Here is a 230686-nt window from a genome sequence, read left to right as displayed (position 1 = left end):
CCAGCTGCTCGGTATCCACCACCTCCACAATGCGGGCTTCAATGCCTACACGTTCGCCATTTTGCACAAAACGCTGGGCAATCTGGCCGTTCATGGGGCTGGTGATGACGGCATCGGTCACCGCCTTGCGGGCTGCATCTGCAGCGGCCTGAGCCGCAGCCAGATTGGCGCGGGCCGAATCCAGATTGGCCTGAGACGTCACCAGCGCCGTAGTGGAAATAAAGCCTTTTTGCACCAGTGCCACGTTGTTGTCATGGTTGCGCTGGGCAATGGACAGTTGTGCTCTGGAGGCATCGGCCTGCTGCTGCGCCTGGCGCAGGCGGGCCTCGGCCTCGGTGGCATCAATACGGGCCAGTTGCTGTCCTTTTTTGACGCTATCGCCCTCACGCACGGTCAACCCGCGCAGCTCGCCAGCCACATAGGCCTTCACCACCGCAGAATTCACCGCCTGCACAGCGCCGTTGATGGGCACGGTCAGTGCAAGCTGGCGGGGCTGCACCCTCAGCACTTCTTGAGCGGCGATCTGAATCGGCAGCTCCTGCGGAGCCGCGCTGGTCTGAAGCGCCTGTTTTTTGTGCTGTTGATTGACGGCAACGCGCCAGCCAGAGACGGCCAGCAGGCCAATAACGACCAGGCCCACGGCCCAGCGCCCTGAACGCTTCATGGTGTGACTTCCCTCAGAGGCAAAATTTTGTTGTGATTTGAGGCGGGGAGAACTGTCAGTTGCATCTTGCGTCCGGGACGCAGCCCTTTTACTGCAGAGTAGCAAGCAGTGTAGTAGGCGATAAGAAGCATAGCGCTGCTGCAATCGCTGTCATTGGTAAAAATGGGTAGTCGATTTGAGCTACGCTTACCGGGTCTTAGCAAAAAGGAAAGTGTGATGGCTGCGGAAACCATTTACCTGGGCGGTGGTTGCTTCTGGTGCACTGAAGCCGTCTTCGATCGCGTGCGCGGCGTGCTTGATGTGGAAAGCGGTTACGCCAACGGCCACCTCGATCATCCTAGCTACGAGGATATTTGCACTGGCCAGACCGGCCATGCAGAGGTAGTGAAGCTGGAATTCGACCCGGCCGTCATCAGCCTGCGCGATGTGCTGTTGGTCTTTTTTGGCACGCACGACCCGACCACACTCAACCGCCAGGGCAACGATGTGGGCACGCAATACCGCAGCGCCATCTACACCACGACCGACGCACAGGCGGCCACAGCGCGTGCACTGCTCGATGAAATGCAGGCCGAAAAAGCGTTTGACACCCCAGTCGTCACTGAGTTGGAACCTATTCAAAAGTACTGGCCAGCCGAGGACTACCACCAGGACTATTTTTTGCAGAACCCCAATCAGGGCTACTGCTCATTTGTCGTTGGCCCCAAGGTGCAGAAATTTCAAAAGGCTTTCACGCGTTGGCTCAAGGATTGAGCGAGGACATTGCTACACTCTGCAACCTTTCGTTGGGTTGCGTTCCAACTCGCAGACTCTGGCTTTTTCCCTTTTTCCAGTCCTTTAGACCTTGTCCTCCCCCATTCGCCAGCGTACTTACCGCCGCTCAGCCCGTGCTGACGTTCGCGGGAGCCTGCGTGAAATCTGGATGATGCGCTGGAGCATGGGTTGGCTCACGACCCTGCTAGCTCTGGTCATGGTGCTGAGCCCCGCTCTGGGGCAGATGCACCGTGCAGTGCATGCGGGGGCGACGCAAAATACGGCTCACGGCCCGCATTGGGGCCATGCAGCGGCGACTACAGCGCTGCTGGCGCAAGCCACGGTAGTCAGTTCTGGGGCTGATTGCATCAGCGCGAGTAATGATCGCAGTGGCTGCGCCTCCGATCTGTCATGGGTTCATGCGCTATTCGCGGGCCACGGCCCGGCTGAATGTCAGCTGCTTGATCAAGCCAATCATGGTTATGCCGGGCCGCCTGCCGTGGTGGCCTTTGTGGCGCCTGTTCCGGCGACTGCGCTGCCGCAACCATTTACGCCTGAGCCGCGAACCATCTTTTTCGCCGCGCCGTTCGATGCGCGCGGGCCTCCCTCACTTCTCAGCTCCATGGCTTAGATCGCTTCATGCTTTGGCATGAAGAAGTATCGACGCCCACAACTCCCAAACTGATAGCTGATAGCGCTTTATTCATAAGCGCTACAGCCAGTTTTGATTGAAATTTCCGTGCGCATTTCACGTGGCTGATGATGGCCTGCGTGCGCACGGTTGTTGGTGGAACTGAGATGTCTCAACGTTTTTCTAAATTCTCTCCTCGTCGTTTTCATAAGGCGACCCAAACCGCTGTGCTCATGGGCTCCGGCCTAGGCCTGCTGGTCTGCTCGCCCTTGGTTCTGGCGCAGCAAGAGACCAGCCTGGGCGAGGTCACAGTCTCCGCCACCGGCATGGCGGCAGGCGATATGGCCACGCCTGTGCAGGTACTGGGTGAAGAAGAGCTGCGCCTGCGCCGCGCAGCCACTTTGGGCGAAACCTTGGCGGCCGAGCCCGGCATCAATGCCAGCCACTTTGGTGCAGGTGCCAGCCGCCCCGTGATTCGCGGCATGGATGGTGCGCGGGTCTCCATCCTCAGCGATGGGTCCGAGCTTCTCGATGCATCAACGATCAGCCCCGACCATGCGGTCACCACAGAGCCTTTGCTGGCCAGCCAGATCGAGGTGCTGCGCGGGCCGTCCGCCTTGCTTTACAGCCCGGGTGCCATGGGTGGCGTGGTCAACGTGCTGGATGGGAAAATTCCCACCCGCGTGCCCGAGAAGGGCGTGGAAGGTTCGGCCGAAGTGCAGGCCGGTACGGCGGCAGGCATTTCGGCCGGTGCGTTCTCCTTGACAACGGCGACTCCGCTCAAAAACGATAACGGCCAGTTGGTGCTGCATGCCGAAGGGGTGGCCCGCAATGCGGGCGACTACCGTGTGGGCGGCGGTTGGGGGCAGAACAAGGTGCCGGGCAGCTTCAGCCGTGGCAACACCGGTAGCGTGGGGCTGTCCTGGGTGGGCAGTCAGGGCTATCTGGGTCTGGCCTATACGCGCCAGCAGGCCAAGTATGGCTTGCCCGGTCATCAGCACAGCTTTGAAGGCTGCCACGCCCATGGTGATCATCTGCATTGCGGTGACCATGGGCATGACGGTGAGGGCCATGACCACGATCACGCCGAAAGCAGCAGCGTGCCCGTGGTTGATCTGACCAGCGAGCGCTGGGACCTGCGCGGCGAATGGCGCAAGCCCACGGCGGGCATTGCGGCGCTGCGCGTTCGTGGTGGCTTGACCAACTATCGCCACGATGAGATTGAAGACGGCAGCGTGGCCACCCAGTTCAGAAACAAGGCCCATGACCTGCGCTTGGAAATGGAGCACGAACCGATTGCTGGCTGGCGCGGCACGCTGGGACTGCAGACTCTCAAGCGCCGCTTCAGTGCTACCGGTGAAGAAGCCTATGTGCAGCCCACCGATACCCAGCGCAACAGCCTGTACCTGCTCGAAGAATATCGCTGGCAGGACTGGAGCTTTCAAGGCGCTCTGCGCCATGACCGCCAGCGCGTGGAGGCCGAGCTGAGCAACGAACGCCGCAGCCACAGCGCCACATCGGCATCGCTGGGCACGGTCTGGAAGTTCCAGCCTGGCTATAGCGCCACGGCCTCGTTCACCAGCGGCAGCCGCATGCCTACGGCCGAAGAAATGTTTGCCAACGGCTTGCACATGGCTACGGCGACTTATGAAATTGGCAACCCCAACCTGTCCCGCGAGCGTTCGCAGGCACTGGACCTGGGCCTTGCCAAGACGGTTGGCGATACGAGCTGGAAGCTCAACGCCTATCACTACCGCATCAAAGGCTATATCTACGGTGCCACTCTGGATGCGCATGAAGGCCTGCAACTGCTGCAATACACGCAGGGCGATGCGCGCTTTACCGGCTTGGAAGCGCAACTCACCCAGCGCCTCAACCGTGATCTGAGCGTGACGGTTTTTGGCGATGGCGTGCGGGCTCGACTGGAAGATGGCTCGGCCTTGCCGCGCATTCCTGCGCTGCGAGCCGGTTTGCGTGTCAATGCGCGAGTCGCCAAGTGGGATACATCTGCTGAATGGACGCAAGTGCTGCGCCAGAACCGTACGGCTCAATACGAAACCCAGACCGCTGGCTACGGCATGCTGAACCTGGGCGCAAGCTACCAGTGGCAAAGCGGGGGCAATCAGTGGCAGTTCTATGTCAAGGGCCAGAACCTGACCAACCGCCTGGCCTACGCCGCCACCTCATTCATCAAGACCGCAGCGCCGTTGACAGGCCGCAATCTGGTGGTGGGGCTGAGAATGGATTTCTAAGCATTCTCTGGGCCTGATTAGCAGGTAGCCCCTGGCTAGCTTGGGCTACCTGCTATAGATAGTGTTGCAAATGGCGCAGGGCTCTTGTGCTGTTCACGCCAATTCTGGCGATGACTTCCAGCTCTGGCACCCCTGCGCGCAGCCACTGAACAATCGCGGTATTGCGCAGCACCTGCGGCCCCACGCGCTGCAGGCGAGACTTCTGGCTGTCCTCAGCCTGCGCTTCGTGCGCGCGCTGAATGATTTGTGAAGCCACATGAAACAGCATGCGTACCGACAATTCACCGCCCCGGCGTGAATAAAACACGATGTGATCGCCATCCACCACCGTCGGCCCGCGCTGTGCTGCGCTGAATCGCCGCCAGTCCAGCAGTGCTTTGGCGACGGATTCAGGCAGCTCAAGCAATCGTTGCTGCGCGGCCCGGCCGCCGTCAATCCGCAAGAAGCGGGGCAGTACTAAGGGGGACTTTGCTATCTCTTTAGACGTACTGTCCCAAGCCAGCTCTGCGCTAGAGCGCAAATCCTTCCAGAGCAGAGCACGTACTTCTTCAGGGGCCAGCGCCAAGTCATACAGCAGCACCACAATCGCCCGGTCACGCGTATTCTGATAACCATCGGCCTGCGGAAAGTGGCGCGGTAAAGATTGCCAGAGCAGGGGATGCAGGCAGTGGCCCTTGCCATCTTCTGAAGGCGGGCGATCAATGGGCTCAAGCCCCGTGGCGGGGTTTGTAAGAATCCAGCCATGCTCCATGGCGTGATCGTAGATGCGTTCCAGCAGCCGCCAGTAACGCCTGCGGGTCACCGGGCTGATCTTGCGCTCGGGGTGGTGATGCGCCCGCTGCCCATCTCGAATCTGCAGAAAATGCTGCACATCCACGGCAGTGGCCTGATGCCAGTCCTTGGGTTCATGGGGGAAAGAGGGCTGGCTTGCCTTGTCTTCGGCATAAGCCTCGCCACTTAAATGCCATAGCCAGGCCTGCCAGACCTTTTCGTAGTTGCCGTCGGGCGAGGTATCCAGCGCATCCCAGCTTTTGCTGCCTTCATGCTCCAGCCAGTCTCTAAAAACTGCCTGCCCATTGAGTAGAAGCTTTGCCTGTGCATCCGTCATTGCTTAATTTCTATTCTTTATCAATTCATCTAATGTAACTTACATGAAATTCATTTGAGTCCTTAGAAACAGATAAAGAACAGACCACCCATTAGTTAATCAGGGGAGGGGGCCGATTTCGTCATGAAACCAGCCTTCTCAGCATCAATCTAGAGAGACATGCCCGAGCGCATACCAACGATCTCAGGGCGCCAGACGTTCACGAATCCAGTTCTGGCCATCCTCACGGTAGCTCAGGCGATCATGCAAACGGCTCTTGCGGCCTTGCCAGAACTCCCAGCGGTCGGGCACCAGTCGAAAACCGCCCCAGTGCGGCGGGCGGGGAGGATTCAGCAAGAACTGGGCGCTGTATTTGGCCGCATTCGCCACCAGCACGCCGCGGCCGCTGATGATCTGGCTCTGGGGGCTGGCCCAAGCACCAATGCGTGAATCCAAAGGGCGGCTGGCAAAGTAGGCGTCGCTTTCCTGATCGCTGACTTTTTCCACGCGGCCTTCAATCCGCACCACACGCTCCAGCTCCACCCAGTGAAATTGCAGCGCCGCAAAAGGGTTACCCGCCAGTTGCTGGCCCTTGCGGCTGTCGTAATTGGTGTACCAGACGATGCCGCGTTCGTCATAGCCTTTGATCAGCACAATCCGCGTGCTGGGGCGCATGTCGCCGCCCACAGTGGCCACGGTCATGGCATTGGGTTCGGGCACCTCGGCGCTCACGGCTTCCTGCAGCCATTGGTCAAACTGCTTCAGTGGGTTGGCGTTGGAGGCGGATTCGCTCAGCTCTGCGCGCTCGTAGCTTTTGCGCAGATCGGCAATGGAAGAAGATAGTCGGCTCATGCCCCATATTCTGCCGCGCAGTCAAAGCCAGCGTTATGCTCAACCGCAATATGCAGCAAGAAGTTTTGGTCAGCCCTCCCATCAACCTGGAGCAGCCCTGCGTGCTGATTCTCGCCGCAGGCAGGGGAGAGCGCTTTCTCGCCTCGGGCGGCACCACGCACAAACTGCAGGCCATGCTGGGCCAGCAAACCGTTTTGCAGACGACTCTGGCCGCTGTTCAGGCCTCAGGCCTGCCCTGGCATGTGGAATACGGCCCACACCCCGGCATGGGCGACAGCATTGCCGCAGCCGTCAAAGCCACAGCCAGCGCCAATGGCTGGCTGATCTTGCCGGCTGATCTGCCGCTGGTGCAGCCCCAGACGCTCAAAACACTGGCTTTACAGCTTTTGAGCGCTGATGCGGGTGATGGTGTTTTGCAAGTCATCCAGCCTTTCTATCAAACTGCGGATCAAGCTATCAACCAAGCCAAAGTGGGCCTGAAGGGCCACCCCGTGGCCTTCAGCCGTGCCGCTGCGCAGGCGCTGATGCAGTTAAGTGGCGATCAAGGCGCATCCGTCATCGTCCGTAAAGCGGCAGAAAATCAGCAATTGAAGCGCTGGGTGTGTGATGACATCGGCTGCGTACTCGATGTGGACACGGTGCAGACCTTGACTCAGGCACGAAAAATCTGGCAAGAACGCCAGTAAAGAGTCCAAGTCGTAGCCATGAAAAAGCCCCTGAAGCAGGGGCTTGGATCAAGGCATTGAAGCTGAAACCCGCTTACGCGCCGCGTTCAATCACCGCACAAGCCAAGCGAGCGCCAGAGTTGCCTGTGGGCTGAGTGGTGTAGTCGTCAGGGTCGTTATGCACGATCAAAGAACGACCCAGAATACCGTTGCTGCCTCGGTCCAGCGTGAGGTTCTTACTCACAAAATCGATAGTGGCAACGCCTTGTGTATCCGCATCCAGGCTGGGCAGGTCACCCAGATGATGGGCCTTGCTGTCACCAAACTTGCCATGCGCCTGCTGGGCAGGATTGAAGTGGCCGCCAGCGCTCAGGCCGTCGCCGCTGGAGCAATCGCCTTTTTCGTGGATATGAAAACCGTGCTCGCTGTTCGGCGCCAGCCCTTCCACACGCCCTTGCACGCGAATACCGCCTTCGGCCAGCGGGAAAAACTGCAGCGTGCCCGTGACCTGGCTGCCCTTGGTCGATTCCAGCCGTGCGATGGACTGAACGCCCTTGCTCTGGCTTTTGTCAGCGACAGGGGCTGAAGAAGCGGGCGACGCCATGTTGCCGCTCGTGGAGCAAGCCGTCAGGGCCAAGGCGGCTGCGAGCATCAGACCCGTGCACACAGGGTGAGAAAAGAGGGCGGCAACCGGGTTCGGGGACATGGCAATCTCTCATCAATCAAAGTGACCATTGTGCCGAAGTCACCCGAAGTTTCAAGCCATTTCGCCTTGAAGCCCAATAAGAGAAAGCGCAAGCAGCTATGCTTCAAATAGCAAGCACTGACGGATGCTGCGCATTGCGGCATTCCGCATAAGCCAGCAGACGCTTCAAAGCCTTGTCGTCGATGCCCAGGCGCTGCAGCTCATCAAAAGTGGCCTGGGCATAGTCCAGCGTCGTGCCATAAATGCCCTGCGCCTGCGAAAAAATGCGGCGGTAGTCTTCCGGCGCCAGTTCACCCGTGTGGTGCGGGCTCTGGCGCGACAAGGTAAAGGCCAGTGCCTTGACCGGTCCGTGCGTGGTTCTGCAAGGCAGCCAGCGCGGGTCATAAACGGCATTGGGCATCTCGCGTTGCCAGAGCTTGCGCATCACCGCATTGCCCTCGTCGCGAGGGATACGGAACACCATGCCCTGGCAACTGCCGCCCGAGAGCATGCCAAACACCAGTCCCGGCGTCTGGGGTGTGCCGCGATTGATCGTGCTCCACATTTTGAGAGCACGGTGCCAGCCATGGACATGGGCTGCGTGGCGCTCACTGAACTCAAAGTCGGGTCGCCAGATCAAGGAGCCATAGCCAAAAACCCACAGATCCCCGTCTCCACCCCACTGCGCCAAAGCTTGCTCCAGCATCTGATCGGCATCACGCATCGAGGTGTTTAACAAGGGCAGGGTGGACATATCAACTCCCAAAACCGACATCAAGGCTGTAAGAACTTCCTGTATAACGCGCCACGCTGCAAACGGTGCACTTGTCTTGGGTCAAAGCACGGTCAAGAGCGCAAAAGCAACGAATCAGCAACGAATTCACCCAGCTCTCAGCTTCATCACTTTATGAAAAATGGCAAGGCTCTTGGTTTTTGCATGGCTCAGCGCCAACGCCGGTAGGGAAATTCATGGCAAACCTCTAGAATGCGTGGTTTTGCCACTGACGCCAGCACTGGCTGCTCTATCGGCATCAAGACACAGATTTCGTACTTTCACACTCAACAGCAACTACGGAGATTTCATACATGTCTTTCAACAGCTCTGACAACGACAGCCAAGAGCGTTTTGCCCTGGGTTTTCTATTTGCCCTGATCGCACTGGTCGTCTCCACCGTTGTCGGCACCGTGGTCTACAAGCGCGGCATTTCCCATGCACCCAAGGCCGAGCTTGCAGCTCCTGCTCCCAGCGCCACCAGCGTGCCTGTGGTGATCATCGAAGAGACGGCCCGCGTGATCGTTGAAAACGGCGTGGTCAAGTTCTACTTCGCTTCTGGCCAGGCTGTGGTAGCTGCGGGTGCCAACGAAGCTCTGGCCGATGTGGTCAAAGGTGTGGCCGCAGGCAAGCGCGCTGTGATTTCCGGCTTTCACGATGCCACCGGCAGCGCGGAAGTGAATGCCGAAGTAGCCAAGCAACGTGCTCAAGCCGTGCAAGCCGCTCTGACCGCTCTGGGCGTGGCTGAAGGCCAAATTGAGCTGAAGAAGCCCGAGCAAATGCAAGCCGACGGCAGCAACGCCGAAGCACGCCGGGTGGAAGTGATTCTGGCCGACTGATACCGCCAAAGATCCCCACCCAAAAGCCCAATACAGCTGATGCCGTATTGGGCTTTTGCTATTGATATGTGAATTACCGAGCAACAGCCAACGTATTAGCTGTTCTCAATAAAGCCCGAAGCAGGCGGCTCTCCCAGTGCCAGCACTTTCTCCGCGCCATCCGCATCAACCTGACGCATCACAAAAGAGCCTCTTTGAAAGCGCATGCTGCGAATCTGCCAGCGTCCATTCACGCGCTCGTACTCATCGGTGTACTGGCCCGAGAGATTGACAATGGTGCGCTCCTTCACATTGACCTGGCAAAAATCCAGATCCCACAGGCCTATGGCCTGATCTGGCCCCGTAAAGCGGATCTGCGGGTTGTGCCCGTGATGCATGTCCTGAACGGCCGGATTCATCACTGCCAGTTTGGTGAAAGTCTCCACCCAGCCATCGCGGCTGGTGAAAGCCGGAAAACCATCCGCCTCAATCACTGCGCCATGCTCCACAAAGCATTCACGCATCACATCAGGCTGCTTGCGGTCGCAGCTGCGTAAATACTGTGACTTAAGTGCCTGTATGGCCTGCAGGTCTTCAAGGCGCTGCAAGCGCTGCTGTATTTGCACCAGAACCAAATCGCTCATTGTTTGTCTCCTCATCGGTTTTATGAACGGTGATTCTTCAAACAATGCGCAATTTCACGAAACCTGCGTTTGGACGATAGAACTTATCGACAGATACAACAGGCGCAAAAAAGCGGCCTCAAAGTGCCGCTCGTTCATAAGGTCAGCAAGGTCAGGAAAGCGCTTAACGCAGACCAGTGCCTGAAACCTGATCGTCTTTGCGCTCGATCAATTCTATTTTGTACCCATCGGGGTCCGTCACAAAAGCAATCACAGTGCTGCCGCCCTTGACGGGGCCCGCTTCACGCGTCACATTGCCGCCGGCTGCTTTGATCTTGTCGCAAGCCGCATAGGCATCAGGCACACCAAGAGCAATATGACCATAGGCCGTGCCCATGTCATAGCTCTCTGTGCCCCAGTTAAAGGTCAACTCAATCTCTGCCTGGTCGGGATTGCCGCCAGCGAAGCCCAGAAAGGCCAGCGAGTACTTGTACTCCGTATTTTCAGAGGTACGCAACAACTGCATACCGATGACATTGGTATAAAAATCAATAGAGCGCTGGAGATTGCCAACGCGCAGCATGGTGTGGAGAAATCTCATCCCTTTATTGTGCCAGCCAGCTCGCGGCATTGCTGACGCAGCAGTTATGCTTGGAAAACGGCGGCTTTTAGGGCTTGCGCAATTTCACGCTGAACAAGATTGCTGCCGAGCTCTTGACAGCAACTGGTCGCACAACGCTCTTGGACCGCTCCTGACTCGATAAACAAACCATATTGGTTTTGTCGTTTAGGAAGCGGTCCACCTGCTTTGACAATACCTCTTGGAAACCAAGCAGATCATGCTGTATTGATTCAGCGTGTCAGCGCCAGCATTTCCTTTATCAGATCAGACTTTCCTTCGAACCCGATGCCGGGGAGCGGGGGAAGCGTCACATAGCCGTTATCGACCTTGACACCATCCGGGAAGCCGCCGTAAGGCTGGAAAAGATCCGGGTAGCTTTCATTGCCGCCCAGACCAAGGCCGGCAGCAATGGCTAGGGACATCTGGTGTCCTCCATGTGGAATACAGCGACTTGGGGACCAGCCGTTTTCCTTGAGCATGTCCAGCGTTCGCAGGTACTCCACCAAGCCATAGCTCAAAGCACAGTCGAACTGCAGGTAGTCGCGCTCAGGATTCATGCCGCCATGGCGAATCAGGTTGCGAGCATCCTGCATCGAGAACAGGTTCTCACCGGTGGCCATAGGGCCCTTGTAGACCTCGCCCAGCTTTGCCTGCAACTCGTAGTCCAGAGGGTCACCTGCTTCCTCGTACCAAAACAGAGGGTACTGTGAGAGCGCTTTGCCATAGTCAATAGCTGTCTTCAGGTCGAAGCGGCCATTGGCATCAACGGCCAGTTGCTGTCCAGGACCCAGTATTTTCAGCACCGATTCGATGCGTTCGCAGTCCTCGGCAATGCTGGCACCGCCAATTTTCATTTTCACTACCGAGTAGCCGCGCGCAAGATAGCTTTCCATTTCCTGCTTGAGTTTGTCCAAGCCCTTGCCAGGGTAGTAGTAGCCCCCGGCGGCATACACAAAAACGCGAGGATTGGGCGTGCCGTTGCCGTAACCCTCAGCCAGCAGCTGAAACAGTGGCTTGCCTTCTATCTTTGCGACTGCATCCCAAATCGCCATGTCGATGGTGCCAACCGCAACCGATCGCTCGCCATGACCGCCAGGCTTTTCGTTGGTCATCATGCTGGCCCAGATCTTGTGGGGATCCAGGTTCTCGCCGCTCTCGGCAATCAACGTGGCCGGATCTGCTTCCAGAACGCGGGGGATGAAGCGATCGCGCATCAGGGCACCTTGTCCATAACGACCATTGGAGTTGAATCCGTAGCCAATGACCGGCTTGCCATCGCGAATCACATCCGTCACCACAGCCACAAGGCTGAGGGTCATCTTGGAGAAGTCAATGTAGGCGTTACGAATGTCGGACTTGATTGGGCGCGTCGACTCGATGATATTGACGATTTTCATATTGATTTCTCTCGGTACACGTTGATTTTCATTGCGACAGGGACGATCCGCCGCAGATGTTGAGGTTCTGGCCGGTGATTGCTGCTGCAGCGGGTGACAGCAGGTAGCTGACCAGCGAGGCAATCTCTCCGGGCTCTACCAAGCGACCCATGGGCGGCATACGTGGAGCACTGCCTGAGCGGGCGGGGTCTTTGAGCATGGGCGTGGCCGTGGCACCGGGAGAAACGACGTTCACCGTGACTCCCTTTGGCGCCACTTCCACGGCCCAGCTGCGGGCCATGGCAATCACCGCCGCCTTGGTGGCGGCGTACTGGCCGCGCCCTGGCAGGCCCTGGGCAACTCTGCTGCCGATAAAAACCACGCGGCCGAAGCCGCGCTCAGCCATTGCCGGTACCAAGGCGTCGGCCAGTTGAGATGCCGCGTCTACATGCAACTTCCACATCAGCTCACCGGCTTTGGCATCCAGCTTTCCAAGCTCACCGACTCGAAGTACTCCCGCTGCGTGCACCAGAGCATCGACGTTGGCAAGATCAGCCACCACCGAGTGAGTTTGCTCGTGGTTGCTGAGATCCAGTGGACGGTGAGCGAAAGCGCTGTGTTCTATCGTTGCTGGCGACAGGTCAACACCGGTAATGCGCCAGCCCGCAGTTAACAGCTCTTCACAGATGGCTTTGCCGATACCGCCACTGCTACCGGTGACGACGGCGTGCAATTGTTTGGCATCATTCGACACGGATTTTCCCTTCGGTCACGATCTTCTGGGAACGCTCCATGTCCATCTTCTGAAATTTGGCGAAGTCTTCGGACGTACCAGTCGTGGCCAGAATTCCTTGCTCCTTGAGCTTGTCCTTCATGTCACCAGACAGCGCTTTGTTGACCTCGGTATTGAGCTTTTTGCCGATATCGGCAGGTAACTTTGCCGGACCCCACAGCCCATACCAGCTGTAGAACTCAAAGCCAGGAATGGTCTCGCCCACGGTGGGTACATCTGGCAGGCTTGCAGCACGCTCTGCAGACGTCACGGCCACAACGCGCAGCATTCCACTCTTGTGATATTGCAATGAACCAAGAATGGGGTCGATGAATCCGTCGATCTGTCCGCCAATCAAGTCCTGAAAAGCTGGTGCGGTTCCCTTGTAGGGGACGATCAGATAGTCAAGCTTGCCTGCGCGCTTCAGGAGCTCGGTGGACAGGTGCCCGGCCGAGCCGATAGATCCCACGGCGAATGACATCTTTCCTGGATTGGCCTTCGCATAAGAGATCAGCGACTTGATATCCGTGATGGGCAATCTTTTGTTGACTGCAACCGATAGCGGTGCCTTCGCGACCAGTACCACAGGGGTAAAGTCTTTTTCCACCGTATAAGGCACAGACTTCATCGTCATGGGCGCGGTGGTGAAAGTCGAAGCGTTGAAGAGCAGGGTATAGCCGTCCGACGCAGCCTTTGCCACGACATCGCCGCCTATCACACCATTACCGCCAGGACGGTTTTCAATGATGAATGGCTGGCCCATCTGTTCGCTGAGCTTTTGTGCCAGCTGTCGCCCTACGGTGTCCAATGTGCCGCCCGGCGGAAATGGGATCACGACCTTCACGGGTTTGCTAGGGTAGGCCTGTGCTGAGGCCATGCTGGCGACGGCCATGGTGATGGCACCCACGGCAAGCTTGATGTAACTTTTGCGTTGCATGTTCTTTGTCTCCTTTCGTTTTTTAGGAAAGTCCATGGCCGTGGCGTCTTTGTGCGCCACGGCAAGCGAATCCGCTATCAGCGCTTGAGCAGGCCCGCCTGTGCTACGGCAGCGCGCAGAGCCTCCATCTCCTTCTCATTGGGAGCTTCGGTCGGTGGGCGCACGGTGGCGTCATCAATCACACCAGCCAGGTACATGCCGCCCTTCATGCGGGCATGCGCTTCGCCAGTCGGCTCGCCGCCGCCGTAGACGGCATCCTTGAGTGGGGTGATCACAGCCTGAATTTCCATGGCCTTTTTCAGATCACCAGCTTTTACGGCATTCCATAAATCGATGATCAGTTGAGGAATGAAGGTGGCGAAACCGACCAGAGCGCCATCCACCCCCTGCACCATGGAAGCCAGCAGGTATTCGTCGTGGCAGGTCAAGATGGCCTTGCTTGCATCTGCTTCGCGGATGGCCTGAATGTCGCGGGCATATTTGTTCATGTCGCGCTGGCCGACCTTGAAGGCTTGCAAATAGGGCAACTTGGCCAGCTGCGCGAGCAGCTGCGAAGAGTAAGAGGCGCGCGTCCAGGCCGGGTATACGTGGCACACCAGATCCAGGCCGGGTGCTGCTTTGTGAATGGCTTCGAAGTACTGCAGGGCATGCTCGGAAGTGAAGCCAAACCGCAGCCAGTGGTGAGGAGGCATGACATCCAGTGCTACAGCGCCAGCCTCTTTGGCGGCCCGGGCATGCTCGGCTGCTTCAGCCAGGCCTTCACAGACGATGGATGAGATGACCGGCAGGCGCCCTTTAAGTTCGTCAGCAACGATGCGGGTGACTTCGGCGCGCTCGGAGGGCGTCAGTGAAAAAACCTCGCCGGTGTGCCCATTGGTCATGATGGCGACGACGCCGTCATGACCCGCAAGCCAGGATGCAAGCTTGCGCAGTGCCGGTTCATCGATCTTGTGATCAGGCGTGAATGGACAAGAAATAGCGGGGATGATCCCCTTGTAGTTGGAAATCGATGGCATGTATAGTCTCCGAGCGTTGGCTTTGTTGATCTGAGACTGCATCATTTCTCAGAGTGCAAATCAGCACCAATACTAGAAATGCATACAACTATCTAGTTCATAGAACACAACGAGCGCAGAGCATGGGACCTGGAAATCGCAACCTCGATTTGGAGTGGCTTGAAGACTTTATTGCCCTTGCTGAAAGCGGAAATTTTTCCCGTGCTGCCGAGGTTAGAGCCATCGCTCAACCGGCTTTCAGTCGCCACATTCGTGGACTTGAGGAGTGGGTCGGAGTCGATTTATTTGACCGAAGTGCTCATCCAGCAGCGCTGACGGCTGCCGGTCAGCGTTTTTTGCCACTTCTGGAAGGCGTGCTCGGAGACCTTGAGGCGGCCAGAATCAAGGCCCTGGCGGCACACAATCAGGAAGAGTCCACCTTGCGGTTTGCGGCAACGCATGTTCTGTCGTTGACGTTCTTTCCCCGCTGGCTTGCTGAAATCGAATCAAGGCTGCACATAGGCTCGTTACAGACCATGTCGGACAGCTCTCGCAGCTGCGAATTTCTGATGTTCCAAAGACGGGTGCAGTTCGTGCTTTGCCATGGGCATGTCAATGTTCCGGGAAGACTGGACGAACAAGAGTACCCCATGCTCTTGCTGGGCAAAGACATGCTGCTACCAGTTTGTGTACCGCATCCAGACGGAACCATGGGAAAAGCCTTGCACGCAATTGGCAATGCACCGCCGGTACCAGTGCTGGCTTATAGCCAGGACTCAGGCCTGGGACGAATCATGAGGACGCTGCTGCGGCCCAATATGCCCAAGACAGGCAGGAACACATCCGAGTCCGACCTTCAAGAGGTCTTTACTGCGCACCACGCCGTGCTGCTGAAGACCATGGCTTTGGAGGGGCGAGGTATCGCCTGGCTTCCCCAGTCACTGATAGAGCAAGAGCTGCTCAACGGGACCTTGGTCGGCGCGGGTCCAAAGGCCTGGAACATACCTGTGGAGATACGGATGTACAGGCAGCGCGCAGAGATGTCGGATAAAGCCGAAGCGCTGTAGGAGCTAGCCAAGAAGCAAGCGCTTGTGTGATCTGATCGGAGAAACTAGGAGCTTATGTTCGCTGTGTTACCTGCTTGCAATATTCAAAACGCGCTTCACTGATCGTTCAACTTTTGACCTTGAGAGGTCCACACCAAGCGGAGCTACTGGGCCCAATGACAGCAGATTTGCCTTCTACCTCAACTGATATGAATACCGCCGTGGACCGACTTGTTCAGCTGTATGAAAAGCTAACACCGGATCTCATCAGGCAACTTGATGCGTTTTATGCACCAGACGCTCACTTCAAGGATCCATTCAACGATGTTCGTGGCGTGTCGGCTATTGCCGAGATCTTCGATCACATGTTTGACACCTTGCAGAACCCGCATTTCATAGTCACGCAGAGGCTGGTACAGGGCCAACAAGCCTTTTTGGCATGGGAGTTTCACTTTCGATTGCGGCGCTGGCGGCCCGGAATTGATCAATGCATCAGCGGGGCCACATTGCTGTGTTTTGATGCACAAGGCCGTGTTAGCCAGCACCGTGATTACTGGGATACGGCTGAAGAGTTGTATGAAAAATTACCCCTGCTTGGAGCTCTGATGCGCTGGCTGCGCAAAGCGGGCTCCGCCACTAGGAAAACTACCTATGCTGACCGTTCATCACCTTGAAACCTCGCGCTCTCAGCGCATCCTGTGGTTGCTTGAGGAGCTTGGCGTTCCCTATGAATTGCGTCATTACAAGCGCGATCCCCAGACCCGCTTGGCGCCACCCGAGCTCAAGCGAGTCCATCCACTGGGAAAATCGCCGGTTATCAGCAGCGGCGACATCGTGGTCGCAGAGTCTGGTGCCATCATCGAATACCTCATTGAATGCTATGCCCATCAGGCACCCATGGAGCTTTCGCACCTGGAGCCGTTGCGAGGAACGGCTGAGCACCGCCAGTGCCGTTTCTGGATGCACTACGCCGAGGGCTCACTCATGAACTGGCTGGTGATGAAGCTAGTTTTTGACACCATCCCGAACCAGCCCATGCCATTTTTCGTGCGTCCGGTAGCTCGTGCGCTGTGTGGCAAGGTGCAGCAAAAACTCATTAAGCCCAACGTGCAGACCGCCTTGGCCTTTATGGAAGATCACCTAGCAAGCCATCGCTGGTTCGCTGGTGAGCATTTGAGCATGGCCGACTTCCAGATGAGCTTTGCCGTTGAAGCTGCTTTGGCACGCGCAGGTAACGAAGCAGACTGGCCTCATCTGATCGCCTATCGCGAACGCATGCACGCACGCCCTGCATACCAGCGGGCCTTGAGCAAGGGCGGTCCAGTAGTGATGCAATCCTGACAACCAGGAGTGCATGACTGGTCTGAATAAAGATCAGCAAAAAATGGCCTCATGAAACGAATCCATTTTCCCGCAGCCGAACCTTAACGAAACAAAGTAATTAGCTTGCTTGCCCAGGCACAGCCAATCCACCAAAGGTCGTGCTCGACACCCAGTCGATGATTTGCGCGTGCGTGTACTGGCCCGATTCCTTGAGCAGGGCAACCACGGGATCACAGGCGCGCGCAAACAGCGTGTAGAGCACCAATTCGGCCGGCAGCGTGGGCTGCAACTGGCCGCTGGTCTGGGCCTCTGTGATCCAGATGCTGAGGCGGTTGCTCAGCGAAATCAATCGGTCCATATAAGCGTCGTTGGATTGCAGCGATGCGCTGAGGTTGGAGTTTTGCGCGGGCAGGGAGGGCATTTGGCCTTCCAGCTGTGTCTGCATGGCCCAACGTGTCACGGCCTTTAACTGGTCCAACGGGCGTACAGGCGTAGCGGTCTCAGCCGCCTGGACGGCCTCGTCGCGCAAGCTATCCACAAACGCCAGTGCGCGATCCAGCACACCGACCATGGCGGCTCCCGCCAGCTCTTCCTTGGACGTGAATAGCTTGTACAGGCTGGCCTTGGCCATGCCGGCTTCGGCAGCAACCTCGTCCACCGTCATGGCGTCGTAACCCTTTGTAGCCAGCAGCCGATTAACGGCCGTCACGATGGCCTGCTCGCGCACGCGCTGTATCTGTTCTTTGATGGAGGTGCGACTTGTCATGGCTCTATTTTAGACCGCACGGGTCATATCTGATACCAAATAGTGCAAAGTGGATATGTTTGGTTTATAGTTTGAACTCATCAGTTCACAGTTTGATCTTTGTGGTCCGATTGATTGACTCAACTAAGAAAGACGCTCCCATGCATCGCATCGCAGTCATAGGGTCGGGGATTTCGGGTCTGGCCGCAGCGAGGCGGCTGGCCGCCGCACCGGGCGGGCCAACCGTGACCATGCTGGAGGCGGGCAGCCATTTCGGCGGCCATGCCAACACCGTAGACATGACGCTGGGCGGTGTCAGCCAGGGCGTTGACACGGGCTTTCTGGTGTTCAACTACCGGACCTATCCGCTTCTGACCCGCTTGTTTGAAGAGCTGCAGGTGCCGACGGCTAAGGCCGAGATGTCGTTTTCGGTGCAGGTGCCGAATGCTTATGGTCAAGCCGGCTTGGAGTGGAGCGGCAGCTCGCTGGGCGGTGTGTTCGCCCAGCGCGGCAATCTGCTGAGACCGCGTTTTCTGAAGATGCTGGCCGAGATCCTGCGCTTCAACCGCTTGGCCACGCGCATTGCCAAAGAAGGCGATGAAGTGCAGTTGCGTAGTTCCATCGAAGCCTTTCTGGACGAGTACGGCTTTGGAGCCTCCTTCCGACAAGACTATCTGCTGCCCATGATGGGTTGCATCTGGTCCTGCCCCACGGATCAGATGCTTCGTTTTCCCGTGGCCACGCTGATCCGCTTTTGCCACAACCACGGTCTGATTCAGGTCACGGACCGGCCGCAGTGGCACACGGTGCGCGGCGGCTCGCGTCAGTACGTGCGGCGCATGGTGGCCGCACTGCAGCAGGACGGCCACCATGAGGCTCGACTGAATGCGCCCGTTCTGGGCCTGCGCCGCATGGAGCAATGCGTACTGCTGCAGATGGCTCACGGCACAGAGCAATTCGACGCCGTGGTGCTGGCTTGCCACAGCGACCAGGCTCTGAACCTGCTGGGCAGCGATGCCACACCACAGGAGCGCAGCGTGTTGGGCGCAATCCGCTATCAGCCCAACCAAGCCGTACTGCATACCGATGCCAGCGTGTTGCCGCGTCGTGAAGCGGCCTGGGCCGCCTGGAACTACGAGCGCGCTGCCAACCCCGGGCGTGACCAGGCCGGTGTTTGCTTGCACTATCTACTTAATCGGCTTCAGCCTCTGCCATGGCAGCAACCCGTGATGGTTTCACTGAATCCGGTGCGCCCCATTGATGACAGCCAAGTTCACACGCGCATGGCGTACAGCCACCCTGTGTTCGACCTAGCGGCCATTGAGGCACAAGGCAAGGTGGGCACTCTGCAAGGCCAGCGCCGGACATGGTTCTGCGGCGCATGGTGTGGCTACGGCTTCCATGAAGACGGTCTGCGCTCCGGCCTGGACGCAGCCGACGGCCTGTTGAACGCCTTGCCGGGCCTGCCAGCCAGCCCAGCCATTCTGGGGGCGGCATGACTGCTGCACGTCCCCTCATCGGCTTTGGCCATGTCTGGCACCGCCGCCTGCGGCCGGTCGCGCATGCCTTTCACTATCCCAGCTATTTTCTGCTGCTGCCACTGCGCAGCCTGCGCACGCAGCCGGACGCCGTACTGCGGCGCAACCGGCTCGGCTGGCTGAGCTTTCATGACTGCGACCACGGTGACGGCAGGTCCGATGCGCTGGCCTGGTTCGAGCAGTTGCTGCACAGCGAAGGCATTGAAGATGCCGATGGCGAAATCTGGCTGCACACCTTCCCGCGCGTGCTGGGCTATGTGTTCAAGCCCGTGAGCTTCTGGTACGCCCACCGCGCCGATGGCTCGCTGGCCGCCGTGCTGGCCGAGGTCAACAACACTTTTGGCGAGCGCCATGCCTATTTGCTGGCAGGGCCGGAACTGGACTGGGGCCGCGAGCAGGTAGCGCGCAAGCAATTCCATGTCTCGCCGTTCTGCGAGGTGCGCGGCGAGTACCGCTTCCGATTCGAGCGCGGTGAAGACCGCACCCTGGCACGCGTGGACCTGCATGACGAGGACGGCCCGCTGCTGCAGACCAGCGTGGGCGGCGTGCTGTACCCGCTGAACGCCGCCACCGTGCGCCGCGCCTTCTTCGGCACTCCCCTGATGACGCTGGGCGTGGTCGCCCGCATCCACTGGCATGCGCTTCGCCTTTGGGCAAAACGCGTGCCGTTCCATGGCAAACCCTCCGAGCCCAAGCGCTTCGTCACACGATGAACACTACCGCCGCCTCTCTGCTAAGCCCCTCTGCCGCAGCGCCGCATCGCATTCCCGCGAGGGCACGCAGTGTGCTGAGCTTGCTCGAACGCCTGCCGCACGGGCAGCTGAACCTGGAGCAACCCGACGGCCACTTGCGGCACTTGCCACCGATGGCGTCGGGCGCTGCAGACGCACATTGCGTGCTGCACAACTGGCAGGCGCTGGAGCGCACGCTGAAATCGGGGGATATTGGCCTTGCCGAGGGCTATATCGCCGGCGAGTGGGACAGCCCGGATCTGGCCGCTTTGCTGCGGCTTTGCATGACTAACCGCGACCATGTGCAAAGCCTGGTCTACGGCAGCTGGTGGGGCAGGCTGGGCTACCGGCTGCGCCATCTGCTGCAACGCAATACGCGGGCCGGAAGCGCCAGAAACATCCATGCCCATTACGACCTGGGCAACGATTTCTACCGCCTTTGGCTGGACCCCGGTATGAGCTATAGCGCGGCCTGGTTCGAGGGCCGAACCGGCGAATCTCTGCATCAGGCAGATCTGCAAGAGGCCCAGCAGGCCAAGCTCAGGCGCACGCTGAACGAGGTGCAGCTTCAGCCCGGCCAGCGCTTGCTTGAAATCGGCTGCGGCTGGGGCGGCCTGGCCGAAACAGCTGCGCAAGAGTTTGATGCCCAGGTCACGGGCGTGACGCTGTCGCGCGAGCAACTGGTCTGGGGCCAGCGGCGTATGCTGCAAGCGGGCCTGGTAGACAACGTGGAGCTGCGCTACCAGGACTATCGCGACCTGCCTGCACGGCATGCAGACCAGCCTTTCGATGCCATCGTCTCCATAGAAATGTTCGAAGCCGTAGGCCGCGAATACTGGCGCGGCTACTTCGAGATGCTGCGTGACTGCCTCAAGCCCGGTGGCCTGGCCTGCATACAGACCATCACGCTGCGCGAAGACCTGTTCGCCCGTTATCTGCGCTCCACGGATTTCATTCAGCAATATATTTTCCCGGGTGGCCTGCTACCCAGCATCCCCGCTTTCGAGCAGGAAGCGCAGCGCGCGGGCCTGGTGGTGGAAAGCCACATGACATTTGGCCGTGACTACGCAGAGACGCTGCGGCGCTGGCGCCAGTCCTTCGAGCACCAGCTTGACACCGTGCGCGCCCAAGGCTTTGACGAACGCTTTGTGCGCATCTGGCGTTTCTATCTCGCCTACTGCGAGGCGGCCTTTGACACCGGCAACACCGACGTAGTCCAGTTCACGCTGCGCAGGCCCATGCCATGACATCCCTCCAATACCGACATTTCATCAAACGCCGCCATGCCCTGTCCTGGGGTGCGGCCAGTGTTCTTGCTCCTTTATTGATCACCATGTCCAACGAACTTCATGCCGTAACCCCGACTGTCGATCTTCCGGGAGAGATGCGCAGCACCCTGCCGGCCGCGCGCCAAGTGGGCTCTGCCGTGCTGCGCTTCTTTGGACTACGCGTCTACGAAGCCCGGCTATGGGCCACGAATGGATTCACGCCGGAAGACTACAACCGTCACCCGTTTGGGCTGGAGTTGGTCTATGACCGCAAGCTCGAAGGCGCGGCGATTGCCGAGCGCTCCATCGCCGAAATGCGCAGGGTCGGCAGCTTCACCGATGAGCAGGCCCGCCAGTGGCTGAGCTTAATGAAGCAGGCCTTTCCCGATGTGGTAGCCCAGGACAGGCTGCTGGGCCTGAATGACGGTCAAGGCGAAGTGCGCTTTTTCCACAACGGCCGGCAGACTGGCCAGATACGCGACGCCGAGTTCGCACGCCTGTTCTTTGGCATCTGGTTGTCGCCACAGACCTCGGCGCCCGCCATGCGCAGCTCTCTGCTCGGCTTGGGCTGAGCAGCGCTCACCGGACCACGCCATGGCCTCACATCCCGCCACCGCCCACATGCTGCCTTGGCGAACCGGGCTGGCCTATGGCGGACTGGCCGCGCCGCTGGCCTTTGTGTCCCTGCCTTTGTATGTAAACCTGCCGCATCACTACGCCAGCGTGGAGAGCGCACCGCTGGCGGGACTGGGCGCGGTGTTGCTGGCCACGCGCGCATTCGATGCCTTAGTGGACCCCGCCATTGGCCGCCAAGCCGACTGGCTGCTGCGCCGTGGTGAATGGCCGGCTTGGTGTGCAGCTGCGCTGGGTAGCCTGTTGATGGTGCTGGGATTTTTGGCACTCTGGCACTCGCCGCGTGGTACCGAGGCAGCCATGCTGGGCTGGCTGGCCTTCAGCCTGCTCGCATGTACGCTGGCCTACAGCTTCGTTGCTATTCTTCATCAGGCTTGGGGAACCCGCTGGGGAGGCGACCCCGGCTGGCGTGCCCGTGTTACCGCCTGGCGCGAAGGAGCCACACTGGGGGGCGTGCTGCTAGCCAGCGTCCTACCAGCCTGGCTGGGCTATGACGCGATCAGCGCCGTGCTCGCGATAGGCCTGGCGCTGGGCCTGATCGGTTTGTATCGCCTCAAGGCTCCCGTACTACTGCCACCGCAGCCCGCAGTGACTCATCAGGCTTCGCCGTGGGCGGATGCTGGCTTTCGGCGTTTGCTTGCCATCTTTATGCTCAATGGCGTGGCAGCCGCCATTCCCGCGACCCTATTGCCTTTTTTCGTGGCAGACCGGCTACAGGCACCCCAGTTACAGCCCTTGCTGCTGTTGTTCTATTTCGGCGCAGCGGCCCTGGGCTTGCCACTGTGGGTAAAAGCCGTCTCACGCTGGGGCCTGGCACCCTGCTGGCGGATGGGCATGCTGGTCAGCGTGCTGGCTTTTGGATTTACGCCCTGGCTGGGTGCAGGCGACGGCATGGCTTTCGCCATGATTTGCCTGGTCAGTGGGCTGGCACTGGGCGCTGATCTGGCTTTGCCGGGTGCCTTGTTGACTGGCGTGATCCACGAGGCAGGAGAGGGCGGCCGGGGAGAGGGCCGCTACCTGGGCTGGTGGACCTGCGCAACCAAACTCAACCTCGCCTTGGCAGCGGGCCTGGCATTGCCATTGCTCTCCGCCGCAGGTTATCGCAGCGGCGGTACCGACCCGGCCGGCTTGCAGGCGCTTGCCTGGGCCTATGGCGGGCTGCCCTGTCTGCTCAAGCTGGCAGCGGCAGCGCTTCTCTGGCGCGCTGAACACCTGCATTCTTCCTGGAGGCATATATGAGCCATTTGTCCTTACTCCTTTTATCTTTGCCCTTGCGGCGGGCCATTCTGGGCGTGGCAGTCGCACTGTCCCTCACGGGTTGCGCCGGGCCTACGGTTCAGGACTACGCCAAGGAGCAGCCCCAGCTGAACCTGCGTCAATACTTCAATGGCCCATTGACGGCACATGGAATCTTCACTGACCGCTCAGGCAAGGTGATCAAGCGCTTCACCGTGCGCATGACCGGGCGCTGGAATGGCGAGCGAGGCACTCTGGAAGAGCACTTTGTCTACAGCGACGGCAGCAAGCAGCAGCGTGTCTGGCATATCCAGCACCTGGGCGATGGCCGCTACAGCGGCAGAGCAGACGACGTAGTGGGAGAGGCTCAGGGCCAAAGCGCGGGTAACGCCATTCGCTGGAGCTATGTGCTGGCCTTGCCCGTGGACGGAAAAGTCTGGAACGTCAACATGGATGACTGGATGTACCTGATGGATGAGCGCACCTTGCTCAACCGTACGGCCATGAGCAAGTTTGGCGTGCATCTGGGCGATGTGACGCTGGCCTTTGTCAAGGAGCGATAGCCATGTCACTTTTCTCCAGCCAGCTGAATCCACGGCTAAGCGATTGGCACGGACGATCGGCATGGATTCTAGGTGCCTCTTCGGGCATAGGGCGGGCCACGGCCGAAGCATTGCACAAGCAAGGGGCCAGCGTAATCGTTTCGGCGCGGCAGAGCGCTGCGCTGCAGGATTTTGTGCAGGGCCGCCCCAACTGCTTGGCACTGCCTCTGGACGTGACTGATGCCGAGGCCGTGGCTGCTGCAGCACAGGCCGTGCATGCCCATGTGGGCAGGGCGCCAGACCTCATCCTCTACTGCGCCGGCCACTACAAGCCACAGCTCGCCACAGAGTTTGACCTTGAAGAAATGCAGCGCCACTTGGCTGTGAACTATGGTGGTGCGCTGCATCTGCTCGATGCCGTGCTCCCCATGCTACTGGCCGCTGGCAAGGGCCATCTGGCCTTGGTCGGCAGCGTGGCCGGCTACAGGGGGCTTCCCAAGTCGCTTGCCTATGGGCCAACCAAGGCCGCTCTTAACAACTTGGCGGAAAACCTTTATCTGGACCTGCATGGCAAGGGCCTTGGCGTGTCCATCATCAACCCTGGCTTTGTCGAGACGCCGCTGACGGCACAAAACGACTTCAGTATGCCCTCGCTGATCAGCGCCGAAGAAGCAGCACAGCACATGCTGCACGGCTGGGCACAGGGACGTTTCGAGATGAACTTCCCGCGACGCTTCACGCGCTGGATGCGTTTGCTGCGTTGCCTTCCCGACGCTTGGTACTTCGCAGCTGTGCGCCGCTCCACGGGAGTTTGATGATGCGCGGTGAGCGCACCTTGATCGTCTTGGCGACAGATCGGTCAAAGTTAGCTGCCAGAGTTCATGTTCGAAAAATCCAGCATCGCATTTAGCATATTGCGCAACGTAGGTTCCACAAGATTTGCCAGATCAGGCAAGTATTCAAACGGCATCTGCTCCTGCATATAGCTGGACTGGGTCATCTCCATCTGTACCGCGTGGTAGCCCTTGTCGGGCTGGCCATAGTTGCGCGTGATGTAGCCGCCGGTAAAGCGGCCATTGAGCACGCTGGAATGATTGGGCGACTGTTTGGCGATCAATAGCAGGCTTTCAGCCAGCTCGGGCGCGCAAGAGCTGCCATTGCCCGTACCCAGATTCAGGTCGGGCAGCTTGCCTTCAAAAAAGCGCGGCAGCACCGAGCGGATGCTGTGTGCATCCCAGAGCATGGCCACACCATGCTCGCCGTGCATGCGATCCAGCTCGGCGCGCAGCTGGCCGTGATAGGGCTGCCAGTAGAGTTCGCGGCGGCGGGCAATCTCGGCGTCGTCAGGCTCCAGGTCCTTGCTGGCGTACAGCGGGGTGTCGTCAAAGCTGTCCACGGGGCACAGGCCGGTCACGCTTTGGCCGGGGTAAAGGCTGGCGCCGTCGGGTGGACGGTTGAGGTCGATCACATAGCGTGAATGCGTGGCCACCAGGATGGAGGCTCCCAACTGCTTGGCAAATTCGTACAGTGTGGGCATATGCCAGTCCGTGTCATGCACCTCGCGGCTTTCTGCCGTGAGCTTGGCGGCGATGTCGTCAGGCACATGGGTGCCGGTGTGCGGCATGGAGATCAGCAGGGGTGCTGTGCCCTGATGAAAAACAAAAGGGGGAATGGATGGGCTCATGGAGCAATTTTCCTTGCTGTCAAATACGGGAATCAGGCGCTGCGCAGCAACTGGCTGCGGGCCCGAACAAAAGCCTGTTGTGCGGTTTCGTGTTGCGGGTGACGGCCCGATTGCACGCGCTGTTTGCCACCCACCCAGACCTCGGCCACGGCCGAAGTACGGTGGCTGGCAAACACATGACCGGCATGGCCGCTGTCGGCGGGCAGTCCGGCCAGCGCCACGTGTTCAGCATCCAGCACCACAAAATCGGCTTGCTGGCCCACGGCCAGACCGGCAATGGCGCGGCCAGCTGCCTGGGCGCCACCGGCCACGGCCTGCAAGGTCATGGCGGTTGCCACTTGGGGTTGCGCGCCGCCGCCCAGTACATTGCGCTGGCGCAGCGCCAGGCGCTGGCTGTATTCCAGCATCAGCAGCTCCTCGGCCGCATTCACCGTGGCGTGGCTGTCGGAGCCAACGCCCCAGTGCCCCCCATTTTTCAGCCACAGAGGCATGTCAAAAATGCCGTCGCCCAGATTGGCCTCGGTGGTCGGGCAGATGCCGGCCACGGCACCGCTTCTGGCGGCGCTGGCGTATTCCTCGGCCGTCATATGCGTGGCATGAATCAGGCACCAGCGCTGATCGACGGCGGCATGGTTCATCAGCCATTGCACAGGGCGCTGGCCGCTCCAGGCCAAGCAGTCGTCCACCTCCTGGGTTTGCTCGGCAATGTGAATATGCACCGGTGCCTGGGGCAGCATGGCGTGCAGACCGGTGACCGCGGCTTGCAGGCTGTCAGGCGGCACGGCCCGCAGCGAATGCGGAGCAAGGCCCAGATTGGCCGCTTGCGCTTTACAGACGGGTGCCAGCTGCTGCAATAGCGATAGCATTTTGTCAGTGCTGCGAATAAAGCGTGCCTGGTCTTCGCGCGGCGGCGTGCCGCCAAAACCACTGCTCTGGTAGAGCACGGGCAGCAGCGTCATGCCAATGCCGGTTTTCTGCGCCGCGCGCAGCAGGGCCCGCGACAGCGTGGCGTCATCTGCATAGGGCTGGCCGCCTACGTCGTGGTGCACGTAATGGAACTCGCAGACCGAGGTATAGCCGGCTTCCAGCATCTCCAGATAGAGCCAAGTGGCAATCGCCTCCAGCGCCTCGGGCGACATGCGGTTGGCAAACCCGTACATGAGATTGCGCCAACTCCAGAAACTGTCTTGCGCCTGGCCGCGAAATTCCGTCAAGCCACCAAATGCCCGCTGAAATGCATGCGAATGCAGGTTGGGCATGCCGGGAATCACCGGGCCGGCGGCCCTAGCGGCGTCCTCCGCCTCTCCGGCTTCGCCGCTTTGCGGATCCACGCCAGCCAGCACTTCGATCAGCTGGCCGTTCTCGTTCCAGCTCAACAGGACATTGCGCGCCCACCCCGTAGGCAGCAAGGCATCGGCAGCGAACAAGGTGCGCGAAATGGAGGAAGAAGCAGTCATGTTGATGGGTCTCGATGAGAGGCTGGTAATAGTCAGGCCACGCAGCTCATGCCGTCGCAGACTCAGTGTGTGCCATGGTAGTGAGCAAGGCCTGAACAAAGCGCGCATTGTCGTTATCGTTACCGATGGACACGCGCAGAAGATGCTCGAAGCCCGGCTCTTTCCAGGGTTTGATGATTACGCCCTGCCGTAGCAGCGCTTCGGTCACTGGGCCATTGGCCAGAAGCGTGATCTGCGAGACACCGTAGCGGGCACGAACTGCCTCGGACGATAGCCCTGCGTTGTAAACAGGCGGCGGGCGCACTTCAGGGCGGGCCAGGGAAACTAGAGACGATTCACTCATGGTTCAGAACACCTTTGCGGAATTTGATGGCTCACATCACAGACTGCCTGCCAGCGCTGCGTCACATCGGCGTCGAAAGGAGGAATCGGTTGTGCAAGAAATCGTTTGCTTGACATCAAAGCCTTTCAGTGCTGATTCCCTGCTCAAGCGTTTGCGGGTGCAAATACCTTGCCCTGACGCACGATGGTGCAGCGGGGCTTGCTGCCAAACCAGTAGGCCAGCTCGGCCACATGCAGCACCGGCCACAACACAAAGTTGGCCGGGCGGTTGGCTGCAATCAGGCCTTGCTCATGCTGCAGACCCAGGGCGCGCGCCGCATGGGTGGTGATGCCGGCCAGCGCCTCGGGCACGGTCAGGCGAAACAGGGTGCAGGCCATATTGGCCATCAAGAGCAGACTCAAACACGGAGAAGTGCCGGGGTTGTGATCCGTAGAAACGGCCATGGGCACCTTGGCAGCTCTCAAAGCGTCAATCGGTGGCACTTTGGTGTCGCGCAGCGTGTAAAAAGCGCCGGGCAGCAGCACGGCCACGGTGCCGGCTTTTTTCATTTCGGCAATGCCGTGTTCGGACAAATGCTCGATATGGTCGCAAGACAAAGCGCCGTACTGCGCCGCCAGCGCCGCGCCTTCCATGTTCGACAACTGCTCGGCATGCAGTTTGACAGGCAGGCCCAGGGCCTGGGCGGCTTGAAAGACCTGCTCGGTCTCGGTCAGCGAAAAAGCAATGCGCTCGCAGAACACATCCACCGCGTCGATCAGCCCTTCGGCGGCCAGCGCGGGCAGCATCACCTGGCTGACCAGATCGGTGTACTCCTGGCTGCGGCCCGCGTACTCAGGCGGCAAGGCATGGGCGCCCAGAAACGTGGTGCGCACCGTCACGCCGCACAGCAGGCCCAGGCGGCGGGCCACGCGCAGCTGCTTGCGTTCGTGCTCCAGCGCCAGACCGTAGCCCGACTTGATCTCGATGGCCGTTACGCCTTCGTCCAGCAGCTGCTGCAGGCGCGGCAGGGCCAGGACTACCAGCTCGTCCTCGCTGGCCTCGCGCGTGGCCTTGACGCTCGAGACGATGCCGCCGCCGGCCTTGGCCACCTCTTCGTAAGTGGCACCGGCCAGGCGCATGGCAAATTCGTTAGCGCGCTCGCCGCCATAGACCAGATGGGTGTGGCAGTCGATCAGGCCCGGCGTGGCCAGTTGGCCCCGGCCGTCATGTGCGTTCAGGTCCTGGTATTGCGCGGGCAGGGCCTCTTGCGTACCCACCCAGACCACGCATCCCTGCTGCACCACGATGCTGGCCAGCGCGCCATCGGCGACTGCGGCATCGGCCGAATCTGCCTCAAACAGGCCAGGAGCCAGACGCAGGTTGTGCCAGCGGCCATCGGCAGAGGCTGCAGTTTCAGGGACGGTCTGGGTGTCGGCGGTGGCTGGCGTCATGGAGTCGCTCCGGGGCGGTGTGTCAATCGGTAGGGGCCATGAATCTTCATAGCTGCTTGCGCATGAGCTTGTTCAGTTCCAACAAGGTTTGAGTTGTATTTTGAACACTGACAAGCGCAATGCGCTTTTGTTTTTATAGCGTCGGTGTCAGGCGGACCCACACCAGATGAGCGTTCTTGTCCTGAGCCGCCAGCGTTGGAGTCTCGGCCAGTGGCTGGGAGGGCGACCACCACAGGCCCTGGCCGGGTGCCAGCTGCGCGTCATCTGTGATTTTCCAGCTGCCGTCCAGCACCATGCACAGGCCTGCCGGGCCGTCAGGGCTCAGCTGCTCGGCCGAGATGACTTGTACCGTGGCCGTCCATTGTCCGCGCCTTGTCATCACATTGAAGTCGGTGGAGGTGCCGCCCAGCAGCGTGCAGTCCAGCACCACATCGCCCGCAAAGGCAAACGGCTGCCAGCGTGGCTGCAGCGCGTGGTGAATGCCGGCCTGCTGGGCGACCAGCTCTACGCCGTCGCCGTCCAGCAGCATGATCTGCCGGTCAATGCCGGCAAAGGCCGAAAACGGCCCGGCCTGGGCAATCGTCGCCACGCTGATGCGCCAGGCAAAACTGTCCATGCCCGCCCCCGTCGGAAAACATACGATCTCGCGCGTGCTGCCGCCCCCGTTTTTCCAGGGGCTGTGGGGAATCTGGTTCAGATCAAAACGTTGCATGGATCAAAAGCACAAAAACTAAAACAAAACGCAGCTTAAAAGCTTGCGTGGTCCAAGTGAGAGACAGCGAGGAAGGGCCGTCCCGCACCGAGGCTGTCGTCCCCCTCCCGATGCAATGCATCGAGAGAGGGGGAAGGCGCCTAGCGCCTCAGGGGGTGATTACTTGATCATCGGCAGGTTCAGGCCATGGCGCTTGGAAGCTTCCACAGCAATCTCGTAGCCTGCGTCGGCATGTCGCATCACGCCGGTGGCGGGGTCGTTCCACAACACGCGGTTCAGGCGGGCGGCTGCTTCATCCGTGCCGTCGGCCACGATGACCACGCCAGCGTGTTGCGAGTAGCCCATGCCCACGCCACCACCGTGGTGCAGGCTGACCCAGGTGGCACCGCCGGCGGTGTTCAGCAGGGCGTTTAGCAGCGGCCAGTCGGACACGGCATCGGTGCCGTCCTTCATGGCTTCGGTTTCGCGGTTGGGGCTGGCAACCGAGCCGCAGTCCAGGTGATCGCGGCCGATGACGATAGGTGCCTTCAGCTCGCCGTTCTTGACCATTTCATTGAAGGCCAAAGCCGCCTTGTGGCGCTCGCCCAGACCCAGCCAGCAGATGCGCGCTGGCAGGCCCTGGAAAGCGATGCGCTCGCGGGCCATGTCCAGCCAGCGGTGGGTGTGCGTATTGTTAGGGAACAGTTCCTTGATCTTGGCGTCGGTCTTGTAGATGTCCTCGGGGTCGCCGGACAGGGCCACCCAGCGGAACGGACCCTTGCCTTCGCAGAACAGCGGACGGATGTAGGCGGGCACAAAGCCGGGGAAATCGAATGCGTTCTTCACGCCTTCATCAAGCGCCACCTGGCGGATGTTGTTGCCGTAGTCCACCGTGGGAATGCCCATGGCCTGGAAGTCCAGCATGGCTTGGACATGGACGGCGCAGCCCTTGGCCGCAGCCTTGGTGAGGGGGGGGTGCTGGCCGGGGTCGGCGGCAGCGGCATTCCATTGCTCCACGGTCCAGCCCACAGGCAGGTAGCCGTTGATCAGATCATGGGCCGAGGTCTGGTCGGTGACGATGTCGGGACGGATGCCACCGGACTTGGCGCGCTTGACCAGCTCGGGCAGAATTTCGGCCGCATTCCCGAGCAGGGCGATGGAGACGGCCTCGCCTTTTTCGGTGTGGTGCTTGATCAGGGCCAGTGCGTCGTCAATGTCCTTGGCCTGCTTGTCTACATAGCGGGTACGCAGGCGGAAGTCGATGCTGGACTGCTTGCACTCAATGGCCAGCACGCAGGCACCGGCCAGCACGCCTGCCAGAGGCTGGGCGCCGCCCATGCCGCCGAGGCCGGCCGTGAGAATCCACTTGCCGGTCAGGTCGTTGTTGTAGTGCTGGCGACCGGCTTCGACAAAGGTCTCGAACGTGCCTTGCACAATGCCTTGCGCGCCGATGTAAATCCAGCTGCCGGCCGTCATCTGGCCATACATGAACAAGCCCTTTTGGTCCAGTTCATTGAACTTTTCCCAGTGGGCCCACCTGGGCACGAGGTTGGAATTGGCCAGCAGCACGCGCGGTGCATCGGGATGGGTCTTGAACACGCCCACCGGCTTGCCCGACTGGATCAGCAGGGATTCATCGGCTTCCAGCTTCTTGAGCTGGGCCAGGATCTCGTCATAGCACTCCCAGTTGCGGGCCGCGCGACCGATACCGCCGTACACCACCAGTGCTTTGGGGTTCTCGGCCACATCGGGGTCGAGGTTGTTTTGCAGCATGCGGTAGGCAGCTTCGGCCAACCAGTTCTTGCAGTGCAGCGTGGTGCCGCGGGGTGCGCGGATCTCGCGGCTGGCGTCGTAGCGAGGGTCTTGCTTGGAGGCGCTGAGGATGGCGTCGTTGGCGTTCATGGTCATGTCCTTCATGAAAAACGGTGAAATCCCTGCCCGACGGATCAGGCGATAGAAGCGGTGGTTGGATAAGCAGCAGTGCTGTCCTGGCTGGAAGAGACAGTGGCCTGTGTGGCCGGATAAATCATCTGGCTGGGGACATTCATGGTCTTCTTGGCCAGCGGGTAATACACAAGCGAGGTCAGGAACAGGCTCACGATCCAGGAGATATCGGCACCATCCAGTGCCTTGGCAATGGGACCGACATACAGAGCCTGGCTCATGAAGGGGATCTGAATAAGCACGCCCATGATGTAGCAGCCCAGTGCCACCCAGTTGTAGTCACCGTAGCGGCCTTTGCCGTCATACAGCGCAGGGATGTCCACTTTCTCTTTGGACACCAGGTAATAGTCCACCAGGTTTACGGCGCTCCAAGGCACGAACACGGTCAGCAACACCAGCACGAAGTTCTTGAACGTTGCCAGGAAGTGGGAACTGGCCAGCAAAGCGATCAGCACAGACAGAAGCACAAAAGCAAAGATATAGACAACTCGGGCGACAGGGGAGTACTCGCGCTTGTGGCTGAAAGCACTCGATGTAGTGATCATGGCCATAAAGCCACCGTAGGCGTTCAGACAATTCACGGTCAGCTTGCCCGTAACGATCACCAGATAGATCACCACAGCCAACGAACCCGCCAGGCTGCCCAGAAAGCCCACTTGATTCTTCACAAAGTTGGCTCCCAGAGCAGCCACCAGCACGCCAAAGGTCATTGCCAGTTGCGAGCTGATGACGCTGCCACCAAAGGTGGTCCAGAACGTGGCACCTGTAGAAGTCTTGCTAGGCAGATAACGCGAATAGTCGGCGACATAAGGCGCATAAGTCATCTGCCAGCCGGCCGACAAGGCCATGGCAATCAGGAAGGTAGCCCAGGTGAAAGGCTTTTGACCGAAAGCCGTGGCTACGTCGTACTGATGGAACAGCTGCCAGGCCAGGTAACTAAAGCCCAGAATGCCAACCACAGTGGCCACACGGCCCAGTGCGTGGATCAACCGGTAACCTACGGTGGCAACCACGGCGGTCAGTAGCCCGAAGATGACGATTCCAGCAGCAGGATGGTTGAAGCCGAACATCAGATTGATGGCCTGACCTGAGAGCACGGCGCCTGTGGCGGAAAAGCCCAAATACATCAGGATGCACATGGTCAGCGGCAGGGCTGCGCCCTTAACACCAAACTGCACGCGGCTGGAGATCATCTGCGGCAAGCCCAGACGTGGCCCCTGTGCCGAGTGCAGCGCCATCACGGCGCCGCCCAGAATATTGCCGATCAGCAGGCCAATGATCGCCGTCATGGCCTCTGCGCCGAACACCACGGCCAGCGCGCCGTCGACCACGGCCGTGATCTGCATGTTGGCACCGAACCAGAGAGTGAACTGGCTGAAGGGAGAGCCGTGACGCTCGCTTTCGGGAACCATGTCAATGGTTCTGGTTTCCACTTGGCCAGAGATGCCTGGCGCCGCTGCCTCGTTGTTCATTGTCTATCTCTCTAATTGGGAGTTGATCCACTAAGTGATACATACAACTAATCAACTTGTTGGCAAAGTTGTATATAACAATTTTGTGTTGTACTGTTCAGAGCGTCAATTGCCTACAAAGACTTTTTTACTCTCGCAAACCCTATGAGCCTTCCTTCAGGTACTCAAACAGCAAACGCCATCGCACCGGCCTTTCAGCGCATCAAGGACTACGTGCTGCAGCAGATTCACAGCGGCCAATGGCAGGAAGGTGATTCGATACCGAGCGAGGCGTCGCTGGCCAAGCAATTCAATGTGGCGCGCATGACCGTCAACCGCGCCTTGAAGGAGCTCAGTGAAGCGCAGACCCTGCTGCGTGTTCAGGGTTCAGGCACTTTTGTGGCGCAACAAAAATACCAATCTACGCTCGTGCAGTTACGCAATATCGCCGACGAGATCGAGGCGCGCGGTCATCAGCACAAAGGCGTTTTGCAGCGGCTCGAGCGCTTCAAGCCTGATACGGCATTGCTCAGACATTTCGAGCTGGAGGGGCCCCATGGGCTGTTTCATTCGGTCGTCGTCCACTACGAAAACGATGTTCCCATTCAAGTAGAAGATCGCTACGTCAATCCCCTGGTCGCTCCCGAATACATGTCGCAGGACTTTGGCAGACAGACCCCCAACGCGTACTTGACCCGTGTCGCCCCCGTGCAAGGGGTTCAGTTCTCGATCGAGGCCAGTCAACCCAGCGCGGAAATTGCCGAGCTGTTGCAGATTGAGGCGCAAGAGCCTTGCCTCGTACTGCGTCGGCGTACCCGCTCCTATGGTCAGGTCGCCTCGGTTTCTGCACTCTGGCACCCCGCCTCCCGCTACCAGTTCACCGGCAGCTTTTGATTCAAGCCTGTACCGACTGGCTGATCTGTTGCAGCCACTCGTACAGCTCCATGGCAAACGGGCGATAGAGCGAAGCCGGATTCCAGGCCAGGAAATAAGGTTCGGGCAGTGGTAAACGGTGTTCAAACGGCACCACCAGCCGCCCACTGTCTATGTCAGCCTTCAACATTGCAGACTGGGCCAGCACCACCCCATGGCCTGCGAGTGCCGCATCAATCGCGGCGCCTGCCTGTGAATAATCCAGCGTGGGGCGCGGCGGCTTGACCGGAACATTCAGACTTTGCGCCCAGGCGTCCCAGCCGGGAATCGCGCCATAGTCCCTCTCCCATTCAATGCCAATCAATGGCAGGGACAGCAACTCCAAAGGCGTCAATGACGGTTTTCCATTGAGCCAGCTAGGTGCGCAGGCGGCAAGCACGCTGTCGGTATGCAGCTGCAGATGGTGCTCATGCTTGAGGGCCTGCGAGCCATAGCTAATGCGAAAGTCCGCCTCGGCCCGGCTCAGGTCCGGTTCGGCATCCGTGCTCATAAGCCGTACTCTGGCTTGAGCATGCGTGGCACGCCACTCGAACAGCTGCAGGCCCAGCCATTTACTGGCCACGGAAGAGAGGCAGCTGATGACCAGCCCCTGCTCTTCACGCGCACTCTCCAGCACTGCGCTGGCACGGTGCAGCTGTGAAAAAACGGCTTTGATTTCCCTCAGATAGAGCTGCCCCCAGCGAGACATTGCCACGCCCTTGCCGCGGCGCTCAAACAGCGGCAAATCCAGAATTCCTTCCAGCTTTCGAATCTGCTGACTGACGGCCCCGGCGGAAATATGAAGCTCTTGCGCCGCAGCGGTGACGCTGCCGGTTCTAGCAACCGCTTCAAACACTTGTATGGCCCTCAAAGGAGGTAGTTTTGCACGCAACGACGCCTCCTGTTCAAGAGCTTCATCAAGACGTCATAGTTTAGCTTTTCTAAAATGAAATGCAGAACAAATGCATTGTGTATGCCCTCTTTCCCCGCCTAAGCTTTGGCGTCACAGAAGAGCTTTCGATGTTCTACAAAAAAGAAGGGTTGAACCATGTTTCTACGCAATGCTTGGTATGTGGCCGCTTGGTCGCATGAGATTTCAGAAGGCCTGCACGCCAAGAAAATTCTTGCAGAGAACATCGTTTTCTACCGAAAGAAAGACGGTCGTGTTGTCGCGTTGGAAGATGCTTGCCCACACCGCAAAGTGCCTCTTTCGATGGGGCGTATCAAAGATGACCAGCTTGAGTGTGGCTACCACGGGCTGACGTTCGACTGCTCAGGTAGCTGCGTACGCGCACCAGGAATGGAGAGGGCTCCAAGCAACGCCAAAGTACGCTCTTATCCGGTGGAGGAGCGCTATGGCCTGCTTTGGATCTGGATGGGCGAGACGCACAGTGCCGAAACTTCCAAAATCTTTGAAGTTGAGCACTGGGGTGACCAGCAGTGGGGGCTCAATCAGGGCGACGGAATGGAGCTGGCATGCAGCTATCTCTATATGACCGACAACCTGCTGGATCCTACCCATGTTGCCTGGGTACACCTCACCTCGTTCGCGGGTGCAGCCTGCGAGGACACACCACTGGAACTGGCTGCTACAGATGCCGGCGTGACGGTTTCGCGCTGGATTATGGATCAGCCACCTGCACCGTTTTATGCGCCATTTCTGAGTTTTGAGGGCAACTGCGATCGCAAGCAGCACTACGAGGTGCGCTACCCGGCAAACGCCTTGGTCAAGTCCATTTTCTGCCCAGCCAACACCGGTGGCGAAGGTCGTGAACTGCCGTCCAACACCTTTGTGATGGACAGCTATAACTTCATCACACCCATAGACGAAAAATCCTGTCGCTACTACTGGTTTCAGCTACGCAACTTTGCTCCTAATGACGCAGAGGTTTCGCGCCAGTTCGCCAGTTCAGTTCGCTTTGCTTTTGAAGAAGATCGCGTGATCCTGCAGGCGCTGCAAATTGGTATGGACAACAAGACCACTCCCCATATCGATATCAAAAGCGATCGTGGACCCAAGCAGTTTCGCAAGCACCTGGCCGACCTGATTGCGCAGGAGCAAGGCCAAGCACCAAAGGTCCTTGAGATCCCTGTCAAAGCCGTTTCTGCGTGAGACCGCTGCGCAAAGGAATGATCGATGTCCAATTTGTTAGCTACTCAGATCGTCAACATCCGGTGGGAAGCGCCAGATATTTGCAGCCTGACCCTGCGTCCGCTTGACCATGTACTGAAGGCCACCAGCATTCAGGCCGGTGCACATATTGACCTGCACCTAGGGAAGGGCATCGTTCGCAGCTATTCGCTCATAAACCCTGGCGATACGCAAAGCTATCGCATTGCAGTGAAACTCGAACCGGCCAGCCGGGGTGGTTCCCGCCATGTACATCAGCAATTGCATATCGGCCAGAGCCTTGAGATCAGCCAGCCGCGCAATCACTTTTCGCTGGACGAGTCGGCCGCACATTCGGTGCTAGTGGCGGGCGGCATCGGGATCACCCCCATCTTTGCCATGCTGCAGCGCCTGCAGCAGCTGGGAAAAACCGTACATCTGATCTATTGCGCCAGACGCAGAGCCGATGCCGCGTTTCTGAATGAAATAGAAACGCTGATGGCCAGCCATGCTGACGGCATGTCTGTGCAGTATTGCTTTGCCGATGAGGGGATGGCCATTCCCGACCTCCAGGCCTTGCTGGCAGGTCACACTGCCAACACTCATTTTTATTGCTGCGGCCCTGCACCCATGCTGGATGCGTTTGAGCAGGCCTGTGCCGCTCTAGGCCATGCGCACTTGCATCTGGAGCGTTTCAGCCCGCCTGAGCAAGCGGCACCTGCAGCAAGCGGCAGCTATACCGCCATGCTGAAAAAATCTGGCCTGACTTTGAAAGTCGAAACCGGTCAAAGCCTGCTGGATGCCATCCTGGATGCAGGCGTGACCGCCGATTTCAGTTGTCGTGAAGGTATTTGCGGATCCTGCGAAACCAAGGTGTTGTGTGGCGAAGTAGAACATCGCGACTTTGTCCTCAGCAAAGAGGAGAAAGCCGCGAATCGCACCATGATGCTCTGTGTTTCTGCTTGCAAATCAGAGTATCTGGAACTGGATATCTAAGCCACGGACACCGCTTAAAGTGCGCTGCTGGGCAGAATGTTCTGCAGCGCTGCGGGCCATGCGGTATTCAAAGCCCACAGGCGCATGCTTTCGATATCGGGAGCCAGAAAACGGTCTTTTTCCAGATAGGCCACCTGGCTGCGGATCAGTGCATATTGCGCCTCGATCAGCGCCGAGCTTTTGAGGCGGCGATCAAAGTCCATACCCTGTGCTGCGGCCATGGCTTCAACGCCCACGATGACGGCCGTGTTCCTGGCCATTTCGCCCAGGCGACGCGCCCCATAGGTGGCCATGGAGACATGGTCTTCCTGGTTGGCGGAAGTGGGCAGGCTGGTCACGCTGCTGGGGTGGGCGAGGCACTGGTTCTCAGCCGCCAGGGCAGCTGCCGTCACCTGGGCGATCATGAAGCCCGAGTTGACGCCGCTGTCCTCGATGAGGAAGGCGGGCAGGCGCGACAGCCCGGTATCGAGCAGCAAGGCCATGCGGCGTTCGGAAATCGCACCGATCTCTGCCAGTGCCAGGGCAATGATGTCGGCCGCAAATGCCACGGGTTCGGCGTGGAAGTTGCCGCCCGAGATCACATCGCCGTTGTCGAAGACCAGCGGGTTGTCCGAAGCGGCATTGGCCTCTATGACCAGCACGCGCGCGGCATGGCTGAGGTTGTCCAGGCAGGCGCCCATGACCTGGGGTACGCAGCGTATGGAGTAGGGGTCTTGCACGCGGCCGCAGTTGGGGTGGGAAGGATCGATGGCGCTGCCGTCGAGCAGCTCGCGCACGGCGGCAGCAACTGCGATTTGCCCCAGTTGCCCGCGGGCGGCGTGGATGCGCGCATCGAAGGGTTTGACCGAACCCTGAATCGCTTCCAGGGTCAGGCAACCGGCGACCAGGCCGGCGGCCAGCACGCTCTCGGTCTGGAACAGGCCGGACAAAGCCAGTGCGGTGGAAACCTGGGTGCCGTTGAGCAGTGCCAGACCCTCTTTAGGGCCCAGTACAAAGGGCTTGAAACCCACATACAGCATGGCTTCATGGCCCGATACCGTCACGCCGTTGACTTTGGCCTGGCCTTCGCCTATCAGCACGCAGGCCAGGTGCGACAGCGGTGCCAGATCGCCGGAAGCTCCCACCGAACCCTTGGAGGGAATCACCGGCAGCGCATCGGCGTTGGCCAGTGCCAGCAGGGCATCTACCAGCTCGGGGCGCACGCCAGAATGCCCGCGTGCCAGGCTTACAGCCTTGGTGGCCAGAACTAGGCGCACCACAGGGTCGGGCAGAGGCTCGCCCGTGCCCACGCTGTGCGACAGCACGAGATTGCGCTGTAGCTCGGCCAGGCGATCGTGCGCGATCTTGGTCGACGCCAGCTTGCCGAAGCCGGTGTTGATGCCGTACACCACCTGGTCTTCATCCACAATGTGCTGCACATGGGCCTGTGCTGCCCGCATGTCTGCATAGGCCGATGAGGCCATGCTCAGCTTCAGGCCACCGTCTTGAATGGCGCGCAGCTGGGTCAGCGTGACCTGGCCGGGTTGCAGTTCCAGAGAGGCCGAGAAGCGTGGGTTGGTGGTGTTCATGGCTATACCTGTATATACAGTTGAAGACAAGCAAAAAACATCCGCAAGGATCTAAGGCCGCGCGGCCTTAGCCGCCGTGAACGGAATCCGTGCGGAACCGGCTACCGAGTCGGTAGCGCATGCCCGGATGCACGCAATGCACCCAGGTAATCGGAGTGCCACGCAGCCATGTGCGGCGTGTCAGCATCAGGCAGGGTTGATCGGCCGACATCTGCAGCCACTGCGCTTGCTCGGCCGTGGGCAGCATGGCATCGACCACATGTTCAATCTGGTCGTACTGCACATTGCGCACCAGATAGACCGAGGGCTGAACTGCCGAAAAATCCTGGTTCATGAAATCCGGCACCAGGCGTGGATTGACGTAGCGATCCTCGAGTTGAACCGGGACCTCGTTCTCGAAGTGCACGCCTTGCAGATGAAACACCGAGGCGCCCACGCTCAAGTCCAGGGCGGCAGCGACCTCCAGGGAGGCCGATTCGCGGTTCATGCTAATGAGCTCAAAGCGGTGGTCGTGGCCGCGTTGCGCGATTTCTTCGCCGATATTGGCAATTCGCAGCAATGTGGATTGCGGCTTTTCTTCGGCCACAAACGAGCCCACGCCAGCCACGCGCACGATGACGCCTTGTTCGGCCAGCTCGCGCAGGGCGCGGTTGGCCGTCATGCGCGCCACGCCAAATTGCTGCACCAGTTCCTGCTCCGAGGGAATGCGTTCGCCCGCCGCCAACGAGCCGTCGCTGATCTTGCGCAGCACATGCTCCTTGACCTGCTGGTACAGAGCGAGGGGCACGTCACGGGCTGGCCTGACTGTGCTGCGGGAGAGGGCGGCTTGGGAGTTCATGGCGATGGAAAATTCTGCAACAGCCCTCAGTGTGCAGCAGCGGCCAGAGCCTCGGCCCGAATTTCTTCCGTCAGCCTAGCCTTGAGTTCCATGAACTCCGGTGAAGTCTTGACGGTGTAGTGCCGGGGATGCGGCAGGTTGACCGGAATATCGGCCTTGATGCGACCGGGGCGAGCGCTGAAAACCGCCACCCGATTGGCCATGAAAATGGCTTCGTCGATATCGTGGGTCACGAACATCACGGTTTTGCGCTCGGCTTCCCAGATACCCAACAGCAGCTCTTGCATCAGCACGCGCGTCTGGTTGTCCAATGCGCCAAAAGGCTCGTCCATCAGCAAAATCTTGGGGTCGTTGGCCAGCGCCCGCGCAATGGCGGTGCGCTGCTGCATGCCGCCCGACAACTGCTTGGGATAGTGGTTTTCGAAACCTCTCAGCCCCACCTTGGCGATGAAGTAATCGCTGCGTTCTTTTTGCAGCGCCTCGCTGACTCCTTTTTCACGCAGACCAAAGCGAATGTTCTGAGCCACGGTAAGCCAGGGGAAAAGCGTGTAGCTCTGGAACACCATGCCGCGGTCGGCGCCGGGGCCGTCCACCACCTTGCCGTCCAGCAGCACCTGGCCAGTGGTCGGAAAATCCAGGCCTGCAGCAATGCGCAGCATGGTGGATTTTCCGCAGCCCGATGGGCCGAGGATGGTGACGAAGTCGTTTTCCTTGACCTCGAAATCCACAGGCAGCAAGGCCTGGGTGCTCGTGCCTTTGTGGCTGGTGAAGGTGCGAGAAACACCTTGAATGGACAGCAGATTCATTACAGTGTGCTCCATTCGAACATGCGACGGTTGACGGTCTTGAAGATGAAATCGGAGACCAGGCCGATCAGACCGATCACGATGATGCCGAAGATGATCTGGCCGGTATTGAGCAGTGCCTGGCTGTCGGTAATCATGTGGCCGATGCCGGATGAGGAGCCGATCAGCTCGGCCACGATGACATAGGTCCAGGCCCAGCCCAGCACTAGTCTCAGCGTTTCGGCGATGCCCGGTGCGGCGCCGGGAATGAGCACGCGGCGAACAATGCCGGTATTGCTGGCGCCCAGGGTATAGGCGGCCTCCACCAGGTCCTTGCGGGCACCGCCCACGGTGACGGCAACCATCAGCGTGATCTGGAAGACCGAGCCTATGAAGATCACCAGCAGCTTCTGGGTTTCGCCCACACCGGCCCAGAGGATCAAGAGGGGAATGAAGGCCGAGGCCGGCAGGTAGCGGCAAAAAGAGACAAAGGGCTCAAAGAACGCTTCCACCGGCTTCCACGCGCCCATGGCAATGCCTAAGGGCACGGCGACGGCAGACGCCAGAATAAAGCCGGCCATGACGCGCCATACCGTCATGCCTATGTCGTGCAGAAAGTTGAACTCGGTGAACAGCAGAATGCCTTCGCGCATCATGGTCAGCGGGCTGGCCAGGAAGGTCGGCGACACCATGCCGCCAAAGGTCACGGCAGACCAGACCATGACGAAGAAAACGAAAAAACCTATGCCCAGCAGCCATTTGGCTCTGTGGCTGACCGGCTCCAGCGGAGCCATATAGCGTCTGCGCACCGGCTTGAAGGAAGGTTGCACCGGAGACTGCAGCGAAGTTGACACGCCCTGAGGCGTGGCCGGTGCAGAGGGGGCAGAAGAAGATACCGCGTTCATGTGCAACCTCTTGCTCGCTTACTTGATGAAGCTGTTTTCGTACATGACGTTGTAGTTCTCGGGCATGCTGCGAATCACGCCGGCTTCCTTGAGAATGACGGCCGCTTCCTTCATGAAGGGCAGCAGATCATTGGCAAAGAATTTCTGGTTGGCTTCCTTGTCCGACCATTTGAGGAAGGCGGCCGACTTGCCGAACTGTTCGCCGCTTTGCTTGACGGCAGTACCCATGATTTCGTAGCTTTTTTCCTTTTCGGCCTGGATCATGGCCACGGCGTCAAAGTAGGACTGGGTCAGCGCCTTGGCGGCAGCGGTATTGGCCTTGAGCCATTTGGGGTCGCAGCCCACGGTATCCATCACCATGGGGTAGTCGATGGTGGTAGCCAGAATCTTGCCGGCTGCCGGGTTGGCACGCACCGTGGACAGATAGGGCTCGTACGTCATGGCCGCATCGTTCTGGCCGGAGACAAACGACTGGGCGGCTGGCTGAGGCTCCAGCGACACGGTTTTCACGTCCTTCATGGTCATGCCGTTCTTGTTCAGCATCCAGGCCAGACCGAAATAGGGGGCGGTGCCAGGGGCGCTGACGGCAATCGTCTTGCCCTTGAGGTCGGCGAAGCTCTTGACGTCGTTGCGCACGGCGATGCCGTCGGCACCGTAGGACTTGTCCATCTGGAAGATCTGCACAATGGGCACGCCATTGGTATTCCACGCCACATGGGTCTCGATGGTGGTGGCTGCGCATTGCACGGCACCCGATGCCAGCGCCAGATGGCGGTCCTTTTGCGGGATCATCTTCAGCTCGACATTGAGCCCGTTCTTCTTGAAGATGCCGGCCTTGTCGGCCAGGGTCAAAGGTGCAAAGCCTGTCCAGCCGGACATGCCCAGGACGATCTTGGTTTCCTGCGCTGTGGCTTGCTGAGCGCCGGTTGCCAGACAGGCGGCGGCCAGAGCCCACTGCCAGATGGGGAAGCGACGGGTGGTGTGTGTCGGTGTCATATGACCCTCCTCGGTCAATGCGAGTTCAGCAAGGTTGGTAGCTCCGGCTTTGCTGCCAGAGCGGCAGCGCGGACGGCAAAGTGTGTTTTTGTTGATCAGGCTTGTATATACAGGCTTACCCGAAATCAGACTGACCCCCGAGCTTGTTGCAAACCGCATGCCAGCTTGCATGCGTGAGGAGGGAGGGAAATGGGCAAACCAGGCGCTACGGTGGTGCAATAACGCTTTTGGCAACGCTCAGAAATGGTGCAATCAAGGAAGAGGCATTGCTGCTGGGCACGGACAGCACAATCGCCTGCTTGGCGACTTTGCCCTTGATGCGCTTGCACACCAGACGCTTGCCATCGTGCGTTCTGTCCACCGTGGGGCGCGTAGTCAAGATGCTGACGCCATGGCCGTTGGCCACCATGGAGCGCAGCAGCTCGATGGAAGAGAACTCATAGACGACGGTAGGTGTGACGCCGGCCTCGCGAAACAAGGATAGAAAATACTCCCGGCTTTGCGGCAGCTTGATCAGCAGCACAGGCGATTGGGCCAGCTGCGCCAGACTCACGCTGGTAGCCGATGCCAGCGCGTGCCGGGTCGGCAGGAGTACATAGGGCGCCAGGGCCGCCACCGGATGCGTGGTGATTCTGGGCCTTGACAAGCCCAGCTCGTACTGAAGCGCGGCATGGATCTCCCCGCGCTCCACCTGCCGGGTCAGCGACTCGATATCGCCTTCTATGAGTTCCAGCGTGATCTCCGGGTAGCGCTTTTGCATTTGCGACAGGATCTGCGGAATCCATAGCGCGCCTAGGGTGCTGAGAAAGCCCAGGCGCAAAACACCGGACAGGTTCTGGCTGCGGCGCTCCTGCAGTTTCTCCGCAGCCTCCAGCAAGGCCAGCGCCTCGCGGCTTCTGGCCAGTCCTGCGGCCGTCAGATCCAGGCCTTTGCCATGCCGCCGGACGAAAAGTGCCTCACCCCAATGAGTCTCAAGATCGGCTACCGCCTTGGATACCGAAGGTTGCGAGACGTTGATGGCCTGGGCCGCCTTGGCCGTGCTGCCATGGCGCGCTGCGGCGACGAAATACTCGAGTTGGCGCAGGTTGATGTGAATCAATTTTTTGAATTCAGAAAATATGAAATGAATATTTTCCTTTAATTCACGATTCACTCAGCATCGATGCATCTTCTCAGGCGAGCAACGTAAATCCCATGTCCATCTCTGCTGAAAATTCCGTCTCCCGTCCTCTGGATGGCATACGCATTCTGGATTTCACCCGGGTGCTGGCCGGCCCCATGTCCACGGCACTGCTGGCAGATCTGGGTGCCGAGGTGGTGAAGGTGGAGCCGCCCCAGGGCGATGACTACCGCGCCATAGGGCCCATGAAGAACGGCCAGAGTGCGCTGTTCACCGTCATGAACCGCAACAAGCAAAGCCTGGTGCTGGACCTCAAGAATCCGCAGGCCGCCGAAATCGTGCAGCAACTGGCGCAGAAAGTGGATGTGGTGGTGGAGAACTTCCGGCCCGGGGTGGCGGAGCGTCTGGGCATAGGCCCCGAGAAGCTGCGCAGCCTCAATCCCAAGCTGGTGTATGTCAGCGTTTCCGGCTTCGGACAAACCGGCCCGCTGGCCCATAGACCCGCCTACGACATCATTGTTCAGGCCATGAGCGGGCTGATGGAGGCGACCGGCGAACCCGACGGTGCTCCCACCTTGGTGGGGGAGGCCGTCAGCGATGTCGTCGCGGGGCTGTTTGCCTCTTGGGCCACGCTGGCCGCCTTGCTGCAGGCACAACGCACAGGCCAGGGCCAGCATGTGGACGTGGCCATGTTCGATACCACGCTGACTTTTCTGGCGACCTCGGTATCCCGCTATCTGTTCACGGGCCAGCCAGCCAGGCGCGTGGGGAATCGTCACCCGCTGTCGGCGCCATTCGGGGTTTACAAGGCGCGCGACGGGCACTTTGCCTTGGCGGTACTCAATAAAAAATTGTTCGACGCCACGGTGCTGGCCATGGAATTGCCGCAGTTGGTCGATGACCCGCGCTTTGCCACCGATGAGACGCGCTCGGCCCATGAGCCCGAGCTACGCAGCACACTGGAGGGCTGGAGCTGCCGGCACGGCGTGGCCGATGTAGTGGCAGCGCTGGATGCTGCAGGCGTGCCCGTGGCGCCGATCTGGAATATCGAGCAGGCGCTGGAGTCTCCGCAAATACATGCGCGCGGTTTGTTACGTGAAGTGGAAGACGAGCGCCTGCCCGGCATGCGCTTGCCCACCCAGCCCGTTCATTTCAAAGGTAGTGCACCCAACCGCACAGAAAGAGCTCCGGCCCTGGGTGAGCACACGGAGTTGTTGCTCAGCAGTTGGCTGGGCCGCAGCCAGGAGGCCATCGCCGCCTTGCGCAATGCCGGCGCACTGGGGGCGACGGATGTTGTCCAAGCCGAATCTCACTGAACGATAGCCAACCCCATCTACTCACCTTGGATAGCGAGAAAAATATGAGTTTTTTACGACTGGGTAGCACCGAAGAAGACCAGGCCATTGCCGATGCCGTGGACCGTTTTGCACAGGAAACCCTGGCGCCCGTGGCCCAGGCCATGGACGAGGAGGCCTTTTCTGCCACCCGCCATGTGCCCGGCCTGGCCCAACTGGGTGTGATGGGCATGAACCTGCCCGAATCCCTGGGCGGCCCGGGCGTCACGCCCACGGCCATGTTGATGTCGCTGGTGGCCATTTCCCGCGCCTGTGCGGCCACCTCCTCGATGATCGGCGCCCACTACCTGGGCACCGACGCCTTGCTGATTGGCGGCAATGCCGAGCAGCACCAGCAATGGTTGCCGCGCTGCGCCAGCGGCGAATGGCTGGCTGCGTTTGCCTTGACCGAGCCGCGCGGCGGCTCCCATCCTGCCGACATGCGCACCAAAGCAGTGCTCGATGGCGATGAATACGTGCTCACAGGCGTTAAGCATTTCATCTCCAATGCGGCCGAAGCCACCTTCATGATCGTGTTTGCTAAGACCGATATGGATGCCGGCGCGCGCGGCGTCAGTGCCTTCATCGTGCCCCGCAATCTGCCGGGCATACAGATTTCCTCGCCCGAGAAGCTGATGGGCATACGCGGCGGTCATGCTTTTGAAGTCTCTCTGGAAGGGGTGCGCGTACCGGCCGCCAACCGGCTGGGAGCCGAAGGCAGCGGGTTCAAGATCGCCATGAAGGTGCTGGACAACAGCCGCCTAGATGTGGCGGCCACCTCGCTGGGGATTGCCGAGGCAGCCTTGAAGGAGGCTGCCGAATGGGCAAATCAGCGCCTTGTTGGCGGTGAACCTCTGGCCACCAAGCAGGCCATCCAGTTCAAGCTGGCCGATATGAAGCTGCGGCTGGAAGCCGCCTGGGGCCTGACCATGCAGGCCCTGGCCTTGCGCCAAGCAAGGCAGCCCTTCAGCCAGCAATCGGCCATGGCCAAGCTCTACGCCTCCGAGATGGTGGGTTTTGTGACCGATGAAGCGCTGCAAATCCACGGCGGCTACGGCTACACCCGCGAGATGCCGTTGGAGCGCTATGTGCGCGACGCCCGAATTTTGCGCATCTACGAGGGCTCTTCCGAAATCCAGCGCACCATCATTGCCCGCTCAGTTTTGGGACATTGATACTGACTGAATAGAGCAGCCCTGTTTCTGCTCACGGAGGGCGTTGTTGCATAACGTGCAACTTGCCAGCGTGTAGGCTGAACAACGCCGAATTTGTTCAGTCTGGCGCTGCGTCAGGCGATGAGTTTTGTTGAATTCCTTTGGAATCTGTCAAGGCTGGATTGGCCAGTACCTAACGCGAGATCCGAAGCTCCAGCTAATTTCTCTATTTGAAATGCTGTCAAGTTCACAGGACGCTAAACGGGAGTTCCGCTTGCAGGCGAAGCTGATTCATATTGGCTTCCCCTTGCGCTTTATTTGTACGATGCACGCCATAGCGTAGTTGCAACGACAGGTTCTTCGCCGCTCCCTGCTGAACGGTGTATCGAACCAGAAGGTCCCGTTCCCAGTGCTTGCCATTGGCTCCTGAATAGCCGAGATAGCTGGCATACACGGCGTTGAGATGGCTGTTATCGATACCGGAACCTCGGGTGTAGGCCACGCTCGCACTCAGCCCCGGGGCTGCAATAGTAGTCAGGTCTACGTCGTATTTGAGCTGCCAGGAAGCCGCACGCGGACCATTGAAGTCGGATAGCTGCATCGCGTTTTCCAGCCAGATGGAGCCTCGATTCACATAGTCAAAGGGGTTGTTCCCGTTGACCTTCTGGTAGCCCAGGCCGAATTTGTGAGCGCCTACGGCATAGCTACTCATCAAGCTCCAGGTCGTGGTGTCGATTTCGCCAGACTTTGCTTTGCCTGTATCAGTGCTGCGATAGAGGTTCAGATTGAACGACAGCGAACGTTTATTTGACAGAGGAAGCTTGTAAAAACTTCCCAGATAAGCAGTGTTCCAGTTATCCGCGTATTGACCGTAATAGCTGCTCAGTGTCAGATTGGTGATGGGCGTCACCCAAGCGCCACCGATAAAGCTGAAGGAGCTACTCCTATCCGCTACTCCCTTGGATTGGCGTGATCGCTCTGGGTTACAGCATCGGGCCGTGGTTTGGTAAAGCCTGTGAAGCAACAAAGCGCAGGCGCTATTTGCTGGTTGCAGGCATTAGCTGTCTTCTGGGCTTTGCAGTGCTACGCACTCTTAACGTGTATGGCGATGCGTCTTGGATGACCGGGGCGAACACTTTGCAGACCGCCATGTCATGGTTCAACGTTACCAAGTATCCGCCCTCATTGTTATTCCTGCTGTTGACGCTTGGTATCGGATTGCTGCTGATGTGCGCATTCGAGCACGCGGCAAGTCGCAACTGGCTGAAACCGCTGGCCACGTTGGGAGCCGCACCGATGTTCTTTTATGTGCTTCATCTGTACGTGCTCAAGTTCATGTACTTGGTTGCAGTTGCGATCTGGGGTGTCAATCAGGGGCAGTTGTTCGGCCTAAGCAGTTTGCTATGGTTGTGGGTGATATCAGCGTTGTTGGCCGTAGGTTTATATCCAGCAGTACGCTGGTTTGCAGCGCTCAAGCAACGTCGGCGTGACATCACATGGCTGAAGTACCTGTAGATGCTGCTCAAAGAGCGAGCCACGGCACAATATTGCCTCTGGCCACTTCCATGACATAGCCTCGACACGATGAATTCCTCCATGCAACGATCCACGAAGCAGCGCGCGGCGATTGAGCAGGCTATGACAAAGGCCGATAGACCACTGGCACCTCAGGAAGTACTGGAGTTGGCACAGGCGACGTTACCTGGGCTGGGAATTGCCACCGTGTACCGGGCGCTCAAAGCCATGGCTGAGGAGGGTGTTCTACATGAGGTCCATTTACCTGAGCGTAGCCCTATGTATGAGGTGGCTCACCACGGCCATCACCACCACTTCCAATGCACCGTGTGCCAGCGGGTGTTCGATGTGCATGGCTGTCCCGGTGATTTGGCGGGCTTGGCTCCTTCTGGTTTTCTGGTCGACAGCCATGAAATTACGCTTTATGGCCGCTGCCGTGAGTGCGCAGCCTGAATTCACTTTCTACTGAGCATTGTTGTATAAAAAGCCGCTTGCAGGCAGCTGGGCTTGCGGGATGAGTGAGCAGCCCCGTTCCAAGTCTCGCTAGGGGTGAAAGACAATACAGCTCTATCGCTCACCCCGCAGGCAAGTGAGCTGCACTCAGCGTTGGGCGACCGCCTGCGTCTGCGCTGAAGTGGTTGCTGCAGCTTGGGGCTGTGCCTCCCAGCCACCGCCCAGGGCCCGGATCAGGCCCACCGTGGCCGTGTACTGGGCCGTGCGAACCTGCAAGGCCTGGCGGCGGCTACGCAGCTCACTGCGGCGGGCATCCAGCAGTTCAAGCTGGCTCACCAGACCGTTGCGGTAGCGAGAGTCCGAAAGCTGGGTGGCACGCCGAGCCGATTGAACGGCACGGCCCTGGGCCTCGGCCTGACCGTCTAACAGACTCAGGGCGCTGAGCTGGTCCTCAACCTCGCGGAAAGCCGTGAGCACTTGCCCGCGGTGTGCGGCCATGGCTCCTATCAGCCGCGCTCGCGCCCCTTCCTCCTGAGCTGCACGCTGGCCACCGTCAAACAGGGGCAATGACAGCAGTGCGCCAATGCCCCACGAGCGAGCCGACCACTTGAACAGGTCGCTCAGCTCGGGCGAGGCATGGCCTCCGTTGCCCGTCAGCGTGATGGCCGGGAACCATGCAGCTTCGGCGACACCAACGCGCGCCTGAGCCGCCATAACGGAAGCCTGGGCTGCAGCCACGTCGGGCCGGCGTGCGAGTACCGTGGCCGGCACACCCGGCGGTACCACGGGCAAAGCAGATTCGGTCGTCGCTGTGGGAACGGTAAATCCACTGGCAACCTCGCCCACCAGCACAGCCAATGCATGCTGGAGCTGAGTCTGCTGCAAGGCCAAGGCCAGGGCCTCGGCCTCGGTGGCAGCTACCTCGGTCTGAACCCGTGCCACGTCCAGCTCGGCTACGTCGCCAGCCTGAAAACGCCGCTGTGTCAGGTACAAAGTATTGCGGTAGGCGGTCACACTCTCGGTGACCAGGCTGTGTTCGGTTTGCACCGCGCGCAGCAGCAAATAGGTCTGGGCTACTTCGGCCTGCACCAGTAGGCGCGTGCTCTGCAGCAGGGCGGTACGCGCCTGGGCGTCCAGGCGTGCGGCGTCGCTGGCCTGGGACAAGCGGCCAAATAGATCCAGTTCGTAAGACAGGTTGAGTCCCGCCGAGACCACGGTGGCCGGCACGGCGCCGCCTGTGGTCGTGAGCCCGGCCTGGCGCGCCACACCCGTGGATACGCCCAGTTGAGGTGCACGCTGGGCATCGGCCGCACGCAGCAGGGAGCGCGCTTCGGCCAAGCGGGCCGCAGCTTCCTGAATGCCGGTATTGCCGTCAGCCGCACGTTCCACCAGGCTGGTGAGCACGGGATCGGAAAACCCCAGCCACCAGGCACCACGCGGCTGGACTTCGGCCGGCGGTGCCGTGGTCCAGGCCTTGGCCTCGGGGCTGTTCGTGAAATGCACAGGCACGGGCAGGGCCGCGTCGGCAGCGACGGGTGCCAGCGGGTGGCTCATGCAGCCAGCTAGCAGCAGGGCTGCGACCAGCGGCAGCCAGCGCGTGGCTGGGGCAAAAAAGGCTGTAGTCATCACCGGATTCCTCAAATTCATTCGTTGTCACCGCGCGGTGCGGCCAGCACGGGGTGGGCTGTAGCGCCGGAGGGAGCGTGGAGTTTGTGATTGCCTAGGGGCTCTGCGTGCTGGCCGTGCTGCTGCAGCGGCCGGTTGCCTGCCATGCGGCGCAGGGTCACGTAGAACACGGGGGTGAGGAACAGGCCAAAGGCCGTCACACCAATCATGCCGGCGAACACCGCCACGCCCATGGCGCTGCGCATCTCGGCGCCTGCGCCCTTGGAGAGCACCAGCGGCAGCACGCCCATGACAAACGCCAGCGAGGTCATCAAAATAGGGCGCAGGCGCAAACGGCTGGCTTCGATGGCGGCCTGCAGAGGGCTGCGGCCAGCAAACTCCAATTCGCGGGCAAACTCCACGATCAGAATGGCGTTTTTGGCCGACAGCCCCACCAGCACGATGAGTCCGATCTGCGTGAACACGTTGTTGTCGCCGCCGCTGAGCCATACGCCCGTCATGGCGGCCAGCAGACCCATGGGGACGATGAGGATGATGGCGATGGGCAGCGTCAGGCTTTCATACTGCGCGGCCAGCACTAGGAACACCAGCAAGAGGGCGATGGGGAACACCAGTACGGCGGAATTGCCGGCCAGTATTTCCTGGTAGGTCAGCTCAGTCCACTCGAAGCCGATGCCTTGCGGCAAGGTCTCGGCGGCGATGCGCTCAATGGCGGCCTGGGCCTGGCCCGAGGAGAAGCCGGGCGCGGGTCCGCCGTTCACATCGGCGGCCAGAAAGCCGTTGTAGCGCATGGCCCGCTCGGGGCCGAAGCTGGGCTCAATCTTCATCAGCGCCGACAGCGGCACCATCTCACCGGAGGTGGAACGCACCTTGAGCAGGCCCACGTCTTCGGCACGCGCACGGTAGGCGGCGTCGGCCTGCACACGTACGCTGTAAGTGCGACCGAACTGGTTGAAGTCGTTGGCGTACAGGCTGCCTAGGTAGATCTGCAGGGTCTCGAAGATGTCGGTCACGGGCACACCGAGCTGGCGCGCCTTGGTGCGGTCGATGGCGGCATAGAGCTGGGGCACGTTGACCTGCCAGCTGGTGAACAGGCCGGCCAGCTCTGGCGTCTGGTAGGCCTTGGCCATGAAGGCCTTCACGGCCGCGTCCATGGCGTCATAGCCCAGCGAGGCACGGTCCTCGATTTGCAGCTTGAACCCGCCTGTGGTGCCCAGACCGGCCACGGGGGGCGGCGGGAACATTGCAATGAAAGCTTCCTGAATGCTGCCAAAGGCCTGGTTCAACTGGCCCGCGACCGCGCCACCACTCTGATCGGCGCGCGTGCGCTCAGCAAAGGGCTTGAGCGTGACGAACACGATGCCCGAGTTGGAGCTGTTGGTGAAGCCGTTGATGGACAGGCCGGGGAAGGCGATGGCGTCTTCCACATTGGGGTTCTGCTTGACGATCTCGCCCATGCGGCGGACAACGTCTTCGGTACGATCCAGCGTGGCACCGTCAGGCAATTGGGCAAAACCGACCAGATACTGCTTGTCCTGCGCGGGCACGAAGCCACCGGGCACGATCTTGAACAGGCCCCAGGTCGCAGCCACCAGCGCGCCGTAGATCACCAGCATCAGCGCCTTGCGGCCGATGACGCGCTTGACGCCACCGCTGTAAGCCTCGGAGCCGCGATGGAACAGGCTGTTGAAGCGGCGAAAGAAGCCGCCCAGCACCTTGTCCATGCCGCGCGTGAGTGCATCCTTGGGCTCATGGTGACCCTTGAGCAGCAGCGCACTCAGGGCAGGAGACAGGGTCAGCGAGTTGATGGCCGAGATCACCGTCGAGATGGCGATGGTCACCGCGAATTGTCGGTAAAACTGGCCTGTGAGCCCGCTGATGAAGGCCAGAGGCACGAATACAGCCACCAGCACCAGGGCGATGGCGATGATGGGTCCACTCACTTCCTGCATGGCGCGGTAGGTGGCTTCACGCGGGGTCAGGCCCGCCTCGATGTTGCGCTCCACGTTTTCCACCACGACGATGGCGTCGTCCACAACAATACCGATGGCCAGCACCAGACCGAACAGGCTTAGTGCGTTGATCGAGAAGCCCAGTAGATGCAGCACGGCAAACGTGCCCACCACCGACACTGGCACGGCCAGCAGCGGGATGATGGAGGCGCGCCAGGTCTGCAGGAACAGAATCACCACGACCACCACCAGGGCCACGGCCTCCAGCAGGGTCTGGATCACCGACTTGATCGACGCCCGAACAAACTGCGTGGGGTCGTAGGCGATGCGGAACTCCACACCCTCGGGCATGTTCTTCTGCAGCTCGGCCATGGTGGAGCGCACATTGGCCGAGATATCGAGCGCGTTGGAGCCCGGGGCCTGGAACACGCCCATGCCCACGGCCGGGTCGTTGTTGAGCAGGGAACGCAGCGAATAGTCGGCTGCGCCCAGCTCCAGGCGAGCCACGTCGCGCAGGCGCGTCACCGCGCCATCGGCACCGGTCTTGACGATGATGTCGCCGAACTCTTCTTCAGTCTGCAAGCGGCCCTGGGCGTTGATGGACAACTGCATGTCCACGCCCTTGAGGCCGGGCGACTGACCCACCACGCCGGCGGCGGCTTGCACGTTCTGACCGCGGATGGCTGCCACTACATCGGCCGCCGAGAGGCCGCGCTGCGCGACCTTCTGAGGGTCGAGCCAGGCTCGCATCGAATAGTCGCCACCGCCGAAGATCTGCACTTGGCCCACGCCAGGGATACGTGCGAGGCGGTCCTTGACGTTGAGCACAGCGTAGTTACGCAGGTAGTCAATGTCGTAGCGGCCATTGGGCGAGACCATGTGGACGACCATGGTCAGGTCGGGTGCACTTTTAACGGTCGTGATACCCAGGCGGCGCACTTCCTCGGGCAGGCGCGGCTCGGCCTGCGAGACGCGGTTTTGCACTAGTTGTTGCGCCTTGTCGGGGTCTGTGCCCAGCGCGAAGGTGACGGTCAGCGTCATCACACCGTCAGTCGTGGCCTGGCTGCCCATATAGAGCATGCCTTCCACGCCGTTGATGGATTCCTCAAGCGGTGTGGCCACGGTTTCGGCGATCACCTTGGGGTTGGCACCGGGATAGGTGGCGCGCACGACCACGGAGGGCGGTGCGACTTCGGGATATTCCGAGATGGGTAGCGCGCGCAAGGCGATCAGACCGCTCAGGAAGATAAGCACCGACAGCACCCCTGCAAAGATGGGACGGTCGATGAAAAAGCGGGAGAGATTCATGTTTTTGTCTTTCGGTCGGTCGGTCGGTGCTCAGGCCGCGGGCTGCGCGACCGCGCCGCGCGCTTGCTTGCCTTCACCGGCCAGCTCGGCCTTGGCGGCCATGGGCACGTCCTGCGGAGCGATCACGGCACCAGGGCGCACGCGCTGCAGGCCGTTGACGACGATGCGCTCGCCGCTCTTCAGACCCGAAGTCACGACCCGCAGGCCATCCACCGGCGCACCGAGTTGCACTTCTCGGTACTCGGCTTTGTTACCTTCGCCGACGACCATGACAAATTTCTTGTTCTGGTCCGTGCCCACGGCGCGTTCATTGATCAGCACGGCTGAGGTGCTTTGGGCCTGACCCATGCGGATGCGTGCAAACTGGCCGGGCATGAGCGCGCCGTCGGCGTTGTCGAACACGGCTCGCACTCGTACCGTTCCGCTGCGGGCATCCACCTGGTTGTCGATGAGCTGCAGCTGCCCGCTGTGGGGAGTGCTGCCAGCAGTACCTGTCCCCATTTGCACGGGAATGCGGTCGATGTGTGCACGGCCACCCTTGCCACCGTCCAGACTGTCGAGGGCGCGCGCCACAATTTGCTCATCGGTATCGAAGCTCGCGTAGATGGGGCTCACGGACACCAGAGTAGTCAGCACGGGGGCGCTGGCACCCGAGGCAACCAGGTTGCCCATGGTCACTTCGATTCGGCCCACACGGCCAGCTACGGGAGCGCGCACCTGGGTGTAGGAGAGATTCAGTTTGGCCGTCTGCAGTGCGGCCTGGGCGGCGCGCAGGTTGGCGTCGGCCTCGCGCTGGGCGTTCACGCGTTCGTCATGCTCGCGCTGGGCGATGGCACTTTCCTGCAGCAAGCGTGTGGCGCGCTCCATTTCGCTGCGGGTATAGGAAAGACGAGCCTGGGCCGCCACGACCTGGGCTTCGGCACGGTCCACCTCGGCGGCATAGGGCGCTGGGTCTAAGCTGAACAGCAGATCACCCTGCTTGATCAGGGCGCCTTCGCGGAAGTGCACGGACTGCACGGCACCGGCCACGCGGGGGCGCACGTCCACACGCTGTACGGCTTCAAGTCGGCCTGAAAATTCGTCCCAAAGGGCGACGTTTTGCTGTACCACGGCGGCCACGGACACGGGGATGGCCGACGGTGCGGCATGGGCAGGTGCCTCGGCGTGCGAGGTCTGCAGTCCCAGGGCTGCGCCCCCGGCAACGACCACGACGGTGACAGCGCCGACGGTGGTCCACCAGCGGCGCGAGGAAGAAGAGACGGGGAAAAGCGGTGCGTTCATGGCGGTTCCTAAAAAGGTGATGAGTCCTGCCCTTGGGCAGGACGCAGAAAAATCCAGGCAAAGCGGTGCCCTCCGGTAGATCACACCGGAAAAAACCGAACATAAAGGGGGCCTATGCCGGCAGAGGCCGGTTGGGGTAGGGGATGCAGTGTTCAACCTCAAGAAAACTTGAGGTCAAGCACTTGTAGCAAGTAGGTGATTTAGGGGCTGAGGCCTATCACTGTGTCGTCCGACATCGTGTGGCCTCGAAAAAACGGCGGAACTGCTCCTGCACCTCGTCTGCGCAGGGGCAAGCGCGGGTTCCGGGCTGCAATAGGGCTTCTGGCCATTGTTCCGCCTGACTAAACACATGACGTGTCACGGACAGGCCTGCGGCTTCGAGCCTCGCTGCATAGGCCAGCGCCTCGTCGTGCATGGGGTCTTCTTTGCCCACCATGATCAAGCTGGGTGGCAGGCCCGCCAGGCGCTGAGCCGCACCGGGCACCGCATAAGGGTGTTCGGCGTCGCGGGTGCAGCCCAGGAATTTGAGCCAGCCATCGGCCCACTTGCAGGCCGTGGCCGTTCCCGTAGCTGCGCGCAGCGAGGCCGTTCCCACACAAGGGTCCAGCATGGGCGAAAGCAGAATCTGCCCGGCCAGCGGCGGATGCGATTGGTCACGGGCCATCAGGGCCACGCCGGCCGCCAGGTTGCCTCCGGCTTCTTCGCCCGCCAGGTAGACCTGTGTGCCGTGGCCTGCCAGCCGCGTGCGCTGCTTATAGGCCCACTGCAACACGGCATAGCCGGTTTCCAGCGGCTGTGGAAAGGGCGAAAGTGGATAGCCCACGGAGACCACACGTGCACCAGCAGCTTCAAGCAAGCTGGCCACGGTGCAGCCGTTGTCCAGGTCGCCGGATACAAAGGCTCCGCCATGAAAGTGCACGACCAAGGGCTGCAACTGAGCAGCCGGCTTTTTTCCGTAGAGGCGCACGACTACTTCCTCGCCTGCCACTGTGAGAGTGGAGTCGGTGTAAACGGGCGACAGCGTTGGTGCAGCAGAGGTGGTGGGCATGGTTGTAAGACCGAACAAGACCGGACAGAACCGGGTGATGGCAAATGTAGCGTGACAGGTGACAACGATAAACCAGGCAATCGCCACCGCTGTGTTTCCAATTTCTGAACAATCGCGTTGCTGACTACGTGTGAGAATTCTGCTGCCCTAACCAAGGGCAGAGAAGGAAAAGGGAGAGTCCATGGACCAGATCCAGGCCATGCGCCTGTTCGCGAGGGTGGTCGAGGCCGGCACGTTCACGCGCGCGGCCGATTCGCTGCAATTGCCCAAGGGCACGGTGACCAAACACGTGCAAGCCTTGGAGGCACGGCTGCGCGTGAAGTTGCTAAACCGTACTACTCGCCGCGTCACGGTTACGGCAGACGGTGCAGCCTACTACGACCGAGTCATTCGTCTGCTAGCCGATTTCGACGACATGGAGGCCAGCTTAAGCCAGGCGCGTGCCACGCCGCGCGGCCGCCTGCGCGTTGACGTTGGCACTTCCATGGCTCGCCTGCTCATCATTCCGCACCTGGCCGAATTCCAGGCCCGCTACCCCGACATTCAAATAGACCTAGGCGTGAGCGACCGGACCGTAGACCTAATCGGCGACAACGTGGACTGCGTGATACGCGGCGGTGAGCTGGCGGACCAGTCTCTGGTGGCGCGGCGCATTGGCAACCTTGAGTTCATCACCGTGGCCTCACCAAGCTATCTGGCACATTACGGCACGCCACTGCACCCACTTGATCTGGAGCAGGGCCATCGCAACATCATTTATTTTTCACCTGTGTCCATGCGTCGCTATCCGCTGGAATTTCACCGCGGCGATGAGGCGCTGGAGATCAGCAGCCCGGCTCAGCTGGCCGTCAACGAGGCCAACTCCTATGTAGCGGCCACGGTCGCGGGTCACGGTGTGGCTCAGATCACCACCTTCCAGGCCCATGAGTACTTGACGCGTGGTGAGCTGGTGCAACTGCTACCTGAATGGGGCCAGCCTCTGCTTCCCGTCTACGTTGTCTATCCGCCCAACCGTCATCTCAGTGCCAAGGTACGGGCCTTTGTGGATTGGGCGGCTGAGCTTTTTGTGCAACATCCTCACCTGCAGCGAGTGGCTTGCTGATACGTAAGCCGCCCTAAAGTGCGCCTCACAACTCCAGAAATGCCGCTACTAAGTAGGGGAATTCAACTACCGTCCACACATGCCTTGTGGGAATGCTCATGCTTCAGCGCATAAGCGGTCTACAGAAGCGTACAGAAAATTGCCGCCGCGCTTCTAGCCAATTCTGAAAACCGGCAGATTGGCCAGCGTTGCGCGCGATATGTCCAGCAGCTTGGTCTTTTGGTCAATGCTGCCGGGCACGTTGTCGAGGATGGATGAGAAGTGAGGGAGATGAGCGGGGTATGGTGCACGAAACATCACATGGCGTTCGTGCGGTTTTCAGGCTATCTGAACCTGTGGGAGTAGTTTGAGCAGGATTCGACGTAATAGCGATTTAACATAATATACATCGTATCTATCAAATATCGTCCAGCTGGATTCGTAAGAAAATGCCAGGCTTCCGACTCGCACTGCTACCAATTTAGGATTTCTCATCCTCTATTCATGCGGCTTCCAGCTTCGGCCGGGGCCGCATTTTTATGGCCATTTTTTAACCACGTGCAGGAGTGCTGCGCACCAATACCGGTTTTTCAGGGCGAGTGATCCAACCCCAGCTGTGCGGGAAGTTGCCGCCTTCCGTCCAACATACTGCCTTGCCAGTCCTGCGGGAAAGCTCATGCTGCTGGATATGCCAAGCTAACTATGGGCAATCCGGCGCGCTGGGTGCGATATCTCCCCAAGCAAGCGGACTTGTGCGCGATCAGACGCGGACTGCGAACAGATTTACCCAAACAAGGCATGCGCAGGCCAGAAACTGCGAAGCAAACACGACCAGGTGGAATGAGTGACGATGACAACGACGCTCCAAGCTCAAAATCCGCCCGAGTGCTTTGCACTCAAACGGATTTCAAGCTTTACGCTAGCTGCCAGATCACAGGGGTGACGATGGCAAGGGTTGGACAGGCTTAGAACTGGTCAAAGAACTGCGTTCTTCAACCACTTCCAACCCCATCCATGCTGTGATTTTCAGTGGTGACGATGGAAAGGATGGACAGGCTTAGAACTGGTCAGAGAACTGCGTTCTCCAACCAATTCCAACCCCATCCATGCTGTGATTTTCAGTGGTGACGATGGACAAAGCGGTTGCGCTCAGAACTGGTCAGAGAACTACGTTCTCCAACCAATTCCGATCCCACCCTAGCGATGGATCAACCATGGGACAGGTTGACCTCGATAAGGCTCAGGTTCCGGTTCAGGTGCGCGAATGGGCTTTGGCACGGTCAACAGTGGCGAAATATCACCCCCGGCAAAGGTCATGACAGTGATAGGCAGAAATTTAGCCTCGCAGAAATCAGGAGCGACCACGACAGGTCTGCCAGATGGGCTGTAGCAGGTACATGCCTTGGCAGTCTTGGTGCAGCCGACCACCCTATCCGGTTCAGCTGCATTGGCGAGCATGGCCACGCTCACAGCGGACGCAGCCAGCAGGAGTTTCAGCGCTTTTCCCATGGCTTGTCCATTTCCCCACCAGCATCGCCCAAAAGCTCACTGACGGCCCAGAGGCAGACACCTACGCCGATCAACCAAGAGAAGATAAGCCACCACATCACACGCCCCCTTGGACATAGCGCCGTGCGAGTTTCCACGCTTCATCCGGCGGCAGTTTTGAACACAAGGCCACAGCGGCCAGACGTGGCTTAGGAGCAGGCTTTACCTGAGGTTGGCTGAATAGGCGCTGCAACAGGCTTTGGCGAGCCTTTGGCGCTTCAAAACGGCCCTTGAGGTGCCATGCAGTCAACATGCTGTATGGGCCGCCGTAGAGCTCTGTTTTAAACCGAGGGTCTACGGGATTGCGCACCCAATCACGGAAGATCTGCAAAGTGTCATAGCCCTTATACAGATAGCCTGCCTTGAAGAATTCACGGTCAATGGTGAGGCCGGGCACATCCGTCAAACTGATATTGGCGATATGAAACTTTGGCAGACGGCCACGCTTGCCCAAGAACGTGCCGACGACCGGTATCTTGATTTTGTCGCCCCGGATCATGCGCACCTGATATTCAGCCAGGCCGACACGCACCTGCTTATCAATCATGTCGATACTCTGGACGACCAGATAAACGTCCCAGCCCTTTTTACGGGCATGAATAAGCCAGTCAAGCAAGGCTGCGCGCTCTGGTGAGTTGAAGCCGCGCGAGTTGAGCCAGCTACCGAGCTCATCAAGCACCAAGATGCCGTTTCTCTCTTCATCAAAGCGTGAATCTGGGTTTCCCGGGCCGATATCGTCCAAATCCTGAGCAGTTGGCTTGTCAGGCACCCGAATTGCAGACACCTTGCTATTGGCTGGCATCAAGTGCTCAAGAAACAGGTCAAAGTTTGTCGCTACCCTGCGACCATCGCGCAAAGCGTCATCCATCTTGAGCATGCAGTACAGGCCTTTGCCCGTACCCAACTTGCCCTGCACCACATAAACCGGCATGGCTTACCCCGCTTTGGCAAAGAGGTGAATCAGATCACGCTGCCACGTGTAGGCAGTCGCGGCAGTCCATACCGTGACGTAGGTACTCAGGCAGGCCGGAGCCACCGGAGGAATGACCATCTGCATGGCCTCCATGAACATGCCAGCAGTTCCGTCAAGCTGGCTAATTAGCGGCCCAACGATGCCGCGCATAAAGACAAAGAGCGCCGCAGTCAGAGCCGTCATCGCGGCAACCGTAGCCGCACCGAATGCAACCTTGCGCCCGAAATACTGAGCGAACCAGTTAACCAGTCCGACCAAAAGATTAGAGAGCAGTCCACCTATTAACGGCATTAGTCCACCTTTGCACCCATGACGCTAGCAACTCTTGAAAACGTCATAAATATGGTTGCGAGAATCCACAGAAAATTCATCACCGGAATAACAAAAGGCTCTATTACGCAAATATTCAATTCCAGCTTAAAAGTCTCAGTCAATATTTTTAAATCACCGAGATTCCATGGTGAACAAGATTTATGCGTTAACCACTGAAAGCCACCATTAACGCCCATGGAGGTATCTTTATCCGCAGTACTTTTAATTCCGCCCAATGTATCCATGCGGCTCTGATGATCTTGCGCTTGCTTATCTAGCAAAGCATCAAATTTCCCCTCACCAGTTGGCGTACCTGTTTCATCGATTTTGCAAGGCGGCTGACCTTTGGCACCACAGCGCCCGCCTTTGTCCTCACCATCGCCATCGCCATTTCCGGTTCCATTACTTGAAGAACCTGTACCCTGACCAGAATATGGCGGCTTACCGTTTGCCGCACATTTATCTTTGTTCTCGGCTTTGTTGCACCAATCCCTATCAACTTCTGTTGTCACGTTCTCAGTTGTCGTGATCTGACCTGTAGCTTTATCAGTGACCTTGACGGTCTCAGTCGTGGTGCATTTTCCAGATGCGCATTCTGTTTTTGTCGTTGTATTCGTCTTGCTTGTGGCGGTCTCTGAGGACTTGGTTTTGGGTGCGAAATCAACACCGTTATAGCCAAAGCTTGGGATGCACTTGGTCTGCCCGCCTACATCTCCCGGATAGCCATTGGGACAGGCGGAGTCTTGCTTTTTTGGAATTTCAGGCGGCTTTGCTGGGTCAGGTGGATTGTTTGAAGGATCAATACCCGGCACACATGGCTGAAAGTTTCCACCAATCATGCGAGGCTGGAGAACTCCCCGAGAATGCCACTTTCCATCATCAGTTTTCCAGCCAATATCTTTTTCAAAAGTCATTGCGCAAGCAAGACCGGGCTTTACATCATCACCCTGAGGCTGACAATAAACACCGTCATCAACATTTCCATCCAATGTGACCGAAACTCTCGTAACAGAACCACTGTTATATAAAGCAATACCACATGCTTTTTCAGAGGACATTTGCGCGACACACTGGCCGTTTTCCTCATTAAAACCTGATTTGCAGGTGCATGTTGAACCGGATGCAGTTGAATTATCAGGGCAAGCGCTTAATGAGGAAATAGAAAATCTGTAGTACTCAGAACCATCAGACGAACGCCGGAGCACACAAACATTCCCCTCAACAACACGCTTAATATCAGAGACAGAAGGAGACCAAGAATCGCAAGCAGCCTGCTTTGTTGGATAGTTTGGAGTAGTACTGGCACCAGATAAATAATATCTTGGCCCCATTGGCACGGATGCATAGCAAATCTGCCAAGCGCCAAGCAATATGAAAAACGCTATGCGAAGAAAATACACTATGAGCGCCTCAAAAGATTAGCGGCACCCTGCCACCCCCGCTACGCAGGGGCAGCAGAGCGCCGCAGCTATTAACCTGCGCGACCCAGTTTCTTGACGAAACGGGCACCCACCACCCAGCCCACACCGAGCAGGGCCAGCGACACCAGCGCGCCGCCACCGGCAACGATGATCAGACCGATATCAGTCTTTGCCTGACCGATAGCAGCAGCCGGATCAGTGGGGTCAGCAGCCATAGCCAGCGCAGGGCCAGCAGACAGAGCCAGCACCATTGCGCGAGCGCGCAGATTCTTCAGTTTTTCTTTCATTGAACACCTCAAAAACACCGGTAATGCGACCGGCAAACGCTTAGGCAGAATTGCCCAATTGGTTGATGAACTTGACGACATAGCCCACCTTGTAGCCACCGAAATAGGCCAGGACGAGCAAGCCGAGATAAGCGGAAATCAGCATCAGCCGACCCTCCCCTGCCGATAGCCAAGCACGAATGCAAAGAAGGTCGTGCCAGCAACAAATAGCTCTATCAAGTTTTGGGAATCCATCACCAGAAACTCCCTCTCACTGCCTGAACCCACTCAGGCTCAGGCGCCAAAGATGCACAGCCGGTAACGGCTGCAGAAAGCAAAAGCCACAGGAGCAAATCACGCATGAGCTACCCCCGGCTTGTCCGATAGCCAGCTAAAGGGGCCACCGGTGTTTTCAATGCTTCTGGGGGTGGTGCGCACGCGCACAAATCGCGTAAAACCGCCGCCTGTTGGCACGAACTCAGACCGTAGGAGTTCCCCGGTCTTAGCATTGAGATAGCCGCCTCCCGGCGCAGGTCTGAATCTGTCCTTGATGGAAGCATTGCCCTGCACATACGCAGGCCACAGAACCCAGCGACGGCAACCACGGCCAATTTCATCAAGCCCACCAACACCACTGATTCGAGCGCCATGCGGAAATTTCCCTTCTGATGTGCCTTTGCTGGCGTACTTCATGAGGTAGGCAACGGGATGCGTTGCGCGTACCCGGTTTGACATGCCATGCGTCCACATGGGGGCCTGAAATGCGCCCTTCTTTTTCCATGCGCTATCGGGCTTTGGCGGGGTCAGGCCATGGTTGAGCCACACGCACACGTGGTAGTGGATGACGCCGCGTTTTTGCAGCTCAGCAACCCACACGTAGCGGACTTTTTTGATGCCTGTGCGGCTGTAGTGCCACTTGCGCAGGCCATCCAAATAACGGCTGATGTGCTCAGGACGCCAGTTGCGGTTTGTGCCAGCATAGGTCAGCGTGAGCATCCAAACGCGTTGGTTTTTTTCGCCCAGGTGGTGCAAGGCTTTGGCAGAGATACCAACGCTTTTTTGCATGCGGGTAATGCGGGCCTTTTGGTGGTCAATTTCGATGGTGTTTTCAGCCATGAAATCAACTACCGAAAGACCAGAACCATCAGCCTTGCAAGTTGTTGATAGTGAGACAAGCCCGCGCGCTTCGCGCGCTGCCTGAGCCTCGCCCACAAGCGACACCATGCGAGCATGAGACACGCGCGCATTGGCCTCAGAACGGGCCACGTAGCGGGCACGAGCGGCCTTCATACGCGGGGTTACATGCTGGTTTGCGATCGTTGCCCAAGGCTTGTGCTTTTCTGGGTCAAAACGGAACTCAGGCTGTGGCGCAGCCGCAATCTTTGCCAGCCGATCCAAGAAGCCTTGACCGAAAACGGGTTTCATGCGCGAACCCCCACTTCGATCAAATACTCAGCGTGCTGACGCAAAGAACACTGCGCCACATAGCATTGACGGTCGTAGTCGGGGGGGAGCTTTTTCCAAGCTGGAGGAGCGTCAAGCTCTTCAGCGCGGGCAAGCAGGAAATCAAGGTACAGCGCCCCATTGCTGGGGGCGTACTTGAGCCTGTCAGGCACGGGGGCAATGCGGCCGACTTCAGACATAGCTCAGCCACAAAAGAACGAGCGACAAGCCAAGCAACAAGCCCAGCGTAGTGCTCTGAATCAAGCAGCAAAGCGCATCACCCACACGAGTGAGCCAGTTAGCGCGGAAGTCTTCAGCATCAGCCTGCATTGCTGCTTTGAAGCTGGCGGTTCTTTCCTGAGGAGTCATTTAGAAGCCCTCCCCACCAATCGCGTGATCACCGGCCCAGTACGTCACTTCGCTGTATGTCACGCCGTCGTCAATGTGGAGAGTGACCGTCACGCGGTCAGCTTTGATGCCCGGGGGCTGGTGTTCATTCCATGCAAAAAGGAGCGCCAAAAGCGCCCCTTGAGCCATGGCCTCGCGTGCTGCGGTTTCCATGACGTTGCCCTTTACTGTGCGGAGACAGCTTTAGGCTTGATGGCAACCAGCTTAGGGCTGATAGCCAGATCGCCATTGCGGGAAACGTAGATGGAGTTAGGAGCAAACGTGTATTCCCCAACCGGATAGAACAGAGGCTGACCCTGTTCATTTTTCTCAAGGATTACCTCGACTTTTTCCGGGTAGGGGTTCGGATTACCATTGCGGTCATGCGTGTGAACGTAGGCCGTCTGGAAATTGAGGCTGTAAGGCTTGCCCGATGCCTTGGCATTGCCGCTTTGGTTGCGGACTTCGGTCGACTTCACCGACACTTGAATCATTTAGCGCTCCTGATACTGTTGTAAACATCTACAACAAGAGCGACTATCGCTGTAAAGGTTTACAACATGCTATCAGTACAACTGCTCATTGACAAAGCAATTGAAATATGCGGCTCTGCTTCTGAGCTTGCTAGACGCATGGGTGTAGATCGCGCAGAGATAACAAGGTTGCGCAAAGGTACTCGACCTGCCTCCCCTGAGATAGCAGCTGAAATTGCCGATATAGCGGGCATGGACGCTCGACAGGCCGCTATAGACGCAATCATTGAGAGAAATGCCGCCAACCGCAAAGGTGCATTGCTGGCGGACATTTTGGGAAAGGGCCAAGCCGTTGGCGCGGCGGCGATGTTGGATATTTCCTACAAAGGAGATTCAACAATCGATACGGCAACGATCAAAAACGATAGCGCAGTCGTTAAAGATCGTATACATCGTGTCTAGTAGATTAGCTCTAAAAATAGGAGCGCTAGAGCTCCAGTTTTTAAGGCTTTCAGTAGACCCATGGGACTACGTTTTTACCTCTTCCTCTTAACCAATTTCGCGAGAGTTACAAATAGCTCCCGTTGACGCACGGTTGGGACTCTAAGGACTTCGCTGCCAACTGTCAAACATTTTTGTTTGACCCGTCATGTTTTTCCGGCATCGGCGCTGCGTCCGCTGCTACAAAGTCGCAAGCACTGGAGCCTTGGTGAGCATCCGCAGGCTCGCCGCATGAGGCACATGGCGTCCAGTCAAAGTCCAGCATTGAATCGCTTCCATTGTCTACGTCTCCACATCCAACGGGACACCAATGCGGGTCCAGGCCGTGGCTGCAGCATCCGTCATCCTGCAGCATCCGTTGTGTCTGTGCGCGTTGTTCCGTCGTGGTGTATCCGTGCTGTATGGCGATCTCGATGGCGCGATCGAGCTGTTGCTCGGGCACCTGTTGTAGTGCTAGGTCAATGCTGGCTCCGACGCGGAGCTCGTAGGTCTCGTAGACCTGACCACAGCCTCGATTGGCAGCATCCGACAAGGCTGCGCACTTCGCTGCCCAGTCGTTTTCCGAGAAGACTTGCGCCTCGCTCGCTGGTGCCACTTCGAGCGCTACGACACTTGGAGACGTAGTAGTAGTTCTTTGTATAGAAGACCCTTGTATATAGAGTGCAGGAAACGGCAAATCCAGTTTGCAGGTTTCGGCAGACGTTTTTGGCTCAAGTTTGCAGGTTTCGGCAGCCAGTTTAGGCTCCAGTTTGCAGGTTTCGGCAAGTGGTTTCGGGGCTTGCTTGATGACTTGGCCAAGCCATTGGCCATCGACGTAATCGAGTAGCCCCTCCAGGACGGCCTGCCGCTCGTCATCGGTCATGGGGTGACCTGGGCATTGCGTGGGCAAGGCCCCGCTAGATCCGCCGCAGTTCCTGCACTGGGTGCGATCGTGGCCGATGCTGTGGAGTGAGAAAATAGCGGCCCGTGGCGCGGGCTGGTCGGAGTCCATCATGGTGCGATCGATGTGCTCAAGCTCGGCAATGACGGCTGGGCAGACCGGCATCAATCCATTGCCAGGTGGCCAGCGCTGCAGCCACATGACCTGATCCGGGTATTTGAGGCCGAGCTTGGCGTGGTGCCAGGTCAAGCTGCCCTCGGCAAAAGCACTGAGCACGTTCCATCGGTGCCGCAGCCGAAACCAGAAGCTACGCGATTTCCATAGCTCTAGGCGCTTGTCTGGCGCGGTGTTGTCGCCAATCTCGTAATCAGTTTTGCAGGTGGATTTCATATCAAACCATCTTCAATGCGGGATTGCTGGGGGGGATGGGCTGGACCCACCGGCCTGGGCTGGTGAGGACAACACAGGACAGATGGGCCACTACGGTGCCGCGGCTGTGGATCTCATAGCGGACGATGTTTGTGCGGTTTGCGGCTGGCAGGTGCCAGCCACACTTGATGACCTCCCGCTGGGTCTTGGTGCTCAGCTCGTCGACCGTGAGATCCTCGTGGCCGTCCTCACGGTCGCCATGGCGTGCGTACTCCTTGAAAATCTTGGGCGATACCAGGGCCATGCCCTCCTCCACGAAGTGAATCGCCGCGCCGGTCTCATTGAACTTGAGCTCGCGATTGACCAGACCCATTTGCACCCACTGCATGAAAGCCAATGCCAAGGGGCTTGGCTCGGGTGGCGGCTTGTCGGGGTTTGCGTCGATGTCGGGCAGCGGCTGCAGCAGAAGAACCGGCCCCGGTGTTGCTGCTGCAGCCGGCGGCGGACTTGCAGTGACGGTGCGTCCCTTGAGTACGGGCAGGTCGTCGAGCTCGTCCAGATCAGCGGCCATGCGCTTGAACTCGGCACTCACGCTTTGAGAGCGAGGCACTTGGTCATGACGTAGCTCTTGGGCGGGATTCTTAGGTGCGCTTGGCGCTGGCGGCGGCGCAGCTGCTGCAGGTTTGACAGAAGGCGGCCTTGCGGCCGTAGTTGCGGCAGCTTGGGGCGGCTGGTGCAAGGTGGCGGGCTGAGGAGGCGCAGCTGGTGGTGGTGGTGGCACCGCTGCGGCATCTTGGAATCGTTGCTCCAAGGGCGGTGCGCCCTTCTCTGCCGGCTGTGGGTTCTTGGCCGGCTTGTTCTTTTTGCCAGGCTTGTCCGATGCTGTTGCAGATTCGGATGGATCGAGGAAGTAGCTGCCCTCGCTGTCGCCCAGCAAATACGCGGCTTCGCCGTTGTCGAGGCTGTCGTAGTCCATCTTCAATGGTGTGGGCACGCGGGATCTCGATGCTGCCCCAGCTTCAAACTCGTCGTAGGCTGTATCAGCTTGGGTCTGCTGCACTGGCGCCGTAGGCGCCCTAACTGCCAAGACTGCCGCAGTTTGGGATGGAGTTTCTGGTGCAGGTGTCTTTGCTGCTGCCGCAGTGGTTGCCGCAGGCCTGGGCTTTGCCGCAGCATTCGGCGGCTTGGTGAAAGTAGGCTCCCGCATGATGGCGGCATGCTTTTTAGCTTCTGCCGCATCCTGGGGCCGTTGCTTCGCAGGCTTTGCCGCAACCTGGGATGGTTGGGCTGAGGATGCCGCAGCTTGTGGTGCATTGGCATCGATTGCTGCCGCAGATTCCGATGCAGTGAGAGTTGCAGCAGCTTGATGTTCGTCCTGCCCTGCTCCATCCTTGCGACGGTCGCGGATCTCCAGCCGCCCACGCATGGCGGCCGGGTACTTGCTCTCGTGGTTGAACAGCTTGGCCAGAGGGAACTTGAGCATGGCAAAGTCATGCATGTAGGCCCCCTGCTCTGACCCATCCTCGGCGTAACCGTGCACTGTGACATGCCAGACGGCCTGGCCGCTGGCAGGGTTGAGCTCGATCGCGCCGTAGTCCTGCCAGGTGTCGAACAGCCGGTCGTTCTTTGCGTTGCCAGGCACGCTTTCATCGGGCTCGTTTGCTTGGATGTGCTCTCGCACGGTATCGGCGAGGCGCTTGGCCACGAACCAGATCGCCCCCTCGAACACCCAACCTGCCGCACCGTTGCGATTCAGGGGGAGCTGTGTGCCAGCTTGGAGCATGGTCCTCATAGACTGCATCAGCAGCTCGATGAGAGGCACGGCCTTGGCCGTGGCGAAGCGGGCCTTGGAGCCTTTTTGCAAGGCACGCTGCGTTGAAAGCTGGTCGGCGCGCTTGACGATCTTGGCGACGAGACTGTCCTTGTCCTGGCCGGTGAGGTATTGCTCCAGGGCATCCAAGGCGGTGGGCGTGTGCGCCAGGAATCGAAGCGCACTTTCTGGCGCAATGCGGGGTAGCAGCAGCTGGGCCAGCTTGGCATGGGCGCTGTAATCGCGCTGCCCTTTGGGCGCAAAGTCCACCAGGTACTCGGCAGTGCGTTGGCCAGCGATCTGAGACAGGCTTCCGCCTGCGGGTGCCCAGCGGATAGGATCGGTCTCGCCCACCTGACGCCACGCGATGCGTAGGTCGGTCATGGGCTTGGCGATGTCATGCAGCAAAGCGCAGAAGAACACCACATAGGTCCACTGGTCGCGCTGGGCGTCCACGATCTCGATCTGGCTTCCGCCTGGCAGCAGATGGGCATTGCGCCAGGTCATGGCCGCAAGCAGCATTTCGATGGTGTGCGATAGCAGGCCGCCTGCGTGGGCGTGGTGGTGCGCTTCGGAGGCTGGCATGAGTTGCACGAACTCGGCGTACCGCCGAATCGCCGGCAGCAGGTCCCGCTCCCAAATGGCCTGCGACTGATGCGACTGGCTCCAGATCTGGGTGATAGCCCGTTCTGCGCGGACGGTGGCCAGCAGCTGCTGGGCATTGAGCACGCGCAACCATCCGGGCTCACTGCCCGCGATGTGGATCTCGTCTGGCTTGAGTGGCTGGTCTTGAGGCCGCGTTGATACTGGCGCGTCGGGCAGAGGCAGCGGACCCGCAGGAGCAGTCTGCACCGGCTTGGCCTTGCTCCAGGGCACCATCGCAAGCAACTTTGAAGCAATACTCTTCACGCGCACTCCTCTTGGAGCAGGATTCGAGCGAAGTGCTGGGCACGGGCTGACTTGCCATCGGTGGGTGTCCAGATAGACAGCTCCTCCCCAGGCTGGCCCAGCGCGAGGAAGTCCATGAAACTCTGCTGCAGCGGGTTCCATTTGATGCGTGAGGCGATGCCGTCGCGGCCCCAGTCACCGCATGTTTGCACGAACGGCTGCGCCACGACTCGCATGACAAAGCTGTGCCAATTCTTCTCTTGCTGAGGTTTGGGCACATGCGGCATTTTGGGATGGTCAGCAACCAGCTGCAGCAGGATTGAGCGCACGCTGAGGATTGGATCAAGCTCCTCTTCCAGATGCTGCTCCAGCCCCTCGAAGCGACCCAACCAACGCATGAGCGGGTTGGTTTTGCTGGCAAGGCCCAGCAGTTGCAAGCTGTCTGCGATAGCGAATATCGAGCAGCCACGATCGAGCGGATCTCGGCCTAGAAATGGTGGATCACTGTTGTGGATGTGCTGACTATGTAGGTGCGGTGCGCGGGCGAAGTCGTCCATGGGGCGCAACCGTACCTAGTGCGCCCTCACCTGTCAGCGCGAAACCCTGCGGTGATGACCAGAGGCTTTTCGCTTGAAATGCTCGGAAAACTGTGCTAATAAATTACAATTGGCAACAGTTTTTAGATGCGTTTCTACCCATAGTCGCACTTGCCAAGCTGAGCCCGGCGCCAATTTCTCTAAGACACTCTCAGCATCCGACTAAACGACTGACTTCATCAGTGTGGTAGTCCAGGACCGCTAAAAGGCAAATCTTCTCTATGGAACTACGACTCTCCGAATCAGGACCTGCTTTTCCCTTTGCACTCGTCGATGCCATGCTAGACGGGAAAGTCGTATTTCTATGCGGCGCTGGTATCAGTGCACCGATGCTTCCAGGGTTCTGGGCGTTGGTCACTAAGTGCTTTGAGCAACTGAGTGTTGAGTACACCTTGGCGGAAAAGGCGTCACTGGGCGCTGGTCGATATGAAGAGGTGCTCGGCTCTTTGGAGCGACGCTTAGCGGAGCCTGCACTCTTCACTCGGACAATTGCTGAGCAATTGACTGCGCCCGCCAAACCCAACCTCTCCAATCACGCCACAATTCTGAGACTTTCGAGGGACTTGAACAACAGACCTTGCGTTGTCACAACCAACTTTGACATTCTTTTAGAGAAGGCATATTTTAAAAAAACCAAGAGCAAGGCTGAAACCCAAGCCCAAAGCTTGGCCGGACAGGAAATTCCGCGACCAGGAACCGCTGAGTTCGGCGGAATCATCCATTTGCATGGACGACTTTCAGATGCTCAGCTTGGTCTGTCGCAGACGCCATTGATTGTCACGAGCTCCGAGTATGGCGATGCCTACATGCGTTCTGGTTGGGCTTCACGGTTTCTGTTTGACCTTAGCCGCTGCAAGACGATTGTTCTAGTTGGCTATAGCGCGAGTGACGCCCCAGTTCGGTACTTCCTGAACGTTCTGGAGGCTGACCGTGAGCGCTTCTCCGACCTGCATAAGGTTTATGCACTCGACTCTGAGCCAGAGCCAGATAAACAATCTCCAGGATGGGAGGCGCTAGGCGTCGTCCCTATCTTCTATCAAAAGGAGGTGGACCCTTCTACGGGAACGAAAGGCCATTCGGCACTTTGGCGTGACCTAGCCAGTCTGGCCGATATTGTTGAGCGCCCAAAGAAATGCAGAAGGGAGCTGGCAAGGGCTGTCCTAGCCAAGCCATTAGAGAGCATTGACAAATTTGAACGGCAGAATATTCGCTGGCTTTTCAAAGGGCAACGTGACCTAAACGTAGTCGCCATCGAGGCCATTACTGATAAGGCTTGGTTCAAGTTTTTCCATGATGAAGGCATATGGTCCGATGAGGACGCTACAGGCGTCATCGAGGGATGGATTGCAGTTGACCTTCAGTCTATCGACAGGTATCACGTCGCAATAGATTGGCTAGAGAAACTAGGTAAACCATTTGTTGATCGTATTTTTAGCCGGGTAGTTCGTAAGGAAGAGCTTCCTAGCATTTGGAAGCGAGCGTGGCGCCTGATGTCCCATTTGAAGCTGTCTTCCAGATCAGACTGGGTAAACCAACCTTACGCCGTAACTCGACGACTAAATACTGAAGTTGTGCTCAATAGCGACTTGCAGCTAGCTGTCGAAATGCTGTCCCCTAAGCTGAAGCTCAAAGCCAGCTTCTTGTCTACATATGCTCAATCGTCGTTGGGGGACCCAAAGAGCCTTGATGAAATTGTGTGGGCTAGCCTTGCAATTTCCCATGAGGGAGAGCTTTCGGAACTCTCAGATGTGCTCTCAAACCACGGGAATGCAGACTCCATCCTGAACATTGCAACAGAGAAGTTCCATGAGAGCGTCCGTCTTGCTATTGACATAGGGGCCATCGAAGACGAGTACGACCGTACCAACTACGATGTTCCATCAGTCGAGCCCCACGCTCAGAACGATTTTCACGAAGGCTTTGTCTTCCTCGCCCAATTGCTGACAAGCGTCCTTCCAAGAGCCGCGCAGCGAAACCGAAATGCCGCGTTGAGTGCAGCAAGCACATGGAAGACTGCGCCAGGTCTCTTAGGGACTCGACTCTGGCTGAATGCTCAGAGAAATGCCGAGCTTTTCACCGCCGATGAGGCTTTGGCTTGTTTACTCGACACCTCAGACATAGTCTTTTGGAATACAGACCGCGAGGTGCCGCTGTTGATTAAAGAAAGGGCTCCCCAGGCAAAAGAATCCGCTGTTTTAGCGCTTGAGCGGCGAATTCTCGATGACGCTGAGAACTACTTCCAACGATTCGACATTGAAACAGGGCAAGTCGACTGGAGAGCCCACGCACGAGATGCGGCGGTTTGGCTAAGGCTTAACATGCTTGATGCTGCACATAGAATTTCTGAGCATGGAGCTCAGGAGCTTGAGCTCATAAAGCAGAGAAGGCCTTACCTCAATAGGCCAGTCGACGAGAGTGACTTTTTCAGCTCCTATTCCTCGGGAGTGCAAATGGTCCTTGGAGATGCACAGCCCCTCATCGATGCACCGAAATCAAGTCGTCTTGAGGTCGCAAAGGCTTCACAGCTAAGTCACGACATAGAGCAGCGCCAAGGCTGGAGGGCATACTGCAATCTTGACCCCGAGGGCGCGTTCCAGACGCTTCGGGGCGCCCCGCTTGATGTTGCCAACGCAGGACTTTGGGACAGCTTTGTATCTGCCCTAAGCGTCCCAGATGTAGGCAGCAAGAAGATCCGCACGGATTTGGTGGTAGAGGTCTTCAAAGTTCTTAAGCCAGCAGCGGATGAGTTCCTGACTACATTTGTCCGCGCTCTATGCAGTCTTTATGAACTCTCGCCTCGTTACCAAACGCCCTCGCTTCGGAAATGGTGGAAGAGGCTCTTTTTGTTAGCCATTTCGAGCGAACGCGAGCATGTTGAAATTCCAGACGATTTCTACTTCTCTGCTATCAACAGTTCAGCTGGACGGCTTGCAACCGCTGTACTTCAGGACATAGAAAAAGCGCGCGCAGAAGGTGTAGCACTAGTACCTGGATTAGTCACAGCGCTTTACGACTGTGCCAATGGATTGGGCATTCAGGGTAGTTTTTCTCGCTCCGTGCTTATAAGAGATTCGCAATTTGTAGTGTCTCTAAACTTGCCTAGAGTAACAAAACGACTGTCCTTGGCACTGTCATCCGAAAGCCAAGAAGGAAGGGCTCTACGCAAAATATTGGTGTGTAAGACAGCGGCTTCAGAACTTGTTTCCAACGCATTTTCTAAACAAATTCTCCGGGGGGTCATTGAGTGTGAGGGCACAGGAAGCGAAGCACAAAATGCTGCAGCAAAGATTTTGGCACCGGCACTATCCATTCTGCGCGAGAAGTCGACAGCAGAAGCATGGGGTATTTCCATTGCTGATGCTGCTTTGGCATTGCGGAATTCAAAGCCCGAAATTCATGTTGCTGCGGCCGGTGTACTTGTGAAGTGGAGTTCAGCATTTGAAGGGCCTCCCGAGGTCACGTGGCGTACGCTACTTCGACCACTGCTGGAGCAAGTTTGGCCACGAGAGAAGGTGTTCAGAACGCAGCAAACTTCTCTTCATCTTGCACGCTTGGCAATCTTCTCAGGCGACGCTTTCCCAGAGGCACTTGATTATGTTAGACCCTATCTCGTGCCGCTGGATAGGCTGGATTCACATTTCTTATTTATGAATAGCAAGCATCCTGAAGACTTTCCTCAATGCGTGCTGAATCTGCTTTGGCTTCTCCTTAAAGGGAGTTCTGCCGAGGGCTTCGACATTGCCGATATCCTTGATCGCCTCCTTCGGGCAGCACCAGAGTTGGAGGTGGACCGAAGGTTTCAATGGCTCGACAGGAGGACGTTACGGCTATGAGAACTACTTGGTTGTTTACGGAGCAGCGGCCTCAAGGGGAATGACAGCTTTGAGACGTTTACCTGAATGGCCGCTCATGTTCGGCTGCTATATCGGCACCAGCACTCAGACACTCAACTTCATCGCATCCTGACCATAGCCTTGCTTACTGCGAATGCCTTAAGCGCTGCCTTTCCATTTCGAAAGCTCCTGGTCTCTCCGAGGCCAGGAGCTTTCGCCTGTAGGCCCGTATAACCCTTTCCCAGTACCTGTAAATCCTTTGCGCATGCTCCGATTTTTGAGGAGCATGCGCGCCCTTTGGATAGGCCCTGTATCCAGTAATGCCGTTTGCCCTGTATGCGAGCGGCCCCTGACGCTCGCCATCCTTTAACCCCTTAAACTACCAACCATTTATTTCCATTTGTGTCAAGCGTTAACCGTTAGGTATGTAACGCACGGTTTCCGCTGGTGACAAAGCGGCAGCTCTAAGAACATTCGGCTCGGCGACTGACGCATTGCGTCGACACCCCCGGGCCACTGATCTTCTTCGCACACCTCCTCTTGGTTGTGGTCCGGGTTCTTTTTACGGAGTTCCTACGGTCCATGACCCGCATGCCCAGATTCTTTGCCAGCATGGCTTTGCTGGCCATGGCCTCAGCCCAGGCCACCCCTCAGCTTGTTGATGGCAACAAGCGCCTGCAGTTGGGCCGCTACACCACTGCCGAAGCCCAGCCACAGCCTCATCTGAATGAGCCGCTGGCCCTGGTGGCCCAGCTCACATTCCCGCGCGAACAGGTGACGACCGTTGGCGAAGCCATCGAGTACACGTTGCTTCGCACTGGCTATGCCCTGGTGGATTCCCAATCACTGACTTCCGACGCGCGGCGCTTTCTAGGTCTGCCGCTGCCCGAGGCTCAGCGCACGCTGGGCCCGTTTTCTGTTCAAGACGTTCTGAACGTGCTCGTGGGTACGGCATGGCGCTGGCACACCGATCACATCACTCGCCGCGTTTGGTTCACCCTGGCCAACGCACCCAAGCCTCGCCGCCTGGAGCCCATCGTCAGCCCTAGCACTACGCCTCAGCCGAAGGCATCCGCCAAGGAGTGAGCATGTCGGAACAAAGCACTGTCGATGCAGACGTACAAGTGACTGAGCCAAGCGTGCCACCGCCGCCGCCTCCCGATGTGGCAGATTTTCCGCCTGCGGCTTCTGTGGCCCCCGAGGTCACTGGTGTCGACGATTCAGCCGTCGACCATTCTTGGTTGAGCGAGCTTGAGACTGCCGCTCCTCTCAGTGCTGCCACTGCAACTGCGGCGGCAGCTGCTGCGCCTGTAGATGCTGAAAAACGGCCAGGATTCCTCGCCCGCGCGTTCGGTCGCGCACCGGCCGCAGCAAAGCCACGCAAGGCCGAGGTGCCTGTGAGTGTTGAGTCCAGCGATATCCCCTCTCGACGCAAGCCAACGAACCCATGGGTGCTGCGCACAATCGGCATTGCGGGTGTCGTGGGACTATTGGCAGTGGGGTACCTTCAGTACGGGCCGAAACGTCTACCAGCACTGGATCTGCTTGGCTCATCGCTTCCCGAGGCCGGCCTGGTGACGCCGCAGCCTGCTTTCGATGCTTCCGAGTTTGATCCGCGCTTGGCTGACACCTCCCCTCTGCCCCTTGCGCCCTTGGCTGATGCGGCTGCGGCACCTATCGCCGGAGCACCATCTGGCGATGCGGACCCAATCCCCGTGGGCATGCAGCCAGAATTCGATCCAGAGGCGGTTATGCGGCAGTCTGCAGCTGATGCAGGCGTTGCCAGCCTGGGGGACGCGGGCGCTGTGCCGCAAGCCGTGGCCAACGTGGCCCTCCAGCGAAATGAGGTCGCTGCAGCAGCACCGGCTGGTAGTGCACCTATTACTGCCGCACCAGCGCCGACTATGGCGGTGGCCCCCACGGCAGTGGCGACTGCAACACCAGTCGGCGTCGACCCCCAGGTGCTTGATCGCATGAAGCGCATGGAAGACATGATGTTGCTGATGTCCCAGCAACTGGCCGCCATGCAGCAGGCCAACGCGCTTGCTGGCAAGACCTCGGCGGCACCGGCTCCCGCTCCTGCGGTAGCGCCTGCAGTGGCTCCGGCAGCCGCACAGGCCGCCCCCGTCGAGCAGCCGTCGCCGCGCCCAGCGCCCAAGCGCGTAATGGTGAAGGCGAAGCCGGCGACTCCCCGCCAAGCAGCAAAGGTCGTTGCCGCGAAGCCAGCTGCAGCTCCTGCAGGTGCCCAGCTTGTGTCCGTCGATATGTGGAACGGCGAGCCTTCGGTCGTGGTCGCGTCGGGCGTGCCCGGTGATCGCCGCGTGCGTGTCTTGCGCCCAGGTGATGTGGTCAATGGTCTGTCGCTCAAGTCGGCAGATCCTGTGTCTCGCACAGCCACATTCGTGGCTCCAGGCAGCCAAGGCCTGACCCTTTCAGTGAGCAATGGAGGCTGATTCATGAAAAAAACTGCCTTTATTGCCACCGTGGTCGCATTGCAGCTGAGCACGGGCGCCCTTGCGCAGCTGCGCACTGGCCGCACTGCAGAAGCTAGCTCGTTGCCCAGCACGACTCAACAGGGCCGCTCGCAACTGGACGAGACAGCGCGTGCTGTGCAACAGATGTGGGGTCTGACTGCCGATGAAATGCAGCGCGCCAAGGTGCTGTCCCTGGGACCTCGTGCCAATTTCTCAGTCAAGGAGCTCTCGCCCCTTGAGGTCCTGGGCATTCATGCTCGCAACGATGCAGAGCGCCGCCAGTATGCCGAGCGCATGGCGCGGATCTTCCACCAGGATGTGGAGCGAAGCATCTTGTGGGACCGTGAAATGCAGGCGGCTATGGCCCGCCTGTATCCCAATGAGCCGATGGTGAACTATGACGGCCTGCCGCGCGTGCAGTCGTCTGTTGGTGCAGCCGACATGCTGAACGTGCCGCGCACGCAGATCATCGAGCGCGCATCGCCAGATCCTGCCAACCGCGGAAAACGCTGATATGCGCTGCCGGTTCGCCATCCTCGCCCTTGGATTCGCTTGCAGCGCGCCGGCCCTGGCCGGCGTGGAGCTGGAGATGATCCACGACAGCGGCAAGTCTGTGCCGTTGGCGCCCTATGTGGCCCAGATCGTGGGCGGCACAGATGAGGCGAATGTGCTCGACGGGCTGCGTTTCCCGTTTCGCAGCCAATTGCGAGGCGGTGTGCTCAAGCAAGACGGTGTGCAGGTCTTCAATGGCCAATGGCTGACTCAGCCGATGTTCGTGATCGGCGCGGACGACGCGTCTTTGCGCTGGGTAGCCTTCAACCACAAGAAGCTGATACAGCTCAATGCTGTCGGCATTGTGGTGCAGGCAGCAACGCCTGCCGCATTCAAGCTGCTGCAGCAAGTGGCCAACCCCTTGCAATTGGCTCCTGATACAGGGGCATTCCTTGCAGAGACATTGATCGCAAAGGGGGCGCCAGTTTTTCCCGTCCTGGTGCACAGCAATGGCCGCGCCTACCAGATCCTGCCTCAGCGCACGTTTGGAGTGGCTCCATGAGCGAACTCGGCCTGGTGCATATCGGATTGGAAGGCGCGGCGAAAGCATGTGCCAATGCTCGGCTGTTGCGCGTTTGGCAGGTTCAGCTTGGAACGCCTTTTGCGGCTGCGCAGTCCCAAAATGTTCCAAGCCTTCACGGCATGTTCCAACTGGAGGGCATGCAGTGACTGACGGGACCATGGAAGGCGTGCTGAGGCCGCCAGTCGAAGCATTGAGCGCTGCCACAGCTTTTGGGATTGCTGGCGTGGCTGCAGCCGCACCATGGGCGCTGATGATGCCCCACTCGCTGGGCGCAGTCTCGGGCGCAATCGCTGCCGGCTTCGGATGCGTGCGAGCGCGCCAGGCCTTCCAGGTCTATAGCTATCAACGCGGGCTGAAGTTCACCAAGATGACGCGCTTGGCTCCCCACAAGCTTCCCGTCAACCTCAAGGAGCATCTTTACCTGGGCGAAGGCTTCGAGTGGACGCAGTTGCACACGCAGCGCTTGCTGGACGCTCGTGAGACAGATGTTCAGCGTTTCGTGAAGGCCTCGCCAACCGAGCTCAAGCTCGCAGCGACCGGCGAAAAGATGCGCAAGTGGGCCGAGGCCAAGACCGACAGCCTGCTGGCCAGGGTGCTGGAGCGTGCGCTCGATGTGGGCGGTACCGCCAATCCCTTTGCCTCGGGCGTGGACCTGGGCGGCAACCCCGTGCTTCATGGCGTCGGCGTGCAGGGCGAAAAGCCGGTGGTGTTGCGCCAAGGCTCGCGCTCTGGCCACTTGCTGGTGATGGGCACGACTCGCGTGGGCAAGACGCGCCTCTTGGAGCTTCTGTGCTCTCAGGACATTCATGCTGGTCATGTGGTGATCGTCATCGACCCCAAGGGCGACGCGGAGCTGATGCTTCGCATGCATGCTGAGGCACGACGCGCTGGTCGCCTGGATCAGTTCTATATGTTCCATCTGGGCTACCCGGAGATTTCTGCGCGCTACAACGGCATTGGCAATTTCGCGCGTATCACCGAAGTCGCTGGCCGTGCCACGAATGCCCTGCCCTCCTCGGGCAACTCGGCTGCCTTCAAGGAGTTCAGCTGGCGGTTCACCAACATCGTGGCTCAGGCCCAGGTGGCACTCGGTCGCATTCCGACCTACGAGACGCTGCTCAAGGACGTGACTGGCATTGACCCGCTGTTCATGGACTACGCGGGCATGACGTTTCGCAAGCTCGCGATTGACCATCCCCAGCGCTTCGGCAGCTATCAGGACCGCCTGGTGGAGCTGGAGCGCGCTATCGTGGCAAAGAAGGCTCCGGTTCCAAGAAGCCTGCAGGATCGTTCGCCCGATCAGGTGGCGATGTATCTGCTCATCAAGGAAGCACGACTGGACGACAAGGTACTGGTCGGCCTGGCGGCCGCATTCAGCTACGAGCGTTCGTTCTACGAAAAGATCATTGCCAGCCTGGGGCCATTCCTCGAAAAGCTCACCTCTGGCGCAGTTGGCAAGCTCATCAGCCCGGACTACTTCGACCCGAACGACAAGCGGCCGATCTTCGACTGGATGACTGTGTTCCGCCAGGGCGGCATCGTGTATGCCGGCCTGGATGCCTTGTCTGACTCCGTGGTTTCGTCTGCCGTGGGCAACTCCATGCTGTCCGATCTGGTCTCGACCGGCGGCAAGCTCTACAAGACAGGCCTCGACCCACACGGCGACGGCAAGCTGCAGCTGCCGACTGTGTGTTGCCATTTCGATGAGGTCAATGAGATTGCAGGTCCCGAGTTCGTGCCCATGGTCAACAAACTGGGCGGATCTGGCTTTCGCATCACTGCATACACCCAGTCGATGTTCGACATCGAGGCGAAGGTTGGTGACAAGGCCAAGGCTGGCCAGATCCTCGACAACTTCAACCACCTCTGCATGCTGCGGGTGCGCAGCAAGGCGACCGCGAGCCTGCTGACGGACCAGGTGCCACAGGTCAATGTAACGGTGCTCACGCCAGTATCGGGCGTGTCGGACACGGCTGCTCAGGGCAATGGCGTCGATTTCACCAGCCAGAACAACGACATAGCGAACAAGTCGAAGGCGCCGCTGATCGAGCCTTCTGACGTTCTTTCATTGCCACAGGGTCAAGCGTTTGCGCTGCTGGAAGGCAATCGCTGCCACAAGATTCGTATTCCTCTGGCTGATACCAAGGACGACCCGTTCATTCCTGCTTCGCTCAAGGCGGTTGCAGAGGACATGAAGCGCCGCTATCGCACGAGTGAGACCTGGGCCGCAGAAACCGACTGGCTCAGTACACAGCCCTTGGGCGCTGGTGCAGGTGGGCTGATCGACACGGATCTCGCCTCTGCCTTTGATGACGATATGCCTGGCTACGCCATGGCAGGTGCAACTTCGTCCGCCGTGGCCGGCAACGTGATGGGACCACACTCATGACGGCTCCGAACTCGCCCGCCAGAAAGCCAAGCACACACGGCCCTGTGGGGGTGGCCGTGTTGGTTGGCTTTGGACTATTCAGCGTGACAGTGTCTTCGTGGCTCATCGGTCTGGTGATTGAAGTCGGCGGTGGCTATTTCTTCTGGCGTGGCCAGGGCATCCGCCATGCACAGGAGATGGTGCAGCAGGATCTGCGCTATATCGCAGCCGCGCCACGCAGTCTGCTAGTGCCAGACACCGTGGACTTTTCGCTGCGCATCGTGAAGTGGGTACGTATGCCCTACGAGCGCCTTGGTGCGCTGCGCTGGTATCAGCGCAACTTGGCCGCCCAGCAGGCAGGTTCAGATGCGGCACTGCCTAGCTTTCTGGGTCAAAGCGTGCAGCCTCAACTCAAGGGGTTGGCCAAGGCTGGTGCGTCGTTCATCTACATGCTCAGCGAATGGGTGGTCATCAGCATGTTTGTCCTGCAGGACGTTCTGCTGCGCCTCTGCACTGCAGTTTTCGCGCTCCCAGCATTTGCCCTTGCCTGCCTGATGGGGGTGATCGACGGGTTGATGCGCAGGGACCGGCGCCGTTGGCAAGGCGGTCGCGAATCCTCGTTCGTCTACCACCACGCCAAGCGCTATGTGGGATGGGCGCTTACAGGCGGCTTTGGCTTGTACCTGTCCTGGCCGTTCGGCGGCTTCAACCCGGCCTACATGGTTCTGGTGTTCACCGTGCTTGTGGCATTCACCCTATCGACAACGGTAGGTGCGTTCAAGAAATACGCATGACATTGATTTTGAAGGAGATATTGATGAAACGCTCACGACATTCGTTCTTTGCCCTCTTGGTGATTGGAGTGCTATCCACCACTGCGATGGCCTGGGCAGATGTTGCCGACGACGAGCTGGAGCGCGAGCGCTTGGCGCGCATCGCTGGCGAGATCGAGCAGGTGCAGTTGATGGTTGCTGACGCGGAAAAAGCCGCGCCGACCGGCCAGCGCGTGAAGTTTCGCTACGACTGGCTGCAGCGCGACCTGGAGCTGCTGCGCCTCGGCGTAACGAACCACGTGGATGCACCTCGCCAGCCTCGCCCAGTCGCCCCATTGCGTGGTGACTATCGGCAATAACCAAAAGAAAAACAATCCATGCGTTCAGAAATGGCGACGGCATTTATGCAAGGGGCCGGCTTCAATCCTCAAAGCTTGAAGTACCTGCTTTTTGTCATGGTTTTTGTGATGGTGTTTTCTATTGGCGCATGGCTCGGCACGCTGGTATTGAAGGCTTTTGGAGACGGAGAGCTGGATGCATCTGAAGCCATGAAAGCATGTATTGGGGTCGCCATTACTGTTTTGTTAGTGGTTGGCGTGTTGGGATCAATCATTCTGAAATAAATCAACTAATCGACTGGAGAAATCATGAAGAAACACTTGAGAAAAATTAACTCTGGCATCGCATCTATTGCATTGGCTCCGGTTGCTCTGATTGCAGCCAGCCCTGCATTTAGCGCTCTGCCAACGATTCAACCTCCCGCAGGTGGAAGTATCGGCGGCGGCACCACCCAAGAAGGCGATATTCTTGGGCTAATTGGCGCATATCTGAAACTCGGGTTTACTATCCTGGGGCTAATTCTGGCAGTTGCCGCATTTTTATACGTAGTGATTGCCTCTATGCAACGCTACCGCGATTACACCAAAGGCACTATCCAGCTAGGCGATCTAAAAGAGCACGTAATTGTTAGCGTCATTATTCTCACCCTCGTAATTGCGATGGTTAATTACTCTGTTCAGACCCTAGCCTGAGATGCTAACGAGAGACACTCGTCCCCAAGCAATGGCAGCGGCTTCGGCTCCGTTGACCGATCGCGTGAACTCTGAACCACCTATTATCAATGGCATGGCAGCAAGTGAAGCCGGATACATTGGGGCGGTGTCTTTCGCTGCAAGCCTGTTTATTGGATGCGTGGTTGCATATATCTCTGGATTTTGGGTGGCTGCTCCATTGATTTGCATTATCGTGCCTTTCACAGTGCTGTGGTATTCATCACTGTACCTGCAAGAAGTAAAGAGAAACCGCCCTGAAGGCTACTACCTTCATTGGATGCATTTTTTTCTCGTGTCGCACAACTTGTCCAAGCCAAAATTTCTGGTCCATGATGGCCGGATGCAATTGGGTTGCAGCTATCGCTTGAATTCGATCAGGGCTGAAGGCAAATCATCGGAAACCAAATAATGAGCAGTGGTGATTATCTGGACGCACTTGCGTCCGAGCGCAGCCATAGCGCAAAGCTTACAAAAATCATATTTGGCATAGTAGGGCTGGCAGTGGCTGGCATGTGGTTCGCTTCGCGCGTTCCAAAGAATATCGACTTGCACGTCGCGCCAGATATTAAGGCGGGTGACACGATACGGGTTATTGATGGGCAGTCTCCAGTGCCGTCTACAAATGCCTACGGTTTTGCGTACTACATCTGGCAGCAGATTAATCGCTGGCAAAGCGATGGCTCTCAAGACTATGGCAAGCAGATTTATGCGATGCAGTTCTATTTGACGCCTCGTTGCCAGGCGCAACTGCAAACCGATATGCAGCAGCGTCACGCTAAAGGCGAGTTGCGCCGCCGTACTCGCCAGATCAGCGAGATCCCCGGATTCCCGTACAGCGAAAACCGCGTGATCCGTGAAGGCTCGGATGCCTGGACGGTGCTGCTGGACATGCAGGTTCAGGAGACCTTCGCAGGGCAGCCGGTCAAGGACGTATTCATTCGGTACCCGCTGCGCGTGGTGCGCTTCGATGTGGACCGTGAGCGCAACCCATGGCGTCTGGGCTTGGATTGCTTCGGCAGTAGCCAGCCCGCGCGCCTCAATCCTGCGGAGCTCAAGCCTGGCGCGCCGGTTCAAGCGGACCTGAAAGCACCGCGCCTGCCCGGAACTATTGCCCCTTCGAGCCTGCCTCGTGACACCTCTGTCGATTGATCCACATGATCCAACGTCGTTCTCTTTCGATCTGCCTCCTGGTCGCCCTGCAGCTTCTGCATGGCAGCGTCGCTGCTCAGCAGGTCGAATCGCTTGCGGGCAGTACCGAGACTCCCGAGTTCAATGAGCCTATTGACCTGGGCCAAACGGGTGCAGCAGCTGTAACTCTAGTTGCTGGAGCCAATGCAGGACGCGCACCGGCTGGCGGGCGCATGGTGGCTGGCGTTAGCGTGCCCGCACCGCTGGCGAATACAGCCGTAGGTTCCGCCAGGCGCGCAGCTGCCGAAGCTTCTCTACGCCGTGTTGGCCCAGCGCCTTTGACCTCTGGCCCCGCTGAGCGCGCGGTGTTTGCGCGTGAGCCCGTCCGGGTGAACCTGACGGTTGGCCAGGAGCGCCTTGTCACCCTACCTGCCGATGCGTTGCTGCGCATGCCCAGTGACATGGATAGCGTGGCGCGTATCGAGACGATCGCCGGCACGATCTATGTCACTGCGCTTGTGCCATTTACGGCGATCCGAATCATTGCCGAGCTGGTGGATAGCGGCCAGCAGATTCCGATGGATCTGATTGCGGTAGCCGCTCCAGACGCTAAAGACTCCAAGGGCAAGGTCGTGTCCACGCAGTCCGCTAAAGGCGAGCTGCAGGTTTCTGTGATCGAGCCTGCGACCGTGCCGAACCCCATTGGTGGAGCTGCATTGTCTGGCGGCCAGTCTCAACAGCAAGAGAGCGTTGCTGCGGACATGGTGCAGCTCACTCGACATGCTGCCCGCCAGCTCTACGCACCTCGACGCTTGGCTGGTGGTACGCCAGGTGTGAGCCAGGTTGGCGTAGGAACCGAGCCCGTGCCGACACTGTTCCGTGGCGCTGCCGTGGACGCTGCGCCCGTAGGCCAGTGGAAGTCGGGAAACCTGTATGTGACTGCGGTGCGCGTCACCAACCGCTCGCGCTTTGCGCTGGAGCTGCCCTTGGAGAGCTTGCGCGGGCGCTGGCTCTCGGCCACGGCCCAGCATGGCCGGATCGGTGCTGCTGGCACTGACACCGACACCACGGCGGTCTACCTGGTGTGCGATCGCACTTTCGAGTCTTGTCTGTGAGGCACCCATGGCAATGAAGAGCAACAAACTCACCCCTGTTCTTGTCATCGTGGCCTTCGTCATCGTCGGCTCGGTCTTCGTCATGCGCCAGAACAATGCACCGACCGCTGCGCCCATGGCAGCCGCCCCCCTGCCAAAAACAGCAGGCGCAGATGAGGACACACCCAGCGAGACGCTGGCCACGGTGGTCGCGGCCAACAAGGACCTGCGAGCAGATATTCAGGAAGTGCTCCGTGCTAACCAGGACTTCAGCAAGCGCCTGGAACGCTTGGAGAAAGGTGCACCTGCAGGCACCTCTTCTGCTAGTACTGTCGGTGGTACCAGCAATGACACAGATCCAGCCCCAATCGATGTCTTTAAGCCCATTGGCGACGCCATCGACTCTGTTACGGGGCTTGGCTCGAATGGCGCCGGCGGAGGTCATCGTCCCGTTGGTGGCTCCCAGGATCTAGGCTTGTCCGGTGGCAGCACTGCCTACAAGGTGGTTCCGCCCATGGGCTACACCACCGAGACAACTCAGCATCAAGGGAAGACGGTTACGCGCTACGTGCGGGTAGCCCCGGACGGCACGCAATCGATGCCCAGTGCGGTCAGTGCGGCCCAGGCCGCACAAGCTGCTCAGGCCTCTCAGGCGGCTACGAAGCCGCAACCCGTGGCTTATTTCACGCTGCCGGAGAACTCCACGCTGGCGGGCGTCACCGCGATGACCAGTTTGATCGGCCGTGTGCCTGTCAATGGCCGAGTGACGGACCCCATGCAATTCAAAGCCATGGTAGGGCGAGACAACTTGGCAGCCAACGGCTGGGAGTTGCCCGAAGACCTCGCCGGGATGATCGTTACCGGCGTGGCCGTAGGCGATATGGCGCTTTCGTGCACCGAGGGAAAGATCCGCAGCATGACTTTCGTGTTCAACGATGGTGCGATCCATACGGTTTCGGCGCGTCGTGCGCCGCAGACCCAGGCAGGTGCCGGCGTCACAGCCATGGCTACCAATGGTTCCACAGACCTTGGATTCATCAGTGATCTGTACGGCAACCCCTGTATTCAAGGCAAGTTCGTGACCAATGCGCCGGCTTACCTGACTGACATCATTGGTGCCAAGGGCTTGGGCGTGGCCGCCGAGGCCTTGGCGCAGGCCCAGACCACCACCATGGCGAGCAGCAATGGCACCACCTCCTCGATCACCGGAAATGCCGGCAGTTTTGCACTGGGCCGCATGGGTTCTGGAGCCACCGATGAGCTGGTGCGCTGGCTGACTGAGCGCCTCAAGAGCTCGTTTGACGCGGTGGTCACGCCCGCTGGCCAGCAGCTGGTCGTGCATCTGGACCGCCAGATCGAAATCGACAAGCCCGCCAACCCAAGAAAGATCGTGCACCGCACGCAGTCCCCCAATGTCCTGTCTGGAGCCCGCTATGGCCTCGAATAATTCCCTTCTTCTTGCCATCGTGCTTCCCGCGCTACTGGCTGGTTGCACGGCTATTGGGTCGCGCGAGTCTCCGCTGAAGGAAGCTACGGCTGGCAGTCCGACCCTGGTGGATGTGTATCGGGGCAAGTTTCAGCCCCCGCAGTCAGCGGCTTCCTCTCGTGAGACCGCGCGGGACCGCCTGGAGCGTGCGTCGAGTGCGCGCCCGATCGCGCGCGGCGACGAAATGACGCAGCGCTACTGGTCAGCCCTGGAGCCTATGCAACAGCGCTTTGCACGCGTACCCAACCCGGATCTAGTCATGGTGGTCTATCCCCACCTGGCCAAGGGCCGTTACCCCGTGCCTGGCTATGTCACGGTTTTCCCAATGTATGAGTCAACGGAGTACGCCATGCCCGGTGAGGTGGCCGAAGAGCTGCAACAAGGCCGCGCCGCATTCTCACGCGGCCGCACTGCGCGGGAGGCTGGCCAATGAGCGGATTGCTGGAAATGCTGGGCCTGTCTGGGGGCACCAAAGGCAGGCACAAGCGCCGGCTCATGACAGCCGCCGACCGCAAGCAGATGGCCGCCCGTCCGCCCTCCTTCACTGAGCTGCTGCCTTGGGTCAAGTTTTCACCCAAAGACCGCAACTTTGTGATGCGCGACGGCAAGACCTTGGGCGCGCTGTTCGAGCTGGGGGCTGTCGCTACGGAGGCGCAGCCGCTGGAGTACCTGCAAGAGCACTGCCGCAAGATTCAAGAGGCTATCCAGGCGATTCCCGAGGTCGACTCTTCTCCTTGGGTGGTCCAGTTCTTCCTGAGCGATGACCGAAACATCGACGGGCTGAACCAATACCTTCACGACTACATCCTGTCCCAGCACAAGGACGCCAATCGCGCGCAGGCCATCATCGACTCGGAATACACGCAGTCCGTGCTGAAAGAGTTCCGCAGTCACCTGTCGCAGGTTTCCCGAGAGCAAGGGCTGTTCACCGACACCTTGGTGACGGGCCAGACCTGGCGCGGCCAGCAGCGCCGTGTTCGCTGCTGCATCTATCGCCAGTTTGATGACTTGGTCAATGAGCGCCGCCTGGCCGAGCAGCAGATGGAGGCGGTGGCCACAACCTTGCTTGCCACGCTGAACGAAGCCGGCGTGACGGCGCGGCGTGCCAACGGCAAGGACTTCTACGAGTGGATGCTTCCATTCTTCAACCGTAGCGTGCCCTGGGCCAGCACGGGCGCCGAGCTGTTCCGCGGCGCGCCCTATCCGGGTGATGAGGCTCCAGAGGGTATTTATGACTGGGATTTTTCCGAGTCGCTGAACCTTTCGGAGCCCTCGTGCAACCAGGAACAAGGCTGCTTCGAGTTCGATGGCCAGCCGGTGAAGTTCCTCACGCTGCAAAACCTTCGTGCTCACCCTAGCATCGGGCACTTCTCCGCAGAAAGCCGGATCGGGAACGAAGCCTATGCGCGGTTTGACCGACTGCCGCCTGGATCGATGCTGTCTGTGACGGTGACGATTGCAGCGCAGTACCAGGTCGAGCGCCACGTCGAGGACATCAAAAGGGCTTCCCGTGCTCAAAACGCCGTGGCGCAGGAGACCCATAGAGAGTCGGAGCAAGTGCTCCAGCACATGGCCACCGGGGACAAGCTGTATCCGATGTTCATGGGGCTGTACCTGAGCGGTAAGACCCATGCGGATCTGGATGCGGCTGTTTCCGAGGTCAATGCCCAGCTGACGCCGACCGGGATGCGCTTCATCGAATCCCGAGAGGACTTGGTGCCGCATGACGCCTTCCTGCGTGCACTGCCATTTGCATTCGATCCCTCGTTCGACCTTCGCAGCATGCGACGGTCGCGCCTGACTTTTGCGAGCCTGATCGCCGCCATTTTGCCGGTCTATGGGCGCTCACGCGGCACGGCCAACCCAGGCTTTTGGTTCTGGAATCGCGGCGGCGAGCCGTTGTGGATCGACCCACTCAACAAGATTGACCGTAAGAAGAACGCCCATATGGTGGTGTTCGGCCCCACAGGTGCGGGCAAGTCGGCGACGTTGAATTACCTGTCCATGCTGGTGATGGCCATCCACCGTCCACGCCTGGTGATTGCTGATGCAGGCAAGTCCTTCGATCTGATGGTCAAGGACATGGCCACTAAAGGCTTGAGCGTGCATCGCGTCAACTTGAGCGGCGATACAGACGTATCACTGCCTCCATTCGTGTACGGCAGCCAGCTGCTGCAGGACAAGGAGATCATGGAGTCCTTCAAGGCAGCGGAGGAATACTTCGGCGCTGGAGCGGGTATCCCCTCCGAAGAGGATGCTGAGCTCGTCGGTGCCGAGCGACTGATGGAGTCGGTCAATGAAGTGATGGAGCCTGCTGACGCCGACGACGACTCGGACGAAGAAAAGCGCGACTACCTGGGCGAGATGCTCATCTCGGCCATCATGATGATTACGGGCGGTGAAGACGCCGAGCTCAAACGCATGACGCGGGCCGACCGCTATCTGGTCACCAGAGCCATTATTCGAGCCGCAGTGCGCGTGTCCAAGGAAGGCAAGCCCCATCCTCTGACACAAGACGTTGCCCTGGAGCTGACGGCCATGGTCAAGGACGCATCTCTGTCGGAGCACCGCCGCTCGCGTGCCGAAGAGATGGGCCATTCGATGATGAGCTTCACCACAGGCCTGCGCGGCAAGCTCTTCAACCGCTTGGGCCAGGACTGGCCCGATGCCGATGTGACCCTCGTGGAAATGGGCACACTGACCAAAGACGGCTATGAGGATGCGCTTGCTGTGGCCTACACCAGCCTGCTGGACTCGGTGCAGTCGCGCGCAGAGGCCGCTCAGCATGAGGATCGCCCCCTCATCATGCTGACTGATGAAGGGCACTTGATTACCACCAACGAGCTGCTTGGCCCGAAGGTGGCCAAGGGCACCAAGATGTGGCGAAAGCTCAATGCCTGGTTCTGGTTGGCCACGCAAAACTTGAAGGACTTCCCAGGCAGTATGTCCCGCGTGCTGTCCATGTGCGAGTTCTGGATGCTGCTGACCATGGACAAGAACGAGATCGAGGAGATCGCGCGCTTTCGTTCGCTCACACCAGAGCAACGCCACATGATGGAGTCTGCCGTGAAGGAGCCGGCTAAGTACACCGAAGGTGTGCTCATCAGCGCGAACAATCAGTGGCTGTTCCGAAACGTGCCACCGGCATTGCCCATTGCCCTCGCAATGACCGAAGGCCACGAGAAAGCCGAGCGCCACCGCCTCATGAAAGAGCAAGGATGCACCGAGGTTGAAGCGGCCTACCGCGTGGCGGCACGCCTGCAGGAGGCACGCGCATGATGCGGTCATCCCTCACTGCCCTGGTGCTGGGCCTTTGCTCTCATGGCGTCCTGGCCCAAGGCTCCATCGGCCCTTCGGTGACGACGGTGGAAGTTTTCGCCAATTCGGCCACGGTGGTGCGGCCGCCATTTCGCCAGCCTGGCTACGTGCTCAAGGTCTATCGCGTGGACGCCATGGCTCAGCTTGAGCAGCAGCTCAATGCAGGGCTGCCCAAGAACGAGGCCGACGCCATGGCCTACATGCGTCAGCACGAGGGCGAGATCCGCCGCCGCTACAAGGACCAGATCACCAATGCGGCCTCCGGCATGACGCTGGCCGTCCAGTACCGATTGGACCGGCTCCCGGCCATCGTCATCAATCGCGCCAAGGTCATTTATGGAGTTGCGGATGTGGACCGCGCCATCGAACTATTCGCCGCGGCTCAGCAGAGGCCTTCCCGATGAAAAAACGAGCTTCCCTAAATCTCAGGCTGCGCCGTCTCGTCGCGGCCGTCAGTACGGCCTCGATGTGCGCCGTGCTCACACCGGCCACCACCATGGCAGGAACCACCACCCCGGCCATCATCGCGAATACGGCCAAGGCAGCCTTGTCTTGTGTGTCGTACTCCGTCGAGGGCGTGTGCTTTTTCTTGAGCTGCGGCTGGACCGGATGCTGGATTCGGACCTCGATCAAGATCTCCCACTATGTGCCAGACGTGGTGGTCAGCACCTACAACGAACCGCTGCGCCACCCTTGGACCGACATCGGCACGGTCGTGGCCACCACGTTGACAACGGCTGGATCTGCACTGACAGGACGGCTGCTGGACTCGTCCGCCGGCGGCCTGGACAGCAACTCGGCCATGGCGAACTTCAAAGGGGCGGATGCCATAGGCAATCCTGCCGGCATGTTTGCCAGCATGCTCGCGTCTGGCGGCATGTTCACAATGCCGAAGTCCATCGCATTTCCCACGGTTAGCGAGTTGGCCAAGTTCCCCTCGAAGGAGCTACCCAATATTGGGCGCCAGTGGACCCAAGTGCCTGCCAGCATTGCAGAAACTGTGGCATCTGATGCCAAGGGTCTGTTGAGCTCGGAATCATTGCTGGCCAGCCTTGGAACGATCCTCAAGACCATTGAGGGCGTGAAGCAGGTGATGGAGATTGCCGAGACAGTGCAGCAGATTCAGGCAGGCATCGCCGGTCTGCAGCAGCTCTCAGAAATACTCTCGGGCAGCACCGGAGGTGCCCTCTTCTGTCCTGGCGGAGCCAGCTATTTCAACCTGCACTTCCAAAGCGAGCTCGATGCGCCTTTCTGGCGCGGCATCGTGCCCGTGGAAATGATCTACCCGCAGGCCTGGGTGCCCGGATTAGGCGAGATCGGGTCTGGCTACACGCAGACCTGGGGCAACGTTTACCCACGCACCGGAGAAATCATCCAGTCGCACCCCGTGAAGGCCTCAGCCGTGCTGGCTGAGAGGGTCGCCTCGATCATCTACAAGGAGGCTCAGCCGCACATCTATTCGCGTGTCCAGCCCTCCGGTGGCTATCGCTACTTCAACTATGGGGAGAAACGCAAATGGCAGATGTTGTATCCGCAGGCTTGGTCCGGGTGCCAGCAGTTCGGCCAAAACGACTCGCTCTCACTGACCTCCTTTGGGGACGGTGCAACCAGTTCCGATGACGGCTACGCCTGGAATCTTTGGCAAAAGTACACCTGTTGCCGGCGCCGTGGTGTCTATCTCTATTCCGTGCCTTGACCTCCCACTCCAGTATCACTATGACAATCACACATTCCCCTTCTCTGCGCCTCAAGCGGATCTGCGTGGCCGTGAGCCTGGCCTGCGTGCTGGCTCCCTCGGTCGTGGCACCGGCTGCCGCACAGACGATTACGTCTTCAGGTCTTTATTACCGGATGGGAGGCGGCTCTCCAATCAGCGCTGCGCCCCATCGCAGTGCCTTGTCGATGCAGCTGGGCGCTGGCGTCCGCGCAAACTATTCCTGCGGAAAATTTGACATTGGCCTCTCCTGGTCGGATCTCATGAACAGCATTCAGAACCTGGGTGCAACCATCACTGGAGCCGTCCAGGCGGGCATCTCGGCCTTGCCGCTGTACTTCCTCCAGCGCGCACAGCCTGGCCTTTACCAACTCTTTCAGAACTTCAGCCAAAAGGCGGATCTATTGGTGTCCGCGTCGCTCAAGACCTGCGAAGAGATGGAGTCGATGATTAAGAATGGTCAAGACCCGTATGAGGAGTACATTGCTTTGGCAAAGGGCGATGCCTGGAAGGTAAAGGCCAACGCGGGCGGCAGCGTGGTGAATGCCAAGCTCGATATCAACAAGAACGAGTCTGGCCAGCGTGCGGGGCTGCCATGGGTGTTCGGTACCCGCGCTGGGGGTGCTGGCACGCCACCGATTCAGCCGATCCGTGACCTGGCGGTGGCTGGCTACAACGTCACGATCAACAAGGCTGCCAATTCGCTGGCAACGGCGAACTACGGTAGCTCCTCTCTGGCATCGACACGACTGGTCCAGGCTTTCAAGACACCTGAAGACTTAGCCCGTTGGAGTTCTGAGGTCCTTGGTGATCAGAAAATCTATATGTGCACCCAAGGCTCCGATTGCCCGAGCCCCACCATCACCTCGACGGCGACTGGCCTTGCACCGAAGTTTGAGCGCGAGCTGGACGAGGTACTGCCCACGATGCGCAATATGGGCTTCAGCACTTCAAGCAGCCATGCCGACCTGGCCAAGGTCAGCGCTCCCGGCATGGCCGTGAGCCCACAGCTGATGGACGCCGTGCGCAAGCTGCCGACCGATGTGCGGTCCGTGGCCATTAACCGCCTGGCCCAGGAGGTTGCGGTCTACAAGACCATCGACAAGGCACTGATCGCGCGTAACGCGCTGATCTCCGGTATGAGCCTGCCCGAGGCCACGGGCGCTGCTCCCGTTAGATCCGAGGTGCAGACGAAGATTGACCGCCTGACTCAGTACATCAACGACATGATGTTTGAGTTCCGCATTCGGAAAGAAATGACCGGCGAGACAGCTTTGTCGATTATGGGCAACCAGCAGCAAGCCGGGGCCGCGTCGATGGATGTGCAAGGCGGCACGCGTGCAGATCCTGCGCCGTTGGTCGACGGACGTGTGAGCACAAGATGACCGACACCGAAAAAGTCGTGGAAGCGTCTGAGTCGGTTCCAAAGCGTAAGGGGCGGCTTCGTCGTTGGCTGCCCTGGCTCATCTACGGTGCCTTGATCGTTTTGATTGGCGGCACCTTATTGACCTGGCTGCTCAAGCTGGAGCCCTCACAGGTCGTCTCTGTCTCAGCGTGGTTTCGCAAGGGCGCGCAACTCGGGACGCTTACTCAGACCGCCCTGTGCTGCTGGGTGATTGTCAGTTGGCGTCCGATCGTGGCCTGGGGATTCAGACGCGGCTACGTGGCCAAGCATGAGCTGCGGGCGGTGCTGGCGATGCGCTGGCGCGTTGCCGGCATGCTGACGATGTACCTGGCACTCGTGCCAATAGGCGCGGGCAATATTGCCCGATTCATCATGGGCCTTATCTCCTGATCGATATGCAGCTCGATAGCTATCTTGAACTTTTTACGACGCTCTACGGCTGGGCATTCGCCAACCTTCTCGGCGAAATTTTGACCGGAACCGGCCTGGCCGCCCTGCCCTTCGCGCTCATCGCGTTTAGCGCGTGGCATAGCGCTAAAGAAGAAGGCGCAGGGTTTAACGGCGTGCTGGCTCTCATCGAGTCCATACAGACCAAGCTGATTACAGCATTGCTGGTTATGGCCCTGTGCTTCGCCACCACGCCTCTCACCTCGCTGCACAACATCAATCTCAGCTACAAGCCAGAGCGAGCTGCAGATGGTTCTGAGCCTCAGGTCGTGTCGACACAGGGTGGGACGAACTCGGGCTACGACCGAGCGATGGCCGACGCGGTGAATGGGTCTTTTGCCCGATCTGGAAACCTGTCCTATGTCCCCTTGTGGTGGTACAGCGTCATGGGGCTGTCCTCTGGCATCAATGGCGCTTTTCGGGCGGGCATGACCAGCTCTGAACGCGATCTGCGCGTCGTAGCAGATCTGGCCAGGATGGCCACGATTGAAGATCCGGCTCTGTTGCACGATGTGCAGCGCTTCTACAGCGAGTGCTTTGTGCCTGCGCGCAGCCAGTATTTCTCGATGGACAAGAATCAGATCTCAGCAAACGGCCGAGGCATTCTCGCAGAGGGGAGCATCTATGGCCCCACGGATGTGGACTGGGTGGGCAGCCAGTTTTTCCGAACAGAGCCCGGTTTCTATGACGTGATGCGCTCATATAACCCGGTGCCTGGCTGGAGCATCGACTTCAATCGCGACAGCGAATACATGCAAGGTGGCGGTTCGGATCAGGGCTTTATGAACCCGGACTGGGGGCGCCCAACTTGCAAGCAATGGTGGGAAGCTGACGCTGCTACAGGAGGAGTGCGAGAGCGCCTCACCAGCAACACCTCGACATGGCGGAGTCTCTTGCAAGTCGCCCAAAACACTATCACGTTTAGTTCGACAGATGAGGCCAAGGATGCCATGGCAAAGCTAGCCTTTGAGAAGGCCAACCCGACATTTGTTAGTCCTGACAAGATGCTGGGCGACGACTATGGCAAGGGCACGAACGCGTGGCGTACTGTCACAGGGGGATTAGTACCATCGGAGTAGGTAAACAGGCATTTGAATCCTCACTCGGCATGGTCCCATTGTTGAATATGCTTCCCATGCTCCAAGCACTTGTACTGATGGCGTTGTATATGTTCCTGCCATTGATCGTAGTGATTAGTTGCTACGATTTGAAAGTGATGGTGGTTGGTGGATTAGCAATATTCACAGTTAAGTTTTGGGCCGTCATGTGGTATGTGGCCCGATGGGTTGACGCCCATTTAATCGATGCGATGTACCCAGGTTTGACCGGATCTGCATTGATGCAAGAGATTACGCAAAGCGTGAGCTCCGGTCAGCCGCAACTATACAAGCGCATGATTCTTAACACTTTATTGGCAATGATGTTCATTGCACTTCCACTCATCTGGAGTTCCATGATGGCGTGGGCGGGCTATCGACTTGGGCTTGAAAACTCCAGCATTAACAAAGCAGACAACCTCTCTAACAAAGCTGGTAAGGGGTCTAGCGTTCGATTAAAACGTTGACAGCTAGTTAAAGGTCTTCTTCTTGTTCGCACCAATACTGAAGTTCACCCATACCAATTTCTCCATTTTGGAATGCAGTATGGGCATCGTAAGCGCAGGAGATCGAGGTGCTTTCCTCATCATCCGTCATGGGCGAAGTGAAGAAGGCCCAAGCAGCATTCCAGAGCGAGCCAAGCACTAGGCCTCCAACGATGAGGAGGACTCGCCAAAACAGGCCGATGAGTGCGATAAAGAACTTGAGCATAAGAAGCCCCAACGATGTGAAATGGATCTTCATGTTTCCCTGGGCGATCGTGCATTCCACACGATCCAAATTGAGTGACTTCCACATCCCTCGAAGGCTGGGCGTGAAGCTTCTATGTATCGAACCGACTGAGGTTCAGATTGTCAACGTTGCGCGATCAAATCAGAAGTACCAGTGCAAGTATGCGCAATACACTGAAAGTCCATCATCGATGCAGACGCCGCGTGTAAATCAAATCTCTTTCGAGTCAAACTCTTGGGTTCGCTGAGTAGACGGCCGATATTTTTCATAACATCGTTGGCACCGGACTTTGCAACGCCGACGACAGGCCATCAAGTATTCCACACAGCTCGACGACCTGCCCGGAACAGCATTGCGCTCTAAGAGCGATCAACTGTCCCTCGAGAGCCTTCAGCTCCTCAATGCGTTTGACTAACTGCAGGATATGTTTGTCCAGAAGCTCATTGACCTCGCCGCAAGGTTCACGCTGCCTATCTTTCAATTGAAGTAAAGACCGGATATCGTCCAGCCCAATATCCAACGAGCGGCAATTTCGCACAAACGCTAGTCGCTGGACGTGCGATTCGTCATATCGCCTGTAGTTGCCTGCCGTGCGCGCTGCAGGTGGCAGCAATCCCTCCTGCTCGTAGAAACGAATTGTTGGGATCTGCACCCCTGTCGCGCTGGCCAATTCACCGATCTTCACTCTGTATTCCCTGGCACTAGTTGCGGGTTTCCCTTGACTCTCAATCTGCTTTAGGGTTTTTAATGATGCGCTAGATAGGCTCCGAAGTCAAGTGACGGCGTGATGATCAATCAGAGTGCGCTGTCGCATCTGATGCCGTTACTACGTGCAGCGAACCAGCGATCAGGAATTCAAGGACAACTGACTATGAACAATGCAATGACGCAAGCAACTTGCGGCTCAACATGTGGGTGCGCTACAGGAATCACGAAAGCGACAGTTGCGCCGCTCGTGACGGGTTTTTTCATAGGCAATATGGACTGCCCTAGTGAGGAAGCCCAGATCCGCAAGCGGCTAGCGCAAATTGATGGCATCCAAGATGTAGTTTTTGACTTGCCCGCTCATTACGTGGAAGTAGTGCATGAGCCTGCCGGCCAAAATGCAATCCTGCGTGCACTTCACGACATTGGCATGCAGGCGGTCGTGCAGCCCAGGTCTTCGCAGCTTGTCTATCTCATCCAGCAAATGGATTGCCCCAGCGAAGAACGCCAGTTGCGCGCAACGCTGGAGCCTTTGGAAGGGGTACAGAAGTTGGACTTCGACCTGAAGGCCCACACGTTGACGGTATCCCATACGCTCACCGATACCACTCCGATTGCCCAGGCCATCGTGAATCTGGGTATGCAGCCGGTAGAAAAGACGGCGGGTAGCATGCCAATCGCTGTCGAAGCCCTCCCCCCTCGCATGGTGGCGTCTTCAATCCGGACACCAGTGCCAGGCAACGGTACACGCTTCCTTATTCCGAATATGGATTGCCCCACCGAAGAGGCAACAATCCGTAAGCGCCTGGGTGCAATCAACGGTATTGAGCGACTGGATTTCAACCTGATGGGGCGACGGCTGGATGTGCTGCATCATTTGCCGGACCCTGCGCCGATCCTCAAGGCGCTGAACGATGTCGGCATGAAGGCCAGCATCGAGCGCAGCGGCGACACCGCGCCGCAGGGCCAAGCCATCTACCTCATCGAAAAAATGGACTGTCCAACCGAGGAGGGGCTGTTGCGCAAGGCGCTCGAAGGTATGCCAGGGGTGAAAGCACTGAATTTCAATCTTATGGGTCGTACGCTTACCGTGAGCCACGATCTTGCCGATCTGGCTCCGGTGACGACCGCGATTGAGCGACTCGGCATGGCTCCAGTGCTCCAAAGCACCTCTGACCCAGAGCCATCTGCGCCCCGTGATTTCGGCACCAGCATCTCGCGCGGGCAATGGATTCGGATGGCGGTCTCCGGCGTACTAGCGCTCGGCGCAGAGGCCATGGTCTTTGCGGGGGCATCCGAGGCCTCCTGGCCCATCATTCTTGCGTGCCTCGTGGCCATCAGCTTGGGTGGGGTCGAGACCCTCAAAAAGGGCTGGATTGCGCTGAAGACGCGCTCGCTGAACATGAACCTGTTGATGACGGTCGCCGTCATCGGTGCGGCCCTGATTGGGCAGTGGCCTGAGGCAGCGGTGGTGATCTGGCTCTTCGGTATCGCTGAGATGATTGAGGCCTTGAGCCTGGATCGGGCCCGCAATGCCATCCGCAAGCTGATGGATCTGGCGCCGGAGAACGCATTGGTACGCCAGCCGGACGGGCAATGGCATGAAGTCAAGGCGGATTCCGTGCCACTCGGCAGCATTGTACGGGTGCGTCCGGGCGAACGCATCGCATTGGATGGTGAAGTCGTCGCGGGCCAATCATCGGTAAACCAGGCGCCGATCACCGGTGAGAGCATGCCCGTGGAGAAAACCGCCGGTGCCACGGTCTTCGCCGGTACCATCAACGAGCGCGGCACGCTGGAGTTCCGCGTTACCTCTCGAAAGGGTGAAACCACTCTCGACCGTATTGCACGATCGGTGCAGGAAGCGCAGGGGCAACGCGCACCGACGCAGCGCTTCGTGGACAAGTTCGCCAGCATCTATACACCGGCGGTCTTCGCGGTTGCTCTCGCCGTTGCGGTCATTCCTCCGTTCGCTTTCGGGCAGCCCTGGTTCGAATGGGTCTACAAAGCGCTGGTGATGCTGGTCATTGCCTGCCCCTGCGCATTGGTGATCTCCACGCCGGTTACCGTGGTCAGCGGCCTGGCAGCGGCCGCACGCCGGGGCATCCTTGTCAAGGGCGGTCTTTACCTCGAACAAGGGCGACACCTGAAATCGGTGGCTTTGGACAAGACGGGGACCCTGACCCATGGTCGCCCTTCTCTGACCGATGTCGTACCGTTGCGTGGCCAGCCGAGGGAAGAAGTTCTGCGGATTGCTGCGAGCATCGATGCGCTGTCGGAGCATCCTGTGGCCACTGCCATCGTGGCCAGCTACAACCAACCGCATGCTCAGGTGGGCAAGTTCGAAGCGATCCCTGGACGAGGCGTCAAAGGCAACGTCGATGGAGATGTCTATTACGTCGGCAACCACCGGCTGATCAAAGAGCTGGGACTTTCAACACTCGAGATCGAGACTCAGCTCGATGCGTTGGAGAACGAGGCCAAGACCGTTGTGCTCCTCGCAACTGACCAGCAAGTACTCGCCCTGCTGGCCGTGGCCGACACGGTGCGCGACACCAGCCGGCAAGCAATCGCCGAACTCAAGTCGCTGGGGATCGAGCCAGTCATGTTGACTGGCGATAATTCGAAAACCGCGCAAGCTGTGGCTGCGCAGGTGGGCATCACTGACGCCAAGGGCGAACTACTTCCGCAGGACAAACTGTTGGCAATCGAAGGGCTACTGGCACGCGGGCCAGTTGGTATGGTTGGGGATGGCGTTAACGATGCGCCAGCGTTGGCCAAGTCGAGCATAGGCTTTGCGATGGGCGCTGCTGGTACCGATACAGCGATCGAAACGGCTGACGTCGCCTTGATGCAAGACAACCTCCGCAAGCTTCCTGAGTTCATCCGGCTATCGCAACGCGTTGCAGGCATCTTGACGGCCAATATCGTGTTTGCGCTTGGGACAAAGGCGGTGTTCATGGCCTTGGCTTTTACTGGACATGCAAGTCTGTGGCTGGCGATTCTGGCCGACATGGGGGCTAGCCTGGCCGTCGTTTTCAATGGGATGCGCTTGCTGCGGTCGTCTGAGGAAATCAAGCCACATGGCCATTAAGAGGACTAATTTGTGGGTGTACCTGCTGGCCGTGACTGTGCTTGCCGCCGACATAGCGACCAAGGCGGCCATCGTCGCGTGGATTCCCTTGTATGACTCTCATGAAATCACGCCATGGTTCAGCATCGGGCATTGGCTGAATCCAGGTGCGGCCTTCAGTTTCTTGGCGCAGGCGGGTGGGTGGCAACGCGGCTTTTTTGTTGCTATTGGGTTCGCTGCTTCTGCCCTTTTCACCTGGCTCATTGCCTCCGAGAAGACTCCAGCACCTGAGGCTGTGGGCTACGCGGCAATTCTCGGAGGCGGGCTCGGCAATGTTCTTGATCGCGTGCGGCATGGGGCCGTGGTGGACTGGCTCGATTTCCATTGGGGTGATTGGCACTGGCCGGCGTTCAATGCAGCCGACATTGGCATCACCCTGGGAGCGGGGGTTCTGCTGATCGCTGCTTTTCGCGGCCATGAACGAAACGGCGCAGATTCCCATACGCCAGCAAGATGATCCATCTTTTCATTGACACATGCGGAGCCGTGAACATGGCTTCGGAGAAACTGATGTCCCACTCGACTCTACCAATGCCGCCTGCAAATGCACGCTGAACTTGTTCTCAAGACGCTAATGATGGGCGTCGTCGAAGGCATCACGGAATTCTTGCCAGTCTCCTCGACAGGGCACTTGATCCTGGCGGGCAATGCGCTCTCATTCCTTGCGAAAGAGAAACGCGACGTCTTTGAAGTGTTCATCCAGTTCGGCGCGATGCTCGCGGTCATCTGGGAATATAGGGCTCGTCTGGCAAACGTTGTTGTCTCAGCGCGTGCCGATCAGGGCGCTCGCCGGTTCTTAGTGAACCTCGCCATTGCATTCATGCCTGCGGCAGTGCTCGGATTGCTGATTGGATCTCATGTGCAGAGGCTGCTATTTAGCCCAGGGCCAGTGGCCGTCGCACTCGTAATCGGTGGTATCGCGATTCTGTGGGCCGAGCGGCGGCCCGTGCATGTAAAGGCCGAGCGTGCCGAAGAGATCAGCCGAATCGACGCATTGAAGATTGGTTTCGTGCAGTGCCTTGCACTTTGGCCGGGTACTTCGCGCTCAGGCGCGACGATTATCGGCGGGCTATGGTTCGGGGCTTCACGCCAGGCGGCGACGGAGTTTTCGTTTTTCCTTGGCATTCCAGTCTTGGGGGCCGCCTCCGGATACAACCTCTTCAAGCACTGGAACGCATTGTCGAGCGACGACATCGGCGTTTTTGTAATGGGTCTCCTTGCCTCTTTCGTATTTGCGCTGCTTGCCATACGCCTTCTGATGCGCTATCTGACCGGACATGGATTTGGAGTTTTCGCGTGGTATCGCATTGCACTGGGAACACTAATCTTGGCAGTGCTCGTCACGTAATCGTTCAGCAACCATGACGAAGATGAATATGTTGCCTCTTATAGGCATTCAGCACAGTTGGCTGTGACTCGATCGATAAATGCAACCTAAATTATGCGGCGTTGTTGGTTGAGCCATTTTTTGCCTACAACAAGCAAACCTCCTTTTTAGAAACTTATGCCGAACGGCCTTGAGCAACGCCCAGTGGGCCATATCCTGAATAAAATGAGAATCAATAACACTTCCATATCATGAAAATGCTTTCTCTTTACGCCAGAAGATTCCTGGCAATAGCCGCATTGTTTGTGCTCTGGTCGGTTTCTCCCGCCTGGGCTGCCGACCCTGCTGCCAGCGATCAGGCTAAGCAAACCTGGCAGTTGCTGGACTACCTGGCGGTTGACTACGGTGGCGCAGTAAGCAACGGCCAGATTCAAAGTGCGAGTGAATACGAAGAAATGAAGGAATTCGCGGCAACCGCTGTGCTGCAGCTAGCCGCATTGCCGAGCACTGCGGTGCTGCCCGAGTTGCAGCGGCAGGCCAAAGTGCTAGTAGACCTCATTGCCGCAAAGGCGGATGCCAAAGCAGTGGCCGACAGCGCCAATTCGCTGGCAGCGGCGTTGGTCAAAGCCTATCCGTTTCCGCTATCTCCTACTCAGCCACCGGATCTCGCACGCGCTAAGGTGCTGTTTGAAGCCAAGTGCGCGTCATGCCACGGGGCAACTGGTGCTGGCGACGGCCCACTCAGCACCAAGCTAGACCCGCCCCCGATCGCCTTCACCGATCATGATCGTGCCCGTTCGCGAAGTGTGCTCGCGCTGTACCAGGTCATTTCTCAAGGCGTGACCGGCACATCGATGCAGGGCTTCGGCACGCTCGCTGACGAGGATCGTTGGGCGCTGGCCTTCTTCACAGGAACACTGTCGCATGACGATGCCATGCGTGCTCGCGGCGAACAATCCTGGGTTCGAGACACCGCCGCCAAGACTGTCTTTCCCGATCTAGCTGCTGCAGCGACCTTGACCGAAGCCGCTCTATCCGAACTGATAGCACCAGACGCAGCTCGCGACCTCACCGCATATGTTCGTAGCCACCCAGAAGTCACCGCTGTTGCGAGCGGCTCTGGCGGACTAACCCTGGCCCGCTCACTCCTTCAGAAGAGCCTTGCCGCGGCGCGCGCGGGCGACCGGGCCAGCGCAACACGACTGGGCCTGTCGGCTTACTTGGATGGTTTTGAGCCGCTTGAGCCTGCATTGCGCGCACGCAACCAGGCACTTCTCACAGAAGTCGAAAACGCCATGCTGGCCTATCGCGGTGCGCTCGCCGGCGGGAGGTTGGAACAAGCCGATGCCACAGCACAGAAGCTGGACGATCTGTTTGCCCAGGTGGACGCCGAACTCGGCGCTAATAAGGCAGACCCACTAACCACCTTCATTGCCTCCCTAACCATCCTGCTACGCGAAGGGGTTGAAGCGCTGTTGATCGTCGTGGGAATGCTGGCTTTCCTGAAGAAGGCAGAACGACGCGATGTGCTGGGCTATGTGCATGGCGGTTGGGTGACCGCACTGGCTTGCGGTGGTCTAACCTGGGCGGTGGCCACCTACTTCATGAGCATCAGCGGCGCAAGCCGTGAGGTGACCGAGGGGGTTTCATCACTGTTCGCGGCCGTTGTGCTGCTGAGCGTAGGGCTCTGGATGCACCAGAAAAGCGCAGCGGGCAAGTGGCAGGCCTACCTAAAGGACAAACTTTCGGCAGCCATGACGCGGCGTTCAGCGTGGGCATTGTTCGCCTTGTCGTTCATCGCCGTCTACCGCGAGGTGTTTGAGACCGTGTTGTTTTACTCTGCACTGACCAGTGACGGCAACAACAGTGCCTTGCTAGGCGGATTGGTATGCGGAGTGGCCATCCTGGCCGTCATTGCATGGCTTATGCTGCGGAGCAGTGCGCGCATGCCGATTGGTAAGTTCTTCAGCCTCAGTTCGATCCTGGTTGCGGTGCTCGCGGTAGTGCTCGCTGGCAAGGGGGTTGCTGGCCTCCAGGAGGCTGGCTGGTTGAGCGCGAGCCCGATCCATTGGCCGCGCATTGAAGTGCTTGGCATCTATCCGTCAGCGGAAACCGCGATTGCGCAAGCTTTGGTGCTTGCCATTGCCTTAGCGGGCTTTGCCATGAACGCCGTGAAGGCTCGGAACCCCCGAATCGTTTGAGATTAATAGGCCCCCTTGGTAGGGTGCTCCGACTATGCTCCGAGCACCCTGACTCTCAAAGATCTTCAGGCACCGGCAAAAACATGATCCATAGGGGAGTTTCAAACAGCAATAGCCTGAAGCACACACCTGTGCTGCCACTAATGGATGCCTGCTTTAGGCCAATCTTCGGCTGTTGGCAGAAAGTAAACGAAAGCCCACGATGACTTGCGAGTTTGGAGCTCTGCTAGTACGGTCTGCTGCCTAAACGAATGTCTTGAACAAAGAGCCTGCCGTGGACGGCAGGCTCTTTTCTATCAGCGACTTGGTTTCAGCTCCGTCACCATGCCTTGCCATTGATCACCTCTGCTTAGGACTTCACCTTATCTCCAACCTTTAGCATCTTCTTTTCGGATGCCGCGAAGCCCATGGTCATGGTCGGCTTAGCCTGGTTCGGAATATCGCCGTGACGCAAGACGACAAGGTTCCTCGACCCGTGTAACCTAAAACCCTTATCGTGGCAGCAATACAGTGATAGTGGACGAGGTAATGAGCAACCGCTGCCTGTCTTTGCTGCAGCGAATATTTCGGTGCTCTTGGCGCTTGGCTTACTGACAAATCCTGATACTTCAGGAAGTGCTGATACCAGCCTTTCAATGCGTTCTTGATTGGGTATCCCAACTGGCGAATTGTGGCCCTGATACGCAAGCCAAGCTTGAAGTAACGTTCAACTGCACGAATCCTGTCTTCGTATGAGAATATGAACTAAATCCTGGTAGTCCTAGCATTTGTTCGCATCCCCCTTCGGGCTACGCCCCTGTTTGCCACTGATAGCGACAAACCATGCTATGCCTTTATCCAACCAGATAGTCAGAAACCCATTTGCTCAACATCGCTTCAAAAATCAATACTTCCTGCATTTTTTAAAAATATCAAGATCAGGATTGTAGATCTCAGACTTTACATTCATCATTCCCAAAACCGAATGGAAATAATTATCATGACTTATCTTGGCATCAACGTCTAATAGAGCAGCACATCCATTTTCGTCGAATTTCTCGCGCTTAAATGATTCAGAGAACCAAGCGATCCAAGGAATCCGTTTCTGAGCATCGGGTGCCAAACTATAAGGTAGGCCATGGAGGTATATATTATTTTCTCCTAAAGACTCGCCATGATCTGAGACATACATCATTGCAGTTGGTCGATCTGGATATGTTTCCTTAATCCAATCAATTGCATTCGAAATGAAATAATCAGTCTCTCTTATGCTATTGTCATATGCATTAACTACTTGGTCTCGACTGCAGGTTTGCAGAGCTGAAGAGTCACACTCTGGGAAGTAGGCTTTTCTATCTGATGAAGAGCGCTTGTAATAGGCTGGACCATGGCTTCCCATTTGGTGAACTAGAATAACGGTTCCTTTAGCTTTGCCAGGTTTTGGCAAGTCTTCAATTTTCTTTTGGAGATTGTTCAACACTGCTGCATCAAAACAGCCATCATCTCTGCAATTGATATTACCTTCGATAATCTCTTGATTACTAGCAGGTATTCTCGCACATACCCCCTTACACCCTGATTGATTGTCAACCCAAAGGACATCCAATCCTGCCCTTTTTAGAACATCTAATAAATTTTCGTAATTTTCGCTTCGATCAAAAAATTCCTCTCTTGATAAATGAGAAAACATGCACGGCAATGACTCTGCGGTGCTCGTTCCACAAGCCCAGGCATTTTTAAATGACAAAATGTCTTTTCGACTTGATAGCAAAGGTGTGGTATCTCTTAAATAGCCATTCAACCCCAAATGATCTGAACGAGCGGTTTCTCCGACTACAAGAAATACTATAGGGTCTATAGTCCCTTCAATGTATGCTCCTTCTCCTATTTTTACCAAATCTTTAGATTTCCTCTTCTGGGAATCGTCAATTTTCTTGAAAACCGCATATAGTCCGTTGTATGGATTAATCAAATAGCGAATCTCCTTATGGTTCCTCATGGTTGAGGAGAACGCCTGAAAAGAAACAATTAGGCTTACCACTGCTATTGAAATCCCCAGGAGAGCAAGCATCAAACGTTGCAATATCAGTTTGCCAAAAGTAGATTTTGAGAAATTTCTGCGCCATATAAACCACAATGGAGGCAACGACAGCAGCAAGATCACGAAAATCATCTGCAAGTTAATCAGATCCGAGGCTTCATTGAAGTCTGTTTGAAGCACATTAGTTATCATATTGGAATCAATAACAATCCCGTATGCTTGCATGAAATAGGCACCTGAAGCCGCACCGACTACAAAGATGCTGGCAATTGGCCTTAAAAGCCACCCCCATCCCAAAACAGAAATCGAAAAAATATTCACACCAATCAATATAAAAACAAAAGATATTATTAAACTTATATTCGATTCTTCACCTAGTTTAGATATCTTCAGCCAAAGATAATAATTAGAAAAAATAGCAATCCATATACTAACTCCAATGATCATGCGTGTTGATTGCATGCCACTAGAGCGCAGGAATTCACTTATTTTATTTAAAGTCTTCATTTTACGAAAAGAATTTAATCAAGAACTATTCAGCTTCTCAATGAAACTATTTTTGAATTTATATAAACCCACAATCCTAGAGATAAAATCTGATCTGCACGATGACATTCCGATTACATTTTTGTCATTTTTTGAGCGAAAAAAAACGTGGATCGTGTTACCACGAATCCACGCCAAGAAAATATTACTGATTACCCAGCTATAGCTTGGTTACGAGCATCTCGCTGCGAAGGGGTTTCTTTAATCAGTTCGTCGATAACTTGCTGACGTGTCTTTTCGGGCTCCGTACCTTTCGCCTCAGCTGGGTAGTTTCCGCTGCGCAGTCGATTGTCCCCGCCCTCTCGTACGGCATTCGCTGCTTCTTCACGAACTTGGTCACGGGTTCGAGAGCTCTTGAAATGCTCGGGGTATACTTTTACACCAGCCTCATTATTTGTGGGGTGCCAGTACGTATCTGCGACTGCGACGCCAGGCATTGCCATAACGGTTGCCATTGCGGCTGCGGCGGTGAGAGATGCAAAAATTTTACGGTGAGCCATTTAATACTCCTTAAGTGAATTGATTTTCTTCTCCATCTAAGAAAGTCGTCTATTCAGAGAAGATGGCTTAAGTGTAGAAAATACCCACCGACAGATTGCCAACAGGAATGTGACAATGTTGTCATATTAAGTATTGTTACAAGAAAAAAGCCATGGCCTTAGAGGCCATGGCTTTTATGAGGTGAATTGAACTACTTGTATCAGGCTGGCTTTTCCTCAGTAGACGCCAACACCTGCTCATCCTCCGTCTCGGAGAGATCCTTGCGGTGTATCAAGCTATAAAGCAATGGCAACACGAGAAGGGTCAGCAAAGTCGACGACAAGATCCCGCCGATCACCACTGTGGCCAAGGGGCGCTGAACTTCCGCGCCTGTGCCCGTTGCGATGGCCATCGGAACAAAGCCTAGCGATGCAACCAACGCGGTCATCAGAACTGGCCGCAGTCGGGTCAAAGCACCTTCAGTGACTGCTTCATATAGGCGCTTTCCTTCTTCGCGCAGCGATCGGATGTAGGCAATCATCACCAAGCCATTGAGCACTGCCACGCCTGACAGCGCGATAAACCCGATCGCTGCCGAGATGGATAAAGGAATACCGCGCATCCAGAGCGCCAAGATGCCACCTGTCAGCGCAAACGGAATGCCCGTGAACACGATGAGACCATCACGAACATTGCCGAACATTGCAAACAGCAAGACAAAGACCATCAGCAATGCTGCCGGCACAACAATCGTCAAGCGTTTTCTAGCCGACTCGAGGTTCTCGAAGGTTCCGCCCCATCGGGTCCAGTAGCCGGCAGGCAGTTGCAGCGATTCGAGGCGTTGTTGTGCTTCTGTGACGAAAGATCCAATATCACGTCCGCGCACGTTGGCACTCACCACGATGCGGCGCTTACCATCCTCTCGGCTCACCTGGTTAGGGCCTGGTGCGATATCAAAACTAGCCACGGCCGAAAGCGGAACAAAACCAAGTCGGCCATCCGTACCGCGTGGAAGCGCGATAGGTAGGCGTCCTATCGCTTCCATGTCATTGCGCACTTCGTCCGGCAAGCGAACCTGAATGTCGAATCGCTTGTCGCCTTCGAAAACTGTGCCGGCTTCACGACCGCCCAGTGCCGTACTGATGGTGTCTTGCACGTCACCCATGTTCAAACCATAGCGCGAGGCCTTCTCACGGTCGATTTTCACGGTGAGCATTGGCAAGCCTGTGGTCTGTTCGACCTTGACTTCAGAGGCTCCAGAAATTTGCTGCAACATGCCTGCGACAGCTTGTGCGTTCTTCTCCAGCACGGTCATGTCGTCGCCAAAAATCTTTACAGCGACATCACTACGCACACCCGATATCAACTCATTGAAGCGCAGCTGAATGGGTTGAGAGAACTCGAAATTGTTGCCTGGAACTCGATCTGCGGCGGCCTGAATTGCTGCCAGCAAATCGTCTCGTGTACGTGCCGGATCCGGCCATTCGGACTGCGGCTTAAGCATGATGTAGCCGTCCGAAATGTTCGGAGGCATCGGGTCAGAGGCAATCTCCGCGGTACCTGTACGAGCAAATACCCTGTCGATCTCAGGAAACTCTTTCTTCAAGGTTTTCTCGATCTGCATTTGCATCTCAAGGGACTGGGTCAGGCTGGTTCCTGGAATCCGCAGAGCCTGAATGGCGAAATCGCCCTCGTTGAGGTTTGGTGCAAATTCACTACCAAGACGCGTTGCCAGCAGCAGGCTTAGCACCACCGCCACACCAGCTGCAGTCAGAACAACTGCAGGAGCTCTCATGACGCGATGAAGGGCTGGTGCATAAACGCGACGTGCCCAAACCATGAGGCGATTTTCCTTCTCCGCAACCTTGTTACCCATGAAAAGAGCAATCGCCGCAGGAATGAAGGTAATGGACAGCAACATTGCGCCAGCAAGCGCGATCACCACAGTCAGCGCCATGGGATGGAACATCTTGCCCTCTACACCCGTGAGCGCAAAGATTGGCAAATAGACAACCATGATGATCAATTGTCCAAACAACAAAGGCCGACGCGCTTCCTTGGCTGCAGCAAATACTTCGTGGAAGCGTTCACTGCGCGTCAAAGAGCGTCCGCGTGCTTCTTGCGCGTGGGCAAGACGACGCACGCAGTTCTCTACAATGACCACCGCGCCATCAATGATGATGCCGAAGTCAAGAGCGCCCAAACTCATCAGGTTGGCACTGACTTTGTATTGCACCATGCCAGTGAAGGTGAACAGCATGGACAACGGAATGATCAGCGCTGTAATCAGGGCCGCGCGGAGGTTGCCCAGGAAAAGGAAGAGGATGACAACAACTAAAGCCGCACCTTCCACCAAATTCTTCTTGACCGTTGCGATGGCTTTATCGACGAGGTTTGTGCGATCGTAGACCGTGATCGCTTTCACGCCTTCAGGAAGACTGCGGTTAATCTGCTCCATACGTGCAGCCACAGCCTGCGAGACCACACGGCTGTTCTCCCCGATCAGCATGAAGACCGTGCCAAGCACGACCTCTCGGCCGTTATCCGTGGCAGCGCCGGTGCGAAGCTCACGACCCAAGCCAACCTCTGCCAAATCACGAATACGTATGGGCTGGCCTTGAGCCGAACCCACGATCACTTCTCGAATGTCAGCAATGCCAGAGACTTGACCCGGGGCACGGATCAAATATTGTTCACCTTGACGCTCAATGTATCCAGCTCCCACATTGGTATTGTTGCGTTCCAACGCAGCAACCAGGTCAGCAAGAGTGAAACCATAGGACGCCAGCTGTTCTGGGCGTGGCGAAACCAGATACTCTTTCGCGAACCCGCCAATAGAGTTGATTTCAGTGACACCAGGCACATTACGCAGTTGCGGTTTGATCACCCAGTCCTGTATCTCGCGCAGATCCATAGGTGTGTAAGGCGTTCCATCTGCCTTCTTTGCACCGTCCTCGGCCTCAACGGTCCAAAGATAGATCTCACCCAAACCTGTAGAGATAGGTCCCAGCGTGGGAGTGACACCAGCGGGAAGATTGTCACGGGCCTGTTGGATGCGTTCGTTGACTAACTGGCGAGCAAAGTAGATGTCAGTGCCATCTTTAAACACTACTGTCACTTGCGACAGGCCGTAGCGCGACAGCGAGCGAGTCTGTTCCAGATTGGGCAGGCCGGCCATCACCGTTTCAATTGGGTAAGTGACTCGCTGCTCAGTCTCAAGCGGTGAGTAGCCGCTGGCCTGCGTATTGATCTGTACCTGAACATTGGTAATGTCAGGTACAGCATCAATAGCGAGGCGTTGATAGTTGTATACGCCAAGAGCCGCTAGGGCCAGAACGGCAACCATGACCAGCCAGCGCTGCTCAATGGCAAATCGGATAATTCGTTCGAACATTTGCAGCCCTTGCTTAGTGTGCGTGCTCGGCTGTAGCCTTGCCCAGTTCGGCCTTAAGCATGAAGCTGCCTTCAGTCACATAGGACTGGCCGGACTTCAGCCCTTCAAGAATTTCTGTTGTCTGGGGATCTGAGCGACCAACGCGTACAGGTTGAGCTCGGAAACCCCCTTGACGGGCACAAACACAACACTGTTTTGGCCGTCCAGACGCTGGATAGCACTGGAAGCTACCGCCACTGGCACTTGTTGCGAAGAGGCCGTCAACTCCACATTAACGAATAGACCTGGGCGCCACGCACCTTCAGGATTCTCTAGAGTGATTCGAGCAGGAGCGGTACGTGTTTCCTGGCCAATCAGAGCACCCACGTAAGCAACCACCCCAGTCGCAGACGACGAGAATGCTGTCGCTTTGACAGTTGCTTTTTCCCCTACCTTCACGGCGGGCAAGTCAGATGCTGCAACCCTCATTTCAGCCCAAACGGAGCGCAAGTCTGAGATTGTGAAAACTTGGGTAGTGTCCTGAACAGCTTCACCGACGGCGAGATGCTTCTCGACGATCACTCCGTCAAAAGGAGCCCTTAATTCAAATCGGTTTAGTGCACCGCCACCGCCTCCGGCGCCGTTGGCTGCCAATTTCTGTTGAGCATTTGAAACGGCAATTTCTGCCTCGCGCAGTGTCTGCCGAGCCTGCAAGTAATCCTGTTCAGCCGATACCTTCTCCTCCCACAGCTTTTGCTCTCTGGCATAGCTTGTACGCGCCAGTGCTAAGCGTTGGCTAGCGGCTTGAAGTTCACTTCGTTGCTCAGAAACAGCCGCACTGCTCAACACAGCTAGCAACTGCCCCTTCTTTACAACCTGCCCGAGATTGGCGGGTACCGAGTCGACGACGCCAGGGACTCGAGGGACAACGTGAGCCGTTTTGTCTTCGTTGAAGCGTATTTCCCCCGGAAGTTGCAGTACTGAGCGAACAGTTGCAGCGCCGACCTCTGCGGTTCGAATGCCTGCAGCCTGCATACGCTGCGAATCCATTTGGATTAGACCTTCATCGTCATCATGAGCACCTTCGGCGCTTTTCTTCTCTGCAGACTTGGCTCCGTCCTTTTGCTCTTTTTCATCATGGTGCTCACCATCTGCGTGTCCTTTTTCATCTTTGTGATCACCGCTTTGCTTCTCGCCGTGATGTTCTGTGTCTGCGTGGCTAGCGGCTTCTGAGTGCCCCTGACCTCCGGCACCTTTAGCACTGCTGCTGTCTGGACCACTGCGAAGAATTAGTGCAGCAGAAAGAGCGCCAACTACTAGGATTGCAGCAATTGCAATCTGAGTACGCCGAGTCCCAAATGGAGATGGTTTTGTATCGTTCATGTTGATGATCTGTGCAAAAAACTTACTCGTCTGTTGTGCCCAACAAGCGTTCGATATCGGCCGAAGCACGATGTGTGGCCATTAACTGGTCCAGGTATTGACTACGTACATCAAACAAAGAGCGTTGCGCGTCAAGTACGTCCAGATAGCCGAATTTCCCTAGCGCAAATCCTTTGCTTGCCGCCTCATAGGCGACTTGTGCAGTCGGCAGCACGCGTTCAGACAGTTGGATAGCTTGTTTACGACTTGCCTCTAGCGTCTCTCGCGCCGCATAAAGTTGAGACTGAAGTTCCAACCGGGTAGCTAGCAAGCGCTCTTCAGCTTGGTCAGCCAGGCGGAGGGCTTGCAACTGATTTCCTCGATTGGTATCGAGCACAGGCAAAGGAATGGAGACGCCGACTACGAGTTGATTGCCGGTCTCTTGAGCGCGCTTCATACCTAGACTCACCGTTGGGTCAGGAATTCGCTTTGCGCGCTCCAGATCTGCGGTCGCCCGGCTCTGTTCAACAGTGAAGCGAGCTTGCTGAATGGAAGGCGACTGCTCCAAGCGGCTTTGAAGAACCCCAATTTCCGGAACAGTAGGCAACGCGTCAAGTTTGCCTTGCGCATCACCAAATACAGGGCCTCCCTCTCCTATAAGGGCCTGTAATTGTTGACGAGCCACTCGTTTTGCGGCCTGAGCTTGGGCTTGCTCCAGCTCTGCACTGGACTCAGCGACACTGGCCCGGTTGGCCTCTAGGGGCGCTGCCTTGCCCGCTGCTACACGCTTCGATGCAGCCTCACGCGCGCTTCGAGCGATGTCAAGCGTTTGTCCCGCGAGGACTTCACGCTGCTGTGCGACTAACAACCCGAAGAATGCGAGTCGGACATCTGCGACAAGATTAGCTTTGGCGGCATCCAGCTCCGCCTCAGCCACATCTCGGCCACGTGCTGCAGCACGCATGCGCGCATCGCGCTTGCCACCGATTTCCAGCATTTGGGTCCATTGAACCGTCGTGGTACGTTTATCTCTGCTCGTATCTTCTTGTGAATACGAGAGCGCAGGGTTAGGCCTCGCCTTACTTTGCAGAACGGCTCCATCGCTTGCCTCAAGACCGCGCTGGGCAGCTCGTAAACGAGGGTGTTGGTCGATAGCGCGTGCTACTGCAGTGTCCAGAGTCAGTGGTGCCAGAGACGCCTTATTCGCAGGATTGTCCTGCGCTATGCCTGCCACGCCAGTTAAAGCCAAGCTGGTGAACAACAACGCATGACGCAACGCACTAGCTGCTCGGCCAGCGCGATGAGACGACGAAGAAATCATTGTTAAAACTCCTACCCGTGCAATCCGAAGTCTGCCGGGCGTTACATTGCCCAAGTGAGGAATAGAAAGCGGATGGGCGCTGCCACTCTAATGAAGTGCTCCCCTCACCATCCTGACAGCCGGATTACAAATTTGTCATTTTCAAAATGCGTGCGCCTATCTCAGAATAGTCAGCATGAAAATCCTTGTTGTAGAAGATGAGATCAAGCTCGCCGATTACCTAAAAAAGGGTCTGGCGGAGGAAGGCTTCACTGTGGATGTAGCCCATAACGGTATTGACGGTCTGCACCTGGCCAGTGAAATGGACTATGACCTGATCGTGCTTGACGGCATGCTTCCGGGTATCGATGGCCTAGCCGTGCTAGCTGCGCTGAGGCAAACGAAGCAAACACCTGTACTGATGTTGACTGCCCGTGGCCAAGTGGAGGATCGCGTCAAGGGACTGCAGTGTGGCGCCGATGACTATCTCGTGAAGCCATTTGCGTTTTCTGAACTGGTCGCACGCCTGCATGTTCTATTGCGGCGCAGGGGCCCCAGCTTGGCCCAAGCCGCCCCAGAAGCGACAACTCTGCGCTTATCTGACTTAGAGTTAGACCTGATTCGTCGTAGGGCTACGCGGGCGGGACAAAGAATCGAGCTCACGGCCAAAGAGTTCAATTTGCTAAGCCTTCTATTACGCCGTCAAGGGGAAGTGCTTTCACGAACAGAGTTGGCATCCCAGGTCTGGGACATGAGTTTCGACAGTGAAACCAACGTGGTAGAGGTCGCTGTCCGACGCCTGCGACTTAAGCTTGATCAGCCTTTTGAGCAACATCTCCTCCACACCGTCCGTGGCATGGGCTATGTGCTCGAATCTCGCACAACATGAGCAAGACCGCTGCACCACATTTAGCTCGACGTTTAGCCCGCGCCTTAGCACTGCAAACCATTGTTGGCCTCGGTTTTGTATGCATTGCTGTCTATTTCGTGATCTCCGTCACGCTGTCGGAACGCCAACAAGACACGCTAGATCACAAAAAAACAGCCATCGAACACCTGCTGAGTGAGAGCCGAGGTGTGCACTCCCCGGAAGCCTTGAATCACATGCTCAATGACTTTCTCACGGGGCATGACGAACTCTCCCTACGCTTAGTTCCAACTACTGGCAAAAGTGCATTTGAACTTTTGCGCCAACCTGAAGATGACGACCGGGTTGCAGTTCGCAAATTTTCAGTGGAAGTTCCGACAGTTAACGACGGCCTGCAGCCAATGCAAGCGGTCCTGTTGCTAGACCGTAGACCAGATGACCGACTGCTTAATCGTCTGGCCTGGACCCTGGGCATTGCCGCCGTGGCGGGTGCATTGCTGGTCTCATTCGCGAGCACATGGCTTGTTCGTATAGGGCTCAAGCCTTTACGCCTACTGGTGGATCAAACGCGAAGCCTCTCTGCGCAAGACTTACATCGCCGTTTAGATGATAGCCATCAACCTCAAGAATTAAGACCATTGATCGCACAGTTCAATGCATTGCTTGACCGACTGGCCATCGCCTATCAACAAATGGAGGCGTTCAATGCTGATGTGGCGCACGAGCTAAACACACCGTTGACCACCTTGATCAGTAGTTGTGAGTTAGCGCTTCGTAAACCGCGTAGTGCCGTTGAACTACAGGATATCTTGGCCTCAAACCTAGAAGATCTTCAGCGCATGGCGGGAATCGTGGCAGACATGCTGTTTCTGTCACAAGCAGATCGCGGTACTGAAGCGCGGCGATCCGCCAAAGTGAGTCTTGCAGAACTTGCCTCAGAAGTAGCCGAATTCCATGAGGCAGTGCTTCAAGAAGCGCACCTTCAAGTTCAAATCGATGGAGATGCAAGTGTTGCTGTGGATGCACGTTTGGTTCGTCGTGCACTATCCAATCTTTTAGGCAACGCTTCACGCTATGCAGAACCCGGATCGACGATCACTATCGAGATTTCCCAAAGCGTAGTGGAGACTTCAGATGGCAATCGTGAGAACGTCGGTATCGCGGTGATCAACCGAGGAGCGGAGATTGATCCTATCCATTTGCCACGCCTGTTTGATCGGTTCTATCGTGCCGATGCGTCCCGCGCACATGCGAATCTCAATCACGGCTTAGGATTAGCCATCGTTGCAGCTATTGCACGGATGCACGGCGGTACCACCTTTGCAACATCCTCAAGTGGGATCACAAAAATTGGGATTTCATTACCTGCCTCACCTAAGGCAACGCCACACATCTTTGAATCTCAGTCGTGAGATTCCAATTTGGATCGACCTGAGTTTCAAAGCTAGTTCAGAGCCTCCTCGTTCCATCAGGAGTCCTTATGAGCTGTCAACGTTACCTCGAAGAACTCGGGAATGAAGCAGCCAGGCAAATCCTGGAGCACGACTGTTGATTTCCACCCAGCAGTGACCCACTAGCCCCCGGCGGGGATGCGGCATAAATCTTGGACGGGTTATGCAGCGATCCCGAGGGCCCTGCGGTACTCGACAGGGCTTCGTGCCCCCAACGAGATCTTGATCCGTTGCTCGTTGTACCAACGGATGTATGCGTCCAGAACTTGTGTGAACTGCTCAATGCTCGTGTTTTGCCAGTCGCGGGCATAGAACAGTTCGTTTTTGAGCCGCCCGAAGAAACCTTCACAGGCCGCATTGTCCGGTGAGTAGCCCTTGCGTGACATCGAACGCACTAACTTGGCATCAGCGATGCGTGACAACCATCCTGGCCAGCGATAGTGAGCACCACGGTCGGAGTGAACCATAGGTTGCACTTCGCTGTCATTGAGCTTGGCGATCGCGGCATCCAGCATCGTGTTGACCAGTTCAGCGTCGGGGCGTGTTCCGATAGACCAGCTCACCACCATTCCATCGAAGCAATCGATCATGGGCGAGAGGTAGACTTTGCCGGCGGGCAGTTGGAACTCCGAGATGTCGGTCAGCCACTTCTGGTTAGGCGCAGTGGCATTGAAGTTACGGTTCAGCAAGTTCTCAGGGGCCGGGCTGATCTCTCCCAAGTAGGAACCGTAGCGGCGTCGTTTGGGTACAGCAGCTACTAGCCCTTCCTGCTTCATCAGGCGCCGGACCACCTTCTCCGAGATCCACACACATTGCCTGACCAGTGAGGCCTGGATGCGACGGTAGCCATAGCAGCTATGGTTGCGCTCGAAGATGTCGGTGATCGTTCGGCGCACCGAGACATACTTCTCGCCAGCGTTGAGCCGAGCTCGATGGTAAAAGTACGAGCTGCGAGCCAGGACTAGCGAGGCAAGCAACTCGGCAAGCGAGTACGCATGGCGCAGGGCATCAACCAGGAGTGTCTTCTCCCGATTGCTCAGGAGATGAAGGATGATGCCCTGTTCCTTTTTTAGGAGCTCATTCGCCTTCTTCAATAACTCCTGCTCCAACTGCAACCGTCTCACTTCACGGCGTAGCGTCTGGAGTTGCTGCTCCAACTGGGACAGCTCCGAACCCGTTGAAGAATCATTGAAGCGCTTCATCGATGCGAGAGCCTCTGGCCCCAATAGTTCATTGCGCCAGTTGTACAGCGTCTCTCGACACACACCAACGTTGTCAGCGATGGCTTGAGCGCTTCCTTGACGCATGCACAGCGCAAGCACCGCAGCGTGCTTTTGCTCGTTTGAAGATGCTCCCAGCACGCGTGGCCGAGCTCGGGGATTGAGCTCCTGAACCCAAGCGTGAAGAGAGGCCCGCCTGGGATAGCCAAGAGCCTTGATGGTGAAAGCCGCGCAGCGCCCGTGCATCAGATAGTGTTCGACGGCCCGTGCCTTTTGCTCAGTGGTGAACTTCGGCGGGCGAACAACCGCGGTCTTCAAGTCCCGGTCCTGCTCGTACTCGCGGCACCACCCCTTGAGCGAATTCTTGGTGGGATAACCCAACTGCTGAATGGTTGCCGCGACTCGTTTGCCTAGCTGGATGTAGAGCGTCACCGCGCGGATTCGATCTTCGTATGAATACATGAACTACCTCTCAGTAGTCCAAAATTTCATCCGCATCCCCGGCGGGTCAGTTTTGAGTGGAAATCAACAGGGGAGTGCATGGACAGCCCTAATGGCGGTATCGACGCAGCTTTCTTGCTAGAGGCCAGCGCTTTGAAAATGCGAGCCATTTCTAAAGCCCAGAACTCAAAAAAGGCCATATTCCTCAAGCATTTTGATCGCTTGTAAACTTTAGTACCCCTTGGGGAGTAGCCTGCTTCCACCCTGGAAGCGCATGCGTCAACATACTCGGCATTCAATTTGCTGTGGCGTATGCATCCGTTCTTCGGTTGGCGAGACCATCGGCATTTCATCGCGACGAGCTCGGGCCGCGGTGAGATGCCGTTGTGCTCATGCCCGACCGTTAAGAATGAATTCCCCATGAATGCCGCTTCTATCTTGCTCCTGGCCTTTGCCATGTCCACCGATGCCTTTGCCGCAGCCGTCGGCAAAGGTTCTGCGCTACTCAAACCGCGCTGGTCTGAAGCATTGAGGACTGGTGCCATCTTCGGTGTCATCGAAGCCATCACGCCCTTGGTAGGCTGGGCGCTGGGCTATGCGGCTTCAGATTACGTCAAGGCCTGGGACCACTGGATCGCCTTTGTGCTGCTTCTGGTGCTAGGTGGAAGAATGTTGATCGGGGCAATCAAAGTGCCTGATGGTGAAGAGCCCAGCAAACCTGCACGACATGGCTTCTGGCTATTTGTTGCAACTGGATTTGCAACAAGCATTGATGCCATGGCCGTGGGCGTAGGACTTGCTTTTCTGGGCGTAAGCATCGTCACCGTTGCTCTCGCTATCGGCTTCGCAACATTCGCAATGGTGACGTTGGGCGTGATGGTCGGGCGTGTACTGGGGAATATTGCTGGGCGCTGGGCCGAAGCCATCGGCGGTGTCCTGCTGATCAGTATTGGCTCGATCATTTTGTACGAACATTTAGTCGCTATCTAATTCAATTGATCGAGATTTAGATGCCGGCTTCGGTTCGAGTGGGGTCGGCCACTCAGTACAGTCAGAGTAGGCAGTGAGCTAGGGCAGGAGCGGTCCACTTTTGCCCTTGCCAGTAGTATCTTCCTTGCCTACAACTGGCTCCGCTTCTGTTTGGAGCAGAGCAAATTCAGCACAGATATGAAGGCTCGGACCCTTTGTGGCACAGAGGAGTACAGCGCACAAGTAGAAAGGTTCGGTAAAGCCGCTTCGGCCAGCGTGAACGGCACCAAGCCTACACCGGCGATCATCTACTGAGCCCACAGGTGCGATCACGCCAAGCCCAAGTGTCTCGGGCGCGGCACATGCTTCAAACACTCAAGGGGGCCTCTGGTCAGTCAGTTCAAAACCACCGGGAGGAGCGATACATATGGCTAAGCTCATCGCAAGCATTGCAAACTTTGCATCGAATTAAAGCTCTGCTGCTCAGTGCAGGATCACCTTCATCGGTCTTTCCGTCACGGGCAACACAATGCCACGGCCAAAAGCAGCCGGCCTCACCGCGCGCAGAAATCCGTGAAATCTTCGCGAGGCATGAGCGGACATATTGGATGCTTTTTCCGACGAACAAGAGTTGGCATCACCCTGTAAGCGTGAAGATGCATGTTAAGCGATGCATGAGGTGCATCCCTGTGATTCGTTCCTGCTCTTATGGCGAAATAATTAAATAATATTTTTAAAAATTAGAGAAGACCAAATTATCAGACAAAAAATAATTGTCATTAATACGGAGGCACTACCCAAATCTTTGGCTTTCCCGGAAAGTTCGTGATATTGAAGTCCTACTCTATCTATTGCGGACTCTATCGCAGAATTAATTACCTCAACTATCATCAAAAACCAGATACAAGAGATCAGGAGCAATTTTTCCATCATAGATCTCCCAATCAATTGAGCCAATGGAAGCGAAATCACAAATAATATTACCGCAAGGCGGAATGCAGGCTCTAGCCACGCATCCTTTATGCCTGACCATGAGTATTTTGATGCATGCCAGATTCTAGAAAGTCCTTTCCTATTTTTTTTGAATATTATTAAAAATACTAGCTTCCGAGTTGTTTTCCATTTTTCACGCAATATTTCTTGATGCAAAACAATATAAATAAAATAGTAGCCAGCAGCCAACAAATGAGAATTGTGGCAATGTCATGAGAAATAAAATGGGCTCCTCTCAATTGTTGAGATATACCGAATATCAATCCAGCCATGATACCGAAAAATAATCCTATCCATCGATACTTAGGGATGATCATCTTAAAGAAGAAATATAGACTAACCCAGGCATAGCCAGCGCTCGCATGACCTGCCGGAAAGCATTTTCCGCTCCCCATCTCTTGAGGCCTGTGCTCGAAAAGACCGATAAAGGGGCGATCGCCACCAAATTGATTTAAATTCCACGGGCAATCCATATTTGTCAACACTTTAAGAAGACTCACTAAAATTACACTGACCAAACTGGATAAAATTAAGTAAAGCAGTGGAGATCGCCATTTTTTCCGCTGCTCATTTCTGGAGGTAAGTACAAATATATACAGTGCAATGATCACAACGATTGCTATGGTGCTCAGATGCTTTCCACCCTTATGAAGCAATTTGTTTGTAACCCAATGATCATTCAAAGACCATTCATAACCCTGCAGGGCATATATTTTCGTGGCAAAAAAATTATCCCCCCCCAGGTACATGAAATAATAAAAAATTAGCGCCAGGAAAGTAATCGGAATCAGTAAGTGATTTACAAAGAATTCTCTATTTATATTATTTGGCATCTTCCAGCTTGTCACTTTTTGAAAATATTCATTATTTCAACCAACGAAATAGTTGGCAACTACTTTGTCGCGAATTTTATTCTTCTACTACCAGAATTAAAAAAAGAGCGCAAATAAATGCGCTCTATGAATGACCAACTAAATAAAATTAAACTAATTTCGACAGCATTTGCCCCATCTCTACATATTCATCGACAGCTTGATTCATAGCGAATTGTGTACGAATAGCATTAGCTGTAAATGATGCCCTCTCTTGATCGAGATCAACCGTATTTCTATCCATTGCATTCTGAGAGACAGGGCGAAATGCAATCTGAGGATCAATTGATGTTGGAGCAATGTTCCCAAGGTGGGACTTATTCGTAGACTGCACTGTCAGCATTTGCCTTTGCGTCTCTTCAAGCGCAGCCTTGAAGTCTATATCTTTCGCTTGGTATCCAGGAGTGTCAGCATTCGCAATATTGCTTGCTAATACTTCCATCCTCTTAACTCTAAGATATAGAGCGGCATCCTCGAATCTAAGAGAATCCATAGGATTTTTCTAGTAAATTTCGAAGCTTCAATGGTAGCGAAGTTGTCCTCTCAGCAAGATTACATTTTTGACACTATTCAGCCATTTACATGGTCTGAAGATTACATTTCTGACACCTTCTTGTAATCTAAGATCTCAGGAGAACAGAGATCACCCAGCCGATCATCTGCTCTCCCTAAGTTCTAAGCAGACTTTCCGCAGTTTGAGCAAAAACGCGATCCAAGCGCCATCTGCACGCCGCATGCGTTGCAGGCCTGGGGGGCTAGGCCGCTTCCGCACTGTTGACAGAACCGTGCTTGGGGAGAGCTTTGAGTTCGGCAGTTAGGACAAATGATCCCACCGGACACTCCTGGATCGTTGTAGGAGGCGGGTGTCCGTTTTTGATGATGACCATTCCCATGATGATCGCCACCAGATCGGTGATGGCCTCCGAGTAGGCGTTCAAAAAAGCTCATAACTATCCTCACAATTCAAGCTAGTGCACACGAAAACTCTCTGTCGAATTCAGGACTTGGGCACTTTTCCAAGCAGCCTTAGCCCATTGACTACAACTAGGAGACTTGCCCCCATATCTGCGAATACCGCCATCCACATGGATGCATTCCCGAACACTGCCAAGACTAGAAATACGGCCTTGATGCCAAGAGCAAGAGTGATGTTTTGCCAAAGGATCGCATGGGTGGATCGAGACAGCTTCACTGTCTCAGCAATCCTTCGCAAGTCATCATTCATCACGACGACGTCGGCTGCTTCCATAGCGGTATCTGTACCGGCGGCACCCATGGCAACCCCGACGTCTGCTTGGGCCAGCGCTGGGGCATCATTGATACCGTCGCCCGTCATTGCTGTGAGTCCATATTGGCCCTGGAGCGTTTTGATGGCAGCTAGCTTGTCCTCCGGCAACAAGTTTCCTCGTGCTTGCTCGATACCAGCTTCACTGGCTACTGAAGAGGCGGTGGCTTGGTTATCTCCAGTCAGCATGACTGGGGTGATACCAAGCGCTTTCAATTCAGATATAGCTTCACGAGAGGAGCCCTTAATCGTGTCGGCAACTGCAAACAGTGCGATGACTCGTTCCGGGTCGGCAAGCAATGTGACAGTACGGCCGGATTCTTCATGCCGCTTGAGCGTGGCTTCAAGCTCTGAGGAGCATTGGCCACGTTCCTCAATCAAGCGATGATTCCCTAGTACATAGACTGTTCCACTCAGTTCGGCCTGCACACCTCGTCCAGCAAGTGCCGTGAAGTTCTGAATGTCTGCGTTGTTAGGCTTCAGGCCCGCTGCGATGGCGCGCGACACAGGATGATCTGAGTGGCCAGCGAGAGCTGCTGCCACCGACTCCGCGGTATCAAGGCTGCTCGCGGCATCAACCAGCGACCAGTCCACAAGGCGCGGCTTGCCCTCAGTAATTGTTCCGGTCTTGTCCAGCGCGATTGCCTTAAGCTTGCGCGCCTCTTCCAGATAGATACCGCCTTTGATCAAAATACCACGGCGGGCTGCTGCCGCTAAGCCGCTCACAATCGTCACTGGTGTGGAAATGACGAGTGCGCAGGGGCAAGCAATAACTAGCAGAACCAGTGCCTTATAGACGGCCTGCATCCACGTCCAGCCAAGTAGCCAGGGGCCTACCAATGCTACGACGACGGCGATAACGAAAATTGCAGGTGTGTAAATTGCAGCAAATCGATCAACGAACCCCTGAGTAGGTGCTCGAGTCGCTTGTGCTTGCTCAACGGCATGAATAATCCTCGCCAACGTCGAGTTGGAGGCCAATGCAGTAACTTCAAACTCAAAAGTTCCAGACTCGTTGATGGTGCCCGCAAACACCGGGTCACCCACCGCCTTGTCAACGGGGATACTTTCACCAGTTACGGGGGCCTGGTTGATGCTCGTTTGTCCTGCCTGAACGACTCCATCCATAGGAACGCGCTCACCTGGCTTGACTCGCAGCGTCGAGCCCACTGCGATTTGTGCAACTGCGACGGTTAGCCAACTACCGTCACTTTGGCGAACCGATGCTTGGTCCGGAGCCATCGCAAGCAACCCCTGAATGGCATTGCGGGCCCGATCGACTGCCCTCGCCTCGATTGCCTCGGCGATGGCATACAACGCCATCACCATCGCCGCTTCAGGCCATTGACCGATGACAAACGCACCAGTCACAGCAACAGTCATCAATGCATTGATGTTCAGCTTGCCACGACGCAGTGCTCCAAACCCTTTTTTATAGACGTCAAAGCCCGCAAGCCAAATCGCAATCGCGGCGACTGCAAAGCCGGCGACTTTCCAAGCCATGGTTTCTGGCGCGAAGTAGCCGACACCTTCCGCAGCGATAGCAAGAGCAAGCGCCGCGACCAACTTTGGAGTTGTGCCACGCACAAGCTCATTGTCGTGGCTGTCGCCGGCCGCATGGCTTGAGTCCGCAGTGTTCGATGAGATCAGCTTTGGCTCAAAGCCAGCTTCAGTGATTGCCAACAATGCGGCAGCAAGGGCATCAGTGTCCGCATCAATTTTGAGAGTTCTCTGCGAGAGCTGGAATCTGAGTCCCCGGATACCTGCAATTGGTTCAAGTGCACGACGTATCTCAGCTTCCTCGCCAGCGCAATCCATCGTTGGAATGCGGTACGTTAGCCCTCGATCCAACGGAGTTGCCTCCACGCTCGGGATGGTGTGTGAGCTACAGCAATCCGTGGTGGCGGTACTAAGCATGTTGTCATCAATGTTTGGGGGCTTCATACTCGATCTCCTGTTGACCATGTGGCAATTAAAAACCTTTTAGTTAGTATAGAGTCAACTCATTTCGAACCGGGTCTATGAAGATTGGTGAACTGGCTGAGGTCGCTGGTACGGCGGTTGAGACCATTCACTTTTATGAACGCGAGAAACTGCTGCCTTCGGCTGCTACAGCTGAAAACAACTACCGTGTTTACTCGACGGACCACATAGACCAACTTGCCTTCATTCGATGCTGCCGATCGCTGAATATGACACTTGATGAAGTACGTTCTTTGCTCTCGCTACGGGAGTCATCTGCGAAGGACTGTGCGGAAGTCAATGCACTCTTGGACACACACATAGAACATGTCACTCATCGCATTCAGGAACTGAATGCTCTCCTCACTGAACTCCAGACCATTCGTGCAAGCTGCAGCGCTCCAAAGGCGCTTTCTGAATGCGGCGTTCTCTCAAGACTGGAGACAGGCTCCACGACAAGCAGCGCGTCTACTCGCCCCCAGCGCCATATCGACGGCGCGCACTAGGGAGCCATGCGCCGACCAATTGACCGAGTGGATGCGGCAGGCGCTCATCGCTTTCTATTGTGGTAAACAAGAGGAGCATTCAATGGCGCTCGAGCTCATTTTTCGCAACGTAGATCTTTAGCGTGCTACCTGCAAACGCTGCAGGTGCGATCTTTGACAGGTCGACGGGCCTATGACCCATCACATCAAATTTCCAGATGAACTGTTCCTTGCCGTTGGTGAACGCGACCGTCTCTCCACATACAAGATTGAGATATTGAGTGCTTCGTGTTGTGTCTACAACGCGTGAGACCTGAGACTCAGCACCTGCTCGTCCAAAAGTTCTGTCTGCAGTACGTGTGGTCGAGCTGGTACTTTCGAAGGACTTTGTAGTCGCGCTTTCCGATGGACCCAAGACGCCACTTTCATTTGCAGATGCAGACATTGAAACGGTGGCGCAGGACAGCACGATTGAAGCCAGAAATGCGAGATTAGTTTTCATGATAAAGATTCCTTGATCAATTACTTGAAGAACGTCTGAGTGCTTTTTTACCCAGACACATCAAATATATAGACAGGCACGTTACGCAATATAGTCTGCAACATGATACTTTTGTAATCTACAGCGTAAATTAACCTGATTACTAAAATGTAATCTGGATGTCAGATTTCTGTCGGTATTGCACACATAGAGTTCTGTGCCCCTATTTCAAATCGAATTTCGATATTTCCATTAGGGTTAATAGGATTTCTATGAGCGCACCGGCATCCGAAGATAATCTTAAATTTCACCGACAAAGAATAGGTTTGTTTTTTCAAAAAACTACCGATCGCCATAAGCTATGGGTAACTATTATTTCTCTGCTTGTGATGCAAATTGTTTTTGCATCTCTAGGATATGAAGGCAGAAAAATATTACAGATAAGCGTCCTACTTATACCGACTCTATTATTGTTACTAATTCCAATCAATAACTCTAGATTAAATCTAATTAGAGCATTTCTTGTTTGGAGTTTTGTTCTTGTATTTTTATTAGACTCAGCCGTCCGAGCGCATCTCATCTCAATTTATGCTGCTGCGCCAGATAGTACGATGGTGGTAAGTGCACTTGCTAACACAAATACATCGGAAATTGGAGGCTATATATCCACACACATCCGTGATTTCAGTGGATCCAGTATTATTTTAATAATTTCAGCGGGAATTGCCCTTTGGTTATCTCTAAAAGGATCCAGAAAAAAAACAAAGATCTCTAAAATTGAGCTGATCGCTTTATCCATCATTATCCTAATCTCAGCCGTTTCGTACATCAGTAAACCTTGGAGAAGAATTAATCCTCTGATTTTTTGGTCTAATTTATCTGAATCCTTAAAGATTACGAAAGATAGCTGGGCGTCATATGGGAAAGAGCGCGCCTTGGCACAAAGGTCGGCGAAAAGTGAGAGTCCTTCAATTGCCAGGAAAGATAAATCCACCGTGGTTCTTGTTATTTCCGAGAGTATAAATCGAGATAACATGGGAATTTATGGCTACGCAAGGAATACGACACCGATGCTTGAAAAGCTTCAGAAAGACATAGGTGATAGATTTCTAGTTATTCGTAATTCATGGTCCACGGAAGCAACTACTATTCCTGCCATCGATAGCATGATGAACTTCACAACTGGTGAAACGGATAAGAAGTTAAATATTATTGCTCTAGCGAAAGAAGCAGGATATAAGACTTGGTGGATAAGCAATCATGACGATATTGCAATTACGCAGAAGCACGCAGCTATGGCCGACGTGGCTTCCATGGAAAATAATAAGCCAGGAAGATCTAGCAATTCACTTGATGAGATTTTATTACCATCATATGAGAATGCCCTTAAAGATTCACACCCTCGGAAATTGATTGTTTTACATATGCTGGGTGCTCATCCTCATTATCGTCTGCGATACCCGGAAAAGCAGCCTATATTTACCGATGATGAAGTATCAAGAATAATGTCTGCGGCTGAACGTTCAATGTGGGTTCAGGAATTTAGAAATGACTACGATTCAGCTGTTGTTTATCAAGACAGGGTAGTTGCATCTGTCTTTGAAAAATTAAGAAGTTCCCCATCCAGTGCAGATGACTATAAGTCCATTATTTACGTATCAGATCACGGACAAGAAGTTGGACATCAAACAAATAAAGTTGGTCACAGTCCAAGTACTGCATCCGGTTATAAAATACCCACAATAATTTGGACATCGACTGGAACTGATGTTGCTTCTAAAAATATATATGATAGACCATTTAGATCTGACTGGCTCGCTTGGACCATGTCGGATTTAATGGCATTAAGATGGAATAGTTACGAGCCATCTCGAAGCATTATCAACCCAAGCTATAGCTGGGTTAGCCCAAGCTTACCTATAAAAGACCCAATAACTGGGGCGTTGTTGCACATATCAGCCCCAGGCCAGATTTCCCCAACCCCAGGCGCGGCTAGGCCACAGCCACCGTCTGCGGGCAGCCCAGTTCAGTAAACCGATTGGGGATGGCGGCTCGAATGTGCAGTTCGGCAACTTGGCGGCGACACTCTGGCCCATGCTTTTTGCACTTCCACTCGGCTTCGTCCAGGAACTTGATGCCCGTGGAGTCGACCAGTAGGCGCAGGCCGGCGGAGCTGGACCGGTAAGACTGCGTTAGCGGTTGCACAACGTGCTGAAGTCGGGAACTGGTCACAGCAGTCCAGACAACGCCAGTAGTGTCAGAACAAAGCATGTGGTCTGCCGCAAGGTCAATCCAAAGAGGTTTGATGGTCAGGCCGTACTGGATGGCCGCATCGGAGAACTTCGGGCTGTGCCCGCGTTTGCCGCTGGCAGCTGCAAACCAGCCATGCCTTTGTCCAGCCAGATGGTCGGTGAGCCCCGCGCATTGAGCGCTGCGTTGTATTGCTTCCAGTTGGTGGTGCGATAGCGGGGTTTGGACTACGGGGACTGACACATCGCACGAGGCTACCTAGCCTTAGCCGGCAATTTGAATACGAAGGACTTCCCGCCATCTTGGTCTGCTGGATACGCAGTGTCACGTTGGATCGGCAAGCCAATTTCTTCGTCATTCATCAGGAGTCGTGCCATGCAAAACATCGTCAGTGTTGGGGTAGATCTCGCAAAGAATGTGCTGCAGGCCCATGCAGTCAATGCTCAAGGGAGGATGGTCACTAACCGGGCCATCCAGCGCAGCAAGTTCTTGGCATGGTGTGCGCAATTACCTGCAGGGTGCCTGATGGTCATGGAGGCTTGCGGTGGTGCGCACCACTGGTGTTCGGCAGTTGCTGCGCATGGACTTGGATGCACGCATGATGGCAGCAGCATTGGTTGCACCCTATCGCTTGCAGGGCAAGAGCGGAAACAAAATGCCAATTATGCCGCTGCCATTTGCGAGGCAGCCAGCCGTCCTCAGATGCGCCTTGTTCCCGTTAAGACTTCAGAGCAGCAGGGCATACTATGTGTGCATCAGCCGCGCGAAGGGTCAATGAGGAACGCACAGCATGCATCAAACGTATTCGAGAAATGCTCGCCGAGTTTGGCATCGTCCTGCCGCAAAGCCCCAGAGGCTTGCGCACCTATTTGCACGATATCTTGGAAGATGCGAGCAATGACCTCGCAGGCGCAGCCCGCATTGCGCTACAGCGTGCACTCATGCATTGACAAGAGCTCGATGAACATCTTCACTGGTGTGAGCAGCGTATTACAGCTCACTGTGAAGAAGATGCCCAGGTGCAGCGAGCTGCCGCCATCAAGGGCTTGGGATCACTCACTGCATTAGCGATGGTCGGCGACTTCAAGCAGTTTAGGAAGGGTGCACAGTTTGCCGCCTGGCTTGGGTTGACGCCCAGACAGAATTCCAGCGGAGGCAAATCCAACCTCGGAGCCATCACCAAGCGAGGCGATAGTTACCTGCGCACTTTGCTGGTGTAAGGAGCCAAGGCCGTAGTGCTGACCGGCAAACACAACCTCGACCCTATCTCCCAATCGGTAATGGCCTTGAGGCCGCGCAGTGGCTGGCAAAAGGCCGCCGTGGCTTTAGCCAACAAAAATGCACGCATCCTGTGGGCGCTCATGACACAGGAGCGCACCTGTAACGCAGGCCATGCCAGCGAACGCCCTAGACCACCCATTTCTGCCGTTGCCTGAGGCAAGCACTTCAACATGCCAGACGTGAAATCAAAGATGCAATGAACAGGTTAGATCAGCAGCAGGCAAGCTCGGTTGTTGCATTGTGAGTCGCAATACGTCACGAGATTTGAATAGCACCCTGCTGCGCGGTTTGTTTCAGGGGGCGCACACCTCGTGCCTAACACCGTCTGTAGATGTGCAGTCTGTTTCTCGTTTCAAGCACCTTGATCGTCTTGGCAGTCAGGTTAGTCAAAAGTTACTGATCAGCGCTTGCGTTGACGGGAAGTCCCTGTAGTGCAACAACGCCAATGACAGTCCCTTCTTCTATCAATGGTTCGGTTTCAATTCCGTGACCATAGCTTTGCCATTGATCGACTCTGCTTGGAACTTCACCTTATCGCCAACCTTTAAGCCGTCGAGCATCTTCTTATCGGATACCTCGAAGCCCATGGTCATGGCCGGCATCGCCAGGTTCGGAATATCTCCGTGACGCAGGACGACAAGGTTCTTTTGGATGTCAACCTTGCGGACTTCACCATCAACTAAGGGCATGGTGGAAGCTGATGCACTTGCAGCTGGCTTCATTGGCATTTTCATGTCCTGAGCATGGACTGTTGTGAACGCTGCACATGTGAGGGCTGCGGCAAGTAAGTGAGTTGTTTTCATGGGTCTTTCTTTCTAAAAAATGGTTATGAAGCCTCGACTGAGGACGCTTTTAGGTTCGGAGAGTGGTGTTTAGTGATGGGGCGCTTCCGATGGATCAAGTACCAGGCAGCGGGGATGACAAGCATGCTCAATAGCGGGGCCGTGACCATCCCGCCGACCATGGGAGCAGCGATGCGGGTCATGACTTCAGAGCCGGTGCCATGTCCGATCAGGATGGGCAATAAGCCCGCCATAACCACGGCAACAGTCATGGCCTTTGGCCGCACGCGCATCACTGCGCCCTCGCGAATGGCAGCCAGCAACGTCTCCTCATTGTCTGGCTCGCCCGCGGCCAGATGCTGTTTCCATGCGTTCTGCAGGTAGACCAGCATCACGACGCCAAACTCCGCGGCAACGCCGGCCAGAGCAATGAATCCCACAGCGGAGGCGACTGACACAGCGTGGCCAAGTGCCCAGATGAACCAAAAGCCTCCCACCAACGAAAACGGTACTGCAGCCATGACCAATGCAGCGTCACTTGCGCTACGAAACAGTAAGTAGAGAAGCATGAAGATGACGGCCAATGTGAGTGGCACGACGACTGTCATGCGCTCTGTGGCACGCTCTAGATACTCGAACTGACCGGACCAAGACAATGAATAGCCAGCAGGCATGGTCACCTGTTTTCCGACTAAAGCTTGCATGTCGTGAACGACGGAGCGCAGGTCCCGGCCACGCACGTCCACATAGACCCAGCCCGAAAGCCGTGCGTTCTCACTGCGGATCATCGGAGGTCCTTCCGTGACGGCGATTCTCGCCACATCCTGCAGGAGGACGGTCGCCCCCTTGTCAGTCACGAAAGGTAGCTTGCGCAGGCGTTCCAGCGAATCACGGATTTCGCGTGGGTAGCGTACGTTCACTGGGAAGCGCTCTCGCCCCTGAATAACTTCCCCTACATTCTCACCGCCGATGGCGGTGGATATGACCGCCTGCACGTCAGCCACAGAAAGGCCGAACCGTGCCGCGGCGTGTCGGTCTACATCCACGTCAATGTACCGGCCTCCAGTCAAGCGCTCTGCCAAGGCAGAAGCAACACCAGGCACGCCGCGCACGGCGGACTCAATCTGTGCCGCGAGCTTGTCGATGGTGGCGAGGTCCGGTCCGGCGACCTTGATGCCGACGGGACTCTTAATGCCGGTGGCCAGCATGTCGATACGGTTGCGGATCGGTGGCACCCACACGTTTGATAGACCCGGAACCTTGACCACCCGGTCCAGTTCTTCAACCAACTTCTCCGGGGTCATACCAGGACGCCATTGCTCACGTGGCTTGAACTGGATCGTGGTCTCGAACATCTCCAGCGGCGCAGGATCGGTCGCAGTATCTGCTCGTCCTGCCTTGCCGAACACACGCTGAACCTCGGGCACTGTCTTGATAAGCCGGTCTGTCTGTTGCAACAACTCTGCGGCCTTTGAGACCGAAATACCAGGTAACGCCGAGGGCATGTACAACAGATCGCCTTCGTCCAGCGGCGGCATGAACTCACCGCCCAGCCGCATGACCGGAATTGCGGTGATAGCCAGGGCCAATGCCGCTGCCAGCAGCGTTGCTTTAGGGAAGCGCAAGACTAGTTCGAGAGCGGGTCGGTAGAGAGCAATCAGGCCGCGATTGATCGGGTTCGCAGTTTCCTTAGGTATGCGCCCGCGAATGAGGTATCCCATCAGCACCGGAACCAGCGTTATCGAGAGGCCCGCAGCAGCAGCCATCGCGTAGGTCTTGGTGAAGGCTAGCGGCGAGAACAGCCGTCCTTCTTGGGCCTCCAGTGTGAACACGGGCAGGAATGACAGGGTGATGACCAGCAACGAAAAGAACAGCGCTGGGCCAACCTCCACGGCCGATTGAGCAATCAGTTCCCAGCGCTCGGCCACGGACGGCGTGCGTCCATGTCGTTCTTCAAAGTGCTCCAGATGCTTGTGCGCAGCTTCGACCAAGACCACGGAGGCGTCGACCATGGCTCCTAGAGCAATGGCCACACCGCCCAGCGAGAGAATGTTCGCGCTCACGCCTTGCCAGTGCATCACGCCGAAAGCCGCTAGCACCCCAATAGGCAGCGTTACAACGGCCACCAGCGCGGAGCGCAGGTGGAATAGGAAGATGGCACAGACTACGGCGACGACGGCGAACTCCTCCAGGAGCTTGACACGCAGGTTGTCGACCGCACGATCAATGAGCTGGGAGCGGTCATAGGTTTCCACCACCTCAACGCCTTTGGGCAGACTGGGCTTTAGCGTCTCCAGCTTGGTTTTAACGGCTTCGATGGTGGCACGGGCATTCTTGCCGGAGCGCATGACCACCACGCCGCCCGTGACTTCACCCTCGCCATCCAGTTCGGCGATGCCTCGGCGCATTTCTGGGCCGATCTGGACGGTGGCCACGTCTCTCAGCAACACAGGTGTCGCTCCGCTGAGGGTGAGCGGGATAGTACGGAAGTCCTCCAATGATTGAAGGAATCCGCGCGAGCGCACCATGTACTCAGTCTCGGCCATTTCCACTACCGAACCGCCCGACGACTGATTGGCCTTCTGCAGAGCCTGCACGACCATGGACTGCGTAATGCCGAGCACTCGCATCCGGTCCGGGTCGAGCACCACCTGGTATTGGCGGACCATGCCGCCGATGCTGGCGACTTCTGCCACATCCGGAACGGTTTTCAGCTCGAATTTAAGAAACCAGTCGTTGAGGGCTCTCAGCTGTCCAATATCGTTATGGCCGCTGCGGTCGACCAGCGCGTACTCGTAGACCCAGCCCACACCTGTGGCATCCGGGCCTAGCGCGGCTGTCGCACCTACTGGTAAGCGGCTTTGCACCTGGTTCAGATACTCCACCACCCGTGACCGTGCCCAGTACGGATCGGTCTTGTCGTCGAACAGGATGTAGACGAAGGAGTCGCCAAAGAACGAATAGCCTCGGACGGTTTTAGCCCCAGGTACGCTCAACATGGTCGTGGTCAGCGGGTAGGTCACGAGGTCTTCCACCACCTGAGGTGGTTTGCCTGGATAGGTGGTGCGGACGATTACCTGCACGTCGCTCAGGTCTGGCAGTGCATCGACTGGAGTGCGAGATGCCGACCAGATGCCTGCCGCCACAAGGAACGCTGTGACGACCAACACCAAAAAGCGGTTGGCGATGGACCAACGGATAAGGGTAGCAATCACTTGGCGCCTCCGGTGGTTCCTGCGTCGCTGCCGCTTTTCTGCACGGAGACGACTTCCCAATCTAGGGGCCCGCCTTTTCGGAACTCGAAGCGCACCAGATTTCCTGGCTTCAAACCCGTGAGCGTCATCGAGTCGGCCTTGCCAAAGCTCATTGTCATGGCGGGCCACTTGAGTTTGGGTACGGGACCATGCGAGATCGTGATCCCGTCGTCATCGATGCTTTCCACCTTGCCCTCGGCGCGGTAGATACCAGGGGCTTCGGTGGTCGCAGCGGAAGAAGGCTGGGATTGATCGGCGTCCATGGCTCCCAGGGCTGACTTGAGCCGCGCTTCCGAGTCCACCAGGAATTGGCCGCTGGCAATCACTTCTTCGCCTTCGCGCAAGCCTTGCAGCACCTCCAACTGATCACCCAAGTCCTCGCCCAGCTTGATTTCCCGAGGCTCGAAGTTGCCAGACTCCTTGCGGACGATGACCAATGCACGGGTGCCGGTACGGATGACGGCTTCGGCAGGCAGGACCAGGCGTGAGGCTGGAGCGTCGCCGACCTGCAGGCGCAGCAGCAACCCGGGTATCAGTTTGCCGCTGCGGTTATCGACCTCGAATCGGGCTTGCAGGGTGCGCGTGTTGGCGTTGACCTGTGGCAGGATTTCCTTCAACTCGCCTTCGAAGGTTTGGGATGCATCGGCTTGCAGAACGGCCTTGACCTTCTGGCCACGCGTCAGACGTACGGCTTGTGCTTCCGGCACTTCAGCCACGGCCCAGACCTTCTCTAGGCCGGAGATACGGAACAACGTAAGGCCAGGTGACACCTGGGCTCCATCTCGCACACCAAGTTCCGTCACCACGCCATTTACCGGAGCCTGCAAGGTATAGCGAGCTTGGGCGACCCCGGTTTCCTCACTCTTGCGTACCAGTTCTGCGGGGATGGACATGGCGCGCATGCGCTCACGGGTTGCCGTAATAAGTTCCAGGGGCACACCTGAACGCTTGAGTGCGAGCAGTTCGTTTTGTGGCCCCAGCCACTCGGGCGCAAAAATGGTGGCCAAAGCCTGACCTTTGCGAACCTGATCCATGGGAGCGCGCACAGCCAAATGCTCGACATAGCCGGCAACACGGGTCTGAACGGCGACGCTCAGACGCTCATCGAACTGCACCGTTCCAACGGCGTCGAACGACGCGCCGATGTCGGCTCGCTTGACCGTCGCGGTCCGAATGCCAAGGTTCTGCTGCACCGTAGAACTGACTTTGACGCCCGTGTCATTGGCTTCGTCCGCATAGACGGGCACCAGTTGCATGTCCATGAATGGCGACTTGCCTGGCTTGTCAAAGCGAGGTCCCGGCACCATGGGGTCATGCCAGTAGAGGACCTTGCGCTCGCCTGTGGGAGCCTTGGATTCCGAGGCGGCTACGGCCTGGGGGGCAGCGCCTTCGGAGGTCAAGCGGCCAATAAAGAAGCCACCGGCTGCCAGCAGTACGCCTGCCGTAACCAATGAAGTGACCAGTGCTGTGCGCTTCATTGGGCACCTCCCTGAGCGATGGGTTTGAGGTTTAGTTGGGCCTGCGTACGTACCAAATCACGCTGCAGTGCGAGGAGTTTTCTCTGAGCTTCGACCTCGGCATGTCGTGCCTCAAACACGGCGGTCAGGGCCAATTGATTTGAGCGGTAGGCTGCCAGGGCGGCGGAAGTGCGCTGTCTGGCCGGAGTCACTACGGAGCCTTGGTATCTCTCGATACGCTGCTGCAGGCGCGCGGCGTCGCTAGTCAAGGTGCGGTAATCGGCCATGGCTGCGCGCATTCCCTCCGTCAGGTCAGCCTCTGCTTTGTCCACCATGGACAGCTTGGCCGAGGTTTCGCGGTCTTGGCGCTGGCTTGGTGCGATTTGGAGCGGGATGCTGACGCCGACTGAAACCAAATCGGAATAGCCAGTGCGCTGGCCGTAGGAAACTTCCCAGGTCCAGTTGGGAGAGCGCTCTTTGGCTGCGACGTTCGCATTCTGGCGAGCAATTTCGACGTCGCTTTTTAAGCCAGCGACGGCTGGATATCTCGCCACGTAGTCCCGCTCCTCGGGAACCGGGAAGGTCGGTGGCTTGTTGAGAGCGTCGGGAAGAACGCCGATCCAGCGTTGCAGACTGACCATGGCTGCAGACTGCTGTTGGCGAACCTCTTCACTTTCATCCTCTGCAATCCCTTTGGCGGATAGGAGTTGCAACGCTTCTGCGCTGTTGCCTGTGGCAGCTGCTATGCGGCTTTTTGCCGCATTCAGCTCCTCGTGCAAGTGATGTTCGGTCTGGGTGGTTAGCTTGAGTGCTTCAGTGGCGAACCAAGCATCGACATACGCCATGCTGGCCTGCAGGCGAGCCTCGGCTTCGGCAATGTCTTTTTGTACGGCGTCGCGGTCGGCTCTTGCACGAGCCGCACCTTCGCGCGCGGCTCGTTTATCGGCGGAGAGCCACTCCTGGCTGACACCGATGCGCTTCATTGTCATGGACTCACGGGTACCGCTGAAGCGGTCTGAGCCGGTAACCGGGAAATTGTCGATGCCGGCCCGCAGCATGGGGTCTGGCAGCTGACCCGCAGCCTGGATGGAATGGACAGAGCCTTGCATCGCCGCCTGGGCTGCGCGGGCTGCTTCGGAGCGTTGGACGGCCAAGCTTATTGCCTGGTCGAATGAAATCGATTCTGCAGCAGCAACGGCCGGCAGAAAGACGGCAGCCAGGGAGGCCGCTCGCAAAAAAATAGGGGACATGGAAACTCCGTGGACGAATGAGGGCATCGCCGGCGTATGGACAAGCCATGCCAGCACCAGTCAGTCGACGGAGTGATCAGACTCTGAGTCTGAGAGTAGAGAGAAAAAGAGGGTCCGGAGGCGGTCGAACCTCCAAGGTGATGGGCCAGGACACTGCAAGTGCAGCATCAAATTCGAGCACTAGCGGCAGTTCCAACACCTGCACGATGGCAGGTAATGACGCCACGGGCAGTTTGACTGCTTCGAAGGTCACATCCGGGGCATTGGTGTACTGATGACACAGAACCGGTTGCTGTTGGTCCATGCCTTCGCATGGCATGCCGGCCTCCATCCTGGCCGTCATCGCTTCAACGCTGTCCTCTTGCGGGCAGACGTAGCCCGCCAACGCCAGCTGTGCGAACAGCACCGAAAGCACCACCACGATGGCGGTGGTCAGGCGGTAAATGCGACGATGCAGCATGATTACAGGAAGTGCAGTCAATCTACCAGCCTTGGGCAGTCAACGCTACACGACATAACCGCTTTCTAGATGTCAAAGGTCTTAGAGGGGGCAGATGGCCTGCACGCATCTTATTCGTCGCCTTGGCTAAAGGAGGCTGAAGAAGCCTCCATATTGTAAACACAAGTCCCAGATGCTGAAATGTCAGTCAAGCAAAGCCAATAGGTGAATGAAATGGTTTAAGTCTTAGGCCCAGTATACGACGGTGGACCTAAGACACACTCAAGGCTTAGCGCGCCATAGATTGGAGACGGGCCTCACGCTCTGAAGGTGATTCACGCAGCAGTTCATTGATTACTTCTGCGCGTGTTTTGCTAGAGCCCACGCTAGGTACCTGGGTTGGATAGTTGCTTTCGCCGTACGACAGGCGACCCTGTTTCATCGCAGTTTCAGTTTCTGCGATGACTTGAGCTCGGGTTTTTTGGCTCACGAAATGCTCTGGATGCACGATCACGCCTCGTTCATTATTTGCCGGATGCTCGTAGCCTGCTGAGGCAATACCCGGAAGCGCTAGGACAATGGCTGCTGCAGCACTTGCCAGTGTGGAAGAGATGAAGAATCGGCTTTTAGACATGGTTGAAGCTCCTAAGAAAGTCGTTGAACACAATCTCCTGGGCCTTGATCAAGGTGAAGAGAAGATGTGTTGATCTTAGGAATCGGCGCCCAACAAAATCGGGACAGCGCGGTGACATTGTTGTCAGCTTCTTTGCAGCCTCCTTGGCTTCAGAGGTTCAACTCAGTGCGCCAGTTGAGACGAACAAAGCATGGCATGTAAATCCGTTCGAGGTGGCTCAAGCAGGATTGCGAAGTACATCTAGACATCCACGCAGCTTAAAGGTTGAGACTCGCTTCGCAACCCGGAGGTTATGCCGACCGACTATTGGAAAAATGGAATGGCATGCATGACCAACCCTGGACCTATTGTCAGTACGCCAGTGTTTAATGGCTTTCTCGTGCACGGTTTCAGAGGCGTGGTCGAGGCGGCTGCGGCGACTTTCTGCATTGCCTCTTGTTCACGTTGGTTCTATCTCCGTATTTCAAGAAATATGGAAAAAAAGCCAGGCTTCATCGCCATTGTTCGTGGGATTACTGCTGCAGCGATAGGAAAAATCATCGGTGCAGTTGCAGTCATTGCGCAGCGATCAATTACAGACGGGATCGCCGCTGCAATTTCTATCATTTCTACAGTAACTCAGTGGAAACTTCAAACAAAGCTCCCAGGGCCAGTCATCGTCGCAGCAGCTTCAGTTGTTGGCCTTGTCATCTATCAACTAGATCATTGACATCGTAAGGCGAGTGCGGTTCACGCGTGTCGGCACGCTGAATCTGCACATCAGTGTTTGTGTTCGTGCTGATGATGGAAATCTGGGAAATGCTCATGGTTGTGCGTCGTAGGCTCATGAGTGTGCAAATGTGCATGCTTACCCGTTGGCATCGACCCGTCCGCGTGGACATGCTGATGATGCTCATCATGTTCATGTTCATGACTATGTTCTAGCAACTCATGGGTGTGCTCGTGCTGATGGGTTTCAGTAAGGTGTAGCCAGACCCCGATACCCATCAAAACGCCAGCAACGAGCAATCGAGGCGATGCAGGCTCTCCCAAGAAAGCAATGGCCAGCACGGCTCCAAAAAACGGCGCGATGGAGAAATACGCCCCTGTGCGAGCTGTACCCAGATAGCGCAAGGCGATCACGAACAAGACCAAGCTCGTGCCATAGCTCAGGAAGCCAATCACCGCCCCCAAAGCCACGACTCCTGGTGACGGCCAGACTGCGCCAGTCGCCAGAGCCAACAGCAAATTGGTAGCGCCGGCAGCCAGGCCCTTCATCATTGCAATGAATGAGGCATCCGCAATCGATACCTTACGAGTCAGATTGTTGTCAATGGCCCAGGACAGACAAGCGCCGAGCACTGCAAGCGTGGGCCAGAGGCTGGCAGTGCCCGTTTGGCTTGGCCAGCTGAGCACTACCGCACCAGCAACAATTGCCACCATCCCCAAGGCGATACGGTGATCAAAGTTTTCTTTGAAAACAAACCACGCGAGAACGGCTGTCAGTACGCCCTCGGCGTTGAGCAGCAGAGATGCGTCGGTCGCAGCCATCCCAGACAAGCCTGTCATCAAAAGCAGCGGCCCCATCATGCCGCCTGCTACAACGGCTCCGGCAAGCCATCCCATCTCATGCCGCTTCAGGGCGACTGCAGGAGCTTTCGTAATCAGCCTGTAGATCAGCAAGCCGATACCAGAGCCGAGGTAGAGAATGCCTGCCATCAACCAGGGACTGGCATGCTCCAGCAGCATCTTGACTGCTGGTGTACCTGCTCCAAATAGAACTGCCGCGCCGAGTGCCGCGACAACTCCACGGTTTGCCAAAACATTCATAGCTACCTCGTCTTACCTATGCTTTGTCGAGCTGGGTATTACTTCACCGAAAAACGCACGGTGACAGTTTGGCCTTCAACGCCGGTGATGGTCGCAACAACTTTGCTGCCCTTGGCAACCTTGATACCTGTTGCTTCAAGTTTGTTGCCACCGGCAGGCTTGATGTCGGCTTCAGACTTTTCCGCACCATTGAGCACGGTCAGTTTTCCGCCCATCTTGCTCACGTCAGCAGGATCGTCGTGATCGATTACGTAGATGGCAGCACCATTGGCTTGTGGAACCAGTTCAAAGGACAGATCGCTGGCCGATTGGACAATGCCGCCGTGCTGAGGCTTGGCAGTGCCATGCGCGATGGCGTTCATGCTGATCAGAGAAAGGCCCAGGACAGCTGCAGACAGCAGTTTTTTCATAACTATTCCTAGCTAAAGCGAGGCGCATCAAGGGCTGCGCCTCAAAGCCCGTAATTGCTTTAAAACGCTTCTTGCTGCTCAGGCGTGCCTTCGGCTTCTGGATTTGAAGCCAGAAGCTTTTCGGTGGCCGTTCGACCAAATGCCAGGTACATCAGTGGAGTCAACAACGTATCTAGGAGCGTGGAGCTCACCAAACCACCGAAGATGACCACCGCAACTGGATGCAAGATTTCCTTGCCAGCAGCATCGGCAGACAGCAGCAAAGGCGTCAGGGCAAACGCAGCTACCAGCGCAGTCATCAGCACAGGTGTCAGGCGCTCCAGTGAGCCGCGGACAACCATGGACTGGCCGAACTGCTCCCCTTCAAACTTGCAGAGGTTGATGTAGTGGCTCACCTTGAGGATGCCATTGCGAACTGCAATGCCTGTCAAGGTAATGAAGCCCACCATGGAGGCCACGGAGAGCGTGATTCCCGAAAGCCACATTGCAATCACACTGCCCACCAGAGCCAACGGGATATTGGCCATGATGATCAAGGCCAGCGTCGTGGAGCGGTAGCGTGTGTAAAGCACCAGGAACACCAAAGCCAGAGACATCAGCGATAGCCACGCAATCTTTTGCGCAGCCTGCTCCTGAGCCTGGAACTGCCCCTCCAGAGAGATGGAGTTGCCTGTCGGTAACTGGGTGCGATCTATCGCCGCACGAATGTCACGCACGATACGACTCATGTCTGAACCGTCCGTGTTGGCATAGACCACGATGCGACGACGACCGTTTTCCCGGCCAATCTGGTTGGGTCCATCCGTCTCGGAGACCGTCGCAATCGCTGAGACAGGAATCCTGCCAGCCGGCGTGTCGATCAGGGTTCGAGCCAGGTCTTGCGGGCTGCGACCTTCATCGGGCAAACGCAACACCAGTTCGTAGCGACGAGGGCCATCCACGATCTGTGCACCATGAGCACCATCCGTCAGCGCTTGCAGCACACGAATAGCCTCCCCGGGAGCCAACCCCACCTGGGCGGCTTTCTGATGGTCAAGACGCACAGTAATCTGAGGAATCAGCACTTGCTTCTCGACGGTCAGGTCAACCAGGCCAGGGATGCTTGAAAGACTTTGGCGCATCTGCTCGGCCAAACCACGCAGCGTGTCGGTATCGTCACCAGAAATTTTCAGGGCGATCTGAGCGCGAACACCGGACAGCAAGTGATCCAGGCGGTGAGAAATCGGCTGGCCCACAGCAACTTGTGCGGGCAGCACAGACAGCTTTGCGCGAATATCGGCCATCACGGCTTCACGATCACGCTCGCTGCGCTTCAGATCAACGTCGATCTCTGCAGAGTGAACCCCTTCCGCGTGCTCGTCCAGCTCAGCCCGGCCTGTTCTGCGCCCAACCTGGGTGACCTCGGGCACCTCCATGATCAAGGTCTCAGCCAAGGAGCCCATTCGATTGGCTTCTGCCAATGACGTCCCCGGATTGAACACCATGCCCAGAACCAGCGAGCCTTCATTGAAGGCTGGCAGGAACGCTCTCGGGAAGAAGGGAACGCTGGCCAGTGCAATCACTACTGCAGCCAAGGCCGTAGCCATCAGCGCTTTGCTTCTTGGGAAAGACCAAGCCAGCAGCTTTTCATCCCATTGCTTGAGGCGTCTGACGATGGGGCTGTCCCCATGATCAATGCGCTTCATTCTCGGCAGGAGGTAGGAACACAGTACCGGCGTCACCGTCATCGACACCAGCATGGAAGCCAGAATGGAGATGATGTAGGCGATGCCCAGCGGCGAGAACAAGCGGCCTTCGACCCCTGGCAGAGCAAACAGCGGCACGAACACCAGCACCACGATGGCCGTGGCATAAACGATGCCGGAGCGAACCTCCACGCTGGCTTTGCGCACAACCTCAAGCGTCGGCATCGGGTGCTCCTGCTCCCGGTTTTGCTTGAGTCTGCGCAGAATGTTTTCTACGTCCACCACCGCATCGTCAACCAACTCGCCAATGGCAATGGCAAGTCCGCCCAAGGTCATCACATTGATGGATTGTCCCAGCCAGTGAAATACCAGCGCCGTGGCAGCCAGCGACAGTGGGATCGCGACCAGTGAGATCAGAGTGGTTCTGGCTGAGAGCAAGAAGGCAAACAGAACGATGGCGACCATGATGGCTCCATCACGCAGTGCCTCTGTCACGTTGCCAATGGAGGCTTCAATGAAATCCGCCTGTCGGAACAAGGCTCTTGGTTCGTTGATGCCTTCAGGACGGCCCTTGCTTAGTTCACGAAGCGCTTGCTCGATGTCACGCGTCACGCGAACGGTATCGGCTTCAGGTTGCTTCTGAACGCTGACGATGACCGCAGGAGAGCCGTTGTAACCACCGTCACCGCGCTTCATGGCCGGAGCAAACCGGACATTGGCAACCTGCTCCAGGCGGATTGGACGGCCATCTCGCCAGGCCACTGCAGCGGACTGCAGGTCCTCGACCTTGTTGGTACGCCCAATGTGGCGGATCAGATATTCCCTGCTATTGAGGTCTATGAAACCGCCGCCTGCGTTGCCTGCAAACCCCTTGAGAGCCGCTTCCAGCTGAGAAAGGGTGACGCCGAACTGAGCCATCCTGGCGGTGTCAGGCTCGACACGCAATTGACGTACTTCACCCCCGATGGGAATGACTTGCGAAACACCTTGGACAGCCAACAAGCGAGGACGCAGCACAAAGTCTGCATACTCCCGTGCCTGCATGGGTGTTGCGGCCGATGCGCCTTTTTCGCCCACATTCAAGGGCAAGGCCAGCAGCATGACCTCACCCATGATGGAAGACACAGGGCCCATCACCGGCACCACATCAGCGGGAAGTCGCTCGCGTACGAGCGCAAGCCGCTCCGCCACCAACTGGCGATTGCGGTAGATGTCAGTTCCCCAGTCAAACTCGGCATAGAGAATCGACAAACCGACCCCGGACATGGAGCGCACGCGAGTGACCCCCGGCATGCCATTCAATGCTGTTTCAATGGGGAAAGTCACCAACTGCTCGACTTCTTCAGGGGCCATGCCCCCGGCTTCGGTCAGAACAGTGATTAGAGGTTTGTTGAGGTCCGGGAAGACATCAACAGGCGTTTTGACCGCTGTGATGATCCCGTAGACCATCAATATCGCAGCGAACGCCAGCACAAACAGCCGGTTATGCAGGCTGTTACGAACAATCCAGTTGAACATGTGTCACCTCACAGTTCAGCGGATTTGTGCGATCAGCGCCGCACCTTGAACCACGACCCGGTTTTCATCGCCAAGCCCCTTGGTAACGACGATCCGGTTCGCATCCAACGCTTGGTACTGCACGGGCTGAGGGATATAGCGCTCTGCACCTGACTTGATCCAGACGACAGGCTCATTGGCAGGGTTGCGAGTAATCGCCTGTGCGGGAAGAACAAAGCCTTTGACACTTTGCTTGGAGTTGGCAATCACGGTGACAGGTTGGCCAATAGCAATCGGTAGCTGTTGAGTGCCATCGGACGCAACCGCCTTGAAGGTCAATGGCAACACACCGTCACGCAAGCTTCGACCAGCACCAATGAGCTCCAAACGGACTCCCGGCGTCGCTTTGATCGTTGCTGCACTGATGTTGGCTGCTAGAGCAGGATCGGCCGTTGTGGCCTCCACCATGACCTTGGCTGGATCGGTAATCTCAAACAAGACATCCTTGGATTCGACAACCTGACCGAGCACCACATTGGCGCTGGCGATGACACCCGAAACCGGTGCGACAACGTTTTCCTTGGCAGCAAGTCCGCCACCGATTGCGCTTTCACGTGCCCTCAGGCTTGCAAACTCTGTCTGAGCCGCTTCAATCTCTTTGCGTGGGACAGTGCCTTCAAGCCCTTTGAGTCGCTCCACACGCTTTTGCGCAATTTCGCGGGCACCTCTGAGCTCGGCCAACTGGGCACGCTGTCCTGACAAGGCAAGTGGATCTGCGTGATGGGCTACGACCGCCAGGACCTCCCCTTTACGTACAGTCTTGCCAGCAAACGGCAAGCCTTGGGATCCGGCCTCAATCTTTCCGCCCACAACCGTCTGAACCAGGCCGCTTGCATTGGGGTCCGCGATGACTTTGGCTGGCAGTTCGGTGGTTGCGCTTGCTTCGGACATCAGGGCAATTTCCGTGCGAATTGCCAATCGACGCTGGGACAACATGGGCACATTGACGCTGCCATCAGGCAGACGACTCAAACCTGCTGCCGATGGAGCGGCCGAGGCGGTATCCAGATGCTCTCCGTTGGGGCCATGAGCGCCCGGAGAGGCTTGAGCCATGGTGACGGCCAAGACCGCAGACATGATGACGATGCGTTTCATTGGGCGCCTCCCTTTGCTACCTTGCTGTTAGAGCCACGGCCTAAGAGCCATCCCAATCCACCCACTGCGGCCAATGCCGCAATTGCCAATGCGCCAAACAGCAAAGCGTTTTCATCTCCATGAGCATGGGTGGCCTCAGCTGCAGCTTGGGTCGCCCCGACTTCCAAAGTGCCGTCCAGCAGGTCAGACTCTTTGCCATCCAGAATCGTGATCACCAGCGCGTGTGACCCTTTCTTGCCGAGTTCTGCCAAGAACTTCTCGTCAGCCACGGCATAGTCGCCCTGGTCCGAGTGATAAGGCGCAGGGGCTTTCAGTTGACCCAGCTCGACTTCCACCTTGGCTTGATCCACGGGTTCATTCGTAGCGAATCGATTAATGAACATCGAAAACTCACCGCCCTGCAGGCGACCAACCAGCTCGTAGTCTTCGGACTTAGCCTCGAACCTGGGTGCAGAAGAAGTGGCTCCTGCCGTAGGTGCTGCGTCCAAATGCTCTCCATTGGGACCGTGTGCACCAGGGGATGCCAAGGCGATCCCTGTAGTAAGGGCGAAGCCACCCAGTAAGAGCAAGCGCTTCACGGCGCAAGGAGTTGAAAACGGAGAATTCATGGCAGTTGTCCGTAGGCTTGTTGAAGACGTGCACGTGCGAGGCCAAATGCAGCCTCCTGCCGAGCAGCGCTGTAGTCGGCTTGAGCTGCGGCACTGGCTGCGCGCAGAAGCTCTGGGAGCGATGTCTCGCCTGCATTGAAGGCGGCACGAATCAGCTTGGCTCGTTCGTTAAGCAACGCGGCTTTTTCACGCTCGGTCTGCAACTGCAACTGACTTGCCGCTGCTGCAGCCTTGGCGCTTTCCATGCGAGCAGACAACTGAGCACGAAGCACCTGTTCCTTGCGCTGAGCTATGTCCAGCTCGGTCAAGGCGGCAGCTTGCAAGGGTGCATTTCTATCGTCTGTGCCGAACGGAATACGCACAGCAAGGCCCAGGCTGTAGGCGGAACCCTGACCATGGCCTGGAATGTCTTGCCTGAACTTGGTGATCAGCTCTGGAGCACTGCGATTCGATTTGGCAACCAAATCCAAACGCTTACGTGCCAGGTCTACTTGCTGTTCTGCACGCAACAGTTCGGGATGCTCAGCCAACTGGCGAGGAGATGGGCTTTCAGCACTCGCAAACGTAGCGTCAGGTGTTTGGGCCAATCCTGTCAGGGCTGTCCACTGGCGCTTTGCTGCTTCAAGCTGGGTTTCAGCCTGTGACTGAGTTGCTTGTGCGCTTAAAAGCTCCCCCTTGGCTGCCAAGGCATCTGCTCTTGCCAGATCACCGGCTTTCACACGTTTATCCACGTCTGATGCGATGGCCGCAAAAGTGCTGGTCTGCTGCTTTGACAAAGATTGGCTGGCCTGCAACTCAGCAATCTGCCAATGCAACTCACGGACAACCTCTGCAACACGCAGTTTTCCCTCAGTTTCAGACAACTGAGATAGAGATGACAACGAATCTGCGGCTTGTTGCTTGGCGCTTTTCTGGCCGGGAAGCCAGAGCGGCACCGCCAAAGCTACTTCAGTCTCGCGAGCGCCATTGTTGCTTTGCAGGCGGTCATTGCGGTGGCTCAACTCCACTGAGGGAGGTGCAGCCCAAAGAGCACTTGATGCTTGCTTTTCTGCGGCTGCCTGCCGAGAAATGCCTGCAGCCTCAGCAGAGGCAACGGCGCGGCTCCAGGCCGCCTCAACGGCAGTCGCCAAGGTTGTTTTTTGAATGTTGCTGCTCGATTTTGGCGCAGCAACGCTTTCCATTGGCTGTGCGTACGACGTGCACGCCAACGTCAGCCCTGCAAGAATGCAGAGCCTCCATTTAATTTTGGGGTTCACAAAGCCTCTAAATGCTCTGGGTACATAGCAATACCGTCGCGAGGTACTGCGACAGATCTGACATGCACGAACGAAGGGATGGCTTCAGACGGATGAAGCCGACCTAAAGAGAGCTAGGCTGTGAGTCTGGGAGGCCGTCGAAGACCTTCCAGGATCGGATGGGGGAGCATGGAATCGACGACCGGGCAGAGTGGAGAGCTTACCCAGTCGGGCACCGGAACACTCAAGGTGAAAGCTTCAACCGCTGCAGATGGCATCCCATTGGCCATCATGTGCAGTTTGGAGTCAGAGGAGTCATCGAGCTCCACGGCACCATCATCATGGTGGTGGTGGCCTTCCTCTTGAAGATGCATCGCCGCATGCTCAAGCGCTTCATGTGACGCGAAGACAGGCATCTGGCCAGCCACAGCAAGGGCTTGCCAGAAGACGCTCAGCATCACGAAGAACATGGCCAGACGGCGTGTCATAGTTCAGAAATTATATGTGGAAGGTATCTCCCACAATCTTTGTGGACGCTGCGAAATTGTTTGACGCACGGCCAGACCAGTATTGCTCATACTGACTGAATTTGCGTAACGCTTCCACTGAGGCAGAAAGCTGCCGCTCAATGAAAAGTCACGAGAGTCTGCTTCCGGCGAAAGCAGCGGCCAAGCAAATGCTTATATGAGTGCCGTTGATGAGTTCAGTGGATTCACTTCCACTGAAACATGCGCTAACTCCTCATGAATAGTGACAAGTTGGCGGATGTAGTCAGGGGTGACTTCAGAGTTTCCTTCTACGGCAATGACGGCGGCATATTTCCCTTTGCCCACCCGCCAAACGTGCAGGTCCGTGATGACAGCCCGATATGGACCTTCGGCGATGGATTCTCGAATTTCTTCGGCCACTGGTGCATCCATCTCGGCATCCAGCAAGACTCGACTGCTATCACACAACAGACCCCACGCCCAAATGGCGACTAGAGCCGCACCGACGATGCCCATCAAGGGGTCCAGCCAACCAAAACCCCAGTGTATTCCACCCAGCAAAGCAACGATGGCTAGCACCGAAGTAGCGGCATCCGCAAGGACGTGAAGATAGGCTGAACGCAAGTTAAGGTCGCCATGATCTGAGTTGTCGTCGTGGTTGTGCCCATGGTGATCATGGCCATGATGCTGATGCTGATGGACTAAGGGCCAGAGTTCCTTGCCCACGCAGTAAAGCGATGGGCGCAGAGCAAGGGTAGGAACCTTCGCCACATTCAGCGAGGCACGCCGATCCAGAACGCTTACGTCGAACGCTTCAACAGGTCCTGCCGAACGGAGGTGCTCGACTGCGATGTCTATGGATCCGTACAGGAAGTCCGGTCTAGGAACGAGGGCTGGCAGCATTTTTACAACCACTATCGTTTGCACGAATCGTTGAGCCGAAGACCGCCGGTCGCGTATTTTGTTAAAAGTTTCACCAACCTCTGCTTTTATGTCACACAGGAAAGCGAGGGGGCTTCACACTCAGCGTGTTTAGTTCGCAGTTGATTGCATGCGAGCATCCCGTTCAGCTGTTGTTTCATTACGCATTTCGTTGATAACTTGCTCGCGGGTTTTGCTCGATCCAGTCTCGGGAGTACCACTTGGGAAATTGCTTTCACCGTAAGAAAGGCGGCCTTGCTTCATGGCGGCTTCAGTCTCGGCCTTGACTTGAGCTCGGGTTTTCTGGCTTACAAAGTGCTCCGGATGCACGATCACGCCTTGTTCATTGTTGGCTGGATGCTCATAGCCTGCGGACGCAATTCCAGGAAGAGCCAGTGTGATAACAGCAGCAACGCTTGCGAGTACAGAGGAAATGGAGATGCGGTTTTGAGACATGGTTGGCTCCTAAGAAAGTTGATGAACACATCTCCTGGGCCTTGATCAAGGTGAGGAGAAGATGGGTTGATCTTAGGAAGCAGAGCCCAACAAAAACAGGACTGTCCGGTGACATTGTTGTCAGCTTTTTCGCGGCAGTTCTTATCCCAAATCTGTACACCAAAAGCCCAAAGCGAAAAGTGAAGACCAACCTAGTTGGTGTACATCGCGTGCTCCAGTGCTTGTGCAGACAGACACTTGACATTCACATGATGTGAAGGATGAAACTTTAGCCACAAGCTTTAAAGGAGTACGTAATGGCTATTTTTCGCATCAATGACATGAAATGTGGTGCCTGTGCCGCGCGGATTCAGCGCTCCATTTTGGCAATCGATGATGAAGCAAAGATCGGAGTGAATGCGCGAGATAAAACGGTGCAAGTCTCCGGCGATCTGAGCGACACCGACTACGTGTTGGCTATCCAGGCCGCTGGATACACTCCAGAATTATTGGCGTTAGCAGAAGCCGAGCAGGCAAATGCTGAGAAGCCGCAGACGAAATGCTGCGGCTCCACTTCAGCCAAGACATCTTGCTGCGGATAGTGTCTTCTTGCTTTCAAGAAAAACCTGTTTTCTGATCTACTGAGGAAGTCGGCTGCGGAGTGGGGAATTTCAAGGTGAAGCGAGTTCGTCCATCGGCTGAAGTGGCGGTAATGGAGCCTCCATGAGCTTCGACAATTGCTCGGGTGATTGCCAAACCCAATCCGCTACCGTCTGAGTCCGGATGAGCCCTGGAAGGGTCAGCTCGGTAGAAGCGGTCAAATAACCTGGGCAGGACTTTGGGATCAATGTCCTGCCCTGTATTTTCCACAGTGACAAGTGTCCAGGAAGCTGCGGTCTCAATGTCGATGGTGACCATGCCTGCTTGCGGCGTGTAGCGCAAAGCATTAGATAGCAAATTACTCACAGCACGATGAAACATCAGCCGATCACCATCAATGAGTCCATCGCCTTTTAATTTCAAATGAATTTGCTTTTCTTCCGCGACAGCCTCGTAGAACTCCAGCAATGCATATGCTTCTTGTTGTGCGAAGAACTGCTCCTTACGCGGCAAGCTCACGCCCCGTTCGGTTTTGGCCAGGAACAGCATATCTGACACCATGCGAGCCAAACGCTGAAACTCTTCGGCATTCGAGGCAAGAATGTCTCTGTATGTCGCGGCATCACGCTTGGACGCCAGCACAACCTGAGTCTGGGTCAACAGGTTGCTGATGGGTGTACGTAGTTCATGGGCCAAGTCAGACGCGAAATCTGTCAGTCGCTGAAAATCATCCTGCAACCGATCCAGCATGCGATTGAGCTCATGCGCCAGATCGGCCATTTCAACGGGCACAGCCTCGACCGGCATGCGTTCACTCATCTTCTGCCCGGTCACAAATGCCGCCCGTGATTTCATCTCTCGCAGCGGTGCCAGCCCTTGCCGAGCGGCGAGCCAAGACAGAAGCGAGCACAGCAAAATTGCGGCAATCACATAAATGGCGAAGCTTGCTCGAATTCCGTCGAGAAATTGAATGTGATGCTTTGTGTCTGCAGCGATCAGTACCTTTAATGGTGACGGTGCGTAGGCCGGTAGCGTCTCAAAGCTCAAGGTGTGGAATTCTGCATCTGCGTGCCGCCACACCCCAAACGATCCTTCCTTGTCGATAAAACCCGAGTTGCGATCCGGCACTGCAAAGCCGGATGCGGGCGATTGAAATACGGTTTCTCCTTGGGCATCTTTCACCTGGACTTGAAGATCCTCGTGATAGTTCAGTGCCTCATTTAAACGCCAACGAGCATCATCGACCGACTTGGTGTTCTGGAGAATTTTCTCGATCAAATGGCGCTTGTCTTGAAGCGTCATTCGGTCCAATTCCACGAAATGCTTTTCTGTAACAACTAGGAACAAACCACCTAAGCCAAGCACTACGGCTGCCGCAACAGACGTGAAGAAAAGGGCCAAACGACTAGTTAAAGAGAGCTTTCCCTTGCGAGTGAAACGCTGCACCTATTCCTCCTCAGGAACGTCAAGCACGTAGCCCATTCCCCGTACGGTCTGGATTAGTTTGATCGAGTGGCCTTCATCAATTTTGGCTCGCAGACGGCGCATGGCCACCTCAATGACGTTGGTGTCGCTGTCGAAATTCATGTCCCATACCTGCGATGCGATCAACGAACGTGGCAGCACTTCACCATGACGACGCATCAGCAACTCCAAGAGTCCAAACTCTTTGGCGGTGAGATCAACACGTTTGCCATTGCGAGATACACGTCGACGCAGCAGGTCTAGCTCAAGATCTGCAACAGTCAGAGTAGTGCCTTCGTTGGCCGGATGTCCTCGTCTAAGAATGATGCGAACTCTGGCAAGTAGCTCAGCAAACGAAAACGGCTTCACCAGGTAATCATCTGCACCGAGCTCCAGCCCTTTGACGCGATCCTCGACATGGTCCCGTGCAGTAAGAAACAGGACCGGCATATGTAGGCCCCGATCACGCAGAGCTTGGAGGACCTGCCAACCATTGAGACCCGGCAGCATGACGTCCAAGATCACCAATGAGTATTCTCCTTGCAGAGCCATATGCAAGCCATCTGAACCATTTGGAACCAGATCAGCAATGTAGCCAGCTTCGGTCAACCCTTGGCGCAGGTACTCACCTGTTTTAGGCTCATCCTCGACAATCAAAACCCTCATGTAATCGCTCCGCTGCAGTAGATGCTCAAGAGTGTGCCTAGTTTGACGCCCTCTGACATGAAGATAAGAAAAATGTAATGCTCCTGAAATCCTGGCGATAGAAAGACTTAACACTGCCTAGTTGCTCCCTCCTGGTCAGTCATCAAGCGTGGCGAGCAGAGTGAACCTCCTGGCTGCAACGAAGGCATTTCTTGATAGACGCCTCCAGTCGCAGTGAACATGACGCGAGCATTACATGAATGTAATGAGCGAGTCACTCCACCGAAATTCAGCGCGCCCTAGCATACTGAACATATCGAGCGCTCTTTGCTTCAAGCAAGCGTCGCCGAAAACGATTTTGTTGAAAGCTCTGGAGGATTTCACCCTATGCCGCGTCGTTCGCCATTTCTTGTTACTCCCTCACAAGGGTTCTCTCGTCGGCGTTTTGTTCAGGGGCTAGCCGCAGGTGGCGTTCTAGCAGGACTGTCGACACAGTCGCTCATGGCCTTCGCCCAACAAGGCGCTACGGTGCGTGGCGCTGCGCCAGTACTGCGTGGCAATGAGTTCGATTTGGTGATCGCCGAGTCCCCGGTGAACTTCACCGGGAAGCCAGGTATGGCGACCACCATCAATGGTTCTCTTCCTGGGCCTACCCTGCGCTGGCGTGAGGGAGAAACTGTGACCATTCGCGTCACGAACAAGCTACGGGAGGCAACTTCTATCCACTGGCACGGCATTATCTTGCCCTACCAGATGGATGGAGTTCCAGGCATCAGCTTTGCGGGCATTCCTCCTGGAGAGACGTTTACCTACCGCTTCAAGGTTCAGCAAAGCGGTTCCTACTGGTATCACTCACATTCAGGCATGCAGGAACTCACCGGCATGTATGGAGCGATCATCATTGATCCCGCAGGACCTGAGACTATCCGTGCAGATCGTGACCATGTCGTGCTCTTCTCTGACTGGACTGACGAAGACCCCATGCGCGTTTTCGCAAAGCTCAAGGTTCAGGGCGACTACTACAACTACAACCAGCCCACGGTCTTTGATTTCTTCCGTGATGCATCGCGTGATGGCGTGTCAGCGGCATTAGACAAGCGCAAGATGTGGAACGAGATGCGCATGAATCCAACGGATTTAGCCGACCTCTCTTCTGCGACCCTGACCTACCTCGCAAATGGCGTCACACCTGCAGGCAATTGGACTGCTCTTTTCCGTCCGGGCGAGCGTGTCCGGCTGCGCATGGTCAACGGCGCGGGCAATACCTTCTATGACGTACGTATACCGGGCCTGAAGCTCACGGTGGTGCATGTTGACGGTGTCGACGTAGAGCCTGTGACTGTCGATGAATTCCGATTCGGCCCTGGCGAAACCATAGACGTGATTGTCGAGCCACGTGATGACGCCTATACGATTTTTGCCCAGTCGATGGACCGAACAGGCTACGCACGCGCTACGTTAGCAGTGCGCGAAGGCCTGCAGGCTCCAGTCCCCGCACTCGATCCCGTCGAATGGCTGGGTATGAGCGACATGATGGGCGCCATGAGCCATGGCAGTTCTGGAGCCGACATGGACATGACCGGCATGTCTGGGATGACCGGCATGTCTGGGATGACGGGTATGGCCGGGATGGCTGGTATGTCGGGGGCAATGGCCGGCATGGATCATGGTGCGATGGCCGGCATGAATCACGGTGGTATGGCGATGGACCATAGTCAGCATGCCAAGCCTGCTGGGAGCTTGGCAGTGCCCAGCACCACCGCACGCCATGCTCGCACTGAATATGGCGCAAGAACAGATATGCGAGTCGATATGGCCCGCACCAATCTTGACGATCCCGGTATCGGTCTGCGCAATAACGGCAGACGGGTGCTGACCTTGGCAGATCTGCATACACCTTCAGGTCCGATGGACTCGCGCGGTCCTGGACGAGAGGTGGAGTTGCACCTGACGGGGAATATGGAGCGATATTCCTGGTCTCTTGATGGATTGGAGTTCGGGCAATCAACGCCTGTTCACTTCCGTCACGGCGAGCGTTTGCGAGTCATCCTGCACAACGACACGATGATGACTCACCCTATGCACTTGCATGGGATGTGGAGTGAACTGGAGAGCCCTGATGGTCGATTCCTCGCCCGTCGACACACCTTGCCAGTACAGCCTGCACAACGCATCAGCTTCTTGGTGACGGCAGATGCTCTGGGGCGCTGGGCATGGCATTGCCACCTGATGTTCCACATGGATGCAGGCATGTTCCGCGAAGTCGTAGTGTCTTGAACAAACCTCACAAGGAAGATCAAAAATGTCCAAAGCACTCCCTATTCGTGCATTGTCCACTGCGCTCCTCGCTCTGGTGAGTATTGCGGCCCAGGCGCAAAGCGACCATTCATCGCATGGCCAAGCGAATATGCAAATGGAAGCACCGGCAAGCCCTGCCACAACTGCAGCTGATCCACATGCAGGTCATGGTGCTATGACTGGCAGCGCTGCAAGCGGCCCTGCGATGGATCACGGCAGCATGCAGATGCAAGGGGGATCCGCACCTCCAGATGCTCGCGACCCACATGGGTATTCCAATGGGTTGACCTTGGGATCGGGCGATTACGCGGTGCCTGGCGTCCCGCGCTTGATGCTTGCGGACGAGCATACCTTTGCCTCGCTGCGTGGTGAGACCCTGGAACGCCGTTTTTCACGCAGAGGTGATGATTCAACGGCCTATGACTTGCAAGCATGGTACGGGACCTCATACAACAAAGCTGTCTTGAAGGCAGAAGGTGACGTCGCCAAAGGAAAGCTCGAAGAGTCTCGCACCGAACTGCTTTGGAGCCGTGCTGCCACAACCTATTGGGATACACAGTTGGGTCTGCGCTTAGACAACGGCGTGGGACCTAGCCGTCAATGGCTGGCATTTGGTGTGCAGGGCCTGGCCCCTTACTGGTTCGAGCTGGAGGCCACAGCCTATGTTGGCAGTGGCGGCAGAACTGCGCTTCGCCTAAATGCAAGCTACGAACTATTGCTGACTCAGCGCCTGATCCTTGAGCCTAGAGCTGAAATGCAGTTTTACGGCAAGGATGATCCAGAGCGGCATATCGGCAAGGGCCTAGCCGAAGCATCTGCTGGCCTGCGACTGCGCTACGAGTTCAGCCGTCAGTTCGCTCCATATATCGGAGTGGAACGTGCGGGAAGTTTCGGGCGAACCGCAGATCTCGTTCGTGCCGACGGTGGCCGTGCGCAGCAAACACGTTGGGTGGCCGGTGTCCGCTTCTGGTTCTAGCCAGACCAATGTCCCCTTCCTAGTTGGCGCGTCCTTGGGAGCGCCAACTCTACAGACCTAGATTCGACATCTGTTTTCAAACCACCATCACACTTAGATAGGAGTCCTCATGAACCGCTCAAACCTGGTCGCTAAGTTCATCGCGCCAATTGCCGCAACACTGTTCGCTTCCGCAGCATTTGCACATCCTTCGTTAGTTTCCTCCTCTCCTGCGGATAAGTCGCAGGTTGCTGCACCTGCAACGATTGAGCTGAAGTTCTCGGAAACGCTGGTTCCTCAGTTCTCGGCTGCGAACTTGATCATGACGGGCATGCCCGGGATGCCGAACCACGGTGCAATGAAGGTCAGCGCAAGCGTCTCTGGCGCTAGCGATGGCAAAACCATGGTCATTACTCCTGCGCAAGCACTTCAACCCGGTGCCTATCGCGTGGATTGGCGTGCCGTGTCTTCGGACACACACCCGATCAATGGCAATGTCACATTTCAGGTGAAGTAACCAAATGGCCGAGGATTGGTTCACCATCGTTTTGCGCCTCGCGCTTTATCTGGACATGGCTGCAGCTTTTGGCGTCGCCGTGTTCGGCGTCTATGCCCTTGGCCATGACGAGCGATCCTTGGCAATTGCGCGTCGCTATCGCGTTTGCGTTGGTGTATGTGCAGTAATCGGGATTGGACTGTCAGTGATTGGCATGACAGTCCTTGCCAAGGCCATGTCCGGTGCGCAAACTTACTCCGAGTTGTCAACGCATATCTTCGAGATGCTCATCACCGGCACTCACATGGGCCTTGCTTGGTGCATTCGTATTCTTGCGCTAGCGCTTTGCATCTTGATTGCCCTAGTGAAGTTCAATCCAACGTTTCGCTTCGTTGCCATGTCCGTATCTAGCGGTGTAGCGCTGGCGACACTGGCCTGGGCTGGTCATGGAGCGATGGACGACGGAATGCGTGGATACATCCACCTTGCTTCAGACATCTCCCACCTCTGGGCAGCAGGTGCATGGGTCGGCGCGTTGCTTGCTTTTTTGATCTTAGCCACAAGTAGGGCAAATGCGACACAGGACACCGTAGCCATACTGAGCCGCACATCAAACGGCTTTGCCCATGTCGGAACTCTGATCGTTTTCGTTCTTGCAGCCAGTGGCGTAGTCAACTATGTATTGATCGCAGGGCCTTCGCTTGATCCGCTTGTTTCAACACTCTATGGTCAGTTGCTGCTAGGCAAGCTAATGCTGGTTCTCGGAATGCTTGCATTGGCAGCAGCAAATCGATTCCGGCTTAGTCCAAGTCTGGAGGCATCATTGGGCTCAGGGAATCGTGCGCAAGCAGTCTCTAAGCTACGCCAGAGCCTGGTCATGGAGACAACACTTGCAGTTCTAGTTTTGGCGAGTGTGGCGTGGTTAGGCATTCTTTCCCCAAAAGGAATTTGATCCTCCGAGATCAACCACCGACAGCAGAAGCGGAGCTGCTCTAAGCAGACGTAGACACTGATAGGAAGGGTAAAACGCTTCCGTCGATTCATGCTTGGATGGCGTCCGCGTCATGTAGTCAGACAAAGGCCATCTCAACAAAGAACTATTTCTTAAATTGAGATGGCCACAAGCAGCGAACTCTGATTGCGCTATCTCAGAATAGGTGGATAGAGTTGTTTTTCGAGCAGATTCTGGCTTGACATTCACATGGTGTAAGGGCCAAGAATCGATCCAACATCGTGAAGGGCCATCGGCATGCATCATCATCAGCATCGATCTTCTTCAGAGTCAGTTGAGTTGGAAAACACCATGACTGAGGCTGAGCCTTTGAAGGATCCTGTTTGCGGCATGACTGTCTCTCTACAGTCGCCTCATCAGATAGTTCACGAGGGACGGACCTATCGCTTCTGTAGTGCCGATTGCCAGCAAAAATTTGCTCATGCCCCTGCGCAATTCATATCGAGTAGCGGGCAGGCGGATCACGCAGTAGAGGGCTCAGTCTATGTATGCCCAATGCATCCTGAAGTCCATCAAGATCATCCGGGGCGTTGTCCTAAATGCCAAATGCATTTAGTGCCTGAGGCCCAGTTGCTCAGCTCGCACGAACATGCTCATGTGGCTGCAAGTCATTCAGATCAGAAATCGTTTGATGACTCGGGCGTGGTTCCCGCCGGAACGATCTATACCTGCCCGATGCATCCGGAGGTCCGGCAAGATCATCCCGGAAACTGCCCTAAATGCGGAATGACTCTGGAGCCACTGATCCCGGTTGGAGAAGAGGACAACAGCGAGTTGCAAGACTTTCAACGGCGATTCTGGTGGACGCTACCACTCACCCTGATTGTTACCACTCTGGCCATGTTCGGACACAAGTTCGGCTGGTTCACTATGCAGACCCAAACATGGGTCGAGTTGACTCTTTCCCTGCCCGTGGTGCTATGGACGGGCTGGCCCTTTTTTGTTCGAGGCTGGCAGTCAATCATCCACCGCAGTCCGAACATGTGGACGTTGATCAGCTTGGGATCGGGAGCCGCCTTTGTCTACAGCCTCGTAGCGACGCTGGCACCTGGTGTGTTTCCCGACTCGTTCGTATCCATGGGCCGTGTAGCTGTTTATTTCGAGGCAGCGGTGGTCATCATTTCTTTGACCATGTTGGGGCAGATCATTGAGCTGAAGGCTCGCTCTCAGACCTCGGCCGCTATCAAATCATTGCTTAGCCTAGCTCCTAAGACGGCAAGGCGTATCAATGCAGATGGCAGTGAGGAAGATGTTCCCCTCAGCCACGTGCATGTCGGAGACCTGCTGCGCGTACGTCCAGGCGAGAAAGTACCCGTGGATGGCATTGTCACGGAAGGTCAAAGCGCCGTTGATGAATCGATGCTCACGGGCGAGCCAATACCTGTGACAAAGCGCGTTGACGACAAACTGATCGGCGCCACACTCAATACGAGTGGAGCTCTGGTCATGAGGTCAGAAAAGGTGGGGGCTGCCACCATGCTTTCCCAGATCGTTCAGATGGTTGCATCGGCCCAACGGTCGAAGGCACCGATGCAGCGAATGGCCGACGTAGTGGCTGGAAAGTTCGTTCTGGTTGTCGTGCTAGTCGCTGTAGTGACCTTCTTCGTCTGGGGCATTTTTGGCCCAGAGCCCAGTTGGGTGTTTGGGTTGATCAATGCCGTCGCGGTACTCATCATCGCCTGCCCATGCGCGCTAGGTTTGGCCACACCCATGTCAGTAATGGTGGCCACAGGGCGCGCTGCAGAGCAAGGCGTTTTGTTCCGTGACGCAGGTGCCATCGAAAAAATGCGTGAAGTGGATACGCTCATCGTAGATAAAACGGGCACCCTTACAGAAGGTCGGCCTGCGTTCGATAAAGCGATTCCTGCTCCAGGTTTCACCGCTGACGAAGTTTTGAGGCTTGCCGCTAGCTTGGATCAGGGTAGCGAGCATCCGCTTGCGGATGCCATCGTCCGAGCTGCACGTGAACAAGGCTTGCAACTCGCTAAACCTTTGGACTTCGATTCCGCCAGCGGTATTGGTGTACGTGGAACCGTTGAGGGGCGGCGCTTGGCATTAGGCAACACCACATTGATGGCTCAAGAAGGCGTATCTGTATCTTCCTTGCAAGCGGACGGAGAACGCCTGCGAGGAGAGGGTGCAAGCATCATGCATTTAGCGGCTGATGGGAAGTTCGCGGGCATTCTGGCGGTAACAGACCCTATCAAAGCTAGCACTCTGGATGCCATCCAAACGCTTCATGCAAGCGGCTTGCGAATTGTCATGGCAACCGGAGATGGTCTGACCACAGCCAAGGCTGTTGGTGCCAAGCTTGGAATTGATGAAGTCCATGGCGAAGTCAAGCCCGCCGACAAGCTAGCTCTCGTGGAGCGATTGCAAAGTGAAGGCCATGTGGTTGCCATGGCTGGTGACGGGATCAACGATGCGCCGGCCTTGGCAAAAGCTGATGTAGGTGTAGCCATGGGAACAGGGACCGACGTAGCCATGAACAGCGGTCAGATCACGCTGGTCAAGGGTGATTTGCGTGGCATTGCCCAGTCGCGTGAAATCTCAACTGACACAGTGCGCAACATGCGGCAGAACTTACTATTTGCCTTTATATACAACGGAATTGGTGTGCCGATTGCTGCGGGAGTTCTGTACCCGTTCACTGGGTGGCTTCTTTCGCCAATGATCGCAGCGTTAGCAATGAGCTTAAGTTCAGCATCTGTGATCTTCAACGCGCTGCGGTTGAGTAAGTCGAATCGCCTCAACTGAATTAGCGACCAGTGTCTACGAAATCACTGATTCGGCCCCTTTCGCCATAAGCTGCATTTATGGAGGGGTCGACTTTGCTCATAGCTCTATACATTAATTCAATAATTGATGTATTATCAACTCATGCAAGAAGCAAACGTCATTCGCTCACTCTCCGCTCTGGCTCACGAGGCCCGATTGCGCGTATTTCGCGCCCTTGTTGTTGCTGGTCCTGAAGGCCTGACACCTAGTGCCTTAGCTGAGCAGCTAGGCATCGCGCCGAACGCGCTGTCCTTTCATTTGAAAGAGCTTTTTCATGCCGACCTGGTCACCCAGGAGCGCCAGGGCCGCAACGTGCTCTATCGCGCGGCCTTCCCCGTGATGAACGATCTGTTGGCATATCTCACCGAGAACTGCTGCCAGGGCGCGGTTTGTACCGATGACGCCGTTGCGTCATGCGAGTGCTAAGCGTCGCTGCAACCTTTTCCCATCCTTAAGTCCCGCTGCTAAAACCATGTCTGACAACAAAGCTCCCCTGAACGTCCTGTTCCTGTGCACTCACAATTCGGCACGCAGCATCTTGGCCGAGGCCTTGCTCAACGATATGGGCCAAGGCCGTTTTAAAGCCTATTCGGCGGGCAGCAGCCCCCGCGAGAATCAGCAACCCAATCCGCTGGGGCTGCAAGTGCTGCAAAAGGCTGGTGTCTCGGTAGATGGTTTGCGCAGCAAGAGCTGGGACGAATTTGCTGTGCCTGGCGCGCCGCACATGGACCTGATCATCACCGTGTGTGACAACGCCGCTGGTGAAGTGTGTCCGTTTTGGCCTGGTCATCCCGCCACAGCGCATTGGGGCTACCCGGACCCCTCGGAGGGCGAGGCCTCTGACGAAGCAAAGCTGGAAGCCTTCCGGCAGACGATGCACATGATTCGTCGTCGCCTGGAGCTATTGGTGAATCTCCCGGCGCAAAAGCTGGAGCAGGCAGTGCTGCAGTCCACGGCGCGTGAACTCTCTTCGCACTAAATCTCGTTAGTTCAATTGCGATCCAGATCCAGCGTCTGGATTTCAGCACCAGGTATCAATGACGCCCGCACGCGGTGCGCGGCACTAATGCCGGCCCATAGCTTTTTCTAGGACCTATACGTCATGTTGACGGCCATCCTGATTTTCATCTTCACTCTGACGCTGGTTATCTGGCAGCCACGCGGCCTTGGTATTGGCTGGAGCGCCTCGATTGGGGCCGGTATCGCGCTGCTGCTGGGGGTCGTGCACTTAGCCGATATTCCGGTGGTCTGGCATATCGTCTGGAATGCCACGGCGACCTTTGTTGCCGTCATCATCATCAGCCTTTTGCTGGACGAGGCCGGTTTCTTCGAATGGGCCGCATTGCACTTTGCCCGCTGGGGTGGCGGCAGCGGAGTCAAGCTGTTTGCTTTCATCGTGCTGCTGGGTGCTGCCGTGTCAGCCCTGTTCGCCAATGATGGCGCGGCACTGATTCTCACGCCCATCGTGATGGCAAAGCTGGTGGCGTTGGGCTTTTCTCCGGCTGCAACGCTGGCGTTTGTCATGGCCGCCGGGTTTATTGCAGACACAGCGAGCTTGCCTCTGATCGTCTCCAACCTGGTGAATATCGTCTCCGCCGACTTTTTCAAGATCGGCTTCAATGACTACGCATCGGTGATGGTTCCCGTCAACATCGCCTCGGTCCTGGCGAGCTTGGGTGTATTGCTGCTGTTTTTCCGACGCGATATTCCTGCCACTTACGACGTAGCTCAGCTCAAGTCGCCATCGGCTGCAATCAAGGATCTGGCCACCTTTCAGGCTGGCTGGGTCGTGTTGGTCTTGCTGCTGGTCGGCTTCTTCGCGCTGGAGCCCCTGGGCGTCCCCGTCAGCGCCGTGGCCGCCGTGGGGGCTGCGATCTTGCTGGCTGTGGCTGCGCGTGGTCATGTCATCAGCACCAGGAAAGTACTTCATGGTGCTCCGTGGCAGATCGTGGTGTTCTCGCTGGGGATGTATCTGGTGGTCTATGGGCTGCGCAACGCGGGCCTTACGGATTACATCGCCATGTTGCTGAACCAGTTTGCAGCCGGTGGCGTGTGGACCGCTTCACTGGGCACAGGCGTGCTGTCTGCGGTGCTGTCTTCCATCATGAACAACATGCCCACGGTCCTGATCGGAGCCTTGTCCATCGATGCATCCACGGCCACAGGGGCAGTCAAGGAAGCCATGGTGTACGCCAATGTGATTGGCTGCGATCTGGGTCCCAAGATCACGCCGATTGGCAGCCTGGCCACGCTCCTTTGGCTGCATGTGCTCGCCAAGAAAGGCACAACGATTGGCTGGGGCTACTACTTCAAAGTCGGTGCGGTGCTGACCATGCCCGTGCTGCTCATTACCCTCGCAGCGCTGGCTTTGCGGCTCAGCGTGGCGTCATGAACCTTTGCAACGGGAATCTAGCGCTATGAGCGACATCACGATCTACCACAACCCTGCTTGCGGTACCTCCCGCAATGTTCTGGCCCTGATCCGCAACAGCGGGGAAGAGCCCAAGGTCATTGAGTACCTCAAGACACCCCCTGATCGCGCCACCCTAGTGGGCCTGATCCAAGCCATGGGCATGCCCGTGCGCGATGTGTTGCGCCAAAAAGGTACGCCGTATGACGATCTGGGCCTGGGCGAGCCCAAATGGACGGATGAGCAATTGATTGATTTCATGCTCCAACACCCCATCCTGATCAATCGTCCGATAGTGGTCACCCCTATGGGAACCCGGCTGTGCCGTCCCTCGGAGGCCGTACTGGAGATCCTCCCTCAGCCCCAACAAGCTGCATTTTCCAAAGAAGACGGTGAAACCGTCATTGACTCGAAAGGCCAACGAATTGGCAAGCTCTGACCTCCCCAACATCGATGAACAGGTATTTGAAAAACCTATCCTCGAAGGCTTGTTGCCTCAAAAACGTGCAACCCACGCGCCGCGCATTCTGCTGTTGTATGGCTCGGTTCGTGACCGCTCCTACAGCCGACTGCTGACCGAAGAGGCGGCGCGACTGCTGCGCAAGATGGGTGCCGAGATCAGGATCTTCGACCCGCGCGGCCTGCCGCAGCCCGACGGTGCCCCTGACGATCACCCGAAGGTCAAGGAACTGCGTGAGCTGGCTATATGGGCCGAGGGTATGGTCTGGACGTCTCCTGAGCGTCATGGTGCGATGAGCAGCATCCTCAAAGCGCAGATAGACTGGATTCCTTTGTCCGCTGGTGCCGTGCGACCGACGCAAGGCAAGACATTGGCGGTGATGCAAGTCTCGGGTGGCTCGCAGTCCTTCAATGCGGTCAACCAGATGCGTGTGCTGGGTCGCTGGATGCGCATGATCACCATCCCGAATCAGTCGTCCGTTGCCAAGGCATTTGCCGAATTCGATGAGGCTGGCCGGATGAAGCCCTCTTCGTATTACGAACGGGTGGTGGACGTGATGGAAGAGCTGGTCAAGTTCACGCTGCTGACGCGAGACTGTTCGGACTACCTGGTGGATCGCTACAGCGAGCGCCGTGAAAGTGCCGAAGAACTGTCCAAACGGGTCAATCAACGCAGCATTTAAACGATACAGATGGCACTGAACCGCACGCAAGTCACAGTCCTTCTCGGGATTGCCCAAACCCTGTCCTGGGCCTCGTCGTACTACTTGCTTGCGGTGCTGGCCAAGCCAATCAGTCAGTCGACAAGCACCTCGTACTCTCTGGTGTTCGGCGCTTTCTCTGCAGCCTTGCTGGTGGCTGCTGCGGTAGGCCCTATTGCGGGCCGATTGATTGATCGCTTTGGCGGAAGGTCAGTGCTTCTCGCCAGCAATCTGGTTTTTGCCTGTGGCTTGCTGATGTTGAGCCAGGCCACGCAGACACTGCATATCTTCGTGGCGTGGGCGCTCATGGGTGTAGCGATGGGCAGCGGCCTCTACGAAGCCGCGTTTGCCAGTGTTGTGCACCTGTATGGCCAGGATGCGCGCCCAGCCATTACCGGAATCACGCTTTTTGCGGGCTTTGCCAGCACCGTGGGCTGGCCGCTTTCCAGCTATCTGGAAGGCCTGTACGACTGGCGCGCCGTATGCATGTTCTGGGCCGCCTTGCATCTGCTGCTGGGCCTTCCGCTCAATGCCTTGCTATCGCGTGCCAAGCCCAACCCGAGGGAAGTGTTCGAAGAACAAAAGCCGCCTGGAGCCGTGCCTGAGGGCGCAAGCAACGCAGGCATCAGTCTTAAGCGCACTGCCTATCTGATGGCCTACGTTTTCGCGGCGTCCTGGTTCATCAGCACTGCCATGGCTTCTCACCTGCCTCAGATTCTTCAGGCCAGCGGTGCAACTTTGGCTGCTTCGATTGCTGCCGCTGCATTGGTCGGGCCTGCCCAGGTTGCAGGTCGGCTGGTGGAATACAGCTTTCTCAAGAAAGCACACCCGTTGCTGTCTGCTCGCCTGGCCATCCTTGCCCATCCCTTGGCTGCCGTCTGTCTGGGACTTGCCGGTGCGTCTGCAGCCAGTGTCTTTGCCATCCTGCACGGCCTTGGCAATGGCATCTTGACGATTGCCATAGGCACGCTGCCGCTCAAGGTGTTTGGCTCTCAAGGATATGGCCAGCGTCAAGGCTGGCTCATGGTGCCTGCACGCATCGTGCAAGCCGGGTCACCATTTCTTTTCGGGCTGGCTGTCGCAAACTGGGGCAGCCAGGCTCTGTGGCTGTCTTCTGTGCTGGCGATCAGTGCATTTGCGGCTCTGTGGTCCATGCGTGTGAGTGCACAGCAATAAAGGCAAAAGGAGGTCACCAATGTCGTTTCACGATGTGATCATCGTCGGAGCTGGTCAAGCAGGCCTATCTGTGGCGTACTTCCTGCGCCGCACCAACCTGTCGGTGCTGCTGCTGGATGCCGAGGAGGCTGGTGGTGGAGCCTGGCAGCATGGATGGGATTCGCTGAGGCTTTTTTCTCCCGCCTCGTGGAGTTCCATCGCGGGATGGCCGATGCCTGCTTCGGGTGACCAGTATCCAAGTCGTGACCATGTGGTCGACTATCTTCGCAAGTACGAGGCACGCTACGAACTCAAGATCGAGAGGCCGGTTCGCGTCACAGGCATTGAATGCACTGAGCAAGGCTTCCAGGTCAATGCCGAAGCGAGGAGCTGGAACTCGCGCGCCGTTGTATTTGCCACGGGAACGTGGCGAAATCCATTTGTCCCCAACGTTGAGGGTTTGGCGTCCTTCAAGGGACAACAGTTGCACTCAGCTCAGTACCGATCACCTGAGCCCTTTAAAGGCAAGAAAGTGATGGTGGTCGGCGGAGGAAACTCCGGCGCACAGATCCTGGCGGAGGTCTCGCTTGTTGCTCAGTCCACGACCTGGGTCACGCTGGAGCCTCCAGCCTTTTTACCGGACGAGGTCGATGGACGCGTACTCTTCGAGAGGGCCACTGCGCGCTGGCAGGCTCTGCAGGAGGGTAAAGATTCAGAGAACCTGCCAGGTGGCTTTGGCGATATCGTGATGGTTCCCCCTGTCCTTGAAGCACGCCAACGCGGCGTGCTGCATTCTGTCGGCTCATTCGAGAAGCTCACGGCGGACGGGGCTCAATGGGGCGACGGAAGTACCAAGCCCTTTGACGCGATCATCTGGTGCACCGGCTTTAGGCCAGCGTTGCAGCCTCTGGAGACTCTTGGCGTTGTCAACGAATCCAGAGTCGCGGTAGACGGCACCCAGGTGCGTGGCGTCCCAGGTTTATGGCTGGTGGGCTACGGGGAGTGGACCGGGCCTGCGTCGGCCACGCTCATTGGAGTCATGCGCACGGCGCGAAGCACCGCCGTGGAAGTTGAGCAGTACCTCTCGTAGAAAGTTGTTTGTCCATCCTCTCTGGAGACACGCTCGGGTGGGGTGCAACTTTACATGTGCAAACCTATGCACATATGATTGCCACTATGTCCTCCGAAGTTTCAATTCGTACTCAGGCTATTGAGGCCGCAATTGCATCGCTAGACAGCAGTTTTTTTCGAGCGCTGTGTGAACCTACACGAGTCGCTGTGCTCAAGCGTGTCATGCAATTGGGCAGAGCGGATGTGACCGCGATTGCAGCTGACATTCCTCAAGAGCGATCGGTTGTGTCGCGCCATCTGCAAGTCTTGCTGGATGGACGGATCGTGCGAGCCACCAAAGTTGGTCGCCAAATGTTCTACGAGGTGGATGGTCCAGCCATCATTGCGCGCCTGGAAGGCATTCTCAAACATACTCAAGGCATAGCGGCACACTGCTGTCCCGCCACCTCACTGTAGATCTTGTCCATTTTTTTACAATGAAATGTGTATATGTGCGCATAAATGAACAATTTAAGTAAAAGGCACGATGTAATCGTCGTTGGTGGAGGCCAAGCAGGACTGGCCTGCGGCTGGCATCTGAAGCAGCGGGGCTTGGACTTTACGATACTGGACGAGCAGGATAAACCAGGGGGGAACTGGCGCCACTACTACGACAGTCTCACACTGTTTTCCCCTGCTTCGTACTCGTCTCTTCCTGGAATGTCTTTTCCTGGGGCACCCTCAGCGTACCCTCGACGCGACGAAGTGGTGAAGTACTTGGAGCAATACAGCAAGCATTTCGAACTGCCGGTGCAACCGAACATTCGCATCGTGCGTGTGTACCGGGATAGCGGTGGATTTCGACTGCTCTCAGAAAATGGAATGGAGTTTTCTACGAGAGCAATTGTTGTCGCGACTGGCGCATTTAGTCGTCCCTTCATTCCCAACATTGCCGGTCTCCACAGCTTTGAGGGAATGAAGATTCACAGTTCATCCTACCGAAATGTCCAGCCTTTTGTCGGGAAGAAGGTTGTAGTCGTTGGAGCCGCAAACTCTGCGCTGCAAATCGCCTACGAACTTGCGCAAGTAGCCAAAGTAACACTGGCCACGCGCGAAAAGGTTCGGTTCTTTCCACAACGGATTCTGGGAGTCGACTTCCATTCTTGGCTCAAATGGACGGGCCTAGAAAGAACACGCTGGCTCAATGATCAAAGTACACCGGTACTCGATGACGGCACTTACCGAAATGCGCTCAAGTCTGGTCTGTTTGCGCACAATTCAATGTTTGAGCGAGTAACGTCCAGCGGCGTAGTCTGGCAAAGTAGAGCAGAAGATCAAATTGACAGCATCATCTTCGCGACAGGTTTTCGTCCAAATATCAAGCCGTTTGAGCCACTGGATATCCTGGATCCACAACAAGGCGTCAAGCAACATCAAGGGGTTTCTACTTCAAACCCTGGCATCTTCTTCGTGGGCTTGCCGAAGCAGCGAAACTTCGCTTCAGCAACGCTCCGCGGTGTTGGCCCTGATTCTGAGCACATCATGGATTCCCTACACAAGTATCTCAATATCTAGGCCACCACCGGGATCTACCAAACACCGACCCTATATAGAGTCGTCCCAGCAATGCTCAAAGAGCGATCATCACTTGTACGTCTAGGTGCCAAGTTCTTCTACGACATGTGAATGGCTGTGGCCCGTGGTTCGCCGCCAACTTATGAGCAACGTGCAATCGACTAAAAATGTGAATCCTCAGTTGAGCGTCCACTTTTCATACGTATGAACGACCGCTGTGGAAAGTCGGCCCAAGAGGTGGGATAGGTCCGCCAGCCGCTCCGCTATGAGGTTGCACACTTGACCTTGGCGCTGCCAACGCCCTTCGACTGCTAGAAGGCGTGACCCTAGTAGTACCTGGCGCTGCTCATCGCGCACGTCGCGCCAGACAATAACCTGTGTGCAGCCCTCCTCGTCTTCCAACGAGACGAAAACAGTGCCGTTTGCCGTGCCCGGTTGTTGCCTCAGCGTCACGATGCCAGCAGTTCGCACCCGCTCGCCGCTGACGACCGTGCGGAGCTGCCTGGAAGTCTTCAGCTTGTACTTGTTCAGCCGCGGCCGCAGAAGGTGCATGGGGTGACTGCGCAGCGTCAGGCCTGTCGATGCGAAGTCCCATAGCACCTCCTCTCCTTCCGGGGCTACCGGCAGTTCAAGGAAAGCTTCGTCAACGGTGGTCACCTCCAGCAGCTCGGGCGCGGCGTGCATGGCTGCGGCATCCCACACCTGTTGGCGACGGTGCCCAGATAGTGTGGCCAGTGCACCCGCAGCAGCTAGAACCTTCATCTCGTGCTGCTGGAGACGCACACGCAAGGCAAGTTGCTGTGCAGTGTCGAAGGGCGCTCGATGACGCTCCTCCGCAATGCGCAGTGCACTGCTGCTACGCAGGCTGGAGATAAGGCGCAGGCCCAGCCGTACAGCTGGTTTGGTGTCGATGTCTTCGAGCGTACAGTCCACCTCGCTGTGCATCACGTCGACGGGCCGTACTTCAACGCCGTGGCGGCGCGCGTCCTGGACCAGCTGGCTGGCGGAATAGAACCCCAGCGGCTGACTGTTGAGCATGGCGGCAAGGAAGGCGGCAGGCTCATGGCGCTTGATCCAGCAGCTGGCATAGACCAGCAGAGCGAAGCTGGCCGCGTGGCTTTCAGGGAACCCATATTCGCTGAAACCCTTGATCTGCTCAAATATCTGCTCGGCAAACTCTCGCTCATAGCCCCTTGAGGTCATGCCCTGAACAATTTTGTCGTAATACTTTTCCAGCCCGCCTTTGCGCTTCCAGGCTGCCATGGCTCGGCGCAGGCCATCGGCCTCGCCTGCAGTGAAACCGGCCGCGAGCATGGCCACCTGCATGACCTGTTCCTGGAACACGGGCACGCCGAGCGTTCGGCCCAAAGCCTCTTTCAGTGCCTCGCTCGGGTAGCTCACGGGATCGATGCCCTGACGCCGGCGCAAATATGGGTGCACCATGCCGCCCTGAATAGGACCAGGCCGCACGATGGCCACCTCTATCACCAGGTCGTAGAAGCGCCTGGGCTTTAAGCGTGGCAGCATCGTCATCTGCGCACGGCTCTCGATCTGGAACACACCGACCGTGTCGGCCCTGCAAATCATGTCGTAGGTGGCTTTGTCTTCTGCAGGAATGTCCTGCATCGAAAAATTGAACCCACGGCGCCGGCTGATGAACTCCAATGCTCGGCGGATGGCCGATAGCATGCCCAGGGCCAACACATCAACCTTGAGCAGGCCTGCCGCATCCAGATCATCCTTGTCCCATTCGATCACTGTGCGATCCGGCATCGAGGCGTTTTCTACCGGCACCATCCTGCACAGCAGATCTCGCGTGAGCACGAAGCCGCCGGTGTGCTGGGAAAGATGCCGTGGGAAGCCGATCAGCTGCTCCGTCAAGGTGATGAGCTGCTGCACGGCCAGCGAGCTCGTGTCCATGCCGAGCTCATCGAAACGCTCCTGACGAATGCTGCGACCGTCGAACCACTGCTGCCTCTTGGCAATGGCGTCGACCACTTCGAGCTCGAATCCCAAGGCCTTGCCCACATCGCGGATGGCGGATCGAGGCCGATAGGAAATGACGGCAGCCGTCAGTGCAGCGCGGTCGCGGCCGTACTTCTGGTACAGGTACTGAATGACCTCTTCCCGCCGCTGGTGCTCGAAGTCGATGTCGATGTCCGGTGGCTCATTGCGTTCCCGGCTGATGAAACGCTCGAAGAGCACGGACATGCGCGCAGGATCTACCTCCGTCACGCCCAGGCAGTAGCAAACCACGCTGTTGGCTGCGGAACCTCGGCCCTGACAGAGGATGTTGCGCGAGCGCGCAAATGCCACGATGTCATAGACCGTGAGGAAGTACGGTTCATACTTCAGCTCGCAGATCAACTCCAGCTCGTGCTCGATCTGGTGCTGTACCTTCTCTGGGATGCCGCCTGGCCAGCGCCGCCCTGCCCCTTCGTATGTCGCCTGGCGCAAATAGCTGTCCGCCGTGTGCCCTGCAGGGACGACTTGATCAGGATATTGGTAGCGCAGCTCGTCCAGACTGAATTTGCAGCGTTCAGCGACCCTCAGCGTTTGAGCCAGCAGCTCGGCGGGGAATGTCTGAGCCAGCCGCAACCGGCTGCGCAAGTGCCGCTCCGCGCTGCGCTGGAGCGCGTAGCCGCATTCAGTGAGCGGCTTGCCGACGCGTGTGGCCGTCAGCACGTCCTGCAGGGGCTTGCGCGAGCGCACATGCATGTGCACGTCGCCCACGGCCACGAGCGGCAATGCGGTTAGATCGGACAGCTCCCGCATGCGATGGAGCCACAGCTCATCATCCAGCCGGCGCACCAGATCCACGCCAATCCAGCAGCGGCCCGTGAAATGTGTCAAAGCCCAGCCGCCCATGGCGGCCAGCTGTGGGTCTGTCGCGCAGCGCTCTGGACACAGTAGCACCAGGTTGTCTCGAAGCTCCTTCCCGTCGATCTCATCGAGATCGAGCCGATAGGTCCCTTTTTCGGAAGAGCGGCGCAGCTTGGTGATGAACTGGCACAGGTTGCCGTAGCCGTTGAGATTCTGGGCCAGGGCCACCAGGGTGAATGCTGCTTCGCTGCTATCACGCGGCTGGATGCTGAACTGTGCGCCCAGCAGCAGCTGTAAGCCCGCTTGTTTGGCTGCAACGTGCGCGCGCACCACGCCAGCCATCGAACACTCGTCTGTAATGGCTAGGGCGGTATAGCCGAGCTCCTGGGCACGCTCTACGAGCTCCTCCGGTCGGCTGGATAAGGCTTGCAGCACCGTTTGAGCTACCACTACCAACCCCTGTTCAACGCAAGAAAGGAATTGCCATGAGCGAACTCAAGCCCGTCCGTACCCGTGAAGACCTCTTTGGCTGGCTCAGCCTTGAAGACGTCGAGAAAGAGGTGTTTGCGGCCTATGTGGGAGCCACCCTCAAGCATGACTTTGAAGCTGATGCTCGCGTGGACTACGCTGATGATCCTCTGATGCCGGGAACGGTCCTGTTTCAGGACGGAACACCTTGGCAAGACCGCCACGACTTCTTGGAATACATGCTCTGCGGCATTGTTTGGCGTCTGGAGGCGCTTGCTGAGCGCAAAGGGGTTGCTCTGGATCGATTGAACATGTCTGACGCTGTGCAGGGTCCTCCTGGCTGTCCCAAGGCAGTTGATAAGCTTGCTCATCCTCACTGGAACTACTTGGCTGGAGAGGTTCAAACGATAACCAAGGCTGAAGCAGGCCCTTGGCAAGGCTCAGGTGCGATGATCTGCGCACCCCAAAAGAAAGCCCCAGCGAGTGCTACCAACACTCCTGAGGCCATGACCAATCTTGAAAAGGACAAGACTGATGGAACGGATTGTAGGGCGTGATCGCCTTGTTAGCACCTCTGGCGGCGGATACGAGTTGGTTCGTCGCCCTCTTGGCAATGGCCATGTCGAGTGCACTGTTCGGGAACTGGTGACTTGGCATCATGCTAGGGAACTGACTGAGGATGCCTATCAACAGTACTTGGAGGCTCGTGAAGCGAACGCTGAAGAGCGGCATCAAGCCAATCTGGAGCGCTCAGCGAAACGTGCCAAAACCCGTGTACGGCATCTGTGCAAGGCGGCGGGAGTGGATACCCTCCTCACCCTCACCTACCAGTAAAACATGACCGATTGGGGGCTTCTCAAGCGGCATGTCAAAGAGTTCAACCGTCGTATGGCCCGGATCATTCCTGGCTGGTTTTACGTCGCTGCGTATGAGCGACAAGCCCGTGGGGCTTGGCATGTTCATATGGCTGTGCATCGTGTACCGCGCATGCTGGAGCATGCTCGTGGAGTCAAGGTCAAAAGCTACAGCGTCATACGTTCCGTGTGGCATGCAGTCGTTGGTGAACTGGGTGGCAACGTGGACTTGCAGGCCAGCAAGCGCATGCGGGCGCCCTCCCGCATTGCTGCGTACCTCTCCAAATACATGACCAAGGCCTTTGCAGACGGAGATGCCTGGAGCAACAGGTTCTCCTCTAGCAAGGGCCTGTCTGTCCCCAAGCCTCAGCGCATCCGCTTTGTGGGCTGGAACATGCCAGATGTGTTGCAGGCAGTGTTTGATGACTTGGACACGGTTGGCTATCAGGGTTCTGAGCAGCTCAGTGTCCGGCTGAGCCACTTCAAGGATGCCTGCTGGTTCATCTTGGACACCAACATCCCAATGAGGGAGCCCGCTTGGGCTTGAGCCACCAGCAGCCGTTATTGAGGGTTTAGGGGGTATCGGGGGCGTAGCCCCTGATGTAGCGAAGCGAAACCCGACAGCCTTCGATTAATCACTGGCCATATCCGCGATTAACTACTGTTGAATATCAACGGAGCGCTCGTTCGCGTCCTGATAAACAAAAAACTCTGCAAATAAATCCTCCGCAGGGGATAAATAGGGTTCATTTACTCGCTAATGAAGATTATTATCTCGGGGAGTCCAGATAATGCCTTATACATCGTATCTAAAATCCGTAGTAGATAACCCTGTTGCTTTAAACGAATGTCAATCGCAACAAGCGCGCCGACACGAATTCCCCTCAAGGATCGACCCTAATCGCGACACGAAGTGCCAAACATCCATTCCGCACGTTCGTTGGCCTCTTTGTGTCGCTTTAGAGCTCCTGTCATCGCGAGTCAGTCGCTCAACATCGTTCATTCGCACTTCGGTTCGGACATTTCTGTCGGTGCAATCGTCGCCTGCATAAGGACAGACGGCTTCGTAAAACTCAGCCTTTTCACGGGGTCACAAGAACCCTCACACCCGCTGGAGACATAAATGTTCAAACGCACCAACGCCCCTCCAGGTCGTTGGTTTGGGCATTCTTGTCGCGCCGCCGCACTGTTAAGTGCGGCACCGTGCAGGCGCTCGGAATCACACGGGATTGTTACGTGTCCGTAAAGTCACCCGACGCAAATTACCCCAAAAAAAATGCCTTAATTTAGGACGCAATGTTCTTACTTAGCTTGTCTTGCATGATCAAGTTCTACATCCAGCCCACATGTATCATTTCACTAGACTCTGTCTTAAGACTGCGCAATAACGCTGACCTTGCTCAAAAACCGTTGCTTTTGAATCGCAACAAAACCCTGTCTCTTTGAAATGCAACGCCATTCTCGATAAATAGGTAGTTTTACAAGTCAGAATAAACGCAACGGGCTACCCATACTCCAGAGTTTATAAGATCGTGGCCATGCCACGGCTGCCGTCTGAGGACGGTCCAGTTCAGTAAATCGATTACATGCGCTTAACCTCGTGCTTTGAGTGAGGCGTTGTATTGCTTCCAGTTGGTAGTGCGGTAGCGGGGCTTGCTGGGCTGGATCATACCTTGAGCCTACCGCTTACGACACGGCAATTTCTGCAACAACGCCGTCCACTGCAAACCGGCCAAACGCAATAGCGATTGGACCAGCCCAAGGCCTAACGCAAAGGCAAATTAAACAGGCATTTGACGATCAGGCAAAACTGGATGGCAGCGTCCGAGAAGGTCTTGCCACCTCGCGCCTTCAGTGACGTGTTGTACGCCTTCCAATTTGTGGGGCAGTAGCGCTGATTTACTCATCTCGCGAGCCTACCGTAGTGGCAGAGGTGAGTTATGCAACAACGCCAAGTAGATGCCAAATCAAGGAATTTTTAGCCTTTTCGGAGTGCTGTTGACATGCTTCACGCACCGTGTCTGCTATCGCAACGTACGGCGATTGATAGATCGGCGTGTGACCGCCAATTTGGGGCGGCGATTGGCTGCTTGAGCTGTATGGGAGTCCGTCGCTACAGAAGTACTTGACAAACGTTGCTGCGCTTCCAATAAGCTCTTGAGGTCTGCTGCTCGTTCTTGTGCCAGTGCTGCGGTGTTTTGTGTGCTTTGCAGCTGTGTGTGCAAGTTCAAAATTTCCTGCTCGGACTGCTCAAAGCGGTTTTGCAACTCCAGGTACTTGGACTCTGCTTTGCGCTCTTGCTCTTGCTGAGCTTTGCGGGCGGCAGTTAGCTCCTGGCGAGCGCGATCTACTTCGTTGAGCATGTGACGCTCATTACCTGCATATTGTTCGGCCATGCGTTGGCGCTCTGCGGCTGCAGACTGAATTTCTTCGCTGTGCTTTTGCTGCTGGAGATCACGCTGGCGCACGGCGCTGCTGAGTTCTTCGCGGGACTCTTCGAGGCGCTGATCTCGGTCTTGCAGTTGCTGCTGCATTTCATCTAGCCGACGAGCCAGATCTTGCGCGTGGTTTTGCGCCGCCTGCAGAGCCTGATTCATGGCTTCTTTCTGCGCCTGCATGGTGGCTTCGCGCTGTACCAGTTGTTCTTGCTGAGCCACAAATTCTTGTTCTTGCGCTTTCAATACATCTTCGCGCTGGGCCAATGCAATGGTGGCTGATTTTTTCGCCTCTTCCTGAGCGCTATCCCACAAGTCCTGGGCCAGTCGCTGAACGGGGTCTGGCACAGACTTCAGCACCGATGGATCTTGCTCTCCGGCAACACCCAGACGGCGCCCCAGCGTTGCAAACCAGGTCTCCAGCATCGGGCTGACCGTATTGGGAGATCCGCGCCCTATGTGCTGGCGCACTCGCTCGATGGTTGGACGCAGACCTTGGGCGATCAAAGCGTCTGCCGCAGCCCAGACATCGGACTCTTGCACGCCTCGCGACGTTGTTTTTGCTGTATTCATATCAATACTCAATATTACTAACGATAAGTTATTGTTATCGTGATTTATAAATAAAATACGTAATACACAATACATCTTATGTATTAAATATTATGTATGAAGTTTTCATACAAATGAAAACGTACATTACAGCGTTTTGTAGCCATGAATACAGCCCCAGTGGCTGTTTTTAGTCATTGGGGGCGAAACTTCCGTGCTTCTCAACATCGCGCTCAAAAAAAGGGGGCTTGAGTTGCACTGAGCAAGTCAGGAACTAGGGAACCACTCTTGATGAGCAATGTGAGTCAGAGGGAGCAGCAAACTTGCCTGCCAAGACGTTCTCGCGGTGAAAATACCGATATGGATTCCCGCAAGCGCTCCCCCTTCTCTGCCCCTGTGGCTTTTCGCTCTGATGAGCCGCCAGCGTCTGGCGCACTGACATTGCCGCTGGCACCCAAGGCGCATCAAGCCATCAAGGAGTTGATGCATGAAGGCGAATCGGCCAACACTCGCAACAGCTACCAAAGCGCCATGCGCTACTGGGCGGCTTGGCATGTGCTGCGTCTTGGTCAACCCATGCAACTGCCACTGACTGTGGCTAGCGTGCTGCAATTCATCATTGACCATGCCCAGCGGCAGACGGGTGCGGGCTTGGTCAGCGAAATGCCTGCGGAGATTGATGAAGCGCTGGTCGCTGCGGGTTACAAGGCCAAAAAAGGCCCGCTCTCTCACAACACGCTGGTTCACCGCATGGCGGTGATGTCCAAGGCTCACCAGGTGCATTCCATGCTTAACCCCTGCCAAGATGGTGCGGTCAAGGAGTTGATGTCGCGCACCCGCAAGGCTTATGCGCGGCGCGGGGAGCTCCCGCAAAAAAAAGAAGCCTTGACGCGGGATGTGCTGGAGGAGCTGCTGAGCACCTGCGACGACAGCCTGCGAGGTCAGCGAGACCGCGCCCTGCTCTTGTTTGCCTGGGCCAGCGGGGGACGCCGGCGCTCAGAAGTGGCAAGCGCCGATATGCGTTACTTGCGGACAGTGGGTGATGCTGACTTTATCTACACACTGACCCATAGCAAGACTAATCAGAGCGGTACGGATGCCCCAGAAAATCACAAACCAGTTACTGGCCGGGCAGCTAACGCTTTGAGGGCATGGCTGGCCGCGGCTCAAATTTCAGAAGGCCCTATCTTCAGGCGTATACGCAAAGGAGGTCATGTGGCTGAGCCACTCACGCCTGCAGCGGTGCGCAATATCGTCAAAGAGCGATGCGCGCTGGCAGGGGTGGAAGGTGATTTTTCAGCGCACTCGCTGCGCTCTGGCTTTGTGACGGAGGCAGGCAGGCGCAACATGCCTTTGGCCGACACCATGGCGCTGACCGGGCACCACAGTGTGAACACCGTACTGGGCTACTTCCGTGCGGATACCGCTCTGAACAATCAGGCAGCTCGAATGATGGATGAAGACTAAGACTAAGACTAAGACTAAGACTAAGACTAAGACTAAGACTAAGACTAAGACTAAGACTAAGACTAAGACTAAGACTAAGACTAAGACTAAGACTAAGACTAAGACTAAGACTAAGCCTAGGCTTGCTTGCAGGCGTTTAAGGCACAGCAAGGCCAGCGCTTAAACCTTCGCCAGCGTATTGGCAGCATGGCCGGATTTCTCTCAAGAGGTGCTCCGGCGCATGCTGGGTTTCTGGTTTAAGCCAAAGCAGCAATCACATCCATAGGTGCTTGTACCAGCTCAATCAGCACGCCCTCGCCTGCGATGGGGAACTCATCATTGCTCTTGGGGTGCAGAAAAGTGATGTCATAGCCCGCCGCGCCCTTGCGAATGCCGCCGGGGGCAAAGCGCACGCCGTTGGCGCTCAGCCATTCCACGGCCTTGGGCAAGTCGTCGATCCACAGGCCGATGTGGTTGAGCGGCGTGGCGTGCACGGCAGGCTTTTTGTCGATGTCCATGGGCTGCATGATGTCCACTTCCACTTTCATCGCGCCCTTGCCCATGGCCAGAATGTCTTCGTCCACATTCTCGCGCTCACTCTGGAAGGTACCGGTCTGCTCCAGACCCAGCATATCCACCCACAGCTTTTTCATGCGGCCCTTGTCGGTGCCGCCGATGGCGACTTGCTGAATGCCCAGAACCTTGAAAGGACGATTGCTCATAGAAGACTCCTATATTGATAGCTGCTAGCGCTTGTTAGTCAAACATTACAGCCGGTTTTGTTCATATTTTCAGACTTCACCCAGCAACCAGCTACTGGCCATGGCGAAGTACTCTCTCAGCCACGCGTTAAAGCGCGTAGCCAGGGGGGTGGGTGCAGCTACAGGGTAGACCTGTGGCAGATGCTGTCGGCTGGCGATATTCATGGCACGCATCAGATGAAAGTCGCTGCTGACCATGGCCACGGGCGCATCTGCCGCCACGCCGCGCTCTGCCAGCAAGGGGCGGCTTAGCTGGATATTGAGTTCGGTGCTGGTGCTGAGCTTTTCCAGCACCAGTCGCTCTGCCGCAATGCCGTGGCGCTGCTGCAGATAGCGGGCCATGATTTCGGCTTCAGACTCTTTCTCGCCCCAGTCCACACCGCCGCAGACGGCGATGAAGGCAGTGGGTTGCAGCTTTGCCAGCTCAGCCGCCGTATCCAGCCGCGCGGCCAGTACGGGACGGGGGTGACCGTTCAAAGTGCCGCTGCCCAAAACCACGATGGATTGAACGGGCGGCACCTGCTGGGGCCCCAGGCCCAGACTGAACAAGCGGCTCCAGAACCACAGCACACTCAGCAGCCAGACGCCAAAGCCCATCCAGCTCAGCGTCCAGAGTCGCGCATTCAGAGGTCTGGCATCGCGCCAGCGCTGCACGGATTGCCATTTCCAGCCCAGCCACAAGGCGGCCGAACCCAAAATGGCGGGCAGTACCACGCCCATATTGAAATGGCCCATGCCCATCAGCACCAGCGCATCGACCAGCAGCAGCGCGCCAGCCACCGCCAGCACCGTGCGGGTGATTCGGCTGGGTGGATATGCCGGTGAATCTGCTTTCAAAGTCATAGCTGCCAGCGATTGATGAATATAAGGTTGAAGCCAATATGGCTTGAAGAATTACAAAAGCCCGCAGAGCCAAAGCCATGCGGGCTTTTTCATTTCAGAGCGTGAGAGTCTGCGCGTTCAGCCATGTCGGCGCAGGACCCCGGCCCTGAAATACTTGCATCATTCAAATTCCAGAATGATGTCGTCCACCGCCAGCGAGTCACCCTTGGTGGCGCTGATCTTGCCCACGATGCCATCCTGCGCGGCGAACAAGATATTTTCCATCTTCATGGCTTCGATCACGGCCAGCTTTTCGCCAGCTTGCACCTTCTGGCCAGGCTGCACTGCCACGTCGACCAGCAGGCCGGGCATGGGCGAGAGCAGGAACTTGGACAGGTCAGGCGGAGCCTTGTAAGGCATCAGCTTGTGCATCTCGGCGCCCTTGGGCGACAGCACCATGACATCGGCTTGCGTGCCGTTGTGGATGATGCGCAGCAACAGCGGGTTCTTTGCCGTGCCACGCTCGATCTGGCAGGTGAAATCCTTGCCATTGCACACGCCACGCACGACCAGATCACGAATGTCGGCATTGCTTCGGAATTCGTAAGTCTTGCCGTTGATGACAACCTTGCAAGCACGGGCTTCAGCGTCAAAGTCGGTGACTTCGCCGCTCACGTACTGGTTGTTGCCTTCGGCACCCAGCACCACAGCGGTGTATTGCTGACCGACTTGCAGCTGGTGGCCTTGCATCTGACCGGTAATGGTCGATGCACGCGCGCGGTAGCGACGGTTGCGGAACATAGCCAGAGCGACCAGGAAGTCCGGATCGGCGTGAGGCACGTCCTCGGCATGGAAGCCGTGGGCGTAATGCTCAGCGATAAAGCCGGTGTTGAACTCACCCGTCACAAACTTGGGGTGGGCCAGCAGCGCTGCCTGGAAGGGAATATTGGAGCTGATGCCGCGAATGGCAAAACCGTTCAGGGCTTCGCGCGCCTTAGCAATAGCTTCGTTGCGGTCCTTGCCGTGCACGATGAGCTTGGCGATCATAGAGTCGTAGAACATGGGGATCTCGCCGCCGTCATAGACGCCGGTGTCCACACGCACGCCTTGCAGGTGCTCTGTGTCGCCTTGCCACATGGTCTGCTCTGGTGGCTGGAAGCGCACCAGACGACCGGTGGAAGGCAGGAAGTTGCGGAACGGGTCTTCGGCGTTGATACGGCACTCAATCGCCCAGCCGTCGCGCTTCACATCGGCCTGACCAAATGCCAGCTTTTCGCCAGCGGCCACGCGGATCATCTGCTCGACCAGATCCAGACCGGTAATGCACTCGGTCACAGGATGTTCCACCTGCAGACGCGTGTTCATTTCGAGGAAGTAGAAGTCCTGATCCTTGCCGACCACAAATTCCACAGTACCGGCGGACTGGTACTTCACGGCCTTGGCCAGTTGCACCGCTTGTTCGCCCATGGCTTTGCGGGTTTCGTCGCTGATGAAGGGGCTTGGTGCCTCTTCGATCACCTTCTGGTGACGACGCTGAATGGAGCACTCACGCTCGTTCAGGTACACCACGTTGCCGTGGCTGTCGCCCAGAATCTGGATTTCAATGTGGCGGGGCTCCTGGACGAACTTCTCAATAAAGATGCGGTCGTCGCCAAAGCTGTTGCGCGCCTCGTTCTGGCAAGAAGCAAAGCCTTCAAAGGCTTCCTTGTCGTTGAACGCCACCCGCAGGCCCTTGCCGCCGCCGCCGGCCGAAGCCTTGATCATCACGGGGTAGCCAATGCCCTTGGCGATTTCCACCGCTTGCTCGGGGCCAGCGATGGCGTCGTTGTAGCCGGGAATGGTGTTGACCTGGGCTTCATTGGCCAGCTTCTTGGACGCGATTTTGTCGCCCATGGCGGCAATGGAGTGGGCCTTGGGGCCGATGAAGGCAATGCCTTCGTCTTCGCAGCGCTTGGCAAAAGCTTCGTTTTCAGAGAGGAAGCCATAGCCTGGGTGAATGGCTTGTGCACCCGTGCTCTTGGCAGCCGCAATGATGCGGTCCGCCACTAGGTAGGACTCGCGGCTGGGAGCGGCACCAATGTGCACGGCCTCGTCGGCCAGCTTCACATGGCGCGCATCCTTGTCAGCGTCCGAATACACGGCCACGGTCTTGATGCCCATCTTGCGGGCAGTGGCGATCACGCGGCAGGCGATTTCGCCGCGGTTGGCAATCAGGATTTTGGTGAACATGTTGTCTGCTTCCTTCGGTTTTTATCTCTAGCGTTGAGCAAGCGGGAATCCAGTCGCTCGATCAACTGCACTTCAGTTTTTTCTAGTCGCACGCCAAGCCAGCGGCTCAGGCTGTCCCGGTCGTGCGTGTTTAAGTTGTTGGCGACATCCAGTACCACCACCGTGCTTGGCTGGGCTGCGTCGCTCGCGTTGTCAGAGCGCTCGCCTTGCGCCAGGGTCAGCGCGCAGACCAGCGGCTGCTGGGCTTGCACTTCCTGGAGCAGCGCCAAGGCATCCACCGCCCGGACGGCGGGCTGTTCCTTGGCTTGTGCCACATCCTGCTGCAAGCTCTTGAGCTGCGCATCCATGGACTTGACCTGCTCGACCAGCGTCTTGTTCACGCCTTCCTGCAGCTCGCTGCGCAGCTTTTCGACATTGAGCGAATCGTCACCGGCATCACGCACCAGCACCGTCACATCGGCCTGCCCATCGTTGAGCATGCGGCGCTTGACCTGTTCGCGCAGCTGGGCTTCGTCGGTCCGGCCCACCACGATCAGGCGCAGCGTGCGCGCTCCAGCATCCACCTCATGCATCAGTACATGGCTGTTGGGTTCCGCTTCCAGATCCCGAGCCACGCGGACCGCTGCACTGGCAAACACCTCTTGCTGCACCAGGCGATAGCCCATCCACACGCTGGGCACCAGCACCGCCGTCAGGCCCAGCGCGATGATGAGCCGGTGACGCTTGCGCGTCACTTCGTCGAGTTCACCCTGGCGCGGCAAGCGCAGCAGCTTGGCCACCGCCAGGGTGGACGCGCCGATGAACATGCTGTTGATGATGAACAGGTAGAAAGCGCCGCCAAACATGTCCCTGCGGCTATGGGCAATGCCAAAGCCTGCGGTACAAAGCGGGGGCATGAGGGCTGTGGCAATCGCCACGCCCGGCACGATGTTGTTGTAGCTGCGACGCGTCACCGCCACCATGCCAGCCGCGCCGCCGAAAGCGGCGATCAGCACATCCCACAGCGTGGGGAAAGTGCGCGCCATCAGCTCGGACTGGGGTTGCTCAAGCGGGCTGAGCGTGAAGTACAGCACCGAAGTCAGCAAACTCAGGACCACGAAGATGGCCAGGTTCTTGCCCGCCATGCGGATCAAGCCCAGATCTTGCACGGCCGCACCGTAGCCCATGCCCACGATGGGGCCCATCAGCGGCGAGATCAGCATAGCGCCGATGATCACGGCGGTGGAGTTCGTATTGAGCCCCACGGACGCGATCAGGATGGCGAAGAACAGCACCCACAGGTTGGTACCGCCAAATTGCGCGCCCGAACGCACCGTCTCGTCGATGACGGACGGCTCCTGCTGATCCTTGCGCAGGTCAAAGAGAAAAAGCAGGTTCGGGCGCATGGTTACATCGCTTTCACAAAGGGATGTTGCCGTGCTTGCGCCACGGATTCTCGAGCTGCTTGTTCTTCAGCATCTCAAGGCTGCGGCAGATACGCTTGCGCGTTTCATGTGGCTGGATCACGTCGTCGATAAAGCCACGAGCGCCGGCAACAAAGGGGTTAGCAAAGCGTTCTTTGTACTCTGCTTCGCGGGCGGCAAGCTTGACGGGATCGTTCTTGTCTTCGCGGAAGATGATTTCCACCGCGCCCTTGGCACCCATCACGGCGATTTCGGCATGGGGCCAGGCCAGGTTCACGTCACCACGCAAATGCTTGGAAGCCATCACGTCGTACGCGCCGCCGTAGGCCTTGCGGGTAATGACGGTGATTTTCGGCACGGTGGCTTCAGCGTATGCGTACAGCAGCTTGGCACCGTGCTTGATGATGCCGCCGTACTCCTGGCTGGTACCGGGCATGAAGCCGGGCACATCGACAAAAGTGACCACGGGAATGTTGAACGCATCGCAGAAACGCACAAAACGCGCCGCCTTGATGGAGGACTTAATGTCCAGGCAACCGGCCAGCACCAGGGGCTGGTTGGCCACGATGCCCACGGTCTGACCAGCCATGCGGGCAAAACCGATGATGATGTTCTTGGCGTATTCGGGCTGCAGCTCGAAGAAGTCGCCATCGTCCACGGTCTTGGCGATCAGCTCCTTCATGTCGTAAGGCTTGTTCGCGTTGTCGGGCACCAGCGTGTCCAGCGACATGTCGGCGCGGTTCACGGGGTCAGTGGAGATGCGGACCGGAGCCTTTTCCCGGTTATTCAGAGGCAGGTAGTTGTACAGACGGCGCAGCATCATCAGTGCTTCCACGTCGTTGTCGAATGCCATGTCGGCCACACCGCTCTTGGTGGTGTGGGTGATGGCGCCGCCCAGCTCTTCGGCCGTGACTTCTTCGTGGGTCACGGTTTTCACGACTTCAGGGCCGGTCACGAACATATAGCTCGAGTCCTTGACCATGAAGATGAAGTCGGTCATGGCGGGCGAGTACACCGCGCCACCGGCCGATGGGCCCATGATCATGGAGATCTGTGGCACCACGCCCGAAGCCAGCACGTTCTTCTGGAACACGTCGGCGTAACCTCCCAAAGAGGCCACGCCTTCCTGAATACGCGCGCCGCCGGAGTCGTTCAGACCGATGACGGGAGCGCCTACCTTCATGGCCTGGTCCATCACCTTGCAGATTTTTTCGGCATGGGTTTCAGACAAGGCACCACCGAACACGGTGAAGTCCTGGCTGAACACAAAGACCAGACGGCCATTGATCATGCCGTAGCCGGTGACCACGCCGTCGCCTGGGATCTTGGTCTCTTCCATGCCGAAGTCCGTGCAGCGGTGCTCCACGAACATGTCCCATTCTTCAAACGTGCCGTCGTCCAGCAGCAGCTCGATGCGTTCGCGCGCCGTGAGCTTGCCCTTTTTGTGCTGTGCGTCGATGCGCTTTTGTCCCCCACCCAGCCGCGCGAGTTCTCGCTTGGCTTCCAGCTGCTTCAGGATATCGTCTTGCATGCTTGTCCTCTATCGTGATTTGGGTTGCTTGTCTCGCAAGTTGTAATGCGATGCTATGGTAATAAGAGCTGCTAGCGCCTACTGCATTTGGGCTAGAAGTAGATTTCTTGCTGCGGTACTAGCCGCAATACGGCCTGCGGCCACATCGCCCTGAAGGACGGGGAGCATGGCCTTGACCTGCGGGTGCTGGCGAAACGCCTGCTTGAGGCCAAAGTCAATGCGCTCCCACATCCAGGCCAGCGACTGCTTTTCGCGGCGCAGTTGCAGGCGGCCGTTGGTGGTCTGCATGTCTCTGAAGCTGCTGACTGCCGCCCAGAAATCGTCCACCCCGTTGCCCAGCAAGGCGCTGATCTGAATCACACGTGGCTGCCAGAGCGCGCCATGCGTGGCGTGGTCCGGGTTGCCATGCATGCCCAGCAAACGCAGGCTCGATGTAATTTGTGCCTGCGCACGCATGGCAGCTTTGGGATCAATGTCGGCCTTGTTGATGACCACCAGGTCAGCCAGCTCCATCACGCCTTTTTTGATGGCTTGCAGATCGTCGCCTGCATTGGGTAGCTGCAGCACGCAGAACATATCGGCCATGCCATGCACGGCAATTTCGCTCTGGCCCACGCCCACGGTCTCGATGATGACCACGTCATAGCCTGCGGCTTCGCAGACCAGCATGGCTTCACGCGTTTTCTCGGCCACACCGCCCAGAGTCCCGCTGGACGGACTGGGGCGGATATAGGCTTCCATACGCATGGAAAGATGCTCCATGCGGGTCTTGTCACCCAGAATGGAGCCGCCAGAGACCGAGGACGATGGATCAATCGCCAGCACCGCCACGCGCAGGCCCTTGCCAATCAGGTAAATACCCAGCGCTTCAATAAACGTCGATTTACCGACGCCCGGCACCCCGCTGATGCCAAGGCGAAATGCCTTGCCCGTGTGCGGCAGCAGGGCCGTGAGCAAGCCATCGGCCTGCTCACGGTGGTCGGCGCGGGAGGATTCCAGCAAGGTGATGGCCTTGGCCATCGCCCGGCGCTGCACGGCAGCGTTGCCATGCAGGATGCCGTCTTGCATTTGCTCAGGTGTCACTTCGTGTTCGCCTTTGCTATCTTGCTTGTCAATACGCCGGGGCTTAAATGCCGTTGGCTTTCTTGATTTGCTCCAGCACATCCTTGGCGCTGGCAGGAATGGGGGTGCCGGGGCCATACACGCCCTTGACGCCTGCGCTGTACAGGAAGTCATAGTCCTGCGCTGGAATCACGCCACCGACAAAGACGATGATGTCGTCCGCGCCCTGAGCCTTCAGCTCGGCAATGATGGCGGGCACCAGAGTCTTGTGACCCGCAGCTAGCGTGGAGACACCCACGGCATGCACGTCATTCTCAATGGCCTGACGAGCGCATTCTTCGGGTGTCTGGAACAGCGGGCCCATGTCCACGTCGTAGCCCAGGTCGGCAAAAGCGGTAGCCACCACTTTGGCACCACGGTCGTGACCGTCCTGGCCCAGCTTGGCCACCATCACACGAGGGCGACGACCCAGTGTTTCAGAAGCGGCGTTGATCTCTTCCTTGAGCTTGTCCCAGCCTTCGGCGGAGTCATAAGCGGCAGCGTACACACCGGTCACCTTTTGCGTATCAGCGCGGTGGCGGCCAAAGGCTTTTTCCATCGCATCAGAGACTTCACCCACCGTAGCGCGCAGGCGCACGGCCTTGATGGCCAGATCCAGCAGATTGCCCTCACCGGACTCTGCTGCAGAAGTGATAGCTGCCAGCGCTTGCTCCACCTGGGCTGTATCGCGCTTTGCCTTGATGCTATTCAAACGGGCAATCTGGCTGTCACGGACCTTGACGTTGTCCACATCCAGAATTTCGATGGGGTCTTCCTTGGCCAGCTTGTACTTGTTGACACCAACGATGACTTCCTTGCCAGAATCAATGCGAGCCTGTTTTTCAGCAGCCGCGGCTTCGATCTTGAGCTTGGCCCAGCCGCTATCCACAGCAGCCGTCATGCCGCCCATGGCATCTACTTCTTCGATGATCTTCCAGGCGGCGTTGGCCATGTCCTGGGTCAGCTTTTCCATCATGTAGGAACCGGCCCAGGGGTCGATCACATTGGTGATGTGGGTTTCTTCCTGAATGATGAGCTGGGTGTTGCGGGCAATGCGGGCCGAGAATTCAGTGGGCAGTGCAATGGCTTCATCCAGCGCATTCGTGTGCAGCGACTGGGTGCCACCAAACACGGCTGCCATGGCTTCGATGGTGGTGCGCACCACGTTGTTGTACGGGTCCTGTTCGGTCAGCGACCAGCCCGAGGTCTGGCAGTGAGTGCGCAGCATCAGGCTCTTGGGATTCTTGGCGCCGGTTTCCTTCATGATGCGGCACCACAGCAGGCGTGCGGCACGCATTTTGGCGATCTCCAGGTAGAAGTTCATGCCAATCGCCCAGAAGAAGGACAGGCGGCCGGCGAAGGCATCCACGTCCATGCCCTTGTCGATGGCGGTCTTCACGTACTCTTTGCCGTCGGCCAGCGTAAAGGCCAGCTCCAGCGCCTGATTGGCACCGGCTTCCTGCATGTGATAGCCCGAAATCGAGATCGAGTTGAACTTGGGCATGTTCGTGCTCGTGTACTCGATGATGTCGCCAATGATCTTCATCGACGGCTTGGGCGGGTAGATATAGGTATTGCGCACCATGAACTCTTTCAGAATGTCGTTCTGAATCGTTCCTGCCAGCTGGTCTTGCGACACGCCCTGCTCTTCAGCCGCAACCACGTAACCTGCCAGCACGGGCAGCACGGCGCCGTTCATGGTCATGGAGACTGACACCTTGTCCAGAGGAATCTGGTCAAACAAGATCTTCATGTCCTCGACCGAGTCAATGGCCACGCCGGCCTTGCCCACGTCGCCCGTCACGCGGGGGTGATCGGAGTCGTAGCCGCGGTGCGTGGCCAGGTCAAAAGCGACAGACACGCCCTGGCCACCGGCAGCCAGTGCCTTGCGGTAGAAGGCGTTGGATTCTTCAGCGGTAGAGAAACCAGCGTACTGGCGAATCGTCCAGGGGCGGCCTGCATACATGGTGGCCTGCGGGCCACGAATGTAGGGGGCAAAGCCCGGCAGCGTGTTGGTGTGCTGCAGGTCTGCGGTGTCTTCAGCCGTGTACAGGGGTTTGACGGTGATGCCGTCAGGCGTGACCCAGTTCAGGTTGTTGATATCACCGCCGGGCGATACCTTGTTCGCAGCCTTTGTCCAGGCTTGCAGATCTGCTGCAGCAAATTCTTGTTGGCCCTGTTTCGCGTTCTCTTGGCTCATGTTGTCTCTCGTCTGCGGTGCGCGCAGTGAAGGTTGGAATTGCGGTGAACTACCTATTTGCAGCAAGTGTACATGATTCATAATTATGAATTCAAAATACTTGCGCATATAATTGCCCGTAATGACGACCAAAATGCTTACACCCCTCGCGCTATATGAACAGGTCGCTGAGCAGTTGCGCCAACGTATCTTTCAGCAAGAACTGGAGCCTGGTGCCTGGATTGACGAACTCAAGATTGCCGAGGAATACGGCATCAGTCGCACTCCCTTGCGTGAAGCATTGAAGGTTCTTGCCGCTGAAGGTCTGGTGACCATGAAATTGCGCCGCGGTGCCTATGTGACTGAGGTTTCGCGCAAGGACATCGCGGACGTCTACCACCTGCTGAGCCTGCTGGAGGCCGATGCAGCCTCAGAAGTCGCTGGCAAGGCCACCGATGAAGAGCTGCAGCGCCTGCAGCAGACCCACGAAGAACTCAAACGGCATACGGCTGACGCTGAGCGCTTTTTCGCGCTCAACGAAAGCTTTCACATGCAGATTCTGGATGTTGCCAACAACCGCTGGCGCAATCAGCTCGTGGCCGACCTGCGAAAGGTGATGAAACTCAACCGCCACAAATCGCTATTTAAGCAAGGCCGAATTGAGGACTCTCTGGCCGAGCACGATGCCATCATGCTGGCGCTGCTGCAACGCAAGCCACAAGTTGCCATGAACGCGGTAAAGCAGCATTTTTCCAATGGACTGGAAGCCGCGATTTAAATCAAGCATCACCTTGTACGCCTCTATTCGTGAACAATCGTCTTTGACAGCGTTTTTGAAGGCAGCCTAGGATTAATCCTACAAATTAAGTAAATAGGATTACCTAATTTGTGCGATCCTAGGGAAAGTAACTGAATGTGCTTTCATTCTTTCAAGAAGACTATTCATGCAGGCGCAATTTTTTTGGACTCCATCTCCTGAAGCACAATTGCAACAAGGCGAACACGATCCCTTTCTCGTTTTGCTGTCGCTGGCTGTTTGCTGTATTGCTTCGGGTCAGGCGTTACGCCTTGCGGCATTTGCACGTCAGGCCGTTACACCGCAGCTACGCTGCTGGTCCATTGTGGGAGGCTCGCTGGCGCTGGGCACCGGAATCTGGGCCATGCATTTCATTGGAATGCTGGCCTATTCTTTACATGGTGTTGTTCATTACGAACTTTTATTGACGATTCTGTCCATTCTGCCCGGCATCGCGGCCTCAGCGGTTGCCATTACCTTGCTGTCACGTAATGAACTCAGCTTCAAACAGCTGGTGCTTGGAGGATTAATTGTAGGCGTTGGCATTGCCACCATGCATTACAGCGGCATGGCAGCCATGCGCATGCAGTCGCCTTATCAATACTCCCCCTTCTGGTTTGCTGTTTCACTGATAGTGGGAGTAGCACTGGCAACGTTGGCACTCTGGGTGCATTTTGGCCTGATGCGTTTTAGAGTCAAGCATGCCACGCTGCGCAAAGCGCTGGCAGCTCTCATCATGGGCGGTGCCATTGCAGGCATGCATTACATCGCCATGCTGGCGCTGCGGGTGACTGCCGATCACGGCAACCACAGCATGCCCCCAACCAATGACAAGCTGATTCTTTCGCTGACCATTGCCTTGATTACCCTTGCAATTGGCGGCCTGATTGCACAGGCAAACGCTTTGATTCATTACCGCACGCACTGGCAAAAAGTGGATATGAATGAGGCCCGTCTGAGCGCCTTGGTCAATATGGCAGCTGACGGAATTATCTGCATCGATAACAATGGTCGCGTTACCGATTACAACCCGGCTGCTGAAGCCATTTTTGGCTGGGCCGCAGAGGAAGTGCTGGGCCAGAATGTAAAAATGCTCATGCCTCAAGCGTTGTCCAGCCAACATGATCATTATCTTGATCGCCATGAAGCAGGTCAGCGTAATGCCGCTGCGCCTCTGAAAAACAAAATTTCTGAAGTACTTGGTCAGAACAAGCAAGGTACCTTGGTGCCACTGCGCTTGGCATTAAGTCAGGCCGAAGCACGTGGCCAGCGTATTTATGTTGGTCTGCTGACCGATTTATCTGATCGCAAAAGAACAGAGCGCCAGTTGCATATTGCGGCCACTGTTTTTGACCATTCCTATGAAGGCATGGTGGTACTGGATGCCAACCGCAAAATGGTTGATATCAACCCAGCCTTTGAACGCATCAGTGGACTGAGTCGCAAAATTGCCAAGAACAAGGAATTCGTCAGCCTGTTTATTCAAGATGAAGAAGGTACGCAGTGGCGTGAAATCTGGACTGCAATTGGCCGTAACGGACACTGGCAAGGCTCTTGCACCATGCGCCATGATGGCCATAACCACCAGATTTCCTTAACCTCAGTACGTGACGAGCAGCAACGTCTACATCACTACATTGCCGTGTGTTATCAGCAGGTCGATATTCCGCTAGGCGCTGCTAATTAAGCGACTGAGACCGCACATATTTATTTCATTTTTGCAGACCGCTATCATTCACGAGGCAGCAACCGGCCTGCTTTCTGAAGGTTAAGTGTATGAATCATCAAAGTGTGACCGATGTACTGGGCCTGCAAGCTCTGACCACCAGTCTGACGATTGGGCAAGCTCAGACCTTGCCAGAGCTTCTGGGCATCCGGGTCCGCACTACTCCCGATGGCGAGGCCTATCGCGAATTTGATGAACGCGCCAACCACTGGAAAAGTTTGACGTGGGCTGACACGGCCGTCCGCGTTGCGCGTTGGAGCCGAGCGCTTTGCGCATCCAGCCAGCCCCAAGGCGCACGTGTTGCCATCTTGCTACCCAATGGTTTTGATGCCATTTCTATCGACCAAGCCTGCCTGCGCTGCGGCTATGTACCCGTACCGCTGCACGCCATTGATAACGCCGGAAGCATTGCCTACATTCTTGCGGACTCAGGCGCTTCATTGTTGGTAGTTGCCGAAACCACGGCTTGGGATCGTATCTGCGCCACAGGTCAGGACTTACCAGCGTTACAAGCCATCATCCACACCCAGCAAGCCACGCAAGAGAGCACAGCGAAAGGCCGCCCGGCAGAGACAGATGGTTCTGAAGACGCCGTTAGAGCCCTGCGTGCCAAACCCGTGATTGCCTTGTCTGCATGGCTACAGACAGGCGAAAAAAGTAGCGCTAATCTCCCTGCTCTGCCCCAGAAAACTGATCTGGCGTGCATCGTCTATACCTCAGGCACGACGGGTAAACCCAAGGGAGTGATGCTCACGCATGACAACGTGGTCAGCGATGTGCACGCCGTCATGCAGAGAGTGATTGCTTTTCCTGAAGATGTTTTTCTCTCCTTCCTCCCCCTGTCCCACACATTCGAAAGAACCACGGGCTACTACTTGGCCGTGGCCACGGGCTCCTGCGTGGCATACGCCCGCTCTGTGGCCTTGCTTTCTCAGGATTTGAAAAACATCAGGCCAACAGTGCTGATCTCTGTTCCACGCATCTATGAGCGTGTGTACGCGAAGGTGCTGGAAACGCTGGCATTGAGCCCCAATAAGCACAAGCTGTTTGAGGCGGCAGTTGATAGAGGCTGGCGCACCTTCTGCGCCCAGCAAGGCATTCCCTTTTTCAACACCCAAAACACGGAGCAAAGCCCCTGTCGTTGGGCCTCTTTGATACCCGCTTGGCTTTTACGCAAACTGGTGGCACAGCCCTTGCTTGCCCAATTTGGCGGGCGCTTGCGTATCGCCGTCAGCGGAGGAGCCCCGCTCTCCCCAACAATTGCGCGAAGTTTTCTAGGCCTGGGACTGCCCATGGTGCAAGGCTATGGCATGACGGAAACAGCTCCCGTCGTCAGCGCCAATGGGCTGGATGACAACTGGCCTGATACGGTAGGTAAAGTGCTGCCTGGTATTCAAGCTCGCATTGGCGAAGATCAGGAGCTGCAGATTTCAGGCCCTGTCGTTATGCAAGGCTACTGGAATCGCCCTGAAGATACTGCCAAGGCATTCACCGCCGATGGATGGCTGAAAACGGGTGATCAGGCAGCCATTGAAAACGGTCGCATTCGCATCAAAGGGCGAATCAAGGAAATTATCGTCACATCGACTGGCGAAAAGGTTCCGCCCAATGATGTGGAGCAGGCCATCATGGTCGATCCTTTGTTTGAGCAGGTCTTTGTGGTGGGCGAAGACGCTCCATTTATTGCCTGTGTAGCCGTGGTCAACATTGTGGAATGGCAAATGATGGCCAAGAGTCTAGGGCTGAATCCAGAAGATGACATCAGCCTGCAGCACTCTTCCGCCAAGCGTGAGGCATTAGCCCGGATTGAAAAGCAGACCCGCAGCTTCGCCCGATATGCCGTGCCCAGAGCCGTTCATCTGGTCAAGGATTTATGGAACATTGATAACAGCTTGATGACACCTACCCTCAAGCTCAAGCGTAAGAACCTGATGGCGTTCTATGAGAAAGACATTGCTCTGATGTACGGAACCCCAATCGATAACTGGAAAAGCAGGGGTTGATTGTTGGTTCACTGAGGATTTTTGAATACGAGATAACTATATGTAAGTTACATTAAAAATCAGAAATGGAAAGGGAAAAGCTCATGTCTTTTTCATTGAGTAGTAACACGAGGCCTTGAACGTCAATCTGCAATGGCATCCTTGTCGCGCCTCAATGCGGCCTATGCCATTCATTTCGTTCAGGCCTTAACTTCCAAACTTCCACCACCTGTTCAAAGCCATCTAATGGCATTAACGGGTTGCAGGGCGTAGAGGGATCTATGTGCTGGTCTTTCATCATCTTTTTCATGGCAGCGTCTCGCCGTAGCCTTGTCCGGCCATTCCACCCACGAAAAAGCCACCGTTTCCTCGTCGGTAACTTTGCCATCGGGGACATCACCTCCCCCCCCAATCACACGGATGGCTCCCAGCTCGATGAATATCGGGTCAAGTTTGCGTGCATGCACAATGAACGTCGCCTTGTTTGCGGTGGGCACAGCGATTACGAAACCATCGATATAGGACATGGGTTCACTCTTTACCAATTGAACAGAAACTGCCAGCTCAACTCATGTAGATGTGCTCTCCTCGATGTACATGAGCATCAAGTCAGGCAAGGATTTCGACGATAGCTGGGCGAGCAGCGACAAGAACAAGCAGTACTCTTGATACGCAGATATCCTAATCTTCGACTCGGTCTCCCTTGGAATCACTACCGCAATGGTTCGGATTCCCTGCTACCGTCGCCTACGTGCATAGAAGCTGACATTTTTGCCGCCGCAATGCAAAAAGCCCCGACCATTACTGATCGGGGCTTTGATGGTTGCGAGGGCCGGATTTGAACCAACGACCTTCGGGTTATGAGCCCGACGAGCTACCAGACTGCTCCACCTCGCGATATTCCACGTCGGGGGCCAGCCACCTATCTTAGGCACTAGGTTTTTTACCCAACATTCTAATTCTACCACATATGTATAAATTCACAGCATCGATGAATTGACAGTGGTAAACCACCTTCGCCTTTGCTACTTGTTTTCAACCAACGTCTCAGATGCCACAGAGGGCAACCTTTCCTCTGGAGCCGTAGCTTTCTTCTGGGCTTTCTCAGCCTTCTTTTTCTTCTTATCTAGTTCTCGTTGACGTTTTTCAAACTGGTAGTTTGGCTTGGGCATCAGGCGATTCCTTTTGTTGAGTTATTCCGTTCACCATACCTCATATGAAACGTTAGAAGTGGCTCCGGTTTTTTGAACAAGTAGCTAAGCGAGATCTTTCCGTAAAAATGGCCCTGGGACAGGGCCGAATTTGGAGAGATCTATGAGCATCAAATCAAGACGTAAACACAGCGCCACCTTCAAAGCCAAGGTCGCACTCGAGGCGGTGCGCGGTGAGTGCACCGTGGCTGAGCTGGCTCAGCTGTATAAAGTCCACCCCAGCCAGATTGCCGATTGGAAGCGGCTACTGCAGGAGCTGGCTGCCGATGTCTTCGGTGCAGCGCTGGCTCCCGCAGCACCTGCGGTGGATCTCAAAAAGCTGCATGCCAAAATTGGACAGCTGACCTTGGAGAAGGATTTTTTGCACGGTGCGCTGAGCAAGGCGGGATTGCTCAGCGACAAGCGATGATTGACCGTCGCCATGGCCTGCCAATCAGTCGCCAGGCACAGCTCATGCGCATCAGCCGAGGCTCTGTCTATTACCGCCGCAAGCCACCATGTGATGGCCAAGTGCAGTTGATGCACAGCTTGGATGCTTTGCATGTGGCCCATCCCTTTGCAGGCTCCCGCATGCTCAAAGGGCTGCTGCAGCGTCAGGGGCATTGAGTGGGCCGCAGGCATATACGGACGCTGATGAAACGCATGTGCATGACACCGCTGTATTGCAAGCCCCGCACCAGTGCGCGTCATCCGCAGCACAAGGTCTATCCCTATCTGCTGCGCAACAAGACGGTCACGCATGCCAATCAAGTCTGGGCCATGGACATCGCAAGGGGGCTTGGCGTGACAACGTCTTTGTGGAGCGCCTGTGGCGTTCCATCAAGTACGAAGAGGTCTACCTTAAAGCCTATGACAGCGTGCGTGCCGCACGCTGTGGAATTGCGAAATACGTGCACCAAGCCACCCCTGATGAGGTGTACTTTGCAGCATTGCCGTTTGCACCAATGCAAGCTGCATAGTCCCGAGGACCTCGCTTAGGCACTGGGTTGAGTTGTTCAAACCACTGGGACCACTTCTGTTCAAGAGGCCTTAACTCAGCCAGAGGCGTTTTAAATGAAGCGAGTTGCTAATCCACGCCAGCCTGACAAGGACAAGGATCCGCATCGACTAGGACTAGGTCGTGCAGGAGCTGGGCAGCATGGGCCCGTGTCCTGCAAACCTGCCCGCATACGACAAACTGCAACGCGGCGGCTTAGTGGGCCGGACGCGCGTGGTGGACTTCGTACAGGAATCCAGCTCGAAGTGGAAATAGGAAGACAACTGGGACTTTGTTCTGCGCGACAGGCGCCCTATCTCTGATCACCTCTGGAAGGGAAAGCCCAGTTCTTCAACACACCCAACGACGTGTTTGCAGTCACAGAGCTTCGACTTGTGTATGAAACCACTTCATGAACAAACACTTGCATTGCTGGCAATCTAAGATGATGCGAACATATCACTGGAGAAATGCTGCATGGCGTTCTTCGGCCTGAGCCCCAAGTGCAAAGCCAAAGCCGCAAACAAGCTAGCATTACCCATACTTATTTATCGACTGAGGTCTAACAAGAGCTAGTGGTTTGGGGATGCGAGCAAACTGGCTGCATATATTGATCAAAAGAAAGGTCAGGCTGAGCAGGAATGGAAATCTGTTCCGTGCTAACCGATAGATTGAACCTGGTGCCGCTCTCAGCTACAGCATGCAGGAGCAGACTACGAGGTGCAGTAACCAGCTATAAGCTGTCGTTCATCGCATGAAGAACTCACTTTGTGAAAGAGTTCACAGCCATTGGCAAGCGCGGCTCTTCCCATTGATAGGGATTGCTCAAAACATTGCGCTCCAGCGGTTGGGGGGTCCAGTGGATATCAAGCAGATCAGCTACAGTCCATGCGGCCCAATCCGAACGAAATGGCCTCTCTGAAACGCCCTCTGGCGGGCTTTCCGACGACGGCGCTTGCCAAATAATGGCGGGAATACGGTAGCCGGCTTCAGTGCTTGAGCTGTGTCCTGCATGGTTACGGACATGCCCAACTTCCTGACCATGATCTGACAAATACATCCATGCGACCTTACCTTTAGGCGGGGTCACGGATTTGGTGAGGCGAAGCATTTCCGCTACGATATGATCGTGATACAGCAGCGCTGCATCATACTCTTGGCGTTGTCGGCGCACCCACAAGGATGTGCCTTTGCTTTTCAGCGACGCCTCAATGGCATCTACTTCATCATCAAATGGATTCTGACCTTTGGGGTAACGCAGGCTGTAATGCGGATGAGCGCCCAGCATGTGAACCACAATAAATTTGCGCTCGGAAGGTGCATCAAGAGCTGACTTCAGCTCATCGAGCATTTCCCCGTCCAGAGATACAGAGGAACGCCCCGGCGAGCGATTCACCATCTGCACGATATCAGCCAGCCGGGCATGCTGCTGCTCGATACCGACATCATCGTGATTGCTGATCCACCAAACTTTGTAGCCTGAAGCTCGAGCCAGTGCGATCAAGTGATGGGACTGCGTTGAGCTCGGGGCACCAAAGCCAAACAAGTTGCGCACCGCTGGCAGGGTACTGGAATCAACAGACCACGCATTGCGAAACACGGTCATTTGATCCCCTGAATTCCTCTGTTGCTCTTGAAGCTGAGGTGTCGTTTGCCTTAGATATCCATATAGCGACAGGTTGTCTCGATTAATGCTTTCGCTGAGAGCTAGCACAACGGTCGACGGTCCAGCGCTCGTCAAGACTGGCTTTGCTTGAATAGCGAGACCAAGCAACCTTGCTCGCTCAACATGTTGATCAGCCAAGCTGGCTTTTAGATTGTTAGCGGAGTGAACCCACTGAGTCCAAAATACAGCGGGATGCAGCCTGCGCCAAGGCTTGCTTAGATACGCTACCACACACACAAGCACCACAATCAACGTAAACACTACGAGTCTTTTATCTTTGCGCACGCCCCTGAAGACATTTCGCCCTGTGATATGCCACACAAGCAAAGCGACTAAGGCGAGGCCGCAGCAAATAAGCGCGACACTATGCCAGTGCATTGATAGATATTCGGAGCTTTCACGCCAGTTGGTATTGGCAATAGCACCTAAAACCATAGCCCCCTCTGGCGACGATTCGTACAGCTCCATCAAATAAGCACGAATGGCGCCGTCTAGTGCAAAAAGCATCACCCAGATAAAAGCCAGAAAATGTCGAGCCTTTATCCAAACAGGACTGCGCATGGGCCATGCCAGCCAAATGAGTACAGGCACCATGAGTACCAGCAACTGAGCAACTCGTCGGCCGCTGTGCCCCAGAAGGATAAAAAATAGGGCAATTGCGGCTAAGGTACATAGCCAAGGCCAGGGTACGTGCTTACCCCGCAGCGCAGAGGAATCACTAGTGATCGATGTTTGGGACAAGACGCTTAACTCATGAAAATTCACTACAGCAGCAGAGTACTCTTCAGGCACGGGAGGAATGACTAGCTCACTCTCCAGAACCTCTTGCTGCATCGAACGCAATAGCTTTTCGACCTGCTCATTGGATTGAGCAAGCGAATACTTCTGCTAAGTTATGTGTCTTTAGTGCTGAAGTTGGCGCTAGCGGCGCGATCCTAGCATTTTTTGTTTCATATCAAAGCAATGCTGTAGAAGTTTGATGGGCGGGATGCTGGTGACGGCTTGTAGATTCGCAAGCGACGATCGCTGGACTGACTCATATACACAAAAGTGGACCGCCCCATGCCACGATGCCTTTTGCATCGCTGACATAATCCTGCAGTATGTGCTTGAGAGTTACGAGACCTTGCATAGGCTGGCCAGTGGACTGAGCCTCCTCGATCTCCGATTCGCGGCGGCGTAACCATTCCTGCACAAGGGCACGCCGCGTGAACGTCTTGGACTCTGAGTAAGTCTTCTTTCAAGCGAATTTGAGCCCTGAACGCTACAACGCCCTTGGCACTCTTTCTCAAGGTGATGGGCCCCATCAGTGCTCCATGAAATTCGTAGTGCACCAATGCAGCATTCAGCATCAAAAAACCCGGCAAAACAGGGTAAATTTTTAGTGCACCACAAGGCACTTTTCATAGTATGAAAACCGAACAAGCCGTTAAAAAACAACTAGATAGCAACATGTGGTGCATGTCGGTGGCGCCGATGATGGACTGGACATGCAAATTTATAACTATCTGATTTTCAATAGTTAAATTAACTTCTGAAATCTCATGGTGCACCAATGGTGCATAGAGTGGTCAAATCATCGGCAACAAGAAACCAATTTGCGACTGTCGCTGACCGACCCATAGCTGCCTCTGGATTTTTTTGCAAACAGAATTTGCTGGGCTGAGTGGAAAAAATGGCACCCCCAGCCCTTTGTTCTATTCGGTGCTACCCCAGCCTCGGTAGAGGCAACCTGAGACTGGCCTAACCGCTGATCGGATGCTGCAGTAAGGACATCAACTGAGGTTGTGTGCGTTGACCCAAGAGTGATTCCGATCCCATTCAATCTGCCGTAATTTTTCGCTCGCGGATGATGCGGCCCCATTTTTCATTCTCTGAAGATATGAATTTTGTCAATTCTTCGCGAGATGTAGGAGATGCAGTTTGGCCGTGCTTCAGCAGGTTCGCTCGCACTTCCTGTGTATTCAATACCTTGACAAGTTCGACATTCCATCGATCCAGCAAAGGCTTAGGCGTTTTCCCAGGCGCAACGAATGCATACCAGTTAGTCGCATTGAATCCAGGATAGGTCTCTGCAACGGTTGGTACATTGGGTAAGTAGGCTGGACGCGTCAATCCAGTGGTCGCCAACGGAATAAGTTTGCCGGACTCGATATGTGGCAAAGCGGTGGGTGGAGCTGCATAGAAAGAACTTACGCGTCCGCCCAACACATCCTGCAACGCAGGAGCTCCGCCCTTATAGGGAATGTGCACTGTGTCGATCTTGGCGATGTCGTTGAGCAATTCACCTGCCAGGTGGGCCGCCGATCCCGGGCCGGTAGATGCGAAATCCAGCTTGCCCGGCTCACGCTTAGCAGCTGCAACAAACTCACCCAAGGATTTGATCCCTCTGCTTGCAGGCACTACAAGAACATTGGGGAAGGTCACGCCCATAGTGATTGGCGCGAGATCTTTAAGCGGGTCGTAGCTCACCTTCATGAAATGGGGCGAGATGCTCAGTGGACCAATAGAACCGAAGAGCAATACTGAGCCGTCGACAGGACCATGAGCGACCTGAGCATGCGCTAAGTTGCCACCAGCGCCGGGTTTGTTTTCAACGATGACACTTTGACCAATGTTTTCGGTCAGCTTCTTGGCAATGATGCGTGCTGCGATATCTGCCGACCCACCTGCAGCAAAGCCGACGACCATCGTGACGGGCTTTTTGGGAGGGAATTCCTGGGCGTATGCGCCAGTGAATGGCAGGCAGGCTGCCATTGCGGCAGCCATGAACAAGGGGCGTCTTTGCATGTTGTCTCCTGAGCGAGTCGTTATCAACTCTGTACGAGCGCCGATCCTAGACCTTAGAATTAATTCTGTGAATTGCAATATAAAGATAGACTATTGCATGAAACGCATTAAATTCGACTTGGCTGAGCTGCAAGCGTTTGTGGCCACAGCAGAGAAAGCAAGCTTTCGCATGGCGGCAGAAAGCCTTTGCTTGTCTGCACCTGCATTGAGTCGCAGGGTCGAGCGTCTGGAAGAGGCTCTAGGAGCAAAACTGCTTGAACGAACAACTAGGCATGTTCAACTTACAGCTATTGGCCAAGAATTTCTCACTGAAGCGCGCGCAGCGCTGGCGGGCCTTGAAATTGCGGTTCAGCGCGTTACCGATCAAGCTTTACCTCACCGGGGTTCAGTGACCGTAGCCTGCATTCCATCTGTTGCAAACCATCTCCTACCCCTTGCATTGCGTTCTTTTGCTATTGAGTTCCCAGAAGTACAAGTGCATGTCATTGATGAAAATGCCAGCCATGTATTGGAAGCCGTAGTGCGAGGACAGGCCGATTTCGGAGTGAGCTTTACAGGAAGCCAGGAGCCTGGACTGCAGTTTGAGGTGTTGACACGCGAGAGATATGTTTTAGCGATGCTGCGCAGTCACTCATGGGCAGGTCGATCAGAGGTGGCTTGGACAGAGCTAGCCGGGGAGCGTCTCGTTTCCGTATCACATCAAAGCAGCAATCGATTGCTTTTGGACCAAGTGATGGCAGGATTGTCCGATCAGCCAATGGCGTGGTACGAATGTAATCATGTCACTGGTGCACTCGCTCTTGTAGAGGCTGGATTAGGAATGGCAGCCATTCCCCAGCTTGCTCTACCTGAGAGCCACCCAAAAGTCTGCGGAATACCCTTGGCTGAACCTCAGCTATGGCGGACTTTGGGTCTAATACAGAAACGGGGTCGCATGCTTAGCCCCTCCGCTGCATCTCTGAAAAAGCAATTACTCGCAGTGCATGGAATCAGTTGATCATCAATGGATTCACAATGAATAAATAGATCCCATCATGCATTCTGCTTTGTCCGCTTCTGGCCGAATGCGCCCGGTCACAACCAGACAACTGGTCAAACGTAACCGGCACAGGTGATCAGATCAACCAGACTACTAATCCGCATTCAACGCGCGCTCGCTCTTCACTTGTCGGCTTAGTAGCACTACCTCGTCGTCTCGCCTCGCAAGATCGCCTCGGAGTCTTGCGACCACTTCGACGCCTTCGACAATGTGTCGGTCGAAGGTTTCAAGTCGATCTGCAAGATCGTTGCCGGCAGCGGCGTTGGCTTTAGCTTGCGTTCTATAGGTTGCAGCCCGTCGCTCGGCACTGACCCGCACACGATTGCAATCACCATGGCCGAGCGCAGCACGCACAGTGCGAGGAAGGAAATCCCTGCACCAATATAGGCCCAGCGCATCAGCGGATCGGAGAAATAGCCAGGAGCCTCTATGCGGCCGGTAGCGACCGCTTCGGTCATCCATGTTTCGTAGATGGGTTGGCAAAACGACAGGGCCAGCCAGTTGCGTACACCCCGGAAATAGGCCCAGGCATCCAGCAGCGCGGCCTTACTGGCTGAATAGCTGGCGTTGAACTGCTTGAGCAGCAGCTCGTAAGGCAGGCCCAGCCCCATGCCGATCTGTTTGATGACGGCCAGAATGAAGGGCTCGAAATTGGGATTCGGGCGGCCTGGGTTGACCAGATTGGCCTTTTCGCCCGGAGCAAGCCCTACCACCGAGCCCATGCCGAGGCCAATTTCGCCAGACTCTTCTTCCTGCTTGCTCTCGCCCTGAAACACCCCGGATGGCGTACCCTCAGGCGTCTCGATGAAAACCGTCAGGTAAGAAGTGATCACCGCAGCCATGATCTCGGCCTCGGTGTAGCGGGAGATCTGCTTGATGCAGTCGATCACCGGGGCCAGATACGGAACGCCACGCACGGCACCCGGGCGCTGCTTGCGAAAGTGATGCAGCACGCGGCGGCGGCCGGAACGGTTGCCGATACGCTCCACCCACTCTCCACGGTATGCTCTGGCACCCACGGCCTGGGCCGATCCGGGGTGCTGGTCATAGATAAAGTAAGAGACCGGTGCACCTGTGGCTTCAAGCTTCACGCCACCAGCAATGGTTGCCGTATCCATCTTTCCCAGCGGGTTGCCGACGCGATCAGCCTCCAGCACCTGAATGCGCAAGGCATAAGGCTGCATGCGGGTGCGCGCGGCGTCGGGCAGATTGCTGAAGCAGTCGCCTGACTCCAGGGTGCTGCGCAGCACCAGTTGCTGCAGCTGATAAAAAGTCAGCGTGCTTTCCAGATCGCAGTCGGTGCTGTCCGCCCACAGGCTGAACTCCTGCTGCACCTTGGTCTTCCAGGCCTGGGCGCGCTCATCGCTCCAGCCCAGCAACTTCATGGCCGGCGCAGCGACCAGGGCCAGCCCGGTGCCCACCACGCGGTCCAGATTGGTGTTGATGGCACCTGTGGCAATGGGCGAGGTTCGCGTCAGCTCGCGGGAAGCGCCACGCTGCAGCGGCAGCCGGGCCATGCTGTCGGCACGCGCATCACGCGGAAAAGGGTTCCACCAGCGGCTGGAGCGGTTAACGGACTCGGAATTTTCGGCTGGCCCCATGGCATTAAGGCCCGTGTGCTGCATCAGCTGGTCGGCAGCCGCTATCTGCACACGTTGCTTGGCGCGAGCTGCCCCCCGGGCCGGATCGATGTACGCGATCGCCCTGTCAAAAAAATTGAGCTGCATGCTTAACGGGGTCGAAGATTGATGATGCGGCGGCCGCGCGGCGCCATGGTCGCTTGCAGCAGGCCAATCTTTTGCTGGCACTCACGAATGCCGTTCTGAACCTGCTCCAGCTCGGCACGGCGGTTACGCCTGGCCGTCTGGCCTTGGCCGACCTGGTATTCCTGCGAATCAAGGATTCGCTTTTCGGCTGCCAGATAGCTGGCAAGCCGGTCCTGCCAGGACTGAAGTTCTGCTGTGCTCATTACCAGCGTCCTTTCGATTTCATGGAGGCAACGGCCTTGGCAAACTCAGCCGGAAACTGCTTGCGCGCCACACCCTGCACTACGCCAGCGAAATCCAGGCGCGGCCGGTAAGTCGGCGCAACGTTAGTGAACACAAACAAGGGACGCAGCCGCTTGCCCTCACGCCGCCAAATGCCTTCAGAGCGATTGCCACCCTGGGGCTTGCCCACAAACAAGTCATTTGCCAACTGGCGGCCCTTCGCCAAGCGCTTGCCACTGCGGCTGCGCGTGGCACTGACGGCCTTGAGGTTCTTCAGCGCCTTGAGGATGGTGCGAACGTCCGCGCCCTTGACGTTGCCGTTGGCATCCAGCTTGGCTGCGGCACCGGGCACCACAAACTGCCCAGCTGAGAGCACGCCGGCATAGCGCAGCGCGTTTTCCATTCCCTTGGAGCCACGTTGACCGCCCTCGACCTCAGGCTGCAGATAGCTTTCCTGCGCGTTACCGCTGGTCATGGCTTTGGTCTTCACCAAGACGCGGGCACTGAGCTTGTCCTTGGTAGCGGGCGCTATGCGCAGCGCGTTCAGCGTGTAGCTGGTCGGGTTGTCAAAGGCCTTGTGCATGGCCTGGGGCAGCTCAACCGTCTGTGCCTGCTTGGCACAGCGCGTTAATGCAGTGGCTGTGGCATAGGGAATCAGACGCGCAGGCACCCCTCGCACCTGGTCTGCCATGTCTGCGAGAGACTGGCCTGTGCGCGAGATGTTGAGCATCTGGATCTTCCAAGAAAAAGCCCCCGGCTCCTTTCGAAGTGCGGGGGCTGAGCCTGTTTTGCAGGCGGCTACGGTGGTTTTTTTCGTCTCAGGCGGATTTTTTAGACCTACCTGAATTGGCACGAATTTTGGGGTGTTTTGTCACCTTTCGTCCACTGCTTAGTTGTCACCTCTGGAGGTGACAACTAAGGCTTTGACATGTTTTGACGCTACGGTATCAAACTAGGAAAGCAAACCACTCGTGCCCAGTCTGACTGTCTGGGGACGACCCATTGCAGACATAGCCCTCAATTACGCAAATGTGGTTAGAGCAGGAATCGCACGAGTAATCCTGCCAAGCCAGCTGCAACGATGACGTACACGACATTGACCTTGTAGCGAAGCAACGCAATGGCTGCCGCCAGCCCTATTGCAATCGAAGGCCACTCTATGTGCCCCGCAAAGCCTTGGGGCCATATGACGTGGTAGGCAAAGAAGACAGCAAGGTTCACTATGACGCCTACCACCGCAGCAGTGATGGCGAGCAATGGTGCGGTGAACTTCAGGTTGCCGTGAGTGGACTCAATGAAGGGGCCACCAAGCAAGATGAAAAAGAAGGATGGCAAAAAGGTGAAGAAGGTCACGAGCACCGCCGCCACGGTTCCGGAGAGCAATAGAGACTCTGCTCCGAAGATTGCCTTTGTCCACCCACCCACGAATGCCACGAAGGACACCACCATGATGAGAGGGCCAGGTGTTGTCTCACCTAAAGCCAATCCATCAATCATTTGTGTCGCAGTTAGCCAATGAAAATTATCCACTGCCCCTTGATAGACATAAGGTAGCACCGCGTATGCGCCACCAAAGGTCATCAATGCTGCCTTGGTAAAGAACCATCCCATCTGTACCAACGGCGAATCCAGTCCGAACAGCGCGGCAAGAGCGCCCATGACGCTGCCCCACAGAGTCAAGCAGACCAGTGCAACCGACCAAAATCCTCGCCAAGAAAACTTTGCATGAGGCGGAGTCGGAGTGTCGTCGTCTATGAGTGCTGCCCCCACTTTCTGAGGTTCATTGCCTTTTCCATGGATGGAGCCACCGAAGGCCTGTGGCTGCACCTTGCCACCGATGTAGCCGATAACAGCAGCCACCAGAACGATGAGCGGAAATGGAACATTGAGCGTAAAAATAGCAATAAAGGCTGTGGCAGCAATACCCCAGTGCCATCTATTTTTGAGTGACCTTGAACCTACGCGATAAGCGGCCTGTGCCACGAGGGCCGTTACAGCCGGTTTTATGCCATAGAAGAAGCCAGCAATGACTGGCATGTCACCGTGGGCCATATACAGCCAAGCTAGAGCAATGATGAGGAATAGCGATGGCAGAACAAAAAGAACGCCAGCCAAGATACCGCCCCATGTCCGATGAAGCAGCCACCCCAGGTAGGTTGCAAGTTGCTGGGCTTCCGGCCCAGGCAACAACATGCAGTAGTTCAGGGCATGGAGGAAACGCTTCTCAGAAATCCACCGGCGGCGGTCTACAAGCTCCTCGTGCATGAGGGCAATTTGACCTGCAGGACCGCCAAAACTGATAAACCCAAGCTTCAACCAAAAGCGTAGAGCTTCTGAAAGCGAAAGAGATGTAGGCGCAACCTGGTCAGTCGACCTAGGCAAAGCGGTGTCCATAAAAAAACTCCATAGAGAATATCCAGCACTTGGACGAGACACCGTCTACCCTTGCGGGCCGGGAGGCTGCTATCCCGGTAAGTAAATTCTAGCTTAACTGCTCAGCTTCCCACGCACTCCAATCGTGACACAGGCAAAGTCTGCTTCTGGCCGATTTGTGACTGTCTCTGTTCGACCCTTTGCAGTCATCCAAAGGCTTGTAAATCCTACTTTGCAATGCAAACACCCAAGAAAAACGCCCTCAATCGTGGGGCGTTTTTCTTGGGTGTGTAGCTAAATCAGTAGCTGTTACCACCGCCATAACCATCATTGCCATAGCCAACATTAGGACGAGAGCTGGCACGGTATTCGCGATTGCCACCGGCTCCGCGTCCTTCTTCGCGAGGTTTCGCAAGGTTGACGACGATCGAACGTCCATCAACGGACATTCCATTCAGCGCAGTAATAGCTGCTTGAGAAGCGTCGACAGACGCCATTTCTACAAACGCAAAGCCTTTAGAGCGTCCGCTATCGCGATCCATCATGACTTTGGCCGAGGTAACGCTTCCGAATTCAGCAAAGTTGCTTCTCAAGCTGGAATCGGTTACGGAGTAAGGAAGGTTGCCAACGTAAATTTTGGTGCTCATTGAAGGAGCCTTTTCTATTTGTGACGTGCCAAGGGTTGACGCATCGTTTGAATATGGCTGTGGGAGTGGGAGTCCGTAGCAACCAGATGAAGTTGAGAGCTTGTTTTCAGCTCAGCACGTTGAGGGCTGCATAGACGCATGCAGCCAGCCTTGCGTCACAGCATAGATTTTTGCTGCTTCGGTCGTGGCGAATGTTTTGTCAAAGCGAAAAACACGGCAGTAGCTGCTGTTTTGCCTTGTGCGCTGAAGTGCGAAGGAAGCTTGAAAGCGACCGCAATGGGTCTTATGGGATGAGGGCGTAACGAAGTACTTGCCCATAGCAATAGAAGACAGTGGAATCTAGTTCAGTCAGAGAGCAGGCTGAGTGACCTGCATGAGCTTTGGATAACTCGATTGGCTGCTGCTCGACAGCCAACGGTGCGACAAATTTCGCGAAAATTGCATGTCAGAGGATTATTTGAGATCTGACAGGGCGCTGCGAGAAGACTAGCTGAAGTTATTTCGCAACAACTTTTATTATAGGCCTTTTATATAAAAAATACAATTTTTATTATTTTTTGACCTTAACTTTCTTTGCTTGGTGCTCTAAATTTTGATCGCTACTGATCTAGCTTCGATAGCTCCTGCTTATCGATTGTCTGCTTCTGGCCGACAGGAGCCTGATGACTGAAATCATTGCGGTCACTGCATCGAAGTGACCACGCCGTCGATCATGGCGTCGAAATTGACGTTGTCTGATTTGATCCCGGCAGTTCAGTTTTCGCGGCAAGGATACCCTGCGACGCCATATAAAGTCGCTTTCGAAAATCACCCAGCACGCTGTAAAAGTGCTTGCGGCTGATTTTCAGCGCAGCTGCAGCCGTCTTCACCGGCGCAACACGATGCACGTAGTACAGATCAAACACACGCTTATCCAGCGCATCGGGCTGACTTGCATACGCGATATGGAACGCCGCCAGCTCCGCGCTGCATATGGCGTCCGGCCCATCGGTCCGCAGCGGCCTGGTGCGCGCACCGCTGAGCTGGCCCAGGATGGAGCCGATCTTGGACGGTGGCGCATAGAAGCGGCGCGTGGCCTTCCAGCGCACCCACTGCTCACACAGCGCATCCAGATCCTGTTGCTCTTCGCTGTCTTCAGCTGGGGCTTCATCGGCTTGCGGGGAGGCAGCAGCCAGGCGCAGGGCCTCGGTCTCAGTTTGGTGATGGTTGGTCATTAGCGAATCCCTCTCGAATAGATACGGCGTCCCACGGGGGCGCGATTCATGGCAGTGGCTACGGGCACTGGGGCCAGTGGCGCGGGTGCCTGAACAGCTGGAGCAGGAGGCTCGCTGACAACGGGCTGTTCAGGTGCGAGTACAGACGCCCGGACGGTCTGCGCTGTGGTTTCGGGCTCTGGCGTGGGTATGGTTTGAGGCGATGGCGGCTGCGCGGCTGGCTGTACTGGTGCAGCTTCGACAGGGTCAGCCACCTTGGGCGGCAGAGCCTCAGGAACGGGCACAGGCGCGACTGGAGCGGGTGCAAACAGGTCCAGATTGGGCGGTATCAGCTTCTCGCGCAAACGCTTCCAGTCCATGGCGCTCCATTTGTGCAGACCCAGTTGGTGGGCCAGTGCCAGGTTGTAGACAGACAAGTCCCATGCCTCGTTGCGGGCGCCTGGTGGTTTGAACCATTCGCGTATCGATCGGCCCTTGATGAATTTGATGCGCGGCTGCTCCACCACCATCATGTCGAACCAGGCGGGCGGCAGATCCTGATGGAAGTGCATGGCGCCGCTGCCTTCGGTCAGCTGCATGCGGTTGCTCAGCCAGTCCTTGGCAACGTCTGTGCCGACCGTCCAAAGCTCCACCCCGCCCTTGACCTTGGTACCGCCCCAGTCGATGTCCACCTTGCTGGGCATGCTGCTCATGATGGGCTTGTGCGGACGAGGCGAGCCATGCAGTACCACGCAGTTGAACCGCTTGCGGGCCATGCCGTAGTTGTAGACGTCCTGCGTGTGATGACCGCCCGAATCAATGCCGTACGCGCTGATAGGGATGAGCCTGCCGCTGGCGTGCAGCAGTGGCGTGCGCTTGATCTCGTCCAGGCGCTGCCACACGCTGCCAGGCGCATCTGCGCTTTCGGTGGGAGAGCCCGGCAACACGATGTAGTCGATGACCCAGTGTTCCATGCCCGGCCCCCAGGCCTCGATCTGGCATTCCAGCCGGTCGCCCTGGGTATCGACCGTCATCGTGGCGACCAGTGCGGCGTCGGGCAGCACGCGCAGCGGGTAATTCTCGGCACGGCGGCGCAATTGCGCGGCGGTAGTGGTGGTCTCGCTGTTGCGGTAGCTCAGGGCCAGGCGGGTGTTGTAGAACACCTGCATGAACGAGTGGTCGCCAACCTTGATGGCTTCCTTGGCAAAGGCGTAGTAGCGGGCCATATCCAGCCAGGTTTGGGCGCCAATGGGCATATAGAAGGCCGAGCAGCATGGTGACCTTGTGGCGCTCATCGATCTCGCAGCCGCACTCTGGGCAGACAAACCAGGCACGGTCCATGAAGCCTGTTTCCTCGTCGCGAGCGTAGTGAAAGTTCTCCAGCTCCAGCGGGTGCAAGTGGTCGCAGTGCGGGCAAGGTACGAAGTACTTCTCTTTCGTGCCCTTGTCGTAGAGCTTGTCGATCTTGGAGATGCCTTCGATGCTCGGGCTTGAGGTGTAGAAGAACTTGGCGTCGTTAGCGTACTGAGTGGCACGGGCCTCGGCCAGCGTGACGGGGTCACCTTCGCCGTCAATGTTCTGCTCGGCACGGTCAATTTCGTCAAAGTAGATGTAGGGCGCGGAGACCTCGGCCAGGTTGGCTGCCGAGCCAGCGGTGTTCATGTACAGCGTGGCGTCGCCCAGGAAGTCCTTGGCCTGGGTGGTGTTGCGCGAATCGCGGCTCTTGGCTGCGGCAACGCACTCCGTCAGCTCGGGCACATTGCGGATCATCGTGGCCACCGTCTTCTACTACCTGGAAGAGCTACAGAACCTGGCTGACTTCCACCTGGTAGGCATACAGAAGCAGGTGCAAGTCGAAATGAAAACCGAAGCCGCCCAGCGCGCAGGCAAAGCCCCTGCCAAGCCCGGCAGCAAAAAAGCCGAACCCAAGGTCAAGCAGCAGGAAGCCAGCGCAGCCATTGCCAAGGCCATGCAGGCGGCTGAAGCCCAGCAAACCAACGACTTTCAGGAGCTGCAGAAGGTACGCATCCTGCGAGATCTGCGCGGCCCCGGCGGCCAGCTGCTACCCACCAAAGACCGCATCGCCTACATCACCGAAAAGTTGGGAGATCGCGCCTGGTGGCTTCAACTGCCCCAAGACCCCGCTGTCTCGCTCGATGACATGGACGACGCCATGCGGTGGCAGCCGAGCGCCGATTACACCGAGATCCAGGCACTAGAAGAGAGCGAGGCTTAAAAATGATCACCGCATTGAGCATTCGTCAGCCCTGGGCCTGGCTGATCGTCAACGGCCACAAAGACATTGAAAACCGCGACTGGCCCACCAACTTTCGCGGCCGCCTGCTGATCCATGCAGGCCTGACCATGACCCGCGCCTACTACGACCAAGTCGTGCAGGAGCTCGACGGCATGGGGCTGCTGCCCGCAGACCTTCCCGCCTATGAAGATCTGCAACGCGGCGGCTTTGTGGGCTGGACCTGCGTGGCGGACTGCGTGCAAGAGTCCAGCTCGAAGTGGAAGCAGGAAGGAAGCTGGGGCTTCGTGCTACGCGACAGCCGCCCCATCCCTTTTCATCCCTGGAAGGGAAAGCTCCAGTTTTTCAACGTACCCAACGATGTGTTTTCAGGCACAGAGCATCTACCAGCTCAAGAGAAAAAAGAGAGGGCCACATCATGAACACGCACTTCGCACTGCTGGCCATCTATGGCGACGTGAACATCCCGCTGGAGAAATGCTGCATGGAATTCTTCGGCCTAAGCCCCAAACGCGCCGCCGAAGCCGCGAACAAGCAGGCATTGCCTGTGCCTGCTTATCGCTTGGGGTCCAACAAGAGTCAGTGGTTTATGGATGCAGGCAAGCTGGCTGCGTACATCGACCAAATGAAGGCTCAGGCCGAACAGGAGTGGCGGGCTGTGAGGTGCTGAGTAGCGTAAAGCCGATGCGACCTCTCAGGCGAGAAAGACCTCTTCTTTGTGCTCCTGAATTACAAGTCCTTCGATGATTTAAGCACCAGCCCTGAGGTATTCGTGATGCCCGCCAAAGATGTTGAAAAGCGCAAAAAGGGCTGGCTCAACGATACGTCGGCCATCTATTACAGCGGCAGCAACGCGACTGACGACATAGAAAAATTCAGGAACGCTTGGCATCTCATCTGCAAACGGCATCCCACAAGAAATATGTGACTGCACCTCTGATATCTGTTGACTGCAGGAGACAGTATTTAATTTACATTTAGTTATCAATTTATCATTTGAATGCAACTACCAAAAACCACTTCTCATGAATAACAAAATGTTTAGATCCTTAACTCCAATTGTCCTCACTGGAGCCATTTCCCTCCTGCCTGGCTGTGGTGGCGGCAGCGATGATTCGCCTAGCGAACCCGCGCTCAACGGCACCTCGGCCCTAATTGCGATGGCGGTTGAAGCCGAGGGCAGCAACTGTGCCAACGGAGGCGTCCAGGTCATGGCCGGCCTAGACAAGAACGGTGACAACAAACTAGATACAACTGAAGTCAGTGAAACTAAATACGTCTGCACAGGTTCGACAGGTGCCACTGGCCCTGCAGGTGCTACGGGTGATACAGGCGCTACGGGCTCTGCCGGTGCTACGGGCCCTGCCGGTGCTACAGGCTCTGCCGGTGCTACGGGCTCTGCCGGTGCTACGGGCCCTGCCGGTGCTACAGGCTCTGCCGGTGCTACGGGCCCTGCCGGTGCTACAGGCTCTGCCGGTGCTACGGGCTCTGCCGGTGCTACGGGCCCTGCCGGTGCTACAGGCTCTGCCGGTGCTACGGGCCCTGCCGGAGCTACAGGCTCTGCCGGTGCTACGGGCCCTGCCGGTGCTACGGGCCCTGCCGGTGCTACGGGCTCTGCCGGTGCTACGGGCCCTGCCGGTGCTACAGGTGCTACGGGCTCTGCCGGTGCTACAGGTGCTACGGGCTCTGCCGGTGCTACGGGCTCTGCCGGTGCTACGGGCCCTGCCGGTGCTACAGGCTCTGCCGGTGCTACGGGCCCTGCCGGAGCTACAGGCTCTGCCGGTGCTACGGGCCCTGCCGGTGCTACAGGCTCTGCCGGTGCTACGGGCCCTGCCGGTGCTACAGGCTCTGCCGGTGCTACGGGCCCTGCCGGTGCTACAGGCCCTTCCGGTGCCACGGGTCCTACAGGGGCTAATGGCCACAGCACGCTGCTTTCACTTTCCAGCGAGCCCGCCGGAGCCAACTGTATCTACGGCGGTACGCGGATTACCGCGGGTCTCGACACCGATGACGACAACGTACTGCAGTCCGGAGAAATCACCAGCACAAAATATATCTGCAATGCCTCGCCAACGTGGTCAGTCGTGACCGCGAACACCCAGGCCAACTCGAACTTCAGCTACGTCTCCAACAGTGCAAGCAGACTGAATTTCACCCTCCCGTCCAGCCCTCAAATCGGCGACATCATCGCCATCAGCGGCGCAGGTGCGGGCGGCTGGCAGATTACGCCAAATGCAGGCCAGTCCATTGTTTCCTCCTCCATTAGCTCGATTGCCATGGCGTCAGCAGCCACGGGAGCACCTCTTTATGGCGCGCAATACTCCTCGATCCAGTTGCAATACATTGGCGGTAACCAGTTCATGCCGCTCAGCTACATCGGCAGCATCAGCAACGGTTTCATTTCCCAAGGAGGACTGACTTGGAGTCCTGCCAACATCTCGCTGAACTGGGGCGCTGCCAATGCCTATTGTTCAGGAACTATCAACGGTTCGTCTGGGTGGCGCCTTCCTACTCTTCCAGAAGCTGAAGGGCTCGTCGCCAGTGGATTGCAACACACCGGGGGTTGGAGTATTCGCTTCACCTGGACCGCAGCACCCGGAGGAGCTGGACATTGGGGCGTAATGACTGACGGCAGCAGTTCCTATACGTTCAATGACAGCTACGCTGCCAGCGTGACTTGCGTGAAGTAAAAATGAGAACCCAGCACCCGACTGCAAGTTAGGGTGCTGGGGAGACCGAGCAGTTGCGCTCCCTCCAATTTGGTTACAGCAATGAGCTAAATAAGGGACAAAGCTATTTAAGTGTCCTGAACGACCCTCGATGGTCTACAAGCGACGCTCAAAGAAACGACATTCATTGTTTCAACACGCAGCCTTCAATGACCGCCTGTCGGTCTTTCGCACTTAACACTTCAATTCAGTTCGGGTACATCAGCTGGGTCAAGGTGGGTATAGATCTTCAAAGAGGCCCACGACTCGTGCAGAGAGAATTGCGCCACCTGCTCAATGCTGTAGCCACGTTCAAACAACCTGCTGATGGCTTCATGCCGCAGATCATGAAACCGCAGATCCGGGATGTTCAAAAGCTTGCAGGCACGCGTAAAGCTGGAACTGATGCTGCGATGGTTATAGGGAAAAACCAACTCACCAGCCTGCCCTGACTCAATTCGCTGCTTGATCAATGCCAACGCAGGTTCCAGCATCCGAAAACAGCGGCGATTGCCGGTCTTGAGCTTGGGGTGCTTCACATCGTCCAGCCAGCCAACGCGGCTCCCAAAGTCCACATCAGCGACCTTGAGCGCGGTGATCTCTTCCTGGCGCCGTGAGGTCAGCAGCGCAAACTCCATGATCTGGAGCATGGGGACCTTGGCGCGAACTTCCTGCTTGCCAAAGTACGCCCTGAGCGCAGCCTCTTCCTCAGCCTTCAGGCGACGAATGCGCCGGCGCGGCTTGGCTATGACCTTCAGCCGCAGCAACTCTTGCTTGGCGGCATCCAGTTCCTGCACCAGCTTGTTCATGCCATACCGAGTAACAGCCCCAAGGCATGCCTGGCGCAACCAGACGATGTCATTGAGTACTGTGGCAGGGCCTGCCTCCTCTTCGGTACGCCGCCACCTTGCGTAATCAACGAAGTCAATGGCACGCAGATGCCGGGCATCCCGGTGCGCCAGCTTGGCTTTCTGCAGCCGGGCGATATCGGCCGTCTTGGACCGCCCCCATGCCACGATGCCTTTTGCATCACTGACATAATCCTCAAGTATCTGCTTGAGAGTGACGTAGCCATTGATTGGATCCCCGCTAGCCGTTGCTTTCTCTAGCTCGAACTCGCGTCGACGGATCCACTCTTGCGCCAGAGCCCGCTTCGTGAAGGTCTTGGACTCACCATGAAGATACTCACTGCCCTGCCGCACACGGACCTGTGCACGATATGAAATCGAGCCATCTGCTCTCTTACGTTGAGTGATTGTTCCCATGCAAGGCACCCTGAATTTCGTGGTGCCTCAATGTAGCACCGAGTGCGGCACTTATAGGCAGAATCAGGCAAAACGAAGGCCTTAATCAAGGCACCAAAGCACAATTTTCATGCTATGAGCACCGAACAAACCGTTAAAAATCAACAAGATAGCAACATGTGGCGCATGAGCGTGGCGCCAATGATGGACTGGACAGACAAACATTGCAGGTACTTTCACCGCCTACTCAGCCAGCACACCTTGCTCTACACCGAGATGGTGACAACCGGTGCACTGGTACATGGCGATGTGGCTCGCCATCTGCGTTTTGAGGCGGAAGAGCACCCTGTTGCACTGCAGCTGGGCGGATCTGAACCTGGCGATCTGGCACATAGCGCGCGCCTGGGAGAGCAGTGGGGCTATGACGAGATCAACCTGAACTGCGGCTGCCCTAGTGAGCGTGTGCAGCGCGGCGCGTTTGGTGCTTGCTTGATGAATGAAGCCGCACTGGTCGCCGATTGCGTCAAAGCGATGGTTGATGTGGTTTCTGTGCCCGTGACCGTCAAGCATCGCATCGGTATCGACAAGATCGAGAGCTACGACTTTGTGCGCGACTTTGTCGGCACCGTGGCTGAAGCTGGCTGCAAAGTATTTGTGGTTCACGCTCGCAATGCCTGGCTCAAGGGCCTTTCCCCCAAGGAAAACCGCGAAGTTCCGCCGCTGCGCTATGAAATCGTGGCCCAGCTCAAGCGCGACTTCCCGCAACTGACCATTGCCGTCAATGGAGGTATCAAGACCGATGAGCTGGTGCAACAGCAGTTGCAGATGGTTGATGGCGTGATGGTGGGCCGCGAAGCCTATCACAACCCCTGGTGGATGGCCTCTTGGGACGGTCTTTACTATCAGGATGAGAGCAAGGAGCGCACACGTGAAGCCATTGAGGAGCAGATGGTGCTCTATATGGAGCGCGAAGCACGCGAGCATGGTACGAACTGGTATTCAATTGCTCGCCACATGCTGGGCCTGCGCAATGGCCTGGCCGGCGCACGCCGCTGGCGTCAAGTCTGGAGCGATCACCGTATGAAAACCCAGCCGCCTCATGAAGTGATGAAGCTGGCCCGCACCAAGCCCGGCGAAGCGGACTGAGCACTTACTGAAACCATCACCGAAAAAAGCTGGCAGTGTCAGCTTTTTTCTTTCATGCAAGCGGCACGAAAGCCCGCGTTGTGCATTGCCATCAGATGAGGCACGAGAAGTGAATTTACTACTTCGCTTGTCAACTGCCGCTGTTATATTGCACTGCAACATAACCGCAAAAGTGCCTCATGCTCTATCAGATCTACGAAATGCAACGCGCAATGGTCGAGCCATTTGCAGACTTTGCCCAAGCCGCCTCCAAGTTTTACAACAATCCGCACTCCGTCTTCAGCAAGGTGCCCATGGCCCAGCGTATGGCGGCGGGTTTCAATCTCGTGTATCGACTGGGCAAGGATTATGAAAAGCCCCAGTTTGATCTGCTCAATGTCGAAGTCGATGGCGTTGATGTGACCATCCGCGAGCGCGTGGAAATCGACAAACCATTTTGCGAATTACGCCGCTTCAAGCGCTTTTCTGATGACCCGCATACGCTGGAAGCCATGCTCAGCCAACCCGTGGTGCTGATCGTCGCCCCCCTATCCGGTCACTACGCCACCTTGCTGCGCGACACCGTGCAAAGCATGCTCAGCGGCCACAAGGTCTACATCACCGACTGGAAGAACGCACGCACCGTGCCACTGTCCGAAGGTGAATTCCACCTCGACGACTATGTGAACTATGTGCAGGAGTTCATTCGCTACCTGCAGGGCCGCTATGGTCAGTGCCATGTGGTCAGCGTCTGCCAGCCCACCGTCCCCGTGCTGGCTGCGGTATCGCTAATGGCCAGCCGCGGCGAGAGCACGCCTTTGTCCATGACCATGATGGGCGGCCCCATTGATGCTCGCCGCTCGCCGACGGCCGTGAACAATCTGGCGGAAACGCGCAGCTTTGAATGGTTCGAGAGCAACGTCATCTACGAGGTACCCAGCAACTACCCGGGCGCAGGCCGCCGCGTCTACCCTGGATTTTTGCAGTATTCGGGCTTTGTGGCCATGAACCCCGACCGCCATGCCAACAGCCATTACGACTACTTCAAGGACTTGATCAAGGGCGACGAAGCCAGTGCCGAGCACCACCGCAAGTTCTACGACGAGTACAACGCCGTGCTGGACATGGATGCTGACTACTACCTCGAAACCATCGCCACGGTGTTCCAGGAATACAAGCTGGTCAACGGCACCTGGAATGTGCGCAACGAGCAAGGCCAGCCCGAGCTGGTTCGCCCGCAAGATATCAAGAACACTGCACTACTGACCGTGGAAGGCGAGCTGGACGATATCTCCGGGTCCGGCCAGACCCGTGCTGCGCATGATCTGTGCTCGGGTATCAAGGAAACGGCACGCCAGCATATTGAAGTGCAAGGTGCTGGCCACTACGGCATCTTCAGCGGCAGCCGCTGGCGTAAAACGGTGTACCCACAGGTGCAGGCCTTCATCCACTCCCACCAGCCGGCAGCCGCCACAGCCGCCAGCGCTGCAGGCCACCTGAGCAGTGTGAGCGACGATGCGCCCATGCCTGAAAGCATGATGGAAAACTACGAGCCCGCCGAGCCGGAAAAAACAGGTCAAAATAGCCCCCCCGCCCCAAAACAGCGCAACAACCATCGCGCCAGGGCCTAAAGGCTTACCAGACCAGCATGAACTCATCACTGTCCGCAGCCTCCCCGCTTCAAGCACTGGCTGCGAACATTGATGCAGCCCTGCCCCAGACTCAATGCACGCGCTGCGGTTATCCCGACTGCGCGTCGTATGCAGGGGCCATTGCCAGCGGGCAAGCCCCCATCAATCAATGCCCACCGGGCGGCCAGGAAGGCGTTCGCCGCCTTTCGCTCATCACCGGCCAAAGCGAAATTCCATTGAGCGCCGAGCACGGCATAGATGCGCCGCGCACGCTGGCCGTCATTGACGAAGCCTGGTGCATTGGCTGCACGCTCTGTATCAAGGCCTGCCCTACCGATGCGATTCTGGGCGCCAACAAGCGCATGCACACCGTTATTGCCGAGCATTGCACCGGCTGTGAGCTCTGCATTCCCGTCTGCCCCGTGGACTGTATTGAACTCATCAATGCCAGCGGCGAAGCCACAGGCTGGGATGCCTGGAGCCCCGCACAAGCCACCCATGCCCGCGGCCGCTACAGCGCCCACCTGCAACGCACAGGTCGCAAGGCCAACGCGCCGGTTCGCACCACCGCCCTTGCACCCGTGACAGAAGCCACGGCAGATACCCCGCAGCCAGCAGCGCCAGCCACTGATAAAAAAGCGACGATTGCCGCCATTTTGGCCAAGGCCAAAGCCCAGCGCGCCAGTCTTTGATAAAAAAGGCTCTAGCTCTTACCTATTAAGCGCTAGCAGCTATCAATTAATGAGTCTTCATGCCTTTGCACTGCAGGCTCATACCTCGCTCTTTTTGTCGTAAGCATCTGACTTTTCGCCCTGATAGCTGGCTTTTCGTCATCGATTTCGACGAAAAATACAAAAAGTGACGACGAAAAGCGTCAAACCCAGCACTTATCTGCCCTGATTTTTCATGCGGAAATGGCATCAGCCCATAATGTGCATCCATGAACCCCCTGCTCTCGCGACTCCAGCCCTATCCGTTTGAACGCCTTCGCCAGCTGTTTGCCTCCGCACAGCCTCCCGCAGGTGTACGTCCCATCAGCCTGGGGATTGGTGAGCCACGCCACGCTACGCCTGCGTTTATTGAGCAGGCACTGAGCAGCGAACTACAGGGTCTGTCCGTTTACCCCGCCACGGCTGGTATGCCTGTGCTGCGCGAAGCCTGTGCCCAGTGGGCCAACCAGCGCTACGGGATTGAGCTCAATGCCGCCACGCAGGTTCTGCCCGTCAATGGCTCACGCGAGGCACTGTTTGCCTTCACGCAAGTGGTGGTGGACAACACCCAGCCCGGTGCCCGCGTCATCTGCCCCAACCCTTTCTATCAAATCTACGAAGGCGCAACGCTGCTGGCCGGTGCCACGCCTTACTACGCAGCCAGCGATGCATCGCGTAACTTTGCCGTGAACTGGGATACCGTGCCCGAGGATGTGTGGCAGAACACGCAGTTGATTTTTGTCTGCTCGCCCGGCAACCCCACAGGCGCGGTGATGCCCCTGTCTGAATGGGAAAAGCTGTTTGCCCTGTCTGACAAACACGGCTTTGTCATTGCCAGCGACGAGTGCTATAGCGAGATTTACTTTCAGGAAGAAGCCCCGCTGGGCGGGCTGGAAGCTGCGAAAAAGCTGGGCCGCCATGATTTCAAGAACCTGGTGATGTTCACCAGCCTGTCCAAGCGCAGCAATGTGCCTGGCCTGCGCAGCGGCTTTGTGGCCGGTGATGCGCAATTGCTCAAGTCTTTTTTGCTCTACCGCACCTACCACGGTGGCGCAATGAGCCCTGTGGTTCAGACAGCATCTGTGGCCGCGTGGAACGACGAGGCCCATGTGCAGGAAAACCGCCGCCTGTACCGCGAAAAATTTGCCCAGGTCACGCCCGTGCTCTCCAAGGTCATGGATGTGAAGCTGCCCGACGCCAGCTTCTACCTGTGGGCAGGCATTCCGGCCGAATTGGGCATGGATGATGCACAATTTGCCAAAGAGCTGTATATTCATACAGGAGTTACAGTTTTACCGGGTAGTTATTTGGCCCGCGAAGCCAATGGTTTCAACCCCGGTGCCAACCGCATCCGCATGGCACTGGTGGCAGAAACGGCAGAATGTCTGGAAGCCGCTCAGCGCATTGCCCAATTTATTGAAGTCCGTACCCGCTGATACTCCCTCATAAGGCCTGCCACCGCAGGCCTTTTATGACTTAACGATTCACCTCAACTTTCGATCTTTGACCGAAAAAATCATGACGCAACAACTGCAATCCATCATCGACACCGCTTGGGACAACCGTGCCAATGTCTCGCCCTCCTCCGCCTCCAAGGAAGTGGCAGATGCCGTGGAACACGTGATTGCCGAACTCAACGACGGCAAGCTGCGCGTAGCGACCCGCGAAGGCGTGGGCCAGTGGACCGTGCACCAGTGGATCAAGAAGGCCGTGCTGCTGTCCTTCCGCCTCAAAGACAACGCCCTGATCAACGGCGGCGCGCTGAACTTCTTCGACAAGGTCCCCACCAAGTTTGAAGGCATGACTGAAGCCCAGATCGCCGCTACCGGCGTGCGCGTGGTGCCCCCAGCCGTGGCCCGTCGCGGCTCCTTCATCGCCAAGGGCGCGATTCTGATGCCTTCCTACGTGAACATCGGCGCCTATGTGGACGAAGGCACCATGGTTGACACATGGGCCACCGTGGGATCCTGCGCTCAAGTGGGCAAGAACGTGCACCTGTCTGGTGGCGTGGGCCTGGGCGGCGTGCTGGAACCCCTGCAAGCCAACCCCACCATCATTGAAGACAACTGCTTCATTGGCGCGCGCTCCGAAGTGGTGGAAGGCGTGATCGTGGAAGAAAACTCGGTACTGGGCATGGGCGTGTACATCGGCCAATCCACTCCTTTGTTCAACCGCGAAACCGGCGAAATCAGCTACGGCCGCGTGCCCAGCGGCTCGGTGGTGGTCAGCGGCAACATCCCCAAGCAAACCAAGGATGGCAAGGACTACTCCATGTACGCCGCCATCATCGTCAAGCGCGTGGATGCACAAACTCGCTCCAAGACCAGCATCAACGACCTGCTGCGCGACTGATTCACACAGCCGTGACTGCAAGCCTGCCCGCCCTCAAAGCGCGCAGGCTTTTTCATGCGCCAAATCACGACTCGGGGCCAGTCCCCCTCACACCTCGCGTAACAAGGCGCTAACATGCGCTCACTAAGAGGCCTGCGTACAGGCGGCGTAAAGGGATGAGGAAAAATGAGCACCATGGAAAAAATTCTGCGTCTGATGGCCGACAAAAAGGCGTCCGACGTGTATCTGTCGGCCCGTGCGCCGGCCATGATCAAGATCAACGGCATCAGCGTTCCCATCAACAACCAGGAACTGCCGGTTGACGCTCCTCTGGCCCTGCTGGCCGAGGTCGTCAGCGCCGAAGCCATTGAGGAGCTCAAGCAGACGGGAGAGCTGAATTTGGCCATTCCCTTGCAGGACGTGGGCCGTTTCCGTATCAGCGCCATGCGCCAGCGCGGCAGCTATGCCGTGGTCATTCGCTTTATCTCCTATCAGATTCCCTCGCGCGACAGCCTGAACCTGCCGCCCATCATCAGCGATCTGGTGATGGATAAACGCGGTCTGATCCTGGTTGTGGGCGCCACAGGCTCGGGCAAGAGCACGACGCTGGCCTCCATGATTGATGAGCGCAATGAAAGGCTCTCGGGTCATATCCTGACTGTGGAAGACCCCATCGAGTTTCAGTTTCGCAGCAAGAAATCCATCGTCAACCAGCGCGAAGTCGGCACCGATACCGCCACGCTGGGCACCGCGCTCAAGAATGCGCTGCGCCAGGCACCCGATGTGATCCTGATCGGCGAAATTCGCGACCGCGAAACCATGTCGGCCGCGCTGGCCTATGCCCAGTCCGGCCATCTGTGTCTGGCCACGCTGCACGCCAACAACAGCTACCACGCGCTCAACCGTATCCTGTCCTTCTTCCCTGAAGAGGTACGTCCTTCCATGCTGGGTGAGCTGGCGGCCTCGCTCAAGGCCGTGATCTCCCAGCGTCTGGTGCGCTCCGTCAACCACACGCGTGTACCGGCGGTTGAGGTCATGCTCAACACCAAACTCATCAGCGACATGATTCAGAAGGGTGACTTTGGCGGCGTGAAGGAATCCATGGAGAAATCCATGGCCGAAGGCTCACAAACCTTTGAAGAAGCGCTGGCTACCCTGGTGCGCAATGGCACAATCGAGCGTAATGAAGCGCTGTCCTATGCAGACTCGCCTACCAATCTGATGTGGCGTATGGATAATGATTCCAGCCGCGCACCAGTCAGCCCCATGGTCGTCACCGATGTGATGCTGCCCGACGAAGACGATCAGCCGTCCTTCACGGAAATCACCCTCGATGTCAAAACCGCCTGACCTTGCACTGCGCCTGCAGTCAGCGCCAGCAGTCCTGACATTGTTTTAGTTTGAAGCCCCAATCCCATGTCCCGGACCCTGCAACTGACCGAGCAGCTCATCAGCCTGCCTTCTGTCACCCCCGAAGATGCCGGCTGCCTTGAGCTGCTGACCGATGCCCTCAAACCCATGGGCTTTGCCTGCGAGCGGCTGGACAGTGGCCCTGCCGACTTCCGCGTGCAAAACCTATGGGCAAAACATGCTCCAGCGCAGACAAAATCTGCGCAAGGCGCTATCAAAACGGATAGACCCGTACTCGTGTTTGCCGGTCATACCGATGTGGTGCCGCCCGGCCCGCTCAAGGAATGGAACAGCCCGCCGTTTGTGCCCACGCACCGCAATGGCCGCCTGTACGGCCGGGGTGCCAGCGACATGAAAACCTCCATTGCCGCCTTTGTCGTGGCGCTGGAAGAGTTTCTCAAGGACACGCCCGAGCCCGCATTCGACATCGCCCTGCTGCTGACTAGCGATGAGGAAGGCCCTTCCATCGACGGCACCAAGGTCGTTGTTGAAGAACTGCGCAAGCGCGGCGAGCGCCTGGACTGGTGCATTGTGGGCGAGCCCACCTCCGTCAAGCAAACCGGCGACATGATCAAGAACGGCCGCCGCGGCACCATGAGCGGCAAGCTCACCGTCAACGGCGTGCAAGGCCATATCGCCTACCCGCAACTGGCCCGCAACCCCATTCACGAAGCCCTACCCGCGCTGGCCGAGCTGGCTGCCACCGTCTGGGACCGTGGCAATGACTTCTTTCCGCCCACCAGCTGGCAGATCAGCAATATCCACGGCGGCACTGGCGCAAGCAACGTCATCCCCGGCCATGTAGTGATCGACTTCAACTTCCGCTTCTGTACCGAGTCCAGCGCAGACTCTCTGCAGCAACGCGTGCATGAGGTGCTTGAGCGCCACGGCGTTGAGTACTCACTGATCTGGACCATTGGCGGCCAGCCCTTCCTGACTACGCCCGGCACCCTGGTGAAGGCCGTGCAGGCTGCCATCAAGGATGAAACTGGTCTGGATACCGAGCTCTCCACCACCGGCGGCACCAGCGACGGTCGCTTCATCGCGCAGATCTGCTCACAAGTCATCGAAGTGGGTCCACCCAACGCCAGCATCCACAAGATCGACGAAAACATTGCCGTGGCCGATATCGAGCCACTCAAGAACATTTACCGCAAGACACTGGAACAACTCCAGCGCCAGCAAACCACCACAGCGCCCAGCGCAGCGACCGCCCCATGAACGCAAGCACCTCTCCCGCCATCACCGGCAACACCATTGCCGAACTGATTGCCAGCGGCGCGCAGGCGCTGACGGCGGCTGGCGTGGCCTTTGGCCATGGCACAGCCACTGCCGAAGACGAAGCCGCATGGCTGGTTCTCTGGAAACTGGCCCTGCCAGTGGACAGCGAGCTCACGCCCGGCGCGCCAGAATCCGTATCCAATCAGGCTGTCACGCAAGAGCAGCAAGCGCAGATAGCGATGCTTTTGGAAGAGCGCATCCGCACACGCAAGCCTGCCGCCTATCTGACCAATGAAGCCTGGCTGGTCGGCGTGCCCTTCTATATCGACGAGCGCTCCATCGTCCCGCGCAGCTTTATTGCCGAGTTGCTGGCCGACGGCAGCATCGACGACTGGCTGAGCGACAAGACCACCCAAGTGCTGGACCTGTGCACCGGCAACGGCTCGCTGGCCTGCTTGGCCGCCATGGCCTACCCCGATGTGCAAGTCACCGGTGCCGACATCTCGACCGATGCACTCGCCGTGGCCCGCATCAACGTCGACAAGCATGGCCTGCAAGAGCGCGTGACGCTGCTGGAAAGCAACGGCCTGAGCGACGTGCCCGGTCCATGGGATCTGGTGCTGTGCAACCCGCCTTACGTTAACTCCGACAGCATGGGCAAGCTGCCCGCCGAATATCTGGCCGAGCCTGAACTGGCCCTGGCCGGTGGCACCGACGGCATGGACTTCATTCGCCAGCTGCTGCAGGACCTGCCTGCGCGCCTGAACAAGGATGCCGTGGTGATTCTGGAAATCGGCAACGAAAAGCCGTTCTTTGAAGCCGCCTTCCCAGGCCTGCCCATCTTCTGGCTCGATACCAGCTCGGGCGACGAGCAAGTGCTACTCATTACCGAAGAAGCGCTGCGTCACTGGTCAAATAACGCTATACCGCAATAAAAATAAGCGCAAGCAGCTATCAAAATAGCAGCATCAGACAAAAAAGGCCCGGACTCGCCAGAGTTCCGGGCCTTTTTCCATGTAGCGCATTGATGGCGCGTTGATGACTGCCTGGCGCACTTAACCGTGCGCCAGCACCCGCGTCGCCAATTTAGAGATAGGTGTTCGTATCAGACCCTCCACCCGCTGCGGCAGCAGCATGGGCTTGAGCAACATTCGCACCGCCAGATCCGCGGGCAGGCGGCTGCTGATCAGCTCGTATATACGTTGCGCCATCTCTTCCAAGGGGACCGTCGTAGCGGAAAAATACGGTCCCTTGTGCGCCCAGACATGGCGCAGCGCGATCTCCGTATCGCTATCGCGCAGCTCCTTCAGCCGTCCATACAGCGCCTTGGCAATGCGGGTGCGCCCCACCGGGGATTCGTCCTGCATCTCTTTGAAGAACTTGAGGAAGTGCTTGAAGTGGTTCACCTCGTCATTGCGAATATGACCCAGCATCTGGCTCAGCACCGGCTCGTCACTCAAATCGCGCAGCGTATGGTAGTAAGCCGTAGTGCTGGTCTCAACCACGCAGCGCGCCACCAGTTCTAGCCGCTGATCGGGGTAGAGCTCTTCCATGGTGCACAGCTGCGAATACTCGGCAAAAAAGCTGTCATAGGCCTGCTGCCAAGGGAATGCGGGCCACACCGCCTCTACATAGGCCCGCAAGGCTCTGCCGTGCTGCAATTCCTCGGCTTCCCACTGCGTGCTTAGCCAGTCCGCAATCTCGGGCCAGGCCGCGTAATGCTCAGCCAGATTAGCGGCATAGGTATCTGAACCTGTTTCGATGAACGAGGCACTCGTCAGCAGGAAGAACAAATCTTCATTGCCCTCAACGACTGTGCGCTCAATGGCCGAAAAGTCTATGTCCTCAACGCGCCAATGTGCGGCGGTCTTTGGTGTATGTGACACGTTTTGCTGCATTCGTTGCTGAACCCAGAGCTGTAACGGACTAAAAGATACGCGATCTTGCCAAGACAAGCACCTTTATTGCGTCAGATTTCACCGACATTACAGGCGAATAACAATTTGAGCTACGCGCCATCGCTTGCTTTGTACCAGCGAAATCGACGGCTGAACACTGCCTTATCACGGCAGCCTATTTCACGGGGCCGCAGGCTGGCATCCAATCACTGGGATAATCACTACCAGTCATGATCAGCCTCAAGAACATCACGCTGCGCCGCGGCACCAAAGTCCTGCTCGACCAGGTTAGCACCACCATCAACCCGGGAGAATCCGTGGGCCTCGTTGGCCGTAACGGTGCGGGCAAGTCCAGCCTGTTTGCTCTGCTCAACGGCAGCATCAGCGAAGACGGTGGTGATTTCTTCATCCCTCCGCAATGGCGCATGGCCCAGGTGGCCCAGCACATGCCAGAGACGGACGAGTCCGCTACCCAGTTTGTGCTGGATGGCGACACACGTCTGGCCGAGCTGAACGCCAAGCTGGCCGTAGCCGAAGCCTCTGAAGACGGCATGGAAATCGCCCAGGCCTATATCGACTTAGGCGATGCCGGTGCCCATGATGCGGAAGCACGCGCCCAAGCGCTGATTCTGGGTCTGGGTTTCAAGGTCTCGGAGCTGAGCCACCCCGTCAACAGCTTCTCGGGCGGCTGGCGCATGCGCCTGCAACTGGCCCGCGCGCTCATGGCGCCAAGCGACCTGTTGCTGCTGGACGAGCCTACCAACCACTTGGACTTGGACGCTCTGGTCTGGCTAGAAGCCTGGCTCAAGCGCTACAGCGGCACGATGATCGTCATCAGCCACGACCGCGAGTTCCTGGACGCCATCACCAACGTCACCCTGCAAATTCAGGGTGGCCAGATCAACCGCTACGGCGGCAACTACTCGCGCTTTGAAGAGCTGCGCGCCCAGCAGCTTGAGCTGCAGGCCGCCAGCTTTGCCAAACAGCAAGAGAAGATGGCGCACCTGCAGAAGTTTATTGACCGCTTCAAGGCCAAGGCCAGCAAAGCCAAACAGGCACAAAGCCGGGTCAAGCAGCTCGAGCGCATGGAAAAGATCGGCCCTGTGCTGGCCGAAGCCGAATTCACCTTCGAGTTCAAAGAGCCAGCGAGCTTGCCGAACCCGATGCTGGCCATCAGCGATGCCTCTTTTGGCTACACCGATGAAGAAGGCAACCAGACCACCATCCTGCGCGGCGTCAACCGCTCGGTGCTGGCCGGTCAGCGTATCGGTATCTTGGGCGCCAACGGTCAGGGTAAGTCGACCTTGGTCAAGACCATTGCCCGCGAGATGAAGCAGCTGGCAGGTGAAGTCACCGAAGGCAAGGGCCTGAACATTGGCTATTTTGCCCAACAAGAACTGGACGTGCTGCGCCCCAGCGAAAATCCGCTGGAGCACATGATCCGTCTGGCCCGCGAACTCGGCGCCGCAGCCCCTGCCGCCAGCCGCGAGCAAGATCTGCGCACCTGGCTTGGCACCTTCAACTTCAGCGGCGACATGGTCAAACAGGCCGTGGGCAGCATGAGCGGTGGCGAAAAAGCCCGCCTGGTGCTGGCCATGATCGTCTGGCAGCGCCCCAACCTGCTGCTGCTTGACGAACCTACCAACCACCTGGACCTGGCCACCCGCGAAGCGCTGGCGATGGCAATCAACGACTTTGACGGCACCGTCATGCTGGTATCGCACGATCGTTCGCTGCTGCGCTCGGTCTGCGAAGACTTCTGGATGGTTGGCCGCGGCGTTGTGGGCCCCTTCGATGGCACGCTGGACGACTACCAGCGCTACCTGCTGGACGAATCCAAGCGCCTGCGCGAAGAAGCCCGTCAGGCAGAGAACAATGCCCGCACTGAAAAGCCTGCGGAAGTTCAGGCTCCGGAGCCTGTAGCGCAAGTCGTACAAGCAGTTGAAGCTCCTAAAGTAGAAGCTATTGCCGTCGCTGCTGCTGCAACCGCCGCCATGGCTGACCCCAAGGAAGCCCGCCGCCTGGCCGCCGCCGCGCGCCAGCAGCTGGCCGACAAGACCAAGCCTTTCAAGAAAGAGTTGGAGCAGATCGACAAAAAACTGCCTCAGCTCAACACCCAGCGCAACACGCTGGAAGAAAAGCTGGCCACATCCGGTCTGCCCGCTGGCGATATCGTCGAAGCAGGCAAGCTGCTGAGCAATGTGAATGGCGAAATCGAGCAGCTGGAAGAGCGCTGGCTTGAACTGTCGGAGCAAATCGAGGCGCTGACTACCGAAGTTTGCTAAGCGCCTTCAGCATTAGCCCGTAGTACTAAAAATAGCGGCCAACCTATGCCAGTCATAGGAAGGCCGCTATTTTTTTGAGTTCTCAAAAAACATCACTAAACGCGGGTTTCATTTACTTGCTTAATTAATTCAGCTTGCTGTCAACCAGCAGTCAGAACCACACGTTGAACACTCAAAGGAGTGAACTGCAATGACCAACACTGTGACCGACACCGCCCAAGCACTGCCCACAAAGGCTGCCGCAGCTATGTCCTCGATGGCTTGGCCCTGGGATGAACGCGATCGCAAGCGTGCCCCTGCCGCAGCGTGATTCCGGACTCGATAAAAATATTTTAAAAATTTTCAAAAGCTGTCAACCAGCTGAATCTCTCAAGCGTTGTACAGGCATACAGGAGAACTTTCCCATGCAAATCCTCAACATCATGAACATCTGGCCCGAAGACGAACGCGATCGCAAGCGCTAAGCGCTCATCCGCAATACGGCGCAATATGCGCTGACTATTGCAGCCAGGTGCCAAGGCAGTCGGCACTGACAGGCCACTGAAACACAAGCCTCACTGCCGCTCTGCAAGCCACTTCAAAGTGGCACAACCGCCAAAACCCGCAAGAATCATTTCTGCGGGTTTTGTCATTTCTGCGTCTGATTTACCAAACTTGAGTCTTTTAGACCTCTAGCACTTACATCACAAGCGCAAGCAGCTACAAGAAAAGGAGCCGAAGCTCCTTTTTGTTCGATGCCTGAAAGGCTTAGTGCATGTGCAGGCCGCCGTTGACCGAGAAGTCTGCGCCGGTGGAGTAACCACCTTCTTCCGAAGCCAGCCACGAAATGATCGAGGCGATTTCAGAAGGCTCACCCAGACGCTTGACGGGCACGCCCGACACGATCTTGTCCAGCACATCGGAGCGAATGGCCTTGACCATGTCGGTACCGATATAGCCAGGGCTGACCGTATTCACTGTCACACCCTTGGTTGCCAGCTCTTGCGCCAGCGCCATGGTGAAACCATGCATGCCGGCCTTGGCTGCCGAGTAGTTGGTCTGACCGGCCTGGCCCTTGGCGCCATTGACCGAGCTGATGTTGATGATGCGACCCCAGCCCTTTTCCGACATGTCTGCCACCACTTGCTTGGTGACGTTGAACATGGAGTTCAGGTTGGTTTCAATGACTTGCTTCCAGTCGTCTGGAGTCATCTTGATGAACATGCGGTCACGTGTAATGCCCGCGTTGTTCACCAGCACATCAATGTTTCCATGCTCGGCCTTGGTCTTTTCAAAGGCTTCAACGGTGGACTCCCAGTCCCCCACGTTGCCGACCGAGGCATAAAACGTGTAACCCAAATCCGCTTGCTCTTTCAACCACTTCTCGGCATCACGCGATGGGCCGCAGCCCGCGATGACCTTGAAGCCGTCTTTATGCAAACGCTGGCAGATTGCGGTCCCGATGCCGCCCATGCCACCCGTGACGTACGCTACTTTCTGACCCATTCATCTCTCCTGTCAATCAATCAATGGTTATTTCACGATCACTATTAACGACAAACATTATTTAGTTTTTGTTTATCGTTATGGACGCCACACACCCTGCACTCTGGCCATTCCAGTATGCAACGTGGTTCGTCCGACTGCGCCCGCAACAGCTATTTTTGTCTCGTGATCTTCCCTTAGGTAGATACGAAGCAGCCGTCTGAGGGCAACTCAGACCACGCCAGCTGGCGTGGCCTCAAACAGGTTTAGCAGGCTTCAACAGCCATGGCAACGCCCATGCCGCCGCCAATGCACAGACCCGCCAAGCCCTTCTTGGCACCACTGCGCTGCATCTCATGCAGCAAAGTCACCAGAATGCGACAGCCAGATGCACCGATGGGGTGACCAATCGCGATGGCACCGCCGTTGACGTTGACCTTGGTCTTGTCCAGACCCAGCTCGTTGTTCACGGCGCAGGCCTGTGCAGCAAAAGCTTCGTTCAGTTCGAACAGGTCCACATCGCCTGCCTTCCAGCCAGCGCGATCCAGCGCCTTGCGGGCGGCATAGATGGGGCCCAGGCCCATGACTTCAGGAGCCAGGCCGCTGGTGGCGTACGAAACGATCTTGGCCAGAGGCTTCAGGCCCAGAGCCTTGGCCTTGGCAGCAGTCATCACCACCACCGCAGCAGCGCCGTCGTTCAGACCGGATGCATTGCCTGCCGTAACCGAGCCGGCCTTGTCGAAGGCGGGGCGCAGCGTGGCCAACACATCGGCATTGGTCTTGCGGTTGATGTATTCGTCCGCATCAAAAACTACGGGACCGCCCTTGCGCTGGGGAATCACCACGGGAACGATTTCGCTCTTGAATTTGCCCGCATCTTGCGCAGCCGCTGCCTTTTGCTGGCTGGCCAGCGCCAGCGCATCTTGCTGCTCGCGGCTAACGCTTTTTTCCTTGGCCACGTTTTCAGCGGTAATGCCCATGTGGTACTGGTTGTAAACGTCCCACAGACCGTCCACGATCATGGTGTCGACCATCTTCCAATCGCCCATGCGCTGGCCATCACGCGAACCGGGCACAGCGTGGGGAGACAGGCTCATGTTTTCCTGACCACCGGCCACCACGATTTCACTGTCGCCCGTAGCCACAGCCTGCGCGGCCAGCATCACGGCTTTCAGACCAGAACCGCAGACGGCATTGATCGTCAGCGCAGGAGTTTCCTTGGAAATGCCAGCAGCCATCATGGCCTGACGCGCGGGGTTCTGACCCACGCCAGCCGTGAGTACCTGGCCCATGATGACTTCGCCCACTTGATCCTTACCCACATTGGCGCGCGCCAGGGCTTCGGTAATCACGGTTGCACCCAGCTGGGTCGCAGGAATCTTGGCCAAAGAGCCGCCAAACTTGCCCACCGCCGTACGCACGGCGGAAACGATAACGATGTCTTCCATTGCTGACGAACCTTTCTAGGTTTCTTACAAGTGATGCATGCTGCGGGCCGCATCTTGTTCATCGCAAAACCCGCATCCTCTTATCTACCACAGTGCTATTGCAGCACTGCGGCATGAAGCCTTAGCGTCTTCAAACTTTGGCCAGGACGTAGCGGCCTGGCGCATCTTCGATAGCGGCATAGTCCTTGGCACGGCCATAAGTCTTGGGGGCCGCGACTTGCTTGCCTGCGTGGCTGCCCAGCCAGGCGCTCCAGTCCGTCCACCAACTGCCGGGGTACTCCGTCGCACCCTTCATCCAGTCGCCAAACGTGGCCGGAAATTCACCATCCTCACGCAGCCAGTGGCTGCGTTTGTTCTTGGCGGGCGGATTGATAACGCCAGCAATATGGCCCGAAGCCCCCATGACAAAGCGCAGATCGCCGCCCAGCACCTGGGTCGAGGCATAGGCCGCGCTCACCGGCACGATATGGTCTTCACGCGAGCCATAGACATAGACCGGCAGCTTGACCGCGCTGATATCCACCGTCTCGCCGCACACCGTCAGCGCGCCGGACTTGGTCAGATTGTTTTCCAGATAGAGGTTGCGCAGGTACCAGGCGTAGAACGGGCCGGGCAGATTGGTCGAGTCGCTATTCCAGTACAGCAGGTCGAACGGGGGCGGTGTCTCGCCCTTGAGATAGTTGCCCACCACATAGTTCCAGACCAGATCATTGGGGCGCAGAAAGCTGAAGGTCGAAGCCATGTCCTGGCCCTTCATCAAACCGCCCTTGCCCATTTGCATCTCGCGCAGGCGCACCATGTTTTCGTCGATAAAGATATCGAGAATGCCGGTGTCGCTAAAGTCCAGAAGCGTGGTCAGCAGCGTCATGCTGGCCACCGGGAACGGTGTGACCTCGGTTTTGACCGTGGTCTTGCTGGCGGTCTTGGCCGCAGCACTGCGGCTACGAGTGGGCTTGACTGCAGGCTGACCATGCTCACGGTTATGGCGCGCTGTCAGCACCGCCATGGCCGTGGTCAGCATGGTGCCACCCACGCAAAAGCCCAGTACATTGATTTGCCGCGCAGCGCAGATATCCTGCACCGTGCTCACGGCCTTGAGGACGCCGTTTTCGATGTAATCGTCCCAAGTCGCGCCGCTCAGGCTCTCGTCGGGATTGCGCCAGCTGACCACAAACGTGTGGTGCCCTTCGCTGACTGCGTAGCGAATGAGGGAGTTGTCAGGCTGCAGATCCAGAATGTAGAACTTGTTGATGCAAGGCGGCACCATCAAGAACGGCTTTTCATAGACCTTGGCCGTCAGCGGCTTGTATTCGATGAGCTGGAACAACTCGTTCTCAAACACCACTGCGCCTTCGGTCGTGGCCACGTTCTTGCCCACGGTGAACAGGCTCTCGTCGGTCATGGAGACATGACCTTGGCGCATGTCAGCCAGCAGGTTCGAAATGCCCTGCGCCAGACTCTCACCCTTGGTTTCGACAATCTTGTTCAGCGCATCCGCATTGAGCGCCAGAAAATTGCTGGGTGCCATGGCGGCCACCCATTGTTCTACAGCAAAGCGCACGCGGCTGCGGGTTTTATCGTCGCCCTGCACGGCTTCGGCCATGCCTGTCAGCATGCGGCTGCCCAGCAGATAGTTGGCCGCGGCCATGGCGGCCACGGGGTTAGCGCTCCACTCGGGCTTGGAAAAGCGCTTGTCTTTGGCCAGCATGGCCTGAATCGTCTGCGCGTCGCTCAAAGACTGAAAGGCTTTGACATATTCCTGCTGCAAGCCTTGCAGCTTGGGTGCATCAAACTGCACGGACTGGCCGACAGCCCCCGCCATTTGCGGCATGGCAGATTTCAGCGCTTCCATCATCCCGCCCCATGATTGGGGGGTGCCACCCAGACCAGGCATGCTGGCCAAGCCTGAAGGGGCGCTTGCCTGCAATTGCTGAAGCGTCTGGAGGCTTTTGCCCCACTGCTCCTGCCAGAATTGTTGAATAGATTGGCCTGCTTGGCCCCAGCTCGGGTCAAAATTCATGCTTACATCCTCATCAAGGCAAGCGACCGGCGATCTCAGGGTCAGGGGCGCTTGCGGAATCTGCAATACGGCTCACACGGCGGAATTGTCACCTATGCGCCTGTCAGTTCTGATGAGTATTTTTGGCATTTCGCCGATATGAAGCCGTTTTGACACAAACAACACATGCACCCGTTTCAGGGCTGGTGCTTTATGGGAGCTCCATGTACCTCGTTGCAATCGCCTGGATGTACGTTGTCTTGATGATGACAATTGCCGAAGCGGCCAGCCCTGGCGGCACCCTGCTGGGTGCGTTTTTTACATTTCTTCTTTATGGTTTGCTGCCGCTTTCCATCCTGCTCTATATCCTCGGAACCCCTGGCCGCAAGCGCCGTATCAAAGCCCTGCAGGAGCAGGAAGCACTAGCTGCAGCACAAGCCAAAACAAGTGCCACTGCAGGCCCTCAATCAGGCATCTCGCCAGATGCTGGCGGCCAGTCGCCCACTGCTTCCCAGACGCCCCGCATCACGCCTGTGCGAGAAGAAACGTGAGGCATTTCTGACCGTGCACCAGGGCTCGCTGCCATCGTTACCAAAGATGGCAGTCATGCCTAATACCTCAAGCCGCTGACGCGCAAGTTGCGGCAAATTGGCCAAATATTTGGTATTAAGTATCGATATAGGTACAAAACATTGCGCCGCAGCGGGGTCATGGGCCACAAAGATGTCGCGGACCTCTGCGCCCACTTCAAAAAACTCTGGCCCTATGCAGGGGCCTAGCCAGACCTGAGTGTGTGCCGCAATCTGGCTCACTTCTTTTTTGATAGCTGGTAGCGCCTGCTGCGCTTGCACTTTCTGGCAAAAAGACTCAAAAAGGCTCTCCAGCACGCCCCCCGCCAAAGGGCCATCAGCCGCGGCTCTTGAAGGCGGCATACCCGCCAGCCCCCGCCAGCCCGCATGGGCCGCGCCCACGACGAAGCCTGAATCATGGGCAAGCAATACTGGCAGGCAGTCCGCCACCATGATGGTGCAGACCACGCCAGCATCGCTCGTCACGCAGGCATCAAACGCTGCGCCATTGGCGCTGGCGACATTGCCTGCATCCAGCGCCAACACATCCACACCATGCACCTGCTGCAAAAACGCGGTGCAGGCGCCGGGGGTCTGCGACTGAATGGCAGCGCTGAACAGCTCGCGGTTACGACGCACATGGGCTGGATCATCGCTGACATGGTCGCCCAGGTTCATGCTGCCCCAGGGCTCCTGGCTCACCCCTCCCTCACGGGTGGTACAGACGGCATGCACGCCCGGCACAGCAGGCCAGTCAGGAATCAGCCATGACTCTGGCCATTGCGGGTGGTTTTGCTTGTCCGTCATGGCTTGCTCATCACTCCGCATCAGGGCAGGCCGATGGGTGAGCCTGCTGAAAAGCGGGCAGCGCATTACAACGCTCCACCACGCCCATTAGGCGCGGCAATCCATCCAGACTGATATTGAAGCGCTGGGCGTTATAGATTTGCGGAATCAGGCAGCACTCAGCCAACGTCGGTGTGTCACCCCAGCAAAACAGCGAGGCAGGCAGGCCAGCGGCTTGGCGCTCTGCATCCAGCAGCGCCAACTGGCGCTCAAAAGCTTCCAATCCTGAGCGCGCCCAGTGGGCGTACCACTCGGTCTTGACTTCATCGCTCACACCGACCTTATGCACCAAATACTTGAGCACGCGCAGATTGTTGAGCGGGTGAATCTCGCAAGCCACCATCTGCGCCAGCGCCCGCACATGGGCTCGGCCCAGCGCGTCGCCCGGCAGCAACGGCGTTTTGGCATGGGTCTCATCGAGATATTCGATGATGGCCATGGACTGGGTCAGCCAGTGGCCCCCATCGGTGACCAGCGCGGGCACCAGCGTATCGCCCACATGGGCCGCATAGGCCTGCGCCTTTTGCTCGCCGCGCACCAGATGTACGGGCACAGATTCATAGGACAGGCCTTTGAGTTGCAGCGCAATGCGCACGCGATACGAGGCGGATGAGCGAAAGTAGGTATGCAGCTTCATGATGTATGCAGCATAGCGCGAGCCACCGCAGCAACGGGCTTATTGAGGGCCGCATACGTAATAGCCGACATACGCCACGCATCTGCCCCGCCAGCGCCGTGGCACACTGTTTGCCACATCAAGCAATGCTGATTTCAGCGCGTTTTCCTGTAGAGGACTTCATGAGTTACGTGTTCAATCCCCCTGCCGTTGCGAGCCTGCCTGTTGTGGGCCATGGCGAGCGCTTTCCCATTCACCGCATCTACTGCGTGGGCCGCAACTATGAGGATCACGCCAAGGAGATGGGCTTTACCGGCCGCGAGCCGCCCTTCTTCTTCATGAAGCCTGCCGATGCCGCCGTGCCTGTAGACGCGGATAGCAGCGTGCAGCTCGCCTACCCCACGCTGACACAGAACCTTCACCACGAAATCGAACTGGTCGTAGCCATTGGCAAGGCCGGCAAGAACATCAAGGCCGCCGACGCGCTGCAATACATCTATGGCTACGCCGTGGGCCTGGACATGACACGCCGCGACCTTCAAAACGAGATGAAGAAGCAGGGCCGCCCCTGGTGCATTGGCAAGGCATTCGAGCAGTCAGCCCCCATCGGCGCCATCACGCCTGCCGATCAGGCGGGTGATCTCGTCAACGCCGAGATTTCTTTGCAGGTCAACGGTGCAGACCGCCAGCGCAGCCATATCAACAAGCTGATCTGGAACATTGCCGAAACCATCGAGCATCTGTCAGCCGCCTGGGACCTGCAGCCCGGTGACCTGATCATGACCGGTACGCCCGAAGGCGTGGCTGCCGTGGTCAAGGGCGATGTGCTGGAAGGCGCTGTGACCGGCCTGTCTCCCATCAAGGTACAGATCGCCTGATACAGGTTATGTAAAAACCCTGAGCACGCGCCTGAGTGCACTAGCATTAAGCGTGTCTTGCACAACAAGGGAGTCACACCGAGTTATCGGTTTGACTCCCTTTTTAATAGCTGGTTGCGCATAATCCACCTGCGCTAGCGGCCTGATTTGCTTATAGTTGCGACATGATTTTCCGCAACCCCATCAAGTTCTGCCGCAATTGCGGCACCGCAGTCACCTACCGCGTTCCTGACGATGGGGACACGCGCGAGCGCGCCGTTTGCCCGGCGTGCAACACCATCCACTATGAAAATCCGCTCAACGTCGTTGGCACCCTGCCAGTAATGGACGACGGCCGCGTGCTGCTGTGCATGCGCAACATCGAGCCGCGCCGGGGAAAATGGACCCTGCCTGCGGGCTTTATGGAACTGGCCGAAACCACCGCCGGTGGTGCTCAGCGCGAAACCGATGAAGAAGCCGGTGCCGATATCGAGATGGGCAAGCTGTTCTCCATCATCAACGTTCCGCAAGTCGGTCAGGTGCATTTCTTCTACCTGGCCCGCCTCAAAAGCGCGCAGTTCTACCCCGGCCCCGAGACCATGGAAGCCCAGTTGTTTGCCGAGGCCGACATTCCTTGGGAAAACATTGCCTTTAGAACCGTCAAAGTCACGCTGGAGCGCTTCTTTGCTGACCGCAAGGCAGACCTGCTGGAGCAACCCCTGGTGCACTCCATCGACCTTGCTTAAAGAGCAAACAACATGGTGAAACACGGCCAATTCATGGGCTGGGTACGCAATTCTTATGCTCAGTCTTGGGAAAACTAGAGCATTTGTCTTACGTGAAACTCACTTTTGCAGGCTAAAAATTACTTATGCACACATTTTACGTACTAATTAGCCTGCATCATTTTTGATGCTTAAAGAATCTCTAGGCATGAGGCTTAGGTCATTAAGAGGGCTTCAGGGAGTTATTGGCCGTTAATAGATATTAGGTATTTCGTTCTTTTGATTTCGCACAGTCACTAAACGCCAGCGACCTCTTTAATGTCTGATTTCTTCATTCAAAGTTAAACCACTCAATGAGGCGTCATGAAGGCATCTATAAGCCCCACACTGAAGTCTCAAAAACTGCTGCAGCGCATCTGGGCCGTTGCGCTTCTGGTGCTGATCCTGATGCTCAGCGCCAGTTGCAGCTTTTACCTGCTTTCAGCCGTCCGCGGCTTTGTCAACGGCGAGAGTCTCTGGTCCAAGGCGCAAAAGGACGCGATTTATTCGCTCTCCCGTTATGCGGACGAAGGCAACTCAGCGGATCTAGCGCGCTATGAAAAGGCTTTACTCGTCCCTCGCGGCGACGCCGATGCACGCAACGCCCTCTACAACACGCCGCTGCGCCTTGACCTGGCGCGCAAAGGCATAGAGCAGGGTCAAAATCATCCCGATGATGTCAACAGCTTGATCTGGCTGCTGCGCACCTTTCGCTACTTCCGCTGGGTGCAAGAACCCGTGGCCTACTGGACCATGGGGGACCAGTACCTGGAGCAGCTTGATGCGCTGGCCCGCGAAATCAAACAGAGTTACGAGGTTGGCAGCGTCACCCCGCAAGCCATCAATACCTGGAAGCGAGAGATTGATCTCATCAACCAAGGCGTGAGCGCCCTCACCCGTGCTTTCAGCGACTCCTTAGGAAAAAGCTCGCGCTCCATGGTTGTGATGCTGCTGACACTTAATGGCAGTCTGGCCCTGCTTTTAGTTGGCCTGTGGGTCTGGAACACCTGGAGACTGGTACAGCTGCGCGAGCAAATGGAAATCGGTATGAACACCGAAAAAGAGCGCGCCGAGACCACACTGGCAGCACTGGGTGATGCGGTCATCACCACCGATCAAAAAGGGCTTGTCAACTACATCAACCCCGCCGCCATCGGGCTACTGGGCCTGCAAAAGCAGAGCTATATCGGCAGGCCTATCAAAATGGTGCTGCAGTTCTACACCACAGACTCGTCTTTCAACAGCGAATCCCTTTTGGACCAGCTGATGGGCGAGGCCATGATTGTGCGTGACGAGCAAACCCACTGGGTGCGCCGTTTCGATCACAGCATCGTTCCGGTCAAGGTTCTGGGCTCCACCATGCAGCACCAAGGCAGCGCCACAGGAGCCGTCTTCGTACTACGCGACGTCTCGCGCGAGCAGCAGTACATGGATCAGCTGTCATGGAACTCCCGCCACGACACGCTGACCGGACTGGAAAACCGGGGAGAATTTGAGCGCCACCTGCAAAAGCTGCTGACGCAAGGGCTGCACCAGGTCAAGCCCTGCGCACTGCTCTATATCGACCTTGACCAATTCAAGCTCATCAATGAAACCAGCGGCCATTCCGCGGGCGATGAGGTGCTGTGCGAAGTCTCGCGCATGCTGCAGCACAATCTGCGTGAAACCGATTGTCTAGCTCGCATGGGCGGCGATGAGTTTGCCGTGCTGCTGGAAAACTGCCCGCCTTCGCATGTCTCATCCATTGCCGAAAAACTGCGCGCAGCAGCTCAGAAGCTGCAAATCAACTGGGGCGAAAAAACGCTGCGCACCGGCTTTTCGATTGGTGTCGTGCATATTCCCGGCGACTCATCCAACGCCTCCGATCTGCTGCGCATGGCTGACATGGCCTGCTATCAAGCCAAGGAACGCGGGCGTAACAAAGTCTTTTTCTACACCGCCGAAGACGGAATCCTCAGCCGCTACGTCAGCGAAATGGAATGGGCCACGCGCATTCGCATCGCGCTCGATGAAGATCGCTTTTGCCTGTATGCCCAGAACATTGCCCCGCTGCAAACCAGCAAGCACAGCAACAAACACCATGGCATGCACTTTGAAGTTTTGCTGCGCCTGCGCGATGAAAACGGGCAAATTCTCGCCCCTGGCAACTTTATTCCTGCGGCAGAGCGCTACGGACTCATGCCAGCGCTCGACCGCTGGGTCATCTCCCAATCACTGCAGACACTGGCCCAACAACCGGGCTATGCCAAGCTGATCGACACCTGCTCCATCAACCTCTCAGGTGCCAGTCTGGACGATGAAAACTTGCTGGAATTCATCAAAGCCCAGATGCTGGAGCACAACATTCCACCCGATATGCTGTGTTTTGAAATCACCGAAACCAGCGCTATTGGCAACCTCAGCAACGCTATCCGGCTGATTCAGGCACTTCGTGCCATGGGATGCCGCTTTGCACTGGACGATTTTGGTGTGGGCATGTCATCGCTGACCTATCTGAAACAGCTGCCCGTCGACTATCTCAAGATTGACGGCGGCTTTGTACGCGACATGCTCCATGACAAAGGCGACTACGCCATGGTGGAGATGATCAACCGCATCGGACAGACGCTGGGCAAAAAGACCGTCGCCGAATTCGTCGAAAGCCGCGATATTGCTGAAGCACTGATGCACATGGGCGTGGACTATGTACAGGGCTATGCCATTGCCCGCCCCAAGCCTATGACCGCCGAGTACTTTGCCCCCACACAAGAAAACCAGCTACCTCAGTGGTGCGGCAAACTGGCTTTGATTTAGCACCACGGCAAACCACTGAAAAACCGCGCTCCCAGATGCAAAAACGACGCTTAAGCGTCGTTTTTGTTTTGTGGGCGTCAGCCCAAATTAGCGCGACTTGCCAGACTTAGCCACAGGTTTAGCTGCAGCCTTGAAAGCTGGCTTGGCCTTGCCAGTCACGCCCGCACGCGGGGGCAGGCCTGTGTGCTGGCTCAGCATCTTGCCCGGCTTGGGTGCTGCAGTACGGAAACGTACATCACCTTGCGGCTCGCTATTTTCCTGCGTACGGCGGCGCACCGCCACAGCTTTGCCATCCTTGTTAGTGGTGTAGCCCACCCCAGCGGTGCTGCCGGTGCTATTTTTCTTGCGAGCACTCTGATAGCTGCCATCCACCAAGGGCTGGAAGGTCGGAATCAGATGCTGCTTGCCGTTACCAATCAGGTCAGCGCGTCCCATGTGCTTGAGTGCTTCACGCAGCATGGGCCAGTTGTTCGGGTCGTGGTAGCGCAAGAAGGCCTTGTGCAGACGGCGGCGCTTTTCACCGCGCACGATGTCCACACGCTCTTCTTGCTCGTCACGCATCTGGCGGCGCACCTTGGTCAGGGTATTGCGACCAGAGTGGTACATGGCCGTGGCCGTGGCCATGGGGCTGGGGTAGAAGGTCTGCACCTGATCGGCGCGGAAACCGTTTTTCTTCAGCCAGATGGCCAGATTCATCATGTCTTCATCGCTGGTGCCGGGGTGGGCTGCAATGAAGTAAGGAATCAGAAACTGCTTTTTACCGGCTTCTTCACTGAATTTTTCAAACAGCTGTTTGAACTTTTCATAGCTGCCGATGCCCGGCTTCATCATTTTGTTAAGCGGGCCGGCCTCGGTGTGCTCAGGCGCAATCTTCAGGTAGCCGCCCACGTGGTGCTGTACCAGCTCCTTGATGTACTCGGGCGACTTGACAGCCAGGTCATAACGCAGGCCGGAACCAATCAAGATCTTCTTGATGCCGGGCAGCTTGCGCGCACGGCGATAGATCTTGATAAGCGGCGCGTGGTCGGTATGCAAATTCGGGCAGATGCCGGGGAACACGCAACTGGGCTTGCGGCAGGCGGCTTCGATCGTCGGACTCTTGCAGCCTAGACGGTACATATTGGCCGTGGGGCCACCCAGGTCAGAAATGGTGCCGGTGAAGCCCTTGACCTTGTCGCGGATCTCTTCCAGCTCATGGATGATGGAATCTTCCGAGCGGCTCTGGATGATGCGGCCTTCATGCTCGGTGATAGAGCAGAAGGTGCAGCCGCCAAAGCAGCCGCGCATGATGTTGACCGAGGTGCGAATCATCTCCCACGCGGGGATCTTGGTCGTGCCATCGTGGCTGCCATTTTCGTCGGCGTAGCTCGGATGTGGGCTGCGAGCGTACGGCAGGCCAAACACCCAGTCCATCTCAGCAGTGGTGAGCGGGATGGGGGGCGGGTTCATCCACACGTCTCGTGCGGTCACGCCTTCGCCGTGAGCTTGCACCAGGGCGCGGGCGTTGCCGGGGTTGGTCTCCAGATGCAGCACACGGTTAGCGTGGGCGTACAGAACCGGGTCGCTCTTGACTTCTTCGTAGCTGGGCAGGCGCAGAACGGTGTGATCACGCGCGGGCATGCGGTTTTTGCTGCGCAGTGACAGATTGGGCACAAACTGAATCGGCTGCACATTGGCAACCGATGCACCACCCGCCTTGTTCTGGCCGCTGGAGCATGCCGGGCCCATGGCCTCGGCTTGTGCTTTTTCACCGTCTTCCTTGGAGCAGGTCTGGCCTTGTGCCTCGGCCTGCTCGCTGGTCGTCATATAGGGGTTGATGTGGGGCTCGACTTCACCCAGCTCATCCACGGTGGTCGAATCAACTTCAAACCAGCCTTCTTCAGAGGCGCGGCGGAAGAAGGCAGTGCCACGCACATCGGTAATTTGCTCGACCGGCTCGCGTGCAGCAATACGGTGAGCCACTTCGACCAACGCTCGCTCGGCGTTGCCGTACAGCAAGATGTCGCACTTGCTATCCACCACGATGGAGCGGCGAACCTTGTCGCTCCAGTAGTCGTAATGGGCGATACGGCGCAGCGATCCTTCGATGCCGCCCAGCACGATGGGCACATCTTTGTAAGCCTCGCGGCAGCGCTGGCTATAGACGATGGCAGCGCGGTCAGGGCGCTTGCCGCCCACATCGCCGGGGGTGTAGGCATCGTCAGAGCGAATTTTGCGATCAGCCGTGTAGCGGTTGATCATCGAATCCATATTGCCGGACGTCACGCCCCAGAACAGATTGGGCTTGCCCAGTGTCTTGAAGGCTTCGGCGCTATTCCACTCAGGCTGGGCGATGATGCCCACGCGAAAGCCTTGCGCCTCCAGCACGCGGCCAATGACGGCCATGCCAAAGCTGGGATGGTCCACATAGGCGTCGCCCGTCACCAGGATGATGTCGCAACTGTCCCAACCGAGCTGCTCCATTTCCGCGCGCGAGGTCGGCAGAAACTTGGCCACACCGAAACGCTTGGCCCAGTACGGCTTGTAGCTGGTCAGCGGCTTGGCGTCGCGCTGGAAAAAGGAAACGTCAACCGGGGCGTTCATGTGGATTTGTGGGCTGTGAGCCTGTACGGGAAAGAGCTCGCCAGTGTACTTTTCATGGCCCAGCCTTGCACGGGCAAGGTCTTGCGATCGCCGCTAGCGAACTATGCAATTCATAGCAGCATGCGTCATGTATTCGAGCGATTGACCGCCATTGCTCGTCAAAACTACCTCTAAGCAAGCGCCGCACACTCTAATATTGATAGCGCAAAGCTGCTCCACCCTGACGGTGCGGTCTGCAAAGCCGAGGCCACCACAGCAGATTGGCAGCCCGGCCTCGCTACCTGCTCAAGACCCTTCAGTCTTTTTTACTGCCGGTGACCTGACCGGTCATGGCATCCAGCTTGATCTTCATGACCTGGCCATTGGCCTGCAGCACCTTGACGCTGTAGCTGGTTTTGCCCCAGTCAGAATCCAGGTCCGCCTCCACAGCCTTACCAGCCGTATGAGCGGTCGCCGCAGCAATGGCCTGATTCAAGGACACCTTGGCTTCGCCGACCCTCTTCACATCCTTGTTCTTGGCCTTGCCCTTGTTCTTGTACAGGGCCGCCTCGCCGTTGCTGGCATTGACATGTACATCCACCTCTTCGTTCGCCTGCGTCAGCAGCTTGACCTCGTAATGCAAACCCGCACCCTGCTGGCCATGACCATCCCTGTCCAGCTCGGCCTCCACAGGTTTGCCCGGCACCGTTTGTGCTGCCTTTTCAATGGCCTGCTCCAGGGACAAAGTGGCTTGACTGGTGAGCGCCTGCCATTCAGCCCCTGACTTGGCCAGAGCAGGTAAAGCGGCGGCAGACAGAGACAAAGCGGCAGAAAGAGCGACTACGCGAAATGGATTCATGACTCGACTCCTGGTTGGTTGACAATCTTCAATGCCCGATGCGCCGGCAGCTTTCTGCCAGCCATGGGCATACCCTAGGCTTTTTATCTCGGGACGGCTTGTCCTGAATCAAGCACCCGCATCATCATGCCTCGGTTTTTTCGCCATGCCCGAAGACCCCGCCGGAGATCCCTCATGAAAAAGGCCCGCAGGTGGCGGGCCTCTGCTTCGATTCAGCGAGAGTTACAGATCGCGCTGTGCGGTAGCAATCATCTCGCCAAATTTTTGCGCATTGCCCAACTGATTGGCAGCCAGCAGCGCCAGCTTGACCAGCAGCAACTCAGATTTTTCAGCACCCACGGCGTCAATGGCGGTGGCCAGTTGGTCGTAAACAGTTTCAAGGCCAGCGATATCCAGAGTGTTTGTCGTGTTCATGTTGATTCTCCTCAGACAGGCAAAGCGGCTTTGAATGCGGCTTGCAGGCGGTTGGCGTCCAGCGCCATCCAGCGGGCGCAGATATGCTGATCGGGGCGCAGCAGGTAGGCAGCGCCGTTGGCCATCACGCCATAGCGGGCGCGGCAGCGGCCTTCACTGTCATCCAGTACTACATCGGCACCATCAACAGCAGCCACGCTATGACTGGTTACCGCAATCAGTCGCACGCCAATGTGGCGTGCCTTGACGCCATCGATCACGGCGCGCAGCTCGGCCGGGATGGTTGGGCCGTCGGTGAAGTACAGCAGGTCAAACCCGCCACCCAGTTGGTCGAGCAGATAGCTGTCCGGCGTAAAGCGCACATTGACGGGCGGCGCGCCGTGGGCGGGGCCGGCTTTGAAGAGCAGGTTATCGTCGCCCACGCTGTTGAGCGGAGACTGAGCGTACTCATGCGGGCGCGAGGTGCGCCAGTGGTAGAGCGGGCCGACAAAGGGCTGGCTCAGGGACAGGGACAGCACGGCATCGCGCAGCAGCCTGAAGCCGCGTGTGGGCGGTGCCATGAAGCGTGTGCTCTTGCCGGCTTCCTCCACAATCTCGCGGGCTGCGCCCACGCGCTCGCTGCTATAGCTGTCAAGCAGCTTGGGGCTGGCCGCGCCCTTTGCCACCAGCGCCAGCCGCCAGCCTAGCGCCTGTGCATCCTGAAACCCGGTATTGGCACCGCGAACGCCGAAAATGGGCAGCATGTGGGCCGCATCGCCCGCAAAAATCACCCGACCATGCACGTAGTTGGGCAGGGTCAGTGCCCGGGCGGAATAGACCGAGCTCCAGTCCATCTCCCAGGGCGTTCCGCCAAAGCCGATCATCTCCAGCTGGGCATCAATGCGCGCCTTGAGAGACTCGGGCTTGAGCGCATCTTCAGGGTCTTCACCCGCAGGCAACTGGTAGTCCACACGCCAGATGCCATGCGGCTCGCGGTGCATGAGGATGGTGTTGCCGGGGTTCCACGTGGGGTCGAAAAATGCCAGACGCTCGGTGGGTAGCGGCAGGTCGATGCGGATATCGGCAATCACAAAGCGGCCTTCGTAAGACGCGCCTTCCATCAGCAGATTCATGGCCGTGCGGATACCCGAACGCGCGCCATCGCAGGCCACCAGCCAGTCAGCGCGCAGCGGGTACGGGCCTTCGGGCGTATCGACTTCGACAAACGCCTGCTCGCCCCTTTGTTCCACCTTATTGATACGATTGCCCCAGCGCAGCTCGATCAGCGGGTTGGCTTCTACCGCTTCAACCAAGTATTCCTCCAGAAACTGCTGCTGCAGATTGATCATAGGGAAGAAGCGGTCATCATCGGCGCGGGCGTTTTCCATGCGGTATACGCGCTGGCCGCGGTAAATGCTGTTGCCGTAGCACCAGGGCAAGCCGGTTTCCGTCACACGATGCGCCACGCCCACCTGCTGCAAAATTTCCATGGAGCGGCGCGTAAACACAATGGCGCGGCTGCCTTCTGAGACTTGCAGCTCCGATTCAAGCACCACGCAGCGCTGACCATGGCGCGCCATCTCCAGTGCCGTGGTCAGGCCCACCGGGCCAGTGCCGACGATGACCACGGGGTGG

At 57.1% G+C, this 230686-nt stretch carries 204 protein-coding genes, 1 tRNA gene, 7 pseudogenes and 1 riboswitch (2 of these 213 running past the window's edge); of the genes and pseudogenes, 101 read left to right on the top strand and 111 right to left on the bottom strand.

The features are described 5' to 3' along the window. Positions 1–664: the 5' portion of an efflux RND transporter periplasmic adaptor subunit gene (locus CLU84_RS09510; RefSeq protein ID WP_099736958.1), read on the bottom strand. 614 nt of this gene lie to the left of the window's left edge; 664 of the gene's 1278 nt are visible here — the first part of the coding sequence; its start codon is at positions 662–664; its stop codon lies off the left edge, out of view. A 216-nt stretch (positions 665–880) separates the two neighbouring features. Here CLU84_RS09510 and msrA point away from each other — a divergent pair, with 216 nt between their 5' ends. The 3 genes from msrA to CLU84_RS09495 all read left to right on the top strand — a co-directional run bounded on the left by msrA (position 881) and on the right by CLU84_RS09495 (position 4300). Then, positions 881–1417, top strand: coding sequence for a peptide-methionine (S)-S-oxide reductase MsrA (gene msrA / locus CLU84_RS09505; RefSeq protein WP_099736957.1), 537 nt, complete (start codon positions 881–883; stop codon positions 1415–1417). 184 nt (positions 1418–1601) lie between these two features. Then, on the top strand, positions 1602–2048 hold the full coding sequence (locus CLU84_RS09500; RefSeq protein WP_369826854.1) for a hypothetical protein: 447 nt from the start codon (positions 1602–1604) through the stop codon (positions 2046–2048). Between the two features lie 167 nt (positions 2049–2215). Then, positions 2216–4300 carry a TonB-dependent receptor domain-containing protein gene (locus CLU84_RS09495; RefSeq protein WP_099737958.1) on the top strand — a complete coding sequence of 695 codons (2085 nt, stop codon included), beginning with the start codon at positions 2216–2218 and terminating at the stop codon, positions 4298–4300. Positions 4301–4352: 52 nt separating this feature from the next. Here the strand turns inward: CLU84_RS09495 and CLU84_RS09490 are convergent, their stop codons facing one another. Beyond that, entirely contained in the window at positions 4353–5408 is a 1056-nt protein-coding gene (locus CLU84_RS09490) for a site-specific integrase (RefSeq protein ID WP_099736956.1), read from the bottom strand. Positions 5409–5591: 183 nt separating this feature from the next. Continuing rightward, positions 5592–6239 carry a pyridoxamine 5'-phosphate oxidase gene (gene pdxH / locus CLU84_RS09485; protein WP_099736955.1) on the bottom strand — a complete coding sequence of 216 codons (648 nt, stop codon included), beginning with the start codon at positions 6237–6239 and terminating at the stop codon, positions 5592–5594. A gap of 35 nt (positions 6240–6274) precedes the next feature. Between pdxH and CLU84_RS09480 the strand changes: the two genes are divergently transcribed. Beyond that, complete coding sequence (locus CLU84_RS09480) at positions 6275–6925, top strand: NTP transferase domain-containing protein (RefSeq protein WP_099736954.1); 651 nt, start codon at positions 6275–6277, stop codon at positions 6923–6925. Positions 6926–6998: 73 nt separating this feature from the next. Here the strand turns inward: CLU84_RS09480 and CLU84_RS09475 are convergent, their stop codons facing one another. Continuing rightward, on the bottom strand, positions 6999–7610 hold the full coding sequence (locus CLU84_RS09475; RefSeq protein WP_099736953.1) for a superoxide dismutase family protein: 612 nt from the start codon (positions 7608–7610) through the stop codon (positions 6999–7001). Between the two features lie 103 nt (positions 7611–7713). After that, on the bottom strand, positions 7714–8343 hold the full coding sequence (locus CLU84_RS09470; RefSeq protein ID WP_099736952.1) for a gamma-glutamylcyclotransferase: 630 nt from the start codon (positions 8341–8343) through the stop codon (positions 7714–7716). A gap of 332 nt (positions 8344–8675) precedes the next feature. Here CLU84_RS09470 and CLU84_RS09465 point away from each other — a divergent pair, with 332 nt between their 5' ends. Beyond that, complete coding sequence (locus tag CLU84_RS09465) at positions 8676–9200, top strand: OmpA family protein (RefSeq protein ID WP_099736951.1); 525 nt, start codon at positions 8676–8678, stop codon at positions 9198–9200. Positions 9201–9295: 95 nt separating this feature from the next. Here CLU84_RS09465 and CLU84_RS09460 read toward each other — a convergent pair whose 3' ends face one another. The 6 genes from CLU84_RS09460 to CLU84_RS09435 form a co-directional block, all read right to left on the bottom strand. After that, on the bottom strand, positions 9296–9823 hold the full coding sequence (locus CLU84_RS09460) for a nuclear transport factor 2 family protein (protein WP_099736950.1): 528 nt from the start codon (positions 9821–9823) through the stop codon (positions 9296–9298). Between the two features lie 163 nt (positions 9824–9986). Next, complete coding sequence (gene gloA, locus CLU84_RS09455) at positions 9987–10403, bottom strand: lactoylglutathione lyase (RefSeq protein ID WP_099736949.1); 417 nt, start codon at positions 10401–10403, stop codon at positions 9987–9989. 251 nt (positions 10404–10654) lie between these two features. After that, complete coding sequence (locus CLU84_RS09450) at positions 10655–11821, bottom strand: mandelate racemase/muconate lactonizing enzyme family protein (protein ID WP_099736948.1); 1167 nt, start codon at positions 11819–11821, stop codon at positions 10655–10657. A gap of 28 nt (positions 11822–11849) precedes the next feature. Next, on the bottom strand, positions 11850–12554 hold the full coding sequence (locus CLU84_RS09445) for an SDR family NAD(P)-dependent oxidoreductase (protein WP_099736947.1): 705 nt from the start codon (positions 12552–12554) through the stop codon (positions 11850–11852). After that, positions 12544–13509: a tripartite tricarboxylate transporter substrate binding protein gene (locus CLU84_RS09440; RefSeq protein ID WP_099736946.1), complete on the bottom strand. Its 966-nt coding sequence runs from the start codon at positions 13507–13509 to the stop codon at positions 12544–12546. The genes CLU84_RS09445 and CLU84_RS09440 overlap by 11 nt, the downstream gene beginning before the upstream one ends. A gap of 77 nt (positions 13510–13586) precedes the next feature. Further along, on the bottom strand, positions 13587–14525 hold the full coding sequence (locus tag CLU84_RS09435; RefSeq protein WP_099736945.1) for a dihydrodipicolinate synthase family protein: 939 nt from the start codon (positions 14523–14525) through the stop codon (positions 13587–13589). A gap of 122 nt (positions 14526–14647) precedes the next feature. Here CLU84_RS09435 and CLU84_RS09430 point away from each other — a divergent pair, with 122 nt between their 5' ends. The 3 genes from CLU84_RS09430 to CLU84_RS09420 all read left to right on the top strand — a co-directional run bounded on the left by CLU84_RS09430 (position 14648) and on the right by CLU84_RS09420 (position 16891). After that, positions 14648–15571: a LysR family transcriptional regulator gene (locus CLU84_RS09430; RefSeq protein WP_099736944.1), complete on the top strand. Its 924-nt coding sequence runs from the start codon at positions 14648–14650 to the stop codon at positions 15569–15571. Positions 15572–15726: 155 nt separating this feature from the next. Further along, positions 15727–16224: a nuclear transport factor 2 family protein gene (locus CLU84_RS09425; protein ID WP_099736943.1), complete on the top strand. Its 498-nt coding sequence runs from the start codon at positions 15727–15729 to the stop codon at positions 16222–16224. Then, positions 16202–16891: a glutathione S-transferase family protein gene (locus CLU84_RS09420; RefSeq protein WP_099736942.1), complete on the top strand. Its 690-nt coding sequence runs from the start codon at positions 16202–16204 to the stop codon at positions 16889–16891. The genes CLU84_RS09425 and CLU84_RS09420 overlap by 23 nt, the downstream gene beginning before the upstream one ends. 100 nt (positions 16892–16991) lie before the next feature. Here CLU84_RS09420 and CLU84_RS09415 read toward each other — a convergent pair whose 3' ends face one another. Further along, complete coding sequence (locus CLU84_RS09415) at positions 16992–17639, bottom strand: TetR/AcrR family transcriptional regulator (protein ID WP_099736941.1); 648 nt, start codon at positions 17637–17639, stop codon at positions 16992–16994. A 140-nt stretch (positions 17640–17779) separates the two neighbouring features. Here CLU84_RS09415 and CLU84_RS09410 point away from each other — a divergent pair, with 140 nt between their 5' ends. Genes CLU84_RS09410 through CLU84_RS09380 form a run of 7 tightly spaced genes read left to right on the top strand, consistent with a single transcriptional unit; the run spans position 17780 to position 24381 of the window. Continuing rightward, complete coding sequence (locus CLU84_RS09410; protein WP_099736940.1) at positions 17780–19117, top strand: NAD(P)/FAD-dependent oxidoreductase; 1338 nt, start codon at positions 17780–17782, stop codon at positions 19115–19117. Further along, positions 19114–19869 carry a DUF1365 domain-containing protein gene (locus CLU84_RS09405; RefSeq protein WP_099736939.1) on the top strand — a complete coding sequence of 252 codons (756 nt, stop codon included), beginning with the start codon at positions 19114–19116 and terminating at the stop codon, positions 19867–19869. The genes CLU84_RS09410 and CLU84_RS09405 overlap by 4 nt, the downstream gene beginning before the upstream one ends. Next, positions 19866–21134 (top strand): cyclopropane-fatty-acyl-phospholipid synthase family protein, encoded by a 1269-nt coding sequence (locus CLU84_RS09400; protein ID WP_099736938.1) that lies wholly within the window; start codon positions 19866–19868, stop codon positions 21132–21134. The genes CLU84_RS09405 and CLU84_RS09400 overlap by 4 nt, the downstream gene beginning before the upstream one ends. Next, positions 21131–21727, top strand: a complete 597-nt coding sequence (locus tag CLU84_RS09395) for a chalcone isomerase family protein (RefSeq protein WP_199173713.1) — start codon at positions 21131–21133, stop codon at positions 21725–21727. The genes CLU84_RS09400 and CLU84_RS09395 overlap by 4 nt, the downstream gene beginning before the upstream one ends. A 22-nt stretch (positions 21728–21749) precedes the next feature. Continuing rightward, positions 21750–23027: an MFS transporter gene (locus CLU84_RS09390; protein ID WP_099736937.1), complete on the top strand. Its 1278-nt coding sequence runs from the start codon at positions 21750–21752 to the stop codon at positions 23025–23027. Beyond that, on the top strand, positions 23024–23587 hold the full coding sequence (locus CLU84_RS09385; protein WP_099736936.1) for a DUF3833 domain-containing protein: 564 nt from the start codon (positions 23024–23026) through the stop codon (positions 23585–23587). Before CLU84_RS09390 ends, CLU84_RS09385 begins: the two co-directional genes overlap by 4 nt. Positions 23588–23589: 2 nt before the next feature. Further along, complete coding sequence (locus tag CLU84_RS09380; protein WP_099736935.1) at positions 23590–24381, top strand: SDR family oxidoreductase; 792 nt, start codon at positions 23590–23592, stop codon at positions 24379–24381. Positions 24382–24431: 50 nt separating this feature from the next. Here the strand turns inward: CLU84_RS09380 and hutG are convergent, their stop codons facing one another. From hutG to CLU84_RS09345, 7 genes are all read right to left on the bottom strand, one after another. Then, positions 24432–25250: an N-formylglutamate deformylase gene (gene hutG / locus CLU84_RS09375; protein WP_099736934.1), complete on the bottom strand. Its 819-nt coding sequence runs from the start codon at positions 25248–25250 to the stop codon at positions 24432–24434. A 32-nt stretch (positions 25251–25282) separates the two neighbouring features. After that, complete coding sequence (locus tag CLU84_RS09370; RefSeq protein ID WP_099736933.1) at positions 25283–26707, bottom strand: formimidoylglutamate deiminase; 1425 nt, start codon at positions 26705–26707, stop codon at positions 25283–25285. A 46-nt stretch (positions 26708–26753) separates the two neighbouring features. Continuing rightward, complete coding sequence (locus CLU84_RS22660; protein ID WP_369826824.1) at positions 26754–27050, bottom strand: hypothetical protein; 297 nt, start codon at positions 27048–27050, stop codon at positions 26754–26756. A 143-nt stretch (positions 27051–27193) separates the two neighbouring features. Continuing rightward, positions 27194–28480, bottom strand: a complete 1287-nt coding sequence (gene hutI, locus CLU84_RS09360) for an imidazolonepropionase (RefSeq protein ID WP_099736932.1) — start codon at positions 28478–28480, stop codon at positions 27194–27196. Positions 28481–28613: 133 nt separating this feature from the next. Continuing rightward, positions 28614–29192, bottom strand: a complete 579-nt coding sequence (locus CLU84_RS09355) for a HutD family protein (protein WP_099736931.1) — start codon at positions 29190–29192, stop codon at positions 28614–28616. A 159-nt stretch (positions 29193–29351) separates the two neighbouring features. Further along, positions 29352–31073 carry a urocanate hydratase gene (hutU, locus tag CLU84_RS09350; protein ID WP_099737956.1) on the bottom strand — a complete coding sequence of 574 codons (1722 nt, stop codon included), beginning with the start codon at positions 31071–31073 and terminating at the stop codon, positions 29352–29354. A 44-nt stretch (positions 31074–31117) separates the two neighbouring features. Beyond that, positions 31118–32587 carry a cytosine permease gene (locus CLU84_RS09345; RefSeq protein ID WP_099736930.1) on the bottom strand — a complete coding sequence of 490 codons (1470 nt, stop codon included), beginning with the start codon at positions 32585–32587 and terminating at the stop codon, positions 31118–31120. A 144-nt stretch (positions 32588–32731) separates the two neighbouring features. Between CLU84_RS09345 and hutC (CLU84_RS09340) the strand changes: the two genes are divergently transcribed. Next, positions 32732–33460, top strand: a complete 729-nt coding sequence (gene hutC, locus CLU84_RS09340; RefSeq protein ID WP_099736929.1) for a histidine utilization repressor — start codon at positions 32732–32734, stop codon at positions 33458–33460. A 1-nt stretch (position 33461) separates the two neighbouring features. On the opposite strand, the gene CLU84_RS09335 is transcribed toward hutC (CLU84_RS09340), so the two are convergent. Beyond that, positions 33462–34349 carry a LysR substrate-binding domain-containing protein gene (locus CLU84_RS09335; protein WP_255409111.1) on the bottom strand — a complete coding sequence of 296 codons (888 nt, stop codon included), beginning with the start codon at positions 34347–34349 and terminating at the stop codon, positions 33462–33464. A gap of 177 nt (positions 34350–34526) precedes the next feature. Between CLU84_RS09335 and CLU84_RS09330 the strand changes: the two genes are divergently transcribed. Continuing rightward, positions 34527–35591, top strand: coding sequence for an aromatic ring-hydroxylating dioxygenase subunit alpha (locus CLU84_RS09330; protein WP_099736927.1), 1065 nt, complete (start codon positions 34527–34529; stop codon positions 35589–35591). Between the two features lie 24 nt (positions 35592–35615). Beyond that, positions 35616–36584 carry a PDR/VanB family oxidoreductase gene (locus CLU84_RS09325; RefSeq protein ID WP_099736926.1) on the top strand — a complete coding sequence of 323 codons (969 nt, stop codon included), beginning with the start codon at positions 35616–35618 and terminating at the stop codon, positions 36582–36584. A gap of 14 nt (positions 36585–36598) precedes the next feature. On the opposite strand, the gene hutH is transcribed toward CLU84_RS09325, so the two are convergent. From hutH to CLU84_RS09295, 6 genes are all read right to left on the bottom strand, one after another. Then, a complete protein-coding gene (gene hutH, locus CLU84_RS09320; protein ID WP_099736925.1) occupies positions 36599–38152 on the bottom strand; it encodes a histidine ammonia-lyase in 1554 nt (517 codons plus the stop codon). A gap of 67 nt (positions 38153–38219) precedes the next feature. Continuing rightward, the gene (hutC, locus tag CLU84_RS09315; RefSeq protein ID WP_099736924.1) at positions 38220–38990 is read right to left on the bottom strand and encodes a histidine utilization repressor; all 771 of its coding nucleotides are present in this window, start codon (positions 38988–38990) and stop codon (positions 38220–38222) included. Between the two features lie 26 nt (positions 38991–39016). After that, positions 39017–39796, bottom strand: coding sequence for an ABC transporter ATP-binding protein (locus tag CLU84_RS09310; RefSeq protein WP_099736923.1), 780 nt, complete (start codon positions 39794–39796; stop codon positions 39017–39019). Next, positions 39796–40680, bottom strand: coding sequence for an ABC transporter permease (locus tag CLU84_RS09305; protein ID WP_369826823.1), 885 nt, complete (start codon positions 40678–40680; stop codon positions 39796–39798). The genes CLU84_RS09310 and CLU84_RS09305 overlap by 1 nt, the downstream gene beginning before the upstream one ends. A gap of 18 nt (positions 40681–40698) precedes the next feature. Then, positions 40699–41676, bottom strand: a complete 978-nt coding sequence (locus CLU84_RS09300) for an ABC transporter substrate-binding protein (protein WP_099736922.1) — start codon at positions 41674–41676, stop codon at positions 40699–40701. A gap of 205 nt (positions 41677–41881) precedes the next feature. Further along, positions 41882–42775, bottom strand: coding sequence for a LysR family transcriptional regulator (locus CLU84_RS09295; RefSeq protein WP_099736921.1), 894 nt, complete (start codon positions 42773–42775; stop codon positions 41882–41884). A gap of 95 nt (positions 42776–42870) precedes the next feature. Here CLU84_RS09295 and CLU84_RS09290 point away from each other — a divergent pair, with 95 nt between their 5' ends. Further along, positions 42871–44112, top strand: coding sequence for a CaiB/BaiF CoA-transferase family protein (locus CLU84_RS09290; RefSeq protein WP_099736920.1), 1242 nt, complete (start codon positions 42871–42873; stop codon positions 44110–44112). A 44-nt stretch (positions 44113–44156) separates the two neighbouring features. Beyond that, positions 44157–45305 carry an acyl-CoA dehydrogenase family protein gene (locus tag CLU84_RS09285; RefSeq protein WP_099736919.1) on the top strand — a complete coding sequence of 383 codons (1149 nt, stop codon included), beginning with the start codon at positions 44157–44159 and terminating at the stop codon, positions 45303–45305. Positions 45306–45531: 226 nt separating this feature from the next. Here the strand turns inward: CLU84_RS09285 and CLU84_RS09280 are convergent, their stop codons facing one another. After that, entirely contained in the window at positions 45532–46194 is a 663-nt protein-coding gene (locus tag CLU84_RS09280) for an OprD family outer membrane porin (protein WP_233209988.1), read from the bottom strand. Between the two features lie 59 nt (positions 46195–46253). Here CLU84_RS09280 and CLU84_RS09275 point away from each other — a divergent pair, with 59 nt between their 5' ends. Continuing rightward, entirely contained in the window at positions 46254–46799 is a 546-nt protein-coding gene (locus tag CLU84_RS09275; RefSeq protein ID WP_199173783.1) for a hypothetical protein, read from the top strand. An 81-nt stretch (positions 46800–46880) separates the two neighbouring features. Continuing rightward, a complete protein-coding gene (locus tag CLU84_RS09270; protein WP_233209987.1) occupies positions 46881–47252 on the top strand; it encodes a Fur family transcriptional regulator in 372 nt (123 codons plus the stop codon). A gap of 147 nt (positions 47253–47399) precedes the next feature. On the opposite strand, the gene CLU84_RS09265 is transcribed toward CLU84_RS09270, so the two are convergent. The 4 genes from CLU84_RS09265 to CLU84_RS09250 form a co-directional block, all read right to left on the bottom strand. After that, entirely contained in the window at positions 47400–48878 is a 1479-nt protein-coding gene (locus tag CLU84_RS09265) for an efflux transporter outer membrane subunit (RefSeq protein ID WP_099736917.1), read from the bottom strand. 17 nt (positions 48879–48895) lie between these two features. Further along, complete coding sequence (locus tag CLU84_RS09260; RefSeq protein ID WP_099736916.1) at positions 48896–52138, bottom strand: efflux RND transporter permease subunit; 3243 nt, start codon at positions 52136–52138, stop codon at positions 48896–48898. A 30-nt stretch (positions 52139–52168) separates the two neighbouring features. Continuing rightward, complete coding sequence (locus CLU84_RS09255; protein WP_099736915.1) at positions 52169–53419, bottom strand: efflux RND transporter periplasmic adaptor subunit; 1251 nt, start codon at positions 53417–53419, stop codon at positions 52169–52171. 217 nt (positions 53420–53636) lie between these two features. After that, on the bottom strand, positions 53637–54467 hold the full coding sequence (locus tag CLU84_RS09250; protein WP_099736914.1) for an alpha/beta hydrolase: 831 nt from the start codon (positions 54465–54467) through the stop codon (positions 53637–53639). Positions 54468–54648: 181 nt separating this feature from the next. On the opposite strand from CLU84_RS09250, the gene CLU84_RS09245 reads away from it, so the two are divergent. Beyond that, positions 54649–55569 (top strand): LysR family transcriptional regulator, encoded by a 921-nt coding sequence (locus CLU84_RS09245; protein ID WP_099736913.1) that lies wholly within the window; start codon positions 54649–54651, stop codon positions 55567–55569. A 153-nt stretch (positions 55570–55722) separates the two neighbouring features. Here CLU84_RS09245 and CLU84_RS22025 read toward each other — a convergent pair whose 3' ends face one another. From CLU84_RS22025 to CLU84_RS09205, 9 genes are all read right to left on the bottom strand, one after another. Next, the gene (locus tag CLU84_RS22025; protein WP_158235179.1) at positions 55723–55866 is read right to left on the bottom strand and encodes a hypothetical protein; all 144 of its coding nucleotides are present in this window, start codon (positions 55864–55866) and stop codon (positions 55723–55725) included. Between the two features lie 1288 nt (positions 55867–57154). Further along, complete coding sequence (locus CLU84_RS09235; RefSeq protein ID WP_099736911.1) at positions 57155–58027, bottom strand: zonular occludens toxin domain-containing protein; 873 nt, start codon at positions 58025–58027, stop codon at positions 57155–57157. A 3-nt stretch (positions 58028–58030) separates the two neighbouring features. Continuing rightward, positions 58031–58360: a DUF5455 family protein gene (locus CLU84_RS09230; protein WP_099736910.1), complete on the bottom strand. Its 330-nt coding sequence runs from the start codon at positions 58358–58360 to the stop codon at positions 58031–58033. Continuing rightward, a complete protein-coding gene (locus CLU84_RS21870; RefSeq protein ID WP_144445435.1) occupies positions 58360–59781 on the bottom strand; it encodes a hypothetical protein in 1422 nt (473 codons plus the stop codon). The genes CLU84_RS09230 and CLU84_RS21870 overlap by 1 nt, the downstream gene beginning before the upstream one ends. Before the next feature lie 71 nt (positions 59782–59852). Further along, the gene (locus CLU84_RS09220) at positions 59853–60089 is read right to left on the bottom strand and encodes a hypothetical protein (protein ID WP_099736630.1); all 237 of its coding nucleotides are present in this window, start codon (positions 60087–60089) and stop codon (positions 59853–59855) included. 333 nt (positions 60090–60422) lie between these two features. Beyond that, positions 60423–61493: a hypothetical protein gene (locus CLU84_RS09215; protein WP_233209950.1), complete on the bottom strand. Its 1071-nt coding sequence runs from the start codon at positions 61491–61493 to the stop codon at positions 60423–60425. Beyond that, a complete protein-coding gene (locus tag CLU84_RS09210) occupies positions 61490–61711 on the bottom strand; it encodes a hypothetical protein (protein ID WP_099736629.1) in 222 nt (73 codons plus the stop codon). The genes CLU84_RS09215 and CLU84_RS09210 overlap by 4 nt, the downstream gene beginning before the upstream one ends. Before the next feature lie 169 nt (positions 61712–61880). Then, entirely contained in the window at positions 61881–62072 is a 192-nt protein-coding gene (locus CLU84_RS21865) for a hypothetical protein (protein WP_144445415.1), read from the bottom strand. Positions 62073–62083: 11 nt separating this feature from the next. After that, positions 62084–62392 (bottom strand): single-stranded DNA-binding protein, encoded by a 309-nt coding sequence (locus CLU84_RS09205; RefSeq protein WP_099736908.1) that lies wholly within the window; start codon positions 62390–62392, stop codon positions 62084–62086. 66 nt (positions 62393–62458) lie between these two features. On the opposite strand from CLU84_RS09205, the gene CLU84_RS09200 reads away from it, so the two are divergent. Next, the gene (locus CLU84_RS09200) at positions 62459–62833 is read left to right on the top strand and encodes a YdaS family helix-turn-helix protein (protein WP_144445434.1); all 375 of its coding nucleotides are present in this window, start codon (positions 62459–62461) and stop codon (positions 62831–62833) included. Between the two features lie 163 nt (positions 62834–62996). Here the strand turns inward: CLU84_RS09200 and CLU84_RS09195 are convergent, their stop codons facing one another. Genes CLU84_RS09195 through CLU84_RS09185 form a run of 3 tightly spaced genes read right to left on the bottom strand, consistent with a single transcriptional unit; the run spans position 62997 to position 67376 of the window. Continuing rightward, positions 62997–64142 (bottom strand): hypothetical protein, encoded by a 1146-nt coding sequence (locus tag CLU84_RS09195; protein WP_099736906.1) that lies wholly within the window; start codon positions 64140–64142, stop codon positions 62997–62999. A 1-nt stretch (position 64143) separates the two neighbouring features. Next, positions 64144–66840 (bottom strand): MobH family relaxase, encoded by a 2697-nt coding sequence (gene mobH, locus CLU84_RS09190; RefSeq protein ID WP_099736905.1) that lies wholly within the window; start codon positions 66838–66840, stop codon positions 64144–64146. Continuing rightward, a complete protein-coding gene (locus CLU84_RS09185) occupies positions 66837–67376 on the bottom strand; it encodes a hypothetical protein (RefSeq protein ID WP_099736904.1) in 540 nt (179 codons plus the stop codon). The genes mobH and CLU84_RS09185 overlap by 4 nt, the downstream gene beginning before the upstream one ends. Positions 67377–67636: 260 nt before the next feature. On the opposite strand from CLU84_RS09185, the gene CLU84_RS09180 reads away from it, so the two are divergent. The 23 genes from CLU84_RS09180 to CLU84_RS22550 all read left to right on the top strand — a co-directional run bounded on the left by CLU84_RS09180 (position 67637) and on the right by CLU84_RS22550 (position 91146). Beyond that, the gene (locus tag CLU84_RS09180; protein ID WP_099736903.1) at positions 67637–71248 is read left to right on the top strand and encodes an SIR2 family protein; all 3612 of its coding nucleotides are present in this window, start codon (positions 67637–67639) and stop codon (positions 71246–71248) included. A gap of 582 nt (positions 71249–71830) precedes the next feature. After that, complete coding sequence (locus CLU84_RS09175; protein WP_099736902.1) at positions 71831–72334, top strand: hypothetical protein; 504 nt, start codon at positions 71831–71833, stop codon at positions 72332–72334. A 2-nt stretch (positions 72335–72336) separates the two neighbouring features. Beyond that, entirely contained in the window at positions 72337–73701 is a 1365-nt protein-coding gene (locus tag CLU84_RS09170) for a hypothetical protein (RefSeq protein ID WP_233209985.1), read from the top strand. 3 nt (positions 73702–73704) lie between these two features. After that, entirely contained in the window at positions 73705–74235 is a 531-nt protein-coding gene (locus tag CLU84_RS09165; protein WP_099736901.1) for an integrating conjugative element protein, read from the top strand. Between the two features lies 1 nt (position 74236). Further along, positions 74237–74776 carry a PFL_4695 family integrating conjugative element protein gene (locus CLU84_RS09160; RefSeq protein ID WP_099736900.1) on the top strand — a complete coding sequence of 180 codons (540 nt, stop codon included), beginning with the start codon at positions 74237–74239 and terminating at the stop codon, positions 74774–74776. Next, positions 74773–74943 carry a hypothetical protein gene (locus CLU84_RS22180; RefSeq protein ID WP_199173712.1) on the top strand — a complete coding sequence of 57 codons (171 nt, stop codon included), beginning with the start codon at positions 74773–74775 and terminating at the stop codon, positions 74941–74943. The genes CLU84_RS09160 and CLU84_RS22180 overlap by 4 nt, the downstream gene beginning before the upstream one ends. A gap of 11 nt (positions 74944–74954) precedes the next feature. Then, a complete protein-coding gene (traD, locus tag CLU84_RS09155) occupies positions 74955–77186 on the top strand; it encodes a type IV conjugative transfer system coupling protein TraD (RefSeq protein ID WP_099736899.1) in 2232 nt (743 codons plus the stop codon). Further along, positions 77183–77959 carry a TIGR03747 family integrating conjugative element membrane protein gene (locus CLU84_RS09150; protein ID WP_199173711.1) on the top strand — a complete coding sequence of 259 codons (777 nt, stop codon included), beginning with the start codon at positions 77183–77185 and terminating at the stop codon, positions 77957–77959. The genes traD and CLU84_RS09150 overlap by 4 nt, the downstream gene beginning before the upstream one ends. A 23-nt stretch (positions 77960–77982) precedes the next feature. Then, the gene (locus CLU84_RS09145) at positions 77983–78297 is read left to right on the top strand and encodes an RAQPRD family integrative conjugative element protein (RefSeq protein ID WP_019042353.1); all 315 of its coding nucleotides are present in this window, start codon (positions 77983–77985) and stop codon (positions 78295–78297) included. A gap of 18 nt (positions 78298–78315) precedes the next feature. After that, positions 78316–78561, top strand: a complete 246-nt coding sequence (locus tag CLU84_RS09140) for a DUF3262 family protein (RefSeq protein ID WP_099736897.1) — start codon at positions 78316–78318, stop codon at positions 78559–78561. A gap of 24 nt (positions 78562–78585) precedes the next feature. Next, complete coding sequence (locus tag CLU84_RS09135) at positions 78586–78969, top strand: DUF2976 domain-containing protein (RefSeq protein WP_099736896.1); 384 nt, start codon at positions 78586–78588, stop codon at positions 78967–78969. A 31-nt stretch (positions 78970–79000) separates the two neighbouring features. Then, entirely contained in the window at positions 79001–79399 is a 399-nt protein-coding gene (locus CLU84_RS09130; RefSeq protein WP_099736895.1) for a TIGR03750 family conjugal transfer protein, read from the top strand. Next, on the top strand, positions 79399–80139 hold the full coding sequence (locus CLU84_RS09125; RefSeq protein WP_003055196.1) for a PFL_4703 family integrating conjugative element protein: 741 nt from the start codon (positions 79399–79401) through the stop codon (positions 80137–80139). The genes CLU84_RS09130 and CLU84_RS09125 overlap by 1 nt, the downstream gene beginning before the upstream one ends. 5 nt (positions 80140–80144) lie before the next feature. Next, on the top strand, positions 80145–81233 hold the full coding sequence (locus CLU84_RS09120; RefSeq protein ID WP_099736894.1) for a TIGR03749 family integrating conjugative element protein: 1089 nt from the start codon (positions 80145–80147) through the stop codon (positions 81231–81233). A 7-nt stretch (positions 81234–81240) separates the two neighbouring features. Beyond that, positions 81241–82659, top strand: coding sequence for a TIGR03752 family integrating conjugative element protein (locus CLU84_RS09115; protein WP_099736893.1), 1419 nt, complete (start codon positions 81241–81243; stop codon positions 82657–82659). Next, positions 82646–83131 carry a TIGR03751 family conjugal transfer lipoprotein gene (locus CLU84_RS09110; RefSeq protein ID WP_099736892.1) on the top strand — a complete coding sequence of 162 codons (486 nt, stop codon included), beginning with the start codon at positions 82646–82648 and terminating at the stop codon, positions 83129–83131. The genes CLU84_RS09115 and CLU84_RS09110 overlap by 14 nt, the downstream gene beginning before the upstream one ends. Beyond that, on the top strand, positions 83128–85977 hold the full coding sequence (locus tag CLU84_RS09105; RefSeq protein WP_003055189.1) for a conjugative transfer ATPase: 2850 nt from the start codon (positions 83128–83130) through the stop codon (positions 85975–85977). Before CLU84_RS09110 ends, CLU84_RS09105 begins: the two co-directional genes overlap by 4 nt. Next, on the top strand, positions 85974–86420 hold the full coding sequence (locus CLU84_RS09100; RefSeq protein WP_003055187.1) for a TIGR03757 family integrating conjugative element protein: 447 nt from the start codon (positions 85974–85976) through the stop codon (positions 86418–86420). Before CLU84_RS09105 ends, CLU84_RS09100 begins: the two co-directional genes overlap by 4 nt. Before the next feature lie 62 nt (positions 86421–86482). Beyond that, positions 86483–87712 carry a TraU family protein gene (locus tag CLU84_RS09095; protein WP_003062520.1) on the top strand — a complete coding sequence of 410 codons (1230 nt, stop codon included), beginning with the start codon at positions 86483–86485 and terminating at the stop codon, positions 87710–87712. 20 nt (positions 87713–87732) lie between these two features. Further along, on the top strand, positions 87733–89115 hold the full coding sequence (locus tag CLU84_RS09090) for an integrating conjugative element protein (RefSeq protein ID WP_003055183.1): 1383 nt from the start codon (positions 87733–87735) through the stop codon (positions 89113–89115). Continuing rightward, positions 89112–89525 carry a hypothetical protein gene (locus CLU84_RS09085; protein ID WP_003055181.1) on the top strand — a complete coding sequence of 138 codons (414 nt, stop codon included), beginning with the start codon at positions 89112–89114 and terminating at the stop codon, positions 89523–89525. Before CLU84_RS09090 ends, CLU84_RS09085 begins: the two co-directional genes overlap by 4 nt. 5 nt (positions 89526–89530) lie before the next feature. Beyond that, positions 89531–90661: a conjugal transfer protein TraG N-terminal domain-containing protein gene (locus CLU84_RS09080; RefSeq protein WP_255409110.1), complete on the top strand. Its 1131-nt coding sequence runs from the start codon at positions 89531–89533 to the stop codon at positions 90659–90661. Between the two features lie 56 nt (positions 90662–90717). Continuing rightward, the gene (locus tag CLU84_RS22550) at positions 90718–91146 is read left to right on the top strand and encodes a conjugal transfer protein TraG N-terminal domain-containing protein (protein WP_255409109.1); all 429 of its coding nucleotides are present in this window, start codon (positions 90718–90720) and stop codon (positions 91144–91146) included. Between the two features lie 7 nt (positions 91147–91153). On the opposite strand, the gene CLU84_RS09075 is transcribed toward CLU84_RS22550, so the two are convergent. After that, positions 91154–91477: a hypothetical protein gene (locus tag CLU84_RS09075; RefSeq protein WP_003055177.1), complete on the bottom strand. Its 324-nt coding sequence runs from the start codon at positions 91475–91477 to the stop codon at positions 91154–91156. Positions 91478–91676: 199 nt separating this feature from the next. Further along, positions 91677–92096, bottom strand: coding sequence for a Cd(II)/Pb(II)-responsive transcriptional regulator (gene cadR / locus CLU84_RS09070; protein ID WP_003079129.1), 420 nt, complete (start codon positions 92094–92096; stop codon positions 91677–91679). A gap of 186 nt (positions 92097–92282) precedes the next feature. Here cadR (CLU84_RS09070) and CLU84_RS09065 point away from each other — a divergent pair, with 186 nt between their 5' ends. The 4 genes from CLU84_RS09065 (at position 92283) to CLU84_RS09050 (ending at position 98777) form a co-directional block, all read left to right on the top strand. Beyond that, positions 92283–95210: a heavy metal translocating P-type ATPase gene (locus CLU84_RS09065; protein ID WP_003055175.1), complete on the top strand. Its 2928-nt coding sequence runs from the start codon at positions 92283–92285 to the stop codon at positions 95208–95210. Further along, positions 95200–95706 (top strand): signal peptidase II, encoded by a 507-nt coding sequence (gene lspA / locus CLU84_RS09060; RefSeq protein WP_003055173.1) that lies wholly within the window; start codon positions 95200–95202, stop codon positions 95704–95706. The genes CLU84_RS09065 and lspA overlap by 11 nt, the downstream gene beginning before the upstream one ends. Positions 95707–95793: 87 nt before the next feature. After that, entirely contained in the window at positions 95794–96597 is an 804-nt protein-coding gene (locus CLU84_RS09055; protein WP_003055168.1) for an undecaprenyl-diphosphate phosphatase, read from the top strand. A 230-nt stretch (positions 96598–96827) separates the two neighbouring features. Continuing rightward, positions 96828–98777: a cytochrome c/FTR1 family iron permease gene (locus tag CLU84_RS09050; RefSeq protein ID WP_099736891.1), complete on the top strand. Its 1950-nt coding sequence runs from the start codon at positions 96828–96830 to the stop codon at positions 98775–98777. A gap of 349 nt (positions 98778–99126) precedes the next feature. Here the strand turns inward: CLU84_RS09050 and CLU84_RS22375 are convergent, their stop codons facing one another. The 7 genes and pseudogenes from CLU84_RS22375 to CLU84_RS09015 all read right to left on the bottom strand — a co-directional run bounded on the left by CLU84_RS22375 (position 99127) and on the right by CLU84_RS09015 (position 107879). Next, positions 99127–99192 carry a hypothetical protein gene (locus tag CLU84_RS22375; RefSeq protein WP_224651146.1) on the bottom strand — a complete coding sequence of 22 codons (66 nt, stop codon included), beginning with the start codon at positions 99190–99192 and terminating at the stop codon, positions 99127–99129. A 32-nt stretch (positions 99193–99224) separates the two neighbouring features. Further along, a pseudogene (locus CLU84_RS22370) lies at positions 99225–99518 on the bottom strand (IS3 family transposase); the annotation flags it as partial. Positions 99519–99660: 142 nt separating this feature from the next. Continuing rightward, positions 99661–101244 (bottom strand): phosphoethanolamine transferase, encoded by a 1584-nt coding sequence (locus CLU84_RS09035; protein WP_232096770.1) that lies wholly within the window; start codon positions 101242–101244, stop codon positions 99661–99663. A 251-nt stretch (positions 101245–101495) separates the two neighbouring features. Next, entirely contained in the window at positions 101496–101843 is a 348-nt protein-coding gene (locus tag CLU84_RS09030; protein WP_003079124.1) for a DUF4148 domain-containing protein, read from the bottom strand. Between the two features lie 200 nt (positions 101844–102043). Next, a complete protein-coding gene (locus tag CLU84_RS09025; protein ID WP_003055034.1) occupies positions 102044–105217 on the bottom strand; it encodes an efflux RND transporter permease subunit in 3174 nt (1057 codons plus the stop codon). A gap of 13 nt (positions 105218–105230) precedes the next feature. Then, positions 105231–106579, bottom strand: a pseudogene (locus CLU84_RS09020) (efflux RND transporter periplasmic adaptor subunit). A 22-nt stretch (positions 106580–106601) separates the two neighbouring features. Then, positions 106602–107879: a TolC family protein gene (locus CLU84_RS09015; RefSeq protein WP_099736890.1), complete on the bottom strand. Its 1278-nt coding sequence runs from the start codon at positions 107877–107879 to the stop codon at positions 106602–106604. 175 nt (positions 107880–108054) lie between these two features. Here CLU84_RS09015 and CLU84_RS09010 point away from each other — a divergent pair, with 175 nt between their 5' ends. Together CLU84_RS09010 and CLU84_RS09005 are read left to right on the top strand one after the other, a co-directional pair. Continuing rightward, the gene (locus tag CLU84_RS09010; RefSeq protein ID WP_099736889.1) at positions 108055–108747 is read left to right on the top strand and encodes a heavy metal response regulator transcription factor; all 693 of its coding nucleotides are present in this window, start codon (positions 108055–108057) and stop codon (positions 108745–108747) included. Then, the gene (locus tag CLU84_RS09005) at positions 108744–110138 is read left to right on the top strand and encodes a heavy metal sensor histidine kinase (RefSeq protein WP_099736888.1); all 1395 of its coding nucleotides are present in this window, start codon (positions 108744–108746) and stop codon (positions 110136–110138) included. Before CLU84_RS09010 ends, CLU84_RS09005 begins: the two co-directional genes overlap by 4 nt. Before the next feature lie 200 nt (positions 110139–110338). Here the strand turns inward: CLU84_RS09005 and CLU84_RS09000 are convergent, their stop codons facing one another. Further along, on the bottom strand, positions 110339–111859 hold the full coding sequence (locus CLU84_RS09000) for an IS3 family transposase (RefSeq protein WP_003055028.1): 1521 nt from the start codon (positions 111857–111859) through the stop codon (positions 110339–110341). Positions 111860–112075: 216 nt separating this feature from the next. Then, positions 112076–112238, top strand: a riboswitch (yybP-ykoY riboswitch). 20 nt (positions 112239–112258) lie between these two features. Here CLU84_RS09000 and mntP point away from each other — a divergent pair. Beyond that, a complete protein-coding gene (gene mntP / locus CLU84_RS08995) occupies positions 112259–112828 on the top strand; it encodes a manganese efflux pump MntP (protein WP_034400608.1) in 570 nt (189 codons plus the stop codon). A 699-nt stretch (positions 112829–113527) separates the two neighbouring features. Here mntP and CLU84_RS08990 read toward each other — a convergent pair. The 5 genes from CLU84_RS08990 to CLU84_RS08970 all read right to left on the bottom strand — a co-directional run bounded on the left by CLU84_RS08990 (position 113528) and on the right by CLU84_RS08970 (position 117901). Then, positions 113528–113941 (bottom strand): diacylglycerol kinase, encoded by a 414-nt coding sequence (locus CLU84_RS08990; RefSeq protein ID WP_099737953.1) that lies wholly within the window; start codon positions 113939–113941, stop codon positions 113528–113530. Continuing rightward, entirely contained in the window at positions 113908–114648 is a 741-nt protein-coding gene (locus tag CLU84_RS08985; RefSeq protein WP_233209984.1) for a phosphatase PAP2 family protein, read from the bottom strand. Before CLU84_RS08985 ends, CLU84_RS08990 begins: the two co-directional genes overlap by 34 nt. 133 nt (positions 114649–114781) lie before the next feature. Continuing rightward, positions 114782–115165 carry a flagellar basal body rod protein FlgB gene (flgB, locus tag CLU84_RS08980; protein ID WP_003069800.1) on the bottom strand — a complete coding sequence of 128 codons (384 nt, stop codon included), beginning with the start codon at positions 115163–115165 and terminating at the stop codon, positions 114782–114784. Between the two features lie 182 nt (positions 115166–115347). Continuing rightward, a complete protein-coding gene (locus tag CLU84_RS22655) occupies positions 115348–115620 on the bottom strand; it encodes a zinc ribbon domain-containing protein (RefSeq protein ID WP_080554244.1) in 273 nt (90 codons plus the stop codon). Positions 115621–115669: 49 nt separating this feature from the next. Then, a complete protein-coding gene (locus tag CLU84_RS08970) occupies positions 115670–117901 on the bottom strand; it encodes a cation-translocating P-type ATPase (protein ID WP_087083411.1) in 2232 nt (743 codons plus the stop codon). A 77-nt stretch (positions 117902–117978) separates the two neighbouring features. On the opposite strand from CLU84_RS08970, the gene cadR (CLU84_RS08965) reads away from it, so the two are divergent. Continuing rightward, positions 117979–118425, top strand: coding sequence for a Cd(II)/Pb(II)-responsive transcriptional regulator (gene cadR / locus CLU84_RS08965; RefSeq protein WP_099736886.1), 447 nt, complete (start codon positions 117979–117981; stop codon positions 118423–118425). Positions 118426–118504: 79 nt separating this feature from the next. On the opposite strand, the gene CLU84_RS08960 is transcribed toward cadR (CLU84_RS08965), so the two are convergent. Continuing rightward, positions 118505–118906: a CzcE family metal-binding protein gene (locus CLU84_RS08960; RefSeq protein WP_099736885.1), complete on the bottom strand. Its 402-nt coding sequence runs from the start codon at positions 118904–118906 to the stop codon at positions 118505–118507. 251 nt (positions 118907–119157) lie between these two features. Between CLU84_RS08960 and CLU84_RS22365 the strand changes: the two genes are divergently transcribed. Beyond that, on the top strand, positions 119158–120918 hold the full coding sequence (locus tag CLU84_RS22365; protein ID WP_233209983.1) for a phosphoethanolamine transferase: 1761 nt from the start codon (positions 119158–119160) through the stop codon (positions 120916–120918). Here the strand turns inward: CLU84_RS22365 and CLU84_RS08945 are convergent. Further along, on the bottom strand, positions 120878–121378 hold the full coding sequence (locus tag CLU84_RS08945) for a transposase (protein WP_012838512.1): 501 nt from the start codon (positions 121376–121378) through the stop codon (positions 120878–120880). The genes CLU84_RS22365 and CLU84_RS08945 overlap by 41 nt on opposite strands. A 132-nt stretch (positions 121379–121510) precedes the next feature. On the opposite strand from CLU84_RS08945, the pseudogene CLU84_RS08940 reads away from it, so the two are divergent. Then, positions 121511–122571, top strand: a pseudogene (locus CLU84_RS08940) (IS110 family transposase). Between the two features lie 309 nt (positions 122572–122880). On the opposite strand, the gene CLU84_RS08935 reads toward CLU84_RS08940, so the two are convergent. The 6 genes from CLU84_RS08935 to CLU84_RS08910 all read right to left on the bottom strand — a co-directional run bounded on the left by CLU84_RS08935 (position 122881) and on the right by CLU84_RS08910 (position 130232). After that, positions 122881–123219: a copper-binding protein gene (locus tag CLU84_RS08935; RefSeq protein ID WP_012838514.1), complete on the bottom strand. Its 339-nt coding sequence runs from the start codon at positions 123217–123219 to the stop codon at positions 122881–122883. 23 nt (positions 123220–123242) lie between these two features. After that, complete coding sequence (locus CLU84_RS08930; RefSeq protein WP_099736883.1) at positions 123243–126413, bottom strand: efflux RND transporter permease subunit; 3171 nt, start codon at positions 126411–126413, stop codon at positions 123243–123245. Further along, a complete protein-coding gene (locus CLU84_RS08925) occupies positions 126410–127930 on the bottom strand; it encodes an efflux RND transporter periplasmic adaptor subunit (protein ID WP_099736882.1) in 1521 nt (506 codons plus the stop codon). Before CLU84_RS08925 ends, CLU84_RS08930 begins: the two co-directional genes overlap by 4 nt. Further along, entirely contained in the window at positions 127927–129159 is a 1233-nt protein-coding gene (locus CLU84_RS08920) for a TolC family protein (RefSeq protein ID WP_012838517.1), read from the bottom strand. Before CLU84_RS08920 ends, CLU84_RS08925 begins: the two co-directional genes overlap by 4 nt. A 76-nt stretch (positions 129160–129235) precedes the next feature. Beyond that, a complete protein-coding gene (locus CLU84_RS08915; RefSeq protein ID WP_099736881.1) occupies positions 129236–129619 on the bottom strand; it encodes a hypothetical protein in 384 nt (127 codons plus the stop codon). 268 nt (positions 129620–129887) lie between these two features. Further along, positions 129888–130232 (bottom strand): DUF4148 domain-containing protein, encoded by a 345-nt coding sequence (locus tag CLU84_RS08910; RefSeq protein WP_003055050.1) that lies wholly within the window; start codon positions 130230–130232, stop codon positions 129888–129890. 328 nt (positions 130233–130560) lie between these two features. On the opposite strand from CLU84_RS08910, the gene CLU84_RS21850 reads away from it, so the two are divergent. Further along, positions 130561–130941 (top strand): chromate transporter, encoded by a 381-nt coding sequence (locus tag CLU84_RS21850; RefSeq protein ID WP_158235177.1) that lies wholly within the window; start codon positions 130561–130563, stop codon positions 130939–130941. Positions 130942–130991: 50 nt separating this feature from the next. Here the strand turns inward: CLU84_RS21850 and CLU84_RS08900 are convergent, their stop codons facing one another. The 8 genes from CLU84_RS08900 to CLU84_RS08865 form a co-directional block, all read right to left on the bottom strand. Continuing rightward, positions 130992–132041, bottom strand: a complete 1050-nt coding sequence (locus CLU84_RS08900) for a DMT family transporter (protein ID WP_059441453.1) — start codon at positions 132039–132041, stop codon at positions 130992–130994. Positions 132042–132079: 38 nt separating this feature from the next. Continuing rightward, a complete protein-coding gene (locus CLU84_RS08895) occupies positions 132080–132451 on the bottom strand; it encodes a hypothetical protein (RefSeq protein WP_059441454.1) in 372 nt (123 codons plus the stop codon). Positions 132452–132510: 59 nt separating this feature from the next. Next, positions 132511–135654, bottom strand: coding sequence for an efflux RND transporter permease subunit (locus CLU84_RS08890; protein WP_003081359.1), 3144 nt, complete (start codon positions 135652–135654; stop codon positions 132511–132513). Between the two features lie 15 nt (positions 135655–135669). Continuing rightward, positions 135670–136788, bottom strand: coding sequence for an efflux RND transporter periplasmic adaptor subunit (locus CLU84_RS08885; protein WP_003081355.1), 1119 nt, complete (start codon positions 136786–136788; stop codon positions 135670–135672). Beyond that, positions 136785–137276, bottom strand: a complete 492-nt coding sequence (locus CLU84_RS08880) for a hypothetical protein (RefSeq protein WP_003081354.1) — start codon at positions 137274–137276, stop codon at positions 136785–136787. Before CLU84_RS08880 ends, CLU84_RS08885 begins: the two co-directional genes overlap by 4 nt. A gap of 116 nt (positions 137277–137392) precedes the next feature. After that, a complete protein-coding gene (locus tag CLU84_RS08875; RefSeq protein ID WP_233209982.1) occupies positions 137393–138526 on the bottom strand; it encodes a TolC family protein in 1134 nt (377 codons plus the stop codon). Between the two features lie 239 nt (positions 138527–138765). Then, a complete protein-coding gene (locus CLU84_RS22175; protein WP_034350255.1) occupies positions 138766–139119 on the bottom strand; it encodes a hypothetical protein in 354 nt (117 codons plus the stop codon). Positions 139120–139311: 192 nt separating this feature from the next. After that, on the bottom strand, positions 139312–140022 hold the full coding sequence (locus CLU84_RS08865) for a cation diffusion facilitator family transporter (RefSeq protein ID WP_003062571.1): 711 nt from the start codon (positions 140020–140022) through the stop codon (positions 139312–139314). On the opposite strand from CLU84_RS08865, the gene CLU84_RS22650 reads away from it, so the two are divergent. Next, positions 139909–140166, top strand: a complete 258-nt coding sequence (locus CLU84_RS22650) for an integrase core domain-containing protein (protein ID WP_369346160.1) — start codon at positions 139909–139911, stop codon at positions 140164–140166. The genes CLU84_RS08865 and CLU84_RS22650 overlap by 114 nt on opposite strands. Here the strand turns inward: CLU84_RS22650 and CLU84_RS08860 are convergent. Next, complete coding sequence (locus tag CLU84_RS08860; RefSeq protein ID WP_003055069.1) at positions 140152–140496, bottom strand: DUF4148 domain-containing protein; 345 nt, start codon at positions 140494–140496, stop codon at positions 140152–140154. The two genes, CLU84_RS22650 and CLU84_RS08860, sit on opposite strands and share 15 nt — an antisense overlap. Positions 140497–140792: 296 nt before the next feature. On the opposite strand from CLU84_RS08860, the gene CLU84_RS08850 reads away from it, so the two are divergent. Next, positions 140793–141077 (top strand): heavy-metal-associated domain-containing protein, encoded by a 285-nt coding sequence (locus CLU84_RS08850; RefSeq protein ID WP_003062225.1) that lies wholly within the window; start codon positions 140793–140795, stop codon positions 141075–141077. A 13-nt stretch (positions 141078–141090) separates the two neighbouring features. On the opposite strand, the gene CLU84_RS08845 is transcribed toward CLU84_RS08850, so the two are convergent. Together CLU84_RS08845 and CLU84_RS08840 are read right to left on the bottom strand one after the other, a co-directional pair. After that, a complete protein-coding gene (locus CLU84_RS08845; protein ID WP_099736879.1) occupies positions 141091–142521 on the bottom strand; it encodes a heavy metal sensor histidine kinase in 1431 nt (476 codons plus the stop codon). Then, a complete protein-coding gene (locus tag CLU84_RS08840; RefSeq protein ID WP_003055075.1) occupies positions 142522–143205 on the bottom strand; it encodes a heavy metal response regulator transcription factor in 684 nt (227 codons plus the stop codon). Positions 143206–143571: 366 nt separating this feature from the next. Here CLU84_RS08840 and CLU84_RS08835 point away from each other — a divergent pair, with 366 nt between their 5' ends. The 14 genes from CLU84_RS08835 (at position 143572) to CLU84_RS08770 (ending at position 158073) form a co-directional block, all read left to right on the top strand. Continuing rightward, positions 143572–145461: a copper resistance system multicopper oxidase gene (locus CLU84_RS08835; RefSeq protein ID WP_099736878.1), complete on the top strand. Its 1890-nt coding sequence runs from the start codon at positions 143572–143574 to the stop codon at positions 145459–145461. Between the two features lie 25 nt (positions 145462–145486). After that, positions 145487–146458: a copper resistance protein B gene (locus CLU84_RS08830; protein ID WP_003055078.1), complete on the top strand. Its 972-nt coding sequence runs from the start codon at positions 145487–145489 to the stop codon at positions 146456–146458. Between the two features lie 109 nt (positions 146459–146567). Next, complete coding sequence (gene copC, locus CLU84_RS08825; protein ID WP_059441458.1) at positions 146568–146954, top strand: copper homeostasis periplasmic binding protein CopC; 387 nt, start codon at positions 146568–146570, stop codon at positions 146952–146954. Positions 146955–146958: 4 nt separating this feature from the next. Further along, complete coding sequence (gene copD, locus CLU84_RS08820) at positions 146959–147885, top strand: copper homeostasis membrane protein CopD (RefSeq protein ID WP_099736877.1); 927 nt, start codon at positions 146959–146961, stop codon at positions 147883–147885. A gap of 351 nt (positions 147886–148236) precedes the next feature. Then, on the top strand, positions 148237–150702 hold the full coding sequence (locus CLU84_RS08815; protein WP_099736876.1) for a heavy metal translocating P-type ATPase: 2466 nt from the start codon (positions 148237–148239) through the stop codon (positions 150700–150702). A gap of 123 nt (positions 150703–150825) precedes the next feature. After that, complete coding sequence (locus CLU84_RS08810; protein ID WP_034362041.1) at positions 150826–151149, top strand: helix-turn-helix transcriptional regulator; 324 nt, start codon at positions 150826–150828, stop codon at positions 151147–151149. A gap of 46 nt (positions 151150–151195) precedes the next feature. Continuing rightward, on the top strand, positions 151196–151702 hold the full coding sequence (locus tag CLU84_RS08805) for an arsenate reductase ArsC (RefSeq protein ID WP_099736875.1): 507 nt from the start codon (positions 151196–151198) through the stop codon (positions 151700–151702). Between the two features lie 123 nt (positions 151703–151825). Further along, a complete protein-coding gene (locus CLU84_RS08800; protein WP_099736874.1) occupies positions 151826–153115 on the top strand; it encodes an arsenic transporter in 1290 nt (429 codons plus the stop codon). A 25-nt stretch (positions 153116–153140) separates the two neighbouring features. After that, the gene (arsC, locus tag CLU84_RS08795; protein ID WP_099736873.1) at positions 153141–153572 is read left to right on the top strand and encodes an arsenate reductase (glutaredoxin); all 432 of its coding nucleotides are present in this window, start codon (positions 153141–153143) and stop codon (positions 153570–153572) included. Further along, positions 153559–154275 (top strand): arsenical resistance protein ArsH, encoded by a 717-nt coding sequence (arsH, locus tag CLU84_RS08790; protein ID WP_099736872.1) that lies wholly within the window; start codon positions 153559–153561, stop codon positions 154273–154275. The genes arsC and arsH overlap by 14 nt, the downstream gene beginning before the upstream one ends. Before the next feature lie 9 nt (positions 154276–154284). After that, complete coding sequence (locus CLU84_RS08785) at positions 154285–155469, top strand: MFS transporter (protein WP_099736871.1); 1185 nt, start codon at positions 154285–154287, stop codon at positions 155467–155469. 19 nt (positions 155470–155488) lie between these two features. Continuing rightward, positions 155489–156538 (top strand): ArsO family NAD(P)H-dependent flavin-containing monooxygenase, encoded by a 1050-nt coding sequence (locus CLU84_RS08780; protein ID WP_099736870.1) that lies wholly within the window; start codon positions 155489–155491, stop codon positions 156536–156538. A gap of 86 nt (positions 156539–156624) precedes the next feature. Continuing rightward, on the top strand, positions 156625–156975 hold the full coding sequence (locus CLU84_RS08775) for a helix-turn-helix transcriptional regulator (protein WP_099737950.1): 351 nt from the start codon (positions 156625–156627) through the stop codon (positions 156973–156975). A 45-nt stretch (positions 156976–157020) separates the two neighbouring features. Beyond that, complete coding sequence (locus tag CLU84_RS08770) at positions 157021–158073, top strand: FAD-dependent oxidoreductase (RefSeq protein WP_099736869.1); 1053 nt, start codon at positions 157021–157023, stop codon at positions 158071–158073. Positions 158074–158250: 177 nt separating this feature from the next. Here CLU84_RS08770 and CLU84_RS08765 read toward each other — a convergent pair whose 3' ends face one another. Continuing rightward, positions 158251–161352: an error-prone DNA polymerase gene (locus CLU84_RS08765; protein WP_099736868.1), complete on the bottom strand. Its 3102-nt coding sequence runs from the start codon at positions 161350–161352 to the stop codon at positions 158251–158253. A 29-nt stretch (positions 161353–161381) separates the two neighbouring features. Between CLU84_RS08765 and CLU84_RS08760 the strand changes: the two genes are divergently transcribed. Genes CLU84_RS08760 through CLU84_RS08750 form a run of 3 tightly spaced genes read left to right on the top strand, consistent with a single transcriptional unit; the run spans position 161382 to position 162765 of the window. Next, entirely contained in the window at positions 161382–161921 is a 540-nt protein-coding gene (locus CLU84_RS08760; RefSeq protein ID WP_099736867.1) for a hypothetical protein, read from the top strand. Beyond that, entirely contained in the window at positions 161899–162198 is a 300-nt protein-coding gene (locus CLU84_RS08755; RefSeq protein ID WP_099736866.1) for a hypothetical protein, read from the top strand. Before CLU84_RS08760 ends, CLU84_RS08755 begins: the two co-directional genes overlap by 23 nt. 3 nt (positions 162199–162201) lie before the next feature. Next, positions 162202–162765, top strand: a complete 564-nt coding sequence (locus CLU84_RS08750; protein ID WP_099736865.1) for a hypothetical protein — start codon at positions 162202–162204, stop codon at positions 162763–162765. A gap of 1171 nt (positions 162766–163936) precedes the next feature. Here the strand turns inward: CLU84_RS08750 and CLU84_RS08745 are convergent. Then, positions 163937–164073 (bottom strand): annotated as a pseudogene (locus tag CLU84_RS08745) (transposase); the annotation flags it as partial. A 169-nt stretch (positions 164074–164242) separates the two neighbouring features. Continuing rightward, the gene (locus tag CLU84_RS08740; protein ID WP_099736864.1) at positions 164243–165226 is read right to left on the bottom strand and encodes a DNA-binding protein; all 984 of its coding nucleotides are present in this window, start codon (positions 165224–165226) and stop codon (positions 164243–164245) included. Positions 165227–165565: 339 nt separating this feature from the next. On the opposite strand from CLU84_RS08740, the gene CLU84_RS08735 reads away from it, so the two are divergent. Then, complete coding sequence (locus tag CLU84_RS08735) at positions 165566–166672, top strand: site-specific integrase (RefSeq protein ID WP_099736863.1); 1107 nt, start codon at positions 165566–165568, stop codon at positions 166670–166672. A 236-nt stretch (positions 166673–166908) separates the two neighbouring features. Here CLU84_RS08735 and CLU84_RS08730 read toward each other — a convergent pair whose 3' ends face one another. The 7 genes from CLU84_RS08730 to scpA form a co-directional block, all read right to left on the bottom strand. Beyond that, the gene (locus CLU84_RS08730) at positions 166909–167373 is read right to left on the bottom strand and encodes a VOC family protein (protein ID WP_099736862.1); all 465 of its coding nucleotides are present in this window, start codon (positions 167371–167373) and stop codon (positions 166909–166911) included. A 69-nt stretch (positions 167374–167442) separates the two neighbouring features. Then, entirely contained in the window at positions 167443–168255 is an 813-nt protein-coding gene (locus tag CLU84_RS08725) for a YdcF family protein (protein WP_099736861.1), read from the bottom strand. Positions 168256–168414: 159 nt separating this feature from the next. After that, complete coding sequence (locus tag CLU84_RS08720; RefSeq protein ID WP_099736860.1) at positions 168415–170463, bottom strand: acetyl/propionyl/methylcrotonyl-CoA carboxylase subunit alpha; 2049 nt, start codon at positions 170461–170463, stop codon at positions 168415–168417. Beyond that, entirely contained in the window at positions 170445–171848 is a 1404-nt protein-coding gene (locus CLU84_RS08715; RefSeq protein WP_099736859.1) for a DUF389 domain-containing protein, read from the bottom strand. Before CLU84_RS08715 ends, CLU84_RS08720 begins: the two co-directional genes overlap by 19 nt. A gap of 13 nt (positions 171849–171861) precedes the next feature. Continuing rightward, complete coding sequence (locus CLU84_RS08710) at positions 171862–173397, bottom strand: acyl-CoA carboxylase subunit beta (RefSeq protein ID WP_099736858.1); 1536 nt, start codon at positions 173395–173397, stop codon at positions 171862–171864. A 78-nt stretch (positions 173398–173475) separates the two neighbouring features. After that, positions 173476–174480: a methylmalonyl Co-A mutase-associated GTPase MeaB gene (gene meaB / locus CLU84_RS08705; protein ID WP_199173710.1), complete on the bottom strand. Its 1005-nt coding sequence runs from the start codon at positions 174478–174480 to the stop codon at positions 173476–173478. A gap of 43 nt (positions 174481–174523) precedes the next feature. After that, positions 174524–176698 carry a methylmalonyl-CoA mutase gene (gene scpA / locus CLU84_RS08700; protein WP_099736856.1) on the bottom strand — a complete coding sequence of 725 codons (2175 nt, stop codon included), beginning with the start codon at positions 176696–176698 and terminating at the stop codon, positions 174524–174526. 121 nt (positions 176699–176819) lie between these two features. Here scpA and CLU84_RS08695 point away from each other — a divergent pair, with 121 nt between their 5' ends. The 3 genes from CLU84_RS08695 to CLU84_RS08685 all read left to right on the top strand — a co-directional run bounded on the left by CLU84_RS08695 (position 176820) and on the right by CLU84_RS08685 (position 181202). Beyond that, positions 176820–177455: a GntR family transcriptional regulator gene (locus CLU84_RS08695; RefSeq protein WP_099736855.1), complete on the top strand. Its 636-nt coding sequence runs from the start codon at positions 176820–176822 to the stop codon at positions 177453–177455. Between the two features lie 166 nt (positions 177456–177621). After that, complete coding sequence (locus CLU84_RS08690) at positions 177622–179160, top strand: MHYT domain-containing protein (protein ID WP_099736854.1); 1539 nt, start codon at positions 177622–177624, stop codon at positions 179158–179160. A gap of 89 nt (positions 179161–179249) precedes the next feature. Then, positions 179250–181202, top strand: a complete 1953-nt coding sequence (locus CLU84_RS08685) for a long-chain fatty acid--CoA ligase (protein ID WP_099736853.1) — start codon at positions 179250–179252, stop codon at positions 181200–181202. A 151-nt stretch (positions 181203–181353) separates the two neighbouring features. Here CLU84_RS08685 and CLU84_RS08680 read toward each other — a convergent pair. The 3 genes and pseudogenes from CLU84_RS08680 to CLU84_RS22170 all read right to left on the bottom strand — a co-directional run bounded on the left by CLU84_RS08680 (position 181354) and on the right by CLU84_RS22170 (position 182353). Beyond that, positions 181354–181708 (bottom strand): annotated as a pseudogene (locus CLU84_RS08680) (DUF1428 domain-containing protein). 293 nt (positions 181709–182001) lie between these two features. Next, positions 182002–182078, bottom strand: a tRNA-Met gene (locus tag CLU84_RS08675). A 128-nt stretch (positions 182079–182206) separates the two neighbouring features. Further along, positions 182207–182353 carry a hypothetical protein gene (locus CLU84_RS22170; RefSeq protein ID WP_199173709.1) on the bottom strand — a complete coding sequence of 49 codons (147 nt, stop codon included), beginning with the start codon at positions 182351–182353 and terminating at the stop codon, positions 182207–182209. Between the two features lie 142 nt (positions 182354–182495). Here CLU84_RS22170 and CLU84_RS08670 point away from each other — a divergent pair. Continuing rightward, a pseudogene (locus CLU84_RS08670) lies at positions 182496–183351 on the top strand (helix-turn-helix domain-containing protein). A gap of 780 nt (positions 183352–184131) precedes the next feature. Here CLU84_RS08670 and CLU84_RS08665 read toward each other — a convergent pair. Next, a complete protein-coding gene (locus CLU84_RS08665) occupies positions 184132–185595 on the bottom strand; it encodes a phosphoethanolamine transferase (RefSeq protein WP_233209981.1) in 1464 nt (487 codons plus the stop codon). Between the two features lie 1260 nt (positions 185596–186855). Further along, positions 186856–187824: a tripartite tricarboxylate transporter substrate binding protein gene (locus tag CLU84_RS08655; RefSeq protein WP_099736850.1), complete on the bottom strand. Its 969-nt coding sequence runs from the start codon at positions 187822–187824 to the stop codon at positions 186856–186858. A 97-nt stretch (positions 187825–187921) separates the two neighbouring features. Here CLU84_RS08655 and CLU84_RS08650 point away from each other — a divergent pair, with 97 nt between their 5' ends. Next, positions 187922–188821: a LysR family transcriptional regulator gene (locus CLU84_RS08650; RefSeq protein WP_099737949.1), complete on the top strand. Its 900-nt coding sequence runs from the start codon at positions 187922–187924 to the stop codon at positions 188819–188821. A gap of 185 nt (positions 188822–189006) precedes the next feature. Here CLU84_RS08650 and CLU84_RS08645 read toward each other — a convergent pair whose 3' ends face one another. From CLU84_RS08645 to CLU84_RS22645, 8 genes and pseudogenes are all read right to left on the bottom strand, one after another. Then, on the bottom strand, positions 189007–190590 hold the full coding sequence (locus tag CLU84_RS08645; protein ID WP_233209980.1) for a phage portal protein: 1584 nt from the start codon (positions 190588–190590) through the stop codon (positions 189007–189009). A gap of 2 nt (positions 190591–190592) precedes the next feature. Then, entirely contained in the window at positions 190593–190832 is a 240-nt protein-coding gene (locus CLU84_RS08640) for a hypothetical protein (protein WP_233209979.1), read from the bottom strand. Next, positions 190832–191581, bottom strand: coding sequence for a hypothetical protein (locus CLU84_RS08635; protein WP_099736848.1), 750 nt, complete (start codon positions 191579–191581; stop codon positions 190832–190834). The genes CLU84_RS08640 and CLU84_RS08635 overlap by 1 nt, the downstream gene beginning before the upstream one ends. Before the next feature lie 305 nt (positions 191582–191886). Next, positions 191887–193245 (bottom strand): chromate efflux transporter, encoded by a 1359-nt coding sequence (gene chrA / locus CLU84_RS08630; RefSeq protein WP_099736847.1) that lies wholly within the window; start codon positions 193243–193245, stop codon positions 191887–191889. Between the two features lie 278 nt (positions 193246–193523). After that, positions 193524–193871: an RNA-binding protein gene (locus CLU84_RS08625; protein WP_099736846.1), complete on the bottom strand. Its 348-nt coding sequence runs from the start codon at positions 193869–193871 to the stop codon at positions 193524–193526. Between the two features lie 710 nt (positions 193872–194581). Next, positions 194582–195085 carry a hypothetical protein gene (locus tag CLU84_RS08615; protein ID WP_099736844.1) on the bottom strand — a complete coding sequence of 168 codons (504 nt, stop codon included), beginning with the start codon at positions 195083–195085 and terminating at the stop codon, positions 194582–194584. After that, entirely contained in the window at positions 195085–196320 is a 1236-nt protein-coding gene (locus CLU84_RS22360) for a terminase gpA endonuclease subunit (protein ID WP_369826820.1), read from the bottom strand. Before CLU84_RS22360 ends, CLU84_RS08615 begins: the two co-directional genes overlap by 1 nt. 73 nt (positions 196321–196393) lie before the next feature. Further along, positions 196394–196813, bottom strand: a pseudogene (locus CLU84_RS22645) (phage terminase large subunit family protein); the annotation flags it as partial. Between CLU84_RS22645 and CLU84_RS22355 the strand changes: the two are divergent. The 5 genes from CLU84_RS22355 (at position 196701) to CLU84_RS08580 (ending at position 200008) form a co-directional block, all read left to right on the top strand. Then, complete coding sequence (locus tag CLU84_RS22355; protein WP_233210176.1) at positions 196701–197300, top strand: hypothetical protein; 600 nt, start codon at positions 196701–196703, stop codon at positions 197298–197300. The pseudogene CLU84_RS22645 and the gene CLU84_RS22355 overlap by 113 nt on opposite strands. Before the next feature lie 2 nt (positions 197301–197302). Further along, positions 197303–197740: an ASCH domain-containing protein gene (locus CLU84_RS08595; protein WP_233209978.1), complete on the top strand. Its 438-nt coding sequence runs from the start codon at positions 197303–197305 to the stop codon at positions 197738–197740. Continuing rightward, positions 197737–197988, top strand: coding sequence for a pyocin activator PrtN family protein (locus CLU84_RS08590; RefSeq protein ID WP_099736840.1), 252 nt, complete (start codon positions 197737–197739; stop codon positions 197986–197988). Before CLU84_RS08595 ends, CLU84_RS08590 begins: the two co-directional genes overlap by 4 nt. Positions 197989–198093: 105 nt before the next feature. Then, the gene (locus tag CLU84_RS08585) at positions 198094–198246 is read left to right on the top strand and encodes a hypothetical protein (RefSeq protein ID WP_158235175.1); all 153 of its coding nucleotides are present in this window, start codon (positions 198094–198096) and stop codon (positions 198244–198246) included. Between the two features lie 109 nt (positions 198247–198355). Then, positions 198356–200008 (top strand): hypothetical protein, encoded by a 1653-nt coding sequence (locus CLU84_RS08580; RefSeq protein WP_199173708.1) that lies wholly within the window; start codon positions 198356–198358, stop codon positions 200006–200008. Between the two features lie 221 nt (positions 200009–200229). Here the strand turns inward: CLU84_RS08580 and CLU84_RS08575 are convergent, their stop codons facing one another. Further along, positions 200230–201291 carry a site-specific integrase gene (locus CLU84_RS08575; RefSeq protein WP_099736837.1) on the bottom strand — a complete coding sequence of 354 codons (1062 nt, stop codon included), beginning with the start codon at positions 201289–201291 and terminating at the stop codon, positions 200230–200232. Between the two features lie 114 nt (positions 201292–201405). Here CLU84_RS08575 and dusA point away from each other — a divergent pair, with 114 nt between their 5' ends. From dusA to prmB, 8 genes are all read left to right on the top strand, one after another. After that, on the top strand, positions 201406–202416 hold the full coding sequence (gene dusA, locus CLU84_RS08570) for a tRNA dihydrouridine(20/20a) synthase DusA (protein ID WP_099736836.1): 1011 nt from the start codon (positions 201406–201408) through the stop codon (positions 202414–202416). 179 nt (positions 202417–202595) lie between these two features. Further along, the gene (locus tag CLU84_RS08565) at positions 202596–204026 is read left to right on the top strand and encodes a polyhydroxyalkanoate depolymerase (RefSeq protein ID WP_099736835.1); all 1431 of its coding nucleotides are present in this window, start codon (positions 202596–202598) and stop codon (positions 204024–204026) included. A gap of 17 nt (positions 204027–204043) precedes the next feature. After that, positions 204044–204718, top strand: coding sequence for an RnfABCDGE type electron transport complex subunit B (locus CLU84_RS08560; RefSeq protein WP_099736834.1), 675 nt, complete (start codon positions 204044–204046; stop codon positions 204716–204718). 248 nt (positions 204719–204966) lie between these two features. Next, positions 204967–206172, top strand: coding sequence for a succinyldiaminopimelate transaminase (gene dapC / locus CLU84_RS08555; RefSeq protein WP_099736833.1), 1206 nt, complete (start codon positions 204967–204969; stop codon positions 206170–206172). A gap of 82 nt (positions 206173–206254) precedes the next feature. Next, complete coding sequence (gene dapD / locus CLU84_RS08550) at positions 206255–207088, top strand: 2,3,4,5-tetrahydropyridine-2,6-dicarboxylate N-succinyltransferase (RefSeq protein WP_099737947.1); 834 nt, start codon at positions 206255–206257, stop codon at positions 207086–207088. 165 nt (positions 207089–207253) lie between these two features. Continuing rightward, positions 207254–208417, top strand: coding sequence for a PilT/PilU family type 4a pilus ATPase (locus CLU84_RS08545; RefSeq protein ID WP_099736832.1), 1164 nt, complete (start codon positions 207254–207256; stop codon positions 208415–208417). A 66-nt stretch (positions 208418–208483) separates the two neighbouring features. Next, on the top strand, positions 208484–209698 hold the full coding sequence (gene dapE / locus CLU84_RS08540) for a succinyl-diaminopimelate desuccinylase (RefSeq protein WP_099736831.1): 1215 nt from the start codon (positions 208484–208486) through the stop codon (positions 209696–209698). Continuing rightward, the gene (gene prmB, locus CLU84_RS08535) at positions 209695–210633 is read left to right on the top strand and encodes a 50S ribosomal protein L3 N(5)-glutamine methyltransferase (RefSeq protein ID WP_099736830.1); all 939 of its coding nucleotides are present in this window, start codon (positions 209695–209697) and stop codon (positions 210631–210633) included. Before dapE ends, prmB begins: the two co-directional genes overlap by 4 nt. A gap of 120 nt (positions 210634–210753) precedes the next feature. On the opposite strand, the gene CLU84_RS08530 is transcribed toward prmB, so the two are convergent. Next, positions 210754–211596 (bottom strand): ferritin-like domain-containing protein, encoded by an 843-nt coding sequence (locus CLU84_RS08530; protein WP_099736829.1) that lies wholly within the window; start codon positions 211594–211596, stop codon positions 210754–210756. 230 nt (positions 211597–211826) lie between these two features. On the opposite strand from CLU84_RS08530, the gene CLU84_RS08525 reads away from it, so the two are divergent. Then, complete coding sequence (locus CLU84_RS08525) at positions 211827–213881, top strand: ABC-F family ATP-binding cassette domain-containing protein (protein ID WP_099736828.1); 2055 nt, start codon at positions 211827–211829, stop codon at positions 213879–213881. A 747-nt stretch (positions 213882–214628) separates the two neighbouring features. Here the strand turns inward: CLU84_RS08525 and phbB are convergent. The 3 genes from phbB to CLU84_RS08510 form a co-directional block, all read right to left on the bottom strand. Then, positions 214629–215366, bottom strand: coding sequence for an acetoacetyl-CoA reductase (phbB, locus tag CLU84_RS08520; protein ID WP_099736827.1), 738 nt, complete (start codon positions 215364–215366; stop codon positions 214629–214631). A 245-nt stretch (positions 215367–215611) separates the two neighbouring features. Next, entirely contained in the window at positions 215612–216793 is a 1182-nt protein-coding gene (locus CLU84_RS08515; RefSeq protein ID WP_099736826.1) for an acetyl-CoA C-acetyltransferase, read from the bottom strand. 130 nt (positions 216794–216923) lie between these two features. After that, positions 216924–218813, bottom strand: a complete 1890-nt coding sequence (locus tag CLU84_RS08510) for an alpha/beta hydrolase (protein ID WP_099736825.1) — start codon at positions 218811–218813, stop codon at positions 216924–216926. A 203-nt stretch (positions 218814–219016) separates the two neighbouring features. Between CLU84_RS08510 and CLU84_RS08505 the strand changes: the two genes are divergently transcribed. After that, positions 219017–219343, top strand: coding sequence for a hypothetical protein (locus CLU84_RS08505; RefSeq protein ID WP_099736824.1), 327 nt, complete (start codon positions 219017–219019; stop codon positions 219341–219343). Here CLU84_RS08505 and CLU84_RS08500 read toward each other — a convergent pair. Continuing rightward, on the bottom strand, positions 219260–220168 hold the full coding sequence (locus CLU84_RS08500; RefSeq protein WP_233209976.1) for a polyphenol oxidase family protein: 909 nt from the start codon (positions 220166–220168) through the stop codon (positions 219260–219262). The genes CLU84_RS08505 and CLU84_RS08500 overlap by 84 nt on opposite strands. 10 nt (positions 220169–220178) lie before the next feature. Further along, positions 220179–220844: a maleylacetoacetate isomerase gene (maiA, locus tag CLU84_RS08495; protein WP_099736822.1), complete on the bottom strand. Its 666-nt coding sequence runs from the start codon at positions 220842–220844 to the stop codon at positions 220179–220181. 161 nt (positions 220845–221005) lie between these two features. Here maiA and CLU84_RS08490 point away from each other — a divergent pair, with 161 nt between their 5' ends. The 3 genes from CLU84_RS08490 (at position 221006) to CLU84_RS08480 (ending at position 225237) form a co-directional block, all read left to right on the top strand. Further along, positions 221006–221701 carry a fumarylacetoacetate hydrolase family protein gene (locus CLU84_RS08490; protein ID WP_099737946.1) on the top strand — a complete coding sequence of 232 codons (696 nt, stop codon included), beginning with the start codon at positions 221006–221008 and terminating at the stop codon, positions 221699–221701. Between the two features lie 164 nt (positions 221702–221865). After that, positions 221866–222426, top strand: coding sequence for an NUDIX hydrolase (locus tag CLU84_RS08485; protein WP_099736821.1), 561 nt, complete (start codon positions 221866–221868; stop codon positions 222424–222426). 342 nt (positions 222427–222768) lie between these two features. Beyond that, on the top strand, positions 222769–225237 hold the full coding sequence (locus CLU84_RS08480) for a bifunctional diguanylate cyclase/phosphodiesterase (RefSeq protein WP_099736820.1): 2469 nt from the start codon (positions 222769–222771) through the stop codon (positions 225235–225237). 87 nt (positions 225238–225324) lie between these two features. Here CLU84_RS08480 and CLU84_RS08475 read toward each other — a convergent pair whose 3' ends face one another. From CLU84_RS08475 to CLU84_RS08460, 4 genes are all read right to left on the bottom strand, one after another. Next, positions 225325–227820, bottom strand: coding sequence for a YgiQ family radical SAM protein (locus CLU84_RS08475; RefSeq protein ID WP_099736819.1), 2496 nt, complete (start codon positions 227818–227820; stop codon positions 225325–225327). Between the two features lie 295 nt (positions 227821–228115). Beyond that, complete coding sequence (locus tag CLU84_RS08470; protein WP_099736818.1) at positions 228116–228658, bottom strand: PepSY domain-containing protein; 543 nt, start codon at positions 228656–228658, stop codon at positions 228116–228118. Between the two features lie 222 nt (positions 228659–228880). Next, entirely contained in the window at positions 228881–229072 is a 192-nt protein-coding gene (locus tag CLU84_RS08465; RefSeq protein WP_099736817.1) for a DUF2783 domain-containing protein, read from the bottom strand. A gap of 11 nt (positions 229073–229083) precedes the next feature. Continuing rightward, on the bottom strand, positions 229084–230686 hold the 3' portion of the coding sequence (locus CLU84_RS08460) for an FAD-dependent monooxygenase (protein ID WP_099736816.1). Its footprint extends 95 nt past the window's final position; the window shows 1603 of its 1698 coding nt (coding positions 96–1698); the start codon falls outside the window, past its right edge — the gene reads right to left on this strand; the stop codon is at positions 229084–229086.

The organism is Comamonas sp. 26, from assembly GCF_002754475.1.
Taxonomy (GTDB): domain Bacteria; phylum Pseudomonadota; class Gammaproteobacteria; order Burkholderiales; family Burkholderiaceae_C; genus Comamonas.
Note: the sequence above shows the minus strand (reverse complement) of the source record. Positions and strands in the feature narration are given on the sequence as shown.

Coding starts and splice junctions, on each gene's coding strand:
- CLU84_RS09475 (WP_099736953.1), bottom strand. CDS start 7,610: ATGTCCCCGAACCCGGTTGCCGCCCTCTTTTCTCACCCTGTGTGCACG.
- CLU84_RS08850 (WP_003062225.1), top strand. CDS start 140,793: ATGGCTATTTTTCGCATCAATGACATGAAATGTGGTGCCTGTGCCGCG.
- flgB (WP_003069800.1), bottom strand. CDS start 115,165: ATGGATTCTCTTAGATTCGAGGATGCCGCTCTATATCTTAGAGTTAAG.
- cadR (WP_099736886.1), top strand. CDS start 117,979: ATGAAGATTGGTGAACTGGCTGAGGTCGCTGGTACGGCGGTTGAGACC.
- arsC (WP_099736873.1), top strand. CDS start 153,141: ATGAGCGACATCACGATCTACCACAACCCTGCTTGCGGTACCTCCCGC.
- CLU84_RS08720 (WP_099736860.1), bottom strand. CDS start 170,463: ATGTTCACCAAAATCCTGATTGCCAACCGCGGCGAAATCGCCTGCCGC.
- CLU84_RS09120 (WP_099736894.1), top strand. CDS start 80,145: ATGATCCAACGTCGTTCTCTTTCGATCTGCCTCCTGGTCGCCCTGCAG.
- CLU84_RS09450 (WP_099736948.1), bottom strand. CDS start 11,821: ATGAAAATCGTCAATATCATCGAGTCGACGCGCCCAATCAAGTCCGAC.
- CLU84_RS09420 (WP_099736942.1), top strand. CDS start 16,202: ATGCTGACCGTTCATCACCTTGAAACCTCGCGCTCTCAGCGCATCCTG.
- CLU84_RS09300 (WP_099736922.1), bottom strand. CDS start 41,676: ATGACACCGACACACACCACCCGTCGCTTCCCCATCTGGCAGTGGGCT.
- CLU84_RS08805 (WP_099736875.1), top strand. CDS start 151,196: ATGTCTGACAACAAAGCTCCCCTGAACGTCCTGTTCCTGTGCACTCAC.
- CLU84_RS08920 (WP_012838517.1), bottom strand. CDS start 129,159: ATGTCCCCTATTTTTTTGCGAGCGGCCTCCCTGGCTGCCGTCTTTCTG.
- maiA (WP_099736822.1), bottom strand. CDS start 220,844: ATGAAGCTGCATACCTACTTTCGCTCATCCGCCTCGTATCGCGTGCGC.
- CLU84_RS08475 (WP_099736819.1), bottom strand. CDS start 227,820: ATGAACGCCCCGGTTGACGTTTCCTTTTTCCAGCGCGACGCCAAGCCG.
- CLU84_RS09290 (WP_099736920.1), top strand. CDS start 42,871: ATGTCCATCTCTGCTGAAAATTCCGTCTCCCGTCCTCTGGATGGCATA.
- CLU84_RS08465 (WP_099736817.1), bottom strand. CDS start 229,072: ATGAACACGACAAACACTCTGGATATCGCTGGCCTTGAAACTGTTTAC.
- CLU84_RS09100 (WP_003055187.1), top strand. CDS start 85,974: ATGATGCGGTCATCCCTCACTGCCCTGGTGCTGGGCCTTTGCTCTCAT.
- CLU84_RS09030 (WP_003079124.1), bottom strand. CDS start 101,843: ATGGCTCACCGTAAAATTTTTGCATCTCTCACCGCCGCAGCCGCAATG.
- CLU84_RS09380 (WP_099736935.1), top strand. CDS start 23,590: ATGTCACTTTTCTCCAGCCAGCTGAATCCACGGCTAAGCGATTGGCAC.
- CLU84_RS08505 (WP_099736824.1), top strand. CDS start 219,017: ATGTACCTCGTTGCAATCGCCTGGATGTACGTTGTCTTGATGATGACA.
- CLU84_RS09465 (WP_099736951.1), top strand. CDS start 8,676: ATGTCTTTCAACAGCTCTGACAACGACAGCCAAGAGCGTTTTGCCCTG.
- CLU84_RS09385 (WP_099736936.1), top strand. CDS start 23,024: ATGAGCCATTTGTCCTTACTCCTTTTATCTTTGCCCTTGCGGCGGGCC.
- CLU84_RS22655 (WP_080554244.1), bottom strand. CDS start 115,620: ATGAGCTTTTTTGAACGCCTACTCGGAGGCCATCACCGATCTGGTGGC.
- CLU84_RS22365 (WP_233209983.1), top strand. CDS start 119,158: ATGAGCGCACCGGCATCCGAAGATAATCTTAAATTTCACCGACAAAGA.
- CLU84_RS09140 (WP_099736897.1), top strand. CDS start 78,316: ATGCGTTCAGAAATGGCGACGGCATTTATGCAAGGGGCCGGCTTCAAT.
- CLU84_RS09440 (WP_099736946.1), bottom strand. CDS start 13,509: ATGCAACGCAAAAGTTACATCAAGCTTGCCGTGGGTGCCATCACCATG.
- CLU84_RS08895 (WP_059441454.1), bottom strand. CDS start 132,451: ATGAAAAAACTGCTGTCTGCAGCTGTCCTGGGCCTTTCTCTGATCAGC.
- CLU84_RS09370 (WP_099736933.1), bottom strand. CDS start 26,707: ATGACTGCTTCTTCCTCCATTTCGCGCACCTTGTTCGCTGCCGATGCC.
- hutG (WP_099736934.1), bottom strand. CDS start 25,250: ATGAGCCCATCCATTCCCCCTTTTGTTTTTCATCAGGGCACAGCACCC.
- CLU84_RS09415 (WP_099736941.1), bottom strand. CDS start 17,639: ATGACAAGTCGCACCTCCATCAAAGAACAGATACAGCGCGTGCGCGAG.
- CLU84_RS08710 (WP_099736858.1), bottom strand. CDS start 173,397: ATGCAAGACGATATCCTGAAGCAGCTGGAAGCCAAGCGAGAACTCGCG.
- CLU84_RS09430 (WP_099736944.1), top strand. CDS start 14,648: ATGGGACCTGGAAATCGCAACCTCGATTTGGAGTGGCTTGAAGACTTT.
- dapC (WP_099736833.1), top strand. CDS start 204,967: ATGAACCCCCTGCTCTCGCGACTCCAGCCCTATCCGTTTGAACGCCTT.
- CLU84_RS09080 (WP_255409110.1), top strand. CDS start 89,531: ATGCAGCTCGATAGCTATCTTGAACTTTTTACGACGCTCTACGGCTGG.
- CLU84_RS09090 (WP_003055183.1), top strand. CDS start 87,733: ATGACAATCACACATTCCCCTTCTCTGCGCCTCAAGCGGATCTGCGTG.
- CLU84_RS08740 (WP_099736864.1), bottom strand. CDS start 165,226: ATGAATACAGCAAAAACAACGTCGCGAGGCGTGCAAGAGTCCGATGTC.
- CLU84_RS09150 (WP_199173711.1), top strand. CDS start 77,183: ATGACGGCTCCGAACTCGCCCGCCAGAAAGCCAAGCACACACGGCCCT.
- CLU84_RS09125 (WP_003055196.1), top strand. CDS start 79,399: ATGAGCAGTGGTGATTATCTGGACGCACTTGCGTCCGAGCGCAGCCAT.
- CLU84_RS09250 (WP_099736914.1), bottom strand. CDS start 54,467: ATGCCCACCACCTCTGCTGCACCAACGCTGTCGCCCGTTTACACCGAC.
- CLU84_RS09305 (WP_369826823.1), bottom strand. CDS start 40,680: ATGAACGCGGTATCTTCTTCTGCCCCCTCTGCACCGGCCACGCCTCAG.
- CLU84_RS08655 (WP_099736850.1), bottom strand. CDS start 187,824: ATGCAAAGACGCCCCTTGTTCATGGCTGCCGCAATGGCAGCCTGCCTG.
- hutU (WP_099737956.1), bottom strand. CDS start 31,073: ATGAACGCCAACGACGCCATCCTCAGCGCCTCCAAGCAAGACCCTCGC.
- traD (WP_099736899.1), top strand. CDS start 74,955: ATGGAAGGCGTGCTGAGGCCGCCAGTCGAAGCATTGAGCGCTGCCACA.
- CLU84_RS09330 (WP_099736927.1), top strand. CDS start 34,527: ATGTTTCTACGCAATGCTTGGTATGTGGCCGCTTGGTCGCATGAGATT.
- CLU84_RS22175 (WP_034350255.1), bottom strand. CDS start 139,119: ATGACACGCCGTCTGGCCATGTTCTTCGTGATGCTGAGCGTCTTCTGG.
- CLU84_RS21850 (WP_158235177.1), top strand. CDS start 130,561: ATGACCAACCCTGGACCTATTGTCAGTACGCCAGTGTTTAATGGCTTT.
- CLU84_RS09480 (WP_099736954.1), top strand. CDS start 6,275: ATGCTCAACCGCAATATGCAGCAAGAAGTTTTGGTCAGCCCTCCCATC.
- scpA (WP_099736856.1), bottom strand. CDS start 176,698: ATGAGCCAAGAGAACGCGAAACAGGGCCAACAAGAATTTGCTGCAGCA.
- CLU84_RS08760 (WP_099736867.1), top strand. CDS start 161,382: ATGAGCGAACTCAAGCCCGTCCGTACCCGTGAAGACCTCTTTGGCTGG.
- CLU84_RS09270 (WP_233209987.1), top strand. CDS start 46,881: ATGCAACGATCCACGAAGCAGCGCGCGGCGATTGAGCAGGCTATGACA.
- CLU84_RS08890 (WP_003081359.1), bottom strand. CDS start 135,654: ATGTTCAACTGGATTGTTCGTAACAGCCTGCATAACCGGCTGTTTGTG.
- CLU84_RS09345 (WP_099736930.1), bottom strand. CDS start 32,587: ATGAACAACGAGGCAGCGGCGCCAGGCATCTCTGGCCAAGTGGAAACC.
- gloA (WP_099736949.1), bottom strand. CDS start 10,403: ATGAGATTTCTCCACACCATGCTGCGCGTTGGCAATCTCCAGCGCTCT.
- CLU84_RS09325 (WP_099736926.1), top strand. CDS start 35,616: ATGTCCAATTTGTTAGCTACTCAGATCGTCAACATCCGGTGGGAAGCG.
- CLU84_RS08800 (WP_099736874.1), top strand. CDS start 151,826: ATGTTGACGGCCATCCTGATTTTCATCTTCACTCTGACGCTGGTTATC.
- CLU84_RS09395 (WP_199173713.1), top strand. CDS start 21,131: ATGACATCCCTCCAATACCGACATTTCATCAAACGCCGCCATGCCCTG.
- CLU84_RS09215 (WP_233209950.1), bottom strand. CDS start 61,493: ATGAAACCCGTTTTCGGTCAAGGCTTCTTGGATCGGCTGGCAAAGATT.
- msrA (WP_099736957.1), top strand. CDS start 881: ATGGCTGCGGAAACCATTTACCTGGGCGGTGGTTGCTTCTGGTGCACT.
- CLU84_RS09255 (WP_099736915.1), bottom strand. CDS start 53,419: ATGAACGCACCGCTTTTCCCCGTCTCTTCTTCCTCGCGCCGCTGGTGG.
- CLU84_RS09425 (WP_099736943.1), top strand. CDS start 15,727: ATGACAGCAGATTTGCCTTCTACCTCAACTGATATGAATACCGCCGTG.
- CLU84_RS08840 (WP_003055075.1), bottom strand. CDS start 143,205: ATGAGGGTTTTGATTGTCGAGGATGAGCCTAAAACAGGTGAGTACCTG.
- dapD (WP_099737947.1), top strand. CDS start 206,255: ATGACGCAACAACTGCAATCCATCATCGACACCGCTTGGGACAACCGT.
- pdxH (WP_099736955.1), bottom strand. CDS start 6,239: ATGAGCCGACTATCTTCTTCCATTGCCGATCTGCGCAAAAGCTACGAG.
- CLU84_RS08665 (WP_233209981.1), bottom strand. CDS start 185,595: ATGCGCAGTCCTGTTTGGATAAAGGCTCGACATTTTCTGGCTTTTATC.
- CLU84_RS08590 (WP_099736840.1), top strand. CDS start 197,737: ATGAACACGCACTTCGCACTGCTGGCCATCTATGGCGACGTGAACATC.
- CLU84_RS09435 (WP_099736945.1), bottom strand. CDS start 14,525: ATGCCATCGATTTCCAACTACAAGGGGATCATCCCCGCTATTTCTTGT.
- CLU84_RS08650 (WP_099737949.1), top strand. CDS start 187,922: ATGAAACGCATTAAATTCGACTTGGCTGAGCTGCAAGCGTTTGTGGCC.
- dusA (WP_099736836.1), top strand. CDS start 201,406: ATGAGCACCGAACAAACCGTTAAAAATCAACAAGATAGCAACATGTGG.
- CLU84_RS09180 (WP_099736903.1), top strand. CDS start 67,637: ATGGAACTACGACTCTCCGAATCAGGACCTGCTTTTCCCTTTGCACTC.
- CLU84_RS08835 (WP_099736878.1), top strand. CDS start 143,572: ATGCCGCGTCGTTCGCCATTTCTTGTTACTCCCTCACAAGGGTTCTCT.
- CLU84_RS09195 (WP_099736906.1), bottom strand. CDS start 64,142: ATGAAATCCACCTGCAAAACTGATTACGAGATTGGCGACAACACCGCG.
- CLU84_RS21865 (WP_144445415.1), bottom strand. CDS start 62,072: ATGGAAACCGCAGCACGCGAGGCCATGGCTCAAGGGGCGCTTTTGGCG.
- CLU84_RS08935 (WP_012838514.1), bottom strand. CDS start 123,219: ATGAAAACAACTCACTTACTTGCCGCAGCCCTCACATGTGCAGCGTTC.
- CLU84_RS08750 (WP_099736865.1), top strand. CDS start 162,202: ATGACCGATTGGGGGCTTCTCAAGCGGCATGTCAAAGAGTTCAACCGT.
- CLU84_RS09310 (WP_099736923.1), bottom strand. CDS start 39,796: ATGAATCTGCTGTCCATTCAAGGTGTTTCTCGCACCTTCACCAGCCAC.
- CLU84_RS08715 (WP_099736859.1), bottom strand. CDS start 171,848: ATGCGCCCGAACCTGCTTTTTCTCTTTGACCTGCGCAAGGATCAGCAG.
- CLU84_RS09170 (WP_233209985.1), top strand. CDS start 72,337: ATGTCGGAACAAAGCACTGTCGATGCAGACGTACAAGTGACTGAGCCA.
- CLU84_RS08645 (WP_233209980.1), bottom strand. CDS start 190,590: ATGCAGCTCAATTTTTTTGACAGGGCGATCGCGTACATCGATCCGGCC.
- CLU84_RS09205 (WP_099736908.1), bottom strand. CDS start 62,392: ATGATTCAAGTGTCGGTGAAGTCGACCGAAGTCCGCAACCAAAGCGGC.
- CLU84_RS09410 (WP_099736940.1), top strand. CDS start 17,780: ATGCATCGCATCGCAGTCATAGGGTCGGGGATTTCGGGTCTGGCCGCA.
- CLU84_RS08635 (WP_099736848.1), bottom strand. CDS start 191,581: ATGCTCAACATCTCGCGCACAGGCCAGTCTCTCGCAGACATGGCAGAC.
- CLU84_RS09010 (WP_099736889.1), top strand. CDS start 108,055: ATGAAAATCCTTGTTGTAGAAGATGAGATCAAGCTCGCCGATTACCTA.
- CLU84_RS09135 (WP_099736896.1), top strand. CDS start 78,586: ATGAAGAAACACTTGAGAAAAATTAACTCTGGCATCGCATCTATTGCA.
- CLU84_RS08525 (WP_099736828.1), top strand. CDS start 211,827: ATGATCAGCCTCAAGAACATCACGCTGCGCCGCGGCACCAAAGTCCTG.
- CLU84_RS09490 (WP_099736956.1), bottom strand. CDS start 5,408: ATGACGGATGCACAGGCAAAGCTTCTACTCAATGGGCAGGCAGTTTTT.
- lspA (WP_003055173.1), top strand. CDS start 95,200: ATGGCCATTAAGAGGACTAATTTGTGGGTGTACCTGCTGGCCGTGACT.
- CLU84_RS09025 (WP_003055034.1), bottom strand. CDS start 105,217: ATGTTCGAACGAATTATCCGATTTGCCATTGAGCAGCGCTGGCTGGTC.
- CLU84_RS08925 (WP_099736882.1), bottom strand. CDS start 127,930: ATGAAGCGCACAGCACTGGTCACTTCATTGGTTACGGCAGGCGTACTG.
- copC (WP_059441458.1), top strand. CDS start 146,568: ATGAACCGCTCAAACCTGGTCGCTAAGTTCATCGCGCCAATTGCCGCA.
- CLU84_RS09105 (WP_003055189.1), top strand. CDS start 83,128: ATGAGCGGATTGCTGGAAATGCTGGGCCTGTCTGGGGGCACCAAAGGC.
- CLU84_RS08565 (WP_099736835.1), top strand. CDS start 202,596: ATGCTCTATCAGATCTACGAAATGCAACGCGCAATGGTCGAGCCATTT.
- CLU84_RS22025 (WP_158235179.1), bottom strand. CDS start 55,866: ATGTTTCGTGCACCATACCCCGCTCATCTCCCTCACTTCTCATCCATC.
- CLU84_RS22180 (WP_199173712.1), top strand. CDS start 74,773: ATGAGCGAACTCGGCCTGGTGCATATCGGATTGGAAGGCGCGGCGAAA.
- CLU84_RS08960 (WP_099736885.1), bottom strand. CDS start 118,906: ATGAAAACTAATCTCGCATTTCTGGCTTCAATCGTGCTGTCCTGCGCC.
- CLU84_RS08830 (WP_003055078.1), top strand. CDS start 145,487: ATGTCCAAAGCACTCCCTATTCGTGCATTGTCCACTGCGCTCCTCGCT.
- CLU84_RS09160 (WP_099736900.1), top strand. CDS start 74,237: ATGCGCTGCCGGTTCGCCATCCTCGCCCTTGGATTCGCTTGCAGCGCG.
- CLU84_RS08730 (WP_099736862.1), bottom strand. CDS start 167,373: ATGAGCAATCGTCCTTTCAAGGTTCTGGGCATTCAGCAAGTCGCCATC.
- CLU84_RS08470 (WP_099736818.1), bottom strand. CDS start 228,658: ATGAATCCATTTCGCGTAGTCGCTCTTTCTGCCGCTTTGTCTCTGTCT.
- CLU84_RS09005 (WP_099736888.1), top strand. CDS start 108,744: ATGAGCAAGACCGCTGCACCACATTTAGCTCGACGTTTAGCCCGCGCC.
- CLU84_RS08580 (WP_199173708.1), top strand. CDS start 198,356: ATGTTTAGATCCTTAACTCCAATTGTCCTCACTGGAGCCATTTCCCTC.
- CLU84_RS09065 (WP_003055175.1), top strand. CDS start 92,283: ATGAACAATGCAATGACGCAAGCAACTTGCGGCTCAACATGTGGGTGC.
- CLU84_RS08615 (WP_099736844.1), bottom strand. CDS start 195,085: ATGACCAACCATCACCAAACTGAGACCGAGGCCCTGCGCCTGGCTGCT.
- CLU84_RS08915 (WP_099736881.1), bottom strand. CDS start 129,619: ATGCTGCATCGTCGCATTTACCGCCTGACCACCGCCATCGTGGTGGTG.
- CLU84_RS09390 (WP_099736937.1), top strand. CDS start 21,750: ATGGCCTCACATCCCGCCACCGCCCACATGCTGCCTTGGCGAACCGGG.
- CLU84_RS08910 (WP_003055050.1), bottom strand. CDS start 130,232: ATGTCTAAAAGCCGATTCTTCATCTCTTCCACACTGGCAAGTGCTGCA.
- phbB (WP_099736827.1), bottom strand. CDS start 215,366: ATGGGTCAGAAAGTAGCGTACGTCACGGGTGGCATGGGCGGCATCGGG.
- CLU84_RS09055 (WP_003055168.1), top strand. CDS start 95,794: ATGCACGCTGAACTTGTTCTCAAGACGCTAATGATGGGCGTCGTCGAA.
- CLU84_RS22170 (WP_199173709.1), bottom strand. CDS start 182,353: ATGCCCAAGCCAAACTACCAGTTTGAAAAACGTCAACGAGAACTAGAT.
- CLU84_RS08530 (WP_099736829.1), bottom strand. CDS start 211,596: ATGCAGCAAAACGTGTCACATACACCAAAGACCGCCGCACATTGGCGC.
- CLU84_RS09405 (WP_099736939.1), top strand. CDS start 19,114: ATGACTGCTGCACGTCCCCTCATCGGCTTTGGCCATGTCTGGCACCGC.
- CLU84_RS08585 (WP_158235175.1), top strand. CDS start 198,094: ATGCCCGCCAAAGATGTTGAAAAGCGCAAAAAGGGCTGGCTCAACGAT.
- CLU84_RS09470 (WP_099736952.1), bottom strand. CDS start 8,343: ATGTCCACCCTGCCCTTGTTAAACACCTCGATGCGTGATGCCGATCAG.
- mntP (WP_034400608.1), top strand. CDS start 112,259: ATGAATGCCGCTTCTATCTTGCTCCTGGCCTTTGCCATGTCCACCGAT.
- CLU84_RS09130 (WP_099736895.1), top strand. CDS start 79,001: ATGGCAGCGGCTTCGGCTCCGTTGACCGATCGCGTGAACTCTGAACCA.
- CLU84_RS09495 (WP_099737958.1), top strand. CDS start 2,216: ATGTCTCAACGTTTTTCTAAATTCTCTCCTCGTCGTTTTCATAAGGCG.
- hutC (WP_099736929.1), top strand. CDS start 32,732: ATGAGCCTTCCTTCAGGTACTCAAACAGCAAACGCCATCGCACCGGCC.
- CLU84_RS09200 (WP_144445434.1), top strand. CDS start 62,459: ATGCTATCAGTACAACTGCTCATTGACAAAGCAATTGAAATATGCGGC.
- CLU84_RS22550 (WP_255409109.1), top strand. CDS start 90,718: ATGCTCCAAGCACTTGTACTGATGGCGTTGTATATGTTCCTGCCATTG.
- CLU84_RS08685 (WP_099736853.1), top strand. CDS start 179,250: ATGAATCATCAAAGTGTGACCGATGTACTGGGCCTGCAAGCTCTGACC.
- CLU84_RS08560 (WP_099736834.1), top strand. CDS start 204,044: ATGAACTCATCACTGTCCGCAGCCTCCCCGCTTCAAGCACTGGCTGCG.
- CLU84_RS08490 (WP_099737946.1), top strand. CDS start 221,006: ATGAGTTACGTGTTCAATCCCCCTGCCGTTGCGAGCCTGCCTGTTGTG.
- CLU84_RS09285 (WP_099736919.1), top strand. CDS start 44,157: ATGAGTTTTTTACGACTGGGTAGCACCGAAGAAGACCAGGCCATTGCC.
- CLU84_RS09035 (WP_232096770.1), bottom strand. CDS start 101,244: ATGATCATTGGAGTTAGTATATGGATTGCTATTTTTTCTAATTATTAT.
- CLU84_RS09400 (WP_099736938.1), top strand. CDS start 19,866: ATGAACACTACCGCCGCCTCTCTGCTAAGCCCCTCTGCCGCAGCGCCG.
- CLU84_RS08775 (WP_099737950.1), top strand. CDS start 156,625: ATGTCCTCCGAAGTTTCAATTCGTACTCAGGCTATTGAGGCCGCAATT.
- CLU84_RS09000 (WP_003055028.1), bottom strand. CDS start 111,859: ATGTATTCATACGAAGATCGAATCCGCGCGGTGACGCTCTACATCCAG.
- hutC (WP_099736924.1), bottom strand. CDS start 38,990: ATGAACTCCCAAGCCGCCCTCTCCCGCAGCACAGTCAGGCCAGCCCGT.
- CLU84_RS08780 (WP_099736870.1), top strand. CDS start 155,489: ATGTCGTTTCACGATGTGATCATCGTCGGAGCTGGTCAAGCAGGCCTA.
- CLU84_RS08860 (WP_003055069.1), bottom strand. CDS start 140,496: ATGTCTCAAAACCGCATCTCCATTTCCTCTGTACTCGCAAGCGTTGCT.
- CLU84_RS09265 (WP_099736917.1), bottom strand. CDS start 48,878: ATGACTACAGCCTTTTTTGCCCCAGCCACGCGCTGGCTGCCGCTGGTC.
- CLU84_RS08815 (WP_099736876.1), top strand. CDS start 148,237: ATGACTGAGGCTGAGCCTTTGAAGGATCCTGTTTGCGGCATGACTGTC.
- CLU84_RS08485 (WP_099736821.1), top strand. CDS start 221,866: ATGATTTTCCGCAACCCCATCAAGTTCTGCCGCAATTGCGGCACCGCA.
- CLU84_RS08595 (WP_233209978.1), top strand. CDS start 197,303: ATGATCACCGCATTGAGCATTCGTCAGCCCTGGGCCTGGCTGATCGTC.
- CLU84_RS22360 (WP_369826820.1), bottom strand. CDS start 196,320: ATGCCCATTGGCGCCCAAACCTGGCTGGATATGGCCCGCTACTACGCC.
- CLU84_RS09235 (WP_099736911.1), bottom strand. CDS start 58,027: ATGCCGGTTTATGTGGTGCAGGGCAAGTTGGGTACGGGCAAAGGCCTG.
- CLU84_RS08810 (WP_034362041.1), top strand. CDS start 150,826: ATGCAAGAAGCAAACGTCATTCGCTCACTCTCCGCTCTGGCTCACGAG.
- CLU84_RS08575 (WP_099736837.1), bottom strand. CDS start 201,291: ATGGGAACAATCACTCAACGTAAGAGAGCAGATGGCTCGATTTCATAT.
- CLU84_RS09115 (WP_099736893.1), top strand. CDS start 81,241: ATGGCAATGAAGAGCAACAAACTCACCCCTGTTCTTGTCATCGTGGCC.
- CLU84_RS09095 (WP_003062520.1), top strand. CDS start 86,483: ATGTGCGCCGTGCTCACACCGGCCACCACCATGGCAGGAACCACCACC.
- CLU84_RS09085 (WP_003055181.1), top strand. CDS start 89,112: ATGACCGACACCGAAAAAGTCGTGGAAGCGTCTGAGTCGGTTCCAAAG.
- CLU84_RS09210 (WP_099736629.1), bottom strand. CDS start 61,711: ATGTCTGAAGTCGGCCGCATTGCCCCCGTGCCTGACAGGCTCAAGTAC.
- CLU84_RS08755 (WP_099736866.1), top strand. CDS start 161,899: ATGGAACGGATTGTAGGGCGTGATCGCCTTGTTAGCACCTCTGGCGGC.
- CLU84_RS08500 (WP_233209976.1), bottom strand. CDS start 220,168: ATGACGGACAAGCAAAACCACCCGCAATGGCCAGAGTCATGGCTGATT.
- CLU84_RS08515 (WP_099736826.1), bottom strand. CDS start 216,793: ATGGAAGACATCGTTATCGTTTCCGCCGTGCGTACGGCGGTGGGCAAG.
- CLU84_RS09500 (WP_369826854.1), top strand. CDS start 1,602: ATGGGTTGGCTCACGACCCTGCTAGCTCTGGTCATGGTGCTGAGCCCC.
- copD (WP_099736877.1), top strand. CDS start 146,959: ATGGCCGAGGATTGGTTCACCATCGTTTTGCGCCTCGCGCTTTATCTG.
- chrA (WP_099736847.1), bottom strand. CDS start 193,245: ATGGACACCGCTTTGCCTAGGTCGACTGACCAGGTTGCGCCTACATCT.
- CLU84_RS09110 (WP_099736892.1), top strand. CDS start 82,646: ATGGCCTCGAATAATTCCCTTCTTCTTGCCATCGTGCTTCCCGCGCTA.
- hutH (WP_099736925.1), bottom strand. CDS start 38,152: ATGAACACCACCAACCCACGCTTCTCGGCCTCTCTGGAACTGCAACCC.
- CLU84_RS09165 (WP_099736901.1), top strand. CDS start 73,705: ATGAAAAAAACTGCCTTTATTGCCACCGTGGTCGCATTGCAGCTGAGC.
- CLU84_RS09145 (WP_019042353.1), top strand. CDS start 77,983: ATGAAACGCTCACGACATTCGTTCTTTGCCCTCTTGGTGATTGGAGTG.
- CLU84_RS09175 (WP_099736902.1), top strand. CDS start 71,831: ATGACCCGCATGCCCAGATTCTTTGCCAGCATGGCTTTGCTGGCCATG.
- CLU84_RS08695 (WP_099736855.1), top strand. CDS start 176,820: ATGACGACCAAAATGCTTACACCCCTCGCGCTATATGAACAGGTCGCT.
- CLU84_RS09355 (WP_099736931.1), bottom strand. CDS start 29,192: ATGCAACGTTTTGATCTGAACCAGATTCCCCACAGCCCCTGGAAAAAC.
- CLU84_RS08625 (WP_099736846.1), bottom strand. CDS start 193,871: ATGAGCACCAAAATTTACGTTGGCAACCTTCCTTACTCCGTAACCGAT.
- CLU84_RS08770 (WP_099736869.1), top strand. CDS start 157,021: ATGAACAATTTAAGTAAAAGGCACGATGTAATCGTCGTTGGTGGAGGC.
- CLU84_RS09185 (WP_099736904.1), bottom strand. CDS start 67,376: ATGGACGACTTCGCCCGCGCACCGCACCTACATAGTCAGCACATCCAC.
- CLU84_RS09015 (WP_099736890.1), bottom strand. CDS start 107,879: ATGATTTCTTCGTCGTCTCATCGCGCTGGCCGAGCAGCTAGTGCGTTG.
- CLU84_RS09230 (WP_099736910.1), bottom strand. CDS start 58,360: ATGCCGTTAATAGGTGGACTGCTCTCTAATCTTTTGGTCGGACTGGTT.
- CLU84_RS09245 (WP_099736913.1), top strand. CDS start 54,649: ATGGACCAGATCCAGGCCATGCGCCTGTTCGCGAGGGTGGTCGAGGCC.
- dapE (WP_099736831.1), top strand. CDS start 208,484: ATGTCCCGGACCCTGCAACTGACCGAGCAGCTCATCAGCCTGCCTTCT.
- CLU84_RS08510 (WP_099736825.1), bottom strand. CDS start 218,813: ATGAATTTTGACCCGAGCTGGGGCCAAGCAGGCCAATCTATTCAACAA.
- CLU84_RS08885 (WP_003081355.1), bottom strand. CDS start 136,788: ATGAAACGCATCGTCATCATGTCTGCGGTCTTGGCCGTCACCATGGCT.
- CLU84_RS08865 (WP_003062571.1), bottom strand. CDS start 140,022: ATGCTGCCAGCCCTCGTTCCTAGACCGGACTTCCTGTACGGATCCATA.
- CLU84_RS09075 (WP_003055177.1), bottom strand. CDS start 91,477: ATGTGGAAGTCACTCAATTTGGATCGTGTGGAATGCACGATCGCCCAG.
- CLU84_RS08735 (WP_099736863.1), top strand. CDS start 165,566: ATGGATTCCCGCAAGCGCTCCCCCTTCTCTGCCCCTGTGGCTTTTCGC.
- CLU84_RS08690 (WP_099736854.1), top strand. CDS start 177,622: ATGCAGGCGCAATTTTTTTGGACTCCATCTCCTGAAGCACAATTGCAA.
- hutI (WP_099736932.1), bottom strand. CDS start 28,480: ATGACGCCAGCCACCGCCGACACCCAGACCGTCCCTGAAACTGCAGCC.
- CLU84_RS08970 (WP_087083411.1), bottom strand. CDS start 117,901: ATGAAGCCCCCAAACATTGATGACAACATGCTTAGTACCGCCACCACG.
- CLU84_RS08785 (WP_099736871.1), top strand. CDS start 154,285: ATGGCACTGAACCGCACGCAAGTCACAGTCCTTCTCGGGATTGCCCAA.
- CLU84_RS22660 (WP_369826824.1), bottom strand. CDS start 27,050: ATGAGTGAATCGTCTCTAGTTTCCCTGGCCCGCCCTGAAGTGCGCCCG.
- CLU84_RS08545 (WP_099736832.1), top strand. CDS start 207,254: ATGAGCACCATGGAAAAAATTCTGCGTCTGATGGCCGACAAAAAGGCG.
- CLU84_RS08725 (WP_099736861.1), bottom strand. CDS start 168,255: ATGACTTTGAAAGCAGATTCACCGGCATATCCACCCAGCCGAATCACC.
- CLU84_RS09220 (WP_099736630.1), bottom strand. CDS start 60,089: ATGAAAGAAAAACTGAAGAATCTGCGCGCTCGCGCAATGGTGCTGGCT.
- CLU84_RS09260 (WP_099736916.1), bottom strand. CDS start 52,138: ATGAATCTCTCCCGCTTTTTCATCGACCGTCCCATCTTTGCAGGGGTG.
- CLU84_RS08640 (WP_233209979.1), bottom strand. CDS start 190,832: ATGAGCACAGCAGAACTTCAGTCCTGGCAGGACCGGCTTGCCAGCTAT.
- CLU84_RS08900 (WP_059441453.1), bottom strand. CDS start 132,041: ATGAATGTTTTGGCAAACCGTGGAGTTGTCGCGGCACTCGGCGCGGCA.
- CLU84_RS09460 (WP_099736950.1), bottom strand. CDS start 9,823: ATGAGCGATTTGGTTCTGGTGCAAATACAGCAGCGCTTGCAGCGCCTT.
- CLU84_RS08480 (WP_099736820.1), top strand. CDS start 222,769: ATGAAGGCATCTATAAGCCCCACACTGAAGTCTCAAAAACTGCTGCAG.
- prmB (WP_099736830.1), top strand. CDS start 209,695: ATGAACGCAAGCACCTCTCCCGCCATCACCGGCAACACCATTGCCGAA.
- CLU84_RS09050 (WP_099736891.1), top strand. CDS start 96,828: ATGAAAATGCTTTCTCTTTACGCCAGAAGATTCCTGGCAATAGCCGCA.